Here is a 228,754-nt window from a genome sequence, read left to right on the forward strand (position 1 = left end):
GCCCCGGAAGGCTCCGCGGGTTCGGCCGCGCTTCTCGGAGAGGATTTTCGGCTGCGGATCGAACGCCGGCTTTCAGCGAACCGCCGGCTCTCTGTGGAACGACCGCTGCAGCTTACTCGTTCTCGTCAACGAATTTCAACCGCATGCAATTGTACCTGTCCTTATAAGATACGCGCGGAAACCGCAAATGTCAACCGGAAGGCCCCCTACTCCTGGCCCGTCAGCTCGCGGTTCTCGCGGGTCGCCGCAACACCTTCGAGCGCATCCCAGCCGTCCTGGTTGAGGAGCTCGAGCTGCGCCTCGACCAGCGTCCGGAAGCGGGTCCGGTAGATCGCCGCCTGCTTCTTCATCTCCTCGATCTCGAGGGCGATCTTGCGGGATTTCGCGAGCGCCTCGTTGATGATCCGGTCGGCGTTTTTCTCCGCTTCCTTGATGAGGAGCTGCGCTTCCTTCTTCGCGTTGTTCTTCACTTCATCCGCCGCTTCCTGGGCGATGATGATCGTCTTGCTCAGCGTCTCCTCGAGATTGGCGAAATGGTTCAGCTTCTCCTGCAGCGCCAGCACCTGGTTCTGCAGTTCCTTGTTCTCGCGGATGAGCGCCTCGTAGTCCTTGATCACCTGGTCAAGGAACTCGTTCACCTCATCTTCGTCGTAACCCCGCAAGCGGCGGCTGAATTCCTTGTTGTGAATATCCAGCGGCGTCAGCGGCATGTGACGCACCTCCTCCTCACATTGCGCGAACGGTAACGTACCCTTTCGACAGGTTCCGATCGAATTCCTGCACGCGCTCAGACAAATTTGCCGACTGTCACGCGCAGACGCCCGCTCCGGGTAGGGCCCTCGACCTTGAGGATTTTGAAACGGCCGAACCCCTTCAGCGAGACGACGTCGCCTTCCTCGAGCCGGGCGGAAGGATCATCCTCGATCTTCCAGTTCACCCGGCACCGGCCCGCGCGGATCGGTTCCGCAATCTTCGACCGGCTGATCCGGAACGCGTCGCTCGCCACGCCGTCCAGACGAAGGGAGGCCGCCGTGATGACCGACACTTCCAGCTCGGGCTCCACAACCCGGAGCGCCTCCAGGGGAAGGACGGCCGTGCGGACGGGCACGCGGTTCACCTGCGTCAGATTCGCCTGCAGATAGCCGGCCATCTCCGCCGTGACGAGGCAATGGCACCCGTCCTCCCGCACGTGCAGGTCGCCGATCACATCCCGCTTGATGCCGAGCCCGAGCAGGGCGCCGAGATAGTCGCCGTGGTCAAGCTGGATGAACCGGCCGCCCGATGCCTCCACCGCCAACACGACGATGCCCGCGTCCACGTCTTCCGGATCGCGGTAGGCCGGCACGATGACGGCGCGTTTCCGCTCGGCATCCGGCCAGCCGCCGTCCAGCCTCATGGCGACATCCGGCTCCCGGCCCGCGATCGAGCGCAGAATGAACTGCTGGCGCGGGTCGAGGAAGTCGGTCACGATCTCCCGGTGCCGGCCGGCCGCCCGCTCCACCCAGTCCAGCGCGCGGTCGACGAACGGCCGCTCGTCCGGGCGGAAATGGACATACAGTTCCTGTCTCATCACACGAAGAAATCGATCACCGCGATGAGGCCTCTCGCGATGAAGTGCAATGCGATCAGCGCGACGATCGGCGAGACGTCGAGCATGCCGCCGATCGGCGGGATAAGGCGTCGGAACGGCTCGAGATACGGTTCGACCAGCTTGCCGAGCATTTCGCCGACGAAGCTGTCACGGGCGTTCGGAATCCAGGACAGCAGCACATAGGCGATGATGACGAAGGAGTAAATTTCTTGAGCGATCCAGATAAATGATGCGAGCTCCGACACGAGTTCACCTCATCGCTTGTATTCGTTGTCGTCCGCCAGCATGTCCGTGATCGTGCCCTGCACTTCCACCGTGTCCGGCGTGCACAGGAAAATGTTCGGCCCGATCTTGTTGATCGACCCGTTCAGCGCATAGACGGTGCCGCTCAGGAAGTCCACGATGCGGATCGCATGGTCGGACCGGATCCGCTGCAGGTTGACGACGACGGAACGGCGGGAACGCAGATGATCCGCGATCTCCTGCGCCTCGTCGTACGAGCGCGGTTCGCTCAGCACGACGCGGACGTTCTTCTGCGCATGGATGCTGACGACATTGCCGTTCTTCAAGGTTTTGCGCGGTTCGAACACCGGCGTTTCGATCTCCTGCTCCAGATCGGAGGACGACCGGCGCTCCACGATCTCCTCTTCTTCCTGAAGTCCGAGAAAACTCATGAAACGGCTCATGACGCTCATGACACAGCCTCCTCTTTCCCCACCAGAATCGTCCCCAGCCGGAGCCAGGTCGCGCCTTCCTCGACCGCAACCTCGAAATCGTTCGACATGCCCATGGAAAGCCCGGGCGCTTCCTCCGGCAGGACGGCGGCCCGGTTCAGCTCGTCCCTGAGCTCCCTCAGCCTTCGGAACACCGGCCGCGCCTCTTCCGGGTCTTCGACATGGGGCGCCATCGTCATCAGCCCGGCGACGGCGATGCCCCGCATATCCGCCAGGGTCCGCGCAAAGCCGATCAGCTCTTCCGGCGCAAGGCCGTGTTTCGTCGCCTCGCCGGAGACGTTGACCTGGATGAAGCAGGGCACGCGGATGCCGAGCTGTTCGGCGCGCCGGTTGATCGCTTCGGCCAGCGAAGGCCTGTCCAACGAATGGATATACGCGAACCGGCCGACGACATCCTTCACCTTGTTCGTCTGCAAGGTGCCGATGAAATGCCAGGTCGGCCGCGGGTCCTCCTCCTGCAGGGCGCGAAGCTTCGGCGCGGCTTCCTGCCACCGGTTCTCGCCGAGATGGACGAGCCCGGAGCGGAGCGCTTCCCGCGCGGTCTCGATGCTGACGTATTTCGTCACGGCGACGATTTCGACATCTTCCCGCCGGCGGCCGCTGCGGGCGCAGGCTTCGCGGATGCGGCGATCCACCTCGTCCAGTCTCGCCCGGATCGACACGGCGGTTCACCTCTCACGCATGCCGATGAAGCTCGCCATTCTTCCCGTCCTGCCGCCTTCCCGGCGGTGCGAAAAGAAAAGATCCGTCCGGCAGCCGGTGCAGTAGGACGACACGGCGATGCGATCCGGCATGATTCCTGATCTTATCATAATCTGTCGGTTCATTTCTTTCAAGTTGAGCCTTGCTTTGCCATCCGCCGTCAAGCGGATCATCGTTTCGAGCCGCGCGCCGGTGTCCGCCGCGAGCGCCTCCGCCAGCGGCAGCGCCCGTTCGATGACCGGGCCGTCCACTTCGTAGCAGCACGGGCCGATCGCAGGGCCGACGGCGGCGCGGATGTCCGCCGGACGGCTGCCGAATTCCCGCTCCATCGCCTCGATCGTACGCGCGGCGATCTCGAGCACCGTCCCCCGCCAGCCGGCGTGGGCGAGCGCCACGGCGCCCTTCGACGGGTCGTGGAACAGGAGAGGCGCGCAGTCCGCGTAATACGACGCGAGCAGAATGCCCGGCTCGTCCGTCATGATCGCGTCCGTGCCGGAAATCGCCGACGCCGCGTCCCTCGCACCCCGGCCGCGGTCCGCGCGGACGACCCGGTGGATGCGGCAGCCGTGCACCTGCTCGGCGCACGTCCAGGCTTCCGGTTCCCAGCCGGCCGCCCGCGCCGCCAGATCGCGGTTGCGGAGGACGTCCTCCGGGTCGTCCCCGACGTGCAGCCCCAGGTTCAGCGACGCCCACGGCGGGCCGCTCACGCCGCCTTCCCGGCCCGTGATGCCGGCCGTAAGACCCGGCGTCTCTTCCATCCAGGCGCGCAGCAGGAACAGCGAGGGACCGGCACCCTCCATCCGAACGAACGGTTCCATCGGGTTCACCTCATGACCAGTGTACCACGGCGGAGCCGCCGCCGGAACGGGCCGCGCCGCCCGTCCGTCAATCGTTCAGCTCCGCCTCCGGCCCGCGCCCGAGCCGGACGTCGTCCAGCCGGACGAGCACGACATCCTCGCCGACCTTGACGATGCTGCGCCACGGAATGACGACGTCGACGCCGCCGCCAAACAGGCCGAAGAACCGTCCGCCCTCCGGCACGATGAGCGATTCGATCCGGCCCTGCCTGAGATCCAGCTCCAGATCGCCGACATGGCCGATCTTCCGGCCGTCCACGATGTTGATGACATCCTTCGCCTGCAGTTCGGATATCCGCAAGCCGCGCCACCACGCTCTCCCGAAAGTTCTCCCTCTACCATGATATCGCGGCGGACGGTCCGAAATGTCCATGCGGCCGAAGAAAAAACGGAGCCCGCTGCGGGGCCCGCGGCCGCACGGGAAAAACCGGACGGCAAAAACCCGGAAGATGCCGGGCCGGGACATCCCGGCCGGCACATCCGGGCGCTGCCGACATGACGGGCCGGACGCTTCCGCGCCCGGCCCGGTGGTTCAGGCTTTCACATGCTTCTGCATCTGCTGGATGGCCGATTTCTCGAGACGCGACACCTGCGCCTGCGAGATGCCGATTTCGTCCGCCACTTCCATCTGGGTCTTTCCCTCGAAAAAACGCATGGATAAAATCGTTTTCTCCCGTTCGCCGAGTTTGGTCATCGCCTCCCTGAGTGCGATCTCCTCGATCCAGGACGAATCCTTGTTCCGGTCGTCGCTGATCTGGTCCATCACGTAGATCGGGTCGCCGCCGTCGTGGAAGATCGGTTCGAACAGCGAGACCGGATCCTGGATGGCGTCCAGCGCGAACACGACGTCTTCCTTGGGCACGCCGAGCGCTTCGGATATTTCGCAGATCGTCGGCTCCCGCGAGTGCTGGTTCGTGAGCGCGTCGCGGACCTGCAGCGCCTTGTAGGCGATGTCGCGCAGGCTCCGGGACACGCGGATCGGATTGTTGTCCCGCAGGTACCGCCGGATCTCGCCGATGATCATCGGCACGGCGTAGGTCGAGAACTTCACGTTCTGGCTCAGGTCGAAATTGTCGATGGCCTTCATCAGCCCGATGCATCCGACCTGGAACAGATCGTCGACGTATTCTCCCCGGTTGTTGAACCGCTGGATGACGCTGAGCACGAGCCTCAGGTTCCCGTTCACCAGCTTCTCCCGGGCCGACATTTCTCCCCGGGTCTGCAGCGCTATGAACAACTCGCGCATCTCGGCGTTCGTGAGCACCGGAAGTTTCGAGGTATCCACACCGCAGATTTCGACTTTGTTTCGGGTCAATGCGACAACCTCCCAAGGAGAAACATTACTGTACATTATCCCCTTGGGCCCCCGTTTTATTCTGGCAGAAAATGGGCCCTTGGTCGGACTTGCCGTCCGAATCCAGGGCCCAAAGTCCCGTTTCCGGGGTCACACCATCTTGTTGAATTCCTTGCGCAGCCGCTTGATGATCCGCTTCTCCAGCCGGGATATGTACGACTGGGAAATGCCGAGCAGATCGGCGACGTCCTTCTGCGTCTTCTCCTCGCCGTCCGCGAGGCCGAACCGGAGCTCCATGATCGTCCGCTCCCGCTCCGTCAACTTGTCCAGCGCCTTCTGGAGCAGCTTCCGGTCAACCTGCTCCTCGATGTTGCGGTAAATCGTATCGCCCTCGGTGCCGAGCACGTCGGACAGCAGCAGCTCGTTGCCGTCCCAGTCGATGTTGAGCGGTTCGTCGAACGACACTTCGGTGCGGGTCTTGCTGCTGCGCCGCAGGTACATGAGGATTTCATTCTCGATGCAGCGGGAGGCATAGGTGGCGAGCTTGATCTTCTTCTCCGGATCGAACGTGTTGACCGCCTTGATGAGGCCGATCGCGCCGATCGACACGAGATCCTCGATGTGGACGCCGGTGTTCTCGAACTTGCGGGCGATGTAGACGACAAGCCGGAGATTGCGCTCGATCAGCATCGCGCGGATCGCCGCGTCTCCGGACGGCAGGCGCTTGAGCAGGTATTCCTCCTCCTCGCGGGTCAGCGGCGGCGGCAGCGCCTCGCTTCCGCCGATATAGTAGACTTCTTCCCGCTTGAGGCCCAAGAAAAACAGCACGCGATAATAGAACAGCTGCAGCATCAATTTCCACTTCACGGGCATGATCGCCGAGTCCTCCCCCGTATGCGTGTTTGGCGGATTCATCCGCCGCCGTCTTCCCCGAGCAGGGACGGATGGATGATCGCCCGGTAGGAGCCGTCGGAAGCCAGCTCGCCGCCCTCCAGGCCGACCAGCACACGGCTCGTCTCGATGATTCGGCCGTCCCGATCGATGCGCACCCGGTCGGGCTTGACGGCCAGCATGAGCTGCGCTCTGCCGCCGATGCCCCGGAACGGCACGAACCGCAGCCGCCCGCTCCAGCCGTGGCCGTCCCGTTCCAGCCGGGCCAGCAGGCGTTCCACCTCGCCGCCGCGCAGCGCCTCGATCCAGGACGCGGGCAGCTCATCCTTCCAGAGCGAGGCTTCCGCGACCATGACGGGCGTCCGGGTGAGCGGATCGTACAGCCGGTTGCCCGTATCGATCAGCCCGGTGCAGCGCGCGGTCCGGCCGGCGATCTCGACGGTCACCTCCGCGAGGCTGTCCAGCGTCCGCTCCGTGCGCCTTCGGCCTTTGAGGACGGCGCGGTAGAGGAGCAGCGCCGCGCCCGCGGCGGCGAGCACCGAGGCCATTCCGTACTGCAGTTCCATGCCGACGGCTCCGGATTCGGTCAACCACAACCTGTCCCACACGCCGCCGCGGCTCTGCAGCAGATAGTGCAGCCCGACGGCTCCTCCCGCCGCGGCAAAATTGATGCCGTAGAAGGCAATCGCGTTGCGCAAAAACCGCTGAAGCCCGCCGAAGCCGAACGCGACCAGCAGCATCGCGAGCGAAACCGCGATCTTCGCGGCCGCGTGGAACAGGATGGCGGCGCCCGGGACCGGCAGCAGCGCGGCGTATGCCGCCCCGATCGAGGCCGCCGCCGCGAGCCGCAGCCGGTCCGGCCTGAGGCCTCTCACCCACGCCGTCATCAGCAGCACCGCGCCGTCGATGACCAGATTCGAGAGGAACACGAGATCCGCGTAAACGACCAGCCTGCTCACCCTCCGGAAATTCCCGCACCCGTCGGCCGCGCGCGGGAACGCTTGGGCTTCGGCGGCGGCTTTATGTTCCAGTATAGCGGAGGCCGGTTCGGAAGTCTGTCTAAAGGCGCCGTCAGGGTTGAACTAATTTTGTCGAGGATTCCGGTCGCAACGCGGGGGGACGGTTCGAGGCGCGGGAACAAAAAAAGACCGCCTTCGCGGTCCGCTCTTCCCGCTTCGTCCGCGATCCGGGACGCTGCCCGCAAGCCCGCGTGCCGGAATTTCGGGCCCCAAGAACAGACAGGCTGCCCCGCCGCGCGGCTGATACCGCCGCATGGGACAGCCCGATGTTCGAACCATATGCCGCCTGTCTTCCGGTTGCGCCGAGGTTCATCCGCGCTCGCTGCGCGGACGATTGCGCAGGAATGCCGGAATGTCCAGCTGGTCGCCGGACGGAAGCTGGCCGAACGGCCGCAGATGCGTGCCGGTCGAACGGTCCTCGTCCTGCCCACCGGTGCGCACGGCGGACGAGCGCCGGCCCGGACTTTCCTTCGTCTCGAAACCGGTCGCGATGACCGTGACCTTGATGTCGTCCTTCATGCTCTCGTCGATGCTGGCGCCGAAGATCATGTTCACATCCGGGTCCGAAGCCGCGATGACGATTTCCGCCGCCTCGTTCACCTCATAGAGCGACAGGCTCGGTCCGCCCGTGATGTTCATGATGATGCCGCGCGCGCCGTCGATGCTCGTCTCGAGCAGCGGGCTCATGATCGCCTTGCGGGCCGCTTCGGCCGCCCGGTTCTCGCCGCTCGCCACGCCGATGCCCATCAGCGCGGAACCGCGCTCGGTCATGATCGTCTTCACGTCGGCGAAGTCGAGGTTGATGAGCCCCGGCACCGCGATCAGGTCCGAAATGCCCTGCACCGCCTGGCGCAGCACATTGTCGGCTTCGCGAAACGCCTCCAGCATCGGCGTCTTCTTGTCGACGATCTCGAGCAGCCGGTCGTTCGGAATGACGATCAGCGTGTCGACCTTCTGCTTCAGCTCCTCGATGCCCATTTCGGCCTGCATCGCGCGCTTGCGGCCTTCGAACGTGAACGGGCGGGTGACGACGCCGACGGTCAGCGCGCCCAATTCCTTCGCGATCTCGGCGATGACGGGCGCCGCGCCGGTTCCGGTGCCGCCGCCCATGCCGGCCGTCACGAACACCATGTCCGCGCCCTTGAGGCGCTCGGCGACGAGCTCGCGCGATTCTTCCGCCGCCTTCTTGCCGATTTCGGGATTGGCGCCGGCGCCGAGGCCGCGGGTCAGCTTCTCGCCGATCTGCAGCTTGTGTTCGGATTTCGATTGCTGAAGCGCCTGCGCATCCGTATTGACCGTGATGAACTCGACACCGCGCACGCCGCTCTCGATCATCCGGTTGACGGCGTTGCTGCCGCCGCCTCCCACGCCGATGACCTTGATTGACGCCAGCGGTTCCATTTCCATATCGAATTCCAACATGTGTGAGGTTCCCCCGATCAAATGAATTCGCTGAACATCCGCTTCAGCCGCTCGAAGAGTCCCGGCTTGGCCGAGGACGCCGCGGAAGCCGCCGGCTTGCGCGCCGCCGAACGCCTCGCGGAAACGCCGGGACGCGGCCGCATGTAGCGGGTGACGTACTGGATCATCCCGACGCCGTTCGTGAACGCCGGATCCCGGACGCCGATGTAATCCGGGACGGCGATCCGGACGCTCGTCTCGAGCTCCCGCTGCGCCAGCGCCAGCACGCCCGGCATCGACGCCGTGCCGCCCGTCAGCACGCAGCCGTTCACTTTGCCTTCATATCCAAGCCGGAAAATTTCCTGGCGGACGAGCTGGAAAATTTCCTGCATGCGGGGTTCGATGATGTTCGCCAGATCGACCTGGGAGAATTCCTTCTCCACATTGCTCCCCATGCGCACGACCTTGAACTTCTGGTCTTCCGCCGCGTCGCTGACCAGCGCGCAGCCGAACTTCAGCTTGATCTTTTCCGCCTGGTCGGTTTGACACCTGAGGCCGTAGGAAATGTCGTTCGTCACGTAATCGCCGCCCACCGGCAAGGTCGACGTCGCGACGAGATTGCCCTGCTCGAAAATGGCGACCGTCGTCGAACCGGCGCCGAGATCGATGAGCGCGGTGCCCATGTTCCGCTCGTCCTTCGTCAGCGCCATCATGCCCGAGGCGAGCGACATGAGGATGACGCCGGCGATTCGGAGATCCGCCTTCTCGACGCAGCGCATCAGGTTATGTATCGCCGTCTTCGCACCGGTGACAACCGTCGCTTCCACTTCCAGCCTGACGCCGATCATGCCGCGCGGATCGGTGATGCCGTCCAGTCCGTCGACCAGAAACTGCTTCGGCACCAAACCGATGATCTCGCGCTCGGGGGGCAGCGCCACGACCCTCGCCGCCTGCAGCACCCGCTCGATGTCTTCATCGCCGATCTCGCGATCCTCGTTGGATACGGCGACCACGCCGTGATTCGTCTGGAGGGCGATATGGTTGCCCTGGATTCCGACGTAGACTTCGGATATTTCAATCCCGACCATGCGCTCCGCATGATCCACCGCGTTGCGGATCGACTGCACGGTCTGGTCGATATCGACGATGGCTCCCTTGCGAATGCCTTCCGAGTCGGCAGATCCGACACCGATGATATTGATCGCGCCGTTTTGGACTTCGCCGATGATGACGCGCACCTTGGATGTCCCGATGTCCAGGCTGACGATCAGGTCGCTGCTGCTCAACCCCTGGCACCTCCGTTTCTCCGATTCGAAAATGGAATCTGAAGCGCGAATTCCCAGCGTATTCGATCAGCGGGCGCAAATCGCTTGGTCCTGTTCAAATAATTCAACGTGCCTTATATTTTCCCTCTTTTTTCTACAAAGTTTTTACGCTGGCAAATGGTGGGCCATGGCCCGTCTAGCTTGAAATCATAAGTGGAATTGTATCATTGATCTGCCTGCTTGAGTAGGGCTATTGGTCCTGTCTGCCGCAAATTTAGCCATCCCGCGCCGCTTCGCCGGAACCTTCGTCCTTCGCATAGGGCATGTAGCGGTCCGCGAGCAGCAGCGTGATGATGCCCGGCTCCTGCGTCTCGATGACGGCGCGGATCGTATCCGCTTTCTCCGCAAGCAGCGAGACGGCGGTGACGACTTCGAACCGGGTGCGCGTATAGATCCGGATCCGGTCGGGCCAGGCTTCCGAGGGATAGGGCAGAATCTCCGAGAAATCGGACAGCAGGTCGTCCGGCAGCCGGGACAGCGCGTCGACGAGCCGGAGCTTGTCCGCTTCGCGCCCGTTCCAGTCGCGCAGCACCGGCCGGTCCACGACGGAGTCCGCGCCGATCGGCCGCTCCGCGCCGTTCGACAGGATGGCCGTGATCGCGCCGTCCTCCGTCAGCCCGTAAGCGACGGCCGGGTATTCCGTCACCTCGATGTGCACCCTGCCCGGAAACGTCTTGCGCACGGCCGCGTCGGCGACCGCGTCCAGCCGCTTCACCCGTTCGGCGATCGCCTCCGCGGTCGGCCAGAAGAACGGATCGCCCGGCCCGACGCCGGCGGCTCCGAGAATTTCGCCTTCGTCCGTGAAGCGGCCGCCCGAGACGGTCACGTCCGAAATCTTGCTCAGTTCGGAGCGGAAGAACAGGACGGCGAGAAGCACGATGAACAGCAAATAGATCGCGCCGAGAAGCCGTTTTCCCGCCTTTCGCTTCGGCTTCGGCGCCGGTTCCTTCAACACGGGAATGCGTTCGGTCATGTCGTCGTCTCCCGCGAGGGACCGGGCGGGCCCGTCCATCCGCCGCCACAACGAAACCCGGCATTCCCAGCAGGGAAAGCCGGGCGGCGGTCCTTCAGCCGGGAATCACGCGGTTGCTCGGCACGGCGGCAAACCGCATGATCCGCGCGCCGAGACTTGCGAACATCGCCTCGATCCGCTCGTATCCTCGATCGATATGATGAACCTGCTCGACGACCGTCTTGCCCTGCGCGGCCAGACCGGCGATGACGAGCGCCGCACCCGCCCTCAGGTCGGTCGCCTCGACGGTCGTCCCGTAAAGCCGGGGCACGCCGCGGATGACCGCCGAGTTCATCTCGACGCGGATGTCGGCACCCATGCGCACGAGCTCTTCGACATGCCTGAAGCGCTCCTCGAAGATCATCTCTTTCACGACGCTGACGCCGTCGGCCAGCGCGAGCAGCACCGTGAGCTGCGCCTGCAGGTCGGTCGGGAAGGCCGGATACGGACTTGTCACGATCCGCTCCACCGCCTTCGGGCGGATGACGCCGCCCACCCTGATTATATCACCTTCCGTCGCCACTTGAACACCGGCCCGGCGCAGCACGTGAATGAGCGATGTGAGATGGGACGGATTGGCGCCCGTCAGCGTCACCTGGCCGCGCGTCGCCGCCGCGGCGATCATCAGCGTACCGGTGACGATCCGGTCCGGAATGATCCGGTACCGGCAAGGCACGAGGCGCTTCACGCCCTCGATCCGGATCGTGCCGGTGCCGGCGCCCGATACGCGCGCCCCCATGCTGTTCAGGAAGTTCTGCAGATCCTCGATCTCCGGCTCACGCGCCGCGTTCGTGATCGTCGTCGCCCCGTCCGCGAGCACGGCCGCCATCATCAGGTTCTCGGTCGCGCCCACGCTCGGAAAATCGAGATGAATCTCGGTGCCGGTCAGCCTGCGCGCACGGCAGACGATCCGGTTGCCGTCCTCGATGATCTCGGCGCCGAGCATCCGGAGGCCCATCAGGTGCAGATCGATCTTTCGTTCACCGATCGCACAGCCGCCGGGCCGGTACACTTCGACTTCGCCGAATCTCGCCAGGAGCGGTCCCATCAGGAAGATGGACGAGCGCATCTGTCCCATGAGCGATTCCGGAATGTGCGCGGAATTCGCGGAGGTCGTGTCGAGCACGACGGACTGGCCGATCTGCTCCGCGCGGCATCCGAGCGAGCGAAGGATGTCGAGCATGACGTCGATGTCGAGCAGGTTCGGCACGCGGTCAATGATGACCGTGCCTTCCACCAGCATGCCGGCCGCCAGAATCGGCAGCGCGGCGTTCTTCGCGCCCTGGATCGCGATCGTACCGGAGAGCGGCCTGCCGCCTTCCATCACCAGAGTATCCAAAGCTGCACCTCCGATTTACCGCTCACCCACCACCAATACCTCAGGGACCAGTTCGACGCCGAATCGCGCCTTCACGGTCCTCTGGATATGCTCCATGAGGGTGAGGACGTCTTCGGCCTTCGCCTGTCCCGTGTTCACGATGAAATTGGCGTGAATGTCCGATACGGCCGCGCCGCCCACGCGATACCCCTTCAGGCCGGCCGCCTCGATCAGCCGCGCCGCGTGGTCGCCGGGCGGATTGCGGAACACCGAGCCCGCGGTCGGCACCTGCAGCGGCTGCGTCCGCTGCCTGCGCTCCTTGAAAGCCGCCATCGCCGCCGCGATCTCCTTCCGGTCGCCGGATGCAAGCTCGAACGTCGCCTCGACGACGATGCCCGGCATCGTGTGGAGAATGGAATGCCGGTAGCCGAACCGCATCGCCTCGCGGTCAAAACGCACAATTTCACCGTTTTCCGTGACAATCTCGGCCGACTTGAAGATGCGTGACACGTCCGACCCGTGGGCGCCGGCGTTCATGTAGACGGCGCCGCCGACCGAACCCGGAATTCCCCCCGCAAATTCCAGGCCGGTCAGCCCGTGCTTGCCGGCGAGCACGGACAGCTTGATGAACGAGAAGGCGGCGCCTGCGGTGACCGTATGCCCGTCGAACCGCGCGTAGTCGAGTCCGGGTCCGGGCTTGATGACGACGCCGCGGATGCCTTTGTCCAGCACCAGCATGTTCGATCCCCTTCCGAGGATCATCCACGGCACGCCGCGCCGGTGGATCAGCGCGACGGCGGCGGCCAGCTCCCGCTTCCCCCGGGGTATGATCAGGAGATCGGCCGGGCCGCCGATCTTCCAGGTCGTATATTTGGACATCGGCTCGTTCGGCAGCAGTTCCCCGATGTCGGCGCGCTTCAGCTCCTCGATCAGCTCCCGCATGGACGATCCTCCTTCCGGTCGGCCGGCGCTGGACTGAAATGACCCGCGGACCGCAAGCCGGGGCCGCCGCGGAATCGGCGGTCACGATCATGTGACAGTCTATGCCCGGCTCATGTCGAGTGTGACAAAAGCCCAGACACGCTTCGCCTTCAGCGCTTCGCGCGCGCGGCGAGCGCCCGGAGCTCGGCCGTGATCCGCGCGGCGGAATCCGGCGTCGCAAGCGTTCTGGCCGCTTCCGACATCGAGCGTCGGACGGCCTCGTCCCCCATGATCCGCGCGATCTCGCCGGCCAGCTTCGGTCCGGTCAGCTCGCGTTCGACGATCATGACCGCCGCGCCCGCTTCCGCAAGGCTTCGCGCGTTCGCTTCCTGGTGGTTGTGCGTCACGTTGGGGGACGGCACGAGAATCGACGGCACGCCGAGCGCGGTGATCTCGGCGAGCATGGAAGCGCCCGATCGGCTGATGACGAGCGACGACGCCGCGAGCACTTCCGGCAGATTGTCGAGATACGGCACGATCCGGAGCCGGCGGGACCTGTCCGCGGCAAGCCGGTTCAGCCGCTCCTTCGTCTGCTCATAATACGCTTCACCGGTGACGGCAACGAGCCAGACGCCGTCCATCCGGCTTGCGGCTTCCGCTGCGGCGGGAATCGCCTCGTTGAGCGCCCGGGCGCCGCGGCTGCCGCCGACGATCAGCACGATGCGGTCCCCCGGCGGAATGCCGAGCGAGGCGTACCCCTTCGCCTTGTCCGCGTGCAGCGCGTTCGTCGCGCACGGGTTGCCGGTGTGGACGATCCTGCGCCCCCGGCGGAACCGCCCCGCCGACTCCGGGAAGCTGACCGCGATCACGTCCGCATAGCGGCTCAAAAAAGCGTTCGCCAGCCCCGGCTCGACGTTCTGCTCGTGGATGAGCGTCGGAATGCCGAGCCTTGCGGCCGCGTAGACGACCGGCCCGCACACGTAGCCGCCGGTGCCGACGACGACGTCGGGGCGGAAGGCGCGGAGCAGCGCCTTCGAGCGGCGGACGGCGCGCAGGAAGCGGACGATCGTGCGCACGTTGTCGAGCGACAGCCGGCGCTTGAATCCGCTGATCTCGATCGCCTCGAACGGAATGCCGAGCTTCGGCACGATCCGGCTTTCGAGGCCGCTTGCGGAACCTATGTACAGAAGCTCCGTGCCGGGATCCTCCCGCCGGAGCTGGTGCCCGATCGCCGCGGCCGGATAGATGTGTCCGCCCGTTCCGCCGCCGGACAGGACCACTCGCATGGCGCGTTCACCTCGCATATCGGGAGATGTTGAGCAGGATGCCGAGCGCGGTCAGCATCAGCGTCAGCGACGAGCCGCCGTAGCTGACGAGGGGCAGCGTGATGCCCGTGATCGGCAGCAGGCCGATGACGACGCCGATGTTGATGAACACCTGCACGGCGATGATGCCGGTGATGCCGACGGCGAGCAGGCTTCCGAACGCATCCGGCGCGGCGATCGCGGTGCGCAGGCCGCGCCAAATCAGGATGAGGAACAGCAGGATCAGGCCCGAGGCGCCGATGAACCCGAGCTCCTCCGCGAGGATGGAGAAGATGAAGTCCGTCTGCGGCTCGGGCAGGTAGCTGTATTTCTGCCGGCTCTCGCCGAGCCCGAGGCCGATCAGCCCGCCGGGACCGATTGCGTACAGCGACTGGATGATCTGGTAGCCGGAGCCGAGCGGATCCTGCCAAGGATCGAGAAAGCCGGTGATCCGCTTCATCCGGTACGGCTCCGCGATGATGAGGGCGGCGAGCCCGAGCGCGCCGATGCCGGCCAGCGCGCCGAGATGGAGCATCCGGGCGCCCGCCGCGTAGATGACCAGCATCGCCGCGCCGACCATGACCGCGCCGCTGCCGAGGTCCGGCTGCAGCATGATCAGTCCGAACGCGGCGCCCAGAATTGCGAGCGGCGGCAACAGGCCGCGCGTGAAGGCGCCGATCTCCTGCTGCCGGTCCGCAAGATGCTTCGCCATGAACACGATCATCGCCAGCTTCATGAACTCGGACGGCTGGATGCCGAACGAGCCGATGCCGAGCCAGCTCCGCGCGCCGCCGCGCACGACGCCGACGCCGGGAATGAGCACGATGACGAGCAGCGCGAAGCAGGCGATGAGCAGCGCGGGCGCATGTTTCTTCAGCACCCGGTAATCGATGCCCGCCATGAAGGCCATCATGCCGACTCCGAGCGCGGCGAACAGCAGCTGCCGCTTCAGATAATAGAACGCGTCGCCGTGTTCGCGCAGCGCCAGCACGGCGCTGGAGCTGTACACCATGACGAGGCCGAAGGCGAGAATGGCGAGGACCGCCGCGATCATCCACATGTCCGGTGCGGGTCGGGCTTTCGGCATGCTGCGACACCTCTTGCAATCGGATTGGGGGACAGCCCCCTTCGTTACAAGATATGCGCCGCTTCCTTGAAAATACGCCCCCGTTCCTCGTACGACCGGAACATGTCCCAGCTCGCGCAGGCGGGCGAAAGCAAAACGGCGTCCCCCGGCTCGGCGAGCGCGTCCGCCTCCCGCACGGCCCGCTCGAGCGTCGCCGCTGGGCTCTCCGCGGGTTCGATCACGCGGATCAGCCGCACGCCCGCTTCTTCCGCGGCCGCCGCGAGCTTCCGGCGCGTCTCGCCGATCGCGACGAGCGCCTTCACCTTCTCGCGCATCACCGGCACCAGCACGCCGAAATCCGACCCGCGGTCCAGCCCGCCGGCAAGCAGCACGACGGGACCCTTCAGCGACCGGATCGCCATCGTCGTTGCCGTCGGGTTCGTATCCTTCGAGCTGTTGTAGAAACGGACGCCTGCCTTCTCCCGCACGAATTCGAGCCGGTGCTCGACGCCGCGGAACGCGCGCAGCGGAGCCGCGAGCTGCCCTGCAGGCACGCCGGCGGCCAGCGCGGCGGCAGCCGCCGCGGCCGCGTTGGCGACGTTATGCCGCCCCGGGACGCCGAGCTCGTCCACGGGAAGGATCACGTCCGTCACGCCGCCCGACCGCCGGACGATCGAACGCGCCGCGCCGTCGTCTCCCGGCGATTCCGGATAGGGCGGATCGACGAAGACGCCTTCCCCGAGCCGCTGCCGGATCGCAAACGGCACGATCCGGGCCCGGATCCCCCGGACGAGCCGCCGGCATTCCGGGTCGTCCCAGTTGACGACCGCGACGTCGTCCTCCGTCTGGTTTGCGAACAGCTTCGCCTTCGACGCCGTATAATCCTCCATGCCGCCGTGGTAGTCGAGATGCGTCTCCGCCACGTTGGTCAGCACGGCGATGCGCGGCCGGAAATGCACCGTCCCCTTGAGCTGGAAGCTGCTCAGTTCGGCGACAAGCCAGCTCCCGGCGTCCGCTTCCCGGGCCGCTTCGGTGAGCGGCCGGCCGATGTTGCCCGCGACGATCGTCTTCCGCCCCGCCGCCTCGAGCAGCCGGCCGATCAGCGTCGTCGTCGTCGTTTTGCCGTTCGAGCCCGTGATGCCGATGATCGGCGCGTCGGTGAGCCACCAGGCGACCTCGACCTCCGTCACGACCTCGATGCCCAGCGCCATCGCCTCCCGCACGGGCGGTGACGAGTAGGGGATGCCCGGATTTTTCACGACCAGGGCCGTGTCCGGCGTCACGAGCCCCTCCGGATGACCGCCGCAGAGAACGGAAATGCCCAAAGCGGCGAGTTCCTCCGCTTCGGGGCACTGTTCGCGCGGCTTGATGTCGCTCGCGATCGTCTCCGCTCCCAGCTCGTGGAACACCTTGGCCACGCTGACGCCGCTGCGCGCAAGTCCCAGCACGACGACGCGGCGGTTCCGGTATGTCGAGGGATGTTGCATGCTGACACTCCTTCGGATGCCTGCGGACGGCGGACGGCTACACCGCGCCGTTCAGCATGAGGCCGGCGGCGGCGAACAGGAATCCGGCCGCCCAGAACATCGTGACGACCTTCCATTCCGACCAGCCGCCCAATTCAAAATGGTGATGGATCGGGCTCATGCGGAAAATCCGCTTGCCGCGCAGTTTGAACGAGGCAACCTGCAGCACGACCGACAGCATCTCGATCACGAAGATGCCGCCGATCACGATGAACAGGAGCTCGGTCTTCGTCAGGATCGCGACCGCCGCGAGCCCGCCGCCGATGCCGAGGGAGCCGGCGTCGCCCATGAACACCTTCGCGGGATGGGCGTTGTACACGAGAAACCCGAGCACGGCGCCGATCATCGCGGCGGAAAAGACGGCCGCTTCCGGTTCGGCGGCCCTGAGCGCCACGATCGCGAACGCCGCGAACGCGATCGCGCTTGTCCCGGACAGCAGGCCGTCGACGCCGTCCGTGAAGTTGACGGCATTGCCGACCGCCATGAACATCAGGATGACGAACGGATAATAGAAAAGGTAAAGATCGAAGCTGATGTCCGTTCCCGGCACCGCAAGCCGCGTGTCATGCCCCGCAAGGTACAGGATGACGCAGATGACGGCGCCGACCAGGAGCTGCCCCAGCAGCTTCTGCCGCGCGGTGAGGCCGAGCGAGCGCTTCATGGCGATCTTGATGGAATCGTCCAGAAAGCCGACCAGCCCGAATCCGAGCATGGCGGTGAGCAGCACCCAGAATGGCGCCGTATATTCGGCGTATCGGAGGAACGACACGGCGGCGGCCAGCAGGATGATGATGCCGCCCATCGTCGGCGTGCCCGCTTTCTTCAGATGGGTCTGCGGTCCGTCGGACCGCACCTGCTGGCCGAACTTGAGGCGCCGGAGCAGCGGGATGGCCAGCGGCCCCAGCAGCACGGCGATCAGAAAGGACACGCCGAGCGGGAGCAACAGTACAGGTATATCCAAAAAAGGTCTCCTCCTAACCCCGGACAAGCGCGTGCACGATTTCTTCCATCCGCATGCCGCGCGAGCCCTTCACCAGCACGAGATCGTCCGGCGAAAGCTCCGCAAGCAGCCGGCGGACGAGGGCATCCTTGTCCGCGAAATGGATCGCCCGATCCGGCCCGAGCCGTTCCGCGGCGCCGCGGACCGTGTGCTTCGACCGTTCGCCGACGGCCAGCACCGCATGGATCCGGTCGGGGTCTGCGCACGCTCCGGTCTCGTAGTGGAGCCGGTCCTCCTCCGGCCCGAGTTCCAGCATGTCGCCGAGGACGAGCCATTTGCGCCTGTAGCCTTCCAGCTCTCCGACGAAGGCGATCATCGCCTTCACGGAGGCCGGGCTCGCATTGTAGGTGTCGTTCAGCACGACTGCGCCGCACGCGGCGGTGACGGTCTCGAGCCGCATGCCCGACAGCCGGACCGACTGAAGTCCGCGCCGGATTTCTTCGGGCCCGAGGCCGAACAGCGCGCCGACGGCGGCGGCCGCCAGCGCGTTCGCCGCGTTGTGCCGGCCCGGCGCCGGCACCCGGAATTCGCCCGGCCATGCGGGCCCTTCGGGCGGGCGGATCGTGAACGCCGTCTCCGTCGCCGTGACGGCGGTGATCTCCGCAGACCATCCGTCCCGCGCCTCGAGCGCGAACGTCTCGAGGCGCCAGGCGCCGTATCCCGGCGCCCGCTTCGCGCCTTCCCGGAGGAGCGGCTCGTCTCCGTTAATGAGCAGGACGCCGCCTTCTTTCAGTCCGGCGGCCATTTCGAGCTTCGCCTTCGCGATTCCCTCCCGCGACCCGAGCTGCAGGAGATGGGCGTCGCCGACATTCGTGATGACGGCGACATCGGGCCGGGCGATGCGCGCAAGCCGCTCGATCTCGCCGAAGCCGCTCATCCCCATCTCGAGCACGGCCGCTTCCGTATCTTCATCCATCGCGAGAATCGTAAGCGGCAACCCGATGTGGTTGTTGAGATTGCCTTCGGTCTTGTGCACCCGGTATCGCTGCGCGAGGACGGACGCCGCCAAGTCCTTCGTCGTCGTCTTGCCGTTGCTGCCGGTGATGCCGACGACTTTCACGCCAAGCTCGCGGCGGTAGGCGGCGGCAAGCCGCTGCAGCGCGGCCAGCGTGTCGTCCACGAAGAGCAGCGGACGGCCGGAGAGCGCCTCCGGAACGGGGCGTCCGGCCTGCCAGAGCGAGACCGCCGCGCCGCCCGCGAACGCGTCCGCCGCGTAGTCGTGCGCGTCGAACCGCGCCCCCCTGAGCGGCACGAACAGCGTCCCTTCGGCCGGCCGCCGCGAATCCGTCGACACGCCGCGAACTTCGGTCTCTGCGATCCGCGCCGCGGCCTCGTTCATCTCCGCGCCGCACATGGCGGCAAGCTGCGCCGTCGTACGCCTGATCACGTCCGTCTTCTCCTTATCGCTTCGCCGGCGACGAGCCGGTCGTCGAAATCGATTCTGCGATGGCCGATGATCTGATAGGTTTCATGGCCCTTGCCCGCAATCAATACTACATCCCCCGGGCTTGCCATTTCAACCGCTTTTTCGATCGCCGCGCGCCGGTCCGCGATCCGCTCGTAGCGATCCGCCGGCACCCGATCCTCCCTGAGCCCCGCCTCGATGTCGTCCAGGATCGCCTCGGGCTGCTCGGTCCGCGGATTGTCGGAGGTGAGGATACAATAGTCGGCATAGCGGGCGCCGATTTTGCCCATGATCGGTCGCTTCCCGCGGTCGCGGTCGCCGCCGCAGCCGAAGACGAGGATGAGCCGCCGCTCCGCAATCTCCTTCACCGCCCGGAGCACGTTCTCGAGCCCGTCCGGCGTATGGGCGTAATCGACGATCACCGCGAACGGCTGGCCGGCGTCGACCGCCTCGACCCGGCCCGGCACGCCCGGCACGCGCTCCAGCCCCGTCTTGACGACCTCGAGCGGAATTTCCTCGAGGAGCGCGGCGGCGATCGCCGCGAGCGCGTTGTACACGTTGAACTTGCCGACGAGCCGCAGCGCGATGTCCGCCTCGCCGCGGAACGTGACCGCCCGGAACGACGTCCCCCGCGCCGTGATGCGGATGTCTTCCGCGCGCACGTCCGCCGGCCGGTCGATGCCGTAAGTGACCGTCTCCACCGCCGTCGCGCGCGCAAACGCGGCCGACGCGGGATCGTCGGCATTCAGCACCGCGTACGACCGCTCGTCCGGTTCCGCGGGATAGACGTTGCCGAGGCGGGAGAACAGGAGTTCCTTCGCAGCGGCGTACCGCTCCATCGTGCCGTGGTAGTCGAGGTGGTCCTGGGTCAGGTTCGTGAAAATCGCCGTCCGGAACTTCACGCCCTTGACCCGCCCCTGCTCGAGCGCGTGCGACGACACCTCCATCGCGCAATAGCCCGTGCCCTCTGCCGCCATGCCGGCGAGCAGCCGCTGCAGCTCGAGGCTGTCGGGCGTCGTCGTCGACATCGGCAGCGACCGGCCCGCGTAGCGGGCTTCGATCGTGCCGATGACGCCGCAGGTTCGCCCGGCCTCCTGCAGGATGCGCTCGATGAGATGCGTTGTCGTCGTCTTGCCGTTCGTGCCGGTGACGCCGATCACCTTCACCCGCGCGCTCGGGGATCCGTAGAACCGGTCGGACATGACCGCGAGCGCGAGCCGGCTGTCCTTCACCACGATCTGCGGCACGCCGAGGGGCAGGCGGCGCTCGACGACGAGCGCCGCGGCGCCGCGCGCCACGGCCTCCGCCGCAAAATCGTGGCCGTCCACCGTATGTCCCGGCAGACAGAAGAACAGGTCGCCGGGTTTCACCTTGCGGGAATCCGCGCAGAGCCCGCCGGGCCTGAGGTCTTCGCCCTCCAGCCGCGCCATGGCGAGAGTAGCCGCGAGATCACTGAGCCGCATGCGCCGTACCTCCCTGACTGCATCCCGATAGTTTCCATTATGGACGGGCCTGCGCGAATCTAGGCGTCGTCCCTGCCCAGGTAGATGCGGATCGTCGATCCCCGCTCCACCCGCTCGCCCGCCGCCGGCGCCTGCCGGATCACGATCGTGCCGGAACCGGAGGCGGCGAGGTTGAAGTTCATGTTCAAATCCTCATACAGATCGGACACCGACTTGCCGACCAGATTCGGCACGGTGACGATCGGCGTGTCGCCGTAAGTCAGCTTTCGCTCGAGCTGATCTTTTCGCGGCTTCACGCCCAGTTCCGGCAGCGCGTCGGCGAGGATGTTCCGCACGATCGGCGCCGAGACGACGCCGCCGAACTGGATGCCCTTCGGATTGTCGACGGCGACGTAGACGATGATCTGCGGATTGTCCGCCGGCGCGAAACCGATGAACGAAACGATGTGCTCGGTCGGCGAATAGCGCCCGTTCACGACCTTCTGCGCCGTGCCCGTCTTGCCGCCGACCCGGTAGCCGTCAATGAACGCGTTGCGCCCCGTCCCGCGAGCCACGACGCTTTCGAGCGCTTCGCGGATTTTCTTCGACGTCTCCGGCGAGATGACGCGCCGCACCGCCTGCGGCTCGAAGCGCTGCACGACCTCGCCGGTATCGGGGCGGATCAGCGCCTTCGCGACATGCGGCCGGTACAGCGTGCCGCCGTTGATCGCCGCCGATATCGCCGCGACCTGCTGGATCGGCGTGACCGACACGCCCTGGCCGAACGACGTCGTCGCCAGCTCGACCGGTCCGACCCGGTCGAGCTTGAACAGAATGCCGTTCTCCTCGCCCTTCAGATCGATGCCGGTCTTCGCGCCGAAGCCGAAATCGCGGATATACCGGAACAGCGTTTCCTTGCCGAGCCGCTGCCCGAGCGCCACAAAGCCCGGGTTGCACGAATTCTCGATCACCTCGAGGAACGTCTGGCTGCCGTGCCCGCCCTTCTTCCAGCAGCGGAGCCGCGCGCCGCCGACTTCGATCGCACCCGGGTCGTGAAACCTTTCGTGATGCAGATCGACTTTCCCTTCCTCGAGCGCGGCGGCCAAAGTGATGATCTTGAACGTCGAACCCGGCTCGTAGGTCATCCAGATCGGAAGATTCCGGTTGTACACCTCGGGCGGCGCCTCCCGGTAGCGGTCCGGCTCGTAGGTCGGCCGGCTCGCCATGCCGAGAATTTCGCCCGTGTTCGGATTCATCGCGATCGCGAGCGCGGCGTTCGGCTCGAGCCGCGCCATCGCGTCGTCAAGCTCGCGTTCGATGATCGTCTGAATCATGTAGTCGATCGTAAGCTGCAGATGGAGGCCGTCCTTCGGCTCGTGGTAGACATCCGCGGAACCCGGCATCCTGCGGCCGCCCGCGTCCGCGAGGAACGACACGCTGCCGGAGATGCCGCTCAGCATCTGGTCGTAGTACAGTTCGACGCCGGTCAGCCCCTGGTTGTCGATGCCCGTGAAGCCGAGCACATGCGCCGCGAGGCTGCCGTACGGATAATACCGCTTGTTGTCTTCGGCGACGACGATGCCCGGCAGGTTCATCGCGCGGATTTCCGCCGCCTTCTCCGCCGATATTTTGCGGCCGCCCGGCTGGATGCGGACGATCAGCTCCCGCTTCGTCACGAGGCGGTAGACGTCCTCCTTCTTCATGTCGAGGGCGAGCGCGAGCTTCTCGGCCGTCTCTCCGGGATCGCGGATCTGGGCCGGGATGGCCATGACCGTCGGCGAACTGATGTTGTAGGCGAGCCGGACGCCGTTCCGGTCCAGGATCTCGCCGCGTTTCGCCGTAACCGGGATGTTCCGGCGCCAGGACGCTTCCGCGCGGGCCGCCAGTTCGTCACCTTCCCACAGCTGCACATAGCCGAGCCGGACGATCAGCGCGAGAAACGCGACGATGCCGCCGATCAGAATCCGGAAAAGCCTCCGCCTGACCGTAAGGCCCGAAATCCGGTTGCGCATGCCGATCTCCTCCGAAAGGGCGGGGTGGGAGCTTCAAGCTCCGCTTCTCTCCCAGCCTATTCGGACGAGTCCGCAAGTAGAACAGGCCCGGAGCGTCAGCCTCCGCCGCCTTCGGCCTCCGCCGCTTCTTCCGGGCCTTGTTTCTCTTCGCCGGAGGATTCGCCCTTTTCGCCGGCCGTTCCGCCTGCTTCCGCCGTGCCGCCGTCCGGGGGCACGACCGGAACGCCCGGCGGCTCCAGCTCGAGGCGCAGCACCCGGCCGTCCGGGCCCTCCGACAGCGATTGGGATTTGACGAACCCTTCCCCCTCGACGAAGCAGCGCATTTCGAGCAGCGAACAGATTTCGAGCGCGTCGCGCAGCGGCAGCCCGGCCAGATGGGGCACCTGCAGCTTGCTTCGCTCCTCCGTGATCAGATAGATCCGCTGCGAAGGCGAGACGATCGAACCCGCCTTCGGGATCTGTTGCAGCACCTCGGTGCCGCTGCCCACGACTTCGAAGCTGAACGAACGCGCACGCAGCTCCTCGCGGGCCTGCGGGACGGTGAGCTCCGTGACGTCGGGCACCGTGACCACCTTTCCCCTGCGCGCTCCCGCATTCAGCGCCTTCACCGCGTTCGACGGCGCGATGCCGAGATGCCGGAGGCTCTGCAGCATGATCTCCCTGAACACCGGCGCCGCGACGGAGCCGCCGCCCGCATACGGATCGTTCGGCTCGTCGACGACGACGTACACGACGACCTTCGGGTCCTCGACCGGCGCGTATCCGATGAAGGAGACGATGTATTTGCCCTCCGCGTACTCGCCGTTCACGACCTTCTGCGCCGTGCCGGTCTTGCCCGCGATGCGGTAACCCTCGATGTACGCGTTCTTCCCCGTGCCGTCGACGACCACCTGTTCCAGATATTCGCTCACTTTGCGCGCCGTTTCTTCGGAGATGACGCGCCGCACGACCTTGGGCTCGACGCGCTGCACGGTGCCGTCGTTCGGATCTTCGATCGATTCGACGAGCTGCGGCTGCATCAGCACGCCGCCGTTCGCGATCGCCGCCACCGCCGTGACCTGCTGGATCGGCGTCACCTGCACGCGGCCCTGGCCGAAGGTGAGCGTCGCCCATTCCGTCGCGTAGCGCGGCGCGACCATGCCGGACACCTCGCCCTTGAGCGGGATGCCCGTCGGCTGGCCGAAGCCGAACGCGTCGATGTACCGTTTCAGCGTGGCGGAATCCATTTTCTCGTAGCCGAGCTTGACGAACGCCACGTTGCTGGACAGTTTGAGCCCCTCCAGCATCGTGATCTCGCCCCAGCCCTCGCGCCGGTGGTCGCGGATCGTGCGGCCGGCGACCGTGATGCTCCCGGACTTGTACGTCTCGTCCGGATCGAACACGCCTTCCTCGACCGCGGCGGCGAGCGTCACGATTTTGAACGTCGAGCCCGGCTCGTACAGCCCCTTGATCGCGTAGTCGAAATCGGCGCCCGGCTCCGCCTCCCAATACACGTTCGGATTGTAGGACGGCAGCGACGCCATGCCGAGAATCTTCATCGTCTCCGGATCGGCCGCGATCGCCGTGATGCTCTTCGGCTTGTATTTCTCGTAGGCTTCCCGGATCGCCTTCTCGATGTAGTACTGGATGTCCGAATCGATCGTCAGCTGCACGTTCTTCCCGTGCACGACCGGATCGATCTCCACATGGCCGTTCTGAATCTGCACCCGGTTGCCGTCCCGCTCGTACTTGATGCGGCCGTCCTTGCCGCGCAGCAGCTCGTCCAGCGACAGCTCGATGCCGTTCATCGCTTCGCCGGCTTTGTTCACGTAGCCGATCAGATGCGCGGCCATCGTGTTCTTCGGATAGTACCGCTTCTGCTCCTCGAGCAGGTAGAGGCCGACATCCTTCTCCCCGACCCGGTTCCGGAGCTCCTCGCGGAACGCCGCGATCCGGTCGGCCAGATCCTTGTCGATTTTCCAGCCTTCGTTCCTCACTTCGCGCTGGCGGTAAAATTTGCCCTCCGCCGTCCGCTTCGTCGCGATATCATAAAGTTCGTCCTTCGGCTTGCCGAGCAGCTCGTGCAGCCCGTCCACCACCTCGTCGACCAGGCCGAGCTTGTTCAGCATCTCCGGGCTGACCGCCACGGTGTAGCCGGCGACGTCCATTGCCAGCACGTTGCCGTCCCGGTCGGTGATTTTGCCGCGCACCGCCGGGATCGTCTCGGAAGCCGACCAGGTCTCCTTCGCCTTCGCAAGCCAGAAATCGGCATGCACGACCTGGACGACAAAAATGCGGACCACCAGTACGGCAAACAGGAGGGTCATGATCCCCCCGATCGCCAGGGATCTCAGCTTGATGCGTCTGGCCACGGAACCACCCGATCCTTCATCGCCGCGCATCCGTCATCAACGCGCATCCGTCATGGCCGTGCGCTCCGACGAACCGACGACTTCCAGCGTGATGACGTCGTCGAACTCGGGATAGACCATGCCGAGCTCGATCGCCTTCTCCGTGATTTCGCCCGGATCGCTGAGCGTCTCCACCTTCCGCTCCAGTTCCTTGATCTGCAGGTTCAGCTGCTCGTACCGCTGCGTCAGTTCGCGGATTTCGAGATTCATCCGGTAAATCTCCGCATATCGGAACAGGATGACGCTGGCCGCCATGACGCAGACGACCACGGTAAACAGGTACAGCAGCTTCTCCTGAACGGGGAGCGGCTTGCGGCGGATGATTTTCCTGCGAACCTCCTGTATTTCGGGCTCCCGTTCCGGCCGCTTATTCGGTTTCATGGCCAGATTGCCGTGCATGATGGCCATTGTCGTTCCCCCTCTGCTGATGATCGGTCCAGACGGACACAAACGGAATCCTGATGCGGATCAAGGCGCGTCCGGCAGCTTCTCCGCGATTCTCAGCTTCGCCGAGCGGGCCCGCGGATTCGCCGCGATCTCGTCCGCGCCGGGTTCGATCGGTTTCCGGTTGACCGGCCGCAGGACCCCGCGCGCGCCGCAGGCGCACACCGGAAAGTCCGGCGGGCAGGTGCAGTTCCCGACGTACTGCGCGAATACCCGCTTGCAAATCCGGTCCTCCAGCGAATGGAAGGTGATGACCGCCACCCGGCCGCCGGGCTTCAGGCAGGCGACCGCCTGATGGAGCGCCTCCTCCTCCGCGCCGAGCTCGTCGTTCACCGCGATCCGGAGCGCCTGGAACGAACGCCGCGCCGGATGGCCGCCCGTCCGCCGGGCCGCCGCGGGGATCGCCTCCTTCACGATCTCGGCGAGCTCGCCGGTCGTCGCGATCGGCCGCCGCCGGCGCGCCTCGACGATCGCCCGCGCAATCCGGCGTGCGAACCGCTCCTCGCCGTAACGGTCGAGGATCTCCGCGATCGCCCGCTCATCCCAACCGTTGACGATGTCCGCCGCCGTAAGCTCCTGCGTCCGGTCCATCCGCATGTCGAGCGGCGCGTCGTGCCGGTAGCCGAATCCCCTCTCCGCCTCGTCGAGCTGCGGGCTCGAGACGCCGAGATCGAACAGGATGCCGTCCACCTGCGGTACGCCGTCCCGCGCCGGTACGCCGGCCTCCAGCAGCTTCTCCCGGAGATGGCGGAAATTGCTCCGGATCAGCGTGACGCGGTCCATGTACGGAGCGAGCCTTGCGCGCGCGTGCTCGATCGCCGCCTCGTCCCGGTCGAAGGCGATCAGGCGGCCGCCCTCCCGGAGCTGCGCGACGATCCGCTCGCTGTGGCCGGCTCCTCCGAGCGTGCAGTCAACGTAAATGCCGTCCGGCTTCACCTTGAGGCCGTCGACGGCTTCCTCAAGCAATACCGTCACATGATGATACAAGGGTGTTTCCCCCCGGGGCGTGGTGATTCCGCCATTCGGTCGGCTACAGGTTGAAGTCGAAATCGACCAGCTTCTCGGCGATTTCGTTGAACGCCTCTTCGGACTGCCTGTAATAGCCTTCCCATGCCGCCTTGCTCCAGATCTCCACGCGGTTCGATACGCCGATCACGACGCATTCCTTCTCGAGCTTCGCGTATTCGATCAGATGGTTCGGCAGGTTTACCCTGCCCTGCCGGTCCAGCTCGCATTCGACCGCTCCGGAGAAAAAGAACCGGGCGAACGCGCGGGCATCCGACTTCATGAGCGGCAGCGACTTGAGCTTCTGCTCGAGCACGCTCCACTCGGCCTGCGGATAGACGAACAGGCAGTTGTCGAGGCCGCGGGTCACGATGAACTTCACGCCGAGATGCTCGCGGAATTTGGACGGAATCGTGAGACGGCCTTTGTCGTCGATGGAATGCTGGTATTCCCCCATGAACATCCGGCCGTTCCACTCCTTCCCCCAAATCTCCCACTTTGCCCCACTTTACACCACTTAGCATCTACTATTCGCCACCTGTCAGCCAATTCCTGCTGACGTTGGACATTTTCGAAATAAATATTTTACGGGGTTAAGAATGCAGGCCGGCCGGGAGGCGATGAGGCGGGCGTTGGACGATGCGGTGCGGAAGCGTGAAGGGGCCGATCGTCGGCGGCATGGGCGCATGCCATCTGCGGTCGGAGGGGTTCGGGGACACGACACAGGGAGCTGCGGGCATCGGATGCGGCGCGCGGACAGCGGGACGGAAACGCCGCGGGGCAATCCATGCATAAAAGGAATGGTGCATGGCCCGTTCAACAAAAAATCCGGCCGGGACTTGCTCCCGGCCGGCCAACCTCAATGTTCCTGCCAGCTCTCGAGATATTTCCGCTGTTCGTCGTTGAGCCGGTCGATCGACAGGCCCATCGACTCGAGCTTCAGCCTTGCCACCTCTTCGTCGATCTCGTACGGCACGTTCACGACGCGGCGGCCGATTTGTTCGTGCGACTCGTTCACGTATTTCAACGCCAGCGCCTGGAGGGCGAACGTCATGTCCATGATCTCGGCCGGATGGCCGTCGCCCGCCGCCAGGTTGACGAGCCTCCCCTCCGCGAGCAGGTACAACCGGCGTCCGTCCTTGAGCCGGTACTCTTCAATGTTCTTGCGGACCGTCCGCCTGCTCTCGGCCATCGCCTCGAGATCCGGCTTGCTGATCTCGACGTCGAAATGCCCGGCGTTCGCGAGCAGGGCGCCGTCCTTCATCACGGCGTAATGCTCGCCGCGGATCACGTTGCGGTTGCCCGTCACGGTGATGAAGATGTCGCCGACCTTCGCCGCCTCGATCATCGGCATGACGGCGAAGCCGTCCATGTACGCTTCGACCGCGCGGATCGCGTTCACTTCGGTCACGACGACGTTCGCGCCGAGCCCCTTTGCCCGCATCGCGACGCCTTTGCCGCACCAGCCATAGCCGCACACGACGACCGTCTTGCCCGCGATGACGAGGTTCGTCGTCCGGTTGATGCCGTCGAACACGGATTGACCCGTGCCGTACCGGTTGTCGAACAGGTATTTGCAGTAAGCGTCGTTGACGGCCACCATCGGGAACCGGAGGGCGCCTTCCCGCTCCATCGCCTTCAGGCGCAGGATGCCCGTCGTCGTCTCTTCCGCTCCGCCGCGCACGTTCGCGAGCAGATCCTGCCGCTCGGCGTGCAGGATCGCGACGAGATCCCCGCCGTCGTCGATGATGAGATCCGGCTTCGTCTCCAGCGTCCGGACGAGCAGTTCCTTGTATTCTTCCGGGCCCGGATTGTATTTCGCGAAGACCGTGATGCCGTCCTCGACCAGCGCGGCGCAGACGTCGTCCTGCGTCGACAGCGGATTGCTGCCCGTAATGGCCACTTCGGCCCCGCCGGCGGCGATCACCTTCGCGAGATAGGCCGTCTTCGCCTCGAGATGCAGCGATATCGCCACCTTGAGGCCGGCAAAAGGCTTCTCGCGCTCAAACCGCTCCCGGATGCGGTTCAGCACCGGCATGTGCGCCGCCGCCCAGTCGATCTTCAGACGGCCTTCCGGCGCCAGCCGGATATCGGCGATCACGCTTCTTTCCAGAACGCCCATCGGGCTACCTCCTTCGCGGCGCCGGCCCGGACCGGCCGCACCGCATGATCAATGGGAAGGGGTCGAATCACAAATCGACGCGGTAATGGCCGCCGAGGGGATCGAACGGCACCGCCCGGAGCGCCTGCAACCATTCCGGACCCCAGGCGTTCCACATCGCCGTCAGGTTGAGCATCCGTTCCTGCGGCCGGCCGCCCGGCGCCAGCCAGTCGCCGAGCCGGTCGAACCGGCGGACGTCGGCCTCGAACCGCCGGTTCCGCGATTCCAGCGCCTTCCGTTCAAGCCAGCGGATCTGCTCCCGGATTCGCTCCCTGTTCCGCTGCCCGAGGGCCCCGAGCCCGGCATCCGCGGCGGCGAGCTCGGCCAGCAGCGGATCGTACAGCTCGTCGAAACGCCGGATCGCCTCCGCGAACATCCGCTCCACCGGCAGGCTGTCATGTCTTGCAAGCCAGGCCTGCTTGCGTTCCTCCAGGCGTTCTCCCACGTCCTCCAGCGTCAACCCGAACATGTCCATGAGCTTGCGAAGCGCGCCGTCCGTCACCGTGTACGACATCCGGGGGACGATGACGGGCATCTCCATGCCGAACGCGCGGAACGCTTCGCCGACCTGCGCCCAGTACGCGATCTCGCCCGGTCCCAGCACCGTCGCAAGCACCGGCAGCACATAATCCTGCATGATCGGCCGGGTCAGCACGTTGTTGCTGAACAGTTCCGGCGCATCCAGCGCGAGCCGCTCCAGTTCGCCGCGGTCCATCGAGAACGTGCGCCGCTTGTCGGTGAATTTGCCGCCGTCCCGGAACAGCATGACCCGCTCTCCCGCCGGCGCGCCCGGTCCGATTCCGCCGAACCGCTCGTCGCGGAACAGGAACAGGTTGGCGCCGTTCTCGTGCAGTTCCGCCTGCGCGGCGTATCCCAGCCGGGCGAGCTTCTCGCCGGCCGAAGCGAACGCCGAAGCCAGCCGCTCGTTCTCGGCGACCATCCGCCGGAACATCGGCGCCTCGAGCGCGCGGATCGCCGGATCGTCCGCGTCCATCAGGATGAGGCCGTCCTCCGCGAACAGATCCGCCATCAGTGCGCCGAACCAGTCGGACAGCGTCTCCGCCCGGGCGGCCGCCGCTTCGATCCGGTCCAGCAGGGCGGGCTTGTGCGCGGAATCGGGAAGCGACTCGGCGAGCCTGCGGACCGCTTCCTCCATTCGCTCGCGGCCGAGCTTCGTCCGGCTGACCGAAGTGCGCGGATGCTCGTCCCGCTCGATTGCGATCCGCACGAGGCCCTTCTCGTTTGAAACGATGTAGGCGTGGTTCGCTTCCTGCCAGTCGTGGTCTTCACCGGCGATCCAGAACAAGGGAACGACCGGGCGGCCCGTCTCCCGTTCGGCCCATTGCGCCGCGCGGATGACGGACAGCGCCTTGTGGATGACCATCACGGGACCGGTGAACAGCCCGGCCTGTTGGCCTCCGACGATCGCCAGGGCTCCCGCCTTGAGCCGGTCGATGTTCGCGAGCGCCGCGCCGGAGGCGCCGATCCGCCGGTTGTACGCCGCCAGCGCCTCCGCGACCCTGCCCGCGTCCGCCCGCTCACGGCCGGACCGCTCGAGCCGTTCCGCACGCCGGCGCAACGCCTCCGGATCGGCGGCGGGTCCGCCGAACAGGGCGGCGAGCTCGGGATCGGCCCCCCGGACATAGGCTTCGCTGACGGGCGAACTGATCGGATTCGTCATACAGTGAACGTGCATGGATGCGTCCGTTCCTCCTCGCGCGCTCTCCGCTCACAGATGTCACGATCTGATTGTACCAGCGCGCTCGACAGCCGTCAAAACCGGGCGATTTCTCATCGGGCCCGTCAACCGATCGAGCCCGTTCCCTTCCCCGTCCGCCTTGCATCCTATCTGCACTCTCCACGCACGGATGATCGCCGAACCCGGGCGCATGCGCTTCCGGACCGGCCGGCGTCCGGAAGCAGCCCCAAGCAACGAAGCCTCCGTCCGCCGGAGGCTTCACACATGGACAATCGTGCGGATGAGTCCGATCAACAGCAAGATGACGTACAGGACGGCCAGGACGAAGAAGCCGATCCGCCAGATGACCCGGACAATGCGGACGGGGTCGAACCGGCCCTTCGTCCGGTACTGCAGGTTGCCGAGCAGGCCGGCGCAGATCAGCATGACGAGCAGAATGCCGTAAAATCCGAACGACCCGCCGAAAAGCTGGTTGAACAGACCGGCAACGCTGCCGATCAGAAACACCATCGTCACGTCCATCGCGAGCCGGATCGACTGCTTCCGGTCCCTCGAATACAGGAACGTGCCGAGATAGACCACCGCAAACGGTATGACGGGAATGACGGCCAGATAGCCATAAGCCTGCTTCACGACTTCCCACAAAGCTCCCATCGCTCCTCGCCTCCTCCCGGCTCGCCCGGTCCGATCGCGCCGATCAGGGCCGCAACCGCCTCGTTGAGCGGCGCCGCAACGCCGGCCTGCCGAGCCAGCCGGACGACCCCTCCGTTGATTGCGTCAATTTCGGTCGGCCTGCCCGCCTCGACGTCCGCGAGCATGGAGGAGCGGTTCTCCGCCGTCCGGCGGATCACGTCGAGCAGCCTGTCCCATTCTCCGCCGTCCGTCCGCATCCCGGATGCCGCGAGCACGGCCAGCGTCTCGCGAAACAGCGCTTTCATGAGGCGGAAACGGACGGGATCCGCGGGCAGCTCTCCGTTCTTCACGCGGAAAAGCGCCGTCAACGGATTGACGACCGCGTTCACGAGCAGTTTGCCGTACACATGTTCCATGATGTTGTTCGACAAGACCGCCTCAATTCCTGCTGACGAAAGCGCGGAGACCAGCAAATGTTGCCGGTTTGCATCGACGGCCGGACGCGTTCCGTCCGGAACGGACGGAACGGGCGGCTCATACGGGCCGATCACGGTCCGGCCGGTACCGGTCAGGCGGACGACGGCCGGACCCTCGCGCAGCGCGCCCTCCGTCGTGACGCCCGCGAACAGCGGCACGCCGGGCATGCGGTCGGCGAGAAATTCCAGGTGTCCGATGCCGTTGGCCAGGCAGATGACCGGCGTCTTTCCCGTTCCCGCAAGGGCCCGCAGGAAACGTGCGGCCGGCTCCGTCCGGAGCTGATGCGACTTCATCGCCGCGATGATCCATCGCTCCCGGCTTCCCGCGCACGCGGCCGCTTCCGCCGCGATCTCCGGCTCCGCGGGCCGGGCATCCGGCTCCGCGCGCAGCACGCCTTCCGGAAGGGTCAGCGCCGCGCCCTCCGCGCGAATCCGTTCGGCCTGCTCCCGCGTCCGCGTCCACACCCGGACGTCCGCGCCCGCGGCGGCCAGCCGCACCGCCCAGGACAGTCCCACGGCCCCGCCGCCCGCGATCTCGAACAGCATCCCGATCCCTCCGACCATCTCGTCGGGATCATTGTATCATTCTTCCATAAACGACAAAAGGCATGTCCCGGCCCTACGCCGTCATGCCTCGGTTTTTGACGCCCGTGATCCCCCCGCGGACGCTCCGCTAGCTCCGCTATTCGATCCGCTCGAGGTTGCCGTTCGCGTCCATCTTGAACCGCGGCTTCGCCTCCTCCTCTTCCTCCATCACCGCCAGCCGCCTCGCCCGGTCCATGATTTGGATCAGCGCCTTGTAGTCATCGTTGACGGCGCGGTAGTCGCTCTTGGCGGCCGCCATCTCCCGGGCCAGCTGCTCGTTCTTCGCCTTCAGCTCCCGGATCTCCTCGTCCCGTTCCTTGAGCTCCTTCTCGAGCGTCCTTATCCGGCGCATCGCGTCCTGCCAGGCGCCGCGCCAGCTCCGCAGATGCCGGATGAGCGCATCGAAGGGCAACGGTTCCAAAGCCGTACTCTTCCCGGCCTGTCCGCCGGAATCGCCGCCGCCCTGAGCCTGCTGACCGGCACCGGCCTTCTTCAACTGATTCCGCTTCTGTCGCTGCTGTTTTGCAAGCTGGATTTCCTGTTCATAGCGCTTGCGCACACAGCTGTTCCAACGGAAGCCGCACGCCGCGCTCGTCCGTCCGATCCGCTCGCCCACTTCCTCGAAGGCCGCCAGCTGCGTGCTGCCTTCCCGGATGTGGCGCAACGTCACTTCAGCCAATATGCGATCGTCTTCCGGCGTCCAAGCGTCCTGTCTCATTGCCGCCATCGAGCCACTACCTCCCAAACGGAAAAAATCACCTGTTTTATCCCTATGCCCTTGGTAGAGTTCATAGAATCTGCCGCATACTCCATTGTATTGCCAATCTCGCCGCGGCCCATACGTCCGCGCATGAACGCGGCGCCGGAAGGACATGCTAACACGCGAACGAAGGCCCCGTCGCGAAAAATTCGCCGAATCGTCAAGGTTGGCGGTTTACTCGGACGGCAGGCGACGCTATAATGGACGTTAGGTTACGGGAACCGTGGCAACGAGAGGGGGATATCGACATGGCACGCATGTTCCGGGTGCTCGGCGTCTTCACGCTCGCGATCGGTCTGATGGCGTTTGCCGGCGGCCTGATGGAGATGGCGCTGCTGTTCTTCTTCCAGACCGCGTTTTTCGTCCTGCTGGGTTATCTGAACCTGTCGGAACGCAGCTACATATTGACGTTCTGGGGATATATGATCGTCGCCTTCCTCGGATTCACGTACTATTCCGTCTTCGTGATGGAACTTCCCTACTGATCCGGGAGACGGACAAAGGACGGACAAAGCGACAGCCCCGCGTTCACGCGGGGCTGTCGCCTTTTCACGGAAAGGGATTACGGTGCGGCAAGCACGATCACCTTGAACAGCATGCCCATCCCGTCGTCGACGAGGAGCTGCCGCACCGCCCGGTTGCGCCGCGCCTCCGCGGAGAACGGATCCGTCCCGTCGTGCGCCTGGAGCAGTTCCAGCGCGCCGTGCTCGATCAGGAACCGCCGCTGCGGGCCGTACCAGACGGTGCGCCATCCCAGGCGCTCCGCTGTGCGACGGACCGCGGTGAAGTTGACGTGCGCGGTGATGTCCTGGTCGCCGGGGAACCGGTAGGGGTCGTCGTGCACGACGTGCCGCCGGTAGCAGCGCATCGTGCCCTTCATGCGGTGCGGCGCGAGCAGCTCGTCCTGCTCGTCGCCGTAATCGATCAGCACGACGAGGCCGCTCCGCATGATGCCCAGCACCCGCTCCAGCCAGGCGAGCGCATCCGTTCCCCACTCGAATTCCTGTCCCTCGGCCGGACGATAGCCTTCCATGTCCAGACGCCCGAGCGCCTGTTCGTCCAGCGGCATCAGCGCGTCGCGCAGCCTTCCTTCCCGCTCGTCCCAGGCCGCTCCGATCTCCCAGAGCCGCCCGCCTTCCCGCCTGATCCGGCGAAAAGGAAACGCGTCCAGCAGTTCGTTCGCGATCAGGAGCGGCCGGTCCGCCGCCCGGAGACGCTTCTCCGCCTCATCCGGAGCGAGCGCTTCGACCTGCGCCATCAGGCCGGCCGCTTCGGCGGCCCGGCGGGCCGTCCCGCGATGGCCGGCGTGGCTGTCCGCCATCACGTAGCGGACGCGCGCCGCCTGTTCCGGATCGACGGCCCGCCATTCCCCTAGGAGCCGGATGCCGAGCCGCCCCGTGCCCGCTCCCCATTCGAACACCGCCGGTTCCCCGTCCGCTTCCGCGAACGCGCGGCTCGCAAAGCGCGCCAGAACGGCGGACATGACGCCGCCGACATCGGCGCTCGTGTAGAAATCGCCCTCCCGTCCGACCCGGTTCGGGCCGGCGGCGTAATAGCCGTATTCCTCGTCATACAGGCAGGCGGCCATGTAATCGCGAAACGGAATCGCCGGCAGATCGCGCAGGCTTCCGTCCCCGTCCCGGACATATCCCGTCCGTCCGTCTTCCCGGATGCGCCGGATCAGCCGCCGCACCCATTCCGCGTTTCCGCTGCCTTCTCGTTCCGTCATCGTTCACCAGCCTCCGGGACGCCCGCCGCCCATCCCGGAAGACCGGGCAAAGGACAAATCCGCGGCGTCCGATTATAATGGGATCAAGTCCGGCATACGCATGGTGTTGTCCCGTGGTGTTCAACCCGGACGTGAGAGGAGGGCCCGCACCTTGCACCGTCCGCGATTCCGCAGGCTGGCAGCCCTGCTGGCGGCCTGCATGCTCTTCTGGGCCGCCGCGCCCGCCCCGTCGCTCGCCGAGGGCGAAACCGCGATGAGCGACGGGGAGATTCACGAGTTGCTCGAGAAAAGCCTGAACATCGTCGAACTCGACAAGGAGATCGAACGGATCGCCGGTCAGCGCCGCGAGACGGAGGACCGGATCCGGACGCTGTCCGTCCGGATCGCCGAAGCGGAGCGCGAACTCGACCGGCGCCGGAGGCAGGTCGACGAAATCCTCCGCGCCTGGTACACGGGCGAGCGGGACGTGCTGATCAGGGCTGTCTTCTCCGCCGACAGCCTGTCCGATCTGTTCGCCATGCTCGATTATCTGACCGAAATGTTGTCCCATGACAAGTTTACGCTTGAGGCATTCCGGAAGCAACGGGAAGAGTGGCTTCGCGAGCGCGAGGAGCTGGTTGCGGAAGAGAAGCGGCTGCGGGATATCGAGAACCGCCTGCGCGGGCAGCGCGAGCGGGTGCTGCGGCTCAGGGCCGAGGTGGACGCGATCCTCTCCTCCAGCGGGGACATCGAGCGCCTCCGGCTGCTCATCGCGGAATGGATCGCCTGGTGGGAGAACACCGGCCTGCCCGAGGTCGAACGCCATTTCCGGGCGCTCGCGGACGCGATGGAGAACCTTCCCGGCTGGCTTGCCGAACGGTCCGACCTCGTGAGCCGATCGGGCTTCACCTACACGGTGCGCCTGCCGGAAGCGGATCTGAACGCCTTTCTCCGGGAGCAGAACCCGCTTTTCGAGCATTTCGCCTTCCGCTTCGACGACGGCATCGTCGCGGCGTACGGCCGGCGCGAAGACGACGATATCGAAGTGGAGATCGCCGGCCGGTACGCGATCGAGGACGAGCCGGAACACGCGGTCCGGTTCCACGTCGAGCGCGTCGTGTTCAACGGTTTCACCCTGCCCGAATCGACGATCCGCGATCTCGAGCGGAGGTTCGATCTCGCCTTCTATCCGCAGCTCCTCGTGCCGCTGGTCCGTGCCTCCGGCGTCGAAGCCGACGACGGCGTGCTGACCGTCGAGCTGCGCATCGGGTTCGGCCGCCGGAACGGCGGAGCGGATTGAGGAGGCGAAGCGGCTTGCAGCCGCCCGCCGCGGCTTCAGGCGCGTACATAACGGCAGCCGATCGTGGCAACGATAAGGACGGATGGCCAACGAAGGACGAAAGGATGCGGAACGATGATGAAACGGATCGCTTGGTGCCTGATCGCCGGCCTGCTCGTCCTGGCCGCGGCCGGCTGCGGCGGACAGCGGAACGGCGGTGAAAACCCGCCTCCGTCCGATGGCGCGGATCGCGGAACACAGGCGCAGCATGCGGAAGGAATGCGGAAGCTTGAAATCGACGACCCTGTCGCCGTCGCGCGCCATCTCGAAACGCTTGCGAAAAGCGTTCCGGGCGTGAAGGACGCGCGTTGCGTCGTCATCGGCAACACGGCGGTCGTCGGCATCGATGTGGACGAAAATCTCGACCGGGCGCGCGTCGGCACCATCAAATACTCCGTCGCCGAAGCGTTCCGCAAGGATCCGTACGGCATCGACGCGTTCGTGACGGCCGACATGGACCTGAACGAGCGGATCCGCGAGATCCGCGCGGACATCGAGGCCGGTCATCCGGTCGCCGGATTCGCCGAGGAGCTGGCCGACATCATCGGCCGGATCATGCCGCAGCTGCCGCGCGACATCGAGCTGAGGGATCCGCCGGAGACGGACGCGCCGAAGACGAACGACAACCTGTAACGGACCACACAAGGCAAAAGCCTGACGGCCAAAGAGCCGTCAGGCTTTTCGCATGGCTTCGAACACCTGTCGGTCGAGCTTGTCGGCGGCGCGCTGGTCGTACGTCTTCTCGTACTCCGGCAGCGCCGTAAGACGCGCGCCGTAGAACATCGCGTCGCGCACCGCGGAAATCTTGATGTCGAAGCAGACGAGACGGAAAGGCACGCCCTCCAACGATTCCGTCACGACCGAAGCCGTTCCGTATACGGCCTGAACCGTCCCGCCGGCGAACAGCGTGACGCAGCAGGCGGGATGTTGCTTCAGGTTGTTCACGAGGCGGGAACGCCCGTCCACCGCGAACCGGAGCACGGTCGGACTCGGCGCGTAAATCCACGAAATCGCGTTCGTCGTCGGCGATCCGGTCTCCGCATCGATCGTGTGCAGCAGGACGAACGTCTCGCCCTGCATCGCGGCGAATTGCGCTTCGGACAATGCGGTCCATGACTCGGCCACGCGCAAGACCTCCCTGGCTGCATGGGGCAGGATGGCTGCGCCCCCATGCACATGGTTCGCCGTCCATTATACCACAGGCGGCAATCGCCCCGCCACGGGCGGGTCGTCAGTCCAGGCGCGGCGCCATGATCTCCCTCAGCGCCGCCTTCGCTTCCGCTAGCTTCTCCTCGTCCAGGTACACGTAGGGGCTGCGCCAGGTGCCCTCGAGATGGATGAACGTGATGTCGGAGCGGCGGATGTTGAAATAGACTTTGATCATCCGCTCGATTTCCGACGCCGGCATGTCAACCGACAGATTGTTGCCGACCGCCCGGATGACGTCGTCCAGCTTCGTGATGCTGCCGAGCGACAGCAGGCGGTCCACCAGCGCGCCGAGCACCTCGCTCTGCCGACGGTTGCGCTCGAAGTCGCTCGACTGGCGCGTTCCCTGATTCGACTGCCGGTAGCGGACGAAATCGAGCGCCTGGTCGCCGTTCAGTACCTGCTGCCCCTTCCGGAGATCGATGTAGGTGTCGCCGGCCTTGTCCACGTATTTCATGTCCTGGTCGACGTACACCTCGATGCCGCCGAGCGCATCCACGACATCGGAGAATCCCTGGAAGTTGATCTTCGCCGTATAGTCGATCGGAATCCCGAGGAATTTCCCGAAAAGCTCCTTCATCTCGCCGCGGGCCTTCAGGTCCGCCGCCGCCGCGTCCAGCTCCCGGCGCGCGGCCGTATAGAAATTCGCGTAATAGGCGTTCGCCTTCCACACCTTGTAGCCTTCGACATCGATCCGGGTATCGCGCGGAATCGTGACGACGACCGCGCGCTTCTCCACCGGATCCAGCGCGGCCGCCATCAGGACGTCCGTGTTCAGGCCGCCGATCTTCGGGCGCGTGTCGAGCCCCATGATCAGCACCGCGATCGGCTTCTCCCTGACCGATACCGCCGGTTCCGTCCGTACGGTCTTGCTTTCGTCCATCACGTCGCTTTCCGTGCTGATGTTCCGGATCGCTTCCTTCGCCGTGCCGTACAGGCTGCCGAGATACCAGGCCAGAGCTCCCGCGATCGCCAGCGGCGGAAGCAGCCAGAACAGCCATGCCCGCCTTCTCTTTCGTCTCGGACCGCTCTTCGCCCGGAGGGCCTCGCTGCGGGGCGGCAGAGGATTCTGCGTGCTCATGCGCTCACCTGTCATTCGTTGAATTTGGGGTTGGCGTTGATGTCGATGAGCAGCTGCTCGGCCGCCTGACGGGGGGCCCGCCAGACGCCCGGACGGCCCTCGCGGACATAGGAGACGGTGATGAAATCGTCATCCTTCTCCGCGATGCCGATCTCCGTCACGCCGTGATCTTCGGTCAGAATCTGAAGAAAGAAGTCCCGCGTCTCCATCGCGGCCCGGTCGTCGGGCCTGCCGGCGGTCACGATCTCCATCTGCAGCCAGTTGAACAGCGCGTCATCAAATTTCATCCGCCGCCTCCCGCCCTTCGCATGTCATCCGCCGCCTCCCGGTCTTCGCCCTGCGGACGTTCGTTCGCGGCACCGGATCCGCGGCGCCCGCGCCACCGGTCATACAGCTGTCGGAGGCGCAGGAGCAGCATCATCGCGACCGCCACGCCCATGCACTGAATGATCGGCAACCGTCCCTGCAGCACCAGCAGGATCAGGCCGCCGAGCAGGATCGACACGTAGACGCCGATTTCCCTCGGGATCGACAGCCGTTTCACCGGCCGGAATACGCTGTTGAAAATGAAAATCGTGAACCCGACGATCAGCAGATAGGACACCAGCCTGTGCTCCGCCAGCCATTCCTGCATTGTTCCGTCCCCCTTTTCCGTCACCAGCGGGCGCGCCGGCCCCAGGCCATCCAGGCGCCCGCCAGAATCAGCGCGGCGGCGAGCAGATAGATGAAGGCCGACCGGAACAGGCCGATCAGGAGCAGCAGCGCGGACAAGGCGATCAGACCGACCGCGATCATCCGCAACGTCCGGTCCCGGTTCGGCCCGAACACGCTGTATTCGTAAAGCCCGACCGCCGGGCCGGCGATGAAGACCGGCCACAGCCAGACGAGCAGCTTCCATCCCCCGAGATTGCAGACGAAGAACAGGAGACCGTACACGGTGAGCACTCCGGCCGGAATGAGCGCGACGGCGCTCGTCAGCATTCGCCCGAAATAGAGCAAGTGCAGCAGCACGCCCGGCACGAGGATGAGCAGCGGCCAGAAAATGTTGCCGATAAACGCGAATACGCCCAGCTTGCCGAGCAGAATGACGAGGCCGGCGGCCAGGATGGTCAGACCGATCATGGACTGTTTGTTCGACATGCGACCCACCCTCCGGAGCAACCCAGGTCATCTTCTCTAGTGTACTGGAAGTGAAGGCAAAAAAAAAGTCCGGGAACGGTCTTCCCGTCAGGCCGCGTTCCGGCCCGCGCCCGGTTCGCCCCGATCTTCCCGATCTTCCTTCCGCGGCGGAAACAACGTCACGAGCAGCATGAGGATGCCGATTCCGACGGCGTTGAAATCTTCGGTTCCGGCAGGATCGGCATCAATGCCGCGTCCAAAATCATCAAGGCGGCGAGCATGCCGAGCGCGTGGAGAAACGCGCCCGGCCACCAGATCCGCCGTTCCGGCCGGCGGCGCAGGACCGTCAGCCGCAGGATCCGTCTCCTCGGCCCGACGCGCGGTTCAACCGCGAATGCCGGGATCATGCCCATGACGGAAAATGCCGCGATCACGATCCAATCCGTCATGCAAACCCGTTTCCCCCGGCAGCATTCATTTTCTGCCATTTTGTCTTATCAAAATCGGATACGCTTCACCAGCAGCCAGATCGTGATCACGAGCGGCGCGGACAGCAGGGGCAGCGCTTCGGCGGCCGCGGGGTTCAGGCGGAACAGCAGCCTGTCCATTCCGGGATCGTGGACGAGCATCCGGCCGGCCTCATAGCCGAGCAGCGCGGCGCCGGCATGGACGAGGAGCGGGATGCGGTCCAGCAGCGTCCCGACGAACCGGCTCCCCCAGATCACGATCGGGATCCCGAGCGCGATGCCGATCAGCATGAGCACGATCTCCCCGTCCGCGATCGCGGCGACCGCGAGCACGTTGTCGAGGCTCATCACGAAATCCGCCGCGATGATCGTGCGGATCGCGTCGGCGACCGTCGCGCCTCCGCGCACGCCGCGCGAGCGGCCGTCCGCCCCGGCGTCCAGCAGGAGCTTCACCGCGACCCCGTACAGCAGCAGCGCTCCGGCCGCCCGCAGGAACGGAATCGCAAGCAGCGCGGCGGCCGACACGGTGAGCAGGCAGCGCAGCACGACCGCGGCGACGGTGCCCCAGAGCATCGCGCGCTCCCGAACGCCGGGCTCCAGGTTCCGGCAGGCCATCGCGATGACGACGGCGTTGTCGCCGCTGAGCAGCAGATTGACCAGCATCAATTGCGCAAACGTCATGAGACCGTCCATGGCCCCCGCCCCCTCGCCACCCACTGTATGAGCGCGGCGGACGGGTTATGCCGGGAAGATGGCGTCCGGCACGGACCGACGGGCCGGAGATTCCCCGCGGGCATCCCCTTGTCGCGGATCGACCGGCCATTGAAAAAAAAAAAAAAAAAAAAAAACAGGGAGCGCGCCGAAGCGGCTCCCGCTTTGCGTAGGTCCGGATCAGAACCAGTCGTCCCGGTCCGCGGCGGACGATCCCGCGGGCACGGGTTCGTCCGGCGTCAGCTCGAGCGTCTCCGTGTCCTCCACCGCCTTCGCGATCATCTCGTCCAGCTCCGGAATGCCGCGCTCGATGCGCTCGACGACGCGCAGGTTCGGATTCGTGGCCGGCGATTTCGGCACGAACAGCGTGCAGCAGTCTTCGTACGGAAGAATCGACGTCTCGTAGGTGCCGATCCGCTTCGCCATCGCGATGATTTCGAGCTTGTCCATCGAGATGAGCGGACGGAGCAGCGGAAGCTCGCACGTGCGGCCGATCACGTTCAGGCTGCTGAGCGTCTGGCTCGCCACCTGGCCGAGGCTGTCGCCGGTGACGACCGCGAGCGCGCGGACGCGCTCCGCGATCTTCTGCGCGATGCGGAGCATCGAACGCCGCATCAACGTGATGATGAGGTGTTCCTGCCCGGTCTGCGCGAGCCGCGTCTGAATGTCCGTGAACGGAACGAGATGGAGCTTGAACGGCGAACCGGCGTAGTGGGACAGTCGCTTCGCAAGGGTGACGACCTTGTCCTGCGCTTCCTTGCTCGTGAACGGATAGCTGTGGAAATGGATCGCCTCGACCTCGAGTCCCTTGCGCATCGCGTACCATACGGCGACCGGGCTGTCAATGCCGCCGGACAGCAGCGCGACGGCCTTGCCGTTGGATCCGTACGGAAATCCCCCGGCGCCCGGAATCACCTCGCAATACACGTATGCATGATGTTCCTGAACCTCGACGTTCAGCTCGATGTCCGGATTGTGAACGTCCACCTTGATGTGCGGCATGTTGCGCAGCACGTGCGCGGCAACCAGATGGTTCAGCGACATCGTGTCGTGGGGAAATCCCTTCCACCGCCGGCTGGCCTTTACTTTGAAGGTCGCCTCGCGCTGCGGGAACGAGCGCATGACGGCGAGCGCGCCCTCCCGGATCGCCCCAAGTTCGGGCTCCACCCGCTTCACCGGGCTGAACGACGAAATGCCGAACACGTCCTTCAGCCGCTCGGCCACCGGTTCATACGGTTCGTTGCCCAGGGCAATGTACAGCCGCCCGAATGTCCGGATATAGGTCAGTCCGGGGAACGAGCGCAGCGCGTGCTTGACCTGCTTCAGCATTTCCGCCTCGAAGCGGCTGCGGTTGCGCCCTTTCACCGTGATTTCCCCGAATCGGATCAGGATATGGTCGAAGGTCAATGGCGTTCTTCCTTTCTTCTCAGCGGCATCAGTCTGCGCAGCACGGTCTCCAGCCGTTCGAGCAGCGCGTCGATGCTCGCTTCGTCGTGCTCGTCGCCGAGGCTGATGCGGATTCCGCTGGACGCGCAGGCGGCGTCGCGGCCCATGGCCGTCAGCACCGCGCTGGGCTTGTCGTCCTTCGAAGAGCAGGCGGACTTCGTCGAGACGAGGACGCCCAGCTCCTCAAGCGAATGGACGATCACCTCCGGCTTCAGCCCGGGACAGCAGAAATGCACGATGTGCGGCGCCATCGGCCGGTTCGGATCATCCTCCTCCGGGCCGCTCAGCACGACGCCCGGCAGGCGGACGACGCCTTCGACAAGCCGCCGGCGCAGGCGGCCCATCCGCTCGGCCCGCACGGGCTGCGACTCGATCGCGAGGCGCAGCGCCTTCGCGGCTCCGACGATGGCGGGCACGTTCTCGGTTCCGGACCGGAGGCCGCTTTCCTGTCCGCCGCCGTACAGAATCGGTTCGAGCTCGACGCCGCCGCGGACGTAGAGCCAACCGGCTCCGCGCGGCCCGCCGAATTTGTGCGCCGAAATCGTGAACAGATCGACGCCCCACTCGCGGATCGGGACGGGCAGCTTGCCGACGCTCTGCACGCCGTCGACATGGAACAGTGTGCGCGGCCTGTCCCGGAGCAACCGTCCGATCGCTTCGATCGGCTGCACGGAGCCGACCTCGTTGTTCACGTGCATGACGCTGACGAGGATCGTCTCATCCGTCAGCGCCGCCTCGACGTCCGCCGGATTCACGTGGCCCGTCGGGCCGACCGGCAGCACCGTGACGCGGAATCCCTCCCGCTCCAGGGCGCGGAACGGCTCGGCGACGGACGGATGCTCGACGGCCGAGACGATCAGATGCCTGCCCCGGTTCCGGTAGCGCCGCGCGGCGCCGAAGATCGCCAGATTGTTGCTTTCCGTGCCGCCGGACGTAAAGCGCCATTCGGACGGTTCGGTGCCGAACAGCCGCGCGGCCTGTTCGCGGGCGCGCTCCAGCAGCTTGCGGGCCTCCGCGCCGCTCCGGTGCAGCGACGACGGATTCGCGTAGATCTGCGCCATCACCTCGGACACCGTGCGGATGACCTCTTCCTTCGGCGGCGACGATGCGCTGTGATCGAAATAAAGCATGGTCCGTTCCCTTCCTTGAGAAGCGGAAGCCGTCCCGCCGCGGAGACGTGCAAAAAAAGGAAAGACCCCTCTCGGAGTCGGTGCTTCCGCCGTGTGTGGATTTCAGGATGCGCCGCCGGCGGCCGCGCGATAGCGTTCGAACGCCTCGAGCACCCTGTCGACGTAGCGCTGCGTCTCATCGGGCAGAAGCGAGCGCTTCTCGTCGAACGCCTCGTCCGTCAGGATGCCGAGCCGGTCGACGCGGCCCGGTCCGGCGTTGTAGGCGGCGAGCGCCGCTTTCAGACTGCCGTTGTACTTGCCGATCAGCCAGGCAAGGTAGCGCGTGCCGCCCGCCACGTTCTGCGCGGGATCGAACGGATTGTCAACGCCAAGCGCCCGCGCCGTCGCGTCCATGAGCTGCATGAGCCCCTTCGCGCCGGCGCGCGAGACGGCGTAGGGATTGAAAGCCGATTCGATCCGGACGACCGCCTTCACGAGGGCGGGATCGACGCCGTATCGCTCGGCGGATTGCCGGATCAGGTCGTCATAACGGTCGGAATCTCCGCTCGAAGCCCCGGCGGATGCATGCTGCAGCTCCATGAGCAGCGGCAGGATAGGGCCCGAAGAAGGCGAACCGGTCCATCCGGCTTGGAGCACGGCAGCCAAACCGCCGCGAAACGCCGGGTATGTAGCGCCGTACAACGCCGGGAGTGCATGCCCGTGCGAACCGGTGCCGTAACCGCCGGCAGCCGGCGCCGCAGCGCCGCCTCCGGACAGCAGTTCGTCCAGCAGCGTCCCGAACAGCGATCCGGAACCCGATGATTCCGTCGAATTGGAATAAAACGGCGATGTGAGCTCCAGGCGCAGCAGCGCGCCGAGTACCCGCGGATCGATGCCGATGCCCATGGCGTCTCCTCCGTGCGCGAGCTTGTCTCACCCTACCATTGTACACCACTTTGCCCGGGGTTGCCAGAGGCTGTTCGGGCGCACGGCAAGCCGGCGGAACGCGCGAAGCGGACCGCCGGCTCGAGCCGCGCCTCACCACGCGGCCCGGATCGGGATGAGGACGAGCTGCGCCGCAGCCGCCGCGAGGCCGAGGATGACGGCCCCGGCGCCGAGACCGCGGGCGCCTTCGCGCATCACATAAAGCCCGAGCGCGGAGGCGGTCAGCCCGAGCGGCAGCGACCAGACGAACAGCGAGACGACGGCGACCGCGAATGCGATGATCCCGGCCGCCCGGCCCGTGCCGGAGGCCTTCATAGCCGCGGGACGTCCGCCCAGGCGCCCCGGCCCCGGAATCCCTGCGGCGTGGCCGGGGCGGCTGCTTGCGCGCGGACGCTCCTCCGGCCGCGATCCGCCGTCTCCGCCGTAGGCGGCAAGCTCCGGATTCAGGCCGGGAAAGGCCGAGCGGCGGGAAGCGGTATGCCGTTCCGCGCCGCCCGGCCTTTCGCGGAGCGGACCTTTCCTCCGCTCCGCATCCTGCCGCGTCTCGCCCGGAGCAGGCCCTGCAGCTCTGCGCCCCAAGACGTCAGCCTTCCTTCGGACGGAACGTGTGGCAGCACGTGGACGCCGAATCGGCCGCCGTCTCCCGGCGCCGCTCGTCGAAGCTTTCGGCGAATTCCGAACCGTAGTCGGCCCGGGCGCGGCGGTCGATGTCGACCATGATTTCCTCCGCCGAGCAGCGGTTGCCCTTCGCCCAAAACGCGCAGTTGCTGACGCTGCAGATGACGCCTTCCGGCATGCGACTCACCCCCGCTATCAAGTTGCCCTTCGCGGGAGCGCCGTATGCCTGCCTTATTTTTGCCCCTGCATCCGCCGCCGGATCAGATATTCGCTCTCGTAATAGGCGAGCTCTTCGCGCAGATCCTCGAAAATCTTGTTGATGCCGAGCACGATGTCCCGCGCCGCACGCACCGGCTTGATGCGGAACCGGATCGCGTCCTGTCCCGTGTACGCATACCGCCCGTCTTCCGAGTACCCTTCATGTTTCGGGTAAAAATAGGCGTTCACGCACTGGTGGTACGCCTCGTACAGCGCCCGCTCCGCGAAATCGACGTCGAATTGGGCGCGCCTGAGCGCAACTCCCAGCTTCTCGTAGACGACTTCCGAGAAGACGAGCAGGTGCCGGAGATCGGAGAGCAGCCCCTGGTAAAAGGCGACGGTTTCCGGCGGAGCGTCTTCCCCGGCCAGATCGCGCAGCGTATGCCCGTTGAGAAACGGCTCCAGCCGGTCGATCGCTTCCTTCAGTCTGGCCCGCGTCGATTCGGTCAATTGTCTCACGTTGTCGGACGGCATGTGCTGGACTCCTTTCGCTTTGCCCCGTTCTGGCTGACACAACCACATGTTAACACAAATCGCCGCTCCGCGTCATCGATGCGGCAGGGATCCGGCCGTATATTTTCGCGCTCCGGCCTCCAATCTATAAACGTTATCCGAGACGAACGAACGGAGGGAGCGGGACATGGGCGGCAGACCGAAATGGCTGCGCTGGTTGGTGCCGATGGCGGTGCTGGCCGCGCTGTTCGCCTTCCTGCCCTGGCTGGCGGGCGACCGGCCGGAAAGCGAAAGCGGCGGGGAGCGGACGTCATCCGGGGCGGACGCCGGGGAGGAGAGACGGTACAAGATGGCGGCCGTCCGGCGGGATGCCGAGATGACCGCGCAGCTCTGCACGCTGGAATGCTCGAAGGAATTCCGGGCGCTGCCGGCAGACGCGGACGGCGGACAGCTGCGCCGGCTGCTGGCGCATCACCCGCACATGGCCTATGTAAGGGTGCGCGCCCGCGGCGGCGGGACGACGGAGGCCGGCGAAATGCCGAAGGGCATCGCGGACTGGAACGCGCATCTCGCGAAAGCCGAGGCGGCGGCGAAGGTGGGCCGCACGTACGTGTCCGATCCCGTCCGGCGGAACGGCAGCCGCTACATCGTGCTGGCCGTGCCGTCGGCCGACGGCGCAGGCACGGTCAGCGGCATCATCCGGCAGGACATCGTCGATGAGGTCGAACAGCGCCAGTTCAAATATCTGCGGATCGTGCCATATCCTGCGGAAGGCCGGTACAAGATCGAATCGGCAAGGCCGAACTCGACGGAGGACATCACGGTCCGCACGGGCGAGGACAACGGCGCGGCGAGCCACTATCACGCCAACGAAGCGGTCGTCCGTTTCCGTGAAGCGCCGACGGAAGCCGAAATCGAGGCGATCTTGAAGGACATCGACGGCGTTTCGGTGCGGAGGGTGGGCTACGCCCACGTGTTCACCTCGCGCTCGATGGAAACGGAAGAGCTGATCGCCTATTTCCGCGAGCGCTGGAATCCGGTATACGTCGAGCCGCACTATCTGTATCTGGCGAACGGACTGCGCGGGAAGTTCCCGCGCGGAGCGGGCGGCAGGATGGATGCGCCGGACCGGATAACCGCGGCGGATGGCGATGGGACGAAGGCGCGGACGGCGGACGGCGTCCTGAAGGCACGGGCCGATGAAGACGCGGACGGCGGCGCGATCGTGCCGAACGACCAGTTCTACGGCCCCTACCAGTGGAACCTGCCCGCGATCGGGACGGAGCGCGGATGGGCGCTGTCGCGGGGAAGCGACGACGTCGTGATCGCGGTGCTCGACACGGGCGTTCAGCTCGACCACCCGGATCTCAGGGGCCGGATCGCGGAAGGCGTCAACCTCGTCGGAGAGGGCGATCCGGAAGACGACGTGGGCCACGGCACGCACGTCGCCGGCATCATCGCGGCCACCGTGAACAACGGGGAAGGCGTCGCCGGCCTGTCCTGGCGGGGCCGCATCATGCCCGTGAAGGTGCTCGACAGCACCGGTTCCGGCTCGGCCTATTCGGTCGCGGAAGGCATCATCTGGGCGACCGACCGGGGCGCCGATGTCATCAACATGAGCCTCGGCAACTATGCCTCCTCCGAATTCCTGCACGATGCGGTCAAATACGCGTATGACCATGGCGTCGTGCTCGTCGCGGCCAGCGGCAACGACAACACCGACCAGCCGGGCTATCCCGCGGCGTACCCCGAAGTGTTCGCGGTGGCCGCGACCGACGCCGCCGACAACCGGGCTCCCTATTCGAATTACGGGGACTATATCGACGCGGCGGCCCCGGGTGACGCAATCGCGAGCACCTACACGGGCAGCCGGTACGCCGCGCTGTCCGGCACCTCGATGGCGAGCCCGCACGCCGCCGCGCTAGCCGGCCTCATCAAGTCCGTCAACCCGGACCTGACGAACGAAGAGATCATGGACATCATGCGGAAGACGGCCGTCGACCTCGGCGACAAGGGATACGACATGTATTTCGGCTACGGGCGGATTGACGTCCGGCGCGCCCTGGAAGCGGCGGAGCAGACGGCGAACACGCTCGGCGGATTCCCCGTCCGCTTCGAACGGCGGATCGAGGCGCTCCGCCACCGGTTCGGCCTCGGGATGGCGGAATGACAGCGGTCTTGACCGTGGGCACGTTTGTCGGCAGAACGAACAAGAGCCTTCGGAACCGCCCAGGATTCCGAAGGCTCTTCGTTTCGAATCGTTCCGGCCGCCGCGCGGCCGGCAAACCGTTGCGGAAAGCCTGCCATAAGCCGGGTTCTGTACTTCCGGTGGTGTAACGGGAACGACCCTCCCACGATGGAAGCGACAATCATCTATCTAGGCTGCGCATTGCTGCGCAGCTCAAGCGACCAACCCGAACGCACCCCGGGCCAGGGTCGCGGCTTCGAGAGCCGCCGCGTTCTCTCGGTCTTGCTCCGGATGGGGTTTACCAGCGACGTTGTCACCAACGCCGCTCGTGGTCTCTTACACCACGGTTCCACCCTTGCCTGATCCGGCCTGAGGCCGGCCATCGGCGGTCCATTTCTGTGGCACTTTCCTTCGGCTCGCGCCGACTGGACGTTATCCAGCATCCTGCCCTGTGGAGCCCGGACTTTCCTCCCGCGGCCTTCAAGGCCGCCGGCGATTGTCTGTCAGACTTTCCGACGCATCCTCCAGTATACCGCGCCGCGGAAGAAAGCTCAACCGGCAAATGTTGTGCGGCGCGTACGGAATTTGCCGTTCATGGATCCGCCGATGCCTGCATTCGGCTGCGCACGTCGCATCGCTGTTTCGCGGTGGTTCTTCCACGGCTTTAACGGTACGACGTACCGTCAACTCGCAAATGCACCGACGCGCCGTAACGGTACGGCGTACCGCCCATGCGCGATCCGAAAGCAGCCGGCGGCTCCCCTCCGGAACTCCGGCCGCACACTGCTCCGGCCGCCATCGTCCCATACCGCCGCCGGACGCGCCGCCTACATCACCCGGAACGGATCGGTCGGCACCGACGACGGGATCACCTCAGTCAGATACCCGGCCGCCGCCAGCTCCGCCGCCAGCCGCTCGGCCGTCTTCGCCTTCATGATGTTCTCCGCGTTGTGCCCCGGATCGACGAGCGCCAGCCCGGCGGCCAGCGCGTCCTGCGCCGTGTGATAATCGATGTCGCCGGTGACGAACACGTCGACTCCGGCCCGGAGCGCGTGCCGCATGTAGCGCGAGCCGGAGCCGCCGAGCACCGCGGCCCGCCGGACGACCCGGTCCGGATCGCCGACGATGCGGACGAACGGCACGTCGAGCGCCTCCTTCACGCGAAGCGCGAACGCCTCCAGCGTCGCCGGCTCCTTCAGCCGCCCGAAGCGGCCGAGGCCGCTCGTCTTCCCCGGCAGAACCAGCGGGAAGATGTCGTAAGCCGGCTCCTCGTAGGGATGCGCCTCCAGCATCGCCCGCACGATCGGCTCTTGAAGCGACTCCGGCAAAATCGTCTCGATCCGGTACTCCTTCACCCGCTCCAGCTGGCCCTGCGTGCCGATGTGCGGGTTCGTCCCCTCGCCCGGACGGAACGTGCCGGTTCCCTCCACCTCGAAGCTGCAGCAGTCGTACCGGCCGATGTGGCCGGCGCCCGCCCGCCAGACCGCCTCCTGCACGGCCTGCCGGTGCGTCTCCGGCACGTAGACGACGAGCTTGAGCAGCGGATCGACGTGGACCGGCTCGAGGCAGCCTTCGCTCTCGATGCCGAGACACTCGGCCATCCAGTCGTTCATGCCGCCTTCCGCGACATCCAGGTTCGTGTGCGCCACGTAGACCGCGATGTCGTTTTTGATCAGCTTCTCGAACACGCGCCCCGCCGGCGTCGACGTATCGATCGCCTTGAGCGGATGATAGATGATCGCGTGGTGCGCGATGATGAGATCCGCCCCGGCCGCGATCGCCTCGTCGACGACGGCATCCGTCACGTCAAGCGCGACGAGCGCCTTCCGGATCTCCTTCCCCAGCGTGCCGACCTGCAGGCCGATCCGGTCGTTCTCGACCGCCAGATGCCTTGGCGCGAACCGCTCCATCAGCCCGATCACGAAATGCCCGCTTGCAAACATGCCATCACCTCCCCGATCAGTGCGATTTCTTCGCCCAGCTCCCGAAGCTTCCTCGCCGCTTCCGGCGAATCGGACCGTTCGATCTGCCGGCGGATGGTTTCCATCTTGTCGAGCTCCGAGCGCCATTTCCCGAAGAACCGTTCATCCGGCTGCCGGAGCAGCCACGGCCCCATGCGCAGCAGAAGCGCCCTCAGCCGTTCGGGCGGATGCTCGAGCCCGAGGAACGACGGGTCGTAGAGCGCCGCGTTCAGCCTGTCCGCGTCCTTCAGCCTCCGCGCCTCCAGCATTTCGTACCATCGGCCGTCCTCCTCCACGATCCGCTCGGATGCCAGATGCCAGCCGTGTTCCAGCAGCCAGCGCCTGACAAGGTCCTCGCCGACGTTCGGCTGGAGCACCAGCGTCCGCACGCCGCGAAGCTTGCCGGCCGCTTCCCCCGCGTCCAAAATGGAGGCGATCAGCGCGCCGCCCATGCCCGCGATGACGACGCAGTCGACCTCGCCCGGCGCGATGACGGCCAGTCCGTCTCCCTTGCGGACGGCCACGACGTCCGCAAGCCCGTCGGCCTCGATCCGGGCCATCGATTGCCGAAGCGGGCCGTCCCGGACTTCGCCGGCGACGGCGAACGGCGATTTGCCGGTCGATACGAGCCAAGCCGGCAACAGCGCGTGGTCCGAGCCGATATCCGCGACGCGCGCCCCCGGCGGCACCAGCTCCGCGACGGCCGACAACCTGGCGGACAGCGCCCGTCTCGCCGCGGCCGCCGCCTTCATGCCACCCACACCGTCCACTGCTTGCGCAGCGCGTAGAAGATCCCGCCGGCAATCGCGATCTTCGCGATGAGCGCAAGCTGAATCCAGTCCGGCTGACCCATCAGCACGGCGGCATACAGCTCCGGCATGAACCAGAGCGTCGCCGCCGCCCCGAGCAGCACGGCCGAAGACGGTTTCGACCATCGGTGGACAAACCAGCTGAACCAGCCGAAGACGAACGAGGCGGGCAGCCAGAACAGCTCCACCTCGTACCACTGCGGCTGGTCGCCGTCGGACGCGAGCAGCATCGCGTAGACGAGGAAAATGGCCAGCCATCCGCAATAATGAAGGAACGGGAACCGGGCCGCGATGCCGAACACGATCCAGAACAGCCCGCATCCGATCAGGAACAGCGACGTCCAGAGCGGCGTGTCCAGTCCGTGCAGACGCAGCATGGCGATGCCCGCAAGGAGCAGCGTCAGCATGCCGAGGCTGATCAGCGCAAGGCCGACGGCCTCGCTCCTGCGCCGCCGCCTGAGCCCGAAATAGAGCAGCAGCACGACGGCGAAGAGCGAAAGCGCCGTTTGCAATACGGGGTGGAAGACGCTAAAATAAAGGACAACAAGACAGACGACGGAAAATATGCCAAATGCAAGAAACCATTGTTTTCCGCTCGCGCTGTTCACGACGGAGACGGCGCGGACCGCCCATCCGGTGTCGGGGCGTCCGATTTCCTCGTCCGACTTGTACAGATTCATCAGGAAATCGCAATATTGATCCGGCAGCAGCCTGTTCTTCTGCCAGTAATCAATCTCACGGATGATCGTTCTGCGTCGCTCCTCGTTCATCCGGCACTCGTTCCTTTCCGGCAAGGCGCGCGGACACGCCTCTCCGTGGTGATAAAAGGGGACCTTCCTGCCGACGCAGTCAGGTCCCGTGCGTTCCCGTCACTCCAGGAAATCCTTCAGCCGCTTGCTGCGGCTCGGATGCCGCAATTTGCGCAGCGCCTTCGCCTCGATCTGGCGGATCCGCTCGCGCGTGACGCCGAACACCTTGCCGACTTCCTCGAGCGTGCGGGTGCGGCCGTCATCCAGACCGAAGCGCAGCCTGAGGACATTCTCCTCGCGTTCGGTCAGCGTATCGAGCACATCCTCGAGCTGCTCCTTCAGCAGTTCGTACGCCGCCGCGTCGGCCGGCGCCAGCGCCTCCTGGTCCTCGATGAAGTCGCCCAGATGCGAATCGTCCTCCTCGCCGATCGGCGTCTCGAGCGATACCGGCTCCTGCGCGATCTTCATGATTTCCCGGACCTTCTCCACGCTGAGATCCATCTCCGCCGCGATCTCCTCCGGCGTCGGTTCCCGGCCCAGTTCCTGAAGCAGTTGCCTCGATACCCGGATCAGCTTGTTGATCGTCTCGACCATGTGCACCGGGATGCGGATCGTCCGTGCCTGATCGGCGATCGCGCGCGTGATGGCCTGACGGATCCACCAGGTGGCGTACGTGCTGAACTTGAATCCCTTGCCGTGGTCGAACTTCTCGACCGCCTTGATGAGCCCCATGTTGCCTTCCTGGATCAGATCGAGGAACAGCATGCCGCGGCCGACGTAACGTTTCGCGATGCTGACGACGAGGCGGAGGTTTGCTTCCGCAAGCCGCCGCTTCGCTTCCTCGTCGCCCTGCTCGATCCGCTTCGCGAGCTCGATTTCCTCCTCGGCGGTGAGCAGCGGCACGCGTCCGATCTCCTTCAGATACATCCGGACGGGATCGTTGATCTTGATCCCCGGCGGCAGCGAGAGATCGTCGTCGAAGTTGAAGTCGTCGTCATGATGGTCGTGATGGTCGTGATGGTCGTGATGATCGCGATCGACGCCTCTCGCCGGAAGCGGACGGTGTTTCCGGTTGTCGCCATCGTCATCATCGTCGTCTTCGTTCGTCACTTCGATGCCGAGCTCTTCAAGCTGCTCGAAGAATTCGTCGATCTGCTCCGGCTCCTGGTCAAACGGGGCGAGCTTCTCCATGATTTCCTTGTAAGATAAGGACGAGCGTTTCTTGCCCGCTTCGATCAATTGCTGCTTGACGGCTTCCAGCTTTTGTTCCGCGTCCTGTTCCGTGTGGTGATCGTTCGTCATACTCCGACTCCCTCCTCCCTAGGACGGTCGCGTGGCCTTTCCTCTCAACTGTCTCTCCAGGTTGTGGATTTCGACGGCGATTCTGGCGGCCCGCAGCGCGTCGCCGGCCCGTTCGGCGCGTATCCGTTCTTCCACCCGTTCCTTCAACGCCGCAAGTCGCTGCCGTCTCAGCACTTCCTCCGCATAGGCTTCCAGGTTGTCGCTCGTGCAGGGCGGCACGGTCTCCATGCTCAGAATCGAGGCGGCAGTCCGTTCCAAACGTTCGTCCTGGAGGGTCGAGAAAAATCGGGTGACATCCGGCTCGTTGCCTTGTGCGTAGTAGGCATACAGATAAGCGGCAATCGCCGCATGGTCTTCCGCCTGGAAAGCGTCTCCCAGTTTGTCACGCACATATTCGGCCGCTTCCGCGTCGTGCATCATCCAGTACAACAACGTCCGTTCGACGTGATGACGTCCCGGCGGCTCCGGCACCCATCCTGCGGGCGGGGGAGCCGTCTCATTCCTACCATTATTCCACCGATTGCCCGACTTATCCCCGGGGATCGGTTTTTTTTGCGCGGCGGAGCGAATCCGGGCGCACTCCTGCCTCAGCGTCTCCAACGGAAAATCGAACTCCCGCGCGAGTTCCCTCAGGTAAAATTCCCTTTCGGCCGGCGAATCGAGACCGGCAATGACGCGCACCGCTTCGAGCACGTAATCCTTGCGTCCTTCTTCTTCCAGCATTTTATGGTTTTTGCGGAGAAATATTAGCCTGAATTTGACGGCGGACATCGGCTGTCCGATCATGTCGCGCACGAACGACTCCGGACCGTATTTCCCGATGTATTCGTCGGGATCCAGTCCGCCGGGCAGCAGAACGATTTTGACCGGCATGCCGGCGCTCTCGAAGATCGCCGCGGTCTTCAGCGCCGCCGCCTGCCCCGCGTCGTCGCCGTCATAGCAGATCACCGCTTCTTCGGCGACGCGACGGAGGATGGCCGCGTGTTCCTCCGTGAACGACGTGCCCATCGAGGCGACGCCGTTCCGCACGCCGGCATCCCACGCCCGGATGACGTCCATGTATCCCTCGAACAGGACAACCCTCCCCGATTTCCGGATTTCCGGCCGCGCTTCGTGGAAGTTGTAGAGCACGCGGCTTTTGTTGAACAGCACGGAATCCGGCGAATTGATATATTTCGGCTGTCCGTCATGCAGAATGCGGCCGGCGAACGCGATCGTCCTGCCGTCGCGGTCCCGGATCGGGAACATGATGCGGCCCCGGAACCGGTCGTAGTAGCCGGTGCCGTCGCTGCGCGCGGCTACCAACCCGCCCTTCTCCATGAGCCGCATATCGTAGCCCCTCTTCTCGAGAAAACCGGTCAGGAGATCCCCTCGCTCGGGCGCGATTCCGATCATGAACCGGTCGATCAGCTTGTCCGACATGCCCCGGCGCTTGAGATATTCCTTCGCTTCCTTGCCGTGCTCGGTATTCTGGAGCAGATAGTGGTAGAATTTCGCCGCGTATTCGTGCGCCTCGATCAGCTTCTGCCGTTCAAGCTGCGCGGGAGAAGGCTCCGCCGGAACGCCGGCGCCGCGGGGAAGCGGTATGCCCGCCTCCTCGGCCATGACGCGTACGGCTTCCGGAAACGTATAGCCTTCGAGCTCCATGCGAAACCGGATGACGTTGCCGCTCTTGCCGCAACCGTAACAGTGGAAGATGCCTTTCTCCGGAGTGACGGTGAACGATGGTGTTTTCTCGGAGTGAAACGGGCACAGACCCTTCAGATACTTGCCGCTCTTCGTCAGGTGAACGGTCCGACCGACCGTTTCGACGATGTCGTGTGCGCGCAGGACAGCCTGGATGACATCCTCCGGAATTCTGCCGCCGGCCATCCGCATCACCTTCACCCTGAATAACACGTATTAGTATTCTCTGCCTGTCACCATTATCCTGCATGTCTCGCAAATCTTTTGTCACCATTTGTTGAAATCGCGGCCGATCTTCAGGGTCTCCGTCCGGAACGCGGCTGTCGGGCGACGCGCCCGTTCGCTCCGCGCTCCTCGCGCGCCCGCATCTTACGTTCTTTTTCTTACTATAAAAAAGATATTCGTCGTCCGGACCGCTTTTCCTTCCGTATCGGATCCGACCGGACCGACCCGGCCGCGGGCCGTTCAGATCCACTGCCCGCCCGCTTTCCGGATATGCTCCATGATCAGGCTCGCCGTCTCTTCGACCGCGCGCCGGGATACGTCGATCACGAGGCAGCCGAGCCGCTCCATCACATCCCGCGCGTAGGCGAGTTCCCGCTCGATGCGCTCCGGTGCCGCATAGGGCGCGGTATCGGGAAGGCCGAGCGCCTTCAGCCGTTCCTTGCGGATCTGGTTGAGATCCTGCATGCCGATCGTCAGCCCGATGATCCGCCACCTGGGCACGCGCATGAGTTCGTCCGGCGGCTTCAGCTCCGGCACGAGCGGCACGTTCGCCACCTTGAACTTGCGGTGGGCGAGATACATCGAGAGCGGCGTCTTCGACGTCCGCGAGACGCCGATCAGCACGATGTCCGCCTTCAGGATGCCCGAAGGGTCCTTCGCGTCGTCGTGCTTGACGGCGAACTCGACCGCCTCCACCCGGCGGAAATAATCGTCGTCGAGCTGATGGTTCAGGCCGGGTTTGTATTCCGGCCGGACGCCGGTGCGCTCCTCGAGCGCATCCATCAGCGGGCCGAGCGCGTCGATCGCCTTGACGCCGTCCCGCTCCGCGTACCGCGCCATCGCCTCGCGCAGATGCGGCAGCACCAGCGTGTACAGGATGATCGCCCGCTCCTCCCGCGCCTCGGTGACGATGGCGGCCAGCTGCCGCCGGTCCTTTACGAACGGCCGGCGCCGGATCTCGGTCCGCGCGGTCTGGAACTGCGCGACCGCCGCGCGCACGACGGCCTCGCCCGTCTCGCCGGCCGAATCCGAAACGGCGTAAATCACGCACGGTCGATCCGATCCATCCATCCGGAAACCGTCCATGCCGCGCACCCGCCTGTCCGTTACGGCCAGACGATCTTCGTGAAATCCGCGATCCGCCGGATGTCGGCCGCGACGGCCGCAAGCTGGGCCAGGCGGTTGTCCCGGACCGCCGGGTTGTCCGTCATGACCATGACCCGGTCGAAATAGGCGTTGATCGGGTCCTTCATCTCCGCGAGGGCCTCGAGCGCCCGCGCGGGATCACCCGCCTCCAGCGCCTCCCCGGCGCGGACGCGTGCGGAAGCGTGCGCCTCGTGCAGCCTGCGCTCCGCCTCGTCCTCGAACAGCGACGGATCGACGTTCGCGTGCCCGGCCTTCGCCGCGAGGTTGCACACGCGGTTGAACGCGTCGTTCACGGCCTTGAACGCGTCGCCCCTCGCGACCGCCTCCGCCACCGCTTCCGCCCGCTTCACCGCGAGCAGCGGATCATCGAAGCCCGACGCCATGACCGCGTCGGCCACGTCATACCGGATGCCCGCCTCCGACAGCACGTTCCGGACGCGCAGGCCGAAGAACTCGTACAGGTCGCGCAGAATCTCGTCGCGGCCGCGCTTCAGCCCGCGCTCTTTGTAAAGGTCGAGCGCGATGCCGAACAGCTCGCCGAGCGTGACCGGCAGCTTGTGCGCAAGCAGCGTCTGCACGACGCCCGCCGCCTGGCGCCTGAGTGCGTACGGGTCCTGCGAGCCGGTCGGCACGATCCCGATCGAAAAGCATCCGACGATCGTGTCGACCTTGTCGGCGATGCCGACGACGGCGCCGACCAGGCCCTCGGGCGGGCCGTCGCCCGCGTGGCGCGGACGGTAGTGTTCGTTCACCGCGCGGCAGACCGCCTCGCGCTCGCCCCGTTTGCGGGCGTAGTCTTCGCCCATGATCCCCTGGAGCTCGGGAAACTCATACACCATCGACGTGACGAGGTCGAACTTGCAGATGTCCGCGGCCCGGCTGATGTCGGCGCGCACCGCCGCGTCGTCCGTCACACGGGAAGCGACGGCGTCGGCCATCCGTCGGATGCGGCGCGCCTTGTCGCCCATCGTGCCGAGCTCCTCGTGCCAGACGATCGTCTCGAGCTTCCCGAGCGCCTCGCCGATCGTGAGCTTCCGGTCCTCTTCGTAGAAGAATTTCGCGTCCGAGAGCCGCGCCCGGAGCACCTTCTCGTTCCCGCGGCGCACGACGTCGATGGAGGTCGCGTCGCCGTTGCGCACCGTGACGAAGTGCGGCAGCAGCCTGCCCTCGCCGTCGAACACCGGGAAATACCGCTGGTGCTCGCGCATCGAGGTGATCAGGACCTCCTGCGGAATGTCGAGGAACGCCGGATCGAACGAGCCGTACAGGACGGTCGGATATTCGACGAGGAACAGCACCTCTTCGAGCAGGTCGTCCGGCACCGCGATGTTCCAGCCGCGCTCGCGTTCCAGCGCCCCGATCTGCTTCAGGATCTCCGCCTTCCGCCCGTCGACGTCCGCCAGGACGTACTGCTCCCTGAGCTTCTCCGCGTATTCGGCCGGCTTCGCAAGGACCGCGTCCGCGCCGAGGAACCGGTGTCCGCGCGTCACGTTGCCGCTTGTTACACCGGCGATCTCAAACGGGACGACGCGCTCGCCGTACATTGCGACGATCCACCGGATCGGACGGACGAATCGCAGGTCGTGGCTGCCCCAGCGCATGCTCTTCGGGAACGTCATCGACGCGATGATGCCCTTGAGCCCTTCCGGCAGCAGCTCGGCGGTCGGCTTTCCTTCGCCGCTCTTCATCGCGTAGACGTATTCGACGCCGCCCGTCTCCTTGAAATAGAGCTCGTCCGGCTGCACGCCCTGGCTGCGGGCGAAGCCGAGCGCCGCCTTCGTCCAGTTGCCGCTCTCGTCCACGGCGATCTTGCGCGCCGGTCCGCGCACTTCCTCGCGGACGTCGGCCTGACGTTCCGCCACGCCGCGCGCGAGCACCGCGATCCGGCGCGGCGTCGCGTACGCCTCGATCGATTCGAAGGCGATGCGCGACGCTTCGAGCCATTCGGCCGTCTTCGCCTCGAGCTGATCCATCGCACCGCGGACAAAGCGGGCGGGCACTTCCTCCATCCCGATCTCGAGCAAGAGATCCTCAGCCATTCGACGCCGCCTCCTTCTTCAGCAGCGGGAAGCCGAGCCGCTCCCGCTCCTTCAGGTAGACCATGGCGCACTGCCGCGCCAGGTTGCGCACGCGCATGATGTAGCCGGTCCGCTCCGTTACGCTGATCGCCCCGCGCGCATCAAGCAGGTTGAATGTGTGGGAACATTTCAGCGCATAATCGTAGGCCGGATACACGAGATTCCGCTCCAGCGCGCGCTTCGCTTCCTCCTCGTACTGGTTGAACAGGTTGAACAGCATCTCGACGTCCGACACTTCGAAGGTATACTTCGAATGCTCGTACTCGGGCTGCAGGAAGACGTCGCCGTAGGTGACGCCGTCCACCCATTCGAGCTCGAAGACGTTTTCCTTGTCCTGGATATAGGAAGCGAGGCGCTCAAGGCCGTACGTAATCTCGACCGCCACCGGGTTCATCTCGAGGCCGCCGACCTGCTGGAAATAGGTGAACTGGGTCACTTCCATCCCGTCCAGCCACACTTCCCAGCCGAGCCCCCACGCGCCGAGGCCCGGGTGCTCCCAGTTATCCTCGACGAAGCGGATGTCGTGGTGCCGCGGATCGATGCCGAGCCGCTTCAGGCTCTCCAGGTACACCTCCTGGATGTTGTCCGGCGACGGCTTCATGATGACCTGGAACTGGTGGTGCTGGTACAGCCGGTTCGGGTTTTCGCCGTAGCGGCCGTCGGCAGGGCGCCGCGAAGGTTCCACATACGCGACGTTCCACGGCTCCGGGCCGATCGACCTCAGAAACGTCATCGGGTTGAGCGTGCCCGCGCCCGTCTCGATGTCGTACGGATTGACGACGACGCAGCCCTGTTCCGCCCAGAACTGCTGCAGGGTCAGGATGATGCCCTGAAAGTTCATGCCATGCACTCCCTCGCCACGAATGGTATGATCCGGCGGTCGCGGCGGAACGCCGGCCGCATGCGGAAGCCGTCGGGAGCACGCCAAAAAACTCCCGTCCCACACGTCCGCATCCGGACGCAGGGACGGGAGCATCTCCCGCGGTTCCACCCTGCTTGGCCGCCGCCTGCCCGGCGGACAGCCCGCCTTCATTCGAACAGGACTCCGGAGCGCCGTTTCACCGGCCGGACCGGCCGGGCTCGCACCATCCCCGGCTCGCTTGCATCACGGTCCGCTGGCCGGCTACTTCTCTCCGTCATCGTCCATGACATATCCCATATTCATATTAGGATATTATATCAGCCTGATTTATCCATGTCAAATATTCACGATCCCGGAAATCGCGGGCGTCCTTCCGTCCGCCCGTCCGCCCCGTGTTCCGGTGCGGGCGGTTTGTCCGGAACCGGAAGCCCGCCGAGCGCCTCCAGCGATTCGAGAAACGCGCGCGACTTCAGCCGGTGCGGCAGATGCTCGTCGACGAGGGCGCGAACGCCCCGGCGGACGGCCGCCTTCGTTTCCGGTCCGACGTTCACCTCGCCGAGCCGCCGGAGATCGACGGCGGCGAGCAGGCGCATGAGCTTCATCGCCTTGTCGCCGAGGCGGAGCACCAGCCGGCCGTCCGGACGGCACGCCTGGCAGACCGCGCCGCCGAGCGCCGGCGCGAGCGCGTCAAGCCCGTCCGTCCGCCCGCAGGAAACGCACCGGTCGAGCACCGGCGCGTAGCCGGTCGCCTGCAGAATCTTCAGCTCGTAGACGTGCGTCGTCACCTGCGGGTCCTTCCCGTCCTCCAGCGCGCCGAAGCAGGCGAGCAATTGTCCGAAAATCCGGCTCCCCGCCTCCTCGTCCTGCAGCGCCCGGTCCGTCAGCTCCGCGGCGTACGACGCGTACGCGGCGAGCTCGATGTTCTCCCGCAGCTTCCGGTGGGGACGGATGATCTCTCCGCTCGACAGGGTGCCGAGACCCGATCCCTTGTAATAGACAAATTCGCCGTATGTAAAAGGAAGGGCAAGCGAGCCGTACCGGCTCCGCGGCTTGCTGGCGCCGCGGATCAGCACACCCGTCTTGCCTTGCGATTCGGTCAGCAGCGTGACGATTTTGCCGCCTTCCCCGTATTCCATCGATCGGATGATGACGCCTTGCACGCGAATCAGCACGTTCTGCGCCTCTCCCCCCGCACAGCCCTTGTCCGGCGCGGATTCATTCGGGCACCTCGTCCCAGTGATCGAGCGAATCCAGCGATTCCGGCGTCAGCTTCTTCTCCCGTTCCTCCAGTTCGTCCATCTCCCGGTACAGCAGAAACGCATCCACATCTCCCGTCAGCGTGAAGATCTTCCAAGAGAAATCGCGCATGCGGACCATCCTTTCGATGCGGCCGAGACCGGTCCGCAGCCGGAACGGCCTTCGGCCGGATTATGCACGACTCTTGCGGGATTTAGGATGCGACGCCCTCCCGCCGGCTATCCGAGGGAGTTCGGCCCAGCGCCGGCGGCCGCCCGACCGGGAAAGCGGCGTCACAGCCGCCGATTCCGAAAGTTGGAAACTGCGTCAGTCCTCCGGCCGGAAGCCGAAGTCCCGCAGCACCCACTCCTGGTTGCGCCAGTCCTTTTTCACCTTCACCCAGAGATCGAGATAAATGCGCGAGCCGAGCAGCGCCTCGATCTCCTGGCGCGCCAGGGCGCCGATTTGCTTCAGCATCGCGCCGTTCTTGCCGATGATGATGCCCTTCTGCGATTCGCGCTCGACACAGATGACGGCGCGGATATAGACGACGCCGTTCTCCTGGGCGCGCATCTCCTCGGTCACGACGGCGATCGAGTGCGGCACTTCCTCGTAGGTGAGGTGCAGAATTTTCTCCCGGATCAGCTCGGCGCAGATGAACTGCTCCGGATGGTCCGTCACCTGGTCCGCCGGGTAGTACATCGGCCCTTCGGGCAGATAGCGGATGATCTGCTCGAGCAGCGTCCCGACATTGTTGCCGTTCAACGCCGAGATCGGCACGACTTCGGCAAATTCGTGAAGCTCGCGGTATTTCGCGATGGCCGGCAGCAGCGCGTCCGGATGCACCTTGTCGATTTTGTTCAGCACAAGGAAGGACGGCGTCTTGATCTTCTTCAGCTTCTCGATGATGAAGCGGTCGCCGCCGCCGAGTTCCTCCGAGACGTCGACGAGGAACAGGATGACGTCGACTTCCTTCAGCGCGCTGTCCGCCGACCGGTTCATGTAGTCGCCCAGCTTCGACATCGGCTTGTGGATGCCGGGCGTGTCCAGGAAGACGATCTGCGCCCGGTCCGACGTATAGACGCCGTGGATCTTGTTGCGCGTCGTCTGCGGCTTGTCCGACATGATCGCGACCTTGCGGCCGATGAGATGGTTCATCAGCGTCGACTTGCCGACGTTCGGCCGCCCGACGATCGCGGCGAAGCCGGAGCGAAAGCCGCCTTCCCGTTCCGCGCCGGCCGTTGCATCCGGGCTTGTGATCCGTTCGCTCATGGTTTCTGCCCCCCTTTCCGCGACCGGTCTTCCTCAAGCTGCGCCGAAGTGAACGCGCCGGGCAGCAGCTCGGCGACCGTCGTCACCCGCCACTTTCCGCGGATCGTGCCGAGCACGACCGGCATGTCTGGCGCGCACAGCTCGGCGAGCACCTGCCGGCATGTGCCGCAGGGCGTCACCGGTTCCTCCGTGTCCGCCGTGACCGCGATCGCGCGGAAGCTGCGCGGCGGCCGGCCGGCCGCGACGGCGCTGAACAGGGCCGTCCGCTCGGCACAGTTCGTCGGCCCGTAGGCGGCGTTCTCGATGTTGCATCCGGGATGCACGTTGCCCTCCGCGTCGAGCAGCGCGGCACCCACCGCGAAACCCGAATAGGGGATGTAGGCGCGGGTCCGCGCTTCGGCGGCCGCCGCCAGCAGGGCCAGCGCCTCCCGCTCGCCGATCGGGAATGACGCGCGATCGCTCATGTACGGCCGTGCTCCTTTCCGTCAAGTCCAGTGTTGCCGAATGCGGGATTCGCCATGACGCCGGCCCGGGCCGGCGTCAGCATCCGATCAGTTCCCGGAGCCTGTTCCAGAGCGGCGGGCCGAGCAGGATCAGCCCGACGGCGGCCGCGAACAACGCCGCGGCCAGCACGCCGCCCGCCGCCGCATCCTTCGCCTCCTTCGCCAGCGGCCGGTGCTCCGGGCTGGCGAGATCGACGACGCGCTCGACCGCCGTATTGACGAGCTCGAGGCCGATGACGAGCCCGCACAGCGCGAGCAGGACGGCCCATTCCAGAGGCCCGGCCCCGAGCCACAGCGCGAGCAGCGCGACGGCGGCCGCCGCACAGAGATGGATGCGCATGTTCCGCTCCTTGCGGACGGCGAGCGCGATGCCCGCCGCGGCGTATTTCAGGCTCTCCAGGAAGCGGCGCATCACCGGGTCAGCCCCGCCCGCCGCAGAATCTCCTCCTGCTTCGCGAACATGATCCGTTCTTCCTCTTCGGTCTGATGATCGTAGCCGAGCAGATGGAGGAACCCGTGCACGAACAGGAAGCCGATCTCCCGCTCCAGCGAATGGCCGTACGCTTCGCTCTGCGCCTTCGCGCGCTCGAGCGAGATCACGATGTCGCCGAGCATGCCGGAGATCGGATCATCCTCGTCGTCCGACAGATCGCCGAACACGATGTCCGGCTCGCCGCCGTCTTCGTTCAGCGCGAACGACAGCACGTCGGTCGGCCGGTCGATGCCCCGGTATTCGCGGTTCAACTCGCGGATGCGCTCGTCGTCGACGAAGGTGAGCGCCACTTCGCCGCGTTCGATGCCCTCCTCTTCGCCGGCCAGCCGAAGCAGCTCTTCGAGCCGCGCGATCCAGCCTTCCTCGAGCCTGACCGCATCCTGTTCGTTGCTCCATTCGAGCACAAGACCCATTTACGCCTTCTCCTTCGATTTCATGTCTTCGGGATATTCGATGCGCGAGTGGAAGATGCCGACCACCGCTTCCTTCAACGTCTGCGCGATCTTGTCCAGTTCCTTCAGCGTCAGGTCGCACTCGTTGAACTGGTTGTCGTCCAGCTTGTCCTTGATGATCCGGTTGATCATCGACTCGATCTGCTCGATCGTCGGATTGCGCAGCGAGCGAACGGCCGCTTCGACCGAATCCGCGATGCCGACGATGGCCGCTTCCTTCGTCTGCGCCTTCGGACCGGGGTAGCGGAAATCGTCCTCGGTGAAGTCCGGTTCGACGCCCGCCGCCTCCGCCTGCTTCAGCGCCTTGTGATAGAAGTATTTCAACAGCGTCGTGCCGTGATGCTGTTCCGCGATGTCGCGGATCGGCTTCGGAATGTTGTGCGCCTTCAGCATTTCGACGCCGTCGCGGGCGTGGGCGATGATGATCGACCGGCTCAGCTTCGGATCGATCGAATCGTGCGGGTTCTCCATGTTGTTCTGGTTCTCGATGAAGTAGGCCGGCCGCTTCGTCTTGCCGATGTCGTGATAGAACGATCCGACGCGGCACAGCAGGCCGTTCGCGCCGATCGCCTCCGCCGCCGCCTCGGCCAGGTTGCCGACCATGACGCTGTGGTGGTAGGTGCCCGGCGTCTCGGTCAGCAGCTTGCGCAGCAGCGGATGATTCGGGTTCGACAGCTCGATCAGCTTCAGTGCGGACAGGATGCCGAACGACAGTTCGAAGAACGGCATCAGACCGATGACGAGCACGACGGCGAGCAGCCCGCTCGCGAACGCGCAGGCGGCCGCGTAGAAGATCTCCATGCGGGGCGGCAGCTCCCCGAACGAGATCAACGCGAGAACCGCCGCGGTGCCGGACAGGCTGGCCAGGGCGCCCGCCTTCAGCAGCGTCGAGCGCTGGCCGGCCTTGTGAACCGCAAACACCGCCGCGAGCGAGGTGACAAGGGTGACGAACCCGAACGTAAAATCGAAGATCCGCCCGCTCTCCGCATTGAACAGCACGCTGCCCGCCGCCGCGAACACGACGGCCGACAGCACCGCGAGGTTGAGATCGAGCAGAAGCGCGATGAGCACCGGTCCGAGCGCGGCCGGCGCCAGAAAGCCGAGATACCAGGTATCCGCCGTCTGGATCAGCGCCACGATCGCCATCGCGAGCAAATTGATCGCGAAGATCATGAGCAGCATGAGGAGCTGCGAGTTGCCGTATTTCGCGTTCGAACCGCCGCCGGGCAGTCCGACCGTCTCGAGATGGCAGTAGATCGCGAGCGTCGACAGCAGCGCGACGACGACCAGCCCGAAGTAAGGCCGGACGTTCGCGGAGCTCTTCAGCAGCCCGAGGCCCTCCAGCCGCTCGTAGATTTCCGGCGTGATCGTCTGGCCTTTCCGGACGACGATGTCACCTTCCCGGATCACGACGGGCGGCGTGTTCTCCCGCGCCTGCGCCCGCGCCTTCTCGGTCGCCTCCTGGTCGTAGAACCGGTTCGGCATGATCGCGAACCGCGCCAGTTCGGCCGCGATCTCGCGGTCGACGCGGTCTTCGAGCGAGCTCGTGTTGACGAACTCGGCCACCTTCGCGCGCGCGGTCTCGGCGTCGGCGAGCTGCTCGGCCATCAGCCGGCGCACCGTCTCGGACGCGACCTGGCGGATCGCCTGCAGCCGCTCGCCCGAAAGCAGCGGCAGCTTGTAGTAGGTCTCCTCCGGAATCGTGTAGCGCTGCTCCTTGACGTTGCGCGCCATCTCTTCGAGGAGGCCGGCGTTGTAAATGTCCGAATCGCGGTTCTCGGCGACGAACCGGTCGACGAACGCGTCATACCGGGCCGGAATCTCGCGCCGGTAGATGTCGACCTTGTTGTCGAACGAGACGTCTTGGTCCGCGTTCAGCTGCTCGATGCGGGCGACGATCTGGTCGACCAGCGTCTCGCTGCGCAGCGCCACGATCGAATATTTCGGCTCGACGCTCTCGGCCGCCTGCTCCTTCGCGAGCTCGGTCGCCCGTTCGTCCACCCACTGCCGGGGTGCGGCGATGTCGCGGGTGCTGACGCCGCCGAGTTCCAGATTGTAGGTTTTCGGAATGAGCCGCGGCGAGAGAACGGCACAGAACAGCAGCACGAACAGGGTAAGCAGCAGCCAGCGCACCGCCGCGCTCTGCTTCCAGCCCGCCTGCCGTCCGCGGCCCGTCCTCCGGACCGCCGCACCGTTCGTACCCATGCGGCATCCCTCCCGTGTTGTGCGGACGGCGTCCGCGCGGCCCCGGCGCGCCTGCGCACCCGGACGCTTGCCCGGCCGGCGCGTCCGCTCCGCCGCGTTCCGGTTCTCCGTTCCCCGGGCTCCGATGCTTGTCCCGTGACGCCGGCTTCCTGCGCCCGGTCCCGGATCCGGACCGCCGGCCGCGCGTCCGGCATGGTCAATCCGTCCGATCGTCTTTCCCCGAGGACGCTTCCTCCTCCGCGCGGGCGTACGCCGCGATGATCCGCTGCACCAGCGTATGCCGGACGACGTCCGACTCGGTCAGCTCGACGAAGCCGATCTCCCCGATGCCGTCCAGAATGCGGCGCGCCTCGATCAGGCCGCTCTTCTTGCCCCGGGGGAGGTCGATCTGCGTCACGTCGCCGGTGATGACCATCTTCGAGCCGAAGCCAAGGCGGGTGAGGAACATCTTCATCTGCTCGGGCGTCGTGTTCTGCGCCTCGTCGAGGATGATGAACGAGTCTTCCAGCGTACGGCCGCGCATGTAGGCCAGCGGCGCAACCTCGATGATGCCGCGCTCGAGCGCCCTTGCCGACTGCTCCGGCCCCATGACGTCGTGCAGCGCGTCGTACAGCGGCCTCAGATACGGATCGACCTTCTCCTGCAGGTCGCCCGGCAGGAAGCCGAGATTCTCGCCCGCTTCGACCGCGGGACGGGTCAGCACGATCCGCTTGACCTTGCCTTCCCGGAGCGCCGCGACCGCAAGAACGACGGCGAGATACGTTTTCCCCGTGCCGGCCGGGCCGATGCCGAACACGATGTCCTTCTTGCGGATCTCCTGGACGTAACGGCGCTGACCCAGCGTCTTGAGCTGGACCGGCTTGCCCCGGTATGTCGTCGTGATCGGCGTCTTGAACAGATCGAGCAGCTCGTCCGCCTTGAGTTCCCGCGCCAGCTCCAGCGCGTAGGCAATGTCCCGCTCGGAAGGCGTGTAGCCGCCCCGGACCAGCTCCAGCAACACGGTGTAGAGCTGCTCGAGGGCGGCAAGCTCGCGCTCCGGACCCGTGATCACGATCTCGGCGTCCCGCGACCGGATTTCGGATTGCATCCCGCTCTCGATGAGCCGCAGGTATCGGTCCTGCGGACCGAACAAAGCCATTCCTTCCGCCGTGCTTGCCAGCGGAATCCTGACGGTTCCCGTCTTCTCGTGCAAAAGCGTCATTCTCCTTGCAGTTGAACTAGCGGTCTTTCTTCCGTAATCGACTGTTCCGCTTCGAACAGTACTTTCATATAAACTTTACCATTCTCGGTCCGGCGATGCAAAATCTTTTCCGCCCGGATTACCGCGTCGGCGCCCGCCTTCCGCAGGAGGTCGGCACGGGCCTGCATGAGCCCGACGGCGATCGCTTCCCGCTCCGTCAGCCGCCGCTCCTCGTACCGGACCTCGAGCTGCGTCTCCCGGATGCGGCCGACCGGCAGCACGATGCCGCGCCAGGCCGCGTTCTCCTGGTGCAGGACGGATTCGTATTTCTCGAAGGGCGGCGGGCCGAACCCGCTGACCTTCAGGCTCCGCCGGCCCAGCACGGCGTGCCAGACCGTGCGCCGCTCGCCCGTGTACGTCTTCGCCTTGCGCACCAGCGGCGATACGATGTCGTATTCGTGCCAGACGAGACCGCGCACGGTCCCCTCCGCCGGCACGGTGACGAAGTTGCCTTCGCTTCCGAGGATGCCGGAGATCAGCACGTCTCCCTTTCGCACCCGCTGGTTCTTTTTCACGACGGGCCGGCCGCGGGTTGCGACGATGCGGGTGACGACCGCGTCCTCCGATGCGACCAGATGGCGCGGGCTGAGCAGTTCGCGCGGCTCGGGCTCGGTGGACTCGACGATATGGATCCGGACCAGCGTGCCCCGCTTCTCCACGCCGACCCAGGCCGCGCCGGGCAGCGCGCCCTGGAGCCGCCGCGCGAGCTCCGCGGAATCCGGCAGGCGGAACGACCACTGGAACGGACGGAGCCCTTCCGCCCGCGCCGCCGCGAAAATCTCCTCATCCGGAATCCGCTCGTTTCCCTCGATCTCGACGCGCCAGACGAGCGACGAGAGCAAGTAGAGCGCCGCGAAGAACAGCGCCATCCCGGCCGCGAAGAACTTCCGCCGTCGCACCTTCGCCATGAGGAATGGCAGCCCGCTCTTGCGCGCGATCCGGATCCGGCAGCCTGTCCGCTTGAGGTGCGGGCGCAGCCGGAAAAAGTCGCCCGCCGTCACGATGCATTCCAGCTCCCCGCGGCTTGTCCGCCGCAGATGGAGGAGTTCGATCCCGTCCGCCGCCGCCTCCCCGAGCAACCGCTCCGTCCCTTCCCCGGAAATGCGCACCGTCACAAAGCCGCGCAACGCATGAAACCATGTCACCCTCATCCGCACCACGCTCCCCGTCGAAACCTTGTCCTCTTCACGGGCACGGGACTCCCCGTCGAGATCGCTTCTCCCGCATCCGTCCGCAATCCCCGCCGGCACCTTGTCCCCTTCGCGCGCACGGCGCTTCCCGCCGATCCCGTCTCGCCGGCATCCGCATCACGCCCCCTGTCCGTTGATCGATACCTGCGTGATGACGCCTTCCACGAACATTTCCTCCGCCCAGATGCCGCGGATGACCAGACCCTTGCCCGCGATCTCGAGGCTGCCGTTCGGCAGCCGGAGGCTCAGCCTGTCCGGCGAGAAATGGATCACGCCCCGGTGGTTCTCGATGTGGAGCTGCCGGTCGCCGATCATCGTGAGGCGCGGCAGATCGAACACGACGTCCTGGGGCAGCTCGAGCACCCGGGCCGTCCAGTGGCGCAGGCGGCGGCTGATTCGGCGCATGGCGGATCCGATCCCTCCCCTTGTACCTTACAAAACTATGCGGCGGAACGGGGGAATATGAAGAAGCCGGGGGCTGTTCGGAGCGTTGCGCGCAACGGGAAGCGGATGCGGCGGCATGCGGGACGGCGGAAGATGCGGGATCCGGCCGGCACGCGAAAGCGGACGGGGATGGGCCCATGAAGCCGCGGTCCCACAAAGGCCGGGAGACGACATGGCGGGGATTGCGGAGACGGGGACAACGGATGCCGACGGAAGCATGCGCGCCAAGTGCCGCAGCCCCCTTGTCCGGAGACAAGGGGGCTGCCTGCGGTTCGGTTACCGCCCGATACGACGCCGGCCGTAGGGCCTGAGCGCCCGCGGCGGACCGAGGATTTCGGCCCAGATGATCGCCTTGCGCAATTCGTCCGGCCCGGCGGGCGCCCGCGCGGGCCGTCGTTCGACCTGCAGGGCGGGCGCGATCCCGACGGCTTCGGAGGTGCGGGCGGCCGACGGGTCCGGCGAACTTGTCCTCGGGGAAGCCGGCGCAGCCGCGGACGGCGCCGGGGAGCGGTTTGCCGCCGAAGGCTGCCCGCCCAGGCGCGCGTCCGCGGTGACGACCGGGCCGTGCCCGGCCGCGTCCGCATGGCGCGGCGCCACCGGGATGCCGGGCATCTCCGCCCGGCCTGCGCGATGCGGGCCGCCCGGCGCCCCGCCGGCCCACGGGGGACCGCCGCCGGCTTCGCGCCGGGTCCATCGGCCGCCGGGAACCGCGCCTCCGGGATGCGTTCCGTCGGGCGACTCCCGCCGGTCCCGCAGCGGGCGGTGCGGCAGGCCGCTGCCCGGTCCGCCGCCGAAATCCGGCATCCGGCTTCCGCCTCCCTGCCGTCCGGCGCGGCCGAACAGGGATGTCAGGATGCCGATCACGATGATCACGAGGATCAGATTGTCGAACAGGAACCCGATCAGCGCTTCCATCGTCCACCCCCGTCCCGGGCCGAAGGCTTCCGCCCGTCAAGCCTCGTCATCATTGTTCGCCGGCCTGCCGGATTTGCCGATCGAATCGCGCATCAGCGTGTCGGCTTCGATGTTGCGCATGTTCAGCACGTCCATGACGCCGATCTTGCCGCTGCGCAGCGCTTCCGCCATCGCCCGCGGCACCTCCGCTTCGGCTTCGACGACCTTCGCGCGCATCTCGACGACGCGGGCGCGCATCTCCTGCTCGAGCGCGACCGCCATCGCGCGGCGCTCCTCCGCCTTCGCCTGCGCGATCCGCTTGTCGGCCTCCGCCTGCTCCGTCTGGAGCTGGGCGCCGATGTTCTTGCCGATGTCCACGTCCGCGATGTCGATCGACAGAATCTCGAACGCCGTGCCGGCGTCGAGGCCCTTGTTCAGCACCGTGCGCGAGATCATGTCCGGATTTTCGAGCACTTCCTTGTGCGAGTTGGCGGAGCCGTTCGTGCTGACGATGCCCTCGCCGACGCGGGCGATGATCGTCTCCTCGCCGGCGCCGCCGACAAGCCGGTCGATGTTCGCCCGCACCGTCACGCGGGCCCGCACCTTGACTTCGATGCCGTCCTTCGCGACCGCCGAGACGTAAGGCGTCTCGATGACGCGCGGGTTGACGCTCATCTGCACCGCCTGCAGCACGTCGCGGCCGGCGAGGTCGATCGCCGCCGCCCGCTCGAAGCTGAGCGGAATGTTTGCGCGCTGCGCCGCGATCAGCGCATTGACGACGCGATCGACGTTGCCGCCGGCGAGGTAGTGGCTTTCCAGCTGGTTGATCGTCAGCCCGAGCCCGGCCTTCGACGCCTTGATGAGCGGGTTCACGATCCGGCTCGGCACGACGCGGCGGAGCCGCATCGCGACGAGCGTGACCATGCTGACCCTGACGCCGGACGCGCGCGCCGAAATCCAGAGCATGATCGGCACGAAGCTCAGGAACACGACCAGCGCCGCGACGATCAGCGCAATCAGCACGAACATGAACACAAGCGAATTCTGACCCATGATCCTGCCTCCTTCGTCCGCGGCCCCAGGGCCGCGGGTTATTCATCCTTCCATTCCCTGACGACGACGCGCAGGCCTTCCGCCTTCGTCACCCGGACCCGCGCGCCGGCCTCGATGAAGCCGCCGTCCGACACGGCATCGATCCGCTCGCCATCGATCAGCACGACGCCCGCAGGCCGGAGCGGCGTCGCCGCCGTCCCCGTCTTGCCTTCCAGATCCGCGCGCGTCTCCGTCGACAGGTAGCCTTCCTCGGACGTGAGCGCTTCACGCAGGATGAATTTGTTCCAGACGCCCCGCCTGCGGAACACATAACCCGCGATGGCGGTCAGCACCGCCGCCGCCGCGAGGGCGTAGAGCAGCGTCATGACGGCGTCTCCGGCGTCGTACGCGGCGGTCGCGATCCCGCCGATCACGGCCGCCCCGCCGAGAATGCCGAGGATGCCGTAGCTCGGCACGAACAGCTCGAGCACGAGCAGGATGATGCCGGCAACGAACAGGGCGACGGACTCGACGCCGGCGAACCCCGCGACGTACTGGCCGAAGAAGTACAGCGCGAGCGACAGGATGCCGAGAATGCCCGGCACCCCGAAACCCGGCACCAGGAGCTCGATCAGGATGCCGGCGATGCCGACAATCAGGAGGATCAGCATGACGCCGGGCTGCGTCAGCACCCGCGCGGCCCTCTCGGCCGGCGTCGGCTCGACGTGCACGACGGCGCGCTGCCCGAGGCCGAGCCACTCGATCACCTCTTCCACCGAGCCGGCCAGGTGATCGGCGTAGCCGACGCGCAGCGCCTCCTCCGCCGTCAGCGTCAGGATGCCGCCCGCTTCCCGGCCGAGCCCCGGGATGTCGCCGCGGAAATTCGGATCGGCCATCGCGGCGGCGATGTCCGGATGGCGCCCCGAAGCCTCCGCCGCATCGCGCATTTCCGCCGTCCAGGCCGAGATCAGCTTCGGATTGTCCACAAGGTTGCCGGCCGCGTCGACCATGGCCGCCGCGCCGATCGAGCTGCCGGGGCGCATGACGATCTGGTCCGCGTTGAGTGCGATGTAAGCGCCCGCCGAGAACGCCTTGCTTTCCACGAAGGCGGTGACCGGTACCGGGCTCGAGGCGACCAGGTCGCCGATGTTCTGCGCGTTCTCGAGCCGGCCGCCGTTCGTGTTGATCACGAGCACGATGCGCTCGGCCCGCGCCTCCTCCGCTTCGCGGAACGCGCGCTTCAGGAACGCCTCGAGGCCGGATTCGATCGTCTGCCGGACCGGTATGACGTAGACGGCCGGCCCGGAGCCCCGCGATTCTTCGCCTTCCGCCCCGAACGCGGGAACGGCCCCCGGCAGCGCCGCAAGCAAAAGCAGGGCCGCGGTGATGCCGCGGAACCCGCCGAGCCGGTTGAAAAGCCGCATGCCATTCACCACCCGCAAGTAGGTTGCCACGGGAACCGGCCGCCGGATGCGGCGGATGCAGCGTTTTCATTTCACGCCGCGGCGCCGGAACGCCGGCCGGCTCCGCATCCATAGAAGAAAAGCGCCCCGGTGCGGAGCGCTTTGCGTGCGGTCATCAGCTGAGATGTTGCGAGACGATCCGATTGACCAGCTTGCCGTCAGCACGACCTTTCACCTTCGGCATCAGAGCCGCCATCACTTTGCCCATGTCGGCTTTCGAAGAAGCGCCGGTCTCCTGGATGGTTTGCTGTACGAGGGCTGTCACTTCTTCTTCCGTCAGAGGCTCGGGAAGGTAAGCGCTGATGATCTCGATCTCGGCGGTCACCTGCTCCGCCAAATCGGTACGGCCCGCTTTCTCGAAATCCTGGAGGGACTCCCTGCGCTGCTTGATCTCGCGGCTCAGGACATCGATCAGTTCGCCTTCGTCAAGCGCCCGCTTGCGTTCGATCTCCTGATTCTTGATCGCCGCGCGGATCATGCGCAGAACGTTGAGCCTGATTTTGTCCTGCGATTTCATGGCCTGTTTCAGATCTTCGTTCAGCCGTTCGGCGAGGGTCATCTCGGATTGCTCCTCCCGTCCACTGCTAATACTTTCGCTTGCGCGCAGCTTCGGATTTCTTCTTGCGCTTTACGCTGGGCTTCTCATAGTGCCTGCGCTTCCGGATTTCGGCCATCACGCCGTCCTTCGCGAGGGAGCGCTTGAAGCGGCGCAGCGCAGCGTCGATCGATTCGTTCTTGCGCACTCTGGTCTCGGACACCCGTCTTCCCTCCCTCCGGAACGGACCGCGGCCGTACAGCAAACACGGTTATAGGGCTCATTATAGGGGATCGGGAATGACGGTGTCAACTTGCGCGGGATCAGCCTGCGTCGGGCTGTACGATCGCGCCCAGTTTCCGCCCCGCGAGCAGGTGGACGTGCAGGTGGTACACGACCTGTCCGCCGTCCCGGTTCACGTTGTTCACGAGCCGGTAGCCGGATTCGGCGACGCCGAGATCGGCCGCGATCTTCCTCGCGGCGGCGAAAATCTTCGCGATGAGCGCGCCGTCTTCGTCCGTCACGTCGTTCATCGTCGGGATGTGCTTCTTCGGAATGATCAGCACGTGGATCGGCGCGGCCGGCTGGATGTCCTTGAACGCCAGCACGTCCTCGTCCTCGTACACCTTGGTCGAAGGCAGCGTGCCCTCGACGATTTTGCAGAAAATGCAATCCGACATCAAGGCTTCCTCCCGTCTGCACCTTCCCGCATCGTTCGGAACGTCCCGCCCGAATGCGGAACGGACCGCCGCGGCGGGATGTTTTTCTTCCATTGTAGCCCAAAACCATCCCCTCGTCCAATCGGCCGCCGGATTCATATCGGATTAATTAGACTATCAGTCTAAATTGAGATGGATTCAGATGGCCGCCTGTCGTATAATGGACACAAATCCGTCACAAAATGTCCCGAAAGGCGGCTGGCGGTCCATGCGCGCGTCCACGCGGAAGAAAAAATACCTGGTCGCGGAGGCGGCGTTCCGGCTGTTCCGGGAACGCGGCTACGACAACGTGTCCGTCGACGACATCATCGCGGCGACCGGTACGTCGAAGGGCACGTTCTATCATTATTTCAAGAGCAAGGACGAGCTGCTCGGCGAACTGCCGCTGCGACAGCTCGCCGTGCTCGAACGATGGGCGAAGGAGCGGAGTCCGCTCAAGGTTCGCTCGCTGGAGTCGCATGTGCTGCAGCTGTTTTTGGACCTCGGGTCGATATTGGAGCCGGTGCCCCGCATCGTGCATCATCTTGCGGCTGTCAGCGCCGATCATCCGGTCTTGAGGCGGCTGCAAAGCCGGCTGCGGGCGGCGCTCCTCGAGGAGCTCATCCGCTGGCTCGGCGACCGGGACAAGGCGGCGTTCCTGCTCGCCGTCTATGACGGAACGATCGCGGCCTGGCTCAACGGCGAAGGCGCGAGCCTCGAGGAACTGCTGCGCCGGAGGCTGGCCGCCGCGTGGGCCGGCATCCGGCATATGGACGAAACGGAATACGGGATGACCGGCCGGGAATCCGGCGCGAAGGAGGAGCGACGCATGCGAATTGCCGTCATCGGCGGCGGCCTGGCGGGACTGACCGCGGCCGCCTATCTGTCGGAAGAACACGGGATCGAGGGCGTATTGTTCGAGCGGAGCCCGCAGCTCGGGGGCCGCGCGTTCACATACGAGAAAGCGGGATTCACGCTGAACTACGGGGCGCACGCCGTTTACGGCATCGACCGGCATACGCTGTCCGTGATCGCGAAGGAACTGGGACTCACGTTCGGCAGCCGGCAGGTCGACAAGCGGCGGGTCATGTACGCGAAGAACGGTGAGATCGCGGCCGCGCCGCTCGATTTCGTCAACCTGATGAAGACGGAGCTGCTGGACGCGAGGGCGAAAATGCGCTTCGCCGCGGAGGCGGCGGCGGTCGTCGCCAACCTCCACGCGCTCCGGAACTACCCGACGCTCGGGGACTATCTTGCGGAATCCGGCGCCGACGAGGCGGTGAAGGAGCTGTGGGAGCATCTCGTCTGCTCGAACTTCTTCATCGCGCCGGAGGACGCCCGGAAGGTGCCGGGGCACGTCATCCGCGAGTATTACCACAACCTGTTCCTGTCGCAACGGCCGGTCAACTACATCCTCGGAAGCTGGGCCGTCATCACGAACCAGCTGCGGCTCAAGATCGAATCTTCCGGACGATGGGAAATCGCGCTGCAGGAAGGGGCGGATGCGATCCGGTACGAAAACGGGCGGTACGTGATCACGACGAAAAAGCGCGAGGAGGCGTTCGACCGCGTCGTGTTCGCGATGCCGGTCCAGCAGGTGGTGAAGCTGCTCAGGGGCACGCCGTGGGAGCCGTTCCTTGCCCCGTACGAGCACAACCGGCCGACCGAGGTCATGGTGTACGACATCGGGCTCAGCCGGGTCGTCGCACGGCCGTTCCATTACATCAGCGACCTGGACGGCAAGATGTTCATCACCGACGTCTCCGCCACCGATGACACGCTGGTACCGGAGGGCGGGCAATTGCTGCAGGGCGTCGCCTACCTGGCGGACGACGATTTCGGAGACGAAGAACGGCGCAAGGCCTATCTCGACGAGCGGCTGGCCGGCATGGAGGCGCTGTTCGACCGCTATTACCCGGGCTGGCGCGACCACGTCGTCGTCAAGCGCGTCTCGAAGAAGGCGATGGTGCAGAGCGTCAAACATACGGTCGACAACCGGCTGCTGCCGGTTCGGCTCGAGAGCGTGCCGTTCTACTTCTGCGGGGACGGCTGCGAGGGGAAGGGCGAGCTGGCCGAGCGCGCCTTCTCGAGCGCGCGCCGGGCGGCGATGCTGCTCGCGGCCGAACTGAGGCCGCTGGCATTGGCGGCGCGGTAAGCGAGAGCACAACGGTTTGCGGAACCGTGAACGTCCGTCCGGGCAAGGCGGGAAAGACGCCAGCGGTCTGCGGGGCCGTTTTCGCCGCGCGATCACGTATGCGACAACGCATGATAAACGGCGGGCTTCATGTGGCACACCTTCAACAAGAAAGCGGTTTGGCTCCTCTCCGCGTTCGTTCCGCGGATGGAGCATCCCGCTTTCCTTCGTTCCGCCGACCGGATTCGGCACGGCTCGTACCTTACGGACCGGACGCCGCCCAGTCCTTCAGCGCCTGCGCGGCTTCGGCCGCGGCTTCGATCCAGCGCCTGCCCGCCAGCAGCTGCATGGCCGCCATGTCCGTCAGTTCGGCCGGCACATGCACGGCGTCCGCGGACGAGGCCAGCCGATCGAGCAGCATCCGGAGCCCGTCCAGTTCCCGGAGCTCCGCTTCCGTGAGCGGCTCCGTATGCGCGCCGAGCCCGCGCAATTTCGCGTAGGCGGCCTGCAACGCGGCCAGCGCGTCGGCCTCGGTCGCCTTCACGTGCGAGCCTGCGGGCTTGGCCGCCGCCGATCCGATCAGCCGCGCAACCGCCGGCAACCCTGCCGACAAATCCGCTTCCAGCTCGACCTTGACCCTGACGCGGTTATCCCCTTGCGCGATGGCAAGCCGGTCCAGCGTCCGGGCCGCGGAGGCGAGCGAGACGGACGCCGCGTTCAGGTCCGCGGCGATCTGATGCCCCTCCGCTTCCCGCCTGTCGCGGTCATCCTGCAGCACGAGCGTGAGCAGATAGACGTTGACGATCATGCTGAGCACGAACAGCACGGCCATGATCGGTCCGAACCAGCCGCGCCTGCCTGTCTTCCGACCGGACGAGGTTTCGTGCAGCGTTTCGTTGTCGTCCATTGTCGATCACCCTTCACAGTGTATCACGCCGATCAGAGCGTTTCCAGACGCACCCGGCTGCCCCGGCCCGCGGGATCCGCCGGCTCGACGATCAGCCGCCTCGGCAGACGCTCCCGCAGCTCCGGCACGTGGCTGATGACGCCGACCGCAAGTTGTTCCGTATGCAGCCGCTCCAGCGCGGTGACGACCGTGTCCAGCAGCTCGGGGTCGAGCGTCCCGAACCCTTCGTCCAGGAAGAAAAATTGCAGCGGATGCCGGCCGCGCAGCTGGATCTGGGCGGACAGCGCGAGCGCCAGCGCCAGCGACGCGAGGAACGTCTCGCCGCCCGACAGCGAACTGACCGGGCGCCGCATGCCGCCGCTCGCATCGTCCCGGACGACGAAACCGCCGGCCGAATCCAGCTCAAGGGCATACCGCCGCTTCGTCAGGAAACCGAGCCGCTCCGACGCGGCGCGGCATACCTGCTCGAGCTGCGCCTCCGCGACGAATTCGACGAACGCGTTGCCCCGGAATACGGACTGCAGCTTCGCATACCTGCCGGCCAGCTCCTCCAGTTCCCGGCGCCGGCTTTCCAGTTCCGCCCAACGGACGGCCTTCCGCTCGATCTCCTCCAGATCGCGCTCGGCCTTCGCGGCGGCAGCCAGCGCCTCCTCGGCCCTCGCCCGGGCCGCCGCAAGCCGCTCCTCGCCCGCGCGCCATTCCTCGTCGCTTATCGTGCGGCCCCCAAGCGCCGCATCGATATGGGCGATGCCCGCCTCGACCCGGCGCAACGCCTCGCGGTGCGCCTCGACTTCCGACAACGCCGCCTCCCTGCGGGGCAGCGCGGCAAGCGCCGACCGCACTTCATCGGCATCGCGGAAATCCGACGCCTGGAGCTGCTCTTCAAGACGGCGCGCGGCTTCCCGCTCCCGCTCGGCCGCGCCCTGCGCCGCTTCGGCGGCGGAGGCGCGGCGTTCGGCCGCCTGCCGCAGCAGCGCCGCCTCCGTCTCCCGGCGTTCGCGGCTCATGGCGAGACGCGTGCGCACCGCTTCCGCTTCCCGCCGGATTTCCGCGATCAGCTCCGCGGCGGGACGGCCGCCCGTCCAGACTGCCAGGCGCGCGTGCAGATCTTCGAGCGCCCGGTTCCGTCCTTCGAACCGCTCGCGCCACACTTCGCGCTCCAGCCGCGCCTCCTGCACGCCGCGTTCCGCTTCCCGCACAAGCCGCTGCTGCTCCTCGACGAACGGCATGCTCCGTTCCAGTTCCTGCCGGATCGCCTGCGCTTCACGGTCCCGCCGCTCCCATTCGCGGATCGCTTCCTCCGCACGCTCCGGTCCGAGCGACGGAAAGCGCGCGCGCCAGGCTTCCAGCAGCGACCGGTAAGCCTCTTCCGCTTCGGATTGCCGCGAGAAGGCCGCATCGCGGGCCGCCGCCGCCGCTTCCGCCTCGGCGGACAAGCGCTCCCGGTAGCGGTCGGCTTCCGCAAGCGCTCGTCCGATCTCGTCCGCTTCGCGCTCGAGGGCGATCTGCTCCTCTTCGCAGCGTGCGGCAAGCCCGCGGGCCTCCGCCGCGCGCGCCTCCGCCCCCTCCAGCGCGTCCGCCGCGATCGCGGCGCCATCGGCGGCTGCGGACGCCGCCGCCCCGTGCGCCGGTCCGGCCGGGAATTCGCCGGCGGAAGCCGCGGCCGCTTCCGCGTGGCCCGCCGGGGCGAAGGCGGAGGCTTCGCCCCCCGGACGTTCCGTTCCGCCGGCCGGAAGACCCGCGGCTTCGGCAAGCGACCGGAGCGTCCGACCGGCACGCTGCAGCATGGCCCCGACCCTGAACCGCAGGCCGCCGAGCTCGTCGGCGAGCCGCTCGCACCGGCGGACGAGCGCCTCCAGCGCCGCGGCGTTCCCGCCGTCTCCATCGGGATCCGGCGCGTGCGGGCGCGGATGCTCGAGCGCGCCGCACACCGGGCAGGGCTGCCCGTCCACGAGCGTCGCGGTCAGCCGGGCCGCAAGCTGCCGTCGTTCCGCTTCGCGCGCCCGCTCGCGCAGCGCGGCCGTCAGCGCGGGCAGCCGCTCCATATCCCGCCGGATCGCCGCATCCAGCATGTCCAGCCGGCGGATCGCCTGAGTCGCCCTGCCGTGCAGGGCCTCCGCCCGCCGCGCCAGCTCCCCGTGCCGGCGCTCCGCTTCCGCCGCCGCGTCCCGCGCCTGCGCCAGCGTCCGCTCCGCCCGGGCCAGATCCTGCGCCGCCTCTTCCCGGCGGGCCGCGGCGGCGCGGAGCTGCTCCGCCTGCGCGGCGGCCGCCATCCAGGCGCCGCGTTCCTCCGCCCCGAGCTCCACCGCCCGGAGCCGCTCCCGCAATTCCTGCTGGCGGGAGACCGCATCCCGGAGCCAATCGGCAGCCTGCGACGCCCGCGCCTCGCATTCGCGCAACCGCTCCTCCGCTTCGGCGAGCCTCCGCCGGCTTTCCTCCGCTTCTTCGGCGACCGCCGCCGCCTCGCGCTCCAGTTCCTCCGCCTGGGCGAGCTGCTCGAGGCGCGCGGCCATGCGGGGTTCCGCTTCGGCCGCCTCCCGCTCCGCCTCCGCCCACGCGGCTTCCGCCGCGGCGGCGGCCTCCAGGCGGACGGCGTGCTCGCGCTCGGCCTCCGCCAGGCGCTTCTCGGCTTCCAGCCGCGCGCGCCGCGCCTCATCCGCCGCCTCCAGCGCGGGCACGAGCCGCTCCGCCTGCCCGAGCCGGGCCAGCTCCGCCTCGAGCCGCTCGATCCGGGGCGCATCGGCCAGCAGCGCTTCCCGCCGCGCCAGCAACGCCCGCCGCTCCTCCATGCGCTCGCGCACCTTGAGCAGCCCGGCATGCGCTTCCTCGGCGGCGGCAAGCTCCGCGCGGGCCGACGCGGCGGCTTCCGCCGCCCGCCTGCAGGCTTCAGCGGCGGCCGACCGCGCCGCCTCCGACGCGTCGCCAAGCCCCTGCTGCTCGGCGATCGTCCGCTCCAGCTCCGCGCCCGTCTCCTGGGCGCGCCGGTTCAGCTTCTGCAGCAGTTCGTCGCCGTAGCGTTCCAGCGCGAACAGCCGCTGCAGCATCTGGCGCCGCTCCCTGCCGGCCAGCGAAAGAAACTCCGCGAACTTGCCCTGCGGCAGCACGACCGCGCGGGTGAAATCGTCCATCGTCAGGCCGATCCGCTCCTCGACGCAGCGGTTCACGTCGGCCAGCCGGTCCGCCAGCACGACGTCGCCCTCCGGCCGGACTTCGACGAACCGGCACAGGTGACAGGTGACGGACGCGTCGCCGGTCCGCCGGAAGCCGCGCTCGACCCGGAACCGCTTCGTCCCCTCGGCGCCGGCCAGCTCGAACGTGAACGAGACCGACAGCGTCTGCTCCGCCTGGTTCATGATGCCCTGCGTCCCCTTGGCGGCCCGCTCGACCTTGCCGTAAAGCGCCAGCGTCATCGCGTCGAGGATGGTCGACTTGCCGCTTCCCGTCGGGCCGAAAATGCCGAACACGCCGCCCTCGCAGAGCCGCTCGAAATCGACTTCCTGCTTCTCCCGGTAGCTCTGCAGGCCGGCCAGCGTCAAACGGATCGGCTTCACGGATTCCCGCCTCCCTTGCCGGCCGCGTCCATCCGGATCGGCTTCACGAACTTCCAGCCCCTTCCCGGACCGCGTCCGGCCGCGTCGGCTTCATGTCGTTCCGGCTTCTTTGCCTTGCGGACAGCATCCAACCGCATCGGCATCATGCCCTTCCATCTCCTTCACGGGACGCGTCCGGCCTCACCGGCTTCACGCCCCTTCCTCCCCGCCGGCCGCGGCCTCCCGGTCCGCCTCGGGCCGCGGTCCGGCATCTTCCGCCTCTTCGGCGACCAGTTCAAGGAACAGGCGCATCGTCGCCTCGTCGGGCTCGGCGCCGCCGGTCTTCTGCGCGTAGAACCGCCGGAACAACTCGTCCACCGGCAGCCGGTCGCGCGCCGCCGCGCCGCCGTCCTCCCGCTCCCGATCCCGGGGAAAGACGGGCCGGATGTGCAGGATGCCGTCATGCGCCTTGCGCAGCCTCGCGATCTCCTCCGGCGCGATCAGGTCGGCCACGTGGATCTCGAGATCGATCCAGGCGTTCGGGTCCCGGCCCTCGTCAAGCCACCGCCACACCTCCGCGATTCCGCCGGTGGCGGTCCAGCGGACGAGCGGTTTCCCGGCCGACAATAGCACTTCCCTCGGCTCGACCGGACGGCCGGGGACGGCCTCGAACAGCACGACCGACTTCGCCTGCCCCGCCTCCGAGAAGCTGTAGGCGAGCGGCGATCCGCAGTAGCGCACCGTCTCCCGTCCGGCCACCCGCTGCGGCCGGTGCAGATGGCCGAGCGCCGTATATTGCGCTTCCGCCGGCAGCGCGTCCGGATCGACCGTGTAGGCGCCGCCGACCTGGATCGGCCGTTCCGAATCGGACTCGACGCCGCCGAGCACGTACAGATGGCTCATCGCGAGGTTGACCGCATCCGGACGGAACGCCGAGGCCAGCTCCGCCATCAGCCGCCCGACCCGCTCCGAATAGGCGGCGCGCAGCAGCCGCTCGTCCGCTTCGGCCGCGAGCAGCTCGTTCAGCCGCGACTCGGAAGGGTAGGGCAGCGCCGCGATGACGGCGGTTTCGCCGGTGCGGGGGACTCCGATCACGAGCGGCTTCGCCTCCGGCAGCCCGGCGAGATGTATGCCGCTCCGCACGGCGAGCGGCGCGCTCGCCGCGATCCGCTCCGGATGGTCGTGGTTGCCCGCGATGACCGCCACGGCCCGGCGTCCGCCGTCCGCGAGCCGCGTCAGCGCTTCGTAATACAGTTGCTCCGCGGCGGCCGGGGGATTGACCGAATCGTAGACGTCGCCGGCGACGAGCACGAGGTCGACCGCCTCCTCCTCCGCGATCCGCACGAGCTCGTCGACGAACGCCTCCTGTTCCGCAAGCCGGCTCCTCCCCTCCAGCGACCGGCCGAAGTGCCAGTCGCCCGTATGCAGCACGCGCATGACGCAGTCCTCCCTTTTTCCACCAACAAGGAAATCCGCACCCGGAATCCTACAGAATCCGCACCGCCTGCGCCGCATCGAAGAAGAAGACATGCGCCTCGTCGACCGGCCTGCCGAGAATTTCGCCGATCGACTCGGCGTACAGCTCGATCTGGAACCGGTGCCGCTCCGCGGCGGCGAGGACGTCGCCGTCCCATATCCGGTCCGTCTTGTAATCGAGCAGCACGAGCCGTCCGTCCGCGTCTTCGAACAGACAGTCGACGACGCCCTGGACGAGCACGGACTCCTCCGCCGCCGGACCGCCCGCGACATCCGGCCGGATGCGGGCCGCCGGCACCATGCGGCTGAACGGCACTTCCCGCATCACGCGCCGGGCGGCCGCAAGCCTCTTCCCGGGATCCCCGGCGAAGAACGCGGCGATTGCCGCGCAGTCCACGGCTTCGGCCTGCGCCGGGGTGAGCAGCCGCCGTTCGACCATCGACCGGACAACGGCGCGGATGTCCTCCTCGCCGTGGGGGCCGCCGGCCGGGACATGCTGCATGACGAGATGCGCGGCCGTACCGCGCTCGGCCGGCGTCAGATCCCGCTCCTCCATGAAGCGCGGCCGGCGCAGCCGGAACGAAGCCGGCTCGCCGCCTCCGGCCGCAGCCCCCCGCGGTCCTTCCGCCGGCATCCGGGAATCCGCCGCGGGACCCGTGAACCCCTCCGCCGGCGTCCACAGGCGTGCCGCCGGCTCCATCCATCCTTCCGCCGGCAATTCCTCATCCTCGTCGGCCGCGGACATATGCTTCATCTCGGTGACGGACGTCTTCGCGGCGATCCCGACCGCGTCCTCGTGCGGATAACGCCAGGACAGGCGGCGCTCCACCTCGGCCGCGTGCGCGCCTGCCGAAGGCAGCGGTTCTCCCGCCGTCATGAGGCGCGCCAGCTCCCCGCGATCTTCCGCTCCGTCCGCGGGCGCCTCGGCGGCCGCCGCGGTCTCCGCGGCCAGCAGCTCCGCCCGCTCCACGCCGAACCGCCATCCGAGGGCGGGCGCCCCGCCCGCGGCATCCGCCGCTTCCGGTTCGGCGAAGCGCAGGACCGGCGGCATCAGCCAATCGAGATAACAGCGCGCCGACGTCAGCGCGTGGTCCGGCACGACCCCGTCCTTCCGCACCAGGTTCCGCCACCGCTCCAGTTCCGCCGCCGCGTCCTTCACCGTGCCGAGGAGGATCAATTTCTCCTTCGGACGGGTCATCGCGACGTAGAGCACCCGCATTTCCTCCGCGAGCATCTCGGCCCTGAGCCGCCGGCGTACGGCGAGCTGCGGCAGCGACGGGTAGCTCAGGCGCAGCTCCGGATCGACGATCCGCGGGCCGAAGCCGAGCTGCTTGTGCATCAGGAAGGCGCCGTTCAGATCCGAGAAATTGAACCGCTTCCCGAGCCCCGCGACGAAGACGACCGGAAATTCCAGCCCCTTGCTCGCGTGGATCGTCATGATCCGCACGACGTCGTCCTGCTCGCCGAGCGTTTTCGCCGTGCCGAGGTCCCCGCCCTGGTCGCGCAGCCGGTCAATGAAGCGCAGGAAGCGGAACAGCCCGCGGAACGACGTCGCCTCGTACTGCCGGGCGCGGTCGAGCAGCGCCTGCAGGTTCGCCTGCCGCTGCACGCCGCCGGGCAGCCCGCCCGCCAGATCGTAAAACCCGGTCTCGCGGTAAATGCGGCGGATGAGCTCGGTCAGCGATCCCTGCCGCGCCTCGTCCCGCCATCGCTCCAGCCTCCCGAGGAACTTCTCCAGCTTCAGCCGAAGGGACGCGGGCGCCTCCGGATCCCGCGCCGCCGCCCGCACCGCGTCGAAGAACGGCCCGCTGCGCGCGGCAATGCGCACGGCGGCCAGCTCCTCGGCGTTCAGCCCGCCGATCGGCGAACGCAGCACGCCGGCCAGCGGGATGTCCTGGTACGGATTGTCGATGACGCGGAGCAGCGACAGCATCGTCTCCACTTCCGTCTGCTCGAAATAGCCGCCCTTCCGCTCGGCATACGCCGGAATGCCCGCGGCCGCGAGCTCGTCCGCCATCGCCTGCGCCCACGATTCCTGCGCGCGCAGCAGGATGACGAAATCGCGCCAAGTCGCGCGGCGATGGACGCGCCGCTTGGCGTCCCAGACGCGGAGCGGCGGCCGTCCGTCCCCGCCGGCGATCATCGCGCGGATGCGCGCCGCGATCCAGCGCGCCTCGAGCTGCGCCGTCTCGAGCTCGGCCAGCTCCTCGGCGGCGGCCCGCGCCGCTTCGTCCTCTTCCGTACCGCCGTCCGCATCGCCGTTCTCCGTCCCGTTCGCCGCGCCCCGGTCAAGCAGCACGCACTCGACGGCAAACCGGTCTTCGCCATCGAGCTCCGGATCGGGATCGGGGTACGACGCGCCGTATTTCAGCTCGGCGCGCTCGTCGTAGTCCAGCTCCGCGGCGCGCTCGCGCATGATGAGGCGGAACAGGCCGTTGACGCCGCTTACGACTTCCCGCCGGCTGCGGAAATTGCGCGCGAGATCGATGCGCAGCCCGGGCGCGCCGCCGTCGGCTTCCCCCGCGGCATAGCGGCGGTACTTGTCCAGGAACAGCCCGGGATCGGCCAGCCGGAACCGGTAAATGCTCTGCTTCACGTCGCCGACCATGAACCGGTTGCCGTGGCCGGGCCGCGCGATCAGGTCGAGAATCGCCTCCTGCACCTGGTTCGTGTCCTGGTACTCGTCGATCAGAATCTCTTCGAACTGCTCCCGGTACTCGAGCGCCGCGGCGGACGGCAGCGGCCTCTCCGGCGTCGAGGCGGGATCGCGCAGGATGCGCAGGCAATAATGCTCGAGATCGCCGAAGTCGACGAGCCCCCGCTCCCGCTTCACCGCTTCGTAACGCCGCCCGAAATCGATGACGAGTTCGGCCAGCGCCTCCATGAGCGGAGCGATTTCATTTAGTTCCTTCGCATAATCGGCGAGCGGACGGGAGAACAGCTCCTCCTTCAGCCCGAGCACGATCGCCTTCGCGTCGTCGCGCAGCTTCCTGATCCGTTCCTGCAATGCCTTGTCCGCATCGCCGCCGCGCTGCGGTTTGAGCGGATCGAACGAAGCCTCGCGGAACGCGGCGAACCATTCGGCCATCGGCCGGCTCCGCACCGTCTCGAGGAGCCGGCCCGCCAGGGCCAGGTCGGCGCGCAGCGTCCCGGCGTAAGCCCCGGGACCGTCCGGGCGCATCGCGCCGGCGAGCGCCTGTTCGAGCAGCGCCTCCGCCTCCTCCAGCTCGAGCTGCACGGCGCGGCGGATCTCGCGGCCCCACGCGCTGTCCTCGAGCCGGTCCGGACCTGCGATCCGGAACGCGGCGGCGGAGGCGCGCAGCCATTCCTCGGGCCAGGGATGGCTGCGCGAGAACTCGAAGAGGTCAAGCACGAGGCGCGCGAACGGCTCGTCGCTCCGGTCGCCGCCGAACGTCTCGGCGAGCCGGGTGAACCGGCCGTCCGCGTCCTGGGCGTACCGCTCCTCGAACAGGTCCTGGAGCGTCTCGGCCTTCAGCAGCTCGGCCTCGGTCTCGTTCGCGACACGGAATCCCGGATCGAGCCCGATCATCGGATAGTAGCGGCGGATGACCTCGAGGCAGAACGAGTGGAGCGTCGTGATCACCGCCCGTCCCATCAGGGCGAGCTGGCGGCGCAGGTGTCCGGAGCCGGGGTTCCGCTCCAGCGCCTCCTCGAGCGCGAGCCGGATCCGCTCCTTCATCTCCGCCGCCGCCGCGTTCGTGAACGTCGCGACGAGCAGCCGGTCGACGTCGGTGTCGGAGGAGATTTTGCGGATGATGCGCTCGACGAGCACCGCCGTCTTGCCCGAACCGGCGGCCGCCGCGACGAGCACGTTCCGCCCGCCCGTCCCGATCGCCTGGAGCTGCTCCTCCGTCCAGGACAGGTCCGCCGCCTTCGCCGTTGTGCTCTCAGCCATCACCCTCACCTCCGTCACCGGCCCAATCGTTCCCGCGGGCCGCAGCCTCTCCGCCGGCCGCGATTTCGTCCAAGGCGCCGCCGGGATCCGGTCCGGCGGCTTCCGAACCCCCGCTTGCGACCGCAGGCGGGTCCGCGCCCGCATCCGCGCCGCCGGCCGCTTCCCGGAGCGGTTCGATCCGGCCGGCCGCCGCTTCCGCGGCCTTCGCCCCGCCGTCCGTCCGTTCCGTCCCGTTTCGGTCCGCCTCGACTCCGACAGCCGCGCCTTCCCGCAGCAGTTCCCAGATCCGCTCCTTCGGGATCCGGCCGATCCTGCGGTAGCCGTTGCCTTCGATCAGCGGATCGAAGTGGCACACCGGCTTGTACGGACAATACGCGCACGGCGATCGGTCGCCCAGCCGGTACGGCGCGATCGCGACTTCGCCGTCGAGGATGCGGCCGGCGATCCGCCCGATCGTCCTCCGGACGGCGCCGCGCAGCACTTCCCATTCGTCCCGCGTCACGACCGCCGAATCGCTGTAGAATCCGCCGCCCTTCCGAAGCCCGGCGGGAACGAGATCCGAACGGCCCGTCTCCAGTCCGAGATCCATCATCCGGACGACGGCTTCGTCCGCCGTCAGCAGCCCGCGCGTCCTGAAGCGCTTCAGCGCCTGCCTGCGCGCCTCTTCGCCCGGCAGCGGGGCGGGTACGGCGAGCAGCGGATCGTGCACGTGGAAATAGAGCACCCCCGCCGGTTCGGCCGGCCGGCCGAGCCAGTCCGGCGCGTGGGTGAGCAGCGCGTCCATGTAGGTGACAAGCTGCAGGGCCAATCCGAAGGCGACTTCCTCCAGCCGCAGGATCTTCGCCGACGACTTGTAATCGATGATGCGCAGGAGCAATCCGTCCTCCGTCTCCGCCGCATCGACGCGGTCGATCCGGCCGACAACCTCGACGGACCGGCCGGGTCCGGCCGGCAGCACGAGCGGCGGCAGCCGTTCGCCCGGGCCGAACGCGATCTCCAGTCCGACCGGCCTGAACAGGCCGCGCCGCGCATGCTCGGCGAGCGCCGAAGCGGTCCGGACAAGCGTCTGCTTGAGCCGCCGGGCGATGAAGCCGTAGCGGCTGCTGCTCATGAGAATGCGGGATTGCAGGCGGGGCACCAGGCTGTCGACGATGTCGGACACCGCCTTCGCGATCTCCTCCTGCGAGAGTTCCCCCAGCCCGGGACCGCAGGCTTCCGCCAGCCGCGACAGTGCCGCGTGGAACAGCTGCCCCACGTCCGGCGCCTCGAGCCGGTGCATGCGGCGTTCCTCCAGCCGGAGCCCGTAGGCGGCGAAATGCTGGAACGGACAGGCCGTGAACCGCTCCATGCGCGACACGCTCGCGAGCAGCCGGTCGCCGTACAGCCGCCGCGCCGTCAAAAGCGGCAGGGGCGCCGCCTCGTTCCGGTAGCGGAGCGACGATGTGACCGTCAGGAGCCGATCCCGCCATTCCGGCCGCGCGGCGAACCAGTTGTACACGTCGCGCCACGGCTCCGGAAGCCGGCCGTCCGTCCGGAAGCGTCGCAACCGGCCGGAGAGCAGCGACAGCGCGCGGTCCGGGCGGCGGATATGGCGCAGATGCTCCTCCGCGCCCGCTTCCTCCTCCGGCTCTCCGGTTTCGGAGCGAATCCCGATACCGGGGAACAGCGCCCCGACCTGGCGGATCAGCTCGGAAGCGTACAGCCCTTTCCCTTCCTCGTCCGCCGCCGCGTAGCTGATCCACAGCACGCGGGAAGGCATCGTCAGCGCGGCGTAGATCAGGAACCGCTCGTCGAGCAGCCGGCGGCGTACGCCGGGCGCAAGCCGGATGCCGGCGTCGCCGAGGCGCTCCCGCTCCCGCTCGGTCAACACGCCGTCCTCGCGGGACCGCATCGGCAGCACGCCTTCGTTCGCGCCGAGCAGATAGGCGGCCTTCACGCCGCCCGTGCGGGACCGGTCGAGGCTGCCGACCAGCACCTGGTCGACCGACGGCGGCACGCTGCCGAGGCGCAGGCTGTCCAGCCCCGTCTCGACCATGCCCGCGAACAGCCCGGCCGGCATCCGCTCCTCGCCCGCCAGCTCGACGAGCTGATCGAGCAGGTGCATGACGCCGTCCCACAGCTGGCGGTGCGCCCGCGACCGGAGGAGTTCGCCGCGCTCCGCATCTTCGGCGCTCCACGCTTCCAGCCGGTCCGCCGCGCCGACCTCGTCCAGCAGGCGGTACAGGGCCTCGCACATCGACCGGACGTCCCGGGCGCGGGAGAGCGCCTTCCCGAACCGTTCCAGCGGCCCGACGACCCGCTCCCGGCAGGCGAGCACCCGCCGGAATCCTTCCAAGTCCTCTTCCTTCGCGTTCCCCGGCTCGTCCTCGAGCGGGTCGCGCACGAGCGGGCGCCAGCCGTCAGGATCGAGCCATCTCCAGCCGTCGATGCCGGCGGCGAGCACGTAATTCTCCAGCCGGTCGAGATCGCTCCGGTCGATCCCGGAATCCGGCCCCGTGAGCAGCTCCGTCTTCACGCATCGGATGACGGCGTCATGCCGCCATCCCTTCGTCACCGTCTCGAGCGCGGAGCGGATGAACTCGACGAGCGGATGGTGGTGGATGACGGTTTTCCGGTCGAGGAAGAAGGGGATGCCGTAGTCTGAGAACGTCTGCTCGATCAGATCGGCGTAATCGGACAGGTTGCGCACCATGACCGCGATGTCGCGCCAGCGCAACCCGTCATCCTGCACGCGGCGCAGGATGTCACGGGCCGCGGCGTCGACCTCGGCGCGCCGGTTCGCCGCGGCGCGGAGCACGACGCCGCAGCGCGGATGCTCCGGATCGAGCCAATCGGCGGGCACGGCCATCGGCGTCCGCGTGCCGTAATGCCGCTCCAGGTGCGCGAGCATCGGGCTGTCCGCCCAGCGGGGCGCAGGGTCCGGACGGAGCACGACCGGCTCCTCCACGGGCACGCCCGCCCGTTCCGCGATCTCGCGCAGCCGGATATACGTCTCCGCCGTCGGCCGGAACAGGTCGAGTTCGGACGGCTGCTCTCCCGGTCCGTAGGGACGGTCGAGGGTCAGCGCCACGGTCACGCCGCGGGCGGAGCGGATCATCGCCTCGAGCGCGGCGTATTCGGCAGGCGTGAACCCGTGGAAGCCGTCGACCCAGATCTCGGCCGCGGCGAGGCTGCTCGCCCCGAATCCGCGCGCCAGAAACCGGAGGCCGTCCTCGGCGTCCAGATAGCGCCCGGCGAGCGCGTCCTCAAGCTCGGCGTACAACAGCCGGATGTCGTGCAGCTTGCGGGCGAGCAGGTCATCCCGCGCGTCAAGCCCGGCGTCTCCGGACAGCTCGTCCAGCCTGTCGGGCGTCACGCCGTACCGCTTCATCTCGGTCAACAGTTCGTTCAATTTTTCGACGAAGCCGCGCTGCCCCGCGCTTCCGGCGAACAGGCGCAGGCGGTCGGCGTGGCGATGGATCAGCTTGAACAGCAGCATGTTCTTCCCGTTCTCGCCGATCGGCACGAGCGCCGTGCCGCCCGTCTCCTGCATGACGCGGAAGGCGAGGCGCCGGAAGCTGAGCGCCTGCGCGCGCATCGTGCCGGGAATGCCCGAACCTTCAAGGAGCGCATATTCTGTTGTAAACGTTGCCTGCTCGGGAACGAGCAGGATGAGCGGCGGTCCGTCGGGCGCATCCGCCAATCTGGCGCGGACCTCGTCAAGACAGCGGCGCGTCTTGCCCGTTCCCGCGCGGCCGAGCACGAATCGCAGCTTCACGGCGATTCCCCCTGTCCATGATTCTACTATTCTAGCATACCGGCTGGGGAAAATCACCGGAAAAACCGAACACATGTTTCGTTTCCGGCGCGCATGTCCATGCAGGGATGTGCAACGCTAATGTCGAATAACGGGAAAACCGGTCGAAGGGAGGCGGACGGGCCATGCGAGGAACATGGCATCAGAGAAGACGTCTCCGGATCCTGTCGACGATCGCCGCCGTCCTGACGCTGGCGCTCGTCCAGATGTTGGGCGGCGCCGCGGGCCGCGACGCGCGGCATCCCGTCCGTTCCGCCGTCGCGCAGGCTCCCCGGGCGCTTCATCCCGGCCAGGGCGACTTCTCGGTCCGGCCGCTGATCGTCGCCCATCGCGGCGCCTCGAAATACGCCCCCGAGAACACGATGGCCGCCTTCCGCCTCGCCCGGGAGATGGGCGCGGATTACATCGAGCTGGACGTTCGGATGACGCGGGACGGACGTCTCATCGTGTTGCACGACGAGACGGTCGACCGGACGACGGACGGCACGGGTCGGGCGGACCGCATGACCTTCGGCGAAATCCTCGATCTGGACGCCGGCGGATGGTTCTCCGCGGCATTCCGGGGCGAGCGCGTGCCCTCCCTCGAGGAAGTGCTGGACGGCTTCGCCGGCGCGATCGGGCTGATCCTCGAACTGAAGCAGCCCTCCGCCTATCCCGGCATTGAACACCGGCTGGCCGGCATGCTGGCCGAACGCGGCCTGAACCGGCCGGACAGCGGGCTGATCATCCAGTCGTTCGACACCCGTTCGCTCCGCAGAATGCGCGATCTCGTGCCGGACGTGCCGATCGCCGTGCTGGTCCGCCCGGGCCGGCGCGTCACCACGCAGAACCTGGCCGCATACCGGACGTACGCTGACGCCGTCAGCCTGCCCTTCTCCCTGGCCCGCAAGCCGGTCATCGACCGGATCCGTGCGCACGGCCTGGCCGTCCTCGTCTGGGACGTGCGCGGCGAACGCCAGCTGGACCGGCTGCTCGCGTACGGCGTGGACGGCATCCTGACGAACGATCCGATGCTGCCCGTCCGCTGAACCGTGATGCCGTCGAAGAGAGCGGGTGATTTCGACCGGGCCTCCCCGGAACAGGCGAAAGTTCCGCCTGGGCGGCGAAAAAAGGCCTCCGGTTGTTCCGAAGGCCTGCATATCCGCCGCTACGGCGCCCGCATCCGGATCATCCGCTCCGGATCATCCTTCCATCCGTCACCGCTCGAACCGGAACCACGCGAAGTCGAACCGGCTGCCCGGCAGGAACACGAACGTCACGTCCCGCGCGCCCGTCACCCGCTCCAGCTCAAAGACGCGCGCCTCGTACCCTTCCGAACGCAAGAATTCGACCGCCTGTACCGTCTCGCCCCCGGGTCCCGCAAAGCGGATATGGATCGTGTTCCGGTCGATCGCCGAACGCCCGCAGATGACGATCCGCGATGCGCCCTCTTCGCCGAAATCCATTCCGTTAAACAGCAGCGACACGTTGTTGCCGATCTCCTCGACCGCGCCGCCGGCGACCGTGAACGAATCGCCGTAGACGTGGTCGCACGACGCCGCGTCGTTCCGCATGAAGGCGCGGCTCAGGCGCCGGAACGAAAAGCCCTTGATGTGCATTTTCGCGCGCGTGACGAGGCTGATCGACGTGACGCCCCGGAGCACCTTCGACAGCCTGTACGTCTCCTCCTGGTAGACGTTCCACTTCGACGGCTTCTGGTAGACGACGTCCGCGAGCAGTTCGGCGCCCTCCTCGCCGGGCATCCCTTCCCAGATCTGCAGCGAATAGGGCTCGCTCGTCAGCGCGAAGATCGGGATCGTGATCGTGTCCGAACCGACGGGGCCGAAGTCGATGCCGCGCCAGCAGACGACCGTCTCGCCGTCACGCGCCGTCGCGACGCCGCGCTCGTTGCCGTTGCCGGCCTCGCCCCGGACCTCGTCGTACAGCCCGCCCGCGATGAATCCGTACGGATCCTTCCAGGCCGGACCGAGACCCTCCGCCTCGAACTCGAGGCTCGAGATGAGCCGGATGCCGTCCGTGCCGTTCCGGCTCATGCAGCGCAGGCGGAACCGGCCGTCACCGAGCGCCGTCACCTTCGCCCGGAGCCCGTCCGCCTCCACCTTCGCGAGGTTCGAGTCGATGCCCGCGTCGTTCACGACGCGCCACTCGACGTCGCGATACGTGGCGTTCGCCGGATGGAGCCGCGCCTCCACGACGATCTCCCGCCGCGACGGACCGAAGCGCCGTCCCGCCGCGCTGACCAGCTCGATCTTGCGCACCGGCACCTCGTCCTCCCGCCCCGTCACGACCGGCATCGGGCGGTTCTCCATCCGCGCGGAGACGCCCCGCGGCGGGCCGCCCGCCGGCGCGATCGCCTCCAACTCCAGCGCCGCCGTCCCGAGACCGGGCGAAGACACTTCGATCCGGACCGGTCCCGGTTCGAGGCGCGCGGCGACGATTGCCATGAGCTTGCCGCTGAACAGCCGGCGGCTCGTGCCCTTGTACTGGTCGTAATCCGTGCTGTCGCCGTTGTCGAGTCCGACGAGCCGGCCCGCGCCGGCAACCTGCACGTGCACGCGGTTCACGGCGTTCTCGACCGGGTTGCCGTCTTCGTCCTCCATCCCGATCTCGATGAACGCGAGATCCGTGCCGTCCGCGACGAGCATCGTCTTGTCCGCCTTGAGCCGGATCCGCTTCGCGTCGCCGAACGAGCGCCTGACGTCGGTCGCGACGACGTTGCCGTCCGCGTCATAGGCGATCGCCTCCAGCACGCCGGGCTCGTACGGCACCTTCCACCACGCGACGAGCCGGTCGCCGCGCCGGCGGTCGAGCTCCTGCACGCCGAGCGAGCGGCCGTTCAGCCGGAGTTCCACGCGCGGTGCGTTCGTCGCGACCCGCACGTCGACGATCTGGCCCGGATTGAAATCCCAGTACGGGAACAGGTGGATGACCGGCCGCTTCTCCGGATCCGTCCATGCCGCCTGATAGATGTAATAGGCGTCCTTCGGGAACGTCGCCGTATCAAGCTGCCCGAAATACGAATTCTTCGTATGGTACGGCGTCGGCTCGCCGATGTAGTCGAACCCGGTCCACAGGAACTGGCCGAGCGAGAACGGCGCGTCGCGCTCCGCGATGATGCACGCCTCCGGCGATTTCGCGCCCCAGCTCGTCGTGCTGTTGCCGAGGGCGGAGCACTGCCCGTCATCGTCCGCAAGCACCGAAACCTCGAACGGGAAGCGGTAGATGCCCCGGCTCTGCACGATCGAACCGGTCTCGCTTCCGTAGATGATCCAGTGCGGATGCTCCGCGTGATGTTTATGGTACAGCTTCTCGCCGTAATTGTACCCGACGACGTCGACGAGCTCGGCGCATTTCTGCGCGTTCGGCCAGGGCATGTAGTTCGAGCCGATCGTCACCGGCGCGTTCCCCCTCGGATCGTGCTCGCGGACCCGGGCGACCAGCATCCGCGTCAGCTCCTGCCCCCGTTCGTCCGCGTGGGTGTCGTAGATCTCGTTGCCGATGCTCCACATGAGCAGGCTCGGATGGTTCCGGTCGCGCCGCACCCAGCTCCGCACGTCCCTCGCCGCCCATTCCGGGAAGAACCGCGCGTAATCGTAAGGGGTTTTCGGCCGCTCCCACATGTCGAACGCCTCCGAAACGACGAAAAACCCCATCTCGTCCGCGAGGTCCATCAGCTCCGGCGCCGGCGGATTGTGCGCGGTGCGGATCGCGTTCACGCCCATCTCCTTGAGGAGCATGAATCTGCGCCGCAGCGCGTTCACGTTGAACGCCGCGCCGAGCGCCCCGAGGTCGTGGTGCTCGCAGACGCCGTTCAGCTTCAGGTTGGTGCCGTTCACGATGAGCCCCCGGTCCGGATCCATGACGATATGGCGAAAACCGATCCGCTGCACCACCCGCTCATGCGGTTCGGCGCCCAAAGGCGCATCCGCCGGACGAAGCTCCGTGACGAGCGTATAGAGGTTCGGCTCGTCGGGATGCCACAGCTTCGGATCCTCGACGACCAGCTCATGCGACGCCGCACGGCGGCCCGCCTCGACGCGCCCGGAGACGCTGGCGATCTCCCGCCCCCCGTGCACGATCGCATGCCGGAGCTCCGCCGCCTCCTCCAGGTGCACCTCCGTGTCGATCTCGACCCGCCATCGCCCGTCCTCCCGCCGCCGTACTGACACGTAGACGCCGTCGGTCTCGATCCAGTTCGCGCCGCGCGTCTTCAGCCAGACGTTCCGGTAGATGCCGGCGCCCGAGTACCAGCGGCTGTTCGGGCTCTCGTGGACGACCTTCACGACGATCTCGTTCTCGCCGTCCGCGAGCGCTTCGGTGATGTCATGCTCGAACGACGTATAACCGTATTTCCACTCGCCGACCGGCATCCCGTTCACGAAGACGGTCGAATTCATGTACACGCCGTCAAAGCAAAGCAGCGCCCGCCGGCCGTCCTTCTTCCAGCGAAACGTCTTGCGATACCAGCCGATGCCGTTCTCGTACAGGTTCCGCGTATCCCAGATCAGCCAGTCATGCGGCAGGTCGACCGGCACGAACGCCAGTCCCCTCCAGCTGTCCGCGTCCAGGCCGGTCTTCGCGAACATCCAGCCGTCGTTGAACAATTCCCGGGTGTTCATGTCGACTCCTTCACTCCGCCAGGATCTATTCCGCCAAGCCGATTATAGTCGAGCGCGCCCCGTTCCGATACCCGGCAGATCGGACAACATGCCGCATCCGGCGAAAAAGGTCTTGACTTCGTCCCCGTATCGGTATCCGGTCCTCCTCCATGCCCATGCCCCATTTCCCGACGGCCGGCTCCATGCCGTCGACACGATCGCCGGCACCGGCGGACGGAATCGAAGCAAAAGCGGACCATCCCGCCGGACGGGCGGAGATGGTCCGCTCTTGTGGCGTGCACCCTTGATCCTTCAGATTTCTTCCGCCTTCGCCTCGATCGCTTCCCTGATCCGGCGGATGATCGCCATCCGGTTGTCCCAGCACGCCTGGCTCAGGTCGACGGGGTATTCCGGCGGATTCATCGTCCGCTTGTATTCATCCCAGAGCAGATCGAGATTGTCCCGCGCAAAGCGGCGGATGTCCTCGAGCTTCGGCAGCTCGCAGACGAGCCGCCCGTCCTCGAAAACCGTGTGATGCAGTTCCCGCGCCTCGAAATTCGTCACATACTTCATGAGGTGCGTATGCACGGGATGGAACATTTTCAGCCGCTCTTCCCGCCGCGGGTCCTCGTGCTCGAGCGCGATGTAGTCGCCCTCGGCCTTGCCGGTCCGGCGGTTCACGATGCGCCAGACCCGTTTCAGCCCGGGGGTCGAGATCTTCTCGGGGTTCGAGCTGATCTTGATCGTATCCTGGAGCGTTCCGTTCTCGTCCTCGATCGCGGCCATCTTGTAGACGACGCCCAGCGCGGGCTGGTCGTACGCCGTGATGAGCCGCGTGCCGATCCCCCAGACGTCGATGCGGGCGCCCTGGGCCTTCAGGTTCAGAATCGTATGCTCGTCGAGATCGCTCGACGCGACGATCTTCGCGTCCGGGAATCCCGCCTTGTCCAGCATTTCCCGCGCCTTCTTCGAGAGGTAGGCGAGGTCGCCGCTGTCCAGCCGGATGCCGACGAAATGGATGCGGTCCCCGAATTCCCTCGCCACCCGGATCGCATTCGGCACTCCCGAGCGGAGCGTGTCGTAGGTGTCGACGAGAAAGACGCAGTGCCGGTGCCGGGAGGCGTATTTTTTGAACGCCGTGTACTCGTCGCCGTAGGCCTGCACCATCGCGTGGGCGTGCGTGCCGACGATCGGGATGCCGAACATCTTGCCGGCCCGGACGTTGGAGGTGCCGGCGAAGCCGCCGATGTACGCCGCCCTCGCCCCCCACACCGCCGCGTCCATCTCGTGCGCCCGCCGCGAACCGAATTCGAGCGCGTCGTCGTCACCGATGATCTGCTTGATGCGCGAAGCCTTCGTCGCAATCAGCGTCTGGTAATTGACGATGTTCAGGATCGCGGTCTCGATCAGCTGGCACTGGATGAGCGGCGCCTCGATGCGCATGATCGGCTCGTTCGCGAACACGACCTCCCCTTCCCGCATCGAGCGGAGCGTGCCCGTGAACCGCAGGTCCCGCAGGAAGTCGAGATAATCCCCGTCAAATCCCTGTTCGCGCAGATAGGCGAGATCGGTGTCCGAGAACCGGAAGTTCTGCAGGTACCGCACGACCCGCTCCAGACCGGCGAAAATCGCGTACCCGTTGCCGAAGGGCATTTTCCGGAAATAGACCTCGAACACCGCCCGGCGGTTGTGCACGTTGTCCGCCCAATAGACTTCGCCCATGCTGAGCTGGTAGCGGTCGGTATGGAGCGCCGCGCTGTCATCCCGGTAAAGTTCGCGTTCCATCGATCCAATCTCCCTTGCCGCGGTCACACCACGGTCGCTCCCAGCGTGTTGCGGAAATGGCGCAGGGCCCACTCGTGGCCCGCCGGATCGAAGCTGGCGACGGCGCCTTCGTGCACGACGATCCGGAACCCCCTGTTGTAGGCGTCCACCGCCGTATGCAGCACGCAGATGTCCGTGCAGACGCCGACGAGATGCAGCTCCTCAATCCCCCGCGCGCGCAGCACGAGTTCGAGATCCGTTCCCGCGAAGGCGCTGTAACGCGTCTTGTCCATCCAGATCACGTTCGGTTTGTCCCGGTTCGCCTCGTAGATGGCCTGGAGGCTGCCGTACAGTTCGCGCCCCTTCGTCCCTTCCAGATTGTGCGGCGGGAACAGCTTTGTCTCGGGATGGTACGGATCGTCCTTCCGGTGCAGGTCGATCGCGAACACGACGAGATCGCCGGCTTCGATGAACTCCCTCGTCAGCTCCGCGATCCGGCCCTCGATCGCCTGCGCGGGCTCGCCGCAGGTCAGGGCGCCTTCCGGCGCGACGAAGTCGTTCGTGTAATCGATGTGGATCAGCGCTCTCTTCATGGCCCGTTCCTCCCTCGCCTGATGTTCCTTCGCCCGATATCCTTCAACCGTTGCACACGGACGGATGCATTCCGATGTTGCCTTGATTATACACCAACATTCGACGGTTTATTAAGCGCAAGCGGGGGACGGAATCGTCCGGCCAAGCACAAGGGCCGTTTCCGGATCGATCCCTTGCGATCGGAAACGGCCCGTCAACGGCCGCGCTCCCGCGCCGGTTCCCTCAGATCGAAGCGCGGCTGCGCACCTCGAAAATCCCGAACTTGAGATACTGTCCCTCCTGCACGCCGAGGATCCGCGGATGGTCCTTCGCCTGCGTTCGCCATTCGACGAGCCGCAGCACCTTGCCCGCGTCCTTCGCGGCGTCCAGGATCGCCTCGAGGAAGAGCTCGGGCGACACGTGGTACGAGCAGCTCGCGGTGACGAGATAGCCGCCCTCGTTCACGAGCTTCATCGCGTGCAGGTTGATGTCCTTGTAACCGCGCAGCGCGTTCTCCACGGCGCCGCGCGATTTCGCGAACGCCGGCGGATCGAGGATGACGACGTCCCAGGTGCGCGCCTCGCCCAGCGGCACGGACGTGTCGATCTTCTTCCCTTCCTGCACGGCCCGCGCCCGGCGCATCCGCTCCTCCAGCGCCTTCGCCCGTTCGCGCAGGTAGTCGAACGCGTCGGCGACGACGAACTCGACGCGGTCCAGAAAGCCGTTCCGCCCGACGTTGCGGCGCGCCGTCGCGATCGCGTGCTCCGAGACGTCGAGGCAGGTGACCTTCTTCGCCCCGTAACGGCAGGCGTGCAGTGTGAAGCTGCCGGTGTGGGCGAAGCATTCGAGCACGGTCGCGCCGTCCCAGTACGGATACGTCACGACGCGTCCGTTCGCGTTCACCGGGACGCGGATCCGGGCGCCCGCTTCGGGCCGCGCGATCCCGCGCAGCGCGAAGTAGTCGTCCGGCACCTCGGCGGCGTCCCGCTCCTCGTAACGGATGCCGCTGCGCGCGCCCCAGCCGGTCATGAGCGGGGCGATCGCCGCGCGGTTCTCGCGCTGGTCGTAGAAATGGCCGGTCTTCTGCCCGGTCCGGATGTCCACCTCGAGCTCGATGCCGTTCTCGACGATGACGACGGTGTCCGGGCATTTGCCGTAGAGCGGGCCCGTCCGCTCCTCGAGCCCTTCCAGCTTCCGGACCGGCACGTCGGACCGCTCGTAGATGGCCTCCGGCCGGAAAACGTCCACGAGCGCCTCGACGATCTCCCGCCGCCTCACGTCCATCCCGAGCGTCAGAATCTGCACGACGAGCACGCCGCCGAACCGGTCGACGATGAGCCCGGGCAGAAAATCCGCCTCACCGTAGACGAGCCGGCAGTCCCGCGGATTCTCGACGAAACGCTCGCGGTGCCGCCGGCACGCCTCGAACCGGGCGGCGAAGAAGGCGCGGTCCATCTTCTCCAGCGGTCCGAACGAGACGGCGCGCACCGCGATCTGCGAATGCGGATTCCAGTATCCGGTCGCCAGCAGCCGGCCGCGATGGTCGCGCACGGCGACGAGATCGCCCGGCTCGGCCTCTCCCTCCATCCGCTCGATTTCGTTTGCGAAAATCCACGGATGTCCGGCTTCCAGCCGCTTGCGGCGGCCGGCGCTCAAGTACACGTCAGCGCCCATTGCGCCCTCCCGATTGCGTTCGATATGGCTTCACGAAATCGGCCGGCTCCCGGGCCGGCCTGTCATGCCCGTCCGATCCCCGGCATACACTGGGATGACCGGACGACGGCGGAAAGGAGGCCGCACCCATGACCGATATCCTGCTGCCGATGCTGCTCGGCTTCGCCGTCTTCATGACCGGCATGCAGCTGATGGAGCTGGCGCTCCACCGCCTGGGCGGCGGCAGGATCGCGGCCGTCCTGGAGAAGGCGACCGCGACGCCGCTGCACGGCCTGCTGTCGGGCGCGGCCGTCACCGCCGCGCTGCAGAGCAGCACCGCGGTGACGGTCATGACGATCGGCCTCGTCAACGCGGGGTTGATCACGTTCCCCCGGACGCTCGGCATCGTCCTCGGCACGAACATCGGCACGTGCCTCACGACCGAGCTGATCGGCCTGAACCTGAACCGGTCGGCGGTTCCGCTCATGGCCGCCTCGGTGCTCGGCTGGCTCGCCTCCGTCCTGCTGCGCGAGGCGCATCCCCGCTACGACCCGGCGTCCCCCGAACCCGCGTGGCTGAAGCCGCTCCGCTTCGGCTCGCTCGCCATCTTCGGCTTCGGCCTGCTGCTCCTCGGCATGACGGTCATGCAGTCGATCGCGCCGGAGGTCGAGCAGACGCGGATGTTCGCCCTGTTCCTGGAACGGGCGAACGACAGCGTGCTGTGGGGCATCGCGGCCGGCGCCGCGCTGACCGCGGCCGTCCACAGCAGCGCGGCGGTCATCGGCATGATGATGGGGCTTGCCGCGTTCGGCGCTTTGCCGGTCGAGATCGGCGTCGCCGGCGTGCTCGGCGCGAACGTCGGCACCTGCTTCACCGCCGTGCTGGCCGCGATCGGCGGAACGCCGGGCGGTCGCTTCGTCGCCTGGTCGCATCTGGCGCTCAACCTCGGCGGCTGCCTGCTGTTCGCGCCGCTCGTCAACGTTCTCGCCTGGCTTGCCGGCCTGATTTCCGCGTCGCCCGCCGCGCAGATCGCGCACGCGCAGACGATCTTCAATATGGTGTGCTCGCTGCTGGCCCTTCCGCTCTGTTATCTTCCGATCTGGAACCGTCCGGCGCGCCCTCCGGTCGATGACCGGCTGGCGGCGTAGCATCCGGCGGCCGTCCGGACAGGATCGCGACGCCGGCGCTCGTCCCGATGCGGTTCGCGCCGGCCGCCAGCATCCGCCGGGCCGTCTGCCCGTCGCGGATGCCGCCCGCCGCCTTGACGCCGATCGTCGGCGAGACGCTCGCGCGCATGAGCCGGACGTGCTCCTCCGTGGCGCCGCCGGGTCCGAACCCGGTTGACGTCTTCACGTAATGGGCGCCCGCCGCCTCGGCGACGCGGCACGCCTCCGCGATCTGCGTGTCGTCCAGCAGGCCGGTCTCGAGGATCACCTTCACGATCGCCCGTCCTTCCACCGCCCGCACGACGCCCGCGATGTCGTTCGCGACGACGCCGAACCGGCCCTGCAGCACGTGGCCGACCGACAGCACCATGTCGATCTCGGACGCCCCGTCTTCGACGGCGGCCGCCGCCTCGAACGCCTTCACCCGCGGGTCGCTCGCGCCGAGCGGAAACCCGACGACGGCGCAGATCTGGACGTTGGAGCCGGCCAGCCGTTCGCGGCAGAAGTCGACCCAGATCCCGTTTACGCAGACGCTGTGGAAGCCGTAGGTGCGCGCCTCGTCGCACAGCCGCGCGATGTCCGCTTCGGTCGCCCCCGGTTTCAGCAGCGTGTGGTCGATGTATTTCTCCAGCGTCTCGCCGGGCTTCCAGTACTTAATCAACGCCTTCCACCCCGATTCCGAGCAGCCGGAACGCGCCGGCCAGCACGCGGTCGTTGTTGTCGTAACCCATTTCCCGCTGCAGCCTCCAGGCCTCCTCGGGCGGGTGCCAGCCGACGGCGCCGATCTCTCCCTCCTGCGCCCTGAGGGTGCCGGAGACCGCCTCCACGAGGAAATAGTGGACCTCCTTGTCCACCGTCTCGTTGTCCCTGCCCGTGTAGCTGTAGGTGACCCGTTCGATCGGGGCGACGATCCGGCCGCGGATGCCCGTCTCCTCCTCGATCTCGCGCAGCGCGGTCTCCTCGTACGTCTCGCCCGGCTCCATCTTTCCCTTGGCCAGCGTGATCCTGCCGAAACGGTCCCGGATGAGCTGGATCTCGATCCGTCCGTCCAGGCGCCGATAGACGACGCCGCCCGCAGATACTTCCTTCATCGCAAGCATCCCCCGTCCCTCGCGTTTCCACGGAAATGCGCAGGGGATTTCCCGCCGCCGCGGGACCGGGAAATCCCCTCCGTGCCGATTCCGTCCGGGATCCGTCGCCTGGCTTCCCGCGCGTCAGACCGCGGCCGTCGCGCCGGCCTGAACGGGCTCGCCGCGGCATTCTTCGATGCCCGCTTCCGTCAGGCGGACGGGAACAAGCGTCCCGATCAGCGACGGCTCGCCGCGGAACGTGATCTGCAGATAGTTGTCGCTGTAGCCGGTCAGCAGGCACCCGCCGTCCGCTCCCGGAGCCTCCCGCTCGGGGATGACTTCGAGCACCTCGCCGACGAACTTCCGCGCGTAATCGAGCTGCAGCCGTTCGGACAGCGCGATGAGCCGGCGCACCCGCTCGTGCTTCGTCTCCTCGTCGACCTGGTCCTCCATCCGCGCCGCCGGCGTGCCGGTCCGCTTCGAATACGGGAACACGTGGATCCGGGCGAACCGCATCCGTTCGATGAACGCGAGTCCGATTTCGAACATCTCGTCCGTCTCGCCCGGAAAGCCGGCGATCACGTCCGTCGTGATCGCGACGCCCGGCATCGCCTCGTGAAGCTCCTCGATTTTGCGCGCGTATTCTTCGGTCGTATATTTGCGCCGCATCCGCTTCAGCACCGAGTCGTCCCCGGCCTGCAGCGGAATGTGGAGATGGCGGCACATTTTGCGCGAACGGTTGAGCACGTCGATCATCTTGCCGCTGATCTGGCTCGCCTCGATCGAGCTGATGCGGATCCGCTCCAGCCCTTCCACCTTGTCGAGATCGGCGAGCAGATCGGCAAGATCGTAGCCTTCCAGATCCTCGCCGTAGCCGCCCGTATGGATGCCGGTCAGCACGATCTCCCGGTAGCCCGCCGCCGCCAGCTTGCGCGCCTGGGCGATCACGCTCTGCGGGTCGCGGCTGCGCGACAGCCCGCGCGCCCAGGGGATGATGCAGAACGTGCAGAAATTGTTGCAGCCCTCCTGGATTTTCAGGAACGCCCGCGTCCGGTCGGTGAACTCCGGCACGTCCATCTCCTCGAACTCGCGTGTCTTCATGATGTTGCGCACCGCGTTCACGGGCTGGCGCGTCCGCCGGACTTCCTCGACGTATTCAAGCAATTTCGAGCGGTCCTGGTTGCCGATCACGATGTCGACGCCGGGGATTGCCATCACCTCGGCCGGCGACGTCTGGGCGTAGCAGCCGGTCACCGCGACGACCGCGTCCGGATTGCGCCGGATCGCGCGGCGGATGATCTGGCGGCTCTTCTTGTCGCCGGTGTTCGTCACCGTGCAGGTGTTGATCACGTAGACGTCGGCCGGCTCGCCGTCAAAATCGACCTGCCGGTAGCCCGCCTGCTTGAACATCTGCCAGATTGCTTCCGTGTCGTAAAAGTTCACCTTGCAGCCCAGCGTGTAAAATGCGACCGTCGGCATCTAACCGTCCCCTCCCATCTCTCCGGATTCGTACATGAGGCAGGCGAGCACCGCGAGCGCGGCCGTCTCCGTGCGCAGGATGCGGGAGCCGAGCCCGACGGGCCGGGCCCCGGCCGCTTCGGCCTCCGCGGCTTCCCGCTCGGTGAAACCGCCCTCCGGCCCGACGACGACGAGCAGCTTGAGCGGCCGGTCCGGAATGCGGCTCATCGTCTCGCGCACGAGCGTCCGGAGGCCGGCCGACGGCTCCCCTCCCTGCCGCTCGTAACAGAAATAGACATCGTCATATTCCGGGAACGACGCGAGCAGCTCCCGCCAGGAAGCGACGCCGGACACTTCCGGCAGCCGGCCGCGGTGCGCCTGCTCGGCCGCTTCCTTCGCGATCCTGCGCCACCGCTCGAGCCGCTTCGCCTCCTGCTTCCCGTCGTAGCGGACGATCACGCGTTCCGAGCGGAACGGCACGAAGGCGGCCGCGCCGATCTCCGTCCCCTTCTGGATGATGAGCTCCATTTTGTCGCCCTTCGGCAGACTCTGCGCGATGACGACCGTCCACGCCGGCTCTCCCGCCGACGGACGGAAATCCTCCGCCTCGGCCTCCGCCCGGTCGGGCGCGACCTTCGTCAGCACGGCCGTCGCCTCGCGCCCGCAGCCGTCGCAGACGACGATCCGGTCGCCGGGGCGCATCCGCATCACCCGCGACAGGTGGAATGCGTCGTCGCCCTCCACGACGACCGTCCGGCCGCGGAAGGCCTCGGGCGGCACGATGTAACGCTGCATGTCCATCGACCAACCTTCGTCATACACGATCATACACATTTTGCGGGTCAGCCGCCACAGGAAATCCGTGCGTCAGTCCGTCGCAACCGAGAGGCCGAAGAGCGAGAACAGCCCGGAGATGATCGGCCGCGCGAGGCCGAACAGCGGATCGAGCGTATAGCTCCTCAGTCCCGGTATGAACACGACCAGCAGGAACACGAACACGCCCCAATGGATGTAACGGTCCATTTTCATCCGGATCCGGGACGGCGCGAGATCCTCGATGATCCGGTAGCCGTCCAGCGGCGGCAGCGGAATGAGATTGAACAGGAAGAGCAGGACGTTCATGCTGATCAGATAGTTGAGAAACAGGTGCACCGCCACCCGGGCGCCGTAGGAGACGCCGCCGAGCCAGCCGGTGTGGGCCAGCAGCGAGTACGCGGCGATGCCGATGAAGGCGAGCAGCAGGTTGCTGAGCGGGCCGACGGCGGACACGACGATGCCCATGAGGCGCGGGTAGCGGAACCGCGACCGGACGACCGGCACCGGCTTCGCCCAGCCGAACCCGGCGATCAGGATGAGAAGCGTCCCGATCGGATCGAGATGGGCCATCGGGTTCAGCGTCACCCGTCCCTGATCGCGGGCGGTCGGATCGCCGAACCTGTAGGCGCTGTACGCGTGGGCGAATTCGTGCAACGTGAACGCGAGCGCGAGAACGATCACGATGAACGGCAGATGCTCGAGCGGATACCAGAGAAACTGCTCCAGAACCTCCATCAGCGTCCCTCCGGCTTCCTCGCCGTAAAGGCGATCCAGTCTTCCCGCTCGTCGCGGTCCAGGATCTCGAAGCCCGCCGCTTCGAGTCCCCGCCGCACATCTTGTTCCTTGTTCACATAAATGCCGGACGCGATGTAGAGGCCGCCCGGCTTCAGTGCCGCGTATACGTCGTCCATGAATCGAAGGATGATTTCGGCGAGAATGTTTGCAACGATGACGTCCACCGGCGGCGACACGTTGAGCGGCCGGTGGTCGTTCGTCCCGCCCGCCTTGAGCGCGCCGAGCAGGTCGCTCTCGCGCACGTCGATCCGGTCCTCAAGACCGTTGAGCGCCGCGTTGGCCCTGGCGCTCGCCACGGCGACGGGATCGAGGTCGAGTGCCAGCACGCTCCGCGCACCCAGCTTCGCGGCGCCGATCGCGAGGATGCCGGAACCGGTGCCGACGTCGATGACCTCCTCACCGCCCCGGATCGCGCGATCCAGGGCCTTGAGGCTGAGCGCCGTCGTCGCGTGGGTGCCCGTGCCGAACGCCATGCCGGGATCGAGGTCGATCACGATCTCTCCCGGACCGGGTTCGTACGGTTCCCAGATCGGCCGGATCGTCAGCCGGTCCGTGACGCGCAGCGGCTTGAAATACCGCTTCCACGCCTCCGCCCAGTCCTCCTCGTCGACCACCGCTTCTTCCAGCGAGAAGTTCCCGGGATCGATGCCCCAGGTCCGGAGTTCGCCGATCCGGTCCCGCAGCGCTTCCCGCAGGGATGCCGTGTCGGTTCCCTCGGGGAACCAGCCCTTGATCTCGACCCATCCGGCCGGTATGTCATTGGGCGGACGATCGAACCATTCGTCAAGTTTCGACCCGGACGGCTTCCGGTCCGCCCAGGATTCCTCGACCGACACGCCGTCCGCGCCGAGTTCGTGCAGAAAATTCGTCACCATCTCGACCGCTTCCGCCCGCGATCGGATGGTCAGCTCATGCCATTTCAACCGCCTGGACCTCCCCGCATGTCGGCGGCCGCATGCGTGAACGCGGCCACTTCATCCATTGTACAACACCGGAAGCCGCGCGACAAAAAAATCCTTGTGCAGGACATGGAAACGCCCCGGTTCGGTCCGCCGAGCCCGGGGCGTTTGTCCGTCTCATTCTGTCCATTCCGCCGTACCGCCGTGCGTCTCGATCAGCCGGGTCGCCTGCTCGACGATCGCGTCGTCGACGCGGGCGACGAGCGCCGTGCCGTCCGTTCCCGGCCGGACGGCCGCCGAAGCCCGCAGCGCCTCCAGCTTGCGCAGCGCCTCGCGGGCCCGCGCGGCGTCATGGAACGATGCCGTCAATTCCGCCACGGCACACGCACCGCCTCATCCGCCGCGCTGACGGCGATCCGCCGCCTGCGCTCTGGCCGCCGCTTCTTGATCTTCGGCATCCGCCGTCCGCGGATCGAACACGACGTCTTCCCTGCCGGCGGTCGGCAGCTTCCGCCTGCCGTTCTTCCCGCCTGCTTCACGGGGCGCCATGCGTCCATCCTCCTTCGCGCGCCGGGCGGCGTGCCCGCGCACGACGATAGTGTGCGGCGGCGCCGGGACGAATATGCGCCCGTGCGCCCTCCGCCGGCGTCATTCGCCGCGGAACGCCCGGCGCATCCGCTCGAACAGGTTGCCGCCGGAATGACCGTTGGCCGCCGCGTATGCGCTCTCCCCCGACAGACGGGCGAACTGACGCAGCAGTTCCTTCTGTTCCTCGGTCAGATTCGTCGGCGTCACGACGGTCACCTTCACGTGCTGGTCGCCGGCCCCCGTTCCGCGCAGCCGCGGCACCCCCTTGCCCCTCAGGCGGAAATAGGTGCCCGTCTGCGTGCCCGGCGGAATGCGAAGCTTCACCTTGTCCGTCAGCGTCGGCACCTCGATCTCGTCGCCGAGCGCCGCCTGCGCGAACGTGAGCGGCACTTCGCAGTAAATGTCGTCGCCGTCGCGCTCGAAGAATTCGTGCGGCTTCACCCTGATGACGATGTACAGGTCGCCGGGCGGGCCGCCGCGCAGGCCGGCCTCGCCTTCGCCGGACAGCCGGATCTGCGCGCCTTCGTCGACACCCGCCGGGATGCGCACATGGATCGTGCGCTGCCGCTTCACCCTGCCCGTGCCGCGGCAGGAGCCGCATTTCTCGCGGATGAACCGGCCCGCGCCTCCGCACTGCGGACACGTCCGGCGGTTCACGATGCGGCCGAACGGCGTGTTCTGCACGATCTCCTGCTGGCCGGTGCCGCGGCAGGCCGGGCACGTCTCGGGCTTCGTCCCCGGACGGGCGCCGCTGCCGTGACAGGTGTCGCAGGTTTCCGTTCGCGGAATCGTGATGTCCTTCTCGACGCCGAACACCGCTTCCTTGAATTCGAGCGTCATCGTGTACTGCAGATCGTTGCCCCGCTGCGGCGCGTTCGGGTCGCGGCGGCTGCCGCCGCCGAAGAACATGTCGAAGATATCGCCGAATCCGCCGAAATCGCCAAAGCCGCCGAAATCGCCGAATCCGCCGCCTCCGCCGAAGCCCTGGTTCGGATCGACATGTCCGTAGCGGTCATATTGGGCGCGCTTCTTCTCGTCGCTGAGGACGTCATACGCCTCCTTGACTTCCTTGAAACGCTCCTCCGCATCCGGAGCCTTGTTGACGTCCGGATGCAGCTTGCGGGCCAGGTTGCGGTACGCCTTCTTGATCTCCTCCTGCGTCGCGTCCCGGCTGACTCCCAGCACCTCGTAATAGTCCCGCTTCTGCGCCACTCAGCCACCCCCGTCCAATTGAACCTGGCGACCGCCTTCATGCAGAACCGAGGGTCAAAGCCGATTGGACCGACTTTGACCCTCCGCCACGCTTTCGAACCTCACTTATTTCTTGTCGTCGATCACTTCGTAGTCGGCATCCACGACGTTGTCCTTGCCCTTCGCGGCGCCGTCCGTGCCGGAGCCGCCGGATGCGCCCTGCTGCGCTCCGGCCTGCTGGTACAGCTTCACGGAGAGCTGCTGGATGACGTTCGACAGCTCTTCGGTCGCCGACCGGATCTGGTTGATGTCGTTCGATTCGATCGCCTTCCGGACCTTCTCCTTCGCGTCGTTCGCCCGCTGGATCTCGGACTCGTCGACCTTGCCGCCGAGATCCTTCAGCGTCTTCTCGACCGTATAGATGAGATGGTCCGCGTTGTTCTTCGCCTCGGCGAGCTCGCGCCGCTTGCGGTCTTCCTCCGCGTATTGCTCCGCTTCCTTCCGCATCCGCTCGATTTCTTCCGGTGTCAGGCCGCTCGAGGACTGGATCGTGATCTTCTGCGATCTGCCCGTGCCCTTGTCAACGGCGGACACGTGCACGATGCCGTTCGCGTCGATGTCGAACGTGACCTCGATCTGCGGCACGCCGCGCGGCGCCGGCGGGATGTCGCTCAGGATGAAGCGGCCGAGCGTCTTGTTGTCCGCCGCCATCGCGCGTTCGCCCTGCAGCACGTGGATTTCGACGCTCGTCTGGTTGTCGGCGTACGTCGTGAAGATCTGCGACTTGCTCGTCGGGATCGTCGTGTTCCGCTCGATCATCTTCGTGAACACGCCGCCCGCCGTCTCGATGCCGAGCGAGAGCGGCGTCACGTCGAGCAGCACGACGTCCTTCACTTCGCCCGTCAGCACGCCGGCCTGCACGGCCGCGCCGAGGGCGACGACCTCGTCCGGGTTGACGCCCTTGTGCGGCTCCTTGCCGATCAGCTTCCGGATCGCTTCCTGCACCGCCGGGATGCGCGTCGAGCCGCCGACGAGCACGACCTTGTCGATGTCCTCCGGCTTCAGGCCGGCGTCGGCGAGCGCCTGGCGGGTCGGGCCGAGCGTCCGCTCGACGAGATGGGCCGTCAGCTCCTCGAACTTCGCCCGGGTCAGGTTCATTTCGAGGTGCAGCGGCACGCCGTCGGACATCGTGATGAACGGCAGCGAGATCGTCGTCGTCAGCATGGTGGAGAGCTCTTTCTTCGCCTTCTCCGCCGCATCCTTCAGGCGCTGCACGGCCGCCCGGTCCTTCATCAGGTCGATGCCGTGCTCCTTCTTGAACTCGGCGGCCATCCAGTCCATGATCGCCTGGTCGAAGTCGTCGCCGCCGAGGTGGTTGTCGCCGCTCGTCGCCTTCACTTCGAAGAAGCCGTCGCCGAGCTCGAGGATCGACACGTCGAACGTGCCGCCGCCGAGGTCGAAGACAAGGATCGTCTGGTCTTCCTCCTTGTCAAGGCCGTACGCGAGCGCGGCCGCCGTCGGCTCGTTCACGATCCGCAGCACCTCGAGGCCCGCGATCTTGCCGGCGTCCTTCGTCGCCTGGCGCTGCGAGTCGTTGAAGTAGGCCGGGACCGTGATGACGGCCTTCGTCACCGGCTCGCCGAGATAGGCCTCGGCGTCGGCCTTCAGCTTCATCAGGATGAACGCCGAGATTTCCTGCGGCGTGTATTCCTTGCCGTCGATGTTGACCTTGTGGTTCGTCCCCATGTGCCGCTTGATCGAGATGATCGTGCGGTCGGGGTTCGTGATGGCCTGGCGTTTCGCCGCTTCGCCGACGATCCGCTCGCCGTCCTTCTTGAACGCGACGACGGAAGGCGTCGTGCGGCCCCCTTCCGCGTTCGGGATGACGACCGCCTCGCCCCCCTCCATGACGGCGACGCAGGAGTTCGTCGTGCCGAGGTCGATGCCGATCACTTTGCTCATGGATCGTTCCTCCTTGATGGATTCCCAGAATCACAGCCGATTCAGCCGCTGACCTTCACCATGGCCGGACGGATCACGCGATCCTTGAGAATGTAGCCGCGCTGAAGCTCCTCCACGACGGTCCCTTCCTCGTGCTCGTCGGATTCGACGCGCATGACCGCCTCGTGGAATTCGGGATTGAACGGCTGTCCGACCGTCTCCATCGGCTTCAGCCCTTCCTGCTCGAGCACCTGGAACAACTGGCGGTAAATCATGTCCACGCCCTTCGCCAGCGCTTCGAAATCGCCCGAGGCCTTCGCCGCGGCGATCGCGCGCTCGAAGTTGTCCAGCACGGGCAGAAGCCGGGTGATCAGCCCGGCGGAGGCAAATTGCACGAGCTCTTCCTTCTCGCGCTGCGTGCGGCGGCGGAAGTTGTCGAAATCGGCCTGCGACCGGAGCAGCCGGTTCCGGTATTCCTCGAGCCGGCTCTCGAGTTCGGCGATGCGCGCGTCCCGCTCGTCCGCGGGCTCCGCGTGGTCCGCGCCCGCCCCGGATTCTCCGGCCCCTTCCTGCGGTTCCGGTTCGCCCGATTCGGCGGATGCGGCACCCGCACCCGGTTCTCCGGACGCGGCTTCGCCTTCCGGTTCTCCGCCGCTTCCGGGCGTGTCAGATGCCGCATTGAGCGTATCGGCCGGCGCTTCCGCCGCCGGCCTGTCGCGTTCGTTATCCGCATTTGCCGCGCCGCCGCCGGCAGCGGCCCCCTGGTCCAAGCGTTGATCTGCCGCATCCTTTGCTTGCGTCATTGCTGCGGATCCACCTCCCTGACGCCGCGGTCGAACCATCGCGCTCAGCCGCGGTCAAACCATCGTGCTCAATTGTAACATCTCGCGAGCATGACAGACAAATTTTTGGAGAGGATGTCCATCAACGTGATCGCCTTCGCGTAATCCATGCGCATCGGTCCGAGCAGTCCGATCGTGCCGACCGTCGTGCCGTCCACGACGTAGGTGGCCGTGATCAGGCTGCAGTTCTGCAGCGCCTCGTCCGCGTTCTCGCTGCCGATCCGGACCTGGATGCCTTCCTGCTTCGGGCTGAACGAGCGCACCAGGGCCGGCGTCTCGTCGAGCCATTCGAGGATCGACTTCACCTTGTTCACATCCCGGAACTCCGGCTGCGACAGCATGTTCGAAGTGCCGCTCGTGAACGCACGGTGTTCGGTCCGCTGCTCGAGCGCCTGCGCCAGGGCGTCGATGATCATTTCGCAATGGTTGACGTAGCGGTTCAGCTCCTCGCTCACTTCGGTGTAGAGCTTCGTCTGCAGCTTGTGCAGCGGCACGCCGACGAGCTTCGCGTTCAGGATCGCCACGATCTTCTCGAACTCGTTCATGTCGAACCCCGGCGGGATCGAGATCGTCCGGTTCTCGACATGGCCGGTGTTCGTCACGATGATCGCGACGGCCATCTGCTCGTTCAGCGGCACGAGTTGGAAGGCCTTCAGCGAATTGCTGAACACCTCGGGACCGAGCACGATGCTCGTATAGTTCGTCAGGTTCGCCAGAATCGTCGCGGCATGCTGGATAATCTGCTCCATGCGGGTCATTTTCCGGGAGAAAAACTCGCGGACCGTCCGCAGGTCCTCCTCGTCCACTTCACCGAGCCGGAGGAGGTGATCGACGTAGTAACGATATCCCTTCGCCGACGGAATCCGTCCGGCAGACGTGTGCGGCTGCTCCAGATACCCGAGTTCCTCCAGGTCTGCCATCTCGTTCCGGATCGTGGCGGGACTGTAACCGACGCCGCTCTTCTTCGAGATGCTGCGCGATCCCACCGGTTCGGCGGACCGAATGTAGTCATCCACGATGGCGCTCAATATCAGTCGCTGTCTTTCGGTCAACATCTCCCGAACCCTCCCGACCGGACGATGCTTGCCTTCAGACCGTTGTTAGCACTCGACGACCGAGAGTGCTAACCAACAATACAAAAATACCAAACCGGCTTGACGATTGTCAAGTCAGTTCAGTACCTTGAGCACCGCGATCTCGTCGCACGCATGGCGTTTCGGACAATTCACGCAATCGGTCCATACCTTCTCCGGGAAGATCGCCTTGTCCACCACTTCGAAGCCGTTTTTCCGGAAAAAGTCGACCGCGTACGTGAGCGCCATCACCCGCGGAACCCCCTGCCTGCGCGCCTCCTCCACGAGCATGTCCACCAGCTTCGTGCCGATGCCGCAGCCCTTGTATCCTTCCTTCATGCCGAGCGAGCGGATCTCCACCAGATCGTTGCCGAGCCGGAACAGCGATCCGCAGCCCACAATCTCGCCGTCGATCTCGGCCACGACGAAGGAATCGATGTGGCGGGCGAGCGCTTCCCGCGAGCGCGGCAGCATGATCCCCTTCTCCGCATAGCTTGCGATCAGGCGGTGCAGCTCCTCCACGTCGTCGAGGGTCGCCCGTCTGCACACCGCTTCTTTCACCATCATCTCACATGCGCGCCTCCCGCTTCCGGCCGATCAAGGGCCGATGCGTAAAAAAGAATATGAATAAATATACAACAAGATGCAATCTGTTGCAATCCCGAATTCGCGGAGGCGGACGTGTGGCGGCGGTATGCATGGGTCGTATCGGCGGGACGATGCGCGCGAATGGCTGCCGCGGAACAGTGCTTGAAGGCCGTGACGCCGGATGACGTGCGCAGGGTGCGCGCAGGACAGGGGGAACGCGGCGGGCGGCCGGACGGACGGGCGCATGGCGAATCTGGTTGAATTCCGATTTTCAGGCGGGCATGAAGGCAATCGGATCGGGTGGACCGAACGGCACGGGCGGTAGCGGACTGACGCGCGCGGTTGAAGACGGCCTCCCGCAGACCGTTGCCATGCATGCCCGGCATGCCGCGGCCGGTGTTGACGGTCCCGCGGACCGTTAACCCCTCACTCCGCACACCGGCCGGGCGGCATAACGGTCCCGGGGACCGTTGACGGCCAACTTCGCGTGCCCGGCACCCTCCGTCCGGCCCCGCTTACGGTCCCGCGAACCGTTAACCCCTCACTCCGCGCACCGGCCGGACGGCATAACGGTCCCGGGGACCGTTAACGGCCAACTTCGCGTGCCCGAATCTTTCCGCCTTCCCCGCCTGCAACCGGCCCCTATTCGCTCAGCGCCCCGACGAATGCGCCGAACACCTCGTTGCCGACCGGGATCGCGCGGTCGGTAAGCCGCCAGCCGGCGCCGTCGGGCCGTCGCTCGAGCAGGCCGGCATCCCGGAGCCGGGCGATGACGCCGCCGAACACGTCGTCGATCGACCGGCCGCCGAATTGCGCCGCGAAGTCGTCGTCGCGGACGCCGTCCCGCATCCTTAGCCCGACCATCATGAAGTCCTCCATCGCCTCTTCCTCGGATACCGGCTCCTCGGTAAGCCGCGGCAGCCGCTCCCGGGCCGCCTCGATATAAGGCGTCACGCCCCGGATGTTGACATGGCGCACGCCGCGCGCGTATCCGTGGGCGCCGGCGCCGATGCCGTAATACGGCTCGTTGCGCCAGTAGGTCATGTTGTGCCGGCTTTCGTATCCCGGCAGCGCGAAGTTGCTGATCTCGTACTGCCGCCGGCCCGCCGCTTCAAGCCGCTCCATGATGTGCAGATACATGTGCAGCTCCTCTTCCTCGCCGGACAGCGGCAGCTCTCCCCGCTCATGGAGCGTGTGGAACAGCGTATTCTCTTCGATCTTCAGCGCGTACAGCGAATAGTGCGGCAAATCGAGCTCGACCGCCCGGCGCACGCTGTCCGCCAGCATGTCCATCGTCTGACCCGGAAGGCCGAACATGAGGTCGATCGAAATGTTCGCGAATCCGGCTTCCCGCGCGAGCGCGACGCTGCGATAGGCGTCCGCCGTGTCGTGCATGCGGCCGAGGCGCCGCAACAGCGCATCGTCGAACGCCTGCACGCCGAAGCTGATCCGGTTCACGCCGCCCTCCCGCATCAAGGCGAGCAGCTCCGGTCCGACGGTGCCCGGATTGGCCTCGACCGTGATCTCGGCGTCCGGCGCCACCGGGAACCACCGCCGCACGGCCCCGAGCAGGCGCGCCATCTGCGCGGGCGTCAGCACCGTCGGCGTCCCGCCGCCGACGAACACGGTGTCGATTTTCTCCGGAGGCAGCGCTTCGACCGTGCGCTCCATCTCCCGCTCGAGCGCCTCCAGATACGCGTCGACCGGCTGCCCCGCCAGCGCGTAGGTGTTGAAATCGCAATAATGGCACCGCTGCGCGCAGAACGGGATATGGATGTAGAGCGCCCTCGGAGGATGCATCAGCATCTGGTCCGTTCACCCCTTTCGCGATGCGGAACAAGAAACCCGCCGGACCAACGTGCGCCGCCGGCGGCGTATCGACGGACCGGCGTCGTACCCGTTCCGGAGCCACGGAACGGACGCCGCACCGCATCCGCCCGCCCGACATCTACGCACCGGGCATCCGTCTTCAGGAACAATGGAGCCGCCGGGATGGCCCCGGCGGCCGGACGGCGGCGCTACTGGTCGATGCGCAGCACCGCCATGAACGCTTCCTGCGGCACTTCCACGCTTCCGACCTGCTTCAGCCGCTTTTTGCCTTCCTTCTGCTTTTCGAGCAGCTTCCGCTTCCGCGTGACGTCCCCGCCGTAACACTTCGCCAGCACGTTCTTGCGAAGCGCCTTGACCGTCTCCCGGGCGATGACCCGCGAGCCGATCGCGGCCTGAATCGGCACTTCGAACATCTGCCGCGGAATGAGCTCCTTCAGCTTCTCGCAGACGGCCTTGCCCCGCTGGTAGGCGCGGTCGCGGTGCACGATGACCGACAGCGCGTCCACCACTTCGTTGTTCAGCAGGATGTCCATCTTCACGAGGTTCGACTTCTTGTACCCGGACAGCTCGTAATCCATCGAAGCGTAGCCGCGCGTGCTCGATTTGAGCTGGTCGTAAAAATCGTAGACGATTTCGGACAGCGGAAGCTCGTACGTCAGGTTCACGCGGGACGTGTCGATGTATTCCATGTTGACGAACTCGCCGCGCCGGCTCTGGCACAGTTCCATGATCGGGCCGACGTAGTCGTTCGGCACGATGATCGAAGCTTTCACGTACGGCTCCTCGACGTACTCGATCCGCCCCGAATCCGGGTATTTCGAAGGGTTGTCGATCTCCAGCGTCTCGCCGTTCGTCAGCTTCACCCGGTAGACGACGCTCGGCGCCGTCGTGATGATCGGAATCTTGAATTCCCGTTCGATCCGTTCCTGGATGATCTCCATGTGCAGCAGGCCGAGAAAACCGCACCGGAACCCGAACCCGAGCGCGGTCGACGTCTCCGGTTCGTACCGCAGCGACGCGTCGTTCAGCTCCAGCTTCTCGAGCGCCTCGCGCAGATCGTTGTAATCCTGCGTGTCGATCGGATAGAGCCCGCAGAACACCATCGGGTTGACGCGCCGGTAGCCCGGGAGCGGCTCGGCCGCCGGGTGCTTCGCGTCCGTGACCGTGTCGCCGACGCGCGTGTCCTTGACGTTCTTGATGCCGGCCACGATGTAGCCGACGTCGCCGACGGACAGTTCGTCGACCGGCGTCATCCGCGGCCGGAACACGCCGACTTCGTCCACTTCGAACTCCGCGCCCGTCGCCATGAAGCGGATCCGCTTGCCGGCCCGGATGCTGCCGTCCACGACCCGCACATAGACGATGACGCCTTTGTACGCGTCGTAGTGGGAATCGAAGATGAGCGCCTTCAGCGGGCTGTCCGGATCGCCCTTCGGCGCCGGGATTTTCGTGACGATCTGTTCCAGAATCTCCTTGATGCCGATGCCCGCCTTCGCGGACGCGAGCACCGCTTCGCTCGCATCGAGGCCGATCACGTCCTCGATTTCCCGCTTGACCCGGTCCGGATCGGCGCTCGGCAGGTCGATCTTGTTGATGACCGGCAAAATCTCGAGGTTGTTCTCGAGCGCCAGATACACGTTCGCGAGCGTCTGCGCCTCGATGCCCTGCGACGCGTCGACGACGAGCAGCGCGCCCTCGCAGGCGGCCAGGCTGCGCGACACTTCATAGGTGAAGTCGACGTGGCCCGGCGTGTCGATCAGGTTGAGCACGTAATCCTGGCCGTCGTCGGCCCGGTAATGGAGGCGCACGGCCTGCAGCTTGATCGTGATGCCCCGCTCCCGCTCAAGCTCCATGTTGTCCAGCACCTGATCCTGCATTTCCCGGGGCGACAATGCGCCGGTATATTCGAGAATGCGGTCGGCCAGCGTCGACTTGCCGTGGTCGATATGCGCGATGATGCAGAAATTGCGGATGTTCCGCTGCCTCGACAGAGCGTCCGTCATGCAGTTCCTCCAACCAGTGCGTGAATGCCGTTCGAGCTTCTATTATATCAGCAGCGGGTTGGGGGCATCAATTCGCGGATGCGCGGCGTCAGTCCGTCACCGATTCGAACAGCGACACGATGAAGCGGATCCCGCCCTTCGCCGCGGATTGCAGCAGGCCGGCCGCACCGTCCGCCAGCCTGCCCGTTCCGCCGCCGCGGTCTCCGGCGTCCCCGTAGCCGTATCCGCCGTAACCGGGCTCTCCCGGCGCCGCGCCGTACCGGTCCCGTCCCGCCGTGCCGCCCGAATCGTACGCGGCTCCCGGCCCGGTTTCGCCGTCCGGACCGTACGCGGTCCCCGGCCCGGATACCCCGTCCGGCCCGGACGCGCGGCCGTACGCCCCGTCGGACCAATCGCCGTACGGATCCCCGCCGCGAATGCCGTACGGATCGATCGTATGGCCGTATCCGCCCGCCCCTCCCGCATCCACGGCCCGGTTCGCACCGGGTTTCGGCGGGCCGTACACATCCTCGATGCCGTCCGACGCCATCTCGATTCCGTACAGGATGAAAACCGTGACCGCCGCCCCGAGCAGCGCGTACTGCCAAGGCCTTCTCATTCCCCGCACCCCCGTCATTCGGGCACCGCGCCCGTCTCGACCGCCGACCGGTACAGCTCGGCGATCACTTCCGCGAGCGCGTCGGCCGTCCGGTAGCATTCTTCAAGCGTATTCTCGATGCCGCCGATTTCGATGAGCACGCTGTTCGGCGACAACGACTGATTGTACTCCCCGTTGCCCTTCGCGGCGTCCTTGCCCCAGATGCCGCGCGAAATGCCGGGATAACGCTTCTCCAGCAGCCTGTGGAGCTCCGCCGCGAACGCCTCGTTCCGCTGCCAGTCGGGATTTTTTTTGCCGATCACGAAATAGACCTGGGCGTAATCCTTGCCGTCGATCGTCACCGTCGTGTAGCCGCGCGGCTGCGAATCGCGGTGGATGTCGAACAGATAGGTCAGGCTTTCGTGCGCGGCCATCGCCTCGAGGACCGTCTCCTTCGAATATTTATAAGATAATTCCCAGCGATAGTCCTCAACCGCCGTCGCGTAGTCGACGGCGGCATGGACCGCGCCGATGCCGGCCTCTTCCAGCCGCTCGGCGAGCCGCTTGCCGACCAGCGTGATGTTGATCTCGTCCGACTCCGGGTTCTTCGCGCCCTCCCCGAGTTCGGGCAGCCACGATTCGCGATTGTGGGAATGGTAGATCAGCACGACCTTGCGCTTGACCCGCCCGGGCGTCTCCGGTTCGTCCCCGTTCTCCCCGCCCGCTCCGGGCTTGTCTCCCTCCGTTCCGGGATCCGCGCCGTCCCCGGGACCGCCGTTTCCGGCATCCGGTCCGGCCGTTCCGCCGCCGGCTGCCGGATCGGACCCGCCTTCGCCTCCAGCCGGTCCGGCACCGCCCGGTCTGCCCGGACCCCGCGGCGCATCGATCGACCCGTCCCGATCGGACGCGCCCGTGCCGACCGCCGGAAGCGGCGGCCGGTCCTCGGGACCGGTGACGTGATCCCCGACGCTGCCCGGCCTGAGGAGCACGGCGCGGCCGGTTTCGAGCCCGGGTAGCTCGCTCGCAAGCAGGCTGCGCGGCTGGTGCGGGTTGATGCCCGTCGCGAAGCGGAACAGGAACGCCGCCGTCCGTCTTCCGTCGATGCCTCCCCCGCGGTTCGTCCCGAACGACGGAAGCTCCATGCGGGCCGCCTGCGCGATCACGCCGTCCGGAAGCGCGGCCGCCGCTCCTCCGACCGGCCAGTCCGGCGCCTGCGCCCGGAGCGCCGCGGCGGTCAGGCCGGCCGCGACGAAGGCTGCGAACGTGAAGGCGGACAGCAGCGTGAAGGCGCGCCATCCCGCGAGCAGCGCGCACAACGCTTCGATGGTTCGCGACGGATGTCCGAAGGCGGTGATCTTTTTCATCGACGATTCCTCCCACAGACTGCGGCTGTTGCCGGATTCTGCCATCAGTCTATGAGCGGAAGGCCGTTGATAGAACGAAAGATTCGTGCAAAAAAGCTAGATTCGAAGACGAGGCGCTGCGGCGGGCACAGAAAAACCGGCGCTTCAGCGGGTGTAAGCGCCGGTGTTTTCCATCGTGACGGCGTCGTGCAGCGCGGCGTTCAGTCCGCTCGCGATGATGTTCGCGATGTCCTCGATGAAGGAATCGACCTCCTTCGGCGTGACGAGCAGGTCGTGCCCCATCGGCTGGAGCACTTCCTTCACGAGTTGGAGCCGGTCCTCCGCCGAAATCGAGTGGAGCATGCCGAGGATCGGCGCCGCGTTGTCCGTCTGCCGGCGGAAATGCTCCGCCATGAGCTCGATGCAGTTGTTTACGATCGTCGACGCGTAGACGACGGTCGGCACGCCGATCGCAATGACCGGAACGCCGAGGATGTCGCGCGTGAGGCCCTTGCGCTTGTTGCCGATGCCGGATCCGGGATGGATGCCCGTATCGGCAATCTGGATCGTCGTGTTGACCCGCTCGACGGATTTGGATGCGAGCGCGTCGATCGCGATGATGAGATCGGGTTTGATCTGCGAGGCGATGCCGTACACGATATCGCTCGACTCGATGCCGGTGATGCCGAGCACGCCCGGCGCGACCGCGCTGACGGGCCGGTAGCCGGGCGCCACCTGGTCGGGCATCAGCTCGAACAGATGGCGGGTGACGAGCGTGTTCTCGACGACGAGCGGCCCGAGGGCGTCGGCGGTCACGTTCCAGTTGCCGAGCCCGACGACGAGCGTCTTCGCGCCGCGGTGGATGCCGATCCGGTCGAGGAACGCCTCGAACTCGCGCGCGAACACCCCGGCGACGCGGTCCTGCAGTTCCGTGTCCCTGTTCCGGAGCCCCGGCACCTCGATCGTGACGTAGCGGCCGATCATTTTGCCGATCGCCCGCGCCCCTTCCTCGTTGTCGACGCTCATCCGCGTGATCGTGATGCCGTCCTCGCGGACCGTCTCCGTCGTGATGCCGTTGATCGGGGCGTCCCCGCCCGACTGGGCCATCTCTTTCGCTTCCAGCGCAAGGTCGGTACGGACGTCGTATTGGCGCAATTCGATGTCGTGCATGGCAGCGCATTCCTCCGTCTCTTCGGATCGGCCTTATTGTGCGCGTGCCGGACGGGGGTTTATGCAGCGATCCGCCGGTTTTCCCGCCCCTTTCCCGCTCTTGCAAATTCAAGGGCCGCATGATAGAATGTCTCAAGTTGACTCAAGATGAGGAATGCCTTGTTGACCGGGAGGTGAACCGAGTGCCGAACATCAAATCCGCCATCAAGCGCGTGAAGACGAGCGAGAAGCGCCGCGCGAGAAACCAATCCCAGAAATCCGCGCTCCGCACGGCCATCAAGGCTGCCGAGAACGCCATCTTGGCCGCGGACGTCGAGAAGGCCAGGGCCGCCGTCGCCTTCGCCCAGAAGAAGCTGGACAAGGCCGTCACGAAGGGCCTCATTCACAAGAACAAGGCCGCTCGCAAAAAATCCCGCCTGGCCCACAAGCTGAACGCGCTGCTCGCGCAGCAGGCCTGATCGGCCGGCGATAAGGGGAACGGCCGGCGTCATCCGCACGGATGGCGCCGGCCGTCCTGTCGTTGCCGCCGGAACGGGCATGATGCCGGGATCCGGACACCGGCGCGTTCGGCAAGGAGAGCTTCACGGCCGCCCGCTCCGGGGGTCAAAGCGTCTGCGGGGCCGCACCGCTTGCGCGCAGCCTCGCGCAGAGGCCGTTTTTCCCGATCAGCGACGCGTGCATGCCGCTTTCCCGGATCGGTTCTTCGCGCAGGACGCCAATCCGGTCGGCATGCCCGATCGTGGAAACCGGCGGGCGATGATCACGATGTTCGTCCGTTTCCGATTCGCAAAGCGCGAACCGCCGTTCTCCGCAAGGGAGAACGGCGGTTTCGGTTCCTGCCGGTCATCCCGGGTCATTTCAGGTCAAATGCGCGTCCCGGCCGGACGCCCCATCGCCCCGGACTCGAGCAGATAAAGTTCGAGTCCGATCGCCTTGTCCACCTGCCCCGTCTTCATCCTGTAATCGAGTTCGGCGATTTCGCGCAACCGCCCGGCCAGATGCGCCTCGGACCAGAAGCGGGCCTTCTCCGCCGCCAGACGGACGCGGTACGGGTGCAGGCCGAGTTCCGCCGCGATCTGCCGGACCGGCCAGGAACGCGCCGCCAGCTCCTTCACCTGCAGCATGATGCGGAGCTGGCTCGCGATCAGCGCCGCGATCCGGATCGGCTCTTCCTTCCGTTCGAGCAGCTGCCGGTACAGCGAAACGGCCCGCACGGCATCGCCCTCCATCAGCGCGTCGACCAGCGCGAAGACGTCCTCCTCGAGCACGGGCTCGGTCAGCGCCTCGACATGCTCGCGCAGGATCGTGCCCCCGGGTCCCGCATACAGGCACAGCTTGTCCGTCTCCGCGGCGAGCGTCTGCAGGTTGGTGCCCGCGCGGCGGATCAGCGCTTCCGCCGTCTCCTCGCCGATCGAGCGCCCCTGCTGGGTAACGCGCCGCATGACCCAGCGAACGAGATCCCGGCCCTCGAGCTCGGCGAACTCGATGACCGCGTCCATTTCCTTCAGCAGCCTGACCGCCTTCCGCCGTTCGTCCAGCTTGTCGCTGTGCACGACGAACAGCAGCACGCTCGTCTCGCACGGCTTGCGCAGATATGCGACCAGCCGGTCGACGTTGTGCTGCAGCCGGCCTTCCTTGCCGCCGCCCGACGCCAGCACCGTCTCGTCGCGCACGACCACCAGTTTGCGGCTGACGAAGAACGGCATCGCTTCCGCTTCCTCGATCGCGGCTTCGACCGGCGTCTCCGACGTGTCGAACCGGAACAGGCCGAGTTCCTTTTCCTCTTCGCCGAGCAGCTTGTCCGCCGCGAAGGCGACGAACTCCCGCATCCGGTACCGGTCGCGGCCGAACACCGCGTAGACCGGACGGAATATCCCGGCGCTCATCTCTTTCGCCGCTGCAGTCGGATTCATGGGACCTCCGTTTCCCGCCTTGAAGCCGCGGGCGGAGGGGGGTGAAACAACGGGTTCACCATCACGGGTGTCACCGCTGCGGGTCTCACCGCGACGGGATTCACCCGTCGTCCCCGCTCCCTCCGCCCTTGATCTATGTCAACACCAGCGGGAGGATCCATGGCTCCCCCCGCAGATGGTGCGACCGATCAGGCGGCTCAACGCATCATACGCGTCCGGCGTCGGAAATGTGAATGCCGTTTTGCGGAATGAGCGGAATCGAAGGTGGCTTACGGCTCCCTCGTCTCCGTTCCCGCCGCGGGATCGATCCGGTACGTCTCGCCCGTGCCGTCGCCGCGCCGGATCTCGTACCGGAAGAACCCCCCGTCTTCCGTCCATCCGTAAGCGGCGATCGCGCCTTCCCGCTCTTCTCCCTCGAACCGCGTGTTGCCGTTCCGGTCGTAGATGATGACGCGGGAATCGGCGAACACGGCGACGTACGATCCGTCGGGCGATACCGATTCGACGGAACTTGCGGCCAGCTCCTTCCGGAGATCGACGATATCCTGTATCACGCCGACCGCCGGCATCTCCGCCCCGTCTCCGGACTCGCCGCGCTGTGCAACCGGGGCCTCCAGGAGCTCCGCGTTTTCGGTGCCGGAGCCCGGCGCGGCGTCGGCGCCCGGACTTGCGTACACATCCGTTCCGGCATCCGCACCGGATCCCGTTCCCGAATCCGTCCCTCCGGCCTCTCCGCGGTCGGGAACGAACTTGTAGCCGACTCCCGAAGTCGGGCTCGCCTCCTGCCCGGTAGGCGACGAATCGCCGGCATTTGCCGCATCCGCGGACGTTTCCATACCGTATTGGTCCGCCACGTTCATCGCGTCGAACGACTCGCTGACGGTTCCGAACATGATTGCGGGTTCGGATGATCCGGACGCATCCGACGACGCCGATCCGGACGAAGCCAATTCGAGGGCACGGTTGCCGATCATATCCTCTTCCAGACGGTCGCGGTCATACGTCACGAGGAAGACGCCCGCGACGATGCCGGCCGCGACGACCCCGCCGAGCACGCGCAGATTGAAGCGGCTGATCCGGCGCCGCGGTGCCGCCGGCGCGCTTCCGGTCTTCTCCCCGATGCCCTCCGCGCCCGCGGGCTGGCCGTCCGCTCCGGTTCCCCCGCCCGCCGCGGCCCGGTCAATCTCCTCCAGTTTCGGAAGAATGGCATCCACGAGGCTGAACGGCGGCGTCACCTTCGGCAGGTTCTCGAGCTCGGCCGACAGCCGTTGCAGGCGCTCGTACATCTCCGCGCAATCCGCGCAGCGCCGGATGTGCTCGCGCAGTTTCGCGGACTCGATGTCGCCGAGATCGCCGTCGAGCTCGCGCTGCATATATTCCATCACCTCTTGGCAGTTCATCCCCGGACACCGCCTTTCTGATAGTCTCGGAGCAGAACCTGAAGCTGCTGCCTTGCCCGGAACAGATAGGATTTCACCGTGTTGAGCGGCAAATCCAGCGAATCGGCAATTTCATTGTAAGAAAAGTCCTGCAGATACCTGAGCACGACGACCGCCCGGTGATGATCGGGCAGCCGGTCGATCGCCTCGCGGATATCCTTCGCGGCGCAGGCCGCCATGACCTCCCCCTCGACCGATTCCCTGCCCTCGAACACCATCTCGTGCTCCTCGATGGAGACGGTCGGCTTGTTCCGGCGGAACTTGTCGATGCAGATGTTCGTCACGATGCGCTGCACCCACGTTTTGAATTGCGCTTTCTCTTCATAGGAACCGATTTTCGTATAAATGCGGATCAAGGCCTCCTGCGCAGCGTCCATCGCATCCTGTTCGTTGCCGACAAGATAATAGGCCGTACGGTAGACATGCGTCTCGATTTTTCGCAAAAGCGTGATCAGAGCTTCGCGGTCGCCCTCCCGGGCGGCACGGATCAGCGACGGCTCTACCACGAGGATCCCCCTCTCTTGCACCCTCTCAAACGGACCGCACCGCCGAAATGTTGCAGTTCGTGCGCGATCCGGATCGATTTTCGGAAGATCGTCCGACTCCATTCATCCGGCGCCCATCCGCGACCGGTCAGCCTTGCGTCTTCCTCAAAGCCTTGCTTCTTCCACATAGCCTTGCATCTTCCTCAAGCATAGCAGAAATCCTCAAGAGCGTATACCGGTGTCATTTGTCATTCCGGACGGTTCGGGCCGAGCGCCGTGCGGACCGCGAGACGGCCTCCCGCGATCCGGTACTGCGTCTCGCCATATTCGTCCGTCCTCCGGATCCGCGCGCCCGCCTCTTCGATTCTGCCGAGCGTGTCGGGGTGCGGATGGCCGTACGCGTTGTTCCGGCCCGCGGAAATGACCGCTTCCTTCGGCCGCCAGAACGCGAGCCATGCTTCGGACGCGGAACGCCGGCTCCCGTGGTGCGGGATTTTCATGACGTCCACGGGAGAATCCGGCGCTTCCGCGCGCGACAGGATCGCCCGTTCCTCGGCAAAGCCGATGTCTCCCGTAAAAAGGAAGGTGCGGCCGGCCAGTTCGACCCGCAGGACGATGCTTCGTCCGTTCTGATCCTTCAGCACCGGCAGACGGCCGTCCGCGGCGACGGATTCCGCGGCGGGCCAGAGCACCTGAATCGCCGTGCCGGCGTCCGGCCGGTAGGTCCCGAGCCCGGCGTGCGCGGCGATCAGCCGGACGCCCCGCTCGTCCGCGAGCCGGAGCAGCGCTTCCCCGTCCTCCCGTCCGGACAGCGTGCCGTTCCAGAGCAGCGCCTCCGCCGGAATCTTTTTCAGCACCGCGGCAAGCCCGCCGATATGGTCGGAGTCGAGATGGGTGGCGACGACGAGATCGAGCTTGCGGACGCCGCGCTTCATGAGCAGCGGCACGACCACGTCCTCGCCGACATCGAACGGATCGAGCCGCCGGCGCCATTCGTCGCCCGGCTTCTCGAAGCGGATCGTGCCGCCGCCGTCAACGAGGATGTGACGGCCCGCCGGCGTGCGGATGAGCGCCGCGTCGCCCTGCCCGACGTCCAGAAACGAGACGGTCGCCGTCCGGTCGAACCGGCCGGGGTCCCAGGCGTAAACGAGCAGCAGCGCGGCCAGAGCCGCCGGCAGGACGGCGGGCAGATGGCTGCGCAGCCGGCCCGCGGGATGCGCGCCGGTTCGTCCATCGTACAGGCTGCCCGACAGCCCGGCATGACGGAAACCGGACCGCCCGATTTGCGCTCCGCCCGCCGGATCGGCCGGAACCGGACCGGTACGCCCGCCGCCCGACGCCATGCCGGCAAGCGGAAGCGTCTCCGTCACCGGCTCGCCGTCCCGCGGCCGCCCCCGATCCGCCGAGCGGTCGGGCAGCCGGTGCGCCAATGCCAGCAGCGCGCCGTACCAGGCCAGCATCCACCACAGCGGCGGCGTCGGCCAGATCGTCGCCAGTTCCGGCTGCGCGGCGAGTTTTTTCACCAGACCGAACGTCGCGTCGTTCGCCGCCTCCGTCACGCGCGCGAGCAGCCGCCCCGCATCCGGCCAGACGAACGATGCGAGCAGCGCCGCCGTGCCGAGGGGCAGGACGACGAAGCTGATGAACGGCACGAGAATCGCGTTCGCGGGCAGCGAGAGCAGATGGAACCGGTTGAAATAATGAATGGTCAGCGGAAACGACACGGCCTGCGCGACGACGGTGACGACGAGCAGATCGATGATCGGCCTCCCGCGCTTCGGCGACGGCAGCGCACGCCTGACGGGCGGCACGAGCGCGATCAGGCCGGCCGTCACGGCGAACGAGAGCTGGAACGCGATGTCGGACAGATAGTACGGATCATAGATCAGCATCGCCAGCGCGGCGGCGGCCAGCAGGTTCATCCCGTCCTTCAGCCGGTTCAGCCGAGCGGCAATCAGCCCGATCACCGCCATCAGGCCGGCCCGGACGACGGAGGGCGACGCGCCGGTCAGCAGCACGTAAAACGGGACGGCGGCCGCCGTCAGCTCGAGCGTCGTCTCGCGCGGCAGCCGGAACAGCCGGAGCAGGGAGCCGACGCCGAGCAGAAAAACGCCGACATGCAGGCCGGAAATCGCAAGGATGTGGGTGAGCCCGAGCTCCGCGAATTCATCGTAGAGTTCCGGATCGAGCCGCTCGCGTTCGCCGAGCACCAGGCCGTTCATGTAGCCGGCCTGGTGCCCGGGGAACAAGTCCGCCATCCGGCCGGTCAACAGGCCGCGCAGCCGGTCCATCGCGCGCAGCGCGGCCAGCCCCGCGCCGCCGCCCCGTCCGAGAGGCTTGACGCTGTCCGCCGATTCAGCCTCCAGCAGCCAGTGGATCCGGTGCCGGTACAGATAGGCGCGGTAATCGAACCCTCCGAAATTGACGGCTTTCCCCGGCCGCTCGAGCACGCCGGAGACGGCGGCCCTGTCGCCCCGCCGCCAGCCCGCGGCGATGCCGAGCTCCTCCTCCTTCGCGAGCCTGATTCGCACCTGCACCCGCTCGGAGCTCAGCCGTCGCGGCGCTCCGCCGCCGTATGCGACCGACTCGAGCTTCGCGCGGAACATCACGCGGTCGCCGTCGATCCGGGGCACGGTGTCGATGGTCAGCACCGCTTCGACCGCGGCCGGCGGCCCGCCCGCTTCGGCCGCGGCGGCCAGATCGGAAAGCTCCGTCCCATTGCGCGCGTCGGTCCAAGCGCGGTGGCCCGCGGCGAGCGCGTACGCGAGTACGCAGGCTGCGGCCGTCCGCGGGCCGATTCTGCCCGCGAGCGCGACGGCAGCCAGCGCGGCCGCAAGCGCGAGCCCGGCCAGCAGCACGCCCGTGCGGCCGAACGTCGCGGCCGACGCACCGCCCGCGATCCAGCACGCCGCGAACGCGCAAAGCGGCCTACGGAACAAGGCTTGCACCCCCTTCGCATTCACAAAAAAACCTCCGCGCGTATGGTGACGCACGGAGGTGCTTCCTTCCGATCGATCGTTCGGTTCAGTTGTCGTCAATGCCGCCCGCGGCCTCCGCCGGCGGCTCGTAGGACGCCAGCTGCCGGAAGATGATGCCCTTCCGGCTCATCAGCCAGTTCACCTTGTCCGCGTCCTTCGGATAGGGACGATGGTAGACGATTTCGGTGACGCCGCTGTTCGCCAGCATGTTGGCGCACGTCCAGCACGGCTGGTCGGTGACGTAGACCGTCGATCCTTCGCGGTCGATCCGGTCGGTGAACAGGAGCAGGTTCTGCTCCGCGTGGATCGTGCGGATGCATCGCTCTTTTTTGACGACCCGCTCCACGCCGTCCACGATTTCGAGCTCGTACTGTTCGGCGATCATGCAGCCCGCCTCGGAGCAGTCCGGCACGCCCATCGGCGCGCCGTTGTACGCGGTGCCGAGCAGCTTCTTGCCCTGCACGAGCACGGCGCCCACCCTGCGCCTCAGGCAGCGCGACCGCGTCGACACCATGTAGGCGATATCCATGAAGTAGGTATCCCAATCCTTGCGCACGATTGCGGTTTGCGACATCCCATGCACCGTTCCTTTCGCCTCCGGTTTGACGCCCGGCATCCATTGTTTGACACCCATTGTCGCATATCCGCGGGTTCACGGCAACCGATCCGTGCGGAGAACGCTTGGCGCCGACCGGCACCAAGCAAAGCCGGTTCGCCGATTGCCGCCCGATCTGGATGCACGAGGGCACCAAAGCTGCCGGGGTGAACTCGTCGCCGTGCTCCCGGCGCTTCCGCACCGTGCGCGTCCGCATCAGCCGCCCGAAGCATTCCGGGCCGCGATCGCATCCTTGATCCGCTCCAGCAGCTTCGGCCCGATCCCCTTCACCCGCAGAAGATCGTCGACGCTGCGGAACGGACCGTTCCGCTCCCGGTCCTCGACGATCGCGCGCGCCTTGGCGGGGCCGATGCCGGGCAGCTCATCCCATTCCGCTTCGGTCGCGCGGTTGATGTCGAACCCCCCGGCGCCGGGCGCGGAACCGGATGCGGCATCGGGAGAAGCTCCGGCAGCATGGCCCGAAGCCGTGCCGGCGGCACCGCCGGACGCCGGGCCGTGGCCGGCCGCATCATCCGGAACGGGGCCGGCCGCGGCATCCGATCCGGCATTCGGGGCGGCGCCGGAACCGCCCTCCGTGCCGGACGTCACCCCGGCCGCGTCACCCGCGGCGGAACCGGTATCCGGACCGGCGGCATCCGAGCCCGCATCCGAACCGCCGCCGGATGCCGACCCGCCGCCGGTTCCTCCGCCCGCCGATGAGGGCGCCGCACCGGTTGAACCTGCGTTCGATCCTTCATGTTCTCCGACGGATGCGGCCAGCCGGTCATTCACGGGCCGCCAGTCCGGCGGCAGCCGCTCCGGTTTCTCGTCCCTGAACGCGCCCCACAGGAGGCCGGCGGCGAGCAGCAGCAAACCCGCGGCGGCGAGCATGCGGGGTTGCGTCAACGCATGCATGATCCTGTCCACCTCCTCCGGACCGCCCGTGTCATGTCGGACAATCGGGCGGGCATATGGTGATAAGAGCAGGATTTTCGGCCGAAGACGACGCCATCCGTTTTGCCGATCACGGACGGGAGGGGTAAGCGTTGAATGTCGGATTTATCGGAACGGGCAGCATGGGCGGCATGCTCGTGGAAGCGTTCATTCGCTCCGGCGCGCTGCCGCCGGAGGCGATCACGGTGGCGAACCGGACGTACGCCAAGGCGGAGCGGCTCGCCGCACGCCATCCGGGGCTCACCGCCGTCCGCTCGAACGCGGAAGCCGCCGCCGGACGCGACATCGTCTTCCTGTGCGTCAAACCGCTCGATTTCAAGCCTGTCATCGACGAAATAAGGGCCAGCGTGCAGCCGGAACAGCTGATCGTCTCGATCACCAGTCCAGTGCTTCTGGCCCATCTGGAAGAATGGCTCCCCTGCCGGGTCGCCAAGGTGATTCCGAGTATCACGAATCTGGCGCTCGGCGGCGTGACGCTCGTCATCTACGGCAGCCGCGTCGAGCCCGGGCAAATGGCGATGCTGGAAGGGCTGCTATCACACATCAGCCAGCCGGTCCGCATCGAAGAAAAGCATACGCGCGTCGCATCCGATCTGTCGAGCTGCGGCCCCGCCTTCATGGCGTTTGTGCTGGAGCGCTTCGTCGACGCCGCGGTCGAAGAGACGGGGATCCGCCGGGAAGAGGCGGAACGGCTGGCCGTCGGCATGCTGCTCGGCACGGGGCGGCTGCTGGCAGGCGAGGGACTCACCGCCGGCGAAGTGATCCGGCGGGTGTCCGTACCGGGCGGCATCACCGCCGCCGCGCTGAAGCTGCTCGACGCCGAGCTGGACGGCGTCTTCAACCGGCTCATCCGGACGACGCACGCGAAGTTCCGCGAAGATCTGGCGAAGGTCGAGCAGGCCTTTGCCGTGAAGCATGGACCCGCCTGACGCCGTCCCGATGCGGTCAGTTCGCGACGACGTTGACGAGCTTGCCCTTGACGACGATGATTTTGCGCACCGTCTTGCCCGAAGTAAGCTCCTTCACGCGGCCGCTTTCGCGCGCGAGCCGCTCGAGCTCCTCTTCCGTCGCGTCCGCCGCCACCTTCACCCGTTCGACGATCTTGCCGTTCACCTGGATGACGATCTCGATCTCCCGGTCGGCGATCCAGGCTTCATCATATTCCGGCCACGGCTCGTAGGTGATCGTGTCGCCGTGACCCATCCGCTCCCACAGTTCCTCCGCGATGTGCGGGCAAATCGGCGACAAGAGCTGGAGGAAATCGTTCATCGCCTTGCGCGGCAGCTTTTCCGCCTTGTAGGCTTCGTTCACGAAGATCATCATCTGGCTGATCGCCGTGTTGAAGCGGAGATTCTCGTAGTCTTCCGTCACCTTCTTGATCGTCCGGTGCCAGGTGCGGATGAACGCTTCGTCCCCGCCCTCGTCCGTGATTTTTGGGTTGATCGCGCCGTCTTCGGTCACGTACAGCCGCCAGATACGGTTCAGGAACCGGTGGATGCCCTCGAGGCCGTTCGTGTTCCACGCCTTGGTCGCTTCCAGCGGTCCCATGAACATCTCGTACATGCGGAGCGTATCGGCGCCGTACTCGTTCACGATGTCGTCCGGGTTGATGACGTTGCCGCGCGACTTGCTCATTTTCTCGCCGTTCTCGCCGAGGATCATGCCCTGGTTCACGAGCTTCCGGAACGGCTCCTTTGTCGAGACGACGCCGATGTCGTAGAGCACCTTGTGCCAGAACCGCGCGTAGAGCAGGTGCAGCACCGCGTGCTCGGCGCCGCCGATGTACAGGTCAACCGGCATCCAGTATTGCTCTTTCTCCTTCGAGACGAGCTCCTTGTCGTTGTGCGGGTCGATGTAGCGCAGGTAGTACCAGCAGCTTCCCGCCCACTGCGGCATCGTGTTCGTCTCGCGGCGGGCCTTCAGGCCCGTCTCCGGATCGACCGTGTTGACCCAGTCCGTCGCGTTGGCAAGCGGCGATTCGCCCGTGCCCGTCGGCTTAATCTCGTCGAGATCCGGAAGCAGGAGCGGCAGCTCGTCTTCCGGAACCGGCTTCATCGTGCCGTCCTCGAGATGGAGGATCGGGATCGGCTCGCCCCAGTAACGCTGGCGGCTGAACAGCCAGTCGCGCAGCCGGTACGTCGTCTTGGCGCGCCCCTTGCCCTCCTTCTCGAGCCATTCGATCATCTTCGCCTTCGCTTCTTCGTTGTGGAGGCCGTCGAGCAGGCCGGAATTGACGTGCGGGCCGTCGCCGGTGTACGCCTCCTTCGTGATGTCGCCGCCCTGGACAACCTCGACGATCGGCAGGCCGAACTTCTTCGCGAATTCCCAGTCGCGCTGGTCGTGGGCCGGAACGGCCATGATCGCGCCCGTGCCGTAACCTCCCAGCACGTAGTCGGCGACCCAGATCGGGATCTTCGCACCGTTCACGGGATTGATCGCGTAGGCGCCGGTGAAGACGCCCGTCTTGTCCTTCGCGAGATCGGTCCGCTCGAGGTCGCTCTTGCGCGCCGCCGCCTCGCGGTAGGCCACGACGGCCTGCCGGTATTCATCGGTCGTGATCCGGTCCACCAGCTCGTGTTCGGGCGCCAGCACGCAGTAGGTCGCGCCGAACAGCGTGTCGGGCCGGGTCGTGAACACCGTGAACGAGGCATCGTGCCCGTCGACCGTGAACGTCACCTCGGCGCCCTCCGACTTGCCGATCCAGTTCCGCTGCATCTCCTTGATGCTTTCGGGCCAGTCGAGCTCCTCGAGGTCCTCCAGCAGCCGTTCGGCGTATTCCGTGATCTTCAGCATCCACTGGCGCATCGGCACGCGGATGACCGGATGGCCGCCGCGCTCGCTGACGCCGTTGATCACTTCCTCGTTCGCGAGCACGGTGCCGAGCGCCGGACACCAGTTCACCGGCACCTCGGCCATGTAGGCGAGCCCGCGCTTGTAGAGCTGCAGGAAAATCCACTGCGTCCACTTGTAATAGGCGGGGTCGGTCGTGCTGATCTCGCGGTCCCAGTCGTACGAGAATCCGAGCGATTTGATCTGCCGGCGGAAATTGGCGATGTTCTGGTCCGTGAAGCCGCGCGGATGCTCGCCCGTGTTCAGCGCGTGCTGTTCGGCAGGCAGCCCGAACGCGTCCCAGCCCATCGGGTGCAGGACGTTGTAGCCGCGCATCCTTTTGTAACGGGCGACGATGTCGGTGGCCGTATACCCTTCCGGATGGCCGACGTGCAGTCCCGATCCGGACGGATACGGGAACATGTCGAGCACGTAATATTTCGGCTTCGTAAAGTCGTCCGACGCCTTGAACGTCTTGTTCTTCTCCCAGTACGCCTGCCATTTCGGCTCGATCGTGCCGGGATCATAGACATGCCGTTTCGCTTCCGTTGCCATCTCGCATGCGTCTCCTTCCGTCTGTCAGCCGATTGATCTTCATCAAAAAAACCTCCCATCCATAGCGCATCGGCTAGGGACGAGAGGCTTCTCCCGCGGTACCACCCTAGTTAACAGCGGGCGTGCTTCGCCGCTGTTCACTCGCAGCCCCTAACGCGGGCCCGACGGCATCGCTGGCGGCGCTGGGCGCCGGTTCACGAATGCGGCTCCGAGGCGAGTTCGCGCGCCGTCCGGTCCGGCTCGCACCAGCCGCCGGCTCTCTGGTTCCGGCGCGGTCCGCGCTACTGCTCCTCTTCACAGCCATTATCTGGTCATGTAAATGTCATTCCGATTATAGGCCAGCGGGCGGCGTGTGTCAAGTTCGGGCGGATGCGCGGAAGGATGGCGGATCGGCTGCGGGCTTGGCCGGAACGCGGGCGGAGTGGTATAATGGGAACACATGTTCGTGTACAAAGGGAGGTGCGGCCATGCGGCCGACCCTGGAACCGATGGCGGCGAAGACGATTCTGAACCGGGTGCGCGTGCCCGCGATGCCGTTCGACTGGTCGATCAATCCGTACCGCGGCTGCCAGCACGGCTGCAGCTTCTGCTATGCCAGGAGCACGCATGCCTTCCTGGGACGACCGGCGGACGATACGTTCCAGCGTCACATTTACTGGAAGGAGGGAGCGCCGGACATTCTTCGCGGGCAGCTGGCCCGGATGGCGCGGCTGGGCCGGATGCCCGGCCATGTGGCGGTTGGCACGGCGACGGACCCCTATCAGCCGCTGGAGGCGAAGGCGAAGCTCACCCGGGGGTGTCTCGAGGCGCTGGCCGACTACGGCGTCCCGTTCAGCGTGACGACCCGCTCGCCGCTCGTGCTGCGCGATCTGGACATCCTGCGCCGGGCGCGGGTGCTGTCGGTCAACATCAGCCTGCACACGCTGGACATGCGGATATGGCGGCGGTTCGAGCCGGCCAGTCCCGCGCCGTGGCGCCGGCTGGAGACGATCGCGCGGCTTGCCGACGCGGGCATCCCGGTCACGGTGTTCGCGGCGCCGATGCTGCCCTATCTGACCGACACCCGCAAAGCCGCGGCGGAATTGGCCGAAGCGTGCGCCGCCGCCGGGGCGGGCCGGGCGATGGTCGATTTCCTGCGGCTGCAGACGCCGGAAGTGAAGCAGTGGTTTTTCGGCACGCTCGAGCGGCATGATCCGGAGCTCGTTCCCGCGTACGGCAGGCTGTACTACATGCGGGCGGGCTTGCCGGACAGCTATCTTCGCCCCGCGCGCGAGCGGGTGGAGGCGGAGTTTCGCCGCCGCGGCCTGATCGGGCGGAAACCGAAAGAAGATGTCGGGCGAACGCCTGTCGACGGAAGGTTTGGAGCGGAAGGGACAGGCGGTACGGACGGGTCCGGGGCCGGTCCGGTCGGAAGGGCGGACGGTCATGCAGCCGCCGCATGCGACGAAGAGCGGGCCGGTTCGGGCTGCACGCCGCTCCAGCTCACGCTGTTTTGAGGGAGGAACGGTTCACGCGGAAACGGGGGGATATACGGAGCGGCGCCCGGCTTCGCCGACTTCACGCGGTCGCCGCGAAGAACAACCGCTCGGCATCTTCGCCGGGCGCCTCGAACTTGAAATCCGCGTACATCTCGACATGCGAGAAGCCCGCGCGCAACAGGGCGCCGCGGATCCACTCCGGTTCATAGGCCCGCTGGATGTGCGTCTCCTCGAAGCGGATGTATTTGCCGTCCCTGTCGTCGCGGGTGAAGATGGTCAGATGATGCTCGATCTCCCGCCGGTCCGGCGAATACTCGCTTGTCCAGATGTAGGCGATGTCGCGCTCGTTGAACGTGAACGGCTGCTCCCGCGCGTAACGCTCGAGCTGCCGCGGCGCGTGGACGTCGAACAGGAACAGGCCGCCGTCCTTCAGCCCGCGGCGCGTCGCGCGGAACGTCGCCTCCACGTCTTCTTCTTCCAACAGATAGTTGATGCAGTCGCAAAAGGACAACACCGCGTCCACCTGTTCGGGCAGCTCCCAGTCGCGCATGTCCTGCTGCAGCCAGCGGATCGAGCCGTTGCCGGTATAACGGTGGGGCGAAGCGTCCCACTTGCTGCGCGCGACGGCGAGCATGTCGGCCGACAGATCGATGCCGAAGACGCGGAATCCCGATTTCGCGAGCGGAATCGCGATGTTGCCCGTGCCGCAGCCGAGATCGACGACCGTCTCTGGAATGCCGGCCAGCTCCCAGCATTGCCGGGCAAACCGGAGCCATTCGGCGTACGGCATATCCTCCATCAGCCGGTCATAGACCAGCGCGAATTGTCTGTAGGCCCGCATACAGGCTCCTTCCGGATCAGCCGTTGCCGCAGGATCGGAACGACCGCGACGCCGGCTGATCCCGTTTGATTCGTTCGAACAGGCAAGGCGTTGATTCGGCTGCGCGTCGACTTCCGTCCGGACGGCGGCGGCTCGGAGCGCCTCCGGCCCGGCGGCAGGCGCTCCCGCCCTCCGTCAGGGCACACGGGCCGGAATCTCCGCCGCAAGGCACCGCCCCGCGCGGAAGCCCGCGCCGCTGCAGGCTCACGCGAACTCTACAACCTTCGCATCCGACCAGAGCCGCTCGAGGTTGTAATACTCGCGTTCGTCGCGATGGAAGACGTGCGCGATGACGTCGCCGAGATCGATGAGCACCCATCGGGCGGCATCCAGCCCTTCGACGCCGCGCACCGGCACTCCCCGCTCCTCCGCCTTCTTGCGGATCTCGCCGGCGATCGCCTGCACCTGCGTGTCCGAGTTGCCATGGCAGATGACGAAATAGTCGGCGACGGGCGAGATGCCCGCAAGTCCCAGCGCGACGATGCGGTGCGCCTTCTTCTCCTCCGCCGCATCCACGACGAGCCGCAGCAATTCATCGGGTTGCATCAACCGTTATCGGCCTCCTTGTCGAGTTGTCGGATCAGATCGTTGCGCGCCATCACGGTCAGCGGGTATATCGGCCGGCCGTTGGCGATCAGGTACGCGATCGTCGAATCGAAACCGAGGACAAGCGCCCGCTCCAGGCTGCGCTCCGCCTCTTCCCGGATCCTGTCCACTCCCGGAAAATCGCGCCCCGGCTCGATGTAATCGGCCAGACACACCACCTTGTCCAACTTCGTCATGCCGACGCGCCCCGACGTGTGCCAGCGGATCGCGTCCAGAACCGCGGCATCCTCCACGCCGTAGTCGCGCTTCGCGACATAGGCGCCGACCGGGGCGTGCCACAGGGCCGGATCATAGCCGAGCAGATCGCCGGCCTCGCCGCTCTCGATCAGCACGCGTCTCTGCGCTTCGATCGCCCAATACTTGGCGACGTCGTGCAGCATGGCGGCGAGCTCCGCCTTCGCCGGATCCGCGCCGTACCGCTCCGCCAGCCTGACCGCCGTCTCCATGACGCCGGCGGTGTGCGCCCAGCGTCGTTCGGGCATCTGCGCCCGCACGCGCTCCATGATCGCGTTACGATCCATACAACCCCTTCCTTACGATATAATCGTGCACGCCGTCGGGAACCAGATACCGGATCGAACGGCCTTCCCGCCTCGAGGCCCGGACGCCGGAAGACGAGATGTCGAGCTGCGGCATCTCGATGAGGCGCACGCGCGCCCGCAGAAATTCCGGCAACGAACCGATATCGACGGGATGCCCCGGCCGCGCGACGCCGATGAACGATACGGCCGCCGCCAGTTCTTCGATCCGGTGCCAGCGCGGCAGATCGTTCACCCGGTCCCCCCCGATGATGTATGAGAACCGGCATTCGGGATGTCTCGCGCCGAGCTCGGCCACCGTATCGATCGAATACGACACGCCCGGCCGGCGAAGCTCCAGGTCCAGCGCCCGGAAAGCCGGGTTGCCGGCGATCGCGAGGCGCACCATCTCCAGCCGGTCCTCGCCCGACGCGGCCGGTTCGCGCGATTTGAGCGGCGGCGTCCGGCTCGGGATGAACCAGACCTCGTCCAGGCCGCACCGATCCCGGGCCGTCTCGGCGAGCAACAGATGGCCGAGATGGATCGGATCGAACGTGCCGCCCATCAATCCGACGCGCTTCAATGCTCATCCGGCTCCTTCGCCGCCGCCCGTCAGGGCAGCTCGATCTTCTTGCGATCCTTCGATTCCCGGTACAGCACGATCGTCTTGCCGATCACCTGCACCAGCTCGGCTCCGGCGCGCCGCGCGATCTCCGCGCCGATCTCCTTCGGATCGCCTTCCTGGTTGTTCAGCACCGAGACCTTGATCAGCTCCCGCGCTTCCAGCGCCTCCGACACATGGCGGATCAGATGGTCGTTCACGCCGCCCTTGCCGACCTGGAAGATCGGTTTGAGCGGATGCGCCAGCGCGCGGAGGTAACGGATCTGTTTTCCGGTCAGCATGATGGAATCGACCCGCTTTCCTGAATAAATGGACGTCACCCGGCGCCACCCGGTTGTCCGGGGCGGACGGCCGGCACGGGGGAAACGGCCCCCGGTCATCCGGACGCGGCTGCCGGTAGGCCCGGCATCCCGCGGCCCGCTATCCGCCGAGCGCCCGGAGGACGGCCTCGCGCATGGCTTTCACGGGCGCGGGCCGCCCGGTCCAATATTCGAAGGCGTACGCGCCCTGATAAATGAACATGCCGAGACCGGAATGGGTGCGGCATCCCGCCCGTTCGGCTTCCGCGAGGAACCGCGTCCGCAGCGGATTGTAGACGATGTCGCTCGCGACGGCGCCCGGCTTCATCCAGGTCGCGTCGATGCCGAGCGGCAGCTCGTCCGTATTCGGCGACATGCCGGCGGACGTCGTGTTGATGACGATGTCCGCGTCCGCGCAGACCTCGCGCAGGTCGTCCGGCCCGATCGCCTCCGCCGCGCCGGACGGCAGCGACCGCGCCAGCTCTTCCGCCCGGGCGAACGTCCGGTTCACGATCGCGATGTGCGCCGGATTCTCCCGCGCGAGGGCGTGGAGGATGCCCCGCGCCGCACCGCCGGCGCCGAGGACGACGACGCGCCGGCCGGAAATTTCCGCGCCCGCTTCCTCCTTCAGCGATCGCACATAGCCCGGTCCATCGGTATTATAGCCGATCAGCCGCTCGTCCCGGCGGACGACCGTGTTGACCGCCCCCGCCGCCTCGGCCGTCGGATCGATCTCGTCGAGATATGCCATGATCGCGGTCTTGTGCGGAATCGTCACGTTGAAGCCGCCCATGCCCATCGCCCGCGCCCCTTCCGCGAAGGCGGCGAGCCGGTCGGCCGTGACTTGGAACGCCGCATAGACGGCGTTGACGCCGGTCTCCCGGAACGCGCGGTTCATCATGACCGGCGATTTCGAATGGCGGATCGGGTCGCCGATGACGCCGTACAGCACCGTATGGCTGTCGATCGACGGGACCGCTTCGGTGGCCGCGGATCCGTTCATCGCAGTGCATCCTCTCCCCGCTTCACTTGGACGCTCAAATCATCGCTTCGCGCAGCATGACATGGACGCCTTTCGGCGCGTACACTTCGACGTTGGCGCCGGCCGCGCTGTTCGCCCGGATCCAGCCGAGGCCGGATATGCTGATGTCGGTCCGGCTGCCCGGCGGCACGCGCAGCGAATGCCGCGTCCACGGCGGCAGCAAATCCAGTTCGTCGGCGTCCGGCGGCGAGAGCAGCCCGCCGCGATGCTCCGCGTACAACTCGTCCGCCCGCTCGAGCTTCGTCCGATGGACGTTCAACGCGGGCGAGACGTAGATCGTGAAGGACTGCGGCTCGCCGCGCACGAAGTCGAACCGGGCGAGCGCACCGAAGAACAGCGTCTGACGCGGATTCAGCTGATAGACGAGCGGCCTCAGCGGCCGTTCGGGCAGGAGCTTCGGCAGCACGCCCTTCGGCACCTGCTCGGTCAGCCGGTACGGGTAGACGATGCCCGGCGTATCGATGATGTATCGGCCGTCGTCGAGCGGGATGCGAATCTGGTCGAGCGTCGTGCCCGGATAGCGGGACACGGTCAGCTCCCGGTCCAGATCGCTGTAATCCCGGATGAGGGAGTTGATCAGCGTCGACTTGCCGACGTTCGTCGCACCGACGACATAGATGTCGCGTCCGTCCCGCAGCGTCTGGATCGCCTCGACGACGCGCTCGAAGCCGATCCGCTTGGCGGCGCTGCACAGCACGACCCCGGCCGGCCTCAATCCCAGACGCTTCGCCTGCCGCCGCACCCATGCCTGAATCTTGTTCCAGTTCGTCGATTTCGGCAGCAGATCGATCTTGTTCACGACGAGCAGCACCGGATTGTTCCCGACGAACCGCTGCAGCCCGCTGATGACGCTGCCTTCGAAATCGAACAGGTCGACGATGTGGACGACGAGGCTGTCGGTCGAGGCGATGCCGGAGAGCATGCGCAGGAAATCATCCCGGTCGACCGCAACCTGCGTCATGTCGTTGTAATGCTTGATGCGGAAACAGCGCCGGCAGATCGCGTCTTCGCGCCCGAGCGCCTGCTCCGGCACATAACCCGGCTTGTCCGGCGACTCGGTCTGCAGCCGGGCGCCGCAGCCGGGACAGACGGGTGCGTCCGCCTTCGCGTCGCTTGCCGTCACGGTGATTCCTCCCTGGGCCACAATCCTTTGCGCGAAAGTCTTCGGTGCGCCACCCGCTCGATGATGCGGTTGAAACGGGTGGCCACCCCCTCCTGCGCCGGCGCGATCGGCTTGACCAGAATGACGCGCAGTCCCGACCGCTTCGCGCCGAGCACATCGGTAAGCAGCTGGTCGCCGATGACGACGGTCTGGCCGGGCTCGAGTCCCAGCCGGGCGAGCGCCTTTCGGAATGAGGCACGCACCGGCTTGCGCGCCCTGTATATATAGGGTATGCCGTGCGGTTCCGCAAACCGGGACACGCGTTTGCGGCGGTTGTTCGAGACGATGATCATTTTGAAACCGAGGGACCGGACGCGCTTGAGCCATTCCACCATCTCCGGCGTCGCCGAACGATCCCGGGCGCCGACCAGCGTGTTGTCGAGATCGCAAATGATGCCGGTTATGCCTTCCGCCCGGAGTTTCTCGAGATCGATATCATATATGGTTCCCGCCACCTGGTGCGGGAGCAGCCATTCCAGCATATTCCTTGCTCCTTGTGTCGTGTTCGTCGCCTTGACCCCCGGCTTATGGCAAAACTATATCACACCGGCGAAAAAGATTGCAAAACGGCGGCGGTTCCGTCCGCCGCCGTCTGCGGCGGGATGCGGAACCGCCGGCATGCGCTACAACCGTTCCCGGATCAGCCGGACCTTCGCGGCGAACCGCCGCACATCTTCCTCCGCGAGCGGACGTCCGCCGTACTTCGCTTGCTCGAACAGAACGAGCAGTTCCCGGAAGTCGTCGGCCAGCGAGCGGCGCCGTTCGCTCCAGCGCCTGAACGTCTCGCGCAGCGTCTCGTGCTCGTTCCGCTCCAGTCCGCGCCTGCGGCAGAGGCGGATGAGCCGTTCCGTCTCGTAGACAATCTGCTCGTTCGCGCTCATCGCGCCGAACCGGATCCGCCGCCAGAGCGGCCGGATCTTGTCACGCTTCAGCCAGATCCAGATCGCCGCGGCGGCCAGCGCGAGCGCGGCGGCGGCCAGGCCGAGGACGGAGACGGCGCGGAACACATGCGCGGGAATCCGGATCCCGCCGCTTTCGCCCGCGGATTCGGCGATCGAGTCCATGTCGGGCAGTTCGGGCATCACGATCTCCGGCGTCTCGCCTGCCGGATAAACGTACGGATACGAGAAGCCGGGCGTCGCCTCGAACGGAATCCAGCCGAATCCCTCGAAATACACCTCGACCCAGGAATGGGCGTCCGCGTTGCGGACCGTGTACGTGCCGCCCATGTCCGGATCGAGCGCTTCCCCCGGCATGCCGATGAAGAGTTCGGCCGGCAGGGCGCCCGGCGCGAATCCCTTCACCCAGCGGGCGGGAACGCCGGACGCGCGCGCGAGGACCGCCAGCGCCGTCGAGAAATAGTCACAGTAGCCCTCCCGCACTTCGAAAAGGAAGGCGTCGACGAAGTCTTCGCTGCGCCGCCTCGAGATGTCCGGCGTGTTCGAGTACGGGTAATTCTCCTTGAGATAGGCCTCGATCCGCCGGATCTTGTCGTAGTCGCTCGCCGCCCCGGCCGTGATCTCCTCCGCGAGCCGGAGCACCCGTTCGGGCATGTCCGGCAGCCGGGTATACCGCTCCGCAATGCGCGGATCCGGCGGACCGGCAGCGCGCAGCCGGTCTTCGTCCAGCACGACCTGCTCGGATTCGATCGTGTAGACATCCGGATACGGCGTCCTGTCCGACCTCGGCCAGCGCAGTTCGGCGGATTCGGGCAGCCAGGCCAGCGCGGGCGGCATCGACTCCGATTCGCCGATCGATCGGATCACCGACGGCTGGTCGGGGCCGAACAACACCGGAAAGGATTCATCCCGGCGCATCGTGACCGTCGCGACGACGGTTACCGTCTCCGCTTCCGGGGCAAGCGCGAGGGGTTCGCCGGCCAGCATCTTCGGCAACGGCTCGCCGGCCGCCAGACCCGACAGGCCGACTTCCGTCTGCTCCTCCTCGCTGTCGACCCAGCCCTGCCCCGTATACTCGGACTTCGTCTCGCCCCGCCAATAACTGCGCCTCGACGTGTGGACGGTCATCACTTCCGAATAATCAAACTCGAAGCCGTCGCCGAGCCGGTCATCCGCCCGGCTGTAGCCGGAACGGGCGTCGCGCGTCCTGACCGACGACGGCACGCTCCGCACCTTGTCGCCGACGAAGGACGGCACCGATTCGCCGCGCGCCTCCATCCAGAGCGTGTACGGATCCTTCAGCACCGGATTGACGCTCGGCGCGAGCAACCCGGCCGCCATGACGAGCCCGAGGATGGAAGCGACGGACAGGCCGAACGATACCGGATATTCGACGAGGTGCCGCCAGGTGTCGGGATGGCTGAGCCGGAACCGCTCGAAGTGCTCGGCCACGAACCAGCACAGCGCAATGAACACGCACCAGGCGACCTCGTCCCACAGATAGATGGTCGTGAACGAATCCAGCACCGCCAGCGACAAGATCACCGCGGCGCAGAACAGCATGACCTGCGGACGCGTCCGGCTGAACCGGCCCGCGAACAGGAACAGGCCGAACGCGGCGGAAGAGACGCCGACGTAAGGCCGGAGCGGCTCCGATATCTCCGCCAGCCAGTCGCCCCAAGCCGCCGCGTCCTTCCATTCTTCCCGGGGCGCCGGAATCCAGCGGAATCCGCTCCATGCCATGATGGACGCAAGCAGCGCGGCCGCATGCAGCGGCAGCTTCCACCGGAGTCGGCCCGGCACGAGCAGCTCGATCGCCGTTCCCGCGATCAACGCGGTATGGACGATTGCGAACGTCTGCGGCCACCACAAATTTTCGAGCGAATCGTACCATTGCCACAGCATGACGGCGGCGAACAGGAAGCAGAGCTTCCGGTAGCCGTTCCGCACGAGCAGGCGGCCGAATCCCGTCGCGATCCGCTTCGCCATCACCGGCCGCCCCCTTCCAGCGCCGCGGGCAGCTCGGCCAGCGTCCGCACATTGTACACCGGCCAGCCGCGGACGGTGAGCAGCCGCTGCCAGCCGCGAACGTCCGACAGGTTACGGTCGCCGGGCAGATGGATCAGGCACGGCGTGTTGCCGTTCCGCTCCAGCCACTCCATCGTCCGGATCACCTCTTCGCCGTCATGCGGCGTCACGAGCACGACGAACGATCCTCCCGGGATGAGCGCGGACGATTGGTGCAGCGAGCGGTAAAGCCCGGCCGCTCCGTCGGCCTGGACGTCGACGAGATGGTTCAGGATGAGCCGGCGTTGATCGGCGATGGACCGGGGGAGAAAGCCTTCGACCTTGGCGCCCGTCGAGACGAGCCCGATCGCCATCTCTCTGCGGATGCCGTATTCGACGAGCGACGCGGCAATCGAGACGGCCAGCTCGAACCGGTCGGCGCTACCGTAGGCCGTGCCGCAGCGGTCCAGCACGATGACGGTGCGCGGCACCGACTCGCGGTCGAACTCCTTCGATTTCCACTGGCCGGTCTTCGCCGTCGCGTTCCAGTGGATGCGGGACAGCCGGTCGCCGTATATGTATTCCCGGACGCCGTTGATCTGCGTCGTCTCCTTCGCGTGGCGGTGCGAGACGGCGTGGGCGTAGGGACCCTTGAGCCCGCGCTCGACCCTGTTCCACTCGCGGATCGGTATCGTCTGCGGCAGCACGGTGAAGCGGTGATGGGCATCGACGGCTCCCCGGTGCTCGAACAGGCCGAAGATGTCCCGCGTCACGCATTCCGTTTTCCGGAACACGTACCGGCCGCGCGGAAGCGGAGGCGTCGAATAGCTGACGGCGCCGGACCGACGGAAATCGGGGATGAAGGATACCTCGAACATCATCGGCCGGCCGCCGATCCGTTCGAGCGTATCCTGCACGAGCACATAGGGGATGGGCCAGAAGCCCGGAATGCGGAGGTGGAGCTCGACGTCCAGCCGCGATCCGGCGGTCAGGACATGGTGGTGCGGGAAGGGATCGCCGCCCAGCCTTCGCTCGCCCCTGACCCGCCCGATGCCGCTCAGCTTGCCGAGCGCAAGATACAGGATCAGGGCGTTCAGGATGACGAACAGCATAACCGCCGTTTTGCCGCCCTGAAAAAGCAGATACAAGGTGCAACACACGTACACCGCGGCGATCATCCGCCAGCGTACGGTCAGGGTTTTGGCGGCCGGCATCGTCATCGCTCCAATCGGATGGGGACCGGCGTGCGCTCGACGACCTCGCGGACGACTTCCTCGGCGGTCAGACCGTTCACGCGCGCCTCGGTGCTCATCAGGATCCGGTGCGCCAGCACGGGCACCGCAAGCCGCTTGATGTCATCCGGGATGACGTAGTCGCGTCCGTCAAGCAGCGCGCTCGCCCGGGCCGCCGCCATCAGCGAGATCGAGGCGCGCGGGCTTGCGCCGACCTGCACGCCGGGATGCTCGCGCGTGCCGCGGATGATGCGCACCAGATATTCGCCGATCGCGTCGTCGGCATGCACGGTCCGGACGCGTTCCTGCAACCGCAGGATATCTCCGATCTCCGCGACCTGTTCGACGCGCAGGTACGCCTGGTCCGAACGGTTCTCGAGCACCATGCGGCGTTCGGTCTCGTCGTCGGGGTATCCGATCGACAGCTTCATCATGAACCGGTCCAGCTGCGCCTCGGGCAGCAGATAGGTTCCCTCGAATTCGACCGGGTTCTGCGTCGCGAACAGGATGAACGGAACCGGCAGCGGATGCGAGACGCCGTCCACCGTCACGTGCCGCTCTTCCATCGCCTCGAGCAGCGCCGACTGGGTTTTCGTCGTCGCCCGGTTGATCTCGTCCGCCAACAGAATGTTCGCCATGATCGGGCCGGGCCGGAAGACGAACGTCTCGTCCTTCGGATGCCATATGGACACGCCCGTAATATCGGTGGGCAGAAGGTCCGGGTTGCACTGGATGCGCCGGAACACCCCGCCGCATGCCCTTGCCAGCGCTTTCACAAGTTGCGTCTTGCCGGTGCCGGGGACATCCTCGAGCAGGACATGTCCGCCCGCCAGCAGCGCGACGAGCATCCGTTCGATCGCTTCAGGCTTTCCCAAGATGCAGCGCCCGAGGCTCTGTCGGATGTCGTCAATCAGCCTGATATCGTTGTCCGTCGTCCCCATCGCTTTCCCCTCCCGGTCTCGTATATCCTCTATTTTACAAGAAGGGTGGATGGGCCACAATTGTGGCGCTTGGCAGAAAAAATTGGAGGATCACACAGTCCTTCCGCGTGATCCTCCAATCCTTGCCGAAAACCCGCGATCATCCCTTCGGCCGGACCACCAGCGCGGCGAGGAACGAGAAGATGATCGCCGCCGAAATCCCTGCGCTCGTCACCTTGAACATGCCCGTGATGACGCCGATCGGCCCGGTGTTCTGGAGCTCGGTCAGCGCGCCGTGGACGAGGGCGTTGCCGAAGCTTGTGATCGGCACCGTCGCGCCCGCGCCGGCGAATTCGATCAGGGGCTCGTACCAGCCCAGGGCGTCCGCGATCGCGCCGAGCACGACAAGCGTTGACATCGTGTGCGCCGGCGTCAGCCGGAGCACATCGAACATGAGCTGCCCGAGGACGCAGATGCCGCCCCCGACGACAAAAGCCCATACAAACTGCATTCAGGCGTCACCCCTTTCAATGGCAACCGCATGCGCGATGCATGGAATGGTCTCCCCCTGCTGATAGGAAAGCGGCGAGAGGAGCGCCCCGGTGGCGACGACGAGGATCCGCTTCAACTCGCCGTTCCTGAGCCTTTTCATCAGATGGCCGTAGGTGACAACCGCCGAGCAGGCGCATCCGCTGCCGCCGGCCTGCACCTTCTGGCGCTCGATGTCGTAGATCATGAGCCCGCAATCGCTGAACACCGTGTCCTGTATCGGCACGCCGTCGCGGGCGAACAGGTCGACGGCGATGCGGTGGCCGACGGACGCGAGGTCACCGGTCACGATCATGTCGTAATCGGCCGGCATCCGCCCCGTGTCGTTCAGATGCGTCTGGATCGTGTCGACGGCTGCCGGCGCCATCGCCGCGCCCATGTTGAACGGATCGGAGATGCCGAGGTCGACGATCTTGCCGATCGTCGCGCAGGTGATGACCGGGCCGATGCCCGATTTCGCGACGACGGCCGCGCCGGCGCCGGTCACCGTATACTGGGCGGTCGGCGGCTTCTGCGAGCCGTATTCGGTCGGGTACCGGAACTGCTTCTCCGCCGTGCAGTTGTGGCTGCACGTTCCGGCCATCGCGTACTCCGCCATGCCGGAATCGACGAGGTGCGCCGCCAGCGCGAGCGACAGCATCGACGTCGAGCAGGCGCCGAAGACGCCGATGTACGGCAGGCCGAGTTCCCGTGCGGTGAAGCTGTTGCTGATGAGCTGGTTCAGGAGGTCGCCGCCGACGTAGAATTGCACCTGGTCCCTGCGGATGCCCGCGTTCTTGATTGCAAAGTCGGAAGCCTGCTCGAGCAGGAGCCGCTCGGCCTTCTCCCAGCTCTTCTGGTTCAGATCGAGCTCGGCGTGGACGAGGTCGAAATCGGCCGCGAGCGGACCCGCGCCTTCGTCGGGACCGACGACGGTGCCCGTCCCGATGATGACGGGCCGGTTCTCGAACCACCAAGTCTGCTTGCCGCGCAGCATGTCAGTGCCCCCTGATCCCGAAGATGACGTGGATCAGCCCGATGACGAACGCGGCGACCGTGCCGTACACGATGACGGACCCGGCCAGCTTGAACATGTTGCCGCCGACGCCGAGGACGAGCCCCTCGGCGCGGTGTTCAAGGGCCGCCGAGCACATCGAGTTCGCAAACCCCGTCACCGGCACGGCCGAGCCCGCGCCGGCCCATTGCGCCAGCCTGTCATAAACGCCGAGGCAGGTCAGCAGCACCGAGATGAAGATGAGCGTCGCGACGGTCGGGTTCGCGGCCTGCGTGGCCGAAAGCTTCAACCAGGACATGTAGCCGTTCTGGATCGCCTGGCCGAGGACGCAGATCAGGCCGCCCGTGACGAACGCCCGGACGCAGTTCGCGAAGACGGACCGGGCCGGCTCGCGCTGTTTCGCGAACGTCTTGTATTCCTTCGATGACATCGACAACGGTTTGAATTTGCCTCTCCCGGCGGTATTGGTCGCCACTTGACGCATCCCCCTGTCGCTTGCATTGTTACAAGTTGCATTGTTTGCCGATTCGGCCCGCATTATGCCGTGCGGAACGGCGCGGTCCGAAGCGCATAAAAAAAGAACCGCACGGCGTGCGGTTCGCAGAGGGGGACTCGCCTGGATCAGAAGGCAGCGAACAAAAGCACAAACAGCGCGAGAGAAGCACGTTCGGAAGCGGGATTGACAACCCCGGTCAGCTCACAGCTCCCTCCGGAGCTCCCGTCGCACGTTACGCTTCTATCCTATGCCGGCCGCGCCCAGCGGTTCTTCACCGGCCGGTCGGATTCGGCATTGGTGACGCTGTACGTCCGCCATGCGGTCTGCGCGAATGAGACGAAACTTGGGCGGACGCCGGCTTTCGTTCGCGCCGGTCTGTCCGTCGGCGTCATCGGACGGCTTCTTCGCCATCCAGTCTTCATATCGCTTGAAGTCGATGCCAAGTTGTTCGAGAATCCGCTTGACATCCAACGCGACCAACACAGCAGATTCCTCCAATCCGCTTGATGCTTTCAAGCGTCGCCACCCTGACCAACCGTTTCGCTTTTATTGTATAAAGCGGTTCGGGATAGCGTAAATAGGAATTATTGTCGGATTCGTGGGAACTATTGTCGCATGATGTCAAGATTGGCCGGAAATGGTGCCGCGGGATCATGCGGGGACATCACCGGGCGCGGAGATCGCGCTGACCGCCGGATGGTTGATGAAAACGATTCCTATTCCAATCCGATAATATAGTTAAAAGTTGATTTGGTCCAAGGAGCGTTGAAATGGTGACGATTTACGACATCGCCGCGCGGGCCAACGTGTCGGCCATGACCGTCTCCCGGGTCATCAACCGGCCGGAGCGCGTGAGCGCAAAGACCCGCGAGAGGGTGCTGAAAGTCATGGAGGAAATGCACTACGTTCCGAACGGCATGGCGCGCAGCCTCGTGCTAAAGGAGTCGAAGCTCCTGTTCCTGCTCGTGACGGACATCCGCAATCCGTTCTTTACGACCGTGGCCCGCGGCGCCGAGGACGCCGCCGCAGAGAACGGGTTCCGTCTCCTCTTCGGCAACAGCGACGAGAGCCTGGACAAGGAATCCGAATATATCGAAGCGATTTTGAAGGCGCGCGTCGACGGCGCGTTGATCGCGCCGTCGGGTGACGGTTCGCTTCCGAACCTGGAGCGGCTGCGGAAGCACAAGGTGCCGTTCGTGCTGCTCGACCGCGAAGTGCCCGGCATCGATTGCGACGTGGTGCTCGGTGACAGCATCGAAGGCGCACGGCAGCTGGTCGGGCATCTCGCCGGACTCGGCCACCGGCGGATCGCGCTGGTCAACGGCTCGCTCTCCGTCTCGAGCGCACGCTACCGCCAGGAAGGCTATCGCGAGGCGCTCAAAACGTACGGCCTGGTCTATGACGAACGGTACGTGCTCGAGGCGGGGTTCGGACTCGAGCACGATCCGTCGCCGATCGAGGAATGGCTGAAGCGGCTCGACCCGATGCCGACCGCCATCGTCGCGGGCAACAACGTGCTCGCGATGCACGTCATCCGCCTGCTGCGCGCCGCCGGCATCGATGTGCCGGAACAGGTGTCGGTCGCCTGCTTCGACGATTTCGGGCCGTTCGCCGGCGCCGACCCGTTCGTTACCGTGGCCGCCCAGCAGGCCTACCAGTTCGGCCATGCCGGCATGCGGCTGCTCATCGAGCGGATCCGCGCGCGGGACGGGGAACGCCCGCGGAAGCGGATCATGCTGCCGACCGCCCTGATCCTGCGCAAATCGACGGCGCCGCCGCGGGCCTGATCAGCCCGGTCCGGCGGCGCCGTTCCATAGCCGCCTGATGCCGATCCCGTTCGTCCCGTCCGCAAGCAGTTCGAAGACGTCGGGATTGGTGAGCTTTTTCCAGTCCTCGTATCCGTACCGGCCGTCGCATGCCTTCAGGATGAGCGCCAACAGGTTCCCGTGCGTGACGACGATCGTCGCCTCTTCCGGTCGCCGCAGCATCTCTCCGATGACGGCCATTCCCCGCTCCGTCGCCTCCCGTGAGGTCTCTCCTCCCGGCAGCCTCACATCCATGTCGTCGAAGGACGCCTTCAGCCGTTCCATCCAGTCGGGAAGCGGCTCCGTCGACAGCACCCGTTCTCGCAGACGGCCGTCGGTCTCGATCGCGATGCCGGCTCTGTCGGCAAACGGCCGGATGGATGCGACCGCGCGTTCGAACGGACTGGACACGATGCGGTCGACCTTTTTTCCCGAGAAGAAGTCCGCCAGCCGTTCCGCCTGCCTCACGCCCTCGTCGGTAAGCGGCTCCTCCGGCTCCTGGCCGGCCGCCTTGCAATGCCGCACGAGCCAGATCCGCTTCACGGCCTGCGATCCTCCCGGATTTCCAGAAATTCGATCCGGTTGCCGAAGGGATCCGTTACATAACATCTGTCGATCCCTTCATCGGCCCTGGCATCATCGTCCGCGATCGTCACGCCGTTGGAACGCAGATGCTCGCGCAGCGCTCCGAGGTTCCGCACGCGGAACGCCGGATGGGCCTTGCGCGCGGGCGTGAAATCCCGCTGCACGCCGATATGCACCTCGTGCGCGCCGCACCGGAACCAGACGCCGCCGCGATGCCGCAGCGACTCGGGCTTCGGAATTTCCTGCCACCCCAGCACGCCGCCGAAAAACGCCCGCGCCTCCGCTTCGCAGCCTTCCGGTGCCGCGAGCTGCACATGGTCGAGCCCGTCGAATTCGAAAGCCACGGTCACCCTCCTGTTATTTCATTTTTCAATACCGTGTTTCGATTGTTGAAACTATTATCATACAACGTTTTCCGGTGTGCCAGAGCAATACGTCCCTGTCCCGGTCCCATGACTTCTGATCCGCATCCATGACACCCGAAAGTGAACGATCTCGGCATGCCGGCGTTGGCCAAGGCCTGACATCGCCCGGCGATTTTCGCCATACAAGCACAAATGGGCCGCCGCCCACATAGACTGTAAAACAGTCTTCCGCCGCCGGAGGCGTGCAGGCCGTTCCGGTGAATCCGACCTGGGGGTGGCCCGTTCATGCCTGGTTTGTTCGCCGCCATCGCATTGTTCATCAAACAGCTCTCGCTGCTCGTCTCCTACATCAAGAACAACGCCTTCCCGCAGCCGCTTCAGGAGGAAGAGGAGGCGATGCACCTCAAACGGATGGCCGAAGGGGACCAGGAATCCCGCAACCTGCTGATCGAGCACAACCTGCGCCTTGTGGCCCACATCGTCAAGAAATTCGACAACACCGGCGAAGACCTCGAAGATCTGATCTCGATCGGCACGATCGGGCTGATCAAGGCGATCGAGAGTTTTCAGCCCGGCAAGGGGACGAAGCTCGCCACGTTCGCCGCACGCTGCATCGAGAACGAGATCCTGATGCATCTGCGCTCGCTCCGGAAGACGCGCAAGGACGTGTCGCTCCACGACCCGATCGGGACCGACAAGGAAGGCAACGAGATCACCTTGATCGATATCCTCGGATCGGACACGGACGAAGTGGTCGACAAGGTGCAGCTCAAGATCGAGAAATCCAAGATTTACAAGAACCTCGACATTCTCGACGAGCGCGAGCGCGAGGTCGTCGTCGGCCGGTTCGGACTGGAGGGAAGCGGCGAGGAACGAACGCAGCGGGAGATCGCGAAGGAGCTCGGCATCAGCCGCTCCTACGTGTCCCGGATCGAGAAGCGCGCACTCATGAAGCTGTATCACGAGTTTTACAAGCAGAAGAAATGAAAAACAGCCGGAGTCCCGGACAGAGGCTCCGGCTGTATGCGTTCCTTGACCGAGCATCCGCGGCCGCCGTCAGAACGCGAACGTCTCGTCGGTGATCGGCGCAACCTTCGCCACCGCGTACGTCGTTCCCTTCTGCGAGAAAAAGTCGTACGTCGTACCTTCGTTCCGGATGCCGTTCATGACGATCGGATGGACCTCCTCGTCGGGGAACATCGTCTCGAATCCGAGGTTCATGAGCGCCTTGTTCGCGTTGTAGCGCACATAGGCTTTCACCTCCGGGGCGAGGCCGGTGTCCGCGTACACGTCGTCCGTATACGCGAGCTCGTTGTGGTACAGGTCGAGCAGGAACTCGTACCCCCAAACCGCCAGTTCCTCCCGCACGTGATCCGGAAACGTCTTGTACAGTTGCTGCGCGAAATACCCGACCGCGACCCCGTGGATCGACTCGTCCCGCAGAATGAGCGAGATCACCTCCGAGCTGCTGCGCAGGATGCCCAGCCCGCCCAGATACAGCGGATAGAAGAAGCCGGAGTAGAACAGGAACGACTCCAGCATGACCGAAGCGAACATCGCCTTCCACAGGGTGACGGGGTCCCCGTCCCGGATCGAACGGTAGACGTCGGCGATCCGGCCCGCCTTGTACTGCAGATTGCCGTTCTTCTTCACCCAGTCGAAGATCGCCTCGATCTCGGCATTCGTGCACAGCGTCGTGAAAATGTACGAATACGACTTCGCGTGGATCGCCTCGAAGGCCGCGAACACCGTGTACAGCGCCTTCTCCTGGAGATCCGGCGCGTGGCGCGCGATTTCGTTCATCCCGATGTTCGTCTGGATCGTGTCGAGCAGCGTGAGGCCCCCGAGCACCCGCTTGTACGTCTCCCGGTGCTCGAACCGGCTCCACTGCTTCACATCCTTGCTCACCGCGATCTCCTCGGGGAACCAGATCTGCCGCCACTGCTGATCCCAGAACGCCTTCACGAGCTCGCCGCCCTGCCGGTTCCAGTTCACCGCTTCGTATCCGTTCACACCGAGCATGCCGCACACTCCTCGATTTTCCGCAGCTTCTGCCGCACGTAATAGACCGTCTTGATTCCCTTCATCCACGCGTAATAATACAGCCGGGCGAGCCGTTCCGTCGTCCACTCGTCGGTCACGTACAGCGTCATCGAGATGCCCTGGTCGACATGCCGCTGCGCCGCCGCATACAGATCCACCAGCCGGTAGGGGTCGATTTCCCAGGCTTCCTTGTACAGATGCCGGTTGCCGTCGTTCAGGAACGGCATCGGGTAGATCGTGCGGCTGTCCGCGTAGTCGCGCACCTCGACCCGCTCCGTGATCGGCGCGATCGACGCGGTGCAGTTCCGGATGTAGGAAATGCTGCCCGTCGGCGCGATCGCGAGCCGGTAGGCGTTGAACAGCCCGTGCCGCATGACCTGCTCCTGCAGCTCCCGCCACATCCGCCGCGTGATGACGGGGACGGTGCCGAGCGCCCGCCGTACGGCTTCGGGCAGCTCCCGCTCCTCCTTGTCCACGTACGGATCAAAATAGGAACCGTCCGCATAGTCGCTCAGCTCAAACCCGTGGAACGCCTCTCCCTTCTCCCGCGCCAGTCGCATCGAGGCAAGAAGCGAATAGTAGTTCAGCGCCTCCATGAACGCATCGACGAACCGAATCGACTCGTCCGAACCGTATTCGATCCCCTGCGACACGAGATGGCCGTGCAGGTTCATGACGCCGAGTCCGACCGCGTGCATGAGCCGGTTCCCCTTGCGGACGGACGGCACATTCCGGATGTCGGTCATGAGCGACACGTTGGTCAGGAGACGCATCGCCGTATCCACGAGCCGTTCAAAGTCCGTCCGCGTCGCCCGGTGGATGTCCAGCGAGCCGAGGTTGCAGGAGACATCCAAGCCGTATTCGTTCTCCTCGCCGTGGTCGCGGATGAGGCTGGTCTCCTGCACCTGCAGAATTTCCGTGCACAGGTTGGACATCTTGATCCGTCCGAGGCGCTTGAGCGGATGCTTCGCGTTCGCGTTACCGTCGAACATCTCGAAGGGATACCCCGATTCGAACTGGGATTTCTTGATCTCCGTATACAGCTTCCGGGCGTTCACCCGTTTCAGCTTGCGGATGTTCGGATTGTCGAGCAGCTCGCGGTACATCCGGCTCATGTCGATCTCCGACATCCGCTTCCCGTATTCGCGGCGGATGTCGTACGGGCTGAACAGCGCGATCTCCTCGTCCCGCTTCATCAGCTCGAAGAAGATGTCCGGCACGATGACGCCGGTGGACAGCGTCGCGAGGCGCATCTTCTCGTCGGCGTTCGGCTTCTTCGCGGAAATGAGGCTCTCGATGTCGGCATGGAAAATGTTCAGCCAGACGACGCCCGATCCGTTCCGCTGGCCGAGCTGGTTCGAGTACGAGAAGGCGTTCTCGAGCAGCTTCGCGACGGGCATGACGCCGCTCGCGCGGTTTTCGATGCCTTTGATCGGATCGCCGAGCGGGCGGATGTCCGTCAGGTTGACGCCGACGCCCCCGCCCAGGCGGGAAAGCTCCAGGCAATAGCCGATGTTGGCCGCGATGCTGTTCATCGAATCGTCCATCGTCAGCTTGAAGCAGCTCACCAGCTCGCCGCGCGCCCGCCTGCCGCTGTTCAGCATCGTCGGCGTCGCCGGCTGGTAGGCCGTCATCATCGCGTCGACGGCACGCTCCGCAAGCTCCCGGTCGCCGCGGGCGAGATAGAGGGCGGTGATCGCGACGCGGTCCTCGTACCGCTCCAGAATCTCGGACCCGTCCCGGCTCTTCAGCGCATAGCCGTCGTAGAACTTGCTCGCGCTCATGAACGACGGGAACCGGAACCGGTAGCCGTACGCCCGCCCGAACAGCGCCGCGATGAACGCCATGTCGTATTGTTCGAGGAATTCCCGCTCATAGTAGCCTTCGTCGACGAGGCGGCGGATCTTCTCCTCCATATCGTCGAAATGGCGCATCCGGGGGTTGACATGCTCGAGAAAATAGCGCCTCGCCGCCTCCCGGTCCTTCGCGAGGTCGAGCCGTCCCGTCCGCCTGTAGTGGTGCAGCACCTCATTGTTCAGACGCAAATACGATTTCGCGCTCACGCCCGCTTCCCTCCCCGATCCGTTCCAGGTAAAACTGCCGGATGGCCTCGTAATCCCGCGGAAAGCCGCGCAATTCCAGCTTCCTAACGAGCGGCACGTTCCACCGCTCCGCGATCAGGTCGCCGGCCCGGCCGAAATGCGCATGGCCGAAATTGCGGTTGCCGCTCGCAACCACCCCCCGGCAATACGCGCCGTTCCGGTTCATGAACACTTCCACGACCGGCGGCACTTCCCCGAGCCCGTCGGTATAGGTCAGAAGCAGAAACGGTTCTCCGACCGTCGTGTCCCCGCGGATCTCGATTCCGGGCAGCCCGAGCTGCAGGAAGATGTGGCGGACATTGCCCGTTCGGCTGGCGTAAGCGATCATCCGTGCCCGCCCCCCAGCTTCGCGAGCATCGCTTCGGGATCCGTCCAGAACCTGCCGTCCGCTTCGAGCGCCGGCACGGTCCGCACGCCGGCGGTGATCAGCCGTTCCCGGGCCGATTCCTCCTTGTCGATGTCGACGATCTCCACTTCCCTGCCGGAACGCCGCACCTCGGACTTGATCCAGAGACACCGGGGACAGACGGTTTTCGTGTACAGTTTCATCGGCGTACGCCTCCTTTTTCCCTTGCACGATTGGACAAAAGACAGCAGGAGACAAAACAAAGGGCACCCTCTCCCGAGGATGCCCGACGACAGCAGCATGATCGGACCGGACGAGCCGCGGCGCTTCTTCATGCGCCCGACCGTCCGCATGCTTCGGCCGTCCCTTCTCTCACCCCCCGAAGACAAGGAAACGTTCGTTCCGCCGGGCAGGTCTCCTGGCTTCGCTTCATCCTCCCGTTCCCTTCCCATGCGCCGGGGCGCACAGTGGATGTGAACGTTCGTCCGCGTCACAGTTGCGGGGACAGCGCCGGATTCGCACCGGCTTCCCTATGAAACCGCCTTCGCGGTACCCGCCGGAACCAATATATGCAATTGTCAACCGCGCTGCTGCCGACGGCCGTCATGATTTTCTATGTCATGCATTTCCGCAAATTTCTGCAGATTCGTCCCCTGGCCCGGGCGAAAGTGCTGGAGCACATGTCCGAAGGCATCCTGATCGCGGACGAGCGGAACCGGATCATCGATTCGAATCCGGCCGCCCGCAGCCTTGCACTCGGGGCTCAAGGGAAACGGTTCGGCGCGTCGCTGACGGATCTGTTCGCCGATCATCCGGAGCTGAAAGCGGCTTGCACATCCGGTGAGCAGAGACGGCTGGAGGCGAAAATCGGCGAAAAATGGTTCGATGTCCGACTCATTCCGCTGCGGATCCGTGACGAGCGAACCGGAACGCTGTTGATTTTCGCGGATATCACCGGGCGAAAGCTTGCCGAGGGGGAACTGATCCGGCGCGCGACGACGGACGGATTGACCGGGCTCTCCAACCGGCTGCATTTCTTCGAGAAACTGCACGAGGCCGCCGAATCGTGCCGTTCGTCCGGCGAGCCGCTCAGTCTCATGGTGATCGATCTCGATCATTTCAAAAGCATCAACGACCGGTACGGCCATACGACGGGCGATCGGCTGCTGTGCTGCTTCTCCGGGCTGCTGCGGGATGCGGCGGGATCCGGCCATACGTCCGGACGGATCGGCGGGGAGGAATTCGCCGTTTTCTGCCCGGGGCTGAACGGCGAAGCCGCCTACCGGCTGGCCGAAACGATCCGGCTGCGCGCCGCCGGGGAGCCGATCGTCCTGGAAAACGGTGAGACGATCGCCTATACGGTCAGCATCGGCATTGCCGAGCTGCACGGCCCCGACATGACCGTGGAGTCGTTGTATGCCGCGGCCGACAATGGCCTCTACGTCTCGAAGGTCAGCGGCAGAAACCGCACGACGCTGGCGGGACGGAGCGCCTGATTGCAGCACAAAAGCTCCTGCGCGACTCGGGATCCCGCTCGCAGGCCTGCACGCGGTGGCAGGCGTTGCAGATCCGGGGGGTTATGGTCTGCGGGCGGATAACCGGGCAGGGCAGGGACGCGGACGCAAGCGCTGGCGGAAGCGGAAAGGAAGCGGCAGCGTCGGATATGGCGGAAGCCGGCGAACAGGCGGGATGGTTTTCGGGGAAAATCCGTGCGGAACATGGAAGATGCGCGCGGGAGCCGGCGGCGCCTAGTAGCGGTGCCTGACGCCCTTCAGCGCCGGAGCTCCCTCGAAATGGGAGTCCAGCACGACGAGCGTCCGGCAGCCGATCAAGCCCGGCTCCGCGACCAGCTCGTTCGTCACCGTCGCGCTGAGCACGAAGCCGGCCTCCGCCACCATCGGCTCGTCCCGGCCGTATTCGATCGCGTCGTCGTAATCTTCCTCGAGCAGCCGCTCCGGGTCGATCAGCACGGACGTGTACACCGTCCCCGTCGGCAGGAAGTAAGCCGCCAGGAAAAACGGCCGGTCGGCCGGATAGCCGCCAAAGCAGAGGCGCTCGCCGTAATAGCGGAGCACCGTGCCGACGAAGAGCGGCAGGAAGCCGTCCGGGAGCTCCAGATGTTCGACTTGTCTGGTATCCACCGATATCCATGAATCCTGACGCATGCTGTTCCATCCTTCCATCGGATCGACCGTATGAGCAGCCGGCAGCCCCGTACAGGTTCACTATAATGGATGTACAGCGACAGCCGCAAGCGGCCGGTGTCGCAGCGCACTGCCTTCGTCGACCGAAAAAAAAAGCGCAAGGCCGGCGCCTTGCGCGTATTCCGCCTGTTGAGAAACGGTCAACGGGCTGTATGGCCGTTCCATGACGCGGCTCAACTTTCCGGATCCGGCTCGCACCACAATCCACCGGGATCGCTGGTGCTGTCTCCGCAACAGCCGTTCCACTGGCCGCAGTTGAAGCATTTCCATTTGGCGAACCACCACTCCATCTTGAAACCGCACACCGGGCAGCGCGGAATCACCGTCGCCTCTCTCGGCTCCATCTCAACCTCTCCCCTCGGATACACATGCGGATCACGTCTGAATGAGGATGGTTCAACATCCACGGCCCGGATTCCTGCGGGCCAACGAAATTCGAAACCGCCGCTATTCCGTCCACACCGTCTCCGGCATGGCAAGGAGCGTGCGCCGCAGCGCGCGCCAGGCGGCTTCGAGCACCCGCTGCAGCCGCCACGCCGCGTCGCCGGCGGCCATGACGACGATGCCGTGTCGCCAGGTGCGCGAGGCGCCCGCGAGACAGCCGCCGGGCACGGTCGCGGCCGCCTGCTCCGCCGCCTCGCGGGCCGCCTCGAGATGGAGCGTGTCGAGCCGGTCGGAGAAGCAGTACAACATGCCGATGTGGGTGCGGTCTTCCCAGGCGCCGGGCGCTGCGATCCGGTGCTTCGCCGGCTCGATATGCTGCCGGCTGCGGAAGATCGGTTCTCCGCCGCGGCGAACGACAAGCTCCGAATCATACCGCCGGAACGCGAATCGCTCGCCGCGGCCCGCACGGCCCGGACAGAGAATCTCGGACGACAGCCAGACGGCGCCGGGCCCGAGCTCGACCTCGGTGCGCGCGTCCAGCTCCGCGTCCCGATACAGCATGAGCGGCTCCATCATCGCCTGGATGCATGCTTCTTCCCGCAGGGTGTACCGCTGCATCAGCAAGGCGCCGCGGCCGGGAGGCGACGGATGGACGCGCGTGTGCCCCTGGTTCGTCAGGTAAACGCGCGCGCCCTTCTCCGCCGTCCACTCCATCTCGTAGCGGTCGCCGGCGAGCATGCCGGGCGAGGCGTCCATCACGATGACGGCAAGCTCGTGCGGACGATCGAACGCCTTCGCGATCTTGAGCGGCGCGGTGTGCAGCTTCGAGGAGAGAACGGTGCGCCCGCCGCGGACGGCGAAGGCGGCCTCGAGGCGCGCCGGTCCGAGCAGCGGCCCGTTCGGACCCGCGGGAGCGGGTTCACCGGCCGGCGGAGCGCCTGCCGGCGCCCGATCGTCAATGCGCATGCTCGATGCCGCGGGCATGCTGCAGTTCATGCTCCAGCCAGCCGACGACCCGGTCGAGCCCTTCGCCCTTGAGCAGATTAGTGAACACGTAAGGCCGGCCGCCCCGCATCCGGACCGTGTCCTCCTCCATCACCTTCAGGCTCGCGCCGACATGCTCCGCGAGATCGATCTTGTTGATGACGAGCAGGTCGGAGCGCGTGATGCCGGGACCGCCCTTGCGGGGAATTTTTTCCCCCTGCGCCACATCGATGATGTAGATGAACCGGTCCGCGAGCTCCGGGCTGAACGCCGCGGCCAGATTGTCCCCGCCGCTCTCGATCAGGATGAAGTCGAGATCCGGGAACCGGCTCTGCAATTCCTCGATCGCCTCGAAGTTCATCGAAGCGTCCTCCCGGATCGCCGTGTGCGGGCATCCGCCCGTCTCGATGCCGATGATCCGCTCCTCCGGCAGGCAGCCGGTCTTCACGAGGATGCGCGCGTCCTCCGCCGTGTAGATGTCGTTCGTGATGACCGCGATGCTGTAGCGGTCGCGCATCGCCTTTGCAATCTTCTCGACGAGCGCCGTCTTGCCGGATCCGACGGGCCCGCCGATGCCGATCCGCACCGGGCGGTCCGCCGGAACGGGCGGCGTCTCCCAGTCATGATGGTGATGATGCCCTTGTCCCTGACACATGGGGATCCCTTCCTTTCGCGGTTTGTCGGCCCCGGCGTTATCAGGACATGAACAGCCGGGAATACAGCGTCTCGTGGCGCATGGCCATCAGTTCCGCAAGCGGCGTGCAGGCGTAAGCTTCCTCCGGTTCGAGCCGCTTCGCGATCTCCCACCCGTGCGCGACGAGCGGAAGAAGGCGGGCGATGATCGCCTGCCCCGCCGTCTGCCCGATCGCCATGAGCCGGAGCGAGCTGTTCACGCAGGTGACGAGATTGCCGTACAGCAGCCCCTGCACCGCCCGATGAAGCGGAAAGCCGAGCCGCCGGCACAGAAACCCGAAGACGAGCGGATGCGTCGCGAGGCACCGGTCGCTTCGATGCGCTTCCTCCAGCGGCTGGAGATCAAGCTCCGGATATACGTCCTGCGCCAGACGGAGCAGCCGGCGGCCCATCTTCTCGGCCGCGGCGCGCGATTCGGAGGCCGCGCGCTGGAGATGGACGAGGCGCTCGATTCGCCAGGCGTATTCCCAGTCCCCCGGCGGACAGGCGTACACCGCCTTCACGATCATCGCGTCGAGGGTCGCCCAGTTCTGCAGCAGCATCGTCTCGGCGTACCGCCGGAGATCCCCGGCGGTCCGGACCCGCCCCTCCTGCACCATCGTCTCGAGGCCGAAGGAATGCGAGAAGCCGCCGATCGGCAGCGCGGAATCGAGCAGCTGCTGCAGCCTGAGCCACGACACGTCCGCATCGCCGCCCGCGCCTCCTCCGCCAGGACCATGGAGCGCCTCCGCCACCTGCACCACCTCCTCCGTTCCGCCTCAGAACAGGAAATAGCGCTGCGCCATCGGCAGCACGGCCGCCGGCTCGCACGTGCACGGCTCGCCGTCGACGGTCACCCGGTACGTCTCGGGATCAACCTCGATGCGCGGCGTCGCGTCGTTCAGCACCATGTCCTTCTTGCCGATGTTCCGGCAGCTGCGGACCGGCTCCACCCGCTTCGCGAGGCCGAGCTTCTGCGCGATCCCCCGTTCGTACGCCGCCCGCGAGACGAACGTGATCGACGTCGCGGCGCGCGCCCGGCCGAACGAGGCGAACATCGGCCGGCCGAACACCGGCTGCGGCGTCGGGATCGACGCGTTCGGATCGCCCATTTGCGCCCAGGCGATCGCGCCGCCCTTCAGCACGAGATCCGGCTTCACGCCGAAGAACATCGGGTTCCAGATGACGAGATCGGCGAACTTCCCCGGTTCGATCGAACCGACCAGATGCGCGATGCCGTGCGTGATCGCCGGGTTGATCGTGTACTTGGCGATGTAGCGCCGGATGCGGAAGTTGTCGTTCCGTTCCGTGTCGGGCGGAAGCGGTCCGCGCTGGCGTTTCATTTTGTCGGCGGTCTGCCAGGTGCGGATGATCACTTCCCCGACCCGTCCCATCGCCTGCGAGTCGGAGCTGATCATGCTGAACACGCCGAGGTCGTGCAGGATGTCCTCCGCGGCGATCGTCTCGGGCCGGATGCGCGAATCGGCGAAGGCGACGTCCTCGGGGATCCGGCTGTCGAGATGGTGGCAGACCATCAGCATGTCGAGGTGCTCGTCGATCGTGTTCACCGTGAACGGACGGGTCGGATTCGTCGACGACGGCAGCACGTTGGGATACGACGCGACGCGGATGATGTCCGGCGCGTGGCCGCCGCCGGCGCCCTCGGTGTGGTACGTGTGGATCGTCCGGCCGGCGATCGCGGCGATCGTGTCCTCGACGAACCCCGACTCGTTCAGCGTGTCGGTGTGGATCGCGACCTGCACGTCATGGAGGTCCGCCGCCCGGAGGCACGCGTCGATCGCGGCCGGCGTCGTGCCCCAGTCCTCGTGCAGCTTGAGTCCGATGGCGCCCGCCTCGATCTGCTCGACGAGCGGCTCGATGAACGAAGCGTTCCCCTTGCCGGTGAAGCCGAGGTTCATCGGGAACGCCTCGGCCGCCTCCAGCATGCGCGCGATGTGCCACGCCCCCGGCGTGCACGTCGTCGCGTTCGTGCCGGTGGCCGGACCGGTGCCGCCGCCGATCATCGTCGTGATGCCGGAGGCGAGCGCCGTTTCGATCTGCTGCGGGCAGATGAAATGCACGTGCGTGTCGATGCCGCCCGCCGTGACGATGCGCCCTTCGCCCGCGATCACTTCCGTGGAGGCGCCGACGATCAGGTTCGGATCGACGCCGTCCATCACGTCGGGGTTGCCGCCCTTGCCGATGCCGACGATCAGGCCGTCCTTGATGCCGATGTCGGCCTTCACGATGCCCCAATGGTCGATGATGACCGCGTTCGTGATGATCGTGTCGAGCACGCCGTCATCGCGCCGCGCCCGGCCCGACTGCCCCATGCCGTCGCGGATCACCTTGCCTCCGCCGAACTTGCACTCGTCGCCGTAGACGGTGAAGTCCTTCTCGATCTCGGCCCACAGCTCCGTATCCGCCAGCCGGATCGCGTCGCCCGTCGTCGGGCCGAACATGCCGGCGTAGCTTCTGCGGTCCATCCGGCTCATCCCGGCCCCTCCTTCCATGCCGCAAGCCGCTTCCGCACCTCGTCGGGCACGGCGCCGGGCTCCGTTGCGCCCCGCGTCAGCCCGTTCAGGCCGAAGACGCGGCGGGCGCCGCCGATCGCGGTCAGGACGACCGGCTTCTCCTCGCCCGGCTCGAACCGGACCGCCGTCCCGGCCGGAATGTCCAGCCGCATGCCGAACGCCGCCTCGCGGTCGAAGACGAGGGCGCGGTTCACCTCGAAGAAATGAAAATGCGATCCGACCTGCACGGGGCGGTCGCCCGTATTGACGACGACGAGCTCCCTGCGCGGCCTTCCGGCGTTCAGCTCGATCTCGCCTTCCGCCGTCCGGTATTCCCCTGGAATCATGTGCGGCATCTCTCCTTCCCGCTTTCGCCCTTCGGCGGCCCGTGCGGCCGTCATCCGGTTCACGTGATCGGATGATGGACGGTAACCAGCTTCGTGCCGTCCGGGAAGGTCGCCTCGACCTGCACTTCCTGGATCATTTCCGGCACCCCTTCCATCACCTGGTCCCGGCGCAGGATGCGGGTGCCGTGCGCCATCAGTTCGGCGACCGATTTCCCTTCGCGCGCGCCCTCGAGAATTTCGGACGTGATGAGCGCCACGCTTTCCGGATAGTTCAGCTTGATGCCGCGCTCGAGCCTCCTCCGCGCCAGGTCGGCGGCATAGCTGATCATGAGCCGCTCCTTCTCCCTCTCCGTCAGCAGCATGCGTACATCTCACCCCGCAGTCCATTGAAATGTTCGGTTTTCTAACATGATTATAGCGGAAATCCGGTTTTTGTGCAATTTTATGTTAGATTTTATTACACGAAATCATCGATGCCTTACGGAGCTTGCATCCCCGCGGAAGGGCATGCTGCGTTCGGGTCGTACGGATTTCACCGGTATTTCGGGGCGGTAAGTCCGGTTCCGGCGACGCGGCGGCCGAGGCGCCGGAAGCGCGCGTTCCGGCGACACCGACGAATCGGACCGATTTCTTCTGACTTGCGGACCGCAGACCGCGATCCGCCGCGATTCGGTTCCCCGGCACGGACACGACGCGATGCGGGACAGGTTGCCCTCGTCCGTGACATGTCCCGGAACAATGGCACCAGGACATGGCCACGGAACCATGACATGCGCCCGCGCCGATTGCTAGTCAAGTCATTGATGGATATGTTACACTAATTGAGATAGTCCCGGCATTCGCTCGGACATGCGCGGAACGGAACGCTGAACGTCACCAGAATCGGAAAGGGGAAATCGCAGGTGACCACCACGACCACAGCGAGAAAAATGAGATCCGACATGATCAAGCGCGGATTCGACCGCGCCCCGCACCGCAGCCTGCTGCGCGCCGCAGGCGTCAGGGAAGAGGACTTTGACAAACCGTTCATCGCGGTCTGCAACTCGTACATCGACATCATTCCGGGCCATGTCCATCTCCAGGAATTCGGCAAGCTCGTGAAGGAGGCGATCCGCGAAGCCGGCGGCGTGCCGTTCGAGTTCAACACGATCGGCGTCGACGACGGCATCGCGATGGGCCATATCGGCATGCGCTACTCCCTCGCGAGCCGGGAGCTCATCGCCGATTCGGTCGAGACGGTCGTGAACGCCCACTGGTTCGACGGCATGATCTGCATTCCGAACTGCGACAAAATCACGCCGGGCATGATGATGGCCGCACTCCGCATCAACATCCCGACGATCTTCGTCAGCGGCGGTCCGATGAAGGCCGGCAGGCTCCCCGACGGCCGCGCGATCTCGCTCTCGAGCGTGTTCGAAGGCGTCGGCGCCTACCAGTCGGGCAAGATCGACGAGAAGGGGCTGCGGGAGCTCGAGCTGTACGGCTGCCCGTCCTGCGGATCCTGCTCCGGCATGTTCACCGCGAACTCGATGAACTGCCTCGCCGAAGCGCTCGGCCTCGCGCTGCCGGGCAACGGCACGATCCTCGCCACTTCGGAGGAACGCCGCGAGCTCGTCAGACGGTCGGCATTCCAGCTCATGGAGCTCATCAAGCGCGACATCAAGCCGCGGGACATCGTGACGAAGGAAGCGATCGACAACGCGTTCGCCCTCGACATGGCGATGGGCGGTTCGACGAACACCGTGCTGCACACGCTCGCGATCGCGCGCGAGGCGGGCATCGACTATCCGATTTCCCGCATCAACGAAGTGGCGGAACGCGTGCCGCACCTTGCGAAGATCGCGCCCGCTTCGGACTATCATATCGAGGACGTGCATGAAGCCGGCGGCGTGTCGGCGATCCTGAACGAGCTCCTGAAGAAGCCCGGCGCGATCCACGGCGAATGCCTCACCGTCACGGGCAAGACGCTCCGCGAGAACGTCGAGGGCTGCGAGATCAAGAACAAGGACGTCATCCGGCCGCTGGACAACCCGCACAGCGAGCGCGGCGGCCTCGCGATCCTGTTCGGCAACCTGGCGCCGGAGGGTGCGGTCGTCAAGGTCGGCGCGGTCGATCCGTCGGTCGGCGGCTACCACAAGGGCCCGGCCATCTGCTTCGACTCGCAGGACGAGGCGCTCGCGGGCATCGCGTCCGGCAAGGTGAAGGAAGGCCATGTCGTCATCATCCGTTACGAAGGGCCGAAGGGCGGGCCCGGCATGCCGGAGATGCTGGCGCCCACGTCGCAGATCGTCGGCATGGGCCTCGGCGCGAAGGTCGGGCTCGTGACGGACGGCCGGTTCTCCGGCGCGTCCCGCGGCATTAGCATCGGCCACGTCTCGCCGGAGGCGGCGGAAGGCGGTCCGATCGCGTTCGTCCGCGACGGCGACATCATCGAGCTCGATCTGAACAACCGCAGGATCAACGTGCTGATCAGCGACGAGGAAATGGAAAAGCGGCGCAAAGAATGGCCCGGCTTCAAGCCGAAGATTTCGGGCGGCTATCTCGCGCGCTACTCGCATCTCGTCACGAACGCCAGCATGGGCGCGGTCCTGAAGATCTGAACCGGACAACACGGCTGAACCGGACAACACGGCATTTCATTTCCCAAGCAAACGGGCTGTTCCGAAGGATCCCGGGGATCCGACGGAACAGCCCGTTTCTCGTCTTGTCGGCGGGCACTCGCTTGCCCTGTTGCGGCTGCACGTTCCCGAGTGCGGCCTGCGGTCGGACCCGTCCGCACTGCGGGATGACGTACTTTCATCGACTCATTGCATCATGGCTTGCATCATTGCGGCAGCGCATTCCCGCCCGTCAGGACGGGCGCTCCCGCGCCGTCGGCCGGCACCGCCCCCGCGGCGGTCCCGAGCTTGCCGGACGCTTTCCGTTCCGCTTCGTCCGCCGCGCTGCCGTACCGCCTCAGGAATCCGTCCAGCGACATCGCCATGATGCGCGGATGGAACTGCGCCTCCTTGTCCCGGAGCAGCTTCCTGCCGTTCGGGTTCAGCACCCGGATCAGCAGGCGGAGGTACCGGGTCGTGAAAAACCGGAACGGTCCCCGCGGCAGATCGAACACGCTGAACCCGAACGCCTCCGGACCTCGGTGAATGAGGCTGACGCCGTAGAGCGCCTTGACGCCGCGCAGATCGGCGCAACGCTCGAGATGCCGGGCCAGCGTCGGCAGCGACCGCTCCGCGTCGCGGATCAGCGCGATCGCCACCTTCACGACGGAGCGCGCGTTCGCGAGCAAATGCCGCAGCTTCGCATTGTCGAAATGCAGCTCGACGATCCGGTCCTTCGGCCGGATCACGGTGCCGTCGTCCAGCCTGAGCTCGGGACCGGCGTACGGCCGGATGCGGTAATGGAGCAGCGAATCGTCTCCCGGATCGACGATCCGGAACAGTGCGTTGAAGCACCGCTCCCAGACCATCCAGCAGGCCGCCGCCGTCCGCCGGATGAAGCCCGGCCCCTTCTCCGCCATCTCCCGCGCGCGGTTCCGGTCCGTCAAGGCGATCATCTCCCCGATCGTCACGAATCGATAGCCCATCTCGCTGCCACGCCGCAAATACACTTCCAGCGCCTGCAGCATGTTTTCCGGCGCGTCCTCGTCCGCTCCGAACGTCCTGCCGCAGTCATGCAGCAGCAGCACTTCGCCCGGGCGCAGCTTCTTCAGCATCCGTGCCGTCAGCCGCTCGACGCCGACCCGTTTCCGCCAGTCGCCGAACATCGCCGACCACAGAATGATCTGCAAATGGCCGAGATTCGCGTAATCGAACAGATTGACGATGCCCCACGGAGGCCGGTAATAGATCGGCTTCACGCCGGCTTCCCGCTCGATGATCTCGCTCGTGCGGGCGATCTGCCGCTTTACCGTTCCGGGGCGCATGAGCCAATTCGTTTTGTGAACATAATTATGGATGCCGATGGTATGGCCTTCCTCCGCCATCCGCCGGAGCAGTTCGGGGTGCCGCTCGGCGTGGGCGCCCACGACGAAGAACGTCGCCTTCGCCCCGTATTTCCGCAGCAGATCGAGCAGGCGCGGCGTGTATACCGGATCCGGCCCGTCGTCGAACGTCAGCGCGATCTCCCTCAGCGTACGCCCGCGCTTGAACACGCGGAACCCGAACGCCCGGCTGATGAAGCCCGGCAGAAACGCGTAGAACGTCAGAAAGTAGAATACCCACAGCAGCATATTCTCCATGCGTACGTTTCCCCACCATTCCCAGCGGACGCCGCGCCGGAATCGCTCTCGCCGGCGTCGAAATTCATTTTGATTGTATCATATCTCGCAAAAAAATAGTCGGTCCGCGCCATTCTATAGTAAAATCAGGTTGTCCCGCGCTTCCAGCCATCACCATTCCGAAGGAGAGTCGATATGCTCGCTTTCTACAAGCGCTACTGGCGGACGGCGTTCGATATCGCGCTCATCGCGCTCACCGTCTGGCTCATCATGTACATTTTCAGCTTCCTGTACAAAATCGCCGCCCCGGTCTTCTTCTCGCTGCTGATCTTCGCCTGCATCGAGCCGCTCGCGAAGCGGCTTCACCGGATCGGCATCAAGAAGGCGATCGCCTCGGCGATCAGCATCCTCTTCTTCACGCTGGTCATCCTCGGCGTGTTCATCGGCGCGGGAGTCCTGATCACCTACGAGATCATGGAGTTTGTCGACCGGCTGCCTTCCTACCAGTCGATCTTCACGCAAGAGGCGACCTACTGGATCGCCTGGCTCCAGAGCCGGATCGAGCTTCTGCCCGACAGCGTCGTGCAGCAGTCGCAGAGCGTCATCGACTCGATTACGGGCTGGGGACAGAGGGTTGTCACCCAGGTTCTGCTCGGACTCGTGAACGTGCTCTCGTCCTTCAGCACCTTCATGTTCAACTTCGGCATCGGCATCATCCTCGCGTACTTCCTGAGCATCGAGATCGACATGTGGAAGAAGATCGCCCGGGAGAAAACCCCCAACACCTTCAAAAAGGCGTTCTACTTCCTGAAGGACAACGTGCTCGCCGGCATCGTCGGATATCTGAAGGCGCAGCTCATCCTCGTCTCGATCACCTTCGTGATCATCCTGTCGGCGCTGCTCCTGCTCGGCGTGAACAACGCCTTCATGATCGCGGCGCTGTCGGCCGTCGCGGACATCCTGCCGCTGCTCGGCGTCACGACCGTGTTCGCGCCGTGGATCATCTATCTGTTCATCGTCGGACAGACGAAGCTCGCGATCTGGCTGACCGTCATCCTGGGCGTCGTGCTGCTCGCGCGTCAGATTCTCGAGCCGAAGATCACGGGCGGCACGCTCGGCGTCTCCGCCTATACGATGCTCGTCTGCATGCTGGTGTCGCTGTCGCTCTTCGGCGTGGCCGGCGTCATCCTGTCGCCGGTGATCGTCATCCTGATCAAGCAACTGCACGCGCAGGGCTACCTGCGCCGCTGGATCCGGCCGCCCCTCGATTACGATGACCCGCCGGGCGGGCCGCAGGGGGACGGCGGCTCTTCCGCGGGGCCGAACCCCGCGGTCTGACGCCGGTCGCAACGAAAAAGCTCCGCTCCGTTAGCGTACGGAGGCGGAGCTTGCTTCATGCGCCGCGAGGCAATCCATCACTTGCCGGAACAGCTCGGCGGCGAGATGCGGGCTGCCCGCCGGACGGTTGAGCGCCACGACGGCCGCGGTGTAACGGGGCTTGCCGACCGGACCGTATCCCGCGAACCATTGGTGGTTCACCGGACGGCCGTCCTTCACCGCCTGGGCCGTGCCGCTCTTGCCCGCGAGCGGCCATGCGGCGTCCCGCAGGGCGCGCCCCGTGCCCTCCCGCACAACCGCCTCCATGCCGCGCATCAGGAAAGCGGCCGTGCGCGACGAGATCCGGCCGAACCGGGACGGCGACTCGGCCGGCGCGAATGCGGCCATCCGGCTGCCGTCGGCGTAGCGGATCTCCGCCACGATGCGGGGCGCCGGCACCCGGCCGCCGTTCACCAGCGCGGCGACGGCGGCGGCCGCCTGCAGCGGCGTGGCGGCCGCGTCGCGCTGGCCGATGGCGGTCTGGGCAAGGAGACCGCCGTCTCCCGCGTCCGGCCGGCCGGCGAAGATGCAGCCGCTCTCCTCCTCGGGCAGCGGCCGGATGTCGCCGCCGGCGCCCGGCCGGCGGACCGGGCGGATAAGCGGCCGGCCGAAGCCGAGCCGGTCGGCCGCCGCCGCGAGCTGCTCCGGCGTCAGCCGCTCCGCCATTGCCGCGAACGCGACGTTGCATGACTGCGCGAACGCCTCCTCCGGCGTCAGCTCGCCGTGGCCGCCCTCCTTCCAACAGGAAAGGCCGTAGCGCCCGTATTCGCCGTCGCACCGGAACCGCTCCCGGGGATGGACGACGCCGGCGTCGAGCGCCGCCGCCAGCGTGACGATCTTGAAGATCGATCCCGGCGGCACGGCGCGTAGCGCATGGTTCTCCGTGCCGGCGAGATCCGGCGCGAGCCGCAGCGGATCGTACGCCGGCCGCGAGACCATCGCCAGGAGGTCACCGGTCGCCGCATCCAGCACGACGATCGCCCCCTCTTCCAGTCCGGCCCGGTCCGCGAGCGAGGACAGTTTCCGTTGGAGCAGACCGTCCAGCGTCGTCCGCACGGTCAGCGGATGGTACCCGCCCGCCTTCCCCGCGATGCGGAGCCCGTCTCCGACCGGCTCGCCGCCCGCGCTTCTCCTGCGCTGGACGACGACCGGACCCGGCCCGCGCAGGAGCTTCTCCAGCGAACGCTCGAGCCCCATGGCGCCGATCTGCGTGTCAAGCGGCACTTCGCCCCTCGCCGCCTCCTCCGCGTACAGTTCGGCCAGGAGGCCGGGATCCCGGCTGAGGAAGCCCACGACATGCTGCGCGCCCAGGACGGACGAATCCCGGGGCGTCCAGGTCAACACGTGGACGCCGGCGAGCCCGGCCGCCTCGGCCTCGCCGGCCTCCCGCGAGCCGAGCCGCAGCGGGGCGCGGCCTTCCCGGTCCCGCAGAAACGCCGGCTCCTCGAGCCCGTCCAGCCAGCCGCGCAGTTCGTCCGGCGGCATGCCGACCGTCTCCGCCAGCTTCCTGTACTGCGCGTCGCTTCCGCGCGGTCCGCGCACCGGAAACGCCGCCAGGGCGGGATACGGAAGGCCGACCAGCGACAGGCCGTTCCGGTCGACGATGCGGCCGCGTCCCGTATCGACGACCAGCCGGTCGAAACGGCCGGCGACGGCCCGTCCGGCCCAATCCGCCGCAGCGGGCAGCACGCCGGGCAGCGCCTGCAGCCACGCAAGCCTTGCGATGCAGACGGCGGCCGCGATGCTGACCGCGACGCCCAGCACGCCGATCCGAAAAATCCTGCTTCCGGTCCGATCTTCCATGCTCCGCACCTTCCCCGATTGGGCCATCCTTCCTTTCACCAGCCAGTGTAGCCCGGCGCCCCGCGCCCTATGCCCGGGGGTCGTCCCACGCCGATCGGCCGCCGCTTGCCGACGAAACAAAAAGCGGCCCCGCGCCCGCGCGCGGAGCCGCATGATCCGCCTCCTATTCGTCCTGCGTCCGGTTGTCCGTCCGGAAATGGGACAGCGTCTCCTTCAGATGATTGGACACTTTCTCGAGCTCGTTCGACAGTTCGACGAGGTGCTCGCTGACATTGAGCTGCTCGTTGCTGAGCGAGGCCACTTCCTCGCTCGTCGCCGACGATTCCTCCGCCACCGCGCTGACGTTGCTCATGGCCGTTGCGAGTACGTTCTGCGTCTGGCCGAGCTGGGCGACCGATTCGTTCACCGTCTCCAGCTGCGTCGTGAACGCGTTCATCTGCGCCTGGACGGACAGGAAAATCTGGTTCGCTTCCTTGACCGCCTCGATCTGCTCCTGGAAGATCGGATACGCTTCGCCCAGCACGTTGACCGTATCCTCGATTTCGTTCTGGATCGATTCCGTGATCGAGGCGACGACGTCGATCGATTCGCGGGACTGGTCCGCCAGCTTGCGAATCTCGTCCGCGACGACCATGAAGCCCTTGCCCGCGGCGCCGGCCCGGGCCGCTTCGATCGTCGCGTTGAGCGACAGGATGTTCGTCTGCCTCGTGATGTTGTTGAGCACGTCGAGGATTTGCCGGATCGACCGCGTGCTCTCCTTCAGCCGGTCGACCCTCTCGACCATGTTGCGCGTCATTTCCTCGGTCATGCCGGTCTTCTCGATCAGGGAAGCCATGTAGTGCGTGCCCTGCTCGCTTGCCCGCTCGACCTCGGCGGCCGTCGCGGCCATCCGGTCGCGCGCCTCGTTCACCTCGTGCATCTTCACGCTGAGCTGCTCCGCGATTTCGCTGCCCCGTTCCGCCTCGACCGCGAGGCTCGTGGCGCCCTTCGCGATCTCCTCGGTGGCGATGGCGATCTCCTTCGCGGAGCCCGCCGTCTTGCGCGACGCCTCCGTCAGATTCTCCGCCGTCCGCAGCACCTGCGCGGCCGATTCGTTCGTCCGGTTCACGAGCGCCGTGATCTGCTCCATCATCTGGTTGAAGCTGAGCGCGAGCTGACCGATCTCGTCGCGCTTCCGGATGTTCGAGCGGACGGTCAGATTGCCCTTCTCGCCTTCGTTCATCAGGTTGCGCAGCTTCGCAAGCGGCATTGCGATCATCCAGATGACGAGCAGGCCGATGCCCGCGGCGAGCAGAGCCGCGAAACCGAGCGTGATGAACATGACGCTCCGGATCACGCCGGCGTCCCTGACCAGCTCACCCACCGGCAGCGTGCCGGCCAGCGTCCAACCGGTCGTGAGCGTCCGGTAGGGCGTAAGCACCGTCTCGCCGCCAAGTTCGGTTACGATCGCCTCCGCCTGACCGGTTTCCTCGAACGTCAGGCCGAGAGGCTGCCCGATCTCCGCGTCGGGACCGAACAGGACCGTTCCGTCCGGTCCGACGATCCGGACCTGGCTTCCCTCGCCAAGCGAGATGCCCGCGATCTGATCCATGATCACGTTGTAGTCGAACTCGAGCACCAGTATGTACAGCGGATCATTGGTCGAAGTGGACCGGATCACCTTCGCGTAACCGAAGGTCGCCCGTTTGCTGTTGCCGGTAATGCCGTTTTTCATCGTCGGGATCCAGTACCCGGCCGGATCCCGCTCGAGGGCCTGCTGGTACCATTCGGTCTGCGCCGCCGCTTCGGCGTCAAGCGTGTCGGCTCCGCCCCTGATGGAGGCGAGACCCTCCTTGAGCGGCAGCAGGGTGCCGCTGACAACCTGCTTGCTGTTGCCGAACAGGAAGTTGTTGAAGCTCGACTCGATTCCCTGTATGTATTGGAAACGCTCGAAGTCGGACAAATCCGCCACGTAGGCAAGCTGCCGGGAGTTGACCTGGATGGTCTGATCCAGCATGACGGTCATGGCCAGATTTTCCAGATTGCCGAACAGGAGGTCCAGCTTGCCGGCCGTCTGCGCGATCGCCGTCTTCGCCGTGTCGCTCACCTTGCGCTCGATGACGTCCTTCGCCGTCTCGTAGGAGAACCATCCGACCGCGTAGACGCATACCACGATGCTGATGAAAATGATGGCGAACAGCTTCAGGCCGACGGAACGGTTCAGGCGCACCCGTGTCAGACCGGACCCGATTTTCGATACGACCCCGGCGACCCGGTCGGCCGCGTTGCGGCTGTCGTCCGGAGAAGCGGGCGCGGCGTCGTTCTTTTTACCCGGTTTCCATGTCAACTTCATGATGTCCACCACCTATGCCATTACTGTTGGAAAATCCGATTTTTTGTCTTTTCTATTAAACGCTTGCAAACTATGTAAAAAAATAATGGTCCGCTGCGCGGCACGGACCGTCTCGCCTTCCTCACCCGCGCCGTTCCAAACATTTCCGCCGTGACGCCTGACTTCTCCGGGAGGTCGATGCGCTCGAAATCCTGCCCAAGTATGTATATCGGACGAGGGGGCCGGGTTCGTTAGTCCCGGAAACACAAAAATCCGGTTCTTCCTTCCCGGCCCCCTCCATGACATCCGCTCCGTTCATGCGCTTCCGGTCCGCTTCCGCATCAGATCCATCGCCCTGACCGGCCGCTCCGTGCGGATACGCACGCGCTGCAACGGATGGCGGGCCGCGTCGAGCGGCGCGCCGGATTCGTCCTCGAGGACGGCGAGCGTCTGGCGGAACAGCCGTCCGCCCGGCCCGAAAAATTCGATTTCCTGTCCCTTGCGGAACGGGCTGCGCTGTTCGACGAGCGCCGTTCCCGTCCGTTCGTCGTAGTCCAGAACGACGCCCGCGAAGTCGAACGGCGCTCCCTTCGGCTCGGGACCGTAGATGTGATCGCCCGCGCCCGGCTCGCCGAAGAAGAACCCCGTCGTCAGCGGCCGGTTCGCCGCCTTGCAAATTTCCTCCAGCCATTCCGGCTTCAGACGGTAGCCCGAGGGATCGGCCAGGTAGGCATCGATGGCCTGTCGGTAGACGTTCGTGACCGTCGCCACATAATGGAGCGTCTTCATCCGCCCCTCGATTTTGAAACTGTCGATGCCGGCCTCGATGAGCTCCGGCAAATGGCCGATCATGCACAGATCCTTGGAACCCATCGTGAACCGGTCGCCCGTTCCGGAAACCGCGGGCGCATCATCCCCGAACACCAGGTCATACTGCCAGCGGCAGGACTGGCAGCAGCCGCCCCTGTTCGAATCCCGGTCGGTAAAATGATTCGACAGCACGCACCGGCCGCTGTACGACGAGCACATCGCGCCGTGGACGAACACCTCCAGCTCGATGTCGACGCGCCGTTTGATCTCGACAATCTCGGCCAGGCTCGCCTCCCGGGCCAGCACGACGCGCGGCAATCCCTCGTCCTTCCAGAACTGGACGGTGCGCCAGTTCAACGCCGACTGCTGCGTGCTGAGATGCACTTCGAGGCCGGGCGCGGCGCGCCGCGCGGTCTCGATGACGACCGGATCGGCGGCGATGATCGCGGCGATGCCCGCTTCCTCCAGCGCGGCCAGATAGTCCTCCAGCCCGTCCAAATCCTCATCGTGCGCGTAGATGTTGACCGCGCAGTACACCCTGGCGCCGTATTTCCGCGCGAATTCGACGCCTTCCTTCATTTCTTCGAGCGTGAAGTTGTCGGCGTTCGAGCGCAGTCCGTATTTCTGCCCGCCGAGGTAGACCGCGTCCGCGCCGTAATGGACGGCGAACTTCAGCTTCTCGAGGCTGCCGGCCGGCGCCAGGAGCTCCGGCTTCCGGACGCTCGCCGCCGGCGAAGATTTGCGGCCTTCCGCGAGCGGATCCTCCCGCAGGTCCTGCCCTTCCCCGGCAGCCGCCATCGTCGTTGCGTCCATCCTCGCCGCCTCCTTGCGTCATGAATTCGGGCACAATCCTTCAGTACACCTGTTCCTTGAAATAGAAGCCGAACGTCAATTCGCGGCGGGGATCCTGCAACGCCCGGATCGGCTCGAGCCATTCCTCGCGGAACCGGTAGCCGGCCGGATCGCGCAGCCATTCGTCGATCGCCGCGCGGTACGCCCGCACGGCCGCCTCGTTGTATGCGGGCGTTTTCAGCAGTCCTTCGATTTTGAGCGAATCTACGCCGATTTCGAGCAGCTCGTGCACGACTTCGAGCAGACAGATGTCGTCCGGACTCATGATGTGCGTGCCCGCCTCGTCCTCGAAAATCGGCAGCCGGATGTCGGGCCGCTCCGTCTCGATCAGACGGAGACCACGGTCGAGGCCGGCCCTTCCCGCCGGCCCGCCTCCGCATCCGGAATCCGTCCCTTCCGGTCCGCGCAGTTCGTACGTCCGGCCGGTCCGGGCCGCATGCTCCAGGTAGCTCTCCACGAGCCGCCGCTTCGAGTGGTAGATGCACGTCATCCCGTGCACCTGCACCTGCACTTCCAGCGTCGTCTTCGCCCGGAAGGCGCGGATCTCGTCGCCGTTCAGCTCCCGGGCCAGCACGGCGCGCGAAGCTCCCCGCTTCCCCCAGAACTCCGCAGCCAGGGCGTTCGTCGCCGTCATCTCGGCGTTCCAGTGAATCCTGAGGTTCGGCGCCATTTCGCGCACCGTCACCAGAACGGCCGGATCGCCGCACTCGACCGCATCCGCGCCCGCCTCCGCGAGCATGCGGATGTATGCGGGCAGCGCCTCGACCGCCGCGTTGTCCAGGAGATGGTTCACGAGCACGTAGAGCCGCTTGCCCCGCGGTTTGAGGAACCGCGCCGCGGCGCGGATCATGCCGGGATCGAAGGGGCCCGCGGCCCGGGCGGCGTACGGCGGTCCGCCGACAAGCAGGGCGTCCGCGCCCGCTTCCGCCAGACGCTTCAGTTCGTCAAGGGTTGAGGCCGTCGCGAGCAGCTCGGGCCTCCGGCCCTTCTCCGCCGGCGTATCCTGCCCGCGGTCCGCCGCCTCCGGCTCGCCGCCCGCCTTCGACGAAAGCTCCGGTCCTGGACTCTCCGTCACCAGCGGCGTCGCCGGCTTGCATCCGTCCGCATCCGGCTTCCAATCCGCGGTCATCCGCCTTCCGCCTCCCGGGCCGCGGCGGCCTGCTCGCTCCTGCGGATGTTCCGCTGATGTTCCTCCATCGTCTTCGCGAACAGGTGGGTCCGCGACCCGTCCCTCATCAGCACGTAGTAGAGATAATCCGTCTCCTCCGGCTCGAGCGCCGCAAGGATCGAAGCGAGGCTCGGGCTCGCGATCGGTCCCGGCGGCAGGGCGGGAATCTTGTACGTATTGTACGGGCTGTCGATCCCGAGATCCTCATCGAGCAGGCGATCCTTCGTCTCGCCGAGCGCGTACTGCACGGTGGCGTCGACCTGCAGCGGCATGCCTCTGGCCAGCCGGTTGTAAATGACGCTCGCGACGATCGGCCGCTCTTCTTCAACGGCGACCTCCCGCTCGATCAGCGACGCGACGGTCAGAAGATCATGCAGCGTCATGTTCCGCTCTTCCAGCATTTCCTGCCAGCCTTCCGGGAGCTGATCCAGCTTCCGGTCGAGCTCGGCCATCATCCGCTTCAGGATGTCGGCTTCCGTGCTCCCCGTCTCCATCTCGTAGGTATCGGGGAACAGATAGCCCTCCAGCGGGTGGATGAGCCGCTCGTCGTCCGGGATGGACGCGGCCGCGGACGACCACTTCCGCGCCTCGGCGGAATCGGCCAGCTCGAGGAATTTCGCCCTGTCAACCAGCCCTTCGGCCGCGAGCTTGTCCGCGATGCGCTCGAGCGTGTAGCCTTCCGGAATCGTAAATCGGAACGTCGGCGGTTTGACCGTCCGCCCCTCGTTCAACATCGCGATGATCTCGTCGTTCGTCATGCCGGGCCTCATCTCGTACAGCCCGGCCTGGAATTGGCCGCCTTCCTTCTTGTACAGCAGATAGTACTTGAACAGGAACGCGTTGCGGATGATTCCGTGCTGTTCGAGCAGGTCGGCCGTCCGGTTGGCGGAAATGCCCTTCGGGATCTCGATTTTCACCGGCTCTCCCGGAGGAGCCGGCCTCAGGCCGTTCCAGATGTAGAGCAGGACGCCGCCCGCCGCCGCCGCCATGAACAGCAGCAGCGACAGGACGACCCACATTTGGATTCTTCCTTTCGGAATCGGCTTCATTCGAACATGCCCTTCCGCGCCGGTCTGTCCGTCCCGCATATGCTCCGACATGAGTGACCTGTTCCTCCCGTTAACAGCATCAAGGGACGAGATGCCCCGTCCCTCGCAGTCCATTATTCGGAAATGCCGCGGTCCTCCGCGCTTTCCTCGAACACAAGCTCGTCATACCCTTCCGCGGCCGTCTCCCATTCATCCTCGTCTTCGATATCCTCGAGTTCGAACTCGCCGTCTTCCCGCTCCTTCACCCGGAAGAAGGCGATTTCGTCATCCCGGCGCATCTCGGGCGTCTGCATTGCGGCGTACACCCGTCCGTCAAGCCGGTATTCGGCGAGCAGCCGGAACGTCTCCGCCCCGCCGCCTTCGTCGACCAGGTCGATCTCCCGGCCGTACGCCTGCTCCAGCCGCCTGAGTCTCTCGATCCGCTTCATGATTCCGACACGCCTTCGTCCAGCTCGGCGAGGAGCGTGTTGAACGTCTCCTCGACCATGTTCCATTCTTCTTCGTCTTCGATCGTGTACAGTTTCAGGTCGTCCCCGTCTTCCTCGTACCGGAACGCGTATACTTCCTCTTCCTCGCCCTCCGGCGCGTCGACCGGCACGAGCATCATGTACTTCCGGTCGGAGTCGTCAAGCTCGAACTTCATGATGACTTCGAACTCTTCCTCGTTGCCGTCCTCGTCCGGAATGTAGATGATTTCCGGTTCGTCGGCCACCTTGTGGTCATCGGCCATCGTCGTCTCACCTGCCCGCTTTGGAATCAAGATAATGCTGCAAAATCAGCGTCGCCGCCAGTTTGTCCACAACCTGCCTTCGCTTTCTGCGGCTGACATCCGCCTCCAGCAGCGTCCGCTCGGCCGCGGCCGTCGTCAGCCGCTCGTCCCACAGGTGGACGGGCAATTGTAGTCTTCCGCGCAGCATTTCCGCGAATGCGATGCAGATTTCCCCACGCGGGCCGATCGATCCGTCCATGTTGCGCGGCAGGCCGACGACGATTTCCCCGACCTCCCGTTCGCGGACGATCCGTTCGATCTCCTCCAGCTCCCGGCCGTCCCTGTGTCTCGTGATGACGCCGACTCCCTGCGCCGTCCAGCCCAACTCGTCGCTGACGGCTACGCCGATCCTCCGGTCGCCCAGGTCCAGTGCCATGATCCGCAATTCGCCGATTGCCCCTTCATTCGCCTCGGGCAGGGATTGGCCTGCGCCGGCTCAGATAATAACGGACAAGCTCCTCGATCAATTCGTCCCGTTCCTTCTTGCGGATGAGGCTGCGCGCGTTGTTGTGGCGGGGAATGTACGCCGGATCGCCGGAGAGAAGATACCCCACGATCTGGTTGATCGGATTGTACTCCTTCTCGACCAGCGCATCGTACACCGCCAGCAAAATTTCCTCCGCGCTTGTCTCGACCTCTTCCGCCTTGACGTTGAACTTCATCGTCTTGTCCATGGATGAACTCATCGGCCGGCACCTCCCGTGTCGGGTTGGACCAGATTCATGCTTCCATCATATCACATTTGCTTGCGCCATCACCAGTTCCTCGGCCCGCTTCAGCGCCTCGGCGAGCTTCGACGGGTCCTTGCCGCCGGCCTGCGCCATGTCCGGACGCCCGCCTCCGCCGCCGCCGCAGACCGCGGCCACTTCCTTGATCAGCTTGCCGGCGTGGAAGCCCCGGTTGACGAGATCCTGCGAGACGGAGGTAACGAAGTTGACCTTGCCGTCCTGCTCCGCGCCGAGCACGACAACGCCGGAACCGAGCTTCGCCTTCAGCTCGTCGGCGATGCCGCGCAGCGCGTCCATGCTTCCGACGTTCACCCGGGCCGCGACGAATTTCACGCCGTTGATCAGGCGCACCCGGTCCGCGAGCGATTCGGCCTCGATCCGGCCCAGCTTCGCCCGGAGCGACTCGATCTCGCGGTTCAGCTCGCGGATCTGCGCCTGCAGCCCTTCGATCCGCTTCGGCACGTCCTGCACGTTCGACTTAAGCTGCCCGGCCGCCTCGCGCAGCAGCGCGAGCTGTCCGTCCAGGTATTCGTACGCCCGCCGCCCCGTCACGGCTTCGATCCGGCGGACGCCCGAGCCGATGCCGCTCTCCGAGACGATCTTGAACAGGCCGATCCGGGTGGTGTTCCGCACGTGGGTGCCGCCGCACAGCTCGAGGCTGTAGTCTCCGATTTTCACGACGCGCACGATTTCGCCGTATTTCTCGCCGAAGAGCGCCGTCGCACCCATCGCCTTCGCCTCGGCCAGCGCATGGTACGAGGTTTCGACGTCCGTGCCGAGCCAGATTTGCTCGTTGACGCGCCGCTCGATCTCGTCCAGTTCCTCCTGCGTGACCGCGCCGAAATGGGTGAAGTCGAACCGGAGCCGCTCCGCCTCGACGAGCGAGCCCGCCTGGTTCGCGTGCCCGCCCAGCACTTCCTTCAGCGCCTTGTGCAGGAGGTGCGTCGCCGTATGGTTCTTCATGATATCCTCGCGTTCGGCCTTCGCGACGGCCGCCTCGACGACGTCGCCGACGCGCAGCACGCCGCTCTCCACCTTCACGTGATGGACGTGCTGGCCGTGCGGCGCCTTGGACACGTCCTGCACGACGGCGCGGACGTCGCGGCCCGTGATCTCGCCGCGGTCGCTTACCTGGCCGCCGCTTTCCGCGTAGAACGGCGTCCGGTCGAGGATGACGAGGCACTCGCGGCCTTCGCCGATCATGTCGACGAGCTGTCCGTCCGCCACGATCGCAGCCACCTTCGCCTGCACGGCGAACCGGTCATAGCCGACGAACTCGCTCGGCTCGGCGTAGTCGTCCAGCGGACCGCCCTGCACCTGCATGCCGCCGGTCTCCTGGCGCGCGGCGCGTGCCCGCTCCCGCTGCCGCTCCATCGCCTCCTCGAAACCTTCGCGGTCGACGGTGAGGCCGTTTTCGCGCGCGTAATCCTCCGTCAGGTCGAGCGGGAAGCCGAACGTGTCGTACAGGCGGAACGCGTCTTCACCCGAAATGACGCCGTTTTGGGCCCGCGCCTCCTCGGCGATCTCGGCGAGCTTCGCGAGGCCGCTTTCCAGCGTCTCGTGGAACCGCTCCTCCTCGGTCCGGATGACGCGCTCGATGAACGCGCGCTTCTCGACGATCTCGGGATAGTGCGAGCCCATGATGTCGCCGACGACGGCCGTCAGCTCATACAGGAACGGCCGGCCGATGCCGAGCTTCCGGCCGTAGCGGACGGCGCGCCGGAGCAGGCGGCGGATGACGTAGCCCCGCCCCTCGTTCGCCGGCAGGACGCCGTCGCCGACCGAGAAGACGACTGTCCGGATGTGGTCGGCGATCACCTTCAGCGCGATGTCCGTCTCCTCCCGCTCCTTGTAACGGACGCCGGCGATCTCGCACGTCCGGTCGATGATCGGCCGGAACAGGTCGGTGTCGAAGTTGGAGTCGACGTCCTGCAGGATCGCCGCGAACCGCTCCAGCCCCGCGCCGGTGTCGATGTTCTTGCTCGGCAGCGGCGTGTAGGTGCCGTCCGGATTGTGGTTATATTGCGAGAACACGAGGTTCCAGACTTCCAGGAACCGCTCGTTCTCGCCGCCGGGCCGGCATTCGGGGTCGGAGAGATCCCCGTATTTTTCCCCGCGGTCGTAGAAAATTTCCGTGCACGGACCGCACGGCCCCTCGCCGATGTCCCAGAAGTTGTCCTCCGTCTTGTAGATGCGCGCTTCCGGTATGCCGATCTTCTTGTTCCAGATTTCGAACGCTTCCGTATCCTCCGGATGGACGGTGACCGACAGCTTGTCCGGATCGAAACCGATCCACTCGGGGCTCGTCAGGAATTCCCACGCCCAAGTGATCGCTTCTTCCTTGAAGTAATCGCCGATCGAGAAGTTGCCCAGCATCTCGAAGAACGTATGATGCCGGCGCGTCTTGCCCACGTTCTCGATATCGTTCGTGCGGATGCATTTCTGCACGTTGGCGATGCGCGGGTTGTCCGGTTTCACGCGGCCGTCGAAATACGGCTTGAGCGGCGCCATGCCCGCGTTGATCCAGAGCAGGGAAGGATCGTTGTGCGGCACGAGCGACGCGCTCGGCTCGATCTTGTGGCCCTTGCCCGCGAAGAATGCGAGCCACTTGGAACGGATTTCACTGGATTTCATGACAGTCGCTCTTCCTCCGTATCGCGGTTTCTCAAGATAATAAAAAACGTCCTTGCATCAAGCAGGGACGAATGGATCATTCGCGGTACCACCCTGGTTACCGGCCAGCCGCCCGGGGCTGCCGGTCGCCTCACACGGACGATAACGGGTCCGGACCGTCGGATTTTCCCTCCGCGCTCCGAAACGAGCTTCAGCCGCCCTGACGCCCGGGGCCCTTCCAGCCGCGCCCGAAGGTTGCAGGCGCGGGGCTCCCTCTCTGTGCGGCCGGACACGGCTTACTCCTGTTTCATCCTCGCTTTGGCCGATGTGACGCGATCATTCCCAACGTATTATAGTATTGCCAAGCTTGCCGTGTCAAATCGTTCGCCGGCGGATGTAATACGCGAAGAGATGCTGCAGGATGACCTTCGCCGCGGCGAATGCCGGCACGGCCAGGATCATGCCGACGAGCCCCGCGATCTCGCCGCCGGTCAGCAGTGCGAAAATGATCGTGAGCGGATGCATGTGCAGCGAGCGGCCGACGACCTGGGGCGAGACGACGTTGCCTTCGATGATCTGGCAGCACGCGTTGACGAGCACGGTGAAGAGGACCATTTTCAGCGAGACGGTCGACGCGACCAGCAGGGCTGGCGCCGCCCCGATGAACGGTCCGAGGTACGGGATGACGTTCGTGACCGCAACGAAGGTGGCGAGCAGCAGCGGATACGGCAGGCCGATCAGCCAATAGCCGACGTAGGCGAGCAGGCCCACGATCGCGCAGACGATGAACTGGCCGCGGATATAGTTGCCGAGCGCCTCGTCGATGTCCTTGAACAGCCGGATGACGCCCTGTCTTCTGGAACGGGGCACGAAGTTGATGATCGCGCGCTCGAACGCATCGAGATCCTTCAGGATGTAAAACGCGAGGAACGGGATGATGAACGCGACGAAGACGGCGTTCAGCATCGATCCGATGTTGTTCATGAACGCCAGCGCCGATTCGGCGATCCGCCGCTCGAGTTCGACCAGCGACCGGTCGATCGCGTTCCGCACGCTTTCCGGCAGGAACGAGTGGTTGTTCAGTTGGTCCATCAGGTTCCGGGCCCGCATCGTCAGTTCGGGTGCGTGCCGGTTCAGTTGCTCGAGCTGCTCGGCGATCATCGGAATCGCGTTGAGCAGGATGACCGCGACGGCCGCGGCGAACACCGCATAGATGAGCAGCACCGCGACGGACCGCGGCACCCGCCGGTTGGCGAGCAGCGTCACGACCGGATTGAGCACGTAGGAGATGATCATCGCGATGACGAACGGCGCAAAAACCGCCTTCAGGAACCCGTACACTGCGAGCAGCACGGGCTTGAGCTGCTGGATGAGCAGCAGGACGGCCAGCACGAGGATCGTATAGACGAGTCCCCTGAACAGCCGGCTGCCCGCCCACGGATTCATGACGGCCACCTCCTTCCCGCCGCCGGACCGGGCCCGCCGCAAGACACAGTACATTATATGTAGCGGCCTGGACATTCATCCTTGTCCGGCAGGACGTGCCCGCGCCTCCACGGGAAGGCGGCGGCATCGCCGCGGGCGGCCCGGAGCTTCCCGCGCGGCCGCGGTTTCCCGCACGCCGAAAGCCTGGGCCAGGAACAGCGAAGCGGCAGCCCGACAACGCGCGGCGACGGCGGAACGCAGCCCGAAACGCCGAAGCGGCCCGCACGAATGCGGACCGCTCCGACGTTCCGCCGGCCTTGGCCGGCTCCGATTCAATTCGCATGCATCTGCTGCTCGACCGTCGGTTCATCGAAGAACAGATCGTCGAGCGAGCTGAGCGTGCCGTCCTCTTCCACCTGAAACACCGACATCTTGTCGCCGTTCACCGTAAACTCGATGAAGCAACCCCAGCAATAATACTGGTGCGACCCGATCTTGCCGATGTCTTTGGAGTTGCAATTCGGACATCTCATGGTTTCATTCTCCCTGCCTATCCCGATTCCCTGACGAAGGCCTCCAGGTCCTGTTCGCAGCGGGCGGGGACCAGTATCGCGTCTTCTCCGAGCTTCACGAGCCCGGGATCCGCAGGAAACTTCAGCCGCTTGCGCCCTTCGAGCAGATCCGAAACAAAGCCGTCCGTCAGTTCCAAACCTGTAATTGGTGTACCCTGATTTTCCTGAAAATAAACATCCGACACGCGTCCAAGCTGTCTGCCTTCATCGGTGACGACCGGAAGATCCTTGAGCCGGATTCGTCCGGTGTGGAACGTCCGGCCGATCTCGGCCGCGTCATACCGCCTGACGGCGCCGGCGTCCGACAGGAGAACCGCGTCGGGCCCCAGGGCCGTGACGCTTTCCCAGGGCGCGACGTCGCAATAGCGCTTGAACCACCAGCGGCCGGCCTTCAACAGAAGGCCGCGCAGCGACCAATGCTCGTCGAACCAGAGATCGAGCACCTTGCCCGCCCGGCGGCCGGTTTTCCCGTCGATGACCGGCAGACCGATCAAACGCTGCGCATTGTACACGGGGGGCTCCCCTTTCATTTATTACGCAGGCGTTCCGCGATGGTTGCAATTTTTTCTGCGGCCGTCTCGATTTCTTCCATCGTGTTCGAAGGCCCGAAACTGAAACGGACGGCCGACTTCAACCGTTCTTCCGGCAGCCCCATCGCCTTCAGCACGTGCGATCGCTCGAGCGATCCCGAGGAACAGGCGGAGCCGCTCGCCGCCGCAATGCCCTCGAGGTCGAGGGCCATGAGCAGCGTCTCCGTATCCGCCCCGATGAAGCTGATGTTCGTCACGTGCGGTAGCCGGCTGCCGATCCGGCCGTTCACGATCGCGCCGCCCGGACCGAGCCGGGCGATCAGAAGCGCCTCAAGCCGGTCCCGGAGCGCGGCCAGGCGACGGTTCCGCGTCTCCCTCCGTTCGACGGCCAGTTCGACGGCAAGCGCGAAACCGCAGGCAGCGGCGACGTTCTCCGTGCCCGCCCGGCGTTTCCGCTCCTGCGAACCGCCGTGGATGATCGGCTCGAACGGCGTACCCGCCGCAATGTACAGGGCGCCGATCCCCTGGGGGCCGCCCAGTTTATGGGCCGAGAAGCTGACGAGTTGGGCCGGCGTCTGCCCGAGATCGATCGGCACGGCCCCGAGCGCCTGCACGGCGTCGACATGAAAGACGATGCCGCGCGACGACAACAGTTCGCCGATCCGGTGCACCGGCTGAATCGTGCCAACCTCGTTGTTCGCCCACATGACGCTGACGAGCCCGGTTTCCGGCCGGATCGCTTCCTCCACCGCCGCCGGATCGATGTAGCCGGTCGAATCCGGCATGACGCGCGTCACGGCGAATCCTTCGCGCTCGAGCGCGTCCGCGGCGTGAAGGACGGCGTGGTGCTCGATCGCCGACACGACGACATGCGTCTTGCCCTTCTGCCGCAGGGCCCGCGCCGCGCCGATGACGGCGGCGTTGTCGCTCTCCGTCCCCCCGGATGTGAAGACGAGCTCGGAAGGCTTGCAGTTTAGCGCCGCGGCCATGCGGTCCCGCGCATCGGTCAGCCTCGCACGCGCGGCGCGTCCGAACGCATGCAGGCTCGATGGATTGCCCGGCCCGGCGCGCATGGCGTCCAGCATCGCTTCGGCCACCTCGGGCAGCAGCGGTGCGGACGCGGCGTGGTCCAGATAGATGCCTTTCATGTTCGTCTAGCTCCGTTTCCCGCTCCGATCAATGCGCCGGACGATCAAATCCGGACGATCAAATATAGAACATGTAGCTCTCCTGATTGTTTTCGCCCTGATACGAAATCAGGTCCGCCAGCGTCGTCGAATCCAGCACGTTCGCGATCGCGTCGCGGATGCGGAGCCACAGGTCCCGCTTCGCCGGATCGTCCTCCTCCGTGAAATCGACGGGGGAAATCGGTCCTTCCAGGATGCGGATGACGTCGCCGGACGTGATCTGGTTCGGATCCTTCGACAAAACGTAACCGCCGTACGCACCGCGGACGCTCTTCACCAGACCGGCGTTGCGCAGCGGCGCGACGAGCTGTTCGAGGTAATGCTCGGACAGGCCGTTGCGCTCGGCAATGCTTTTCAACGACTGAGGCCCTTCGCCGTATTTTGCCGCAAGTTCCATCATGATCGTAAGACCATACCGGCCCTTCGTCGAAATTTTCACTGTTTCGGCACCCCGCTTACCATTGTTGCCATTCTGTCCCATCATCAATCCGAGGTATTCCCATCTTCATCATATGGTATCACAATTCCGCCGGATTGTGTTCCGCAAAATCCGCCGGAACGGTGAAAAACTTTTCGCTTTTGTGTTACAATGTGCTGACAGGCGGTGATTTTGCGATGATGACGAAAGATCCATCGAAGACGCGCGTCGTCGTCGGCATGTCGGGCGGCGTCGATTCGTCCGTCGCGGCGCTGCTGCTCAAGAAGCAGGGGTACGACGTCGTCGGCGTGTTCATGAAAAACTGGGACGACACGGACGAATTCGGCCGCTGCACGGCGGACGAGGACGCGGAAGACGTGCGGCGCGTCTGCAGCCAGCTCGACATCCCGATGTACACGGTCAATTTCGAGAAACCTTATTACGATAAAGTATTTTCATATTTCCTGTCGGAATATGAGCGCGGCCGGACGCCGAACCCCGACGTCATGTGCAACCGGGAGATCAAATTCGGCGAGTTCCTGGAGAAGGCGCTCGAGCTCGGCACGGACTTCCTCGCGACCGGCCATTACGCGCGGCTCGACCGGTCCGGAGACGGCATCCGCCTCCTGCGCGGCTCCGATCCGAACAAGGACCAGACCTATTTCCTGCACGCGCTGAGCCAGGAGCAGCTCGAGCGGGCGATGTTCCCGGTCGGCCACCTGACGAAGCCGGAAGTGCGGCGCATCGCGGCCGAAGCCGGACTCGCGACGGCCGGCAAGAAGGACAGCACCGGCATCTGCTTCATCGGCGAACGCAATTTCCGGGAATTTCTGAAGCAATACCTGCCCGCCCGGCCGGGCGACATCGTCGACCTGTCCACCGGCAGGGTCCTGGGCCGGCATGACGGGCTGATGTACTACACGATCGGCCAGCGGCAGGGCCTCGGCATCGGCGGCACGGGAACGGGCGAACCCTGGTTCGTCGCGGACAAGGACCTGGAGCGCAACGTGCTGCTCGTCGTACAGGGAGACCGGCACCCCGCGCTGTACTCGAAGGGACTCACGGCCAGCGGCGTAAACTGGATTCCGAAGCGGCGGCCGGACGGCCCGTTCCGCTGCACGGCGAAGTTCCGTTACCGCCAGGCGGATCAGGGCGTGACGGTGACGCTGCATCCGGACGGCACCGCCGAGGTCGAATTTGACACGCCCCAGCGCGCGGTCACGCCGGGCCAGGCCGTCGTCTTCTACGACGGCGACGAATGTCTCGGCGGCGGCACGATCGAAACCGTGCGCAGGATCGATCCCGCGGAAATGCCAGCCGTTCCCGTCCGCTGACGGCTTCCGGCTGTCCGGCGGCAGCCCGTCGAAGCACGAAAAACCTCCGGACGATGCGCGTGCGGCGCAGATCCGGAGGTTTCTTCATGGGATGGGCCTGCCGTGCATGAAGACCGTCAACCCGTCTTCTCGGCCGACAGCAGTCCCTCGCTGTTCTCGTCGTCCTTGAGCAGCCGGACCGTGATGCGCGATATGCGCAGATTGTCCGTCTCCTCGATCACGAATTTGTGGGTATCCTTGTACAGGACCCCCTGGCCCCGTTTCGGCGGAATCTCGATCTGCGAATAGATCCAGCCGCCGATCGTATCGTAATCGTCGGATTCGATGTCGAGGTTGAAGAAGCTGTTCACTTCCTCGATGAGCAGGAGCCCGTTGATCGAATACGTCCTGTCGTCCTTGCGTTCGATGTCCGGACGCTCCTCGTCGAACTCGTCCTGGATTTCCCCGACGATCTCTTCCATGATGTCTTCGAGCGTGACAAGCCCCGACGTGCCGCCGTACTCGTCGATCAGGATCGCGATCTGCGTCCTGTTCTTCTGCATCAGCTTGAGCAGCTGGCTGATCTGCATCGACTCCGGCACGGTCGTAATCGGCCGCAGGATGTCGCGGATGCTCTTCGGCTGCTGTCCGTCGGCCCGGAGCATGTCCTTGATGTGGACGAAGCCGATGATGTTGTCCTTGTCGTTCTCGCAGACCGGATAGCGGGTGTGCATTTCCCGCAGCGCAATCTTCTTGTTCTCCTCGAACGACAGGTTCGCGTACAGAACCACCATCTCGGTGCGCGGGATCATGATTTCCCGCGCCGTCGTCTCCGCGAACTCGAAGATGTTGTCCACGAGCGTCATTTCGGTGTTGTCGATCAGGCCGCTCTTGTGGGACTCCTTCATCAGGATCCGGATCTCTTCTTCGGTGTGCGCCGACTCTTGCTCCGACGCGGGCTCGATGCCGATCAGGCGGAGCAGGCGGTTCGCGGTGCCGTTCAGGAACCAGATGAACGGATACATGAGCTTGTGGAACGCGATCATCGGACCCGCGGTCCACAGCGTGATGCCTTCCGCCTTGCGGATCGCCAGCGACTTCGGCGCCAGTTCGCCCAGCACGATGTGCAGGAACGTGATGAGCGAGAACGCGATGGCGAAAGAAACCGTGTGGAGTAGAACCTCGTTGTCAATGCCCGCCGCGTGCAGCGCCGGTTCCAGCAAATCGGCCACCGCAGGTTCGCCGATCCAGCCCAGACCGAGCGACGCGAGCGTAATGCCGAGCTGGCAGGCGGACAGATAGGCGTCCAGATTGTCGGTCAGATGCTCGGCCAGCTTCGCACGCTTGTGTCCTTCCTGAACGAGCGTGTCGATCCGGCTGCCGCGGACCTTCACCATCGCGAATTCCGCGGCCACGAAGAAGCCGTTCATGAACACCAGAAATACGACCAGCAACAAACTGAGCCATATGGGTAACGGGTCACTGCCCACCGATTCCCTGATCCCGCCGTTCCGCCGGGCGGACTCCCCCGGGATCAGGTGCACCTCCTCCGGTTGATGATGGCGTCCTGCGACAGCCTATTTATTTATAAAGATTCTTTATATTTAAGTTTATTCGATTCTGCCCCCGCGCGTCAAATCCGTGCGAATTCGCCTCGCTAATTCTTATTCTCCCAGGCCCGGCCTTTATGAACCTTTGCGGGAGGTTTGCACGAATTTGCGCCCTCAGGTCACGATCTTCCCGAATGGCGCCTTTTCTGCTGATTGATGCGGATCTTCTCCTCCATGCCCTGGGTCGTCGCTTCATAGAAAACCTTGCCTTCCAGATGATCGGGCAGATATTGCTGTTCGACATAATGGCCGGGATAGTCGTGCGGATATTTGTAGCCGACGTGTCCGAGCTTCTTCGCCCCGCTGTAGTGCGCGTCGCGCAGGTGCATCGGCACCTCCATCGTTCCCGCCGATTCGATCTCGTTCATGACGCGGCTGATCGCGACGGCGGTCGCGTTCGATTTCGGGCTCTCGACCGCGAACAGGATCGCCTGCGCGATGTTGTACTTCGCCTCCGGCCAGCCGATTTTGTGGTAGGCGTCCATCGCCGTCACCGCCTGCACCATCGCCTGCGGATTCGCGAGTCCGATGTCCTCGCTGCATGCGACGATCAGCCGGCGCAGGAACACCATCGGATCCATGCCGAGCTTCTCCACCGCGTACAGGAACCAGAACAGGGCGGCGTCGCTCGATCCGCGGATGCTCTTGTGGAACGCCGAGAGGACGTCGTACTGCGTCGACGGGTCCGCCTTCACCGTCGGCTGACGGATCGACTCCTCCGCCACCTCGAGCGTGATGTGGACGGTGCCGTCCGGGCGGGAAGGGGTCGTGATCGCCGCCAGCTCGAGCGCGTTCAGGGCACGGCGGATGTCGCCGCCGGCCGTCCGCGCGATATGCTCAAGCGCCTCCTCGTCGACCTCGAGCTTCATGAAGCCGAGCCCGCGCTCCCGGTCGGCGAGCGCACGGCGAAGCGCGATCATCACGTGCTCCTTCGATAGCGGCTCGAGCCTGAACAGCGTCGAGCGGGACAGCAGCGCGCCGTTCACGTGATGGAACGGGTTCTCGGTCGTCGCGCCGATGAACACGATGATGCCCTGCTCCACCGCGGGAAGCAGCGCGTCCTGCCGGGCCGTGTTGAACCGGTGCACCTCGTCGAGGAACAGGATCGTCTTCTTTCCGTACAGCGCCTTCAGTTCGCGGGCCCGCTCGATGACGTCACGGACATCCTTGACCGAGCAGTCGACGGCGTTCAGCCGGACGAATTCGCCCTTCGTCCGCTTCGAGATGATGTGGGCGAGCGTCGTCTTGCCGCAGCCCGGCGGGCCGTACAGCAGAATCGACGTCACCTGGTCGGCCTCGATCGCCCGGCGCAGCAGCTTGCCGGGACCGAGAATATGCTCCTGACCGATGTATTCGTCCAGCGTCTCGGGCCGCATCCGGTCCGCGAGCAACCGCCTGTGCGGCGTCTGTTCTTCCTGATAGGTGAACAGATCCATGTCCGTCATCCCACCCCTGTTGATTCGAATGATAGCATATTCGCACATGCGTTCGCCACCGTGCCGATCGTCCGGACGTCCGTCCCGGTGCCCGCGGCCGCAATCCCGAATCGATCCGATCGGACAGGTTTCGACGTTGGTGTCGAATTCCCGTCCTTCCCTGGAACTATTCGGAAATGATCGGTCGGTTCGATTCGACGGGAGGGAATCATCTGTTAAAATGTATTCACAACCAGATATAGTAAATATTTGTCACAAATCGCTAGGAAAGGGGATGACTTTATGCTCAAGCGCGTCGAGACGGAGCAGGATCTGGCGTACTACCACTTCATCTGGATGACGGCATGGCGGGAGAAGGGGTACGAGTTCGAATTTTCGCCGGTCGTGTTGGAGCGGTGGCTCGTCCTGACGCCCGAAGGCCAGCCCGTCGGCACGGCGGAATACAAGCCTTTCCTCCCGGGTTCGAGCGCCTTCGAGACGGTGGCGGATATCGGACGAATGCCCGAGCTTGCCGAGAAGCGCCGATTGGTGGCGGAAATCGACAAGTTCGCGCTGCTGCCCGAACATCGCGGAAGACATTATGTCGACGACCTCGCGGCATCCGTTGTCCTCACCGCCCGGAAGCACGGCATCCGCTGGTTCGTCTCGCTGCTGGAGCCGAAATTCTGCCGCGCGATCCGGTTCCTGTTTCATCCCCCGATGACCGTGCTCGGCCCGCGCACGTTCTACAAGGGCGACGATGTGATCCCCGTCGTCATCGACGTGAAGGACGTGCTGGCCGATCCGGAAGCGTTCAACGTCAAGCTGCCGCCGGTGCCGGAAGCCGTGGGCGGCGCATGCTGAGACGATCCACTGCCGGACGGGGAGGGAAATTGACGTGAGGAGCGGCGATCGGCCGTCCGGCGCACGGGCCGGACGGCCGATCGTTCGTTCATGATGGGGTTGGCGTGAACGAATCAGTACTTCACGCCGCCGGCGGCCAGCAGATCGCGCACGGCGACGCTGACCATGATGAGGCCCGCCACCGGCGGCACGAACGAATTGCTGGCCGGCGGCTGCTGCGCCTTGCGGATGTTCGGCGCGTCCGCCGGCACGATCCGCTCCGTCACGTCGCGCCGGGGCTTGAGCGGCGGCTCGGTCGAGAAGACGACCTTGACGCCCTTGCGGATGCCGGCTTCCCGAAGCTTCAGGCGGATGACGCGGGCCATCGGATCGGTATGCGTCTTCGAGATGTCCGCCACCTGGAACTTCGTCGGATCCATCCGGTTCGCGGCGCCCATGCTCGAGATGATCGGGATGTTCCGCTTCAGGCATTCCTTGATCAGATGGATCTTGTAAGTGATCGTGTCCGAACAGTCGAGCACGTAATCCAGGTCGTACTTGAACAGTTCTTCGCACGTTTCCTCGGTGTAGAACATCTTCAGCGCGATCGCGTCGCATTCGGGAAAAATCTGCTTGATCCGCTCGCGCATCAGCTCCGCCTTCGGCTGGCCGATCGTCGTCAGCAGGGCGTGGATCTGGCGGTTCAGGTTCGTGATGTCGACGACGTCCTTGTCGATCATGACGATCCGGCCGACGCCGGTCCGGGCCAGCGCCTCGACGGCGATCGAGCCGACGCCGCCGACCCCGAGCACGGCAACCGTGCTCTTCTTCAGCACCTCGAGCCCCTCCGGCCCGATGGCCAGTTCGGTGCGGGAAAACGGGTGAAGCATGTTCTGCCATCGTCTCCTTTATTGCTCCGCCTGCGGCGCGGACTCCGGCTTCGGTCCGCCGGCCGGCTGCGGCTCACGCGGCTTCGCACCCGGCTTCGGCACCGTGCGGATGTGCAATTCCGCAAGCTGTTCGCGCTCGACACGGGACGGCGCGCCCATCATCGGATCGGTCGCGTTCGCCGTCTTCGGGAACGCGATCGTCTCGCGCAGGTTCGTCCGGCCCGCCAGCAGCATGACCAGCCGGTCGAAACCGAACGCGATGCCGCCGTGGGGCGGCGTGCCGTACTCGAACGCATCGAGCAGGAAGCCGAACTTTTCGCGCGCCTCCTCCATCGTGAAGCCGAGGGCCCGGAACATTTTCTCCTGTACGTCCCGCTTGTAGATCCGCATCGAGCCGCCGCCGACTTCATAGCCGTTGAGCACGAGGTCGTACGCCTGCGCGCGGATCGCGCCGGGATTCGTGTCGAAGAGCGGCAGGTCCTCGTCGACCGGCCGCGTGAACGGATGGTGCTCCGCCACGTAGCGCTTCGCTTCCTCGTCCCAGGAGAGCAGCGGGAAATCGACGATCCAGGCGAACCGGTACGCGGACTCGTCGATCAGGCCGAGCTGCCGGCCGATCTTCAGGCGCAGGTTGCCGAGCACATCGCAGACGATCTTCTTCTTGTCGGCGGAGAACAGGAGCAGGTCGCCCTCCTCCACGCCGAGCCGCTCCGTGAGCGCCGCGATTTCCTCCGGTTTGAAAAATTTCACGATCGGCCCGCGCCATTCGCCGTCCTTCACCGTAATCCACGCGAGCCCCTTGCCGCCGTAGCGTTCGGCGAACGGCTTCAGGTCATCGAGCTCCTTGCGGCTCCAGTTCGCGCAGCCCTTCGCGTTCAGCGCGCGCACGACGCCGCCCTGCGCGGCCACCGAAGCGAACACCTGCACGCCGCAATCCTTCGCGATGTCCGTGATGTCGACGATCTCGAGGCCGAAGCGGAGATCCGGCTTGTCGGTGCCGTATTTGTCCATCGCCTCCTGATAGGAGAGGCGCTGGAACGGGCGCGGAATGTCGACGCCGATCGTCTCCTTGAACAGCCGGACGACGAGCTCCTCCATCATCTCCAGCAGCTCGTCCCGCGACAGGAACGATGTCTCGATGTCGACCTGGGTGAACTCCGGCTGACGGTCCGCCCGCAGGTCCTCGTCGCGGAAGCAGCGCGCAATCTGGTAGTACCGCTCGATGCCGGCGACCATGAGGAGCTGCTTGTAGATCTGCGGCGACTGCGGCAGCGCGTAGAATTCCTCCGGATGCAGCCGGCTCGGCACGAGATAGTCGCGCGCGCCCTCCGGCGTGCTCTTCGTCAGGATCGGCGTCTCGATCTCGATGAAGCCGCGGGAGTCCAGAAAATCGCGGAACACCTTCGCGGCCTTCGAGCGGAGCATCAGCGTCCGTTGCATTTCCGGACGGCGCAGGTCCAGGTAGCGGTATTTGAGACGGACCGATTCGTCGACGTCGATGCCGTCCTCGATCGGGAACGGCGGCGTCTTCGCCGGGTTCAGAATTTCGATGTGCTGCACGCGCACCTCGATCTCGCCCGTCGGAATGTTCGGGTTGTACGTCTCCGGATCGCGGTGCACGACTTCGCCCCGCACGGTGATCACGTACTCGCTCCGCACGCGGTCGGCGATTTCGTGCGCTTCCTTCGAAAACGCGGGATTGAACACGAGCTGCACGATGCCGGTCCGGTCGCGCAGGTCGACGAACAGCACGCCGCCGAGGTCGCGGTAGCGCTGCACCCAGCCGCTGAGCGTCACCTCCCTGCCGACATCCTCCTTGGTCAACGTGCCGCACTGATGGGTCCTGAACGTCGTCATCTCTCTTCGACACCCCTTAACGGATCGGTATCACCTTTGAGCCCGTGCGCATCATCCGCGCCGGCCGGCAGCGGATGATCCGCCGGTTTATTCCGTCCTTGTCTCCGGATGGCTGCGATCGAGCTCCGTCAGATGATGCACCAGCTCTTCCAGCCTGACGGTCCGCTGCTCGCCGCTCGCCATCTCCTTCAGCGCGATTTCGCCGCGGCTCAGCTCGTCGTCACCGAGGATCGCCGCGTACCGGGCCTTCAGCCGGTCAGCCGCCTTGAGCTGCGCCTTCATGCTGCGGCGCGCGTAATCGCGATCCGCCTTGAAGCCCGCCTGGCGCAGCCGGTGCAGCAGCCGGACGGTCTCCCGCTCCGCCGCTTCTCCCTGACTGACGAGATAGACGTCGAGCGCAGCCCGGGAAGCGTCCTGCCGCAGCTTTTGCAGCAGCAGCACGGTCCGCTCCAGGCCGATGCCGAGTCCGACGCCCGGCTGGTCGGGGCCGCCGATCTCCCGCACGAGGCCGTTGTAGCGCCCGCCGCCGCCGATCGCGTCGATCGCGCCGATCCCTTCGGCCTTGTATTCAAAGGCGGTATGCGTGTAATAGTCGAGGCCGCGGACGAGGCGCGGATTGATCGTGAACGGAATGTCCATCGCCTGAAGATGCCCTTGCACCGCTTCGAAATGCTCCCGGCATTCCCCGTCCAGACTGTCGAGGATCGAGGGCGCTCCGCCGAATTTGTCCTGGTCGACCTTGCAGTCGAGCACGCGCAGCGGATTGCGCTCCATCCGTTTGCGGCAATCCTCGCAGAGCCGGTCTTTGAGCGGCTCCAGGAATTCGAGCAGCCTGCCCCGGAATGCCGCGCGGACGGCCGGCGTGCCGACGGAGTTGATCTCGACGCGGACGCCTTCAAGGCCGATCTCCCGGTAAAACATCCAGCCGAGCGCGATCACCTCCGCGTCCAGCGCGGGATCGGCCGATCCGATCGCCTCGACGCCGAACTGGTGGAACTGGCGGTAGCGTCCCGCCTGCGCCCGCTCGTAGCGGAACATCGGGCCGATGTAGTACAGCTTCGCCGGATCCGGCTCGCCGTACAGCTTGTTCTCGACATAGGCGCGCACGACGCCGGCCGTTCCTTCCGGCCGGAGCGTGATGCTGCGTCCGCCCCGGTCCTCGAAGGTGTACATCTCCTTCTCGACGATGTCCGTCGTCTCGCCGACGCCGCGGCGGAACAGCTCCGTCGCCTCGAAGATCGGCGTGCGGATCTCGCGATAGTTGAAGCGGCGGCACAGCTCGCGAGCGGTCGCCTCGACGAGCTGCCAGTCGCCCGCGCTGCCGGGCAGAATGTCCTGCGTCCCCGGCGGTCGCTGGAAACCCATAGCATCACCCCGCATCGGTTCATGCCTTGATTGCAATGGATCGAATGACGGGCTCCCCGATCAAGCTAAAAGGCCCCCGTCCCCTCTGGGACGAGAGCCTCCGCTCCCGTGGTGCCACCCGGATTCCAGGTGCGGATTCCGATCCCGCCGGCCGCCATGGCCTCCGGCGCACGATCCGGCGCCGGGAAGCGCAGCCGTCCGCACCTGCTCGCTCAGCCGGTTAACGCCCGGCCACGTTCCGCACTACTGGGCGACGCCTGCGCGGGCCGTTCGCACGGAAATCTCGGGGAGGTTCTTCATCCGGTCGCCACCAGGCGGCTTCCAGCCGACGGCCGCCCTCTCTGCGGGCGCGGTTCCGGACTACTCTTTCCCGTCATCGATGCTGGTCATGTGAAGTCATTGCCCATTATTGTAATATGCGCGTCCGCGCCTGTCAACCGAGCGCCGGTGCGGTCTGCCGCGTCACGGATCCTCGACGTCCAGCGGGCGGATCAAATCGCCTTCCACGGCATAAATCTCCTGCCCCCGTTCCTCGTCGAAGCTGCGGATACCGGGAATCACATAGGATCGGTTCTCTCCGAGCGAAGGCGCAGCCTGCGGAAAGATGACCCGGATCCAAATCGTCTGTCGGCGGTCATTCACGGCTTCCCACAAACCGTCGTCCCGTTTTTTCACGAGCGTGACCGTCATGGGAGCGATCCCCTCGACCTGACCGCCTGCCGGGGTTTTGGACCAGATGACGGACAGGCGCTGTCCGGGATTCCGTCCCTCCCGAACGGCTTCCGCGTGCGACTCGAGCATGTCCCGGATCCGCCCGTGATCCCGCGTTCGTCCGGAATCCGCGGACACAACGCATAGGAACGCCAGCAGCGCGCACAACAGTCCGATCCGCCATTTCCTCAACCTGCATCCCGTCCTGACCAGGTTCTTCCCGATTCTTCCATTTTGCACGGAACCCGCGGCCGGGTCAACCGGTTTTCGCCGTTGATTCAAAGAAAGAGGCCTGCAACGCGCGTTGCAGGCCGATGACGTGGATCTATCATAAAGGGGGTTGATTGTCATTATAGTCCCCGAACATGTTCGTTGTATTACATTTTCATTACAATGCGGCCGCCCGGCGCTCCAGCATGCGGTCGAGCGCCTCGATCTTCGCCTCCGCGGCCCGTTTCCATGACTCGATGTACGCCTTCGGCTCCTTCGGGTTCGCGTGGCGCGTGATTTCCCCCGTGGCCGGATCGATGAACTTGCTCGTCGCGCCGCAGCCGATGCCGACGATCGACTGCATTTCTTCCATCATCAGGATGTTGTAGAGGCTCTCGCGTCCCGGCTTCGCGTACCCGACGTTCTCCTGGTTGCCGAGGATGTTCTTCTGCCGGTACAGGTAATAGGGAACATACCCGTGCGCGTCGGTCCATTCGAGCGCCATCCTCGTCATCCTGACGATATCCTCGCGGCCCGCGACCCGGTACCGGTCGCCGTCGCCCTCCCGCCGCCGGCGCGTCATTTCCGACGCCCGCTTGAACGACAGCGTGTGCACGGTCAGCGACTCCGGCATCAGCTTCTCCGTCTCGGCGAGCGAACGCGCGAACTCCTCCGGCCCTTCGCCCGGCAGCCCGATGATGAGATCCATGTTGATGTTCCCCATGCCGTATTTCCGCGCGAGCCGGAATTTCTCAACCGTCTCCCCGACGGTGTGGTGCCGGCCGATCCGGTCCAGCGTCGCCTGCGTATAGGTCTGCGGGTTGATGCTGATCCGGCCGATCTTCCACTTGCGCAGCACCTCGAGCTTTTCCGGCGTGATCGTGTCCGGCCGGCCGGCTTCGACGGTGATTTCGCGCACCCGCTCGATGTTCGGGATCACCTCGTGCATGAGCGCGTAGAGCGCGTCCATCTGCTCCGCGGAGATGCTCGTCGGCGTGCCGCCGCCGTAGTAGATCGTCGTGACGCCCGTGCCGGTCCGCCGGAGCCAGTCGCCGATCATCCGCATTTCTTCATGCAGCCCGCGCAGAAAATCGTCCACCGACCCCTGCTTGCCGTTGATGTCGTAAGCGGGGAACGTGCAATAGGCGCACTTCGTCGGACAGAACGGGATGCCGACATACAGGCTGACCTCGTGCCCCAGGTCATACAGATCGGGGAGCACGGCGAGCTGCCGGTCCACGATCCGCTCCATGAGCGCGATCTTCTCTTCACTGATCCGGTAAAGCGCGCGCAGCTCCCGCCGCGTCTCCTCGCGGCCCAATCCCCTGCGATACCGGTCGTGCAGCAGCTTCGTCGGCCGCACGCCGGTGAGAATCCCCCACGGCTGCACGATCCCCGTGCGGCGTTCGAGCGCCTCGAGCAGCGCGGCACCCGCCGCCTGCCTGCGGGCGGCACGGCGCTCCTCGTCCGGCGCGCCGTCCGGCACCCGGCGCCGCTGCTCGATCCGCACCGGCTCGCCGCCGCCCGCTTCAACCAATGCGGCCCGCGCCAGCACGCCGCCGTCGAGATCCGACAGGTCCAGGGCGACCGTCCATTCCGCATCCGGCGCGTCCGCCGGGCCGACCGTGACGGACGCGTCATCGGCGAACAGCGCCGCGATGTTCGCAAGCGTCCGTTCGAGCACCTTGTCCTCCGTCCGAATGTGGATCCGCATCCCGTTTCAACCTCCGTGAATCCGCGCGTCCGGCCGCGCCTTGTCCATCGCGGCGTCATGCCGCGGCCGCCATCGGCACCGGTCCGCGCCGCATCCGTATGCCCGCCGCGTCCGTGCCGCGTCAGCCGGCCGGCGATGCGCCCGGCGCGCCGCTTCTTCCGCGGACGGGAACCGCTTCCCGTTCCGGGCGTCTCCCGTGGATCTCGCCATCCGTCGCGAGCGCGGCGGCCGCTTCCCGCCGATCCGCGCCCGGCAGCAAGACGGAGGCGCGCGCCGTCCGCCATTGCGCCGGCGATTGCCGCACCTGCGCCCATCTCCTTCCGCAAGTTCTGGCGGGGTCGCCCGACGAACCCGCGTCCGCTAGTGTGCCCGCCCGGCGGCGGTTTAACCCGGCGTCCGCCGGACCGCGGAACCCCGGAGCAGCATGCGGAAGGACAATCGGGACCACCGCCGGATGCCCGGGCGGCTTCAGCCGCTCCGGTCCCGCGTGTCCAGGATGAGCGTCACCGGCCCGTCGTTGACGAGGCTGACCTGCATCATCGCGCCGAAACGGCCGGTCTCGACGACGAGCCCGTGCTCCCGGAGATGCCGGTTCAACGCCTCATAGAGCGGCTCGGCCTGTTCGGGCCGCGCGGCCGCCATGAAGTTCGGCCGCCGGCCCTTGCGGCAATCGCCGTACAACGTAAACTGCGAGACGGACAAGACGCTGCCCCCGACTTCGAGGACGGACAGGTTCATCTTCCCCTCGTCATCCTCGAAAATCCGGAGCCCCGCGATCTTGTCCGCCATCCATTTCGCGTCCGCTTCCGTATCGTCATGCGTCACGCCGACGAGCAGCAGCAGTCCGCGGCCGATCGCGCCGACGGTTTCGCCGCCGACCGTGACCGACGCCGAAGCGACGCGCTGCACCACGATTCTCATGTTCCGCATTCCAGCCTTTCGCTTGCATCACTGCATGATCCGCTGCACGGAAAAAACGTCATGCACGCGCTTGATTTTGTCCACCACAGCCTGCAGATGCTCGACGTTGCGAATCAGGATCGTCATGTGAATCTGGGCGATCTTGTTCTTGTCCGAACGTCCCGACACGGCTGCGATGTTCGTCTTGCTCTCGGACACGGCGGACAACACTTCGTTCAGGAATCCCTTCCGGTCGAGGCCGCGGATCTCGATGTCGACCGCGTAGTTCGCGTCGACCGACTCCTCCCATTCCACCTCGATGACGCGCTCCGCTTCCTCGCCGTCCTGCGCCTGCGGCAGATTGTTGCAGTCGGCCCGGTGGACCGAGACGCCGCGGCCGCGCGTGATGTAGCCGACGATCTCGTCCCCCGGGACCGGGTTGCAGCAGCGCGCGAACCGGACGAGCAGATTCTCGACGCCCTTCACCCGGATGCCCTGGGCCGAGCGCTTCCGCTGCACGGCCGCCCCGGAAGAGGAGGCGGGCGGCTTCACTTCCCTGACCTCGCCCTCGGACAGCTCGATTTTTTCCGCCTCTTCCGCCTCGCGGCGCAGCTTCTCCGTCAGCCGCGTGACGACCTGCGCCGCCGTGATGCCGCCGAAGCCGACGGCGGACAGCATGTCCTCCACGTCGTTGAACGCGAACTTCTCCGCGACGGGCTGCAGCTTGGTCTCCTGCATCCATTCGGAGGGCTCGAGCCCGAGCCGCTTCAGTTCGCGTTCGATCGCCTCTCGGCCGCGCTGGATGTTCTCCTCGCGCTTCTCCTTCTTGAACCACTGCTTGATCTTGTTGCGCGCGTGGGACGATTGGGCGATCTTGAGCCAGTCCCGGCTCGGTCCGTACGAATGCTTCGACGTCAGGATCTCGACGATGTCGCCCGTCTTGAGCTTGTAATCGAGCGGCACGATCCGGCCGTTCACCTTCGCGCCGATCGTCCGGTTGCCGACCTCGGTATGCACGCGGTAGGCGAAATCCAGCGGCACCGAGCCGGCCGGAAGCTCAAACACCTCGCCCTTCGGGGAAAAGACGAAGACGAGATCGGAGAAGAAGTCCATCTTCAGCGATTCCATGAACTCCGCGGCGTCGCGCGCCTCGTTCTGCAGTTCCAGAATCTCGCGGAACCACTTCACCTTCTCTCCGAAAGCGGGGTCCGGGTTCGTCTGTCCTTCCTTGTACGCCCAGTGCGCCGCAATGCCGTATTCGCTCGTCCGGTGCATCTCCCAGGTGCGGATCTGCACCTCCAGCGGCTCACCGTTCGGGCCGATGACGGTCGTATGAAGCGACTGGTACATGTTCGCCTTGGGCATCGCGATATAGTCCTTGAACCGGCCGGGCATCGGGCGCCACAACGTATGGATGATGCCGAGCGTCGCATAGCAGTCCTTCACGTTGTCGACGATGATGCGAATCGCGAGCAGGTCGTAGATTTCGTTGAACTGCTTGTTCTTCTCGGTCATTTTCTTGTAGATGCTGTAAATGTGCTTCGGCCGCCCGGAAATGTCGCCCTGGATGCCCATCTCCACGAGCTTCTCGCGGATTTTCTCGATCACCTCGGCGATGTACTGCTCGCGCTCGGCCCGCTTCTTCTTCATGAGATTGGCGATCCGGTAATATTGCTGCGGATTCAGATAGCGGAGCGCGATGTCCTCCATTTCCCACTTGAAGGCCGACATCCCGAGGCGGTGCGCGATCGGACAGTAAATCTCGAGCGTCTCGTGGGAAATCCGGCGCTGCGCCTCCTCCGACTGGAACTTGAGCGTGCGCATGTTGTGCAGCCGGTCCGCCAGCTTGATCAGGATGACGCGGATGTCCTGCGCCATCGCGACGAACATTTTGCGGTAGTTCTCGTTCTGCTGCTCTTCCTTCGACCGGAACTGGATGCGCTCGAGTTTTGTCACGCCGTCAACCAGCATCGCGCACGTCTCGCCGAACCTGGCGCGCACGTCGTCCAGCGTCACGTTCGTATCTTCGACGACGTCGTGAAGAAGCGCGGCCACGGCCGTCGTCACGTCCATCTGCATGTTGACGAGGATCTCGGCCACGGCCACCGGATGCTCGATGTACGGTTCGCCCGATTTGCGCACCTGGCCCTTGTGGGCTTCGGCGGCAAACTCGTACGCTTCCCGGATCTTGGCGATATCCGATTCTTTCATGTAGGTCGAAGCTTTCTCGATCAGAGACTCGATGCCCATTGACCGTCCCTTTCTTCCGTGCGCCGCGGAAGTTCCGCAAGGTACGTTAGTTTACATTATGACCCCGGAGGCTTGCCCCGTCAACCGTGGCGCAAACGAAGATGCCGCCCGACGGGTCCCGGGCGGCATCGCGCTCCTGTCCGGAAAAAATTCAAATCGTCCGCTGGACGGATGACCGGATCCGTGATGGCCGTTCATTCGTCGCCGTAGGTCACCAGGCTGAACACCTGCTTCCCGCCGAGCCGGTCCCGGCCGTTCAGGTAGGCCAGCTCGATCAGGAACGCCGCGCCGGCGACTTCCCCGCCGAGTGATTCGACCAATCGGATGCAGGTCGAGATGGTCCCGCCGGTCGCGAGCAGGTCGTCCGCCACGAGCACGCGCTGTCCGGGCTTCACCGCGTCCTTGTGGATCGCCAGCCGATCGCTGCCGTACTCGAGGTCGTACGACGCCTCGACCGTCTCGGCGGGCAGCTTGCCGCTTTTCCGGATCGGCACGAAGCCGACGCCGAGCATGAGCGCGAGCGGCGCGCCGACGACGAAGCCGCGCGCCTCGGGACCGGCGATCAGATCGACGTTCAGGGGCCGGACCAGGTCCGCAAGCGCCTCGACGGCCTTCCGGTAAGCTTCCGCGTCCTTCAGCAGCGTCGTGATGTCCTTGAACCGGATGCCCGGCTGCGGGAAATCGGGAATGATGCGAATGTAATCCTTGAAATTCATGGTTCCTGTCCTCCTTGAACGATTGCGGCCCCCGCCGGCTGCGGCCGGCGGCAAGGCGCTTCTTCGGGTTCCCGGCATGCCGGGGTCCGGCGCTCGATCCACGCCGCAAGTTCCGGGGCCGGCGCGGACCAGAGCCGCCTCGCTTCGGCGGCGCGCACCGCTTCCCGGTAGGCCGCGGATTCTTCCAGACGGCGCTTCGCCGGATTCGCCGCCATCCGGATCCGGTCGCCGTCGGTTTCGAGAAATCCGAGCTCGCGGAACACGTCAAGCACGAGTTCCGCCAGATCCCGGGGCATGTCCAGCCGCCCGAGCAGGGCAAGCGCCTCCCCGGGCAGCACCGGCCCGGCCATCGCATCGCGCAGCAGCCGGTAGGCCGACGTGAAGACGCTCCGATCCGGTTCGAGCCGCTCCGGCATGTCATACAGCGCGTAGACCGCCGCCGGCTCCCGGCAGGCGGCCAGGATGGCGGCCAGCTTCGCCTCGCTCGGCGGCGGATCGATCAACACGATCGAACGGCAGTCGCCCACATCCGCGACGCCGTCGTCATAACCACGGATGATCCAGGCGCCGGACGATCCCGTCGCGCCCGCCGCGGCCGCCTCCCGCAGCGCCGGATCGGCGGTGAACACCACCGCCGGCTCAGCCGCGACGCCCCGCGCGAAGAGCCCCCGCAGCCGTTCGAGCCGGCCGTCCGCGCCGCCCGGACCGGCCCGCCGGACCCGGCCGTCGAACAGCTGCACGTTGTTCACGCGCAGATCGCGCAGGACGAGCTGCGCCTTGCGGCGGCCGTTCCACTCGTTCACTCCCAGCTCGCCGACGAGATCGACCCGGGCCGTCTCCGTAAGACGCGCCGCCCAGTCTCCGAGGCCGAAGCCGACGGCTTCGAACCCGTCGTACGGCCCCTGCGGCGCGATCTGCAGATGCCGGCCGTCCTTGCCGATCGCCCGCGCGCTGCGGACCGGCACATCCGCAACGAGCAGCACCGGCCGCGGATTGCCGCAGCCGTACGGTTCGAGCAGCCGGAGCTGCTCGGCCGCCTCGAGGGTGACCTCCGAGGCGTCGCAGACGAGATCGATTTCCAGCCGGCGTATGTAATCTTCCTCCGTAAGCCATGCGGCCGCGAGGCCCTCGAGCCGCGCCTCGAGTTCGGGCAGGCGGTCCGCCGGAAGCGTCATGCCGGCGGCCGCCTGGTGGCCGCCGTAATGGTCCAGCAGATCCGCGCAGGCCGTCAGCGCGGCGTGGAGATCGAAGCCGGGGATCGAACGCGCCGACCCCTTGGCCGCGCCCGTCTCCGGATCGACGGCGAACACGAACGCCGGCCGGTAATATCGTTCGATCAGCTTCGAGGCGACGATGCCGGCGACTCCTACGCTCCAGCCTTCGGATGCGGCGACCAGCACGCGGGGCGCCGTCTTCCCAGCCGCCTCCGCCGCCCGGACCTTGTCCGTCCAGAGCGCATCGGCCTCGCGGACCATCGCCTCGACGAGCTTCTGCCGCTCCCGGTTCAGCGCGTCGAGCTCCGCCGCACAGGCGGCGGCCTCCGCCTCGTCGCGGGTCAGCAGCAGGCGGATCGCCGGATCCGCGCTCCCGAGCCTGCCCGCGGCGTTGATACGCGGCGCCAGGCCGAATGCGACCGCATCCGCGTTCAGCTTCTCCGGATCGACGCCGCATGCCGCAAGAAGCGCGCGCAGACCCGGTCGATCCGTCCGCCGCATCCGCCCGAGCCCGTGGCGAACGAGAAACCGGTTCTCATCGATGAGCGGCATCAGGTCCGCGATCGTGCCGAGCGCCGCGAGCTCCGTCCATTCCAGCGGCAGGCGGCCGAGCAGCGCATGCGCCAGCTTGAACGCGACGCCCACGCCCGCCAGCCCCTTGAACGGATAGGGGCATCCCGGCTGCTTCGGATTGACGATCGCACACGCCTCCGGAAGCCTGGGCGGCGGCTCGTGATGGTCCGTCACGACGACGTCGATGCCGAGCTCGCCCGCGCGGGCGACCGCTTCGACCGCGGCGATGCCGTTGTCGACCGTCAGGATCAGCCGCACGCCGGCCGCCGCGGCCGCTTCGACCGCCTGCACGCTCAGCCCGTAGCCTTCCAGCGTCCGATGCGGCACCGCGTGGTCGAACACCGCGCCCAATTCCCGCAGCGCAAGCGAGGCGAGCGCGGTGGCCGACACGCCGTCCGCGTCGTAATCGCCGAAGATCCGGATCCGCTCGCCGCGCTCCTTCGCGAGGCGGATCCGCTCCGCCGCCCCGCGCATCCCCTTCATCAAGAGCGGATCGTGGAGCGTCTCCGGTCCGCCTTCGAGAAACGTCCGCGCCGATTCCGGGTCCCGGAACCCGCGCCGGACCAGAAGCCGCGCCGCAAGCGGTTTCAGGCCGAGGGCGCGCGCGATCCGCTCCGCGTCCCGTTCCTCCTCCGGCCCCGGGCGCTTCACCATCCATCGAGTGTCCGATTTGAGCATTCGTCGATTCCCGCTTTCCGCGACGCGGCCTTCCGCGCGGCCGCTTCATCCGTCTTTGTCATTGCAGCAGCGTCGGCACGTTGTCCTGCCGCGCGTCGCCGTATATCTTGTGGGGATAGCCGCGGTCGTACGGCTCCACCTTGACGCGGACGTCGAGCACGTACGGGAATGTGGTGAGCAGCCGTTCCCGCGCGCGGCGGCCGATCTCCTGACCTTCGTAGACCGTGATGAACGGGTTCACCCGGATCGTCAGGTTGACCACCACATAGTGCCCGTGCGCCCGCGTCTGGCACGATTCCACTTCGATCACGCCATCCACGCTGCGAACGGCGGCCCGCATCGCGGCCAGTTGGGCTTCGCCCACCCCGGACCGCGCTTCGCCGTCGAGCATGCGAATCACGCTGCGGCATCCCTGCAGCGCCATCGCCAGGCCGATCGCGCATCCCGCCGCTTCGTCCATGACCATGAGCAGCGGTTCGTCCTGCCGGCCGCCGATCGCCGCCGCGGCAGCCCCGAGCAGCGCGACGGCGGACATGTACGCGTCATACGCCCTGCCCCGGCCCGGCGCATCCAGCGCCGCCCGAATCGCCCACAGTACCGGAACGGCGATCAGGACCGACCAATGCGGGGCGGTCGCGGCGTCCTCCCGCACGATGCGGAATGCCGCAATCGCCAGCTCGATGCCGGCTACCGCCATCGCGACCGGCAGCAGCGCCTCCGCGGCGCCTCGCCTCGTCTCCGGCTCGCCCGACCGCGCGGGACTCATCCCGAACCGGAGCGCACCGGCCGCCGATCCGGCCGCCTGCCGCAGGCTTTCGGCGAGCAGCGCATGGCTTCCGGCCGCAAACCCGCCCGCCGCCGCCAGCAGCGCCGCCGCGGATGCGGCCCAGCATGCGCCGCGTCTGCCGAATACCGGCTTACCCACACCACGTCACCCTTCCGTATTCGGAGCGATCATACTCGCGTATCGACATCCCCATTATAGCGATGCCGATTTTGGTAAGTCAAAAATACGCCTCCAAGCAGCAAACTCCCGCCGAAGCGGCGGGAGCACCGGTCAAGTGCGCGGGATTCGCCCCTCAGAGCCGGTTTCCGCGGTATGCGCCCAGCGTGACGTAGTTCATGAACTGCGTCACCTTCAGCGACAGGATGTCGTTGACCACCCGATGCAGGGGCGGCTGACCCGTCTTGTGGTAATTTTCGCTCACGCATTCCCAGATGTCCCGGCCCGTCACGCCCTCGTAACCGAGCATGCGGAACTCTTCCGCCTTGCTTTCACACAATTCCTCGATCGCCGCGTTCAGTTCCTCTTCAGTCATCCGGCGCACCTCCCTGGCACTCGATGCGGTCTACCGAATTTATTCGTTTCCCCGGCCGCAAATTCCTGCCGGCGCCGTTCGCGACGCCTCCAGTCATGCGGACGGACAGGCCGCATAGACATGGAGTGAGCAAGTCCGCGGACGCGCGGCTCCATGCGGAGGGGGAAAACACGCGTGACCAGGCAAACGTTCATCCAGGGCGCCATGATCCTGCTCGCCGCCGGCATCGTCAACCGGCTGCTCGGCTTCATACCCCGCATCGTCCTGCCGCGCATCATCGGCGCGGAAGGGGTCGGCCTGTACCAGCTCGGCTATCCGTTCCTGACCGTGCTCGTCACGCTCGTCACCGGCGGCATTCCGCTCGCCGTCGCGAAACGGGTCGCGGAAGCGCGCGCTTCCGGCGACCCGGACGCCGAACGGAGCATCTTCCGCACCGCGATGGCGCTCGCGGTCGGGCTGGCTTCGCTGCTTGCCGTGCTTTCGGGCCTTTCGGCGCCCTGGGTGACGACCCGGGTGCTCACCGATCCGCGCGTCTACACCACGTTCATGTGGATGTTGCCGGTGCTTCCGATCACGGCCGCGTCGGCCGTGCTGCGCGGCTATTTTCAGGGACGGCACAACATGCTGCCGACGGCGGTGTCGACGGTGGCCGAGACGATCGTCCGCATCGCGCTCGTGCTGCTTCTCGCCGCCGCGCTGCTCGAGCGCGGGCTCGAGTGGGCCGCCGCCGGCGCGATGATGGGCGTCCTGGCCGGCGAAGGGTTCGGTCTCGCCGTGTTGCTTGTCCACTATGCGCGGATCAGGCGGGCGGAGCAGCCCCCGGCGGCCCGCATGGCCGCCGGCGGCGGTCCGTTCCCGGCGCTGCGCCTCCTGCTCGGCCCGGCCGTGCCGGTCACGGGCAGCCGGCTCGTCGGCTCGCTTTCGTATCTGCTCGAATCGATTTTCACCGCGCGGAGCCTCGCGGCCGCCGGGGTGGCGACCGGCGTCGCGACCGCCCAGTACGGCGCGCTGCAGGGGATGATCATGCCGGTCGCGCTGCTGCCGACGGCGCTTACCTATTCGCTGGCCGTCTCGCTCGTGCCGTCGCTGTCCGAAGCCGCGGCCGGCAGCGACCGGGCGCTCATTCACAAGCGGCTCCACCAGTCGACGCGGATCGCCCTCGTCGCCGGTGCGCCGTTCGCCGTCGCGATGTATCTGTTCGCCGAGCCGATCTGCCGCCTCCTGTACGACCACGCGGAGATCGCGCCGATGCTCCGGATGCTCGCGCCCGCGGCGCTGTTCATCTATCTGCAGGCGCCGCTGCAGGCCGCGCTCCAGTCGCTCGACCGGCCGGGCGTGGCGCTGATGAACTCCTTCGTCGGCGCGGCGGTGAAACTGACGCTGATCGCGCTCCTCGCCTCGCGGCCGGAACTCGGCATCTACGGCGCGCTCATCGCGATCATGGTCAACATCGTGCTCGTCACCGCGCTCCATGCCGTCGGCGTCGCCCGGGCCGTCGGCTTCACGATGAAGCTGCCCGACATCGTGAAGGTCGGCGCCGCGATGACCGTCATGGGTGCCGCGTCCCTGTTCGTCATGAAGCGCGGGCTGCTGCCCGCCGAATGGATGAACCTGCTGCTGGCGCTCGCCGCCGGAACCGCCGTCTACCTGCTGCTCATGGTGCTGATGCGGATGATCGACCGGCACGATGCGATGCGCCTTCCGTTCATCGGCCGCCTGTTCCGCTGACGGTCCCTGCCCCGCATGGAAACGGCACAAGCCCGCAAACCGCCGGACAAGCCCGTCACGGCTGCGGCTTGCGGGCGGCGTCGACGAACAGCCGGCCGCGGTGGTCGATCGTGCACAGGAAGACGTCCTTCACGTCCGTGATGCCGCGCGAGCGGAGCTCGCTGCGCAGCCAGAACTTGTTCTTCCCGAGTTTCTCGAGGTTTTCCTCGAGCACGGTCCCGTCCATGATGAGCGGCACCGGCAGCGCCTCAAACCGGTATTTCGGCGGAAACGGCACCGTGCCGGCCGATTGGTCCGCCCGTTCCTTCCCGGGCTGCTCCCCTTTCGTCCCGCCGCTCTCCGCGTCCTGCTTCTTGATGACCGAGAGCTTGCCGTTCGGTTCCAGCACGGCGAACTCGACATCTTCGACCGACGCGATCTGATGCTCCCGGAGCTGCAGCATCAGATCGTCGAGGGTGTACCGCTGCTTCTTCATCACGTCCCGCCGCAGCTTTCCCTTTTCGATGACGATCTGCGGCTTGCTGTCGAACATGAGCCTCAATTTTCTCGACTTCAGCAGGATGAACGACGTGCCGACCTGGATCGCGAGCAGCACGGCCATCGGCACAAGCGCGTGCAGCATCTGTTTCTCGGGCTCCACGATCGAGATGATCGCGATCTCGGCGATCATGATCGAGACGACGAAGTCGAAAACCGACAGCTTGCCGATCTCCCGGCTGCCCATGATCCGCATGATCGCAAGCACGACAAAATACGTGACGACGGTACGCAGCACGATGATGCCGAGTTCCTGCACCGCAGCCGCTCCTCCCCGCTCCGTCCTTCCTTCCAAACGGTATCCGTATTATGCGCGTCGTGACGGAACGCGCATGCGGAGGGGCGGGCGTTCAATATGTGGATGCACCGCCTGTCGTTACAACAGGAACAGGACGACGTACGCGGCGGAAACGGCAAGCGCGAGCAGCGTGACCGGCGCGCCGATTTTCAGATATTCGGCATAGGACAACTTCTCCCCGTCCCGCGCGGCCATGCCGGCCGCAACGACGTTCGCCGCCGCGCCGGTCAGCGTGCCGCCGCCGCCGAACGACGCGCCGAGCGCCAGCGACCACCAGACGGGATCGAGCGCCGCGGGGTCCGCCGTCTCCATCTGGGCGGCCAATTCCGCCAGGAGCGGAAGCATCGCCGCGACGAACGGCGTGCTGTCCGTGGCCGCGGACACGATGCCCGCCAGCCACAGCGCGAGCATGGACAGGTAGCCGATGTCCCCGTGCGCGAGCTGCAACGCCATCGTCGCGAGCCGCGCGATGACGCCGGTCTCGGCGAGGGCCCCGACGACCGCGAACAAGCCGGTGAAGAAGACGACGGTCCGCCAGTCGATCGCGTCCAGCACCTCGTCGGCGGATTGGCTCCTCGGACCTGCCAGCATGAGCAGCGTCGCCCCCGCAAGCGCCACCGCCGCCGCCTCGATGCGGACGCCGGTCCATTCGGAGAGCGGTTCGTGCAGCACGAAACCGGCGAGCGTCAACGCGAACGCGATCGCCGTCCTGACCGCCAGCGGGCGGTCCTTGACGAATGCCGCGGCGTTGACCGCGAGCAGTTCCTTCCGCTCCGCCTTGCCGGCGTTAAGCTTCCCGCGGTACAGGTGCTGCAGCAGCACAACCGTCAGGATCAGGACCAATAGCGAGATGAGTCCGGCATGCAGGAGAAAATCGCTGTACGACAGACGCGGATTCGCCCCGGCGACCATCAGATTCGGCAGGGTGCCGGTCATCGTGGCGGTCCCGCCGACGTTGACGGCGATGATCACCGCGATCAGATAGGGCGCCGGATCAACCTTCAGCATGCGGGCCGTCGAGAGCGTAAGCGGCACCAGGAGCAGCACCGCCGTCACCTGATCGAGCAGCGCCGAAGCGATCGCCGCCGCGACGGTCAGGACGGCCAGCATTTTGCGCGGGCAGGCCTTCAGCCGCTGAACCGCTTTCAGCGCCGCGTACTGAACCAGCCCGGTGCGGCTGGCCATGCCCGTCAGCACCATCATGCCGGCCAGCAGGAACAGCATTCGCCACAGGATATGTTCCCCGTAAGCGTCTTCGAGACCGATCGCGCCGAGCAGCGCGAGGATGACGGCGCCGGCCAGCGCGGCGGCCGCGCGGCTCATTTTGTCCGTGATGAGGACGGCGTAAACCGCCAGAAACACGCCCGCCGCCGCGACGGCCTGCCAGCCCGGCGAGACGGCCGCTTCGGCCGCGACTTGATGCATCAAGCCGTTACCCCCGTTTCTCCAGCCAAAATCCCATTGATTATAGCGCATCATTTCCGGTTTCGTCCATGAAAATTTCCATTATTTGTTACATCTCGCTTGCAACCCGGTTCTAATCCCGCTTGTCCCGCATAAAGTGTACAAACCGGGTTGACGGGATGACGCTCCGGGAGGGATGAACCATGGAACCGATCCGAACGGCGACGCGGTCCGGCAGCCGGTGGGCGCTGCTTTTCGGTCTGTTCGCCGCGATCCTCTGGCTTGGCGCCGGCGCACTGCTGCTCTCGCTGCTGCTTCGCTACGGCGGGCTGGACGAACGTTCGCTGCCCGCCCTGGCGCTGACGGCCCACGGCGTCTCTGCGCTGGCCGGCGGGTTCACGGCGGGCAGGCGGGCCGGCCAGAAGGGCTGGTACATCGGCCTGTTGCTCGGCTCCCTCTACGCGCTGATCGTGCTCACGATCGGCTTCCTCGCGGCGGACGCGCCGCTCCGCCTCGAGTCGCTGGCGCTTCTCGCGACCGCGGCGGCCGCGGGAACGCTCGGCGGCATGTTCGGCGTCGGCACCCGCCGATAGGCCGCGCGGAAAGAACGCGGCGGCCATTTCCCGGGCAATGGCCGCCGCAAAAAACCCTCTGCCACGAAGGACAGAGGGTTGTTTCGTTCCCGTATGGTTATGTAAGCGTAAGCGCGCATCAGGATCCCGACGATGACGAGGAAGATGACGGTCCCGGCGCCGGTTCGATGACCGTGTTGATGGCGGTGCGGTCGAACGTCATCTTGACCGTATCGTTGACGCGCAGCACGACCGTGTCGTCCGTCAGCTCGACGATCGTGCCGTGGAGACCGCCGATCGTCGTCACCTTGTCGCCCTTTTTCAACTGGCTCAGCATCAGATTCCGCTGCTTCTGCCTCTTCTGCTGCGGGCGAATGAGAAGAAAATAGAAGATGACGAACACGATCAGCATGGGCAAGATCAAACTCCAGATGCTGGGGCTCTGCGGAGCCGCCTGCTGCGCCAACCACATATTCGCTCCTCCTCTCTAGAACCCGTGTGGATTGTCAAACAGGCCGTACTCGGCGAAAAACCGATCGCGGAAATCGAGCAGCCGGTCTTCCAGGATCGCTTGCCGCACGTCCTGCATGAGCTTCATCAGAAAGTGAAGATTGTGGATCGTCGTGAGCCGGATCCCGAACGTCTCGTCCGCCTTGATCAGATGCCGGATGTAGGCTCGCGAGTAGTTCCGGCACGTGTAGCAGTCGCAGGCGGGATCGATCGGCCCGAAGTCTTCCGCGTATTTCGCGTTGCGCACGACCAGGCGGCCGCGGCTTGTCATGCATGTCCCGTTGCGCGCAATGCGCGTCGGCAGGACGCAGTCGAACATGTCGATGCCGCGGATCGCGCCCTCGATCAACGCGTCGGGAGATCCGACGCCCATCAGGTATCTCGGCTTGTCGGCCGGCAGCAAGGGAACCGTGTACTCGAGCACCTCGTACATGACGTGTTTCGGTTCCCCGACGCTCAGTCCCCCAATAGCATACCCCGGGAAATCCAGCGATGTCAAATCAGCCGCGCTTTGGCGCCGCAGATCCTCGTACATGCCGCCCTGCACGATGCCGAACAGCGCCTGCTCCTCCGGGCGCGCGTGCGCCTTCAGGCAGCGCTCGGCCCAGCGGCTCGTCCGCGCCACCGACTGCCTGACGTACTCGTAGTCGGCCGGATAGGGCGGGCATTCGTCGAACGCCATCATGATGTCGGAGCCCAGCGCGTTCTGGATTTCGGTCGCGAGCTCCGGTGACAGGAACAGCCTGTCGCCGTTCAGATGGGACCGGAACTCGACGCCCTCTTCCCGGATTTTGCGCATCTCCGCCAGGCTGAACACCTGGAAGCCGCCGCTGTCCGTCAGGATCGCGCGGTCCCAGTTCATGAACCGGTGCAGGCCGCCGGCCCGCTCGATCAGCTTGTGGCCCGGCCGGAGAAACAGATGATACGTGTTGCTCAGGATGATCCCGGCGCCGATCTCCTTCAGCTCTTCGGGGCTCACCGTCTTGACGGTCGCCTGCGTGCCCACCGGCATGAAGGCCGGCGTGTCGAAGGAGCCGTGCGGCGTATGCACCCGGCCGAGCCGGGCGCCGGATTGCTTGCATACCTTGATCAGTTCGTATCGTATCGCCACGTTATCGCTTCCCGTCCGTTCCATAAATGAACATCGCGTCGCCGAAGCTGAAGAACCGGTATCTCCGTTCGATCGCCTCGCGGTATGCCTTCAGGATCAGCTCGCGGCCCGCGAAGGCGCTCACGAGCATGACCAGCGTCGAGCGCGGCAGATGGAAATTCGTCAGCAGCGCGTCAACGAGGAGAAACCGGTATCCCGGATAGATGAAAAGGTCCGTCCAGCCGCTGCACGCCTCGATCTTCCCGGGACCGAACCTGGCCGCCGCCGTCTCCAGCGTCCGCGCGGACGTCGTGCCGACGGCGACGATCCGCCCGCCCTTCTCCCGCGTCTCGTTCAGCATCGCGGCGGTCTCCGCCGAGACCTCGTAATATTCGGCATGCATGACGTGGTCCTCGACGCGCTCGACCGTCATCGGGCGGAACGTGCCGAGGCCGACGTGCAGCGTCAGGAACGCGGTGCGGACGCCCGAGGCGCGAAGCTCGTCCAGAAATTCGTTCGTGAAGTGCAGCCCCGCCGTCGGCGCGGCCGCCGAACCGTCATGCTTCGCGTAGACGGTCTGATAGCGCTCGCGGTCCTCGAGGCGCCGGCGGATGTAGGGCGGCAGCGGCATCTCGCCCAGCCGGTCCAGCAATTCCTGGAAGATGCCCCGATACCGGAACTCGACCGTTCGGAGACCCGCCTCGCCCTCCGCCTGCACGACGGCATGGAGGAGCGGTGCACCCGTCTCATCCTCGCCGAACGCCAGCACGGTGCCGGGCTTCAGCCGCTTCGCCGGCTTCGCGAGCACCTCCCATCGGTCGCCCTCCAGCCTTCGGAGCAGCAGCAGTTCGACCCGCGCGCCGGTCTCCGGCTTGATGCCGCGGAGCCGCGCCGGCAGCACGCGCGTGTCGTTCAGCACGAGCAGATCGCCGGGTTTCAGGTACCGTCTCAGATCGGTGAACGTGCCGTGTTCGATTGTTCCCGTCGTCCGGTCAAGTGCGAGCAGCCGGGATGCGGTCCGTTCGGGCAGCGGCGTCTGCGCGATCAGCTCTTCGGGCAGCTCGAAGTCGAATTCGTGCGCGAACACCGCGTTATCCTTCCTTTTCGATCGTGACATTCTTGTAGTAGTATTTCAGAATCGATTGATAGTCATACCCGCGCTCGGCAAGCCCCCGCGCGCCCCACTGGGACAGGCCGACGCCGTGTCCGTTCCCGGTTCCGATGAAGCGGAAGGCCGGCTCGGCGGTTGCGGCGCGGACGACGCCGTCGCCGTTCAGGATATAGAAGTTCTGCCGGTCGAGTCGGACGACGTCGCCCGCTGCGCCGATCATGTACACCGCGCCGGCATCGAACGGCCGCTCGCGCACCCGTCCGGACGCACCGAGCATCGCGGCACGGCCCGTCTCGTCGATCTCGAACCGCGTGCTCGGCAGGCCCCCGAGCGCCGAGCGGAGCGTGTCCGGCGTGCGGACATCGTACCGTTTGCCGTTCACGAGCAGCTCCGTGACGCGGCCGGAAGGACCGCGCGCGCCCACCTCGAGCGAGCGGATCTCGCCCCCGATCGGCGTCGAGGATCGGCCGTTCATCGAAGCCGCGAGCTGCGCCGGCGTGAACGGCCCCCGGATCCAGGACATCTCGTTCGATTGCACGACGGTTTCGAGCAGCACGACCCGCGTGCCCTTGTTGACCCGCGCGATCGGCTCGACATCGGACTGGATGAGCGGAATCGGCCGGATCGCCACGCCGTCGCCGGTGATCCGCAGCACCTTGCTTCCGGCCGCCGTTCTTTCGCCGGTATCCTCCGCGAGATCCTCACGGACGTAACCGTTCCGGCCGTCCGGGAGCACGACGCGGTGCCAGCGGTACAGCCCTTCCTCCGACAGCCCGTCCGGGCTGGGCACGCTCGCAAGATACGGCACGGGGTTGCCCCAGATCTCGGCCGCGTCCGCGGTCATGCCGCCCGCGCTCGAGGAGAACAGCGCTTCGACGACGCGGCCGTTGTGCATCAGCACTTCGCCGCGCGTCGCATCGACCGCCGCGGTCGTCTGCGGCTTCTCCGTCCCGATGCCGCCGTACACCTGGCTGTATGTGCTGTCGACCACATGCGCGATCTGGAAGCCGAAGCCTTGATAGAGCGCGTAGCTGCGCGCGGCGACGGCCTGCGCCTTGAGCGCCTCCATCGGCCAGGAGGCCGGCATCTCCGCGCCGACGACCGAATACAGATACTCCTCGAACGGCAGCTCGTTCACGACCGCCAGCCTCTGGTTGAAGACGGTGACTTCGAATGCCCCCCGGTACGAGCGGCCGTAGCGCTCGTCGAGCCTGATGCCGGCCTGATCCCCCTTCTTCTCCAGCCACAGCTTGACCGAGCCGTCCATCGGAATGAGCACATGCTTCGAACGCCCGCCGCCCGCCTCGAAACCGTCCCGGATCAGGAAGTAGGGCTCGTCCGCCTTGAACGACTGGAGGGACGCGCCGGCGGCCTTCAGGGCTTCGAGGCCGGCCGCGTCGGCCGCCGCACCGACAAGCACCCGGAACTCCGCCGCCTTCGCCCTTTCCGGCACGACCGCCGCCGGCCAGGCTTCCAGCCCGGCGTCGGCGAGCGCCTGCGCGGCCTTGCGCGCCTCTTCAAGGGTGCCGTAGCTTCCCGCGTCGAGACGGACGGGCCCCGCGACGGCCGGCGCAGAGCTGCCGAGCAGCGGCTTGAGCTCTTCGTTCGCGCGCCATTTCGCGAGCGCGGATTCCGCCTCCTCCCGGGTCGGGTAGGCGCCCTCCTCGACGATGTAGACCGTCTTGCCTCCGAGCGCCAGCACCGAGGCGGCGCCGCTGCCGGACAGACTCTGCAGCTTCTGGAGCAGCGCGGAGGCGGCCGCGCCGCTCTCCGTCGTCAGCAGACGGACCCGGTAGCCGTCCATGCTCACCCGGACCGGTTCGCCGGCGCCCGCCTCCAGGATCGGGACGACGCCTTCCGGCTGACGCGCGCCGATCCGGATTCCCGTCTCGGACGAAAACGTCGCCGCCGGGGTCGTCAGTTGATATTTTCCCGGCAGGTTGATGAAGATCGCCACGCGGATCCGGTCGAGCGACGGCACCGCGCCGTGCGTCGGCACCGCCGCCAGCAAGGCGTTCAGCAGCATCAGCGCGGCGGCCGGCGCCAGAAGCCGGCGGAGCAGCGACCTCCGCCCGCCGGACCTCCGCAAGTCATCCCCTGCCATACATCTCACCCTCATCCGTGATCGCTCCTTCGTCTTCCCGGTCTTGCATCCGCGGCCGGGACGCGCCGCTTCCGTGAAGCGCGCAGGCGCCGTCCGCGCAGCCGTCGTCCGCCCTGCCGAACCAGTCGTACCTTCGCCGCGCGACATACCGGTAGGCCGCGTCGGCGATCCGCTTCATGCCGGGCACGCGGTACAGCCCGGACAGCAGCCGCCACCGCGGAAGCTCGCGCATGATCCGCACGACCGCCTCCGCGCCCGCGAAGACGGCCCCGTCCGCCTGCACGACGTGCAGCTGCGCGCGCAGTGCGGCGGGATCGAGGCGGAAGAGCGTCTCCGGAAGGCCGGCCGGATCCCTCCCGCGGGGCGCCTTCATCCTGCGCTCCAGTTCCTGCAGCGGCACGAAACGGAGCTCCGCCCGCGCGCCGCGGACGGCCTCGAACTGCCGGACGGCGCGCGTGCACAGCGCGCATTCGGCATCGTATACGACATGCAGCGTATCCCCCGGTCCCGGCGTGCGGCCCAAGGCGATCGCCTCCCGTCCGTGCGGTTCGTTTTCCCGGTCATGCTCAGAACAATAGCGGCCCTTCCTCCTCCCCGGCCTTTGCGCGTCCCCGCGGCACCGGCAGGCCGAGATGGCGGTAGGCCGCCGCCGTCACGACCCGCCCGCGCGGCGTCCGCTGCAGGAAGCCGATCTGCATCAGATACGGTTCATAGACGTCCTCGATCGTCTGGCTCTCCTCGCCGATCGTCGCCGCGATCGTGTCGAGGCCGACCGGGCCGCCGCCGAAATGCTCGATCATCGCGCGGAGCATCTTGTGATCGATCTGGTCAAGCCCCTTCGGATCCACCTGCATCCGCTCCAGCGCCTCCCGCGCGAGTTCGGCGGTGATGATGCCGTCGCCCTCCACCTGGGCGAAGTCGCGCACCCGTTTGAGCAGCCGGTTCGCAATCCGCGGCGTGCCGCGCGACCGCATCGCGATCTCGCGCGCCGCTGCCCCGATCATGCGCACGCCGAGAATGTCCGCCGACCGCTCGACGATGAACGCCAGCTCGTCGATTCCGTAATATTCGAGCCGGCTGACGACGCCGAACCGGTCGCGGAGCGGCGCCGAGAGAAGCCCGGCCCGGGTCGTCGCGCCGATCAGCGTGAATTTCGGCAGGTCCAGCCGGATGGAGCGGGCGCTCGGCCCCTTGCCGATCATGATGTCGAGCGCGAAGTCCTCCATCGCGGGATAGAGCACTTCTTCGACCGCCCGGCTCAGGCGGTGGATCTCGTCGATGAACAGCACGTCGCCTTCCTGCAGGTTGGACAGGATCGCCGCGAGATCCCCGGGCCGCTCGATGGCCGGACCGGACGTCACGCGCATGTTGACGCCGAGCTCGTTCGCGATGACCGCGGACAGCGTCGTCTTGCCGAGTCCCGGAGGGCCGTACAGCAGCACATGGTCGAGCGCTTCCCTCCGCATTTTCGCCGCCTCGATGTAGACCTTCAGGTTCTCCTTCACCCGCTCCTGTCCGATGTACTCCGACAGATAGCGGGGGCGGAGGCTGTATTCGGCCGTCCGGTCCTCCATCATGAGCCGGGCGGATACGATCCGTTCGTCGTCCATGCCGCTCCCCTCCTTCCGTCACCCTCTGAAGAGCCGCGACAGCGCGCGCTTCACGAGGGCGTCCGCCGTCTCCTCTCCGGTGAGCGTTCCGCAGATCTCCTGCCAGACGCGGTCAATCTCCGCCGTCGTATAGCCGAGCGCGGCCAACGCCTCGCGCGCCTCCGGCCAGGCGGTGCCCGCCCCCTGACCGCCCGCCGCGGCCGCCTCCGGGATCGCGTCTCCCGGAACGCCGGACGCGGGCGAGAAGCCGCCGCCGCGGTCGAGCTTGTCCTTCAGATCGAGAATCATCCGCTGGGCGGTTTTGCGCCCGATGCCGGGCAGCTTCGTCAGAAAGGCGACGTTCTCCTGCCGGATCGCGGCCGCGATCGCCTCCGGCCTCGCTCCCTGCAGGACGCCGAGCGCGACCTTCGGCCCGATGCCGGACACCTCGAGCAGTGCCCGGAACAGCCGCTGCTCCTCGCGCGTCGCGAAGCCGAAGAGCAGCGCGGCGTCCTCGCGCACGTAGTGATGCGTATAGACGGTGACCGGCTCGCCGGACGCCGCGAACGCGTACGGATTCGGGGTGAAGACGCGGTACCCGACGCCCGCGACGTCGACGACGATCCACTCCTCCTCGACATGCGCGACGGTCCCCCGCAAATAGTCGATCATGTCCGGTTCACTCCGTTCAGCCGGTTCAGCAGGACGGCGGAATGGGCGTGGCAGACCGCGACCGCGAGCGCGTCCGCCGTGTCGTCCGGTTTCGGGATCGCGGGCAGGTTCAGGAACATGCGCGTCATCTCCTGCACCTGCCGCTTCTCGGCCTTGCCGTATCCGACGATCGCCTGCTTCACCTGCATCGGCGTGTATTCCGCGACGGGGATGCCGCGCTGCGCCGCCGCCAGCACGATGACGCCGCGCGCCTCGCTGACCGTGAACGCGGTCGTGACGTTGCGGCTCCAGAACAGCTTCTCGACCGCCAGGGCGTCCGGCCCGTACTTGTCCATCAGCGCGCCGACCGCCTCGTACACCTGCTTCAGCCGGATGTCGTGCGGCGTGCCGGCCTCCGTCTCGATGCAGCCGTACTGGACGGGAACGAGCCGGTTCCCGATGCTGTCGATGACGCCGAATCCGACGAGCGCAATGCCCGGATCGATCCCCATTACCCGCACGCCGCTCTCTCCCCGTCCCGGATTTCTCCATTGATCAGAATCGTTGTAGAAGCTTCATCCCATTATAGCAAATGACGGGACGGATGAGAACAGACGTTTCCGGTACCGCACACAACAAAAGGCCGTTCCGGCCATCGGATGGCCCCGGAAACGGCCCTTCGTCCCGTCCGAGATACGGGAAGATCGATACGGGAAGATTCAAGAAGCGCCGGCTTGCGCCGGCGCCGCATATTCGCTGTAGGCTGACAGCACGCTGTAGTATTCATCCGGATCCGACACGCGGATGCCTCGCACCAGCGCGTCGAGACGTTCCCTCGGCAGACAGCTTTCCATATAACGCACGTTCAGCTGATAGAACGTTCTGAGCACCTTGCCGCGCTCCGGCGGACCGTCGAACAGCGACAGCCGTCCGTCCGCGTCGATGCCGAACACCGCATTCCATCCGCTTGCCATAAGCGGATCGTCGGGGCGCTCCGGCGGCAGATCGCCGCCGGCGGCCGCCAGCCGCATGTCCGGTTGGCGCCGCGCGGGGCCGCCCGCCTGCCCGTCGGTCACGCGGCCGGGCCGAAGCGTCTCCCCGCCGCCGGCGAAGCCGCGGCGCAGCGCCGCGTCAGCCGGCAATACGGCTGCCTCTTCATCATGCCGGATGTCCGCCGCGCCTTGCCCCGAAGCTTGCGGTGCCGCCGCAGCATCGGGTACGGCGCTCATGACGGCGATCGACGCCGCGGTCAGCCACACGGCTAGCCGGAGTCCGCCCGGCCGCATGCCGCGCCTCAGCCGTTTGCGCAGCTCTTTCCACAGGCTGAATCCCATCCGCGAGACCTCCCAGGTTTTCTTTGTCTTATTGTCCCTAGTCTGGCCCCGATTATTCCTCCCGCCGCGGATGCGGACAATCCGGCTTTACAGCCATTTCCCGGTGCAGTCCGGCATGCGGTTGAAAGGCCGCCGCACGCAATCGCCTCCAACGGTACGCCATGCCGTTACAGGCGCTTCCGCCGCGCGATCCGGCGGACAATCCGGACGCGGCGGGGCGCCCCGTTCCACCCGGCGCCGCCCTACCTGACGTTGATCCAGGGCAGACCCGACCGCTTCTTCTTCGGCGCCTGCCGCTTCGTCCGGCGCGATCCGCGGGCGGCCGCAATGCGGACGGTCGCTTTCTTCGCCCGCGACCCGCGCCCCGCCGGCTTCGCCGGGCGCCCGTCCTCCGCCGCCGAGATCCGGGCCTCGCCTTCACCCGAAAGGCCGGACGCGCCGCCGGCCCCGATCCCGCTCCCGCCGGCCGCGTCTCCGCCGTTCACGCCGCCCTCGCCGCCGGCTCCGGCGTCGGATCCGCGAACGTGCGCGTACGACCAATCGCCGACACCCGGCGAATACGGCGCGGACCAGCCCGGATACGGCGCGCCGACGGAAGCGTAGGCGCTCAGGCCCGGCCAGCCCGGAAATCCGTGAACCTCGGCCTGCACCGGCCAATCCGGTCCGTGCCCGTACCAGATCGGATCACAGGGCGCGCCGGGCAGCGCCCATCCCGCCGCAGCGTGCGCCCCGTATCCCGGGCCGTACCCCGGTACCGCCTGCGGTCCCGCGCCGACGGGCGGATAACCGGCGCCGGGCGCGAACGCCTCGACTGCCGGAACCGGGTACGGCAGGAACGGATGCTTCGCCGGCTCCGGCATGCCGGCCGGCGGGCACACGTCCTGGTGCCCGTGGTGCGCGGGATACGCCGGATACTTCGGCTCCGGACCGTACGGCTTGGCCGGCTGATGAATCGGCTCGGGAACCGGCAGCGGAACCGGCTTCGGCAGCTTCGTCCAGTCCGCCGGCTTCATCTCGACCTTCGGCTTCTCCTTCGCGATGGGCTGCTCGATCGGTTTCGGCATCTCCATCTTCGGAGCCGTCGGCAATTCCAGCTTCGACAGTTCGATCGGCTGCGGCTGTTCAACCGGCGCCGTCGGCGCCTTGCCGGGAATCGGGCCGGTAAATTTCTTTCCCTTCACCGGCTGCTCGACGCCAATATGCTGCAGTTCCGGCGGATGTCCCGATCCCGCCGTCTGGCCCGATGCGCCTCCCGCCTGCCAGCCGGGTTTCGGAATGTTGACGATCTCGCCGGTCATCAGCACGTTCGGATTCTTGAGATGGGGATTCGCCTTGATCAGATCCGCGAGCGGCACGCCCCACGCCTTCGACAACTTCCACAGCGTATCACCCTGGACGACCTTGTGCTGGTGCACCCAGTCACCGGCGGGCGCGGAAGCCTTCGGCGACGGAATCTTGATCTTCATGCCGACGTCGATGACGTCCGGATCCCGGATGCCGGGGTTGTATTGCAAGAGATCCTGGACCGTCACGCCGTGCTTGGCCGCGATGCCCGACAACGTGTCGCCCTTTTTGACCGTATAGATTTTCACTTGCCGCATGACCTCCCGTCACGTTCTGTGCGCAGCGGCGTTGATCCCTTGGGCGTTCGTACCCGCTGCCTGTCGTTACATCCTATGCATCCGCTGGGCGGGTGTCCCCATGATCCGGCAAAAAAATATGCCCCGCCCGTCCGGCGCCTACGCCGTTTGAGCGGAGCTGACCGCCTGTCTGCCCATGTTCAATTGAACGCCTGCACGCCGTCAACCGTGACGATCTTGCGGAATTCCTCAAGCAGGTGCAGCGTGACCGGACCCGCCTTGCCGGCGCCGATCGTGCGGCCGTCGACTTCGCGCACGGCGATGACCTCCGCCGCGGTGCCGGTGAAGAACACCTCGTCGGCCGTGTAGACGTCGTGCAGCGTGAACGGCTCCTCCTTCAGCGGATAGCCGAGCTTGCCGCACAGCTCGATGATCGCGCCGCGCGTGATGCCTTCCAGTGCGCCGACCCAGGTCGGCGGCGTGTAGACGACGCCCTTCTTCACGATGAAGATGTTGTCGCTCGAACCTTCCGCCACATACCCCTGGGCATTGAGCATGATCGCCTCGCCGACGCCCGCGAGGTTCGCCTGGATTTTCACGAGGATGTTGTTCAGATAGTTGAGCGACTTGATCTTCGGGTTGAGCGCATCCGGGATGTTGCGCCGCGGCGAAACGGAGATCGAGACGAGCCCGTTGCGGTACGCCTCCTCCGGATAGATCGAGAGCTGCTCCACAATGATGATGACCCAGGCCTTCGGACAGCGCCGCGGATCGAGGCCGAGATCGCCGGGACCGCGCGAGACGACGAGCCGGATGTAGCCGTTCCGCAGCCCGTTGCGCCGCACCGTCTCGATGACCGCCTCCCGCATTTCCTCGTAGGTCAGCGGAATGTCCAGCATGATCGACTTCGCCGAATCGTACAGCCGGTCGAGGTGCTCCTTGAGCCGGAAAATGTTCCCGTCATAAATGCGAATTCCCTCGAAAATGCCGTCGCCGTACAGGAATCCGTGGTCGAAAACCGAAATTTTGGCATCCTCTTTCGCGACGAAGTCGCCGTTCAGGTAAATCCACTGCTGAGCCATGCGTGCAGCACCTCCACTGAGAGTTCGCTTTTGGCGTAGCGGGTCACGTCTCCCAGGCGAAGCTGGGATAGCTGCCCAATATGCGAACCTGACAGCCGATCGCCTCGATCTCGGCGATGGCCGCAGGAAGCAGTACGGTGTCGAGCGACATCTCCACGTCAATATAGAAAAAGTAACTGCCGAGCTTCTTCTTCGTCGGCCGCGACTCGATGCGCGACAGGTTGATCCGCCGCCACGCGAACGCGGACAACACCTGATGCAGCGCGCCGGGATAGTCCTCCGGCAGCGTGACGAGAATGCTCGTCTTCATCTTGTCCGACCGGCGCAGCGTGAACGGTTCGCGGCCGATGAGCAGAAAGCGGGTGAAATTGTTGTTGTGATCCGTGACATGCTCGCGCAACACATCCAGCCCGTGCAGCCGGGCGCCTCCGAAGGTGCCGATCGCGGCCCAGCCCCTGCCGGGATTCTCCTTCACGATGCGGATGCCTTCCGTCGTCGAGCCGACGGTCTCGCGTTCGGCGTGCGGCAGGTGTTCCCTCAGAAACCGCGTGCATTGGGCCATCGCGACGGGATGGCTGAACACCTTCGTGATCTTCGACAAGTCGGGCCTGCCGTCCGGTCCGGCCGTCTCGGACAGGCGGCCGATCAGGTGCTGGACCGACGGATAGACCCATTCGGCCCGGATCGGCAAATCGACTTCGTGGACAAGCCAGTCCACGTGGAGGCTGACCGATCCTTCTATCGTGTTCTCGATTGGAATGACGCTGTAGTCGGTCACGCCGCACTGGGTCGAGAGAAAAACGTCCGCGATCACCTGATGGTAGTGATATTCGACGGGGGTGTCGCCGAACAGATGCCGCGCAGCCTCGTCCGACGTCGACCCGGCGGGTAGCAAGGCAACCTTGATCATGCGCGAACTTCTCCTTTGATGCGTTCGGGGAGCGGCACCCGGTCGGCCTCCGCGCCAGACTCGACGATCTCCGGTCCGGCTTCCGCCGGCTTCAGCCACAGCGTCTCCGCCGCGATGTTCTCTGCGGCGAACGTGCCGAGCAGAAACCGTTCCAGCTCCGCCTTGCGCGGACTCTCGCTGTCCACGAACGCGAGGATCGTCGGGCCCGCGCCGCTGAGCGCCGCGCCCAGCGCGCCGTGCTCGGGCGCTTCCGCCAGTATTTTCGCCATGCCCGGGATGAGCGCGGCCCGGTACGGCTGATGCAGCCTGTCCTGCATGGCGAACCGGAGCAGATCGAGCCGGCCCGTGGCCAGTGCCGCCACGAGCATGGAGCTGCGGCCGATGTTGAACACGGCGTCGCCGCGGCTGTAGGATTCGGGCAGCGCGTGCCGCGCCCGCTCGGTCGGCAGCCGGAACGCCGGTATCGCGACGAGCACCTCGAGATTCGGCGGCGGATCCAGCCGGACATGCTTCGCCCGCCGGCCGTCCCACGAGGCGGCGACGATGCCGCCGAACAGGCAGGCCCCGACGTTGTCGGGATGGCCTTCCAGACTTGAAGCGATTTCGAACAGACGGGCATCGGTCAGCGGCGAGCCGATCAGCGCGTTCGCCGCCGCGAGGCCGCCGACGATCGCGGCCGCGCTGCTGCCGAGACCGCGCGCCACCGGAATGTCGGTGTAGACCGAGATGTGAAGCGCCGGCATCGGCACGCCGGCCTCGTCGAACACGTGCCGCGCGGCTTGGAGAATCAGATTGTCGCCGCCGGCGGGCAGGCCGGCGAGCTCCTTGCCGAACAGTTCGAGGCGGCTCTTGCCGTCGTCGGCTTCCGCCATTTCGATCCAGGAATAAAGCGACAGCGCCATGCCGAGCGTGTCGAATCCGGGTCCGAGGTTGGCGGTGCTGGCGGGCACCTTGGCGAGGATGCGGCGCATCATCGTTCACCCCCGCAGCGCGCGCCGGCGTGCGCCGGCCCGTCGAATCCGCCCGGCATTCGCGGTTGGTCCCGTAATGACATGATGGATGGACAAGCTCCTCTCGCGCGTTGAATTCCGGCCGTCCGTGGGGCCGTCGGTAGCGTTCAGCCTTCGACCCGGTAGACGCTCTTGATGCGCTTGATGACATCCAGCGACTCGAAGGCCCTCAGGACGCGCCGCATGGCGGCCCGGCTCGCATCGTGCGTGATGATGACGAGATCGGCGGTCCGGTCGGACGCGGTCGGCTGCTGCAGCACCGACTCCAGGCTGACGTCATGCTCGGCGAACACCTGCGTGATCTTCGCCAGCACGCCGGCGCGGTCCACGACGTTGAGCAGCAGGAAGTTCTTGTACGCCACTTCCTCGTCGGACTTCAGGTTCTTCGCCTTGAACACGGCGGCGGATTGCCGGCCGTTGACGCCGAGCTTCATGTTCTTCGCGACGGCGACGATGTCGGCCACGACGGAGGTCGCGGTCGGCAGCTCGCCGGCGCCGGCGCCGTAGAACATCGTCTCGCCGACCGCCTCGCCGCGCACGAAGACGGCGTTGAAGACGCCGTTCACCGAAGCGAGCGGATGCTCGCGCTTCACCATCGTCGGCTGCACGCTGACGCTGATCCGGTCGTCCTGCCGGTCGGCGATGCCGAGCAGCTTCAGCTCGTAGCCGAGCTTCTTCGCGCAGGCGATGTCTTCCTTCGTCACCTTCGTGATGCCCTGCACTTCGACATCCGCAAGTTCCACGTTCATCCGGAAGCCGATCGTCGCGAGGATCGTCATCTTGCGCGCCGCGTCGAGCCCTTCGACGTCCGAAGTCGGGTCGGCCTCGGCATAGCCGAGCTGCTGGGCTTCCCGGAGCACTTCCTCGTAGGAAGCCCCCTCCTGGCTCATCTTCGTCAGGATGTAGTTCGTCGTGCCGTTCACGATCCCCATGATCCGGTCGATCCGGTCCGAGGAGAAGCCTTCGATCAGCGTCCGGATGATCGGAATGCCGCCGGCGACGCTCGCCTCGTACATGACGTCGCATCCGTGCTCCCGCGCCGTCGACAGAATCTCGGAGCCGTGGAGCGCCATCAGGTCCTTGTTCGCGGTCACGACGTGCTTGCCGCGCCGGAGCGCCTCGAGGATGTAAGCTTTCGTCTGCTCGACGCCGCCCATCACTTCCACGACGACGTCGATGTCGGGATCGCGCACGATCTCCCACGGATCGTCCGTCAGCTTCGCCGGATCGACCGCGACCGCGCGCGGCTTGTCGAGCTGCCTGACGGCGATCCGTCCGACCTCGATCGGGGAGCCGACCTGGACGATCAGATCCTCGCGGTGGCCTTCGATGATGCGCACCACGCCCGTTCCGACGGTGCCGAGCCCGAGCAGCCCAACGATTACCGGTTTCATAGGTCTCTCCTCCACTGCCATGATCGCTCTTCTCAACCCTGTCCCGCCACGGCCGCCCGCCGGACTCCGTCCTGCTTCCGGATGCCCTCGATCAGCACGGGCAGCGGCGTTTTCAGACCGGAAATGTCGACGGAGATGACGACGTTGGCCAGCCCCTGCAGCGGGATGCTCTGGTGAATGGTCAGCACGTTGCCTTCGCACTGCGCGACGTAGGCGAGCACTTTCGAGAGCGTGCCCGCCCGGTGCTCCAGATCCATCGAAATCGTGACGATCCGCTCCCGATCGAGCGAATCCAGCGCGTAGACGCCGTCTTTGTATTTGTAGAACGCGCTGCGCGACAGGCCGACCCGCTCCACCGCCTCGTTCACGGTCTCGGCCTCGCCGCGCTTCAGCATGTCGAGCACCCGGAACGTCTTGACGATCGCCTCCGGCAGGAGATCCTCCCGAACGACAAAATAACGTTCCGTCATAAAACGTCCTCCCAGCGAAGACAAATGTACGCCCACAGTGGACATTATACAAAAACGGAACGTCTCTTACAAGGGTGATCCGCCATGCCGCGATGCAAATGCAAGAAAAAGAGCCGTCCCGCGGCTCCGTCATGCTCAACCGTAATCGGCGCCCTCAAAAAATTCGAACGCAAAATCACCGATCCGGACCGTGTCCCCGTCCTGGCATCCGGCATCGCGCAGCGCCTGATCCACGCCCATCCGTCGCATGAAATGCGCGAACCGCATGAGCGCGTCGTAGGAATTCAGGTTCATCCGCTTCACAAACCGTTCGACCCGCGCCCCTTCGACGACATACGCGCCGTCGGAATCGCGGCGAACCGTGAACGAATCGTCCTCCTGCTCCTCGAACCGGTACACGACGCGATCCGCCGTCGCCTTCAGGTCCTCGACGGACACCGTCTCCGGCACGCGCTCGAGCATCTCCGCCGCCTTGAACATGAGCTCGCGCACGCCCTGCCTCGTCAGCGACGAGATCGGCACGACTTCCGGAGCTTCGTCCCCGAGCTCCTTCCGGAGCTTCTCCCGGAACACGGCGAGGTTCTCCTCCGCTCCCGGCAGATCCATCTTGTTTGCCGCGACGATCTGCGGCCTCTTCGCCAGCTTCTCGTTGTATTTCGCCAGTTCCGCGTTGATCGTCTTCCAGTCCTCGAACGGATCGCGGCCCTCCGAAGCGGAGATGTCGACGACATGGATGATGACCCGCGTCCGCTCGACATGGCGGAGAAACTCATGTCCGAGGCCGACGCCTTCGGAGGCGCCCTCGATCAACCCGGGCAGGTCGGCCAGAACAAAGCTTCGCTCTTCGTCGACCGAGACGACGCCGAGGTTCGGCGTCAGGGTCGTGAAATGGTAGGCCGCGATCTTCGGCTTCGCCGCGGACACGACGGACAGCAGCGTCGATTTGCCGACGCTCGGATAGCCGACCAGCCCGACGTCGGCCATCACCTTCAGCTCGAGCACGACCCACCGTTCTTCGCCTTCCTCGCCCTTCTCGGCTATGTACGGCGCCGGATTCCGGGGCGTCGCGAAACGCATGTTGCCCCGCCCGCCGCGGCCGCCGCGGGCGACGACCACCTCCTGGCCGTGTCGGGTGAGGTCCGCGATGATTTCTCCCGTATCGTCGTCGATGACAACCGTTCCGGGCGGAACACGGACGATCAACGGCTTGGCGTTGGCGCCGTGCATGCCCTTCGGTTTGCCCTTTTCTCCGCGCTCCGCCTTGAAATGCTTCTGATAGCGGAAATCGACGAGCGTGCGCAGCCCTTCGTCCACGCGGAAGATCACGTCCCCGCCCTTGCCGCCGTCGCCGCCGGCCGGTCCGCCGTCCGGGACGTGCAGCTCGCGCCGGAACGCGATGATGCCGTCGCCGCCGTCGCCGCCTTTTACATAGATTTTCGCCTTGTCGACAAACATGGCTTCCTCCGTCGTTCAGCTTCCGAGCTCGGCGGCCAGCAGCACTTCCTTCAATTCCGGTTCAAGCCGCTCCGCGCGAAACGGCGAACGCTTCAGACGCCGGCGAATCCTTTCGCGCGCTTCCTGCGCCCGGATGAACTCGCCGTCGAACCGGAGCAGCGCCTTCAGGGCCGATTCCTCCCGGTCGAGCCGCACGGTAAGCTGCGCCGGCTCTCCCGACGGCTTCGCGCCGTAGCGGTACACGTTGATCACATCGATCAGCGCGGCGGCCGCAGCCTCCGCATCGAGCGGCAGTTCGGCGAGATTGAGTTCGTCCGGAAGCTCCAGGCGCAGCGTGATCGGGCCGGGCGTCGTCCTGAACGATTGCGCGTACAGGATGAGGGAAGGCACGCCGAGCTTCGCAATCCGGCTTTCCGCCTGCATGCGCCGTCTTATATTCTCCACGCATTCCACGGACTTATCCGGCTTGTTCATCCGAATGTAGCCATACAGGACCTGCAGATCGTTCATCCAGTCATGGCGGTGGTGATTGAGCGTGCGGATCGCGGTCCACTGCAGGGTTCGGAACGTCCGTTCGAATCCGATTTCCCGCTCCTTCCGGTCCGCCGCGATCCAGAGCACCGCGGCCGCGGCCGTCCAGACCAGAAAGACGGGATGCGGCCACCATTCCGTCCGCCAGATCCATACGGCTGCCGCGGGCAGCGCGACGGATGCGGCGCCGTACAGCTTCGCCATCCGATAGCGATTCATGGGTCCGTCCTCTCCCGGCACTGGGTACACACATCATGCCGCCGATTTCGCCCGGTCGCGTCCGTTGGGCGCGGAATCCGCCGTTCCCGTGCCTTGTAAATTCCAATCATTATAACAAAAAACCCGGCCTGTCGCCAGACCGGGAATGCCTGTTACTCTGCCGCCGCCGCCACAGGCGCAACTTCCACCGGATATACGCTGACCTTCTTCCGATTGCGACCGTAACGTTCGAACTTTACGACGCCTTCGATCTTGGCATACAGCGTGTCATCCTTGCCGATGCCCACGTTGCGGCCCGGATGGATCTTCGTGCCGCGCTGGCGGACCAGGATGTTGCCGGCCTTGACATATTGGCCGTCCGCACGCTTCACGCCAAGGCGTTTCGATTCGCTGTCGCGGCCGTTCTTCGTCGAGCCGACACCCTTCTTGGAGGCGAACAGCTGAAGATCGAGCCTGATCATGTCGCATCCCTCCTTCATTCGCTGATTTCCCGAACAACGACATGCTTGCCGTAGGACTGTTGTATGGTATCCAGCATGACCGCCATCGCTTCGAGCAGCAGCTGCACCTTGCCGTCGACCGCCGGATCGCCGGTCTCCGGAATCTCCGACCGGAGCCAGCCGTCCCGCATCGAGTACGGCAGCCTGACCCCCGTCAGCGCCTCGATGGCGTTGACGGTGCCGACCGTCACCGCGGAGACGCCGGCGCACACGATGTCCTCGCCGCGCCTCGCGTAGTTCGCGTGGCCTTCGGCCGCGAACGAGACGATCCGCCGGTCTTCGCGCCTGCGGACGAACGTGACGGTAATCATGGTTCGTCCGTCAAGCCTCGATCTTGGAGATCGTCACTTTCGTGTACGGCTGGCGATGGCCCTGCTTGCGGCGATAGTTCTTCTTCGGCTTGTACTTGAAGACGATGATCTTGCGTCCCTTGCCGTGCTTCTCGACGGTGCCCGTCACCTTTGCGCCGGCGACGACGGGCGTGCCGGCCACGAAGCTGCCGTCAGCCTTCGACACGGCGAGCACGCGGTCGAACGTAACGCTGTCGCCTTCCTTCGCGTCCAGCTTCTCGATGTAGATGACGTCGCCTTCCTTGACCTTGTACTGCTTGCCGCCAGTTTCGATGATCGCGTACATGAATCCTGCACCTCCCCGGTCTAAGACTCGCCTGAATCCGGGCGGCGTCCGCAATGCGCGGCCGCGCTTTACGGCCCGTTCCGAGCGGTTGTAGCCCGTGTGCCCGCAGGAAGGACACACATGAAGTGATTCTAGCATACTTTCGCCCGCAGTTCAACCAGGGCGAAATTCCGGACGCTTCGGCGCGGCCGGGCCCGTCACCCGCGGTCCCGGCGGCGTTCCGCGCCCGGACCGGCGGCGACCACGCCGCGGCCGCCGCAGGCCGGACACGGCTCGTACAGCCTGGACGCCGCGTCCCGGCGCACCTTCTTGCGCGTCATCTCCATCAGACCGAGGCGCGTCCAGCCGAGCACGTGGCAGGATGTCCGGTCGGAGCGCGCCAGCACCTCGAGCCGCTCCGCGACCTTCGCCCGGTGCGCCTCGTCCTCCGCCCGTCGGCGATCTTCTTCGAGACCGCGACGTAATCCGCGCGGGGCATATAGACGAGATACCGTCCGGGCAGCGTATAGCGGGTGGTGACGCAGGCGCCTTTTCCCCCCTGCGGCTCCTTCACGATCTGGACGATCGGTTCCTGCCCCGGACGAAGCAGCTCCGCGATGGACGGCTTCCGCTTCGGCCGCTTCTCCAGGTGCGGATGCAGCACGTCGTCGATGTACAGAAACGCGTTCCGGGAGAGTCCTACGTCGATGAACGCCGCCTGCATGCCGGGGAGCACGTGCTCGACCCGGCCGAGGTACAGGTTCCCGGCAGCTTGCCGCCGGCGGCCTCCTCGATATCGTACTCGACGAGCCGTCCGTCCGCCATGACCGCGATCTCGATCGCCTGCCGGCCGACGTGAACCAGCATTTCCTTCATCGGCGCCGTCACCTGCCCGGAGCGGGAATGGGTCAACCCCTGCCGTTCCATTTTACCCGAAAAGCTCGGAAACTGCACGATCTTGTCCGCCGGAACGGAAATAGGACCCGATCACGCTCTCCTCCGGCACGATCCCCACGATGCGCCCGCCTTCGCCGAGCACGTACACGAGATGGTAGCGGCCCCGGCGGAACAGGCGCAGGACGTCGCCCACCGGACAGGCCGGCTGCACGACGATCGGCAGCGCCACCGCGCCCCTCTCCCGGGCCCGCGCCGAATCCGCCTCCCGCCTGACGAGGAAGCGCATGAAGATATAGGGCAGGTCCCGCATTAACCGCCAATTCGATACCGCAAGGAAAAGCCCGACCAGCAGCAGGTTGAGCTGCACACCGCCGAACAGCGGAAGGCAGGCGGACAGCATCAGGGCCGCGCCCAGGACGAGGCCGGTCCGCGCGCTCCATTTCAGCGCGGACTGGTAGGGCAGCTTCGCGGCCAGCCAGACCGACAGCAGCCGTCCGCCGTCCAGCGGATGGATCGGCAGCAGATTGAACAGGGCGATGATCGCGTTCGCCTTCGCGATGTACAGCGCCCACTCCGCGTCGACGCCTTCGAATCGCGCCGCCAGGAGCGCCGCCGCCCCCATCCAGACGTTCTGCAGGGGACCGGCGACCGCCACGACCGCCTCCTCCGCCGCCGGGACGGTACCCGCCTCCTCCGTCAGGGCTTCGCCGCCGAAGGGCAGCAGCCGGATCTCCCGGACGCGCCAGCCGAAGGCCCGCATCGCGAACACATGCCCGAGCTCATGCACGATGACGATCGCGAACAGGACGGCCAGTTCCCGTATATACCCGGTGACCGCGGAGGCGAGCATGACGAAGATGAGCAGCGGATGGACGGACCACCGGATCCCGAAGCATCTAATCAAGCGGAACCACGTCCGCCGGGTCGACGTAACGGCCGTCGACCCGCACGGCGAAGTAAAGCAGGCTCCGCGATCCGTCCTCCGTCTCGGGCAGCGCGCCGATCCGGTCGCCCGCCTCGACCCAGTCGTCCGGCTCGACGTCGACCGATCCGAGCCGGCCGTAGACGGTCATCTTCCCGCCCGCGTGCCGGATGACGACGCTGTAGCCTTCGTCTCCGCCGCCCGCCACGTGGGTCACCCGGCCGGTCTCCGCCGCCTTTACGATCGCGCCGGATTCGCCCGCGATCTCGATGCCGGCCAGCGTCTCCGCGAACGGGCGGACCACTTCTCCGGATTTGACCGGCGCCACGACGGGAAGGCCGGGCCCTTCCCCCGTCCGCGGCTCCTGCCGGAAAATGGGAAGAAAAGCGGGCGAACCCGCGAACGTTCTCCGGTACCAGTCCGCCGCTGCCCGCGTGTCGATGTCTTCCGTCAGCGCCTGCACGATCAGCCGCTGCGGCGTCGAAGCCCAGGGCTCGTCCACCCGGAACAGGGCCCATACGGCCAGGAAAAGCGCCGCCGACACCGCCGTTTTGACCAACAGGCCGCGCAGCAGGCCGCCCCGCCGCGGCTCCTCTTCGTCGAACCCCCCGGGCTGCCGTCCCGGGTCCGAACCATGCAGCCATGCGCGGCTGCGCAGCTTCCATTCCTTCTCCGGATCGCGCTCCGCTTGCATCTCCCGGAAGCGGTCGGATCGGTGCCCGGATGCGCGGCCGCCGGGAGCGCCGCCGGGCGCCGGAACGCCGTCCCTTCCCGCCGTCCGGACGGGCCTGAAACCGAAATCCCGCGCATCCGCCCCGCTCCGCGCTTCCGACGCGGCCCTGTGCGCTTCGATGATGGCGCGGATCCGTTCCTCCCGCCTGCGCTTGACGCCGCTGTCCCTTGCCATGCCGATTCCTCCCCGATGCGCGTCGCCCGCCGCGTCCCGTGCGGGCGGGCTTGTTCACCATCCACGTTATGCGCGCGGGAATTCGATTATGCCGGCCCGAAAATGACCGAAGACAGAAAGCCGGACCGGTGATATAGTAGTGGAAGTTGAACCAACGCGGCATGCGACCGATTGCATCGGGAGGATCCGACGGACATGTGGCTCGTGTACGCGGCATGCTCCGCCGTGGCGTTCGGACTGCGGGGCATCTTCTACCAGCGGCTGTCGCCGCTTGCGCTTGACCGGAACGTTCTGCTGGCGGGCGTCTTCTTCTCCGGATTCCTGATCTCGCTGGCGCTCGCCCTCGCGGGCGGGCAGGCCTGGACGGCCGGGACGCTCGTCGGCATCCAGATGGGCGCGTGTTCCTATGTGGCGAACATGGCGTTGTACCGCGGCTTCGCGGCCGGCAAGCCGTCCATCGTCGCGGTGCTGTCCGCCCTGCCGCCGGTCGTCGTCGCGGCGGGAGCCTGGCTCCTGTGGGGCGAGCGGCTCAACGGGCGGCAGGCGGCCGCGTTCCTTCTGATCGTCGCCGGCGTCGTGCTGATCCGGTATGCGGGGGAATTCACGCTCTCCCATTGGAACAGCACGAAATGGGGACTGCTGGCGCTCATGTTCTTCGGCTTCAACGATCTGTCCGGCAAATGGTCGACGATCCTCGACGCCGCCATGTTTCCGGTGCTTGCGCTGATGTTCGGCACGGGAACGGCGCTGTTCCTTCTGACCCGCTGGATCGAGAACCGGTTCCGGGCGAACGCTCCCTTCCGGCCGGAGCCGAAGCGGCCCGCCATCTGGACGTACCGCCGCACGTTCGGCACCGGCATGCTCATCGGCCTGACGAACGTATGCGGCATGATCCTGATCATCATGGCTTTCGATGCCGGCATCACGGGCCTCGTCTCGGCGATCGTCTCGCTGAACGTGCTGCTGATCCTGATCTACACCCGCATCTCCGGCCGCGAACGGTTCACGCGGCGCGAAGCGGCCGGCATTGCGTTCACGCTCGCGGGGGTGGTCCTGCTCCGGCTGCTCGCCTGAAGGCGCAGGCGGCAGCGCAAAGGGCCGCAACCCGATGCCGCGTCCGTTGCGGCCGGGTTGCGGCCCCCTTGCTACAAGGCCTGTTCGGGTTCGGGCTGGTGCGCCCGGATGCTGAACACGAGACCGATGCAGATCATGTTGATGAGCAGCGACGTGCCGCCGTAGCTGATGAACGGCAGCGTGATGCCGGTGATCGGCATCAGGCCGATCATCATGCCGATGTTCTCGAAAATCTGGAACACGAACATCGACACGATGCCGACGATGATGTAGGAGCCGGACAGATCGGTGCAATGGAACGCGATCATGATCATGCGGTAGATGAGCAGGAAATAGAGGAGCAGCAACACCGCGGCTCCCCGGAAGCCGAACTCCTCGCCGATCACGACGAAGATCGAGTCGGAATACGGATACGGGATCGAGCGGCGATTCTTCATGTTGCCTTTCATGTATCCGTCCCCGGTCAGCCCCCCCGAACCGATCGCGGTGAGCGAATTTTTCGCCTGACGCTTCGCGTCGTCCGACGCCGTCTCCGGATTGATGTACGTGTTGATCCGCTCGTACCAGTGATACTTCCCTTTGTCCCTGAGGAATTCCCGGATCTCTTCGTTATACGTGTTGAACAGCGTGACGAACGCGATCAGCCCGATGACGAGCAGGACGATGCCGGTCAGCACGTGCCAGTACTTGATCCGGCCGATCCAGAGCATGCCGAGCACGATGACGATGTAGATGACCGCGTTGCCGAGGTCGGGCTGGATCATGACCAACACGAAAGGCACGAGCGACAAGGCGGCGATCGGCACGAGGTCCCGCCGGAACGACAGCGGATCGCCTTCGCGCCGGGCGAGGAGGGCCGCCACCGCCATGATCAGCAGCAGCTTCATGAGCTCGGCCGGCTGGAACAGGATGCCGCCCGGCAGCTCGAACCAGCTGCGCGCACCGTTGCGTTCCTCGCCGAAAAAATAGACGAGCACCAGCAGCGCAATGCCGATGCCGTACCAGACGTACCAATATTTCATGAAAAACCGGTAATTGAAGAGGGTGGCGATGGTCGCCACGGCGAAACCGGCCGCATAGAAGATGAGCTGCTTCAGGTCATAGTTCGCGTAACCCGGGTTGCCGTAGGTCGCGCTCCGCACGACCAATACGCTGATGACCATGAGCAGCCCAAGGATGATCAGGATGCCAACGTCGATTCGTTTCAGCTTTCTGAGCACAACGGCACTCATCCCATCCCGAAAAACTTGCGGAGCCGCTGCATCATGCCGGTCTTGTCTTCCAGCTGCATGAGCGGCACCTTCTCGCCGAGCACGCGCCGGGCGATGTTGCGATAGGCGATCGCGGCACGGGAGGAAGGATCCAGAACGGTCGGCTCGCCGGTGTTTGCCGCCTTGATGACCCGCTCGTCATCCGGCACGATGCCGAGCAGATCGATGGCCAGCACCTGCACGATCTCGTCGACGTCCAGCATCTCGCCGGATTTCACCATGTTCGGGCGGATGCGGTTGATGATGAGCCGCGCCGGAATGCGCTGCTGCTCGAGCAGGCCGATCACCCGGTCGGCGTCGCGCACGGCCGCGTTCTCCGGCGTCGTCACGACGATCGCGGCGTCCGCCCCTGCGACCGCGTTGCGGAACCCCTGCTCGATGCCGGCCGGACAGTCGATGACGACGTAGTCGAAATCCCGCTTCAGGTCGTCGATGATTCGCTTCACCTGATCCGGCTCGATGTCATGCTTGTCCTTCGTCTGGGCGGCCGGCAGCATGTACAGCTCGTCGAAGCGCTTGTCCTTGACGAGTGCCTGCGCGAGCCGGCAGCGGCCTTCCGCGACGTCGATGATGTCGTAGATGATGCGGTTCTCGAGCCCCATGACGACATCGAGGTTGCGCAGGCCGATGTCCGTATCGACCATGCACACCTTCTTGCCCTGGAGCGCAAGCGCCGTGCCCAGATTCGCCGATGTCGTCGTCTTGCCGACTCCGCCCTTCCCCGAAGTTACGACTATCGCTTCTCCCATGCCTTACACTCCTTTGAATACGATCGGATCTTTGCGGAAGCGGTTCAGCCTTGAAATCTTGTCGATCCGCATCCGGCCGTCTTCCAGATAGGCAAATTCCATCTGCGCGTCATCCGAAACCCATTCCTCCGGCGGACGGCTGATGATGTCCGCGATGCGAAGCTGCGTCGGCCGCATCAGCGCGGCCGCGATGACGGCGCCCGCATCGCCGCGGCAGCCCGCATGGGCCGTTCCCCGAAGCGCTCCCATGATGTAGATGTCGCCCGTGCAGCAGACCGTTCCGCCCGGATTGACGTCGCCGAGGAGCAGCAGATGGCCTTCCCGTTCGACGGTCTGGCCCGATCGGATGACGCCGCTCACGACGTGCAGGGTGCCCGCGCCGGCCGGCTGTTCCTCGGGGTCGGGGGCCGCCTCGATCGACCGGATGATCAGGTTGCCCCGGCGCCGGATCACATCGATCAGGCGCTCCCGGTCCGCTTCCGTTAGGCGCCGGTTGCCGAGCTTGAGCCGGACATGGACGAGAGGGCCCGTCAGCAGCTTCTGATGGGACCGTTCCAGCTTGTCGTTCAGCTCGGCGAGCAATTCGTCCATCTCGCAGCGGTCGTCGAGCAGAAACACGAGGCCGTCCTTTACGCCTTTGATCACGATACGTTGCTTGCCGGTCAAGCCGTTCCCTCCCCCAAGGGAGCTCATTCCTCATTCATTCGGTTTCGACAGCCCGAAATCCTGCCGGTCGGCAGCTATTCTTCCTCGTCGGCGCGTGTCTCCTTCGGTTCAAACAGCCGGCGGGCGGGCACGTACACCGCGAGCGCGAACCCCGTCTGCAGGAACAGGCTCGGCGCGATGGAATGCAGCAGGACGAACTCGAACGGTTCGTGCGTGACGCGGAAGGCGCGATAGATGCCGTACGCGGCCGCATCGTACAGGAAACAGCCCAGCGCGATGACGAATAGCGCCGCGAACATCGAAACGCGCTTGCCCTCGAACAGAAGGCCCGCCAGATAGGCGATGGAGCCCATCAGGAGCGTATGGACGCCGAGCATGTGACCGTAGAACGTGATATCCTGCAACAATCCGAAGATGAGTCCGATGAAAAGCGCCGCGTGCCGGTTCGCATACAGGCCGGCGTAAAGCGCGGCGACGAACACGAAATGCGGAGCGATCCGGCCGTACATCGACGTCGGAATGAGCCACGGCACGACGGTCGTATCCAGCAGGAACAGCAGCACGAGAAGCGGAACGATCCACCGTGAATTCATGGCCGCGCCTCTCCCGGTTCCGCCTCCGCTTCCCGCGCGTCCGGCTCCTCCCCGTCCGGGGGCACGACGACAAACACTTCGAACAGCTTGTCGAAATCGGCCGCCGGCTTGATGTAGGCCGTGTGCGTCAGGCCGAAGTCGCCGACCTGGCGCGATTCCACCGTGCCGACGACCAACCCGTACGGGTATACGCCCCCGAGTCCCGACGTGATCACGACGTCGCCCACGGAGAGCGGATCGTTCTCCGCGATCCGGTTCATGACCAGCATGCCGCGCTGCTCGTCATAATCCTCGATCACGCCGAAGGATTCCCCGTGTTCCATCGTCGTCGCGGAAATCGCCCGCGCCCCGCTGACGGATTCGCTGTTGAGCTGCGTGATCGGCATGACCGTCGAATAAAGCGGAAACACGCGGCTCACGAGCCCGACCAGCCCGTCCGTCGTCACGACGGCCATGTTCGGACGGATGCCGTCGGTCGATCCGAGATTGATCTTGAACGTCGGGTTGAGCGGGTCGTTGCTGACGGCCACCACGTGCGCGATCACGAATTCATAATCGAACATCCGCTTCTGCCGTTCCTTGAACGCGAGCGCTTCCTTGAGGCGTTCGTTCTCGAGTTCGATCCGGTTGTACATCACCCGGTCCCTGGCGTACCGCGCAACGGTCGTGCGCAGTTCCTCGTTCTCCCGATACAGTTCGCGCATCGTGCGGATGTCTTCAAACAAGCCCGCCAGGTAACCGGCGGGCTTGTAGAACCATTGCTGCACGAAGGAAACCGTATCGCCGATGAAATTTTCGGGCCATGTCAGGTTGTCCCGCTGTCCGAGCGAGAATCCCATGATCGCGGCAAATACGATCAGGACGATCAAGAGAACGAACAGCTTCCGGTTGCGAATCAGTCTGAACAGTTCGCTCACCCGCCCCTTACCGTGATTCCGGTCTCCCCCGCCCGGTTTACCGGCGGATGCGCGCCACCGCCGTGCCGCGGCTCTTAAAGAGATGGATGTTCTCCAGCGCGCGGCCGGTTCCGATCGCGACGCAATCGAGCGCGTTCTCGGCCACGATGACCGGCATTCCGGTCTCGCGGGCGAGCAGCTTGTCCAGATTGCGGAGCAGGCCGCCGCCGCCCGTGAGCACGATGCCCCGGTCCATGATGTCGGCCGACAGTTCGGGCGGGCAGCGCTCCAGCGTCACCTTCACCGCTTCCACGATGGCGCCGACCGTATCCGTGAGCGCTGCGGTGATTTCATTGGACGAGATCGGAATCGTCTTCGGCAGACCGGTGACGAGATCGCGCCCGCGAATCTCGACCACCTGTTCCTGCTCCAGCGGCAGCGCGGAACCGATGTCCATCTTGAGCTGTTCCGCCGTCCGTTCGCCGACCAGCAGGTTGTACGTCCGCTTGATGTACTGGATGATCGCCTCGTCCATCTCGTCGCCGGCGATCCGGATCGAGCGGCTCGTCACGATGCCGCCCAGCGAGATGACCGCCACTTCCGTCGTGCCGCCGCCGATGTCGACCACCATGCTGCCCGTCGGTTCCCAGACCGGCAGATCGGCGCCGATCGCCGCGGCGAACGGCTCCTCGATCGTGAAGGCTTCCCGCGCCCCGGCCTGCCTCGTCGCGTCTTCGACGGCGCGCTTCTCGACGGCCGTGATGCCGGAGGGCACGCAGACCATGACGTTCGGCTGGCGAGAGAAAATCGAGCGATTCTTCAGCGCCTGGCGGATGAAATATTTGATCATCGTGGCGGTGGTGTCGAAGTCGGCGATCACGCCGTCCTTCATCGGCCGGACCGCGCGGATGTTCCCCGGCGTCCGCCCGATCATCCGCTTCGCCTGCTCGCCCACCGCCTCGATCGTCTTCGTATCGGTACGCAGGGCGACCACGGAAGGTTCCCTGACGACTATGCCTTTGCCACGGACATAGACCAGGGTGTTGGCCGTCCCCAGGTCAATGCCCAGATCCTTCGTCCCGAA

At 66.0% G+C, this 228,754-nt stretch carries 216 protein-coding genes, 1 other RNA gene, 1 riboswitch and 3 other annotated features (2 of these 221 only partly in view); of the genes, 20 read left to right on the forward strand and 197 right to left on the reverse strand.

Features of this window, described 5'->3' with window-relative positions; translation table 11 throughout:
• Nucleotides 1-138: a binding site (T-box leader), on the reverse strand; it reaches 159 nt to the left of the window's first position.
• Between the two features lie 68 nt (nt 139-206).
• The 31 genes from A9Z00_RS05155 to A9Z00_RS05305 all read right to left on the reverse strand — a co-directional run bounded on the left by A9Z00_RS05155 (nt 207) and on the right by A9Z00_RS05305 (nt 32,940).
• Entirely contained in the window at nt 207-710 is a 504-nt protein-coding gene (locus A9Z00_RS05155) for a DivIVA domain-containing protein (RefSeq protein WP_296975095.1), read from the reverse strand.
• Between the two features lie 77 nt (nt 711-787).
• Complete coding sequence (locus A9Z00_RS05160; protein ID WP_296975096.1) at nt 788-1,570, reverse strand: YlmH family RNA-binding protein; 783 nt, start codon at nt 1,568-1,570, stop codon at nt 788-790.
• Nucleotides 1,570-1,836 carry a YggT family protein gene (locus tag A9Z00_RS05165; protein ID WP_296975097.1) on the reverse strand — a complete coding sequence of 89 codons (267 nt, stop codon included), beginning with the start codon at nt 1,834-1,836 and terminating at the stop codon, nt 1,570-1,572. Before A9Z00_RS05165 ends, A9Z00_RS05160 begins: the two co-directional genes overlap by 1 nt.
• Nucleotides 1,837-1,845: 9 nt before the next feature.
• Nucleotides 1,846-2,286, reverse strand: coding sequence for a cell division protein SepF (locus A9Z00_RS05170; RefSeq protein WP_296975098.1), 441 nt, complete (start codon nt 2,284-2,286; stop codon nt 1,846-1,848).
• The gene (locus tag A9Z00_RS05175) at nt 2,283-2,987 is read right to left on the reverse strand and encodes a YggS family pyridoxal phosphate-dependent enzyme (RefSeq protein WP_296975099.1); all 705 of its coding nucleotides are present in this window, start codon (nt 2,985-2,987) and stop codon (nt 2,283-2,285) included. The genes A9Z00_RS05170 and A9Z00_RS05175 overlap by 4 nt, the downstream gene beginning before the upstream one ends.
• Before the next feature lie 6 nt (nt 2,988-2,993).
• Complete coding sequence (gene pgeF, locus A9Z00_RS05180) at nt 2,994-3,845, reverse strand: peptidoglycan editing factor PgeF (protein WP_296975100.1); 852 nt, start codon at nt 3,843-3,845, stop codon at nt 2,994-2,996.
• A 67-nt stretch (nt 3,846-3,912) separates the two neighbouring features.
• Nucleotides 3,913-4,185, reverse strand: coding sequence for a YlmC/YmxH family sporulation protein (locus A9Z00_RS05185; RefSeq protein ID WP_296975101.1), 273 nt, complete (start codon nt 4,183-4,185; stop codon nt 3,913-3,915).
• Between the two features lie 231 nt (nt 4,186-4,416).
• The gene (sigG, locus tag A9Z00_RS05190; RefSeq protein WP_296975102.1) at nt 4,417-5,199 is read right to left on the reverse strand and encodes an RNA polymerase sporulation sigma factor SigG; all 783 of its coding nucleotides are present in this window, start codon (nt 5,197-5,199) and stop codon (nt 4,417-4,419) included.
• A gap of 129 nt (nt 5,200-5,328) precedes the next feature.
• A complete protein-coding gene (gene sigE / locus A9Z00_RS05195; protein ID WP_296975103.1) occupies nt 5,329-6,051 on the reverse strand; it encodes an RNA polymerase sporulation sigma factor SigE in 723 nt (240 codons plus the stop codon).
• 38 nt (nt 6,052-6,089) lie between these two features.
• Complete coding sequence (gene spoIIGA / locus A9Z00_RS05200) at nt 6,090-7,028, reverse strand: sigma-E processing peptidase SpoIIGA (protein ID WP_296975104.1); 939 nt, start codon at nt 7,026-7,028, stop codon at nt 6,090-6,092.
• Between the two features lie 369 nt (nt 7,029-7,397).
• Nucleotides 7,398-8,510, reverse strand: coding sequence for a cell division protein FtsZ (ftsZ, locus tag A9Z00_RS05205; protein WP_296975105.1), 1,113 nt, complete (start codon nt 8,508-8,510; stop codon nt 7,398-7,400).
• Between the two features lie 17 nt (nt 8,511-8,527).
• Nucleotides 8,528-9,775 (reverse strand): cell division protein FtsA, encoded by a 1,248-nt coding sequence (gene ftsA, locus A9Z00_RS05210; protein WP_296975106.1) that lies wholly within the window; start codon nt 9,773-9,775, stop codon nt 8,528-8,530.
• A gap of 253 nt (nt 9,776-10,028) precedes the next feature.
• Nucleotides 10,029-10,787: a cell division protein FtsQ/DivIB gene (locus A9Z00_RS05215; RefSeq protein WP_296975107.1), complete on the reverse strand. Its 759-nt coding sequence runs from the start codon at nt 10,785-10,787 to the stop codon at nt 10,029-10,031.
• 94 nt (nt 10,788-10,881) lie between these two features.
• Nucleotides 10,882-12,165: a UDP-N-acetylglucosamine 1-carboxyvinyltransferase gene (murA, locus tag A9Z00_RS05220; RefSeq protein ID WP_296975108.1), complete on the reverse strand. Its 1,284-nt coding sequence runs from the start codon at nt 12,163-12,165 to the stop codon at nt 10,882-10,884.
• 15 nt (nt 12,166-12,180) lie between these two features.
• Nucleotides 12,181-13,086 (reverse strand): UDP-N-acetylmuramate dehydrogenase, encoded by a 906-nt coding sequence (murB, locus tag A9Z00_RS05225; RefSeq protein WP_296975109.1) that lies wholly within the window; start codon nt 13,084-13,086, stop codon nt 12,181-12,183.
• 149 nt (nt 13,087-13,235) lie between these two features.
• Nucleotides 13,236-14,351 (reverse strand): undecaprenyldiphospho-muramoylpentapeptide beta-N-acetylglucosaminyltransferase, encoded by a 1,116-nt coding sequence (gene murG, locus A9Z00_RS05230; protein ID WP_296975110.1) that lies wholly within the window; start codon nt 14,349-14,351, stop codon nt 13,236-13,238.
• Nucleotides 14,352-14,358: 7 nt separating this feature from the next.
• Nucleotides 14,359-15,456 (reverse strand): stage V sporulation protein E, encoded by a 1,098-nt coding sequence (gene spoVE, locus A9Z00_RS05235; protein ID WP_296975111.1) that lies wholly within the window; start codon nt 15,454-15,456, stop codon nt 14,359-14,361.
• A 44-nt stretch (nt 15,457-15,500) separates the two neighbouring features.
• Complete coding sequence (gene murD, locus A9Z00_RS05240; RefSeq protein WP_296975112.1) at nt 15,501-16,922, reverse strand: UDP-N-acetylmuramoyl-L-alanine--D-glutamate ligase; 1,422 nt, start codon at nt 16,920-16,922, stop codon at nt 15,501-15,503.
• A 37-nt stretch (nt 16,923-16,959) separates the two neighbouring features.
• On the reverse strand, nt 16,960-17,922 hold the full coding sequence (gene mraY, locus A9Z00_RS05245) for a phospho-N-acetylmuramoyl-pentapeptide-transferase (RefSeq protein WP_296975113.1): 963 nt from the start codon (nt 17,920-17,922) through the stop codon (nt 16,960-16,962).
• A gap of 13 nt (nt 17,923-17,935) precedes the next feature.
• Nucleotides 17,936-19,348 carry a UDP-N-acetylmuramoyl-tripeptide--D-alanyl-D-alanine ligase gene (locus tag A9Z00_RS05250; RefSeq protein WP_296975114.1) on the reverse strand — a complete coding sequence of 471 codons (1,413 nt, stop codon included), beginning with the start codon at nt 19,346-19,348 and terminating at the stop codon, nt 17,936-17,938.
• A complete protein-coding gene (locus A9Z00_RS05255) occupies nt 19,345-20,829 on the reverse strand; it encodes a UDP-N-acetylmuramoyl-L-alanyl-D-glutamate--2,6-diaminopimelate ligase (protein ID WP_296975115.1) in 1,485 nt (494 codons plus the stop codon). The genes A9Z00_RS05250 and A9Z00_RS05255 overlap by 4 nt, the downstream gene beginning before the upstream one ends.
• Nucleotides 20,830-20,888: 59 nt before the next feature.
• On the reverse strand, nt 20,889-22,820 hold the full coding sequence (locus tag A9Z00_RS05260; protein ID WP_296975116.1) for a stage V sporulation protein D: 1,932 nt from the start codon (nt 22,818-22,820) through the stop codon (nt 20,889-20,891).
• A gap of 95 nt (nt 22,821-22,915) precedes the next feature.
• The gene (locus A9Z00_RS05265) at nt 22,916-25,171 is read right to left on the reverse strand and encodes a penicillin-binding transpeptidase domain-containing protein (RefSeq protein WP_296975117.1); all 2,256 of its coding nucleotides are present in this window, start codon (nt 25,169-25,171) and stop codon (nt 22,916-22,918) included.
• A gap of 36 nt (nt 25,172-25,207) precedes the next feature.
• Nucleotides 25,208-25,618, reverse strand: coding sequence for a cell division protein FtsL (gene ftsL2 / locus A9Z00_RS05270; protein ID WP_296975118.1), 411 nt, complete (start codon nt 25,616-25,618; stop codon nt 25,208-25,210).
• 60 nt (nt 25,619-25,678) lie between these two features.
• Nucleotides 25,679-26,641 carry a 16S rRNA (cytosine(1402)-N(4))-methyltransferase RsmH gene (rsmH, locus tag A9Z00_RS05275; protein WP_296975119.1) on the reverse strand — a complete coding sequence of 321 codons (963 nt, stop codon included), beginning with the start codon at nt 26,639-26,641 and terminating at the stop codon, nt 25,679-25,681.
• Nucleotides 26,642-26,684: 43 nt separating this feature from the next.
• Nucleotides 26,685-27,122, reverse strand: a complete 438-nt coding sequence (gene mraZ, locus A9Z00_RS05280; RefSeq protein ID WP_296975120.1) for a division/cell wall cluster transcriptional repressor MraZ — start codon at nt 27,120-27,122, stop codon at nt 26,685-26,687.
• Nucleotides 27,123-27,518: 396 nt separating this feature from the next.
• The gene (locus A9Z00_RS05285; RefSeq protein WP_296975121.1) at nt 27,519-28,781 is read right to left on the reverse strand and encodes an adenosylhomocysteinase; all 1,263 of its coding nucleotides are present in this window, start codon (nt 28,779-28,781) and stop codon (nt 27,519-27,521) included.
• Between the two features lie 67 nt (nt 28,782-28,848).
• Entirely contained in the window at nt 28,849-30,516 is a 1,668-nt protein-coding gene (bshC, locus tag A9Z00_RS05290) for a bacillithiol biosynthesis cysteine-adding enzyme BshC (protein ID WP_296975122.1), read from the reverse strand.
• 261 nt (nt 30,517-30,777) lie between these two features.
• Nucleotides 30,778-31,173: a DUF3397 domain-containing protein gene (locus A9Z00_RS05295; RefSeq protein WP_296975123.1), complete on the reverse strand. Its 396-nt coding sequence runs from the start codon at nt 31,171-31,173 to the stop codon at nt 30,778-30,780.
• Nucleotides 31,149-32,174 carry a ketopantoate reductase family protein gene (locus tag A9Z00_RS05300; RefSeq protein WP_296975124.1) on the reverse strand — a complete coding sequence of 342 codons (1,026 nt, stop codon included), beginning with the start codon at nt 32,172-32,174 and terminating at the stop codon, nt 31,149-31,151. Before A9Z00_RS05300 ends, A9Z00_RS05295 begins: the two co-directional genes overlap by 25 nt.
• Before the next feature lie 136 nt (nt 32,175-32,310).
• Nucleotides 32,311-32,940, reverse strand: a complete 630-nt coding sequence (locus tag A9Z00_RS05305) for an RsfA family transcriptional regulator (RefSeq protein ID WP_296975125.1) — start codon at nt 32,938-32,940, stop codon at nt 32,311-32,313.
• A gap of 281 nt (nt 32,941-33,221) precedes the next feature.
• Here A9Z00_RS05305 and A9Z00_RS05310 point away from each other — a divergent pair, with 281 nt between their 5' ends.
• Nucleotides 33,222-33,458, forward strand: a complete 237-nt coding sequence (locus A9Z00_RS05310; protein ID WP_296975126.1) for a DUF2626 family protein — start codon at nt 33,222-33,224, stop codon at nt 33,456-33,458.
• Between the two features lie 77 nt (nt 33,459-33,535).
• Here A9Z00_RS05310 and A9Z00_RS05315 read toward each other — a convergent pair whose 3' ends face one another.
• Nucleotides 33,536-34,702 carry a class I SAM-dependent methyltransferase gene (locus A9Z00_RS05315; protein ID WP_296975127.1) on the reverse strand — a complete coding sequence of 389 codons (1,167 nt, stop codon included), beginning with the start codon at nt 34,700-34,702 and terminating at the stop codon, nt 33,536-33,538.
• Between the two features lie 151 nt (nt 34,703-34,853).
• On the opposite strand from A9Z00_RS05315, the gene A9Z00_RS05320 reads away from it, so the two are divergent.
• The gene (locus tag A9Z00_RS05320) at nt 34,854-35,981 is read left to right on the forward strand and encodes a coiled-coil domain-containing protein (protein WP_296975128.1); all 1,128 of its coding nucleotides are present in this window, start codon (nt 34,854-34,856) and stop codon (nt 35,979-35,981) included.
• A gap of 117 nt (nt 35,982-36,098) precedes the next feature.
• Nucleotides 36,099-36,653, forward strand: coding sequence for a YhcN/YlaJ family sporulation lipoprotein (locus A9Z00_RS05325; protein ID WP_483316271.1), 555 nt, complete (start codon nt 36,099-36,101; stop codon nt 36,651-36,653).
• Nucleotides 36,654-36,692: 39 nt separating this feature from the next.
• On the opposite strand, the gene A9Z00_RS05330 is transcribed toward A9Z00_RS05325, so the two are convergent.
• The 13 genes from A9Z00_RS05330 to A9Z00_RS05390 all read right to left on the reverse strand — a co-directional run bounded on the left by A9Z00_RS05330 (nt 36,693) and on the right by A9Z00_RS05390 (nt 45,454).
• Nucleotides 36,693-37,145 (reverse strand): PNPOx family protein, encoded by a 453-nt coding sequence (locus A9Z00_RS05330; protein WP_296975130.1) that lies wholly within the window; start codon nt 37,143-37,145, stop codon nt 36,693-36,695.
• Nucleotides 37,146-37,251: 106 nt separating this feature from the next.
• The gene (locus A9Z00_RS05335) at nt 37,252-38,307 is read right to left on the reverse strand and encodes an LCP family protein (RefSeq protein WP_296975131.1); all 1,056 of its coding nucleotides are present in this window, start codon (nt 38,305-38,307) and stop codon (nt 37,252-37,254) included.
• A gap of 11 nt (nt 38,308-38,318) precedes the next feature.
• A complete protein-coding gene (locus A9Z00_RS05340; RefSeq protein ID WP_296975132.1) occupies nt 38,319-38,594 on the reverse strand; it encodes a hypothetical protein in 276 nt (91 codons plus the stop codon).
• Nucleotides 38,591-38,941: a YlaH-like family protein gene (locus tag A9Z00_RS05345; RefSeq protein ID WP_296975133.1), complete on the reverse strand. Its 351-nt coding sequence runs from the start codon at nt 38,939-38,941 to the stop codon at nt 38,591-38,593. Before A9Z00_RS05345 ends, A9Z00_RS05340 begins: the two co-directional genes overlap by 4 nt.
• 20 nt (nt 38,942-38,961) lie before the next feature.
• Nucleotides 38,962-39,447 carry a hypothetical protein gene (locus A9Z00_RS05350; protein WP_296975134.1) on the reverse strand — a complete coding sequence of 162 codons (486 nt, stop codon included), beginning with the start codon at nt 39,445-39,447 and terminating at the stop codon, nt 38,962-38,964.
• 158 nt (nt 39,448-39,605) lie between these two features.
• Nucleotides 39,606-39,875 carry a hypothetical protein gene (locus A9Z00_RS05355; RefSeq protein ID WP_296975135.1) on the reverse strand — a complete coding sequence of 90 codons (270 nt, stop codon included), beginning with the start codon at nt 39,873-39,875 and terminating at the stop codon, nt 39,606-39,608.
• A 48-nt stretch (nt 39,876-39,923) separates the two neighbouring features.
• Complete coding sequence (locus A9Z00_RS05360) at nt 39,924-40,586, reverse strand: TerC family protein (protein WP_296975136.1); 663 nt, start codon at nt 40,584-40,586, stop codon at nt 39,924-39,926.
• 198 nt (nt 40,587-40,784) lie between these two features.
• A complete protein-coding gene (gene thiI, locus A9Z00_RS05365; protein ID WP_296975137.1) occupies nt 40,785-42,011 on the reverse strand; it encodes a tRNA uracil 4-sulfurtransferase ThiI in 1,227 nt (408 codons plus the stop codon).
• A complete protein-coding gene (locus A9Z00_RS05370) occupies nt 42,008-43,180 on the reverse strand; it encodes a cysteine desulfurase family protein (RefSeq protein ID WP_296975138.1) in 1,173 nt (390 codons plus the stop codon). The genes thiI and A9Z00_RS05370 overlap by 4 nt, the downstream gene beginning before the upstream one ends.
• 102 nt (nt 43,181-43,282) lie before the next feature.
• Nucleotides 43,283-44,065: a lytic transglycosylase domain-containing protein gene (locus A9Z00_RS05375; RefSeq protein WP_296975139.1), complete on the reverse strand. Its 783-nt coding sequence runs from the start codon at nt 44,063-44,065 to the stop codon at nt 43,283-43,285.
• A 132-nt stretch (nt 44,066-44,197) separates the two neighbouring features.
• On the reverse strand, nt 44,198-44,683 hold the full coding sequence (locus tag A9Z00_RS05380; RefSeq protein WP_296975140.1) for a hypothetical protein: 486 nt from the start codon (nt 44,681-44,683) through the stop codon (nt 44,198-44,200).
• Between the two features lie 4 nt (nt 44,684-44,687).
• The gene (locus A9Z00_RS05385) at nt 44,688-44,900 is read right to left on the reverse strand and encodes a DUF1540 domain-containing protein (RefSeq protein WP_296975141.1); all 213 of its coding nucleotides are present in this window, start codon (nt 44,898-44,900) and stop codon (nt 44,688-44,690) included.
• 53 nt (nt 44,901-44,953) lie between these two features.
• Complete coding sequence (locus A9Z00_RS05390; RefSeq protein ID WP_296975142.1) at nt 44,954-45,454, reverse strand: YpuI family protein; 501 nt, start codon at nt 45,452-45,454, stop codon at nt 44,954-44,956.
• Nucleotides 45,455-45,620: 166 nt separating this feature from the next.
• Here A9Z00_RS05390 and A9Z00_RS05395 point away from each other — a divergent pair, with 166 nt between their 5' ends.
• Nucleotides 45,621-47,603 carry a S8 family peptidase gene (locus A9Z00_RS05395; RefSeq protein ID WP_296975143.1) on the forward strand — a complete coding sequence of 661 codons (1,983 nt, stop codon included), beginning with the start codon at nt 45,621-45,623 and terminating at the stop codon, nt 47,601-47,603.
• 121 nt (nt 47,604-47,724) lie between these two features.
• Here the strand turns inward: A9Z00_RS05395 and rnpB are convergent.
• The 25 genes from rnpB to A9Z00_RS05520 all read right to left on the reverse strand — a co-directional run bounded on the left by rnpB (nt 47,725) and on the right by A9Z00_RS05520 (nt 72,078).
• Nucleotides 47,725-48,133: RNase P RNA component class A (gene rnpB / locus A9Z00_RS05400), an RNA gene on the reverse strand.
• 315 nt (nt 48,134-48,448) lie between these two features.
• Complete coding sequence (locus tag A9Z00_RS05405) at nt 48,449-49,564, reverse strand: Nif3-like dinuclear metal center hexameric protein (protein WP_296975144.1); 1,116 nt, start codon at nt 49,562-49,564, stop codon at nt 48,449-48,451.
• Nucleotides 49,540-50,334: a tRNA (adenine(22)-N(1))-methyltransferase gene (locus A9Z00_RS05410; protein WP_296975442.1), complete on the reverse strand. Its 795-nt coding sequence runs from the start codon at nt 50,332-50,334 to the stop codon at nt 49,540-49,542. The genes A9Z00_RS05405 and A9Z00_RS05410 overlap by 25 nt, the downstream gene beginning before the upstream one ends.
• Nucleotides 50,331-51,161, reverse strand: a complete 831-nt coding sequence (locus A9Z00_RS05415) for a hypothetical protein (RefSeq protein WP_296975145.1) — start codon at nt 51,159-51,161, stop codon at nt 50,331-50,333. The genes A9Z00_RS05410 and A9Z00_RS05415 overlap by 4 nt, the downstream gene beginning before the upstream one ends.
• A gap of 99 nt (nt 51,162-51,260) precedes the next feature.
• Complete coding sequence (rpoD, locus tag A9Z00_RS05420; RefSeq protein WP_296975146.1) at nt 51,261-52,442, reverse strand: RNA polymerase sigma factor RpoD; 1,182 nt, start codon at nt 52,440-52,442, stop codon at nt 51,261-51,263.
• Nucleotides 52,443-52,460: 18 nt separating this feature from the next.
• The gene (gene dnaG, locus A9Z00_RS05425) at nt 52,461-54,320 is read right to left on the reverse strand and encodes a DNA primase (protein WP_296975443.1); all 1,860 of its coding nucleotides are present in this window, start codon (nt 54,318-54,320) and stop codon (nt 52,461-52,463) included.
• Between the two features lie 273 nt (nt 54,321-54,593).
• Nucleotides 54,594-55,439, reverse strand: a complete 846-nt coding sequence (locus A9Z00_RS05430) for a pyruvate, water dikinase regulatory protein (protein WP_483316272.1) — start codon at nt 55,437-55,439, stop codon at nt 54,594-54,596.
• Between the two features lie 20 nt (nt 55,440-55,459).
• Entirely contained in the window at nt 55,460-57,538 is a 2,079-nt protein-coding gene (gene glyS, locus A9Z00_RS05435; protein WP_296975147.1) for a glycine--tRNA ligase subunit beta, read from the reverse strand.
• Nucleotides 57,531-58,418: a glycine--tRNA ligase subunit alpha gene (gene glyQ, locus A9Z00_RS05440; protein ID WP_296975148.1), complete on the reverse strand. Its 888-nt coding sequence runs from the start codon at nt 58,416-58,418 to the stop codon at nt 57,531-57,533. The genes glyS and glyQ overlap by 8 nt, the downstream gene beginning before the upstream one ends.
• 365 nt (nt 58,419-58,783) lie before the next feature.
• Entirely contained in the window at nt 58,784-59,611 is an 828-nt protein-coding gene (gene recO, locus A9Z00_RS05445) for a DNA repair protein RecO (RefSeq protein ID WP_296975149.1), read from the reverse strand.
• A gap of 43 nt (nt 59,612-59,654) precedes the next feature.
• Nucleotides 59,655-59,807 carry a YqzL family protein gene (locus A9Z00_RS05450; protein WP_296975150.1) on the reverse strand — a complete coding sequence of 51 codons (153 nt, stop codon included), beginning with the start codon at nt 59,805-59,807 and terminating at the stop codon, nt 59,655-59,657.
• Nucleotides 59,808-60,002: 195 nt separating this feature from the next.
• Entirely contained in the window at nt 60,003-60,947 is a 945-nt protein-coding gene (era, locus tag A9Z00_RS05455) for a GTPase Era (RefSeq protein ID WP_296975151.1), read from the reverse strand.
• Nucleotides 60,944-61,411, reverse strand: a complete 468-nt coding sequence (locus tag A9Z00_RS05460) for a cytidine deaminase (RefSeq protein ID WP_296975152.1) — start codon at nt 61,409-61,411, stop codon at nt 60,944-60,946. Before A9Z00_RS05460 ends, era begins: the two co-directional genes overlap by 4 nt.
• Before the next feature lie 76 nt (nt 61,412-61,487).
• Nucleotides 61,488-61,862: a diacylglycerol kinase family protein gene (locus tag A9Z00_RS05465; protein WP_296975445.1), complete on the reverse strand. Its 375-nt coding sequence runs from the start codon at nt 61,860-61,862 to the stop codon at nt 61,488-61,490.
• The gene (gene ybeY / locus A9Z00_RS05470; protein ID WP_296975153.1) at nt 61,862-62,356 is read right to left on the reverse strand and encodes an rRNA maturation RNase YbeY; all 495 of its coding nucleotides are present in this window, start codon (nt 62,354-62,356) and stop codon (nt 61,862-61,864) included. Before ybeY ends, A9Z00_RS05465 begins: the two co-directional genes overlap by 1 nt.
• Nucleotides 62,357-64,600, reverse strand: coding sequence for an HD family phosphohydrolase (locus A9Z00_RS05475; RefSeq protein WP_296975154.1), 2,244 nt, complete (start codon nt 64,598-64,600; stop codon nt 62,357-62,359).
• A gap of 196 nt (nt 64,601-64,796) precedes the next feature.
• Nucleotides 64,797-65,801, reverse strand: coding sequence for a PhoH family protein (locus A9Z00_RS05480; RefSeq protein ID WP_483316273.1), 1,005 nt, complete (start codon nt 65,799-65,801; stop codon nt 64,797-64,799).
• Nucleotides 65,798-66,991 carry a sporulation protein YqfD gene (yqfD, locus tag A9Z00_RS05485; RefSeq protein WP_296975156.1) on the reverse strand — a complete coding sequence of 398 codons (1,194 nt, stop codon included), beginning with the start codon at nt 66,989-66,991 and terminating at the stop codon, nt 65,798-65,800. Before yqfD ends, A9Z00_RS05480 begins: the two co-directional genes overlap by 4 nt.
• 156 nt (nt 66,992-67,147) lie before the next feature.
• Nucleotides 67,148-67,435 (reverse strand): sporulation protein YqfC, encoded by a 288-nt coding sequence (gene yqfC, locus A9Z00_RS05490; RefSeq protein ID WP_296975157.1) that lies wholly within the window; start codon nt 67,433-67,435, stop codon nt 67,148-67,150.
• 315 nt (nt 67,436-67,750) lie between these two features.
• Complete coding sequence (locus tag A9Z00_RS05495; protein ID WP_296975158.1) at nt 67,751-68,389, reverse strand: hypothetical protein; 639 nt, start codon at nt 68,387-68,389, stop codon at nt 67,751-67,753.
• A gap of 36 nt (nt 68,390-68,425) precedes the next feature.
• Complete coding sequence (floA, locus tag A9Z00_RS05500) at nt 68,426-69,421, reverse strand: flotillin-like protein FloA (protein ID WP_296975159.1); 996 nt, start codon at nt 69,419-69,421, stop codon at nt 68,426-68,428.
• Nucleotides 69,422-69,459: 38 nt separating this feature from the next.
• Nucleotides 69,460-70,824, reverse strand: coding sequence for an NfeD family protein (locus A9Z00_RS05505; RefSeq protein ID WP_296975160.1), 1,365 nt, complete (start codon nt 70,822-70,824; stop codon nt 69,460-69,462).
• A gap of 154 nt (nt 70,825-70,978) precedes the next feature.
• The gene (locus A9Z00_RS05510) at nt 70,979-71,422 is read right to left on the reverse strand and encodes a GatB/YqeY domain-containing protein (RefSeq protein WP_296975161.1); all 444 of its coding nucleotides are present in this window, start codon (nt 71,420-71,422) and stop codon (nt 70,979-70,981) included.
• A gap of 25 nt (nt 71,423-71,447) precedes the next feature.
• Complete coding sequence (rpsU, locus tag A9Z00_RS05515; RefSeq protein ID WP_296975162.1) at nt 71,448-71,621, reverse strand: 30S ribosomal protein S21; 174 nt, start codon at nt 71,619-71,621, stop codon at nt 71,448-71,450.
• 100 nt (nt 71,622-71,721) lie between these two features.
• Entirely contained in the window at nt 71,722-72,078 is a 357-nt protein-coding gene (locus A9Z00_RS05520) for a histidine triad nucleotide-binding protein (protein WP_296975163.1), read from the reverse strand.
• Between the two features lie 247 nt (nt 72,079-72,325).
• On the opposite strand from A9Z00_RS05520, the gene A9Z00_RS05525 reads away from it, so the two are divergent.
• On the forward strand, nt 72,326-74,251 hold the full coding sequence (locus A9Z00_RS05525; RefSeq protein ID WP_296975164.1) for an FAD-dependent oxidoreductase: 1,926 nt from the start codon (nt 72,326-72,328) through the stop codon (nt 74,249-74,251).
• A 241-nt stretch (nt 74,252-74,492) separates the two neighbouring features.
• On the opposite strand, the gene A9Z00_RS05530 is transcribed toward A9Z00_RS05525, so the two are convergent.
• Genes A9Z00_RS05530 through addB form a run of 6 tightly spaced genes read right to left on the reverse strand, consistent with a single transcriptional unit; the run spans nt 74,493 to nt 87,816 of the window.
• Nucleotides 74,493-75,137, reverse strand: a complete 645-nt coding sequence (locus A9Z00_RS05530) for a hypothetical protein (RefSeq protein WP_296975165.1) — start codon at nt 75,135-75,137, stop codon at nt 74,493-74,495.
• A gap of 32 nt (nt 75,138-75,169) precedes the next feature.
• A complete protein-coding gene (locus A9Z00_RS05535; RefSeq protein WP_296975166.1) occupies nt 75,170-78,688 on the reverse strand; it encodes an AAA family ATPase in 3,519 nt (1,172 codons plus the stop codon).
• Nucleotides 78,685-78,834 (reverse strand): hypothetical protein, encoded by a 150-nt coding sequence (locus A9Z00_RS05540; protein ID WP_296975167.1) that lies wholly within the window; start codon nt 78,832-78,834, stop codon nt 78,685-78,687. The genes A9Z00_RS05535 and A9Z00_RS05540 overlap by 4 nt, the downstream gene beginning before the upstream one ends.
• A 43-nt stretch (nt 78,835-78,877) precedes the next feature.
• Complete coding sequence (locus A9Z00_RS05545; protein WP_296975168.1) at nt 78,878-80,104, reverse strand: exonuclease SbcCD subunit D; 1,227 nt, start codon at nt 80,102-80,104, stop codon at nt 78,878-78,880.
• Between the two features lie 49 nt (nt 80,105-80,153).
• Entirely contained in the window at nt 80,154-84,059 is a 3,906-nt protein-coding gene (gene addA, locus A9Z00_RS05550; RefSeq protein ID WP_296975169.1) for a helicase-exonuclease AddAB subunit AddA, read from the reverse strand.
• Entirely contained in the window at nt 84,052-87,816 is a 3,765-nt protein-coding gene (gene addB / locus A9Z00_RS05555) for a helicase-exonuclease AddAB subunit AddB (RefSeq protein ID WP_296975170.1), read from the reverse strand. The genes addA and addB overlap by 8 nt, the downstream gene beginning before the upstream one ends.
• Before the next feature lie 164 nt (nt 87,817-87,980).
• Between addB and A9Z00_RS05560 the strand changes: the two genes are divergently transcribed.
• Nucleotides 87,981-88,883: a glycerophosphodiester phosphodiesterase gene (locus tag A9Z00_RS05560; RefSeq protein WP_296975171.1), complete on the forward strand. Its 903-nt coding sequence runs from the start codon at nt 87,981-87,983 to the stop codon at nt 88,881-88,883.
• Between the two features lie 168 nt (nt 88,884-89,051).
• Here A9Z00_RS05560 and A9Z00_RS05565 read toward each other — a convergent pair whose 3' ends face one another.
• From A9Z00_RS05565 to A9Z00_RS05580, 4 genes are all read right to left on the reverse strand, one after another.
• Nucleotides 89,052-92,474, reverse strand: a complete 3,423-nt coding sequence (locus tag A9Z00_RS05565; protein WP_296975172.1) for a glycoside hydrolase family 2 TIM barrel-domain containing protein — start codon at nt 92,472-92,474, stop codon at nt 89,052-89,054.
• 291 nt (nt 92,475-92,765) lie between these two features.
• Entirely contained in the window at nt 92,766-94,238 is a 1,473-nt protein-coding gene (locus A9Z00_RS05570) for a nicotinate phosphoribosyltransferase (protein ID WP_296975173.1), read from the reverse strand.
• 23 nt (nt 94,239-94,261) lie between these two features.
• Entirely contained in the window at nt 94,262-94,810 is a 549-nt protein-coding gene (locus A9Z00_RS05575; RefSeq protein WP_296975174.1) for a cysteine hydrolase family protein, read from the reverse strand.
• A 223-nt stretch (nt 94,811-95,033) separates the two neighbouring features.
• Entirely contained in the window at nt 95,034-96,464 is a 1,431-nt protein-coding gene (locus A9Z00_RS05580) for a class I SAM-dependent rRNA methyltransferase (RefSeq protein WP_296975175.1), read from the reverse strand.
• Between the two features lie 128 nt (nt 96,465-96,592).
• On the opposite strand from A9Z00_RS05580, the gene A9Z00_RS05585 reads away from it, so the two are divergent.
• On the forward strand, nt 96,593-97,591 hold the full coding sequence (locus tag A9Z00_RS05585; protein ID WP_296975176.1) for a Na/Pi cotransporter family protein: 999 nt from the start codon (nt 96,593-96,595) through the stop codon (nt 97,589-97,591).
• Here A9Z00_RS05585 and deoC read toward each other — a convergent pair.
• The 18 genes from deoC to gpr form a co-directional block, all read right to left on the reverse strand.
• Nucleotides 97,494-98,270 carry a deoxyribose-phosphate aldolase gene (deoC, locus tag A9Z00_RS05590; RefSeq protein WP_296975177.1) on the reverse strand — a complete coding sequence of 259 codons (777 nt, stop codon included), beginning with the start codon at nt 98,268-98,270 and terminating at the stop codon, nt 97,494-97,496. The genes A9Z00_RS05585 and deoC overlap by 98 nt on opposite strands.
• The gene (locus tag A9Z00_RS05595) at nt 98,263-98,709 is read right to left on the reverse strand and encodes an NUDIX hydrolase (protein ID WP_296975178.1); all 447 of its coding nucleotides are present in this window, start codon (nt 98,707-98,709) and stop codon (nt 98,263-98,265) included. The genes deoC and A9Z00_RS05595 overlap by 8 nt, the downstream gene beginning before the upstream one ends.
• A 114-nt stretch (nt 98,710-98,823) precedes the next feature.
• Nucleotides 98,824-100,158: a tRNA (N(6)-L-threonylcarbamoyladenosine(37)-C(2))-methylthiotransferase MtaB gene (mtaB, locus tag A9Z00_RS05600; protein WP_296975179.1), complete on the reverse strand. Its 1,335-nt coding sequence runs from the start codon at nt 100,156-100,158 to the stop codon at nt 98,824-98,826.
• Nucleotides 100,159-100,932, reverse strand: a complete 774-nt coding sequence (locus A9Z00_RS05605; protein ID WP_296975446.1) for an RsmE family RNA methyltransferase — start codon at nt 100,930-100,932, stop codon at nt 100,159-100,161.
• Between the two features lie 72 nt (nt 100,933-101,004).
• Nucleotides 101,005-101,688 carry a site-2 protease family protein gene (locus tag A9Z00_RS05610; RefSeq protein ID WP_296975180.1) on the reverse strand — a complete coding sequence of 228 codons (684 nt, stop codon included), beginning with the start codon at nt 101,686-101,688 and terminating at the stop codon, nt 101,005-101,007.
• Entirely contained in the window at nt 101,688-102,671 is a 984-nt protein-coding gene (gene prmA / locus A9Z00_RS05615) for a 50S ribosomal protein L11 methyltransferase (protein ID WP_296975181.1), read from the reverse strand. Before prmA ends, A9Z00_RS05610 begins: the two co-directional genes overlap by 1 nt.
• A gap of 153 nt (nt 102,672-102,824) precedes the next feature.
• The gene (locus tag A9Z00_RS05620) at nt 102,825-103,025 is read right to left on the reverse strand and encodes a hypothetical protein (protein WP_296975182.1); all 201 of its coding nucleotides are present in this window, start codon (nt 103,023-103,025) and stop codon (nt 102,825-102,827) included.
• 15 nt (nt 103,026-103,040) lie between these two features.
• Nucleotides 103,041-103,196 carry a YfhD family protein gene (locus A9Z00_RS05625; RefSeq protein ID WP_296975183.1) on the reverse strand — a complete coding sequence of 52 codons (156 nt, stop codon included), beginning with the start codon at nt 103,194-103,196 and terminating at the stop codon, nt 103,041-103,043.
• 99 nt (nt 103,197-103,295) lie between these two features.
• Complete coding sequence (dnaJ, locus tag A9Z00_RS05630) at nt 103,296-104,447, reverse strand: molecular chaperone DnaJ (protein ID WP_296975184.1); 1,152 nt, start codon at nt 104,445-104,447, stop codon at nt 103,296-103,298.
• Nucleotides 104,448-104,552: 105 nt separating this feature from the next.
• Nucleotides 104,553-106,388 (reverse strand): molecular chaperone DnaK, encoded by a 1,836-nt coding sequence (gene dnaK, locus A9Z00_RS05635; RefSeq protein ID WP_296975185.1) that lies wholly within the window; start codon nt 106,386-106,388, stop codon nt 104,553-104,555.
• 41 nt (nt 106,389-106,429) lie between these two features.
• A complete protein-coding gene (gene grpE, locus A9Z00_RS05640; protein WP_296975186.1) occupies nt 106,430-107,137 on the reverse strand; it encodes a nucleotide exchange factor GrpE in 708 nt (235 codons plus the stop codon).
• Nucleotides 107,138-107,238: 101 nt separating this feature from the next.
• The gene (gene hrcA, locus A9Z00_RS05645; protein ID WP_296975187.1) at nt 107,239-108,264 is read right to left on the reverse strand and encodes a heat-inducible transcriptional repressor HrcA; all 1,026 of its coding nucleotides are present in this window, start codon (nt 108,262-108,264) and stop codon (nt 107,239-107,241) included.
• A 114-nt stretch (nt 108,265-108,378) separates the two neighbouring features.
• Nucleotides 108,379-108,849, reverse strand: a complete 471-nt coding sequence (locus A9Z00_RS05650; RefSeq protein ID WP_296975188.1) for an N-acetyltransferase — start codon at nt 108,847-108,849, stop codon at nt 108,379-108,381.
• 663 nt (nt 108,850-109,512) lie between these two features.
• Nucleotides 109,513-110,676 (reverse strand): radical SAM family heme chaperone HemW, encoded by a 1,164-nt coding sequence (gene hemW, locus A9Z00_RS05655; RefSeq protein ID WP_296975189.1) that lies wholly within the window; start codon nt 110,674-110,676, stop codon nt 109,513-109,515.
• Between the two features lie 212 nt (nt 110,677-110,888).
• Entirely contained in the window at nt 110,889-112,703 is a 1,815-nt protein-coding gene (gene lepA, locus A9Z00_RS05660; protein ID WP_296975190.1) for a translation elongation factor 4, read from the reverse strand.
• Between the two features lie 88 nt (nt 112,704-112,791).
• Entirely contained in the window at nt 112,792-113,301 is a 510-nt protein-coding gene (locus A9Z00_RS05665; protein WP_296975191.1) for a hypothetical protein, read from the reverse strand.
• Nucleotides 113,302-113,315: 14 nt separating this feature from the next.
• Nucleotides 113,316-114,644: a stage II sporulation protein P gene (gene spoIIP, locus A9Z00_RS05670; protein WP_296975192.1), complete on the reverse strand. Its 1,329-nt coding sequence runs from the start codon at nt 114,642-114,644 to the stop codon at nt 113,316-113,318.
• A gap of 144 nt (nt 114,645-114,788) precedes the next feature.
• Nucleotides 114,789-115,793: a GPR endopeptidase gene (gene gpr / locus A9Z00_RS05675; RefSeq protein WP_296975193.1), complete on the reverse strand. Its 1,005-nt coding sequence runs from the start codon at nt 115,791-115,793 to the stop codon at nt 114,789-114,791.
• A gap of 182 nt (nt 115,794-115,975) precedes the next feature.
• On the opposite strand from gpr, the gene rpsT reads away from it, so the two are divergent.
• On the forward strand, nt 115,976-116,251 hold the full coding sequence (gene rpsT / locus A9Z00_RS05680; RefSeq protein WP_296975194.1) for a 30S ribosomal protein S20: 276 nt from the start codon (nt 115,976-115,978) through the stop codon (nt 116,249-116,251).
• Between the two features lie 405 nt (nt 116,252-116,656).
• On the opposite strand, the gene holA is transcribed toward rpsT, so the two are convergent.
• The 6 genes from holA to A9Z00_RS05710 form a co-directional block, all read right to left on the reverse strand.
• Complete coding sequence (gene holA / locus A9Z00_RS05685; RefSeq protein ID WP_296975195.1) at nt 116,657-117,706, reverse strand: DNA polymerase III subunit delta; 1,050 nt, start codon at nt 117,704-117,706, stop codon at nt 116,657-116,659.
• A 269-nt stretch (nt 117,707-117,975) separates the two neighbouring features.
• Complete coding sequence (locus A9Z00_RS05690; RefSeq protein ID WP_296975196.1) at nt 117,976-119,106, reverse strand: anti-sigma factor family protein; 1,131 nt, start codon at nt 119,104-119,106, stop codon at nt 117,976-117,978.
• The gene (locus A9Z00_RS05695) at nt 119,103-119,651 is read right to left on the reverse strand and encodes an RNA polymerase sigma factor (protein ID WP_296975197.1); all 549 of its coding nucleotides are present in this window, start codon (nt 119,649-119,651) and stop codon (nt 119,103-119,105) included. The genes A9Z00_RS05690 and A9Z00_RS05695 overlap by 4 nt, the downstream gene beginning before the upstream one ends.
• A 227-nt stretch (nt 119,652-119,878) precedes the next feature.
• Complete coding sequence (locus A9Z00_RS05700; protein WP_296975198.1) at nt 119,879-122,569, reverse strand: ComEC/Rec2 family competence protein; 2,691 nt, start codon at nt 122,567-122,569, stop codon at nt 119,879-119,881.
• Nucleotides 122,570-122,654: 85 nt separating this feature from the next.
• Entirely contained in the window at nt 122,655-123,182 is a 528-nt protein-coding gene (locus A9Z00_RS05705) for a deoxycytidylate deaminase (RefSeq protein ID WP_296975199.1), read from the reverse strand.
• A gap of 237 nt (nt 123,183-123,419) precedes the next feature.
• A complete protein-coding gene (locus tag A9Z00_RS05710) occupies nt 123,420-124,118 on the reverse strand; it encodes a ComEA family DNA-binding protein (RefSeq protein WP_296975200.1) in 699 nt (232 codons plus the stop codon).
• A gap of 131 nt (nt 124,119-124,249) precedes the next feature.
• On the opposite strand from A9Z00_RS05710, the gene comER reads away from it, so the two are divergent.
• Nucleotides 124,250-125,086 carry a late competence protein ComER gene (comER, locus tag A9Z00_RS05715; protein ID WP_296975201.1) on the forward strand — a complete coding sequence of 279 codons (837 nt, stop codon included), beginning with the start codon at nt 124,250-124,252 and terminating at the stop codon, nt 125,084-125,086.
• A gap of 16 nt (nt 125,087-125,102) precedes the next feature.
• On the opposite strand, the gene leuS is transcribed toward comER, so the two are convergent.
• Complete coding sequence (leuS, locus tag A9Z00_RS05720) at nt 125,103-127,541, reverse strand: leucine--tRNA ligase (RefSeq protein WP_296975202.1); 2,439 nt, start codon at nt 127,539-127,541, stop codon at nt 125,103-125,105.
• 72 nt (nt 127,542-127,613) lie between these two features.
• Nucleotides 127,614-127,848 (reverse strand) — a binding site (T-box leader).
• A 160-nt stretch (nt 127,849-128,008) separates the two neighbouring features.
• Here leuS and A9Z00_RS05725 point away from each other — a divergent pair.
• Nucleotides 128,009-129,037 (forward strand): SPL family radical SAM protein, encoded by a 1,029-nt coding sequence (locus A9Z00_RS05725; RefSeq protein ID WP_296975203.1) that lies wholly within the window; start codon nt 128,009-128,011, stop codon nt 129,035-129,037.
• A 61-nt stretch (nt 129,038-129,098) separates the two neighbouring features.
• Here A9Z00_RS05725 and A9Z00_RS05730 read toward each other — a convergent pair whose 3' ends face one another.
• The 15 genes from A9Z00_RS05730 to A9Z00_RS05800 all read right to left on the reverse strand — a co-directional run bounded on the left by A9Z00_RS05730 (nt 129,099) and on the right by A9Z00_RS05800 (nt 141,761).
• Nucleotides 129,099-129,860 (reverse strand): class I SAM-dependent DNA methyltransferase, encoded by a 762-nt coding sequence (locus A9Z00_RS05730; protein WP_296975204.1) that lies wholly within the window; start codon nt 129,858-129,860, stop codon nt 129,099-129,101.
• A 243-nt stretch (nt 129,861-130,103) separates the two neighbouring features.
• A complete protein-coding gene (rsfS, locus tag A9Z00_RS05735; protein WP_296975447.1) occupies nt 130,104-130,445 on the reverse strand; it encodes a ribosome silencing factor in 342 nt (113 codons plus the stop codon).
• Nucleotides 130,445-131,026, reverse strand: coding sequence for a bis(5'-nucleosyl)-tetraphosphatase (symmetrical) YqeK (yqeK, locus tag A9Z00_RS05740; RefSeq protein WP_296975205.1), 582 nt, complete (start codon nt 131,024-131,026; stop codon nt 130,445-130,447). The genes rsfS and yqeK overlap by 1 nt, the downstream gene beginning before the upstream one ends.
• Entirely contained in the window at nt 131,016-131,606 is a 591-nt protein-coding gene (gene nadD / locus A9Z00_RS05745) for a nicotinate-nucleotide adenylyltransferase (protein ID WP_296975206.1), read from the reverse strand. Before nadD ends, yqeK begins: the two co-directional genes overlap by 11 nt.
• 29 nt (nt 131,607-131,635) lie before the next feature.
• Complete coding sequence (gene yhbY, locus A9Z00_RS05750) at nt 131,636-131,926, reverse strand: ribosome assembly RNA-binding protein YhbY (protein ID WP_296975448.1); 291 nt, start codon at nt 131,924-131,926, stop codon at nt 131,636-131,638.
• Between the two features lie 139 nt (nt 131,927-132,065).
• Entirely contained in the window at nt 132,066-132,947 is an 882-nt protein-coding gene (gene aroE, locus A9Z00_RS05755; protein WP_296975207.1) for a shikimate dehydrogenase, read from the reverse strand.
• A 34-nt stretch (nt 132,948-132,981) separates the two neighbouring features.
• The gene (gene yqeH, locus A9Z00_RS05760; protein WP_296975208.1) at nt 132,982-134,109 is read right to left on the reverse strand and encodes a ribosome biogenesis GTPase YqeH; all 1,128 of its coding nucleotides are present in this window, start codon (nt 134,107-134,109) and stop codon (nt 132,982-132,984) included.
• Entirely contained in the window at nt 134,106-134,630 is a 525-nt protein-coding gene (locus A9Z00_RS05765; RefSeq protein ID WP_296975209.1) for a YqeG family HAD IIIA-type phosphatase, read from the reverse strand. The genes yqeH and A9Z00_RS05765 overlap by 4 nt, the downstream gene beginning before the upstream one ends.
• Nucleotides 134,631-134,771: 141 nt before the next feature.
• The gene (locus A9Z00_RS05770) at nt 134,772-137,036 is read right to left on the reverse strand and encodes a DUF4129 domain-containing transglutaminase family protein (protein ID WP_296975210.1); all 2,265 of its coding nucleotides are present in this window, start codon (nt 137,034-137,036) and stop codon (nt 134,772-134,774) included.
• Entirely contained in the window at nt 137,036-138,268 is a 1,233-nt protein-coding gene (locus tag A9Z00_RS05775) for a DUF58 domain-containing protein (RefSeq protein ID WP_296975211.1), read from the reverse strand. Before A9Z00_RS05775 ends, A9Z00_RS05770 begins: the two co-directional genes overlap by 1 nt.
• A 2-nt stretch (nt 138,269-138,270) precedes the next feature.
• Nucleotides 138,271-139,227: an AAA family ATPase gene (locus tag A9Z00_RS05780; protein ID WP_296975212.1), complete on the reverse strand. Its 957-nt coding sequence runs from the start codon at nt 139,225-139,227 to the stop codon at nt 138,271-138,273.
• A 139-nt stretch (nt 139,228-139,366) separates the two neighbouring features.
• Nucleotides 139,367-139,717: a stage V sporulation protein AE gene (gene spoVAE / locus A9Z00_RS05785; protein ID WP_296975213.1), complete on the reverse strand. Its 351-nt coding sequence runs from the start codon at nt 139,715-139,717 to the stop codon at nt 139,367-139,369.
• On the reverse strand, nt 139,718-140,731 hold the full coding sequence (spoVAD, locus tag A9Z00_RS05790) for a stage V sporulation protein AD (protein WP_296975214.1): 1,014 nt from the start codon (nt 140,729-140,731) through the stop codon (nt 139,718-139,720).
• Nucleotide 140,732: 1 nt separating this feature from the next.
• Nucleotides 140,733-141,233, reverse strand: coding sequence for a stage V sporulation protein AC (gene spoVAC / locus A9Z00_RS05795; RefSeq protein WP_483316274.1), 501 nt, complete (start codon nt 141,231-141,233; stop codon nt 140,733-140,735).
• Nucleotides 141,234-141,485: 252 nt separating this feature from the next.
• Complete coding sequence (locus A9Z00_RS05800) at nt 141,486-141,761, reverse strand: hypothetical protein (protein ID WP_296975216.1); 276 nt, start codon at nt 141,759-141,761, stop codon at nt 141,486-141,488.
• A gap of 254 nt (nt 141,762-142,015) precedes the next feature.
• Here A9Z00_RS05800 and A9Z00_RS05805 point away from each other — a divergent pair, with 254 nt between their 5' ends.
• On the forward strand, nt 142,016-143,032 hold the full coding sequence (locus A9Z00_RS05805; RefSeq protein WP_296975217.1) for a LacI family DNA-binding transcriptional regulator: 1,017 nt from the start codon (nt 142,016-142,018) through the stop codon (nt 143,030-143,032).
• On the opposite strand, the gene A9Z00_RS05810 is transcribed toward A9Z00_RS05805, so the two are convergent.
• Entirely contained in the window at nt 143,033-143,593 is a 561-nt protein-coding gene (locus tag A9Z00_RS05810; RefSeq protein WP_296975218.1) for a histidine phosphatase family protein, read from the reverse strand.
• Nucleotides 143,590-143,979 carry a VOC family protein gene (locus A9Z00_RS05815; RefSeq protein ID WP_296975219.1) on the reverse strand — a complete coding sequence of 130 codons (390 nt, stop codon included), beginning with the start codon at nt 143,977-143,979 and terminating at the stop codon, nt 143,590-143,592. Before A9Z00_RS05815 ends, A9Z00_RS05810 begins: the two co-directional genes overlap by 4 nt.
• 306 nt (nt 143,980-144,285) lie before the next feature.
• Between A9Z00_RS05815 and sigK the strand changes: the two genes are divergently transcribed.
• The gene (gene sigK / locus A9Z00_RS05820; protein WP_296975220.1) at nt 144,286-144,987 is read left to right on the forward strand and encodes an RNA polymerase sporulation sigma factor SigK; all 702 of its coding nucleotides are present in this window, start codon (nt 144,286-144,288) and stop codon (nt 144,985-144,987) included.
• A 69-nt stretch (nt 144,988-145,056) separates the two neighbouring features.
• Here sigK and nrdF read toward each other — a convergent pair whose 3' ends face one another.
• Genes nrdF through A9Z00_RS05840 form a run of 4 tightly spaced genes read right to left on the reverse strand, consistent with a single transcriptional unit; the run spans nt 145,057 to nt 148,694 of the window.
• Complete coding sequence (gene nrdF / locus A9Z00_RS05825; protein WP_296975221.1) at nt 145,057-146,022, reverse strand: class 1b ribonucleoside-diphosphate reductase subunit beta; 966 nt, start codon at nt 146,020-146,022, stop codon at nt 145,057-145,059.
• Nucleotides 146,010-148,106 (reverse strand): class 1b ribonucleoside-diphosphate reductase subunit alpha, encoded by a 2,097-nt coding sequence (gene nrdE / locus A9Z00_RS05830; protein ID WP_296975222.1) that lies wholly within the window; start codon nt 148,104-148,106, stop codon nt 146,010-146,012. Before nrdE ends, nrdF begins: the two co-directional genes overlap by 13 nt.
• Nucleotides 148,072-148,473 carry a class Ib ribonucleoside-diphosphate reductase assembly flavoprotein NrdI gene (gene nrdI / locus A9Z00_RS05835; protein ID WP_296975223.1) on the reverse strand — a complete coding sequence of 134 codons (402 nt, stop codon included), beginning with the start codon at nt 148,471-148,473 and terminating at the stop codon, nt 148,072-148,074. Before nrdI ends, nrdE begins: the two co-directional genes overlap by 35 nt.
• Nucleotides 148,470-148,694 (reverse strand): glutaredoxin family protein, encoded by a 225-nt coding sequence (locus A9Z00_RS05840; protein ID WP_296975224.1) that lies wholly within the window; start codon nt 148,692-148,694, stop codon nt 148,470-148,472. Before A9Z00_RS05840 ends, nrdI begins: the two co-directional genes overlap by 4 nt.
• Before the next feature lie 188 nt (nt 148,695-148,882).
• A riboswitch (cobalamin riboswitch) is annotated at nt 148,883-149,063 on the reverse strand.
• On the opposite strand from A9Z00_RS05840, the gene A9Z00_RS05845 reads away from it, so the two are divergent.
• Nucleotides 149,061-149,987, forward strand: a complete 927-nt coding sequence (locus A9Z00_RS05845) for a sensor domain-containing diguanylate cyclase (protein ID WP_296975225.1) — start codon at nt 149,061-149,063, stop codon at nt 149,985-149,987. It overlaps the preceding riboswitch by 3 nt.
• Before the next feature lie 252 nt (nt 149,988-150,239).
• Here the strand turns inward: A9Z00_RS05845 and A9Z00_RS05850 are convergent, their stop codons facing one another.
• The 8 genes from A9Z00_RS05850 to A9Z00_RS05885 all read right to left on the reverse strand — a co-directional run bounded on the left by A9Z00_RS05850 (nt 150,240) and on the right by A9Z00_RS05885 (nt 155,957).
• Nucleotides 150,240-150,632: a hypothetical protein gene (locus tag A9Z00_RS05850; RefSeq protein ID WP_296975226.1), complete on the reverse strand. Its 393-nt coding sequence runs from the start codon at nt 150,630-150,632 to the stop codon at nt 150,240-150,242.
• A 236-nt stretch (nt 150,633-150,868) separates the two neighbouring features.
• Complete coding sequence (locus A9Z00_RS05855) at nt 150,869-151,039, reverse strand: hypothetical protein (RefSeq protein ID WP_296975227.1); 171 nt, start codon at nt 151,037-151,039, stop codon at nt 150,869-150,871.
• A 103-nt stretch (nt 151,040-151,142) separates the two neighbouring features.
• A complete protein-coding gene (locus tag A9Z00_RS05860) occupies nt 151,143-152,045 on the reverse strand; it encodes an urease accessory protein UreD (RefSeq protein ID WP_296975228.1) in 903 nt (300 codons plus the stop codon).
• Nucleotides 152,035-152,718: an urease accessory protein UreG gene (ureG, locus tag A9Z00_RS05865; RefSeq protein ID WP_296975229.1), complete on the reverse strand. Its 684-nt coding sequence runs from the start codon at nt 152,716-152,718 to the stop codon at nt 152,035-152,037. The genes A9Z00_RS05860 and ureG overlap by 11 nt, the downstream gene beginning before the upstream one ends.
• A gap of 40 nt (nt 152,719-152,758) precedes the next feature.
• On the reverse strand, nt 152,759-153,490 hold the full coding sequence (locus tag A9Z00_RS05870) for an urease accessory protein UreF (protein ID WP_296975230.1): 732 nt from the start codon (nt 153,488-153,490) through the stop codon (nt 152,759-152,761).
• 24 nt (nt 153,491-153,514) lie between these two features.
• The gene (gene ureC / locus A9Z00_RS05875; RefSeq protein ID WP_296975231.1) at nt 153,515-155,230 is read right to left on the reverse strand and encodes an urease subunit alpha; all 1,716 of its coding nucleotides are present in this window, start codon (nt 155,228-155,230) and stop codon (nt 153,515-153,517) included.
• Nucleotides 155,227-155,595 (reverse strand): urease subunit beta, encoded by a 369-nt coding sequence (locus tag A9Z00_RS05880; protein WP_296975232.1) that lies wholly within the window; start codon nt 155,593-155,595, stop codon nt 155,227-155,229. The genes ureC and A9Z00_RS05880 overlap by 4 nt, the downstream gene beginning before the upstream one ends.
• Nucleotides 155,596-155,654: 59 nt before the next feature.
• A complete protein-coding gene (locus A9Z00_RS05885) occupies nt 155,655-155,957 on the reverse strand; it encodes an urease subunit gamma (protein ID WP_296975233.1) in 303 nt (100 codons plus the stop codon).
• Between the two features lie 567 nt (nt 155,958-156,524).
• Between A9Z00_RS05885 and ilvD the strand changes: the two genes are divergently transcribed.
• Nucleotides 156,525-158,195, forward strand: a complete 1,671-nt coding sequence (ilvD, locus tag A9Z00_RS05890) for a dihydroxy-acid dehydratase (protein WP_296975449.1) — start codon at nt 156,525-156,527, stop codon at nt 158,193-158,195.
• 224 nt (nt 158,196-158,419) lie between these two features.
• Here the strand turns inward: ilvD and A9Z00_RS05895 are convergent, their stop codons facing one another.
• Nucleotides 158,420-159,832 (reverse strand): polysaccharide deacetylase family protein, encoded by a 1,413-nt coding sequence (locus tag A9Z00_RS05895; RefSeq protein ID WP_296975234.1) that lies wholly within the window; start codon nt 159,830-159,832, stop codon nt 158,420-158,422.
• Between the two features lie 174 nt (nt 159,833-160,006).
• Between A9Z00_RS05895 and A9Z00_RS05900 the strand changes: the two genes are divergently transcribed.
• Entirely contained in the window at nt 160,007-161,149 is a 1,143-nt protein-coding gene (locus A9Z00_RS05900) for an AI-2E family transporter (protein ID WP_296975235.1), read from the forward strand.
• A gap of 30 nt (nt 161,150-161,179) precedes the next feature.
• On the opposite strand, the gene A9Z00_RS05905 is transcribed toward A9Z00_RS05900, so the two are convergent.
• The 15 genes from A9Z00_RS05905 to cymR form a co-directional block, all read right to left on the reverse strand.
• Entirely contained in the window at nt 161,180-162,991 is a 1,812-nt protein-coding gene (locus A9Z00_RS05905) for a peptidoglycan D,D-transpeptidase FtsI family protein (RefSeq protein ID WP_296975236.1), read from the reverse strand.
• Nucleotides 162,992-163,154: 163 nt separating this feature from the next.
• A complete protein-coding gene (locus A9Z00_RS05910) occupies nt 163,155-165,323 on the reverse strand; it encodes a methyl-accepting chemotaxis protein (protein WP_296975237.1) in 2,169 nt (722 codons plus the stop codon).
• Between the two features lie 294 nt (nt 165,324-165,617).
• Nucleotides 165,618-166,925, reverse strand: coding sequence for a peptidase U32 family protein (locus A9Z00_RS05915; protein WP_296975238.1), 1,308 nt, complete (start codon nt 166,923-166,925; stop codon nt 165,618-165,620).
• Between the two features lie 40 nt (nt 166,926-166,965).
• A complete protein-coding gene (locus A9Z00_RS05920; RefSeq protein WP_296975239.1) occupies nt 166,966-168,093 on the reverse strand; it encodes a peptidase U32 family protein in 1,128 nt (375 codons plus the stop codon).
• Nucleotides 168,090-169,181, reverse strand: a complete 1,092-nt coding sequence (gene mltG / locus A9Z00_RS05925) for an endolytic transglycosylase MltG (protein WP_296975240.1) — start codon at nt 169,179-169,181, stop codon at nt 168,090-168,092. Before mltG ends, A9Z00_RS05920 begins: the two co-directional genes overlap by 4 nt.
• Before the next feature lie 113 nt (nt 169,182-169,294).
• Nucleotides 169,295-169,609, reverse strand: a complete 315-nt coding sequence (locus A9Z00_RS05930; protein WP_296975241.1) for a DUF1292 domain-containing protein — start codon at nt 169,607-169,609, stop codon at nt 169,295-169,297.
• On the reverse strand, nt 169,606-169,911 hold the full coding sequence (locus A9Z00_RS05935; RefSeq protein ID WP_296975242.1) for a DUF1292 domain-containing protein: 306 nt from the start codon (nt 169,909-169,911) through the stop codon (nt 169,606-169,608). Before A9Z00_RS05935 ends, A9Z00_RS05930 begins: the two co-directional genes overlap by 4 nt.
• A 7-nt stretch (nt 169,912-169,918) precedes the next feature.
• Nucleotides 169,919-170,335: a Holliday junction resolvase RuvX gene (gene ruvX, locus A9Z00_RS05940; protein WP_296975243.1), complete on the reverse strand. Its 417-nt coding sequence runs from the start codon at nt 170,333-170,335 to the stop codon at nt 169,919-169,921.
• A 16-nt stretch (nt 170,336-170,351) separates the two neighbouring features.
• Nucleotides 170,352-170,636 carry an IreB family regulatory phosphoprotein gene (locus A9Z00_RS05945; RefSeq protein WP_296975244.1) on the reverse strand — a complete coding sequence of 95 codons (285 nt, stop codon included), beginning with the start codon at nt 170,634-170,636 and terminating at the stop codon, nt 170,352-170,354.
• Nucleotides 170,637-170,681: 45 nt separating this feature from the next.
• Complete coding sequence (gene alaS / locus A9Z00_RS05950) at nt 170,682-173,312, reverse strand: alanine--tRNA ligase (protein ID WP_296975245.1); 2,631 nt, start codon at nt 173,310-173,312, stop codon at nt 170,682-170,684.
• Between the two features lie 354 nt (nt 173,313-173,666).
• Entirely contained in the window at nt 173,667-174,737 is a 1,071-nt protein-coding gene (locus A9Z00_RS05955) for an AI-2E family transporter (RefSeq protein WP_296975246.1), read from the reverse strand.
• Between the two features lie 311 nt (nt 174,738-175,048).
• Nucleotides 175,049-175,249, reverse strand: coding sequence for a hypothetical protein (locus A9Z00_RS05960; protein WP_296975247.1), 201 nt, complete (start codon nt 175,247-175,249; stop codon nt 175,049-175,051).
• Between the two features lie 17 nt (nt 175,250-175,266).
• A complete protein-coding gene (locus A9Z00_RS05965; protein ID WP_296975248.1) occupies nt 175,267-175,800 on the reverse strand; it encodes a PRC-barrel domain-containing protein in 534 nt (177 codons plus the stop codon).
• A 14-nt stretch (nt 175,801-175,814) separates the two neighbouring features.
• A complete protein-coding gene (locus A9Z00_RS05970) occupies nt 175,815-176,966 on the reverse strand; it encodes a cysteine desulfurase family protein (RefSeq protein WP_296975249.1) in 1,152 nt (383 codons plus the stop codon).
• Between the two features lie 58 nt (nt 176,967-177,024).
• Nucleotides 177,025-177,444 (reverse strand): cysteine metabolism transcriptional regulator CymR, encoded by a 420-nt coding sequence (gene cymR, locus A9Z00_RS05975; RefSeq protein ID WP_296975250.1) that lies wholly within the window; start codon nt 177,442-177,444, stop codon nt 177,025-177,027.
• A gap of 176 nt (nt 177,445-177,620) precedes the next feature.
• On the opposite strand from cymR, the gene mnmA reads away from it, so the two are divergent.
• Nucleotides 177,621-178,757 (forward strand): tRNA 2-thiouridine(34) synthase MnmA, encoded by a 1,137-nt coding sequence (mnmA, locus tag A9Z00_RS05980; protein WP_483316275.1) that lies wholly within the window; start codon nt 177,621-177,623, stop codon nt 178,755-178,757.
• Between the two features lie 116 nt (nt 178,758-178,873).
• Here mnmA and A9Z00_RS05985 read toward each other — a convergent pair whose 3' ends face one another.
• Both A9Z00_RS05985 and A9Z00_RS05990 read right to left on the reverse strand, forming a co-directional pair.
• Nucleotides 178,874-180,226, reverse strand: a complete 1,353-nt coding sequence (locus A9Z00_RS05985) for a hemolysin family protein (RefSeq protein ID WP_296975251.1) — start codon at nt 180,224-180,226, stop codon at nt 178,874-178,876.
• Nucleotides 180,227-180,465: 239 nt separating this feature from the next.
• On the reverse strand, nt 180,466-181,782 hold the full coding sequence (locus tag A9Z00_RS05990; RefSeq protein ID WP_296975252.1) for a replication-associated recombination protein A: 1,317 nt from the start codon (nt 181,780-181,782) through the stop codon (nt 180,466-180,468).
• A gap of 282 nt (nt 181,783-182,064) precedes the next feature.
• Between A9Z00_RS05990 and A9Z00_RS05995 the strand changes: the two genes are divergently transcribed.
• Nucleotides 182,065-182,625, forward strand: a complete 561-nt coding sequence (locus tag A9Z00_RS05995) for a GNAT family N-acetyltransferase (protein WP_296975253.1) — start codon at nt 182,065-182,067, stop codon at nt 182,623-182,625.
• Between the two features lie 113 nt (nt 182,626-182,738).
• Here A9Z00_RS05995 and A9Z00_RS06000 read toward each other — a convergent pair whose 3' ends face one another.
• The 12 genes from A9Z00_RS06000 to A9Z00_RS06055 form a co-directional block, all read right to left on the reverse strand.
• Nucleotides 182,739-183,494, reverse strand: coding sequence for a tRNA threonylcarbamoyladenosine dehydratase (locus A9Z00_RS06000; RefSeq protein ID WP_296975254.1), 756 nt, complete (start codon nt 183,492-183,494; stop codon nt 182,739-182,741).
• 18 nt (nt 183,495-183,512) lie between these two features.
• Nucleotides 183,513-185,351, reverse strand: a complete 1,839-nt coding sequence (gene aspS / locus A9Z00_RS06005) for an aspartate--tRNA ligase (protein WP_296975255.1) — start codon at nt 185,349-185,351, stop codon at nt 183,513-183,515.
• A gap of 87 nt (nt 185,352-185,438) precedes the next feature.
• Nucleotides 185,439-186,716: a histidine--tRNA ligase gene (gene hisS / locus A9Z00_RS06010; protein WP_296975256.1), complete on the reverse strand. Its 1,278-nt coding sequence runs from the start codon at nt 186,714-186,716 to the stop codon at nt 185,439-185,441.
• Between the two features lie 462 nt (nt 186,717-187,178).
• Nucleotides 187,179-187,517 (reverse strand): hypothetical protein, encoded by a 339-nt coding sequence (locus tag A9Z00_RS06015; protein WP_296975257.1) that lies wholly within the window; start codon nt 187,515-187,517, stop codon nt 187,179-187,181.
• Between the two features lie 298 nt (nt 187,518-187,815).
• Nucleotides 187,816-189,351 carry a coproporphyrinogen III oxidase gene (locus A9Z00_RS06020; protein WP_296975258.1) on the reverse strand — a complete coding sequence of 512 codons (1,536 nt, stop codon included), beginning with the start codon at nt 189,349-189,351 and terminating at the stop codon, nt 187,816-187,818.
• Nucleotides 189,352-189,472: 121 nt separating this feature from the next.
• Nucleotides 189,473-189,655 (reverse strand): hypothetical protein, encoded by a 183-nt coding sequence (locus tag A9Z00_RS06025; RefSeq protein WP_296975259.1) that lies wholly within the window; start codon nt 189,653-189,655, stop codon nt 189,473-189,475.
• Nucleotides 189,656-189,819: 164 nt separating this feature from the next.
• Entirely contained in the window at nt 189,820-190,272 is a 453-nt protein-coding gene (dtd, locus tag A9Z00_RS06030; protein ID WP_296975260.1) for a D-aminoacyl-tRNA deacylase, read from the reverse strand.
• A 27-nt stretch (nt 190,273-190,299) separates the two neighbouring features.
• Entirely contained in the window at nt 190,300-192,501 is a 2,202-nt protein-coding gene (locus tag A9Z00_RS06035) for a RelA/SpoT family protein (RefSeq protein ID WP_296975261.1), read from the reverse strand.
• A gap of 194 nt (nt 192,502-192,695) precedes the next feature.
• Nucleotides 192,696-193,217 (reverse strand): adenine phosphoribosyltransferase, encoded by a 522-nt coding sequence (locus A9Z00_RS06040; RefSeq protein WP_296975262.1) that lies wholly within the window; start codon nt 193,215-193,217, stop codon nt 192,696-192,698.
• On the reverse strand, nt 193,214-195,658 hold the full coding sequence (gene recJ / locus A9Z00_RS06045) for a single-stranded-DNA-specific exonuclease RecJ (RefSeq protein WP_296975263.1): 2,445 nt from the start codon (nt 195,656-195,658) through the stop codon (nt 193,214-193,216). The genes A9Z00_RS06040 and recJ overlap by 4 nt, the downstream gene beginning before the upstream one ends.
• An 82-nt stretch (nt 195,659-195,740) precedes the next feature.
• A complete protein-coding gene (locus A9Z00_RS06050; protein WP_296975264.1) occupies nt 195,741-196,607 on the reverse strand; it encodes a cation transporter dimerization domain-containing protein in 867 nt (288 codons plus the stop codon).
• Between the two features lie 154 nt (nt 196,608-196,761).
• The gene (locus A9Z00_RS06055; RefSeq protein WP_296975265.1) at nt 196,762-197,001 is read right to left on the reverse strand and encodes a post-transcriptional regulator; all 240 of its coding nucleotides are present in this window, start codon (nt 196,999-197,001) and stop codon (nt 196,762-196,764) included.
• Between the two features lie 174 nt (nt 197,002-197,175).
• On the opposite strand from A9Z00_RS06055, the gene spoVB reads away from it, so the two are divergent.
• The gene (gene spoVB / locus A9Z00_RS06060) at nt 197,176-198,729 is read left to right on the forward strand and encodes a stage V sporulation protein B (protein ID WP_296975266.1); all 1,554 of its coding nucleotides are present in this window, start codon (nt 197,176-197,178) and stop codon (nt 198,727-198,729) included.
• 55 nt (nt 198,730-198,784) lie between these two features.
• Here spoVB and A9Z00_RS06065 read toward each other — a convergent pair whose 3' ends face one another.
• The gene (locus tag A9Z00_RS06065) at nt 198,785-199,525 is read right to left on the reverse strand and encodes a YetF domain-containing protein (RefSeq protein WP_296975267.1); all 741 of its coding nucleotides are present in this window, start codon (nt 199,523-199,525) and stop codon (nt 198,785-198,787) included.
• Between the two features lie 117 nt (nt 199,526-199,642).
• Entirely contained in the window at nt 199,643-200,989 is a 1,347-nt protein-coding gene (locus A9Z00_RS06070; protein ID WP_296975451.1) for an ArsB/NhaD family transporter, read from the reverse strand.
• 182 nt (nt 200,990-201,171) lie between these two features.
• Here A9Z00_RS06070 and A9Z00_RS06075 point away from each other — a divergent pair, with 182 nt between their 5' ends.
• Entirely contained in the window at nt 201,172-201,561 is a 390-nt protein-coding gene (locus A9Z00_RS06075) for a TIGR04086 family membrane protein (protein ID WP_296975268.1), read from the forward strand.
• 118 nt (nt 201,562-201,679) lie between these two features.
• On the opposite strand, the gene yajC is transcribed toward A9Z00_RS06075, so the two are convergent.
• The 25 genes from yajC to A9Z00_RS06195 form a co-directional block, all read right to left on the reverse strand.
• Entirely contained in the window at nt 201,680-202,012 is a 333-nt protein-coding gene (yajC, locus tag A9Z00_RS06080) for a preprotein translocase subunit YajC (protein WP_296975269.1), read from the reverse strand.
• A gap of 15 nt (nt 202,013-202,027) precedes the next feature.
• On the reverse strand, nt 202,028-203,185 hold the full coding sequence (gene tgt / locus A9Z00_RS06085; protein ID WP_296975270.1) for a tRNA guanosine(34) transglycosylase Tgt: 1,158 nt from the start codon (nt 203,183-203,185) through the stop codon (nt 202,028-202,030).
• Entirely contained in the window at nt 203,163-204,227 is a 1,065-nt protein-coding gene (queA, locus tag A9Z00_RS06090; protein WP_296975271.1) for a tRNA preQ1(34) S-adenosylmethionine ribosyltransferase-isomerase QueA, read from the reverse strand. Before queA ends, tgt begins: the two co-directional genes overlap by 23 nt.
• A gap of 4 nt (nt 204,228-204,231) precedes the next feature.
• A complete protein-coding gene (locus A9Z00_RS06095) occupies nt 204,232-206,370 on the reverse strand; it encodes a SpoIID/LytB domain-containing protein (protein ID WP_296975272.1) in 2,139 nt (712 codons plus the stop codon).
• Nucleotides 206,342-206,878: a thiol-disulfide oxidoreductase DCC family protein gene (locus A9Z00_RS06100; protein WP_296975273.1), complete on the reverse strand. Its 537-nt coding sequence runs from the start codon at nt 206,876-206,878 to the stop codon at nt 206,342-206,344. Before A9Z00_RS06100 ends, A9Z00_RS06095 begins: the two co-directional genes overlap by 29 nt.
• Before the next feature lie 43 nt (nt 206,879-206,921).
• A complete protein-coding gene (gene ruvB, locus A9Z00_RS06105; RefSeq protein WP_296975274.1) occupies nt 206,922-207,965 on the reverse strand; it encodes a Holliday junction branch migration DNA helicase RuvB in 1,044 nt (347 codons plus the stop codon).
• A gap of 18 nt (nt 207,966-207,983) precedes the next feature.
• On the reverse strand, nt 207,984-208,616 hold the full coding sequence (ruvA, locus tag A9Z00_RS06110; protein ID WP_296975275.1) for a Holliday junction branch migration protein RuvA: 633 nt from the start codon (nt 208,614-208,616) through the stop codon (nt 207,984-207,986).
• On the reverse strand, nt 208,613-209,116 hold the full coding sequence (gene ruvC / locus A9Z00_RS06115; RefSeq protein WP_296975276.1) for a crossover junction endodeoxyribonuclease RuvC: 504 nt from the start codon (nt 209,114-209,116) through the stop codon (nt 208,613-208,615). Before ruvC ends, ruvA begins: the two co-directional genes overlap by 4 nt.
• A gap of 198 nt (nt 209,117-209,314) precedes the next feature.
• Nucleotides 209,315-209,929: a BofC C-terminal domain-containing protein gene (locus A9Z00_RS06120; RefSeq protein WP_296975277.1), complete on the reverse strand. Its 615-nt coding sequence runs from the start codon at nt 209,927-209,929 to the stop codon at nt 209,315-209,317.
• A gap of 242 nt (nt 209,930-210,171) precedes the next feature.
• Nucleotides 210,172-211,530: a LysM peptidoglycan-binding domain-containing protein gene (locus A9Z00_RS06125; protein WP_296975278.1), complete on the reverse strand. Its 1,359-nt coding sequence runs from the start codon at nt 211,528-211,530 to the stop codon at nt 210,172-210,174.
• Nucleotides 211,531-211,709: 179 nt separating this feature from the next.
• The gene (gene ilvE / locus A9Z00_RS06130; protein ID WP_296975279.1) at nt 211,710-212,591 is read right to left on the reverse strand and encodes a branched-chain-amino-acid transaminase; all 882 of its coding nucleotides are present in this window, start codon (nt 212,589-212,591) and stop codon (nt 211,710-211,712) included.
• A gap of 43 nt (nt 212,592-212,634) precedes the next feature.
• Complete coding sequence (gene pheA, locus A9Z00_RS06135; protein ID WP_296975280.1) at nt 212,635-213,501, reverse strand: prephenate dehydratase; 867 nt, start codon at nt 213,499-213,501, stop codon at nt 212,635-212,637.
• On the reverse strand, nt 213,498-214,472 hold the full coding sequence (gene thrB, locus A9Z00_RS06140) for a homoserine kinase (RefSeq protein ID WP_296975452.1): 975 nt from the start codon (nt 214,470-214,472) through the stop codon (nt 213,498-213,500). The genes pheA and thrB overlap by 4 nt, the downstream gene beginning before the upstream one ends.
• Before the next feature lie 146 nt (nt 214,473-214,618).
• Complete coding sequence (locus tag A9Z00_RS06145) at nt 214,619-215,905, reverse strand: homoserine dehydrogenase (protein ID WP_296975281.1); 1,287 nt, start codon at nt 215,903-215,905, stop codon at nt 214,619-214,621.
• A gap of 32 nt (nt 215,906-215,937) precedes the next feature.
• Nucleotides 215,938-216,375, reverse strand: a complete 438-nt coding sequence (locus A9Z00_RS06150; RefSeq protein WP_296975282.1) for an ACT domain-containing protein — start codon at nt 216,373-216,375, stop codon at nt 215,938-215,940.
• 135 nt (nt 216,376-216,510) lie between these two features.
• Nucleotides 216,511-217,830 carry a GTPase ObgE gene (gene obgE / locus A9Z00_RS06155; protein ID WP_296975283.1) on the reverse strand — a complete coding sequence of 440 codons (1,320 nt, stop codon included), beginning with the start codon at nt 217,828-217,830 and terminating at the stop codon, nt 216,511-216,513.
• Between the two features lie 15 nt (nt 217,831-217,845).
• Nucleotides 217,846-218,580 carry a Spo0B domain-containing protein gene (locus tag A9Z00_RS06160; RefSeq protein ID WP_296975284.1) on the reverse strand — a complete coding sequence of 245 codons (735 nt, stop codon included), beginning with the start codon at nt 218,578-218,580 and terminating at the stop codon, nt 217,846-217,848.
• Nucleotides 218,581-218,732: 152 nt separating this feature from the next.
• Nucleotides 218,733-219,041, reverse strand: coding sequence for a 50S ribosomal protein L27 (rpmA, locus tag A9Z00_RS06165; RefSeq protein ID WP_296975285.1), 309 nt, complete (start codon nt 219,039-219,041; stop codon nt 218,733-218,735).
• A gap of 14 nt (nt 219,042-219,055) precedes the next feature.
• Nucleotides 219,056-219,391, reverse strand: coding sequence for a ribosomal-processing cysteine protease Prp (locus tag A9Z00_RS06170; protein ID WP_296975286.1), 336 nt, complete (start codon nt 219,389-219,391; stop codon nt 219,056-219,058).
• Nucleotides 219,392-219,401: 10 nt separating this feature from the next.
• Nucleotides 219,402-219,716, reverse strand: coding sequence for a 50S ribosomal protein L21 (rplU, locus tag A9Z00_RS06175; RefSeq protein WP_296975287.1), 315 nt, complete (start codon nt 219,714-219,716; stop codon nt 219,402-219,404).
• Nucleotides 219,717-219,729: 13 nt separating this feature from the next.
• Nucleotides 219,730-219,816: a sequence feature (ribosomal protein L21 leader region), on the reverse strand.
• Nucleotides 219,817-219,913: 97 nt separating this feature from the next.
• The gene (locus A9Z00_RS06180) at nt 219,914-220,102 is read right to left on the reverse strand and encodes a hypothetical protein (RefSeq protein WP_367189247.1); all 189 of its coding nucleotides are present in this window, start codon (nt 220,100-220,102) and stop codon (nt 219,914-219,916) included.
• On the reverse strand, nt 220,042-220,419 hold the full coding sequence (locus tag A9Z00_RS15765) for a hypothetical protein (protein ID WP_367189248.1): 378 nt from the start codon (nt 220,417-220,419) through the stop codon (nt 220,042-220,044). The genes A9Z00_RS06180 and A9Z00_RS15765 overlap by 61 nt, the downstream gene beginning before the upstream one ends.
• Nucleotides 220,395-220,571: a hypothetical protein gene (locus A9Z00_RS15770; RefSeq protein ID WP_367189249.1), complete on the reverse strand. Its 177-nt coding sequence runs from the start codon at nt 220,569-220,571 to the stop codon at nt 220,395-220,397. Before A9Z00_RS15770 ends, A9Z00_RS15765 begins: the two co-directional genes overlap by 25 nt.
• A gap of 52 nt (nt 220,572-220,623) precedes the next feature.
• Nucleotides 220,624-221,496, reverse strand: coding sequence for a site-2 protease family protein (locus tag A9Z00_RS06190; RefSeq protein WP_296975288.1), 873 nt, complete (start codon nt 221,494-221,496; stop codon nt 220,624-220,626).
• Nucleotides 221,489-222,421 (reverse strand): M23 family metallopeptidase, encoded by a 933-nt coding sequence (locus A9Z00_RS06195; protein ID WP_296975289.1) that lies wholly within the window; start codon nt 222,419-222,421, stop codon nt 221,489-221,491. Before A9Z00_RS06195 ends, A9Z00_RS06190 begins: the two co-directional genes overlap by 8 nt.
• A gap of 195 nt (nt 222,422-222,616) precedes the next feature.
• On the opposite strand from A9Z00_RS06195, the gene A9Z00_RS06200 reads away from it, so the two are divergent.
• Nucleotides 222,617-223,495, forward strand: coding sequence for a DMT family transporter (locus tag A9Z00_RS06200; RefSeq protein ID WP_296975290.1), 879 nt, complete (start codon nt 222,617-222,619; stop codon nt 223,493-223,495).
• A gap of 71 nt (nt 223,496-223,566) precedes the next feature.
• Here A9Z00_RS06200 and A9Z00_RS06205 read toward each other — a convergent pair whose 3' ends face one another.
• The 6 genes in view from A9Z00_RS06205 to A9Z00_RS06230 are tightly spaced (at most 47 nt apart) and all read right to left on the reverse strand, a layout consistent with a single transcriptional unit that may run on beyond the window.
• Complete coding sequence (locus A9Z00_RS06205) at nt 223,567-224,715, reverse strand: FtsW/RodA/SpoVE family cell cycle protein (protein ID WP_296975291.1); 1,149 nt, start codon at nt 224,713-224,715, stop codon at nt 223,567-223,569.
• An 8-nt stretch (nt 224,716-224,723) separates the two neighbouring features.
• A complete protein-coding gene (minD, locus tag A9Z00_RS06210; protein WP_296975292.1) occupies nt 224,724-225,515 on the reverse strand; it encodes a septum site-determining protein MinD in 792 nt (263 codons plus the stop codon).
• 3 nt (nt 225,516-225,518) lie between these two features.
• Complete coding sequence (locus tag A9Z00_RS06215) at nt 225,519-226,208, reverse strand: septum site-determining protein MinC (RefSeq protein WP_483316276.1); 690 nt, start codon at nt 226,206-226,208, stop codon at nt 225,519-225,521.
• A 47-nt stretch (nt 226,209-226,255) separates the two neighbouring features.
• On the reverse strand, nt 226,256-226,774 hold the full coding sequence (gene mreD, locus A9Z00_RS06220; protein WP_296975294.1) for a rod shape-determining protein MreD: 519 nt from the start codon (nt 226,772-226,774) through the stop codon (nt 226,256-226,258).
• Complete coding sequence (gene mreC / locus A9Z00_RS06225; protein ID WP_296975295.1) at nt 226,771-227,691, reverse strand: rod shape-determining protein MreC; 921 nt, start codon at nt 227,689-227,691, stop codon at nt 226,771-226,773. Before mreC ends, mreD begins: the two co-directional genes overlap by 4 nt.
• 37 nt (nt 227,692-227,728) lie before the next feature.
• Nucleotides 227,729-228,754, reverse strand: partial view of a rod shape-determining protein gene (locus A9Z00_RS06230; protein ID WP_296975296.1) — the 3' portion only. 3 nt of this gene lie beyond the right edge of the window; 1,026 of the gene's 1,029 nt are visible here — the last part of the coding sequence; its start codon lies beyond the right edge, outside the window; it ends in the stop codon at nt 227,729-227,731.

It is taken from the genome of Thermobacillus sp. ZCTH02-B1 (assembly GCF_002159085.1).
Taxonomy (GTDB): Bacteria; Bacillota; Bacilli; order Paenibacillales; family Paenibacillaceae; genus Thermobacillus.

Bases quoted from the DNA above. Each gene is read 5' to 3' on its own strand.
- spoIIP (WP_296975192.1), bottom strand. From the start codon at position 114,644: ATGAAAAAGATCACCGCCTTCGGACATCCGTCGCGAACCATCGAAGCG.
- tgt (WP_296975270.1), bottom strand. From the start codon at position 203,185: ATGGAACGGACGGGAAGCGATAACGTGGCGATACGATACGAACTGATC.
- mnmA (WP_483316275.1), top strand. From the start codon at position 177,621: ATGATGACGAAAGATCCATCGAAGACGCGCGTCGTCGTCGGCATGTCG.
- A9Z00_RS05665 (WP_296975191.1), bottom strand. From the start codon at position 113,301: ATGAGAAGGCCTTGGCAGTACGCGCTGCTCGGGGCGGCGGTCACGGTT.
- nrdI (WP_296975223.1), bottom strand. From the start codon at position 148,473: ATGATCGCTTACGCCAGCCGAACGGGCAATGTCCGCCACATCTTCCTG.
- leuS (WP_296975202.1), bottom strand. From the start codon at position 127,541: ATGGCAACGGAAGCGAAACGGCATGTCTATGATCCCGGCACGATCGAG.
- A9Z00_RS05510 (WP_296975161.1), bottom strand. From the start codon at position 71,422: ATGACCCTCGCCGAACGGCTGAACGAAGATCTGAAACAGGCCATGAAA.
- rpmA (WP_296975285.1), bottom strand. From the start codon at position 219,041: ATGATCAGGCTCGATCTTCAGCTGTTCGCCTCCAAGAAGGGTGTCGGC.
- A9Z00_RS05390 (WP_296975142.1), bottom strand. From the start codon at position 45,454: ATGCCGTCCGACAACGTGAGACAATTGACCGAATCGACGCGGGCCAGA.
- pheA (WP_296975280.1), bottom strand. From the start codon at position 213,501: ATGATCAAGGTTGCCTTGCTACCCGCCGGGTCGACGTCGGACGAGGCT.
- murB (WP_296975109.1), bottom strand. From the start codon at position 13,086: ATGCGGGAGCTGATCGAGGAGCTGAAGCGCGCCGACATCGGGGAACTG.
- A9Z00_RS05410 (WP_296975442.1), bottom strand. From the start codon at position 50,334: ATGAAGGCGGCGGCCGCGGCGAGACGGGCGCTGTCCGCCAGGTTGTCG.
- A9Z00_RS05160 (WP_296975096.1), bottom strand. From the start codon at position 1,570: ATGAGACAGGAACTGTATGTCCATTTCCGCCCGGACGAGCGGCCGTTC.
- yqfD (WP_296975156.1), bottom strand. From the start codon at position 66,991: ATGAGGGTGACATGGTTTCATGCGTTGCGCGGCTTTGTGACGGTGCGC.
- alaS (WP_296975245.1), bottom strand. From the start codon at position 173,312: ATGAAATCCAGTGAAATCCGTTCCAAGTGGCTCGCATTCTTCGCGGGC.
- A9Z00_RS05990 (WP_296975252.1), bottom strand. From the start codon at position 181,782: ATGGATCTGTTCACCTATCAGGAAGAACAGACGCCGCACAGGCGGTTG.
- A9Z00_RS05690 (WP_296975196.1), bottom strand. From the start codon at position 119,106: ATGAACTGCCAAGAGGTGATGGAATATATGCAGCGCGAGCTCGACGGC.
- A9Z00_RS05650 (WP_296975188.1), bottom strand. From the start codon at position 108,849: ATGATGGTGAAAGAAGCGGTGTGCAGACGGGCGACCCTCGACGACGTG.
- A9Z00_RS05880 (WP_296975232.1), bottom strand. From the start codon at position 155,595: ATGATTCCAGGGGAATACCGGACGGCGGAAGGCGAGATCGAGCTGAAC.
- murD (WP_296975112.1), bottom strand. From the start codon at position 16,922: ATGCAACATCCCTCGACATACCGGAACCGCCGCGTCGTCGTGCTGGGA.
- A9Z00_RS05585 (WP_296975176.1), top strand. From the start codon at position 96,593: ATGACCGATATCCTGCTGCCGATGCTGCTCGGCTTCGCCGTCTTCATG.
- A9Z00_RS06055 (WP_296975265.1), bottom strand. From the start codon at position 197,001: ATGACTGAAGAGGAACTGAACGCGGCGATCGAGGAATTGTGTGAAAGC.
- yhbY (WP_296975448.1), bottom strand. From the start codon at position 131,926: ATGCTGACCGGAAAACAGATCCGTTACCTCCGCGCGCTGGCGCATCCG.
- A9Z00_RS06145 (WP_296975281.1), bottom strand. From the start codon at position 215,905: ATGAAACCGGTAATCGTTGGGCTGCTCGGGCTCGGCACCGTCGGAACG.
- A9Z00_RS06000 (WP_296975254.1), bottom strand. From the start codon at position 183,494: ATGCTTCACCCGTTTTCCCGCACCGAACTGGCCATCGGGCCGGAGGGG.
- sigE (WP_296975103.1), bottom strand. From the start codon at position 6,051: ATGCCCGTGAAGTGGAAATTGATGCTGCAGCTGTTCTATTATCGCGTG.
- ybeY (WP_296975153.1), bottom strand. From the start codon at position 62,356: ATGGGTCTTGTGCTCGAATGGAGCAACGAACAGGATGCGGTCAGGCTC.
- A9Z00_RS06200 (WP_296975290.1), top strand. From the start codon at position 222,617: ATGTGGCTCGTGTACGCGGCATGCTCCGCCGTGGCGTTCGGACTGCGG.
- addA (WP_296975169.1), bottom strand. From the start codon at position 84,059: ATGGCTGAGAGCACAACGGCGAAGGCGGCGGACCTGTCCTGGACGGAG.
- A9Z00_RS05505 (WP_296975160.1), bottom strand. From the start codon at position 70,824: ATGCGGCTTTTCAACCGGCTCGGCGGGTTCCGCGGCATCACCGCGGCC.
- ureC (WP_296975231.1), bottom strand. From the start codon at position 155,230: ATGAGCCGGATGGACCGCAGAAGCTACGCCGGCATGTTCGGCCCGACG.
- A9Z00_RS05725 (WP_296975203.1), top strand. From the start codon at position 128,009: ATGCGGCCGACCCTGGAACCGATGGCGGCGAAGACGATTCTGAACCGG.
- A9Z00_RS05540 (WP_296975167.1), bottom strand. From the start codon at position 78,834: ATGATGCCGATGCGGTTGGATGCTGTCCGCAAGGCAAAGAAGCCGGAA.
- A9Z00_RS05905 (WP_296975236.1), bottom strand. From the start codon at position 162,991: ATGGAAGATCGGACCGGAAGCAGGATTTTTCGGATCGGCGTGCTGGGC.
- glyS (WP_296975147.1), bottom strand. From the start codon at position 57,538: ATGGCTGAGGATCTCTTGCTCGAGATCGGGATGGAGGAAGTGCCCGCC.
- A9Z00_RS05765 (WP_296975209.1), bottom strand. From the start codon at position 134,630: ATGCTGGAATGGCTGCTCCCGCACCAGGTGGCGGGAACCATATATGAT.
- recJ (WP_296975263.1), bottom strand. From the start codon at position 195,658: ATGGTGAAGCGCCCGGGGCCGGAGGAGGAACGGGACGCGGAGCGGATC.
- yqeK (WP_296975205.1), bottom strand. From the start codon at position 131,026: ATGGATCGTAACGCGATCATGGAGCGCGTGCGGGCGCAGATGCCCGAA.
- nrdF (WP_296975221.1), bottom strand. From the start codon at position 146,022: ATGCTCGGTGTGAACGGATACGAAGCGGTGAACTGGAACCGGCAGGGC.
- A9Z00_RS05605 (WP_296975446.1), bottom strand. From the start codon at position 100,932: ATGCAGCGTTACATCGTGCCGCCCGAGGCCTTCCGCGGCCGGACGGTC.
- A9Z00_RS05895 (WP_296975234.1), bottom strand. From the start codon at position 159,832: ATGGAGAATATGCTGCTGTGGGTATTCTACTTTCTGACGTTCTACGCG.
- mtaB (WP_296975179.1), bottom strand. From the start codon at position 100,158: ATGCCGACGGTCGCATTTTACACGCTGGGCTGCAAGGTGAACTTTTAC.
- A9Z00_RS05960 (WP_296975247.1), bottom strand. From the start codon at position 175,249: ATGAGATGTCCGAATTGCAACTCCAAAGACATCGGCAAGATCGGGTCG.
- A9Z00_RS05845 (WP_296975225.1), top strand. From the start codon at position 149,061: ATGCAATTGTCAACCGCGCTGCTGCCGACGGCCGTCATGATTTTCTAT.
- A9Z00_RS06170 (WP_296975286.1), bottom strand. From the start codon at position 219,391: ATGATTACCGTCACGTTCGTCCGCAGGCGCGAAGACCGGCGGATCGTC.
- A9Z00_RS05345 (WP_296975133.1), bottom strand. From the start codon at position 38,941: ATGCAGGAATGGCTGGCGGAGCACAGGCTGGTGTCCTATCTGCTGATC.
- glyQ (WP_296975148.1), bottom strand. From the start codon at position 58,418: ATGAACTTTCAGGGCATCATCCTGACCCTGCAGCAGTTCTGGGCGGAA.
- ruvB (WP_296975274.1), bottom strand. From the start codon at position 207,965: ATGGACGACGAACGGATCGTATCCGCCCGGCTCATGATGGAGGACCGG.
- A9Z00_RS05860 (WP_296975228.1), bottom strand. From the start codon at position 152,045: ATGCGCATTGACGATCGGGCGCCGGCAGGCGCTCCGCCGGCCGGTGAA.
- yqfC (WP_296975157.1), bottom strand. From the start codon at position 67,435: ATGCGCCGAATCAGCCGCCGCCTGCGCCACTGGACGGCCCGGGTGCTC.
- A9Z00_RS05405 (WP_296975144.1), bottom strand. From the start codon at position 49,564: ATGTTTGCAAGCGGGCATTTCGTGATCGGGCTGATGGAGCGGTTCGCG.
- minD (WP_296975292.1), bottom strand. From the start codon at position 225,515: ATGGGAGAAGCGATAGTCGTAACTTCGGGGAAGGGCGGAGTCGGCAAG.
- sigK (WP_296975220.1), top strand. From the start codon at position 144,286: ATGCCTGGTTTGTTCGCCGCCATCGCATTGTTCATCAAACAGCTCTCG.
- A9Z00_RS05315 (WP_296975127.1), bottom strand. From the start codon at position 34,702: ATGACGGAACGAGAAGGCAGCGGAAACGCGGAATGGGTGCGGCGGCTG.
- A9Z00_RS06125 (WP_296975278.1), bottom strand. From the start codon at position 211,530: ATGCGGCAAGTGAAAATCTATACGGTCAAAAAGGGCGACACGTTGTCG.
- ilvE (WP_296975279.1), bottom strand. From the start codon at position 212,591: ATGGCTCAGCAGTGGATTTACCTGAACGGCGACTTCGTCGCGAAAGAG.
- A9Z00_RS06095 (WP_296975272.1), bottom strand. From the start codon at position 206,370: ATGAGGGTGAGATGTATGGCAGGGGATGACTTGCGGAGGTCCGGCGGG.
- A9Z00_RS05560 (WP_296975171.1), top strand. From the start codon at position 87,981: ATGCGAGGAACATGGCATCAGAGAAGACGTCTCCGGATCCTGTCGACG.
- A9Z00_RS05915 (WP_296975238.1), bottom strand. From the start codon at position 166,925: ATGGACGCAACGACGATGGCGGCTGCCGGGGAAGGGCAGGACCTGCGG.
- A9Z00_RS15770 (WP_367189249.1), bottom strand. From the start codon at position 220,571: ATGAAGGAAATGCTGGTTCACGTCGGCCGGCAGGCGATCGAGATCGCG.
- A9Z00_RS05215 (WP_296975107.1), bottom strand. From the start codon at position 10,787: ATGACCGAACGCATTCCCGTGTTGAAGGAACCGGCGCCGAAGCCGAAG.
- A9Z00_RS06015 (WP_296975257.1), bottom strand. From the start codon at position 187,517: ATGCTCGAGTCGCACGCGGAAGCCGTTCGGGAGGGACGGAATCCCGGA.
- A9Z00_RS06160 (WP_296975284.1), bottom strand. From the start codon at position 218,580: ATGAATCGCTATCGGATGGCGAAGCTGTACGGCGCCGCATCCGTCGCG.
- A9Z00_RS05565 (WP_296975172.1), bottom strand. From the start codon at position 92,474: ATGAACACCCGGGAATTGTTCAACGACGGCTGGATGTTCGCGAAGACC.
- A9Z00_RS06040 (WP_296975262.1), bottom strand. From the start codon at position 193,217: ATGAATTTCAAGGATTACATTCGCATCATTCCCGATTTCCCGCAGCCG.
- A9Z00_RS05335 (WP_296975131.1), bottom strand. From the start codon at position 38,307: ATGAGCACGCAGAATCCTCTGCCGCCCCGCAGCGAGGCCCTCCGGGCG.
- A9Z00_RS05935 (WP_296975242.1), bottom strand. From the start codon at position 169,911: ATGGCCGATGACCACAAGGTGGCCGACGAACCGGAAATCATCTACATT.
- A9Z00_RS05530 (WP_296975165.1), bottom strand. From the start codon at position 75,137: ATGGACGACAACGAAACGCTGCACGAAACCTCGTCCGGTCGGAAGACA.
- era (WP_296975151.1), bottom strand. From the start codon at position 60,947: ATGAGCGAACGGATCACAAGCCCGGATGCAACGGCCGGCGCGGAACGG.
- A9Z00_RS05415 (WP_296975145.1), bottom strand. From the start codon at position 51,161: ATGAACGAGGAGCGACGCAGAACGATCATCCGTGAGATTGATTACTGG.
- hemW (WP_296975189.1), bottom strand. From the start codon at position 110,676: ATGCTGATGCATCCTCCGAGGGCGCTCTACATCCATATCCCGTTCTGC.
- A9Z00_RS05360 (WP_296975136.1), bottom strand. From the start codon at position 40,586: ATGGACGGTCTCATGACGTTTGCGCAATTGATGCTGGTCAATCTGCTG.
- dtd (WP_296975260.1), bottom strand. From the start codon at position 190,272: ATGAGAATCGTGGTGCAGCGCGTCGCTTCGGCGTCGGTCACGGTCGGC.
- A9Z00_RS05430 (WP_483316272.1), bottom strand. From the start codon at position 55,439: ATGGACGGTTTCCGGATGGATGGATCGGATCGACCGTGCGTGATTTAC.
- A9Z00_RS05610 (WP_296975180.1), bottom strand. From the start codon at position 101,688: ATGGAGGTTCTGGAGCAGTTTCTCTGGTATCCGCTCGAGCATCTGCCG.
- A9Z00_RS05285 (WP_296975121.1), bottom strand. From the start codon at position 28,781: ATGGGCGTTCTGGAAAGAAGCGTGATCGCCGATATCCGGCTGGCGCCG.
- A9Z00_RS05450 (WP_296975150.1), bottom strand. From the start codon at position 59,807: ATGCGCGATTTCTCTTGGAAGATCTTCACGCTGACGGGAGATGTGGAT.
- ruvA (WP_296975275.1), bottom strand. From the start codon at position 208,616: ATGATCGACTATTTGCGGGGGACCGTCGCGCATGTCGAGGAGGAGTGG.
- mraZ (WP_296975120.1), bottom strand. From the start codon at position 27,122: ATGTTCATGGGGGAATACCAGCATTCCATCGACGACAAAGGCCGTCTC.
- ftsL2 (WP_296975118.1), bottom strand. From the start codon at position 25,618: ATGGCCATCATGCACGGCAATCTGGCCATGAAACCGAATAAGCGGCCG.
- A9Z00_RS05475 (WP_296975154.1), bottom strand. From the start codon at position 64,600: ATGGGTACGAACGGTGCGGCGGTCCGGAGGACGGGCCGCGGACGGCAG.
- A9Z00_RS05595 (WP_296975178.1), bottom strand. From the start codon at position 98,709: ATGCTTGCGATGAAGGAAGTATCTGCGGGCGGCGTCGTCTATCGGCGC.
- A9Z00_RS05350 (WP_296975134.1), bottom strand. From the start codon at position 39,447: ATGTCGAACAAACAGTCCATGATCGGTCTGACCATCCTGGCCGCCGGC.
- A9Z00_RS05705 (WP_296975199.1), bottom strand. From the start codon at position 123,182: ATGTCGCAAACCGCAATCGTGCGCAAGGATTGGGATACCTACTTCATG.
- holA (WP_296975195.1), bottom strand. From the start codon at position 117,706: ATGAATCCGACTGCAGCGGCGAAAGAGATGAGCGCCGGGATATTCCGT.
- ilvD (WP_296975449.1), top strand. From the start codon at position 156,525: ATGAGATCCGACATGATCAAGCGCGGATTCGACCGCGCCCCGCACCGC.
- A9Z00_RS05625 (WP_296975183.1), bottom strand. From the start codon at position 103,196: ATGGCGCCCCGTGAAGCAGGCGGGAAGAACGGCAGGCGGAAGCTGCCG.
- A9Z00_RS05310 (WP_296975126.1), top strand. From the start codon at position 33,222: ATGGCACGCATGTTCCGGGTGCTCGGCGTCTTCACGCTCGCGATCGGT.
- A9Z00_RS05255 (WP_296975115.1), bottom strand. From the start codon at position 20,829: ATGCGGCTCAGTGATCTCGCGGCTACTCTCGCCATGGCGCGGCTGGAG.
- spoVAE (WP_296975213.1), bottom strand. From the start codon at position 139,717: ATGCAGTTTGTATGGGCTTTTGTCGTCGGGGGCGGCATCTGCGTCCTC.
- dnaG (WP_296975443.1), bottom strand. From the start codon at position 54,320: ATGCGGATGGCCGGCGGCAGAATTCCGGAGGATGTCATCCAGGCTGTC.
- rsfS (WP_296975447.1), bottom strand. From the start codon at position 130,445: ATGCAACCCGATGAATTGCTGCGGCTCGTCGTGGATGCGGCGGAGGAG.
- A9Z00_RS05930 (WP_296975241.1), bottom strand. From the start codon at position 169,609: ATGAAGCGGATCGAGAGACTCAGGCGGCTGGAGCAGGCGTACGGCCGG.
- A9Z00_RS05480 (WP_483316273.1), bottom strand. From the start codon at position 65,801: ATGACGCTTTTGCACGAGAAGACGGGAACCGTCAGGATTCCGCTGGCA.
- A9Z00_RS06075 (WP_296975268.1), top strand. From the start codon at position 201,172: ATGGAACCGATCCGAACGGCGACGCGGTCCGGCAGCCGGTGGGCGCTG.
- A9Z00_RS05370 (WP_296975138.1), bottom strand. From the start codon at position 43,180: ATGCTTTATTTCGATCACAGCGCATCGTCGCCGCCGAAGGAAGAGGTC.
- A9Z00_RS05155 (WP_296975095.1), bottom strand. From the start codon at position 710: ATGCCGCTGACGCCGCTGGATATTCACAACAAGGAATTCAGCCGCCGC.
- A9Z00_RS15765 (WP_367189248.1), bottom strand. From the start codon at position 220,419: ATGCAGGCGGCGTTCATCGACGTAGGACTCTCCCGGAACGCGTTTCTG.
- spoVE (WP_296975111.1), bottom strand. From the start codon at position 15,456: ATGCCGAAAGCCCGACCCGCACCGGACATGTGGATGATCGCGGCGGTC.
- A9Z00_RS05355 (WP_296975135.1), bottom strand. From the start codon at position 39,875: ATGACGGATTGGATCGTGATCGCGGCATTTTCCGTCATGGGCATGATC.
- A9Z00_RS05840 (WP_296975224.1), bottom strand. From the start codon at position 148,694: ATGAAACTGTACACGAAAACCGTCTGTCCCCGGTGTCTCTGGATCAAG.
- A9Z00_RS05770 (WP_296975210.1), bottom strand. From the start codon at position 137,036: ATGGCGAAGCGGATCGCGACGGGATTCGGCCGCCTGCTCGTGCGGAAC.
- A9Z00_RS05580 (WP_296975175.1), bottom strand. From the start codon at position 96,464: ATGGGCGCTGACGTGTACTTGAGCGCCGGCCGCCGCAAGCGGCTGGAA.
- A9Z00_RS05465 (WP_296975445.1), bottom strand. From the start codon at position 61,862: ATGCGCCGCTTCCTGGAGAGCCTGAAATACGCCGCGGCGGGCATCGCG.
- A9Z00_RS06035 (WP_296975261.1), bottom strand. From the start codon at position 192,501: ATGGGCATCGAGTCTCTGATCGAGAAAGCTTCGACCTACATGAAAGAA.
- A9Z00_RS05525 (WP_296975164.1), top strand. From the start codon at position 72,326: ATGCGCGCGTCCACGCGGAAGAAAAAATACCTGGTCGCGGAGGCGGCG.
- mltG (WP_296975240.1), bottom strand. From the start codon at position 169,181: ATGAAGCCGATTCCGAAAGGAAGAATCCAAATGTGGGTCGTCCTGTCG.
- floA (WP_296975159.1), bottom strand. From the start codon at position 69,421: ATGGGTCAGAATTCGCTTGTGTTCATGTTCGTGCTGATTGCGCTGATC.
- ureG (WP_296975229.1), bottom strand. From the start codon at position 152,718: ATGTGTCAGGGACAAGGGCATCATCACCATCATGACTGGGAGACGCCG.
- A9Z00_RS05995 (WP_296975253.1), top strand. From the start codon at position 182,065: ATGCTCAAGCGCGTCGAGACGGAGCAGGATCTGGCGTACTACCACTTC.
- A9Z00_RS05910 (WP_296975237.1), bottom strand. From the start codon at position 165,323: ATGAAGTTGACATGGAAACCGGGTAAAAAGAACGACGCCGCGCCCGCT.
- A9Z00_RS05570 (WP_296975173.1), bottom strand. From the start codon at position 94,238: ATGGAACGCGAACTTTACCGGGATGACAGCGCGGCGCTCCATACCGAC.
- A9Z00_RS05780 (WP_296975212.1), bottom strand. From the start codon at position 139,227: ATGGGGACGACGGACAACGATATCAGGCTGATTGACGACATCCGACAG.
- hrcA (WP_296975187.1), bottom strand. From the start codon at position 108,264: ATGTTGACCGAAAGACAGCGACTGATATTGAGCGCCATCGTGGATGAC.
- A9Z00_RS05340 (WP_296975132.1), bottom strand. From the start codon at position 38,594: ATGAAATTTGATGACGCGCTGTTCAACTGGCTGCAGATGGAGATCGTG.
- A9Z00_RS05920 (WP_296975239.1), bottom strand. From the start codon at position 168,093: ATGACCGCGGATTGGAAGCCGGATGCGGACGGATGCAAGCCGGCGACG.
- A9Z00_RS06195 (WP_296975289.1), bottom strand. From the start codon at position 222,421: ATGGCAAGGGACAGCGGCGTCAAGCGCAGGCGGGAGGAACGGATCCGC.
- A9Z00_RS06150 (WP_296975282.1), bottom strand. From the start codon at position 216,375: ATGACGGAACGTTATTTTGTCGTTCGGGAGGATCTCCTGCCGGAGGCG.
- mreD (WP_296975294.1), bottom strand. From the start codon at position 226,774: ATGAATTCACGGTGGATCGTTCCGCTTCTCGTGCTGCTGTTCCTGCTG.
- A9Z00_RS05260 (WP_296975116.1), bottom strand. From the start codon at position 22,820: ATGCGCAACCGGATTTCGGGCCTTACGGTCAGGCGGAGGCTTTTCCGG.
- A9Z00_RS05885 (WP_296975233.1), bottom strand. From the start codon at position 155,957: ATGCTGCTGACGGAGAGGGAGAAGGAGCGGCTCATGATCAGCTATGCC.
- ftsZ (WP_296975105.1), bottom strand. From the start codon at position 8,510: ATGTTGGAATTCGATATGGAAATGGAACCGCTGGCGTCAATCAAGGTC.
- A9Z00_RS06020 (WP_296975258.1), bottom strand. From the start codon at position 189,351: ATGCGGATCCACATTCGGACGGAGGACAAGGTGCTCGAACGGACGCTT.
- rpoD (WP_296975146.1), bottom strand. From the start codon at position 52,442: ATGACGAACGATCACCACACGGAACAGGACGCGGAACAAAAGCTGGAA.
- A9Z00_RS05170 (WP_296975098.1), bottom strand. From the start codon at position 2,286: ATGAGCGTCATGAGCCGTTTCATGAGTTTTCTCGGACTTCAGGAAGAA.
- A9Z00_RS05955 (WP_296975246.1), bottom strand. From the start codon at position 174,737: ATGAATCCGTGGGCGGGCAGCCGGCTGTTCAGGGGACTCGTCTATACG.
- A9Z00_RS05945 (WP_296975244.1), bottom strand. From the start codon at position 170,636: ATGAGTTCATCCATGGACAAGACGATGAAGTTCAACGTCAAGGCGGAA.
- A9Z00_RS05970 (WP_296975249.1), bottom strand. From the start codon at position 176,966: ATGAAAGGCATCTATCTGGACCACGCCGCGTCCGCACCGCTGCTGCCC.
- A9Z00_RS05375 (WP_296975139.1), bottom strand. From the start codon at position 44,065: ATGGGCATCGGCATCGATCCGCGGGTACTCGGCGCGCTGCTGCGCCTG.
- A9Z00_RS05730 (WP_296975204.1), bottom strand. From the start codon at position 129,860: ATGCGGGCCTACAGACAATTCGCGCTGGTCTATGACCGGCTGATGGAG.
- A9Z00_RS06120 (WP_296975277.1), bottom strand. From the start codon at position 209,929: ATGGGATTCAGCCTGTGGAAAGAGCTGCGCAAACGGCTGAGGCGCGGC.
- rplU (WP_296975287.1), bottom strand. From the start codon at position 219,716: ATGTACGCGATCATCGAAACTGGCGGCAAGCAGTACAAGGTCAAGGAA.
- A9Z00_RS05325 (WP_483316271.1), top strand. From the start codon at position 36,099: ATGAAACGGATCGCTTGGTGCCTGATCGCCGGCCTGCTCGTCCTGGCC.
- bshC (WP_296975122.1), bottom strand. From the start codon at position 30,516: ATGCACGTTCACTGTATGACGAATCCGATCAGTTCGCCCGTCAGCGAA.
- aspS (WP_296975255.1), bottom strand. From the start codon at position 185,351: ATGACGACGTTCAGGACCCATCAGTGCGGCACGTTGACCAAGGAGGAT.
- A9Z00_RS06215 (WP_483316276.1), bottom strand. From the start codon at position 226,208: ATGAGCTCCCTTGGGGGAGGGAACGGCTTGACCGGCAAGCAACGTATC.
- lepA (WP_296975190.1), bottom strand. From the start codon at position 112,703: ATGACGGACGCTCTGTCGAGGCAGCGGAACATCCGCAATTTCTGCATC.
- A9Z00_RS05575 (WP_296975174.1), bottom strand. From the start codon at position 94,810: ATGAAGAGAGCGCTGATCCACATCGATTACACGAACGACTTCGTCGCG.
- yajC (WP_296975269.1), bottom strand. From the start codon at position 202,012: ATGTGGTTGGCGCAGCAGGCGGCTCCGCAGAGCCCCAGCATCTGGAGT.
- A9Z00_RS05520 (WP_296975163.1), bottom strand. From the start codon at position 72,078: ATGTCGGATTGCATTTTCTGCAAAATCGTCGAGGGCACGCTGCCTTCG.
- dnaK (WP_296975185.1), bottom strand. From the start codon at position 106,388: ATGAGCAAAGTGATCGGCATCGACCTCGGCACGACGAACTCCTGCGTC.
- A9Z00_RS05385 (WP_296975141.1), bottom strand. From the start codon at position 44,900: ATGCCGGAAGGCGTCATCTGCAGCGTCAGCAACTGCGCGTTTTGGGCG.
- A9Z00_RS05545 (WP_296975168.1), bottom strand. From the start codon at position 80,104: ATGCGCGTGCTGCATACGGGCGACTGGCACTTCGGCCGGTCGCTGGAG.
- A9Z00_RS05300 (WP_296975124.1), bottom strand. From the start codon at position 32,174: ATGCTGTTCGAGATCGCGGGCGGCGGGGCCGTGGGACTGTCCTGGGCG.
- A9Z00_RS05460 (WP_296975152.1), bottom strand. From the start codon at position 61,411: ATGAGCGATCGCGCGTCATTCCCGATCGGCGAGCGGGAGGCGCTGGCC.
- A9Z00_RS05900 (WP_296975235.1), top strand. From the start codon at position 160,007: ATGCTCGCTTTCTACAAGCGCTACTGGCGGACGGCGTTCGATATCGCG.
- A9Z00_RS05855 (WP_296975227.1), bottom strand. From the start codon at position 151,039: ATGGAGCCGAGAGAGGCGACGGTGATTCCGCGCTGCCCGGTGTGCGGT.
- A9Z00_RS05495 (WP_296975158.1), bottom strand. From the start codon at position 68,389: ATGGAAGCGCTGATCGGGTTCCTGTTCGACAATCTGATCCTCGTGATC.
- gpr (WP_296975193.1), bottom strand. From the start codon at position 115,793: ATGCACGACATCGAATTGCGCCAATACGACGTCCGTACCGACCTTGCG.
- aroE (WP_296975207.1), bottom strand. From the start codon at position 132,947: ATGAACGGATCCGCGGCCACCGAAGCGGTCCCGTCGATCGACAGCCAT.
- hisS (WP_296975256.1), bottom strand. From the start codon at position 186,716: ATGGGTTTCCAGCGACCGCCGGGGACGCAGGACATTCTGCCCGGCAGC.
- murG (WP_296975110.1), bottom strand. From the start codon at position 14,351: ATGCGAGTGGTCCTGTCCGGCGGCGGAACGGGCGGACACATCTATCCG.
- A9Z00_RS05775 (WP_296975211.1), bottom strand. From the start codon at position 138,268: ATGCCGGCCGCCAAAACCCTGACCGTACGCTGGCGGATGATCGCCGCG.
- obgE (WP_296975283.1), bottom strand. From the start codon at position 217,830: ATGTTTGTCGACAAGGCGAAAATCTATGTAAAAGGCGGCGACGGCGGC.
- A9Z00_RS05710 (WP_296975200.1), bottom strand. From the start codon at position 124,118: ATGCATGCGTTGACGCAACCCCGCATGCTCGCCGCCGCGGGTTTGCTG.
- A9Z00_RS06070 (WP_296975451.1), bottom strand. From the start codon at position 200,989: ATGCATCAAGTCGCGGCCGAAGCGGCCGTCTCGCCGGGCTGGCAGGCC.
- spoVAD (WP_296975214.1), bottom strand. From the start codon at position 140,731: ATGCTGCGCGGCAAGCAGACTTGGTGGTTCGAGAACCGGCCCGTCATC.
- A9Z00_RS05805 (WP_296975217.1), top strand. From the start codon at position 142,016: ATGGTGACGATTTACGACATCGCCGCGCGGGCCAACGTGTCGGCCATG.
- thrB (WP_296975452.1), bottom strand. From the start codon at position 214,472: ATGCGCCGCATCCTCGCCAAGGTGCCCGCCAGCACCGCCAACCTCGGA.
- pgeF (WP_296975100.1), bottom strand. From the start codon at position 3,845: ATGGAACCGTTCGTTCGGATGGAGGGTGCCGGTCCCTCGCTGTTCCTG.
- spoVAC (WP_483316274.1), bottom strand. From the start codon at position 141,233: ATGCGTCAAGTGGCGACCAATACCGCCGGGAGAGGCAAATTCAAACCG.
- A9Z00_RS05305 (WP_296975125.1), bottom strand. From the start codon at position 32,940: ATGGCGGCAATGAGACAGGACGCTTGGACGCCGGAAGACGATCGCATA.
- A9Z00_RS05395 (WP_296975143.1), top strand. From the start codon at position 45,621: ATGGGCGGCAGACCGAAATGGCTGCGCTGGTTGGTGCCGATGGCGGTG.
- A9Z00_RS05295 (WP_296975123.1), bottom strand. From the start codon at position 31,173: ATGGGAGCTTTGTGGGAAGTCGTGAAGCAGGCTTATGGCTATCTGGCC.